Annotated in this window: 175 protein-coding genes, 3 tRNA genes, 3 rRNA genes and 1 pseudogene (1 of these 182 cut by a window edge); 61 read left to right on the top strand and 121 right to left on the bottom strand. The window is 65.1% G+C overall.

Annotated elements, in window-relative coordinates; translation table 11 throughout:
* Positions 1-51 precede the first annotated feature (51 nt).
* The 17 genes from cls to tilS form a co-directional block, all read right to left on the bottom strand.
* Positions 52-1515, bottom strand: coding sequence for a cardiolipin synthase (cls, locus tag AC25Y4_RS11065; RefSeq protein ID WP_488120437.1), 1464 nt, complete (start codon positions 1513-1515; stop codon positions 52-54).
* Positions 1516-1521: 6 nt separating this feature from the next.
* A complete protein-coding gene (locus AC25Y4_RS11060) occupies positions 1522-1698 on the bottom strand; it encodes a hypothetical protein (protein WP_488120436.1) in 177 nt (58 codons plus the stop codon).
* 206 nt (positions 1699-1904) lie between these two features.
* Positions 1905-2402, bottom strand: a complete 498-nt coding sequence (locus tag AC25Y4_RS11055) for an endonuclease domain-containing protein (protein ID WP_488120435.1) — start codon at positions 2400-2402, stop codon at positions 1905-1907.
* 1143 nt (positions 2403-3545) lie between these two features.
* Positions 3546-3719, bottom strand: coding sequence for a hypothetical protein (locus tag AC25Y4_RS11050; RefSeq protein WP_488120434.1), 174 nt, complete (start codon positions 3717-3719; stop codon positions 3546-3548).
* Positions 3720-3722: 3 nt separating this feature from the next.
* Positions 3723-5252: a lysine--tRNA ligase gene (lysS, locus tag AC25Y4_RS11045; RefSeq protein ID WP_488120433.1), complete on the bottom strand. Its 1530-nt coding sequence runs from the start codon at positions 5250-5252 to the stop codon at positions 3723-3725.
* 60 nt (positions 5253-5312) lie between these two features.
* Entirely contained in the window at positions 5313-6191 is an 879-nt protein-coding gene (gene panC, locus AC25Y4_RS11040) for a pantoate--beta-alanine ligase (RefSeq protein ID WP_488120432.1), read from the bottom strand.
* Positions 6188-7075 carry a Rossmann-like and DUF2520 domain-containing protein gene (locus tag AC25Y4_RS11035; RefSeq protein WP_488120431.1) on the bottom strand — a complete coding sequence of 296 codons (888 nt, stop codon included), beginning with the start codon at positions 7073-7075 and terminating at the stop codon, positions 6188-6190. Before AC25Y4_RS11035 ends, panC begins: the two co-directional genes overlap by 4 nt.
* A gap of 3 nt (positions 7076-7078) precedes the next feature.
* The gene (locus AC25Y4_RS11030; RefSeq protein ID WP_488120430.1) at positions 7079-8797 is read right to left on the bottom strand and encodes a PH domain-containing protein; all 1719 of its coding nucleotides are present in this window, start codon (positions 8795-8797) and stop codon (positions 7079-7081) included.
* Positions 8794-9288 carry a PH domain-containing protein gene (locus tag AC25Y4_RS11025; protein ID WP_488120476.1) on the bottom strand — a complete coding sequence of 165 codons (495 nt, stop codon included), beginning with the start codon at positions 9286-9288 and terminating at the stop codon, positions 8794-8796. The genes AC25Y4_RS11030 and AC25Y4_RS11025 overlap by 4 nt, the downstream gene beginning before the upstream one ends.
* A gap of 127 nt (positions 9289-9415) precedes the next feature.
* On the bottom strand, positions 9416-9892 hold the full coding sequence (locus tag AC25Y4_RS11020; RefSeq protein ID WP_488120429.1) for a DUF3180 domain-containing protein: 477 nt from the start codon (positions 9890-9892) through the stop codon (positions 9416-9418).
* The gene (folK, locus tag AC25Y4_RS11015; protein WP_488120428.1) at positions 9889-10449 is read right to left on the bottom strand and encodes a 2-amino-4-hydroxy-6-hydroxymethyldihydropteridine diphosphokinase; all 561 of its coding nucleotides are present in this window, start codon (positions 10447-10449) and stop codon (positions 9889-9891) included. Before folK ends, AC25Y4_RS11020 begins: the two co-directional genes overlap by 4 nt.
* The gene (folB, locus tag AC25Y4_RS11010) at positions 10446-10859 is read right to left on the bottom strand and encodes a dihydroneopterin aldolase (RefSeq protein WP_488120427.1); all 414 of its coding nucleotides are present in this window, start codon (positions 10857-10859) and stop codon (positions 10446-10448) included. Before folB ends, folK begins: the two co-directional genes overlap by 4 nt.
* The gene (gene folP / locus AC25Y4_RS11005; RefSeq protein WP_488120426.1) at positions 10856-11668 is read right to left on the bottom strand and encodes a dihydropteroate synthase; all 813 of its coding nucleotides are present in this window, start codon (positions 11666-11668) and stop codon (positions 10856-10858) included. Before folP ends, folB begins: the two co-directional genes overlap by 4 nt.
* The gene (gene folE, locus AC25Y4_RS11000) at positions 11665-12234 is read right to left on the bottom strand and encodes a GTP cyclohydrolase I FolE (protein ID WP_488120425.1); all 570 of its coding nucleotides are present in this window, start codon (positions 12232-12234) and stop codon (positions 11665-11667) included. Before folE ends, folP begins: the two co-directional genes overlap by 4 nt.
* Before the next feature lie 7 nt (positions 12235-12241).
* Entirely contained in the window at positions 12242-14257 is a 2016-nt protein-coding gene (gene ftsH / locus AC25Y4_RS10995) for an ATP-dependent zinc metalloprotease FtsH (protein WP_488120424.1), read from the bottom strand.
* Positions 14258-14419: 162 nt separating this feature from the next.
* Entirely contained in the window at positions 14420-14971 is a 552-nt protein-coding gene (gene hpt / locus AC25Y4_RS10990) for a hypoxanthine phosphoribosyltransferase (RefSeq protein WP_488120423.1), read from the bottom strand.
* 61 nt (positions 14972-15032) lie between these two features.
* The gene (tilS, locus tag AC25Y4_RS10985; protein ID WP_488120422.1) at positions 15033-16028 is read right to left on the bottom strand and encodes a tRNA lysidine(34) synthetase TilS; all 996 of its coding nucleotides are present in this window, start codon (positions 16026-16028) and stop codon (positions 15033-15035) included.
* Positions 16029-16119: 91 nt separating this feature from the next.
* Here tilS and ppa point away from each other — a divergent pair, with 91 nt between their 5' ends.
* Entirely contained in the window at positions 16120-16611 is a 492-nt protein-coding gene (gene ppa, locus AC25Y4_RS10980) for an inorganic diphosphatase (RefSeq protein WP_488120421.1), read from the top strand.
* Positions 16612-16696: 85 nt separating this feature from the next.
* Here ppa and AC25Y4_RS10975 read toward each other — a convergent pair whose 3' ends face one another.
* Entirely contained in the window at positions 16697-18055 is a 1359-nt protein-coding gene (locus tag AC25Y4_RS10975) for a C40 family peptidase (protein WP_488120420.1), read from the bottom strand.
* Positions 18048-19424 (bottom strand): peptidoglycan DD-metalloendopeptidase family protein, encoded by a 1377-nt coding sequence (locus tag AC25Y4_RS10970; RefSeq protein WP_488120419.1) that lies wholly within the window; start codon positions 19422-19424, stop codon positions 18048-18050. Before AC25Y4_RS10970 ends, AC25Y4_RS10975 begins: the two co-directional genes overlap by 8 nt.
* Before the next feature lie 313 nt (positions 19425-19737).
* Between AC25Y4_RS10970 and AC25Y4_RS10965 the strand changes: the two genes are divergently transcribed.
* The 3 genes from AC25Y4_RS10965 to AC25Y4_RS10955 all read left to right on the top strand — a co-directional run bounded on the left by AC25Y4_RS10965 (position 19738) and on the right by AC25Y4_RS10955 (position 20065).
* Positions 19738-19810: transfer RNA gene (locus AC25Y4_RS10965), tRNA-Glu, on the top strand.
* 34 nt (positions 19811-19844) lie between these two features.
* Positions 19845-19918 (top strand) — tRNA-Asp (locus tag AC25Y4_RS10960).
* Positions 19919-19992: 74 nt separating this feature from the next.
* Positions 19993-20065, top strand: a tRNA-Phe gene (locus tag AC25Y4_RS10955).
* 268 nt (positions 20066-20333) lie between these two features.
* On the opposite strand, the gene AC25Y4_RS10950 is transcribed toward AC25Y4_RS10955, so the two are convergent.
* On the bottom strand, positions 20334-20462 hold the full coding sequence (locus AC25Y4_RS10950) for a hypothetical protein (RefSeq protein ID WP_488120418.1): 129 nt from the start codon (positions 20460-20462) through the stop codon (positions 20334-20336).
* A gap of 218 nt (positions 20463-20680) precedes the next feature.
* Entirely contained in the window at positions 20681-21418 is a 738-nt protein-coding gene (locus tag AC25Y4_RS10945) for an IclR family transcriptional regulator (RefSeq protein WP_488120417.1), read from the bottom strand.
* Positions 21419-21572: 154 nt separating this feature from the next.
* Between AC25Y4_RS10945 and AC25Y4_RS10940 the strand changes: the two genes are divergently transcribed.
* Positions 21573-23474 (top strand): FAD-binding monooxygenase, encoded by a 1902-nt coding sequence (locus tag AC25Y4_RS10940; RefSeq protein ID WP_488120416.1) that lies wholly within the window; start codon positions 21573-21575, stop codon positions 23472-23474.
* Between the two features lie 56 nt (positions 23475-23530).
* Here AC25Y4_RS10940 and AC25Y4_RS10935 read toward each other — a convergent pair whose 3' ends face one another.
* Positions 23531-24196: a GAP family protein gene (locus AC25Y4_RS10935; RefSeq protein ID WP_488120415.1), complete on the bottom strand. Its 666-nt coding sequence runs from the start codon at positions 24194-24196 to the stop codon at positions 23531-23533.
* A gap of 240 nt (positions 24197-24436) precedes the next feature.
* Between AC25Y4_RS10935 and AC25Y4_RS10930 the strand changes: the two genes are divergently transcribed.
* The 15 genes from AC25Y4_RS10930 to AC25Y4_RS10860 all read left to right on the top strand — a co-directional run bounded on the left by AC25Y4_RS10930 (position 24437) and on the right by AC25Y4_RS10860 (position 40728).
* Entirely contained in the window at positions 24437-25738 is a 1302-nt protein-coding gene (locus tag AC25Y4_RS10930; RefSeq protein ID WP_488120414.1) for an AI-2E family transporter, read from the top strand.
* A 373-nt stretch (positions 25739-26111) separates the two neighbouring features.
* Positions 26112-27665, top strand: coding sequence for a sugar transferase (locus tag AC25Y4_RS10925; RefSeq protein ID WP_488120413.1), 1554 nt, complete (start codon positions 26112-26114; stop codon positions 27663-27665).
* Positions 27666-27709: 44 nt separating this feature from the next.
* On the top strand, positions 27710-28321 hold the full coding sequence (locus tag AC25Y4_RS10920) for an acyltransferase (protein ID WP_488120412.1): 612 nt from the start codon (positions 27710-27712) through the stop codon (positions 28319-28321).
* A complete protein-coding gene (locus AC25Y4_RS10915) occupies positions 28318-29016 on the top strand; it encodes a hypothetical protein (RefSeq protein ID WP_488120411.1) in 699 nt (232 codons plus the stop codon). Before AC25Y4_RS10920 ends, AC25Y4_RS10915 begins: the two co-directional genes overlap by 4 nt.
* A gap of 9 nt (positions 29017-29025) precedes the next feature.
* Positions 29026-30393 (top strand): MFS transporter, encoded by a 1368-nt coding sequence (locus AC25Y4_RS10910; RefSeq protein ID WP_488120410.1) that lies wholly within the window; start codon positions 29026-29028, stop codon positions 30391-30393.
* On the top strand, positions 30390-31415 hold the full coding sequence (locus AC25Y4_RS10905) for a TolB-like translocation protein (RefSeq protein WP_488120409.1): 1026 nt from the start codon (positions 30390-30392) through the stop codon (positions 31413-31415). The genes AC25Y4_RS10910 and AC25Y4_RS10905 overlap by 4 nt, the downstream gene beginning before the upstream one ends.
* The gene (locus AC25Y4_RS10900; RefSeq protein ID WP_488120408.1) at positions 31412-33211 is read left to right on the top strand and encodes a WecB/TagA/CpsF family glycosyltransferase; all 1800 of its coding nucleotides are present in this window, start codon (positions 31412-31414) and stop codon (positions 33209-33211) included. Before AC25Y4_RS10905 ends, AC25Y4_RS10900 begins: the two co-directional genes overlap by 4 nt.
* Before the next feature lie 143 nt (positions 33212-33354).
* The gene (locus AC25Y4_RS10895) at positions 33355-34365 is read left to right on the top strand and encodes a glycosyltransferase (protein ID WP_488120407.1); all 1011 of its coding nucleotides are present in this window, start codon (positions 33355-33357) and stop codon (positions 34363-34365) included.
* Positions 34362-35060 carry a polysaccharide deacetylase family protein gene (locus AC25Y4_RS10890; RefSeq protein ID WP_488120406.1) on the top strand — a complete coding sequence of 233 codons (699 nt, stop codon included), beginning with the start codon at positions 34362-34364 and terminating at the stop codon, positions 35058-35060. Before AC25Y4_RS10895 ends, AC25Y4_RS10890 begins: the two co-directional genes overlap by 4 nt.
* The gene (locus AC25Y4_RS10885; protein WP_488120405.1) at positions 35051-36253 is read left to right on the top strand and encodes a hypothetical protein; all 1203 of its coding nucleotides are present in this window, start codon (positions 35051-35053) and stop codon (positions 36251-36253) included. Before AC25Y4_RS10890 ends, AC25Y4_RS10885 begins: the two co-directional genes overlap by 10 nt.
* Entirely contained in the window at positions 36250-37005 is a 756-nt protein-coding gene (locus AC25Y4_RS10880; protein ID WP_488120404.1) for a PHP domain-containing protein, read from the top strand. Before AC25Y4_RS10885 ends, AC25Y4_RS10880 begins: the two co-directional genes overlap by 4 nt.
* Positions 37002-37868, top strand: coding sequence for a glycosyltransferase (locus tag AC25Y4_RS10875; RefSeq protein ID WP_488120403.1), 867 nt, complete (start codon positions 37002-37004; stop codon positions 37866-37868). Before AC25Y4_RS10880 ends, AC25Y4_RS10875 begins: the two co-directional genes overlap by 4 nt.
* On the top strand, positions 37865-38599 hold the full coding sequence (locus tag AC25Y4_RS10870; RefSeq protein ID WP_488120402.1) for a hypothetical protein: 735 nt from the start codon (positions 37865-37867) through the stop codon (positions 38597-38599). The genes AC25Y4_RS10875 and AC25Y4_RS10870 overlap by 4 nt, the downstream gene beginning before the upstream one ends.
* The gene (locus AC25Y4_RS10865; RefSeq protein ID WP_488120401.1) at positions 38596-39357 is read left to right on the top strand and encodes a YveK family protein; all 762 of its coding nucleotides are present in this window, start codon (positions 38596-38598) and stop codon (positions 39355-39357) included. Before AC25Y4_RS10870 ends, AC25Y4_RS10865 begins: the two co-directional genes overlap by 4 nt.
* Before the next feature lie 12 nt (positions 39358-39369).
* Positions 39370-40728 (top strand): O-antigen ligase family protein, encoded by a 1359-nt coding sequence (locus AC25Y4_RS10860; RefSeq protein WP_488120400.1) that lies wholly within the window; start codon positions 39370-39372, stop codon positions 40726-40728.
* Here the strand turns inward: AC25Y4_RS10860 and AC25Y4_RS10855 are convergent.
* The 14 genes from AC25Y4_RS10855 to AC25Y4_RS10790 form a co-directional block, all read right to left on the bottom strand.
* Positions 40707-42659 (bottom strand): DUF4082 domain-containing protein, encoded by a 1953-nt coding sequence (locus tag AC25Y4_RS10855; RefSeq protein ID WP_488120399.1) that lies wholly within the window; start codon positions 42657-42659, stop codon positions 40707-40709. The genes AC25Y4_RS10860 and AC25Y4_RS10855 overlap by 22 nt on opposite strands.
* A 98-nt stretch (positions 42660-42757) precedes the next feature.
* Positions 42758-43984, bottom strand: a complete 1227-nt coding sequence (locus tag AC25Y4_RS10850) for a rhamnosyltransferase WsaF family glycosyltransferase (protein ID WP_488120398.1) — start codon at positions 43982-43984, stop codon at positions 42758-42760.
* A complete protein-coding gene (locus AC25Y4_RS10845) occupies positions 43981-45273 on the bottom strand; it encodes a glycosyltransferase family 4 protein (protein WP_488120397.1) in 1293 nt (430 codons plus the stop codon). Before AC25Y4_RS10845 ends, AC25Y4_RS10850 begins: the two co-directional genes overlap by 4 nt.
* Positions 45274-45313: 40 nt before the next feature.
* A complete protein-coding gene (locus AC25Y4_RS10840; protein WP_488120396.1) occupies positions 45314-46840 on the bottom strand; it encodes an oligosaccharide flippase family protein in 1527 nt (508 codons plus the stop codon).
* Positions 46831-47958, bottom strand: coding sequence for a DegT/DnrJ/EryC1/StrS family aminotransferase (locus tag AC25Y4_RS10835; protein WP_488120395.1), 1128 nt, complete (start codon positions 47956-47958; stop codon positions 46831-46833). Before AC25Y4_RS10835 ends, AC25Y4_RS10840 begins: the two co-directional genes overlap by 10 nt.
* Positions 47955-48587: a NeuD/PglB/VioB family sugar acetyltransferase gene (locus AC25Y4_RS10830; protein ID WP_488120394.1), complete on the bottom strand. Its 633-nt coding sequence runs from the start codon at positions 48585-48587 to the stop codon at positions 47955-47957. The genes AC25Y4_RS10835 and AC25Y4_RS10830 overlap by 4 nt, the downstream gene beginning before the upstream one ends.
* On the bottom strand, positions 48584-49738 hold the full coding sequence (locus AC25Y4_RS10825) for a DegT/DnrJ/EryC1/StrS family aminotransferase (RefSeq protein WP_488120393.1): 1155 nt from the start codon (positions 49736-49738) through the stop codon (positions 48584-48586). Before AC25Y4_RS10825 ends, AC25Y4_RS10830 begins: the two co-directional genes overlap by 4 nt.
* A complete protein-coding gene (locus AC25Y4_RS10820) occupies positions 49735-50730 on the bottom strand; it encodes an NAD-dependent epimerase/dehydratase family protein (RefSeq protein ID WP_488120392.1) in 996 nt (331 codons plus the stop codon). Before AC25Y4_RS10820 ends, AC25Y4_RS10825 begins: the two co-directional genes overlap by 4 nt.
* A gap of 66 nt (positions 50731-50796) precedes the next feature.
* Positions 50797-51849: a Gfo/Idh/MocA family protein gene (locus AC25Y4_RS10815; protein WP_488120391.1), complete on the bottom strand. Its 1053-nt coding sequence runs from the start codon at positions 51847-51849 to the stop codon at positions 50797-50799.
* A gap of 64 nt (positions 51850-51913) precedes the next feature.
* On the bottom strand, positions 51914-56845 hold the full coding sequence (locus AC25Y4_RS10810) for a DUF4082 domain-containing protein (protein ID WP_488120390.1): 4932 nt from the start codon (positions 56843-56845) through the stop codon (positions 51914-51916).
* Positions 56846-57069: 224 nt separating this feature from the next.
* Positions 57070-57951, bottom strand: coding sequence for a KPN_02809 family neutral zinc metallopeptidase (ypfJ, locus tag AC25Y4_RS10805; protein ID WP_488120389.1), 882 nt, complete (start codon positions 57949-57951; stop codon positions 57070-57072).
* Positions 57952-57957: 6 nt separating this feature from the next.
* Positions 57958-58914, bottom strand: coding sequence for a prolyl aminopeptidase (gene pip, locus AC25Y4_RS10800; RefSeq protein ID WP_488120388.1), 957 nt, complete (start codon positions 58912-58914; stop codon positions 57958-57960).
* A 135-nt stretch (positions 58915-59049) separates the two neighbouring features.
* Entirely contained in the window at positions 59050-60390 is a 1341-nt protein-coding gene (locus AC25Y4_RS10795) for an NAD(P)/FAD-dependent oxidoreductase (RefSeq protein WP_488120475.1), read from the bottom strand.
* A gap of 349 nt (positions 60391-60739) precedes the next feature.
* Positions 60740-62932 carry an acyl-CoA dehydrogenase family protein gene (locus tag AC25Y4_RS10790; RefSeq protein WP_488120387.1) on the bottom strand — a complete coding sequence of 731 codons (2193 nt, stop codon included), beginning with the start codon at positions 62930-62932 and terminating at the stop codon, positions 60740-60742.
* A 299-nt stretch (positions 62933-63231) separates the two neighbouring features.
* Here AC25Y4_RS10790 and AC25Y4_RS10785 point away from each other — a divergent pair, with 299 nt between their 5' ends.
* Positions 63232-63756 carry a DUF1697 domain-containing protein gene (locus AC25Y4_RS10785; protein ID WP_488120386.1) on the top strand — a complete coding sequence of 175 codons (525 nt, stop codon included), beginning with the start codon at positions 63232-63234 and terminating at the stop codon, positions 63754-63756.
* A 387-nt stretch (positions 63757-64143) separates the two neighbouring features.
* Here the strand turns inward: AC25Y4_RS10785 and recQ are convergent, their stop codons facing one another.
* The 7 genes from recQ to AC25Y4_RS10750 form a co-directional block, all read right to left on the bottom strand.
* Positions 64144-66261 carry a DNA helicase RecQ gene (gene recQ, locus AC25Y4_RS10780; protein WP_488120385.1) on the bottom strand — a complete coding sequence of 706 codons (2118 nt, stop codon included), beginning with the start codon at positions 66259-66261 and terminating at the stop codon, positions 64144-64146.
* Between the two features lie 236 nt (positions 66262-66497).
* Positions 66498-67022: a dihydrofolate reductase gene (locus AC25Y4_RS10775; protein ID WP_488120384.1), complete on the bottom strand. Its 525-nt coding sequence runs from the start codon at positions 67020-67022 to the stop codon at positions 66498-66500.
* Between the two features lie 5 nt (positions 67023-67027).
* The gene (locus AC25Y4_RS10770) at positions 67028-67837 is read right to left on the bottom strand and encodes a thymidylate synthase (RefSeq protein ID WP_488120383.1); all 810 of its coding nucleotides are present in this window, start codon (positions 67835-67837) and stop codon (positions 67028-67030) included.
* Between the two features lie 153 nt (positions 67838-67990).
* Positions 67991-68689: a copper resistance CopC family protein gene (locus AC25Y4_RS10765; RefSeq protein ID WP_488120382.1), complete on the bottom strand. Its 699-nt coding sequence runs from the start codon at positions 68687-68689 to the stop codon at positions 67991-67993.
* Positions 68690-68698: 9 nt separating this feature from the next.
* Positions 68699-69412: a YcnI family copper-binding membrane protein gene (locus AC25Y4_RS10760; protein WP_488120381.1), complete on the bottom strand. Its 714-nt coding sequence runs from the start codon at positions 69410-69412 to the stop codon at positions 68699-68701.
* Between the two features lie 238 nt (positions 69413-69650).
* Positions 69651-70313 carry a hypothetical protein gene (locus AC25Y4_RS10755; RefSeq protein WP_488120380.1) on the bottom strand — a complete coding sequence of 221 codons (663 nt, stop codon included), beginning with the start codon at positions 70311-70313 and terminating at the stop codon, positions 69651-69653.
* 159 nt (positions 70314-70472) lie between these two features.
* Complete coding sequence (locus AC25Y4_RS10750) at positions 70473-74519, bottom strand: ExeM/NucH family extracellular endonuclease (protein ID WP_488120379.1); 4047 nt, start codon at positions 74517-74519, stop codon at positions 70473-70475.
* Positions 74520-74788: 269 nt separating this feature from the next.
* On the opposite strand from AC25Y4_RS10750, the gene AC25Y4_RS10745 reads away from it, so the two are divergent.
* Together AC25Y4_RS10745 and AC25Y4_RS10740 are read left to right on the top strand one after the other, a co-directional pair.
* Positions 74789-75676 carry an EamA family transporter gene (locus AC25Y4_RS10745; RefSeq protein WP_488120378.1) on the top strand — a complete coding sequence of 296 codons (888 nt, stop codon included), beginning with the start codon at positions 74789-74791 and terminating at the stop codon, positions 75674-75676.
* Between the two features lie 59 nt (positions 75677-75735).
* Entirely contained in the window at positions 75736-76050 is a 315-nt protein-coding gene (locus AC25Y4_RS10740) for a hypothetical protein (protein WP_488120377.1), read from the top strand.
* A gap of 85 nt (positions 76051-76135) precedes the next feature.
* Here AC25Y4_RS10740 and AC25Y4_RS10735 read toward each other — a convergent pair whose 3' ends face one another.
* Positions 76136-78283: a DEAD/DEAH box helicase gene (locus AC25Y4_RS10735; protein ID WP_488120376.1), complete on the bottom strand. Its 2148-nt coding sequence runs from the start codon at positions 78281-78283 to the stop codon at positions 76136-76138.
* Positions 78284-78540: 257 nt separating this feature from the next.
* Between AC25Y4_RS10735 and AC25Y4_RS10730 the strand changes: the two genes are divergently transcribed.
* The 4 genes from AC25Y4_RS10730 to AC25Y4_RS10715 all read left to right on the top strand — a co-directional run bounded on the left by AC25Y4_RS10730 (position 78541) and on the right by AC25Y4_RS10715 (position 83357).
* A complete protein-coding gene (locus AC25Y4_RS10730; protein ID WP_488120375.1) occupies positions 78541-79023 on the top strand; it encodes a GNAT family N-acetyltransferase in 483 nt (160 codons plus the stop codon).
* Positions 79024-79123: 100 nt separating this feature from the next.
* Positions 79124-79702, top strand: coding sequence for an antibiotic biosynthesis monooxygenase (locus AC25Y4_RS10725; protein WP_488120374.1), 579 nt, complete (start codon positions 79124-79126; stop codon positions 79700-79702).
* A gap of 107 nt (positions 79703-79809) precedes the next feature.
* Positions 79810-81381, top strand: coding sequence for a histidine ammonia-lyase (hutH, locus tag AC25Y4_RS10720; protein WP_488120373.1), 1572 nt, complete (start codon positions 79810-79812; stop codon positions 81379-81381).
* Positions 81382-81728: 347 nt separating this feature from the next.
* Positions 81729-83357, top strand: a complete 1629-nt coding sequence (locus AC25Y4_RS10715; protein ID WP_488120372.1) for a M23 family metallopeptidase — start codon at positions 81729-81731, stop codon at positions 83355-83357.
* Here the strand turns inward: AC25Y4_RS10715 and AC25Y4_RS10710 are convergent.
* From AC25Y4_RS10710 to AC25Y4_RS10690, 5 genes are all read right to left on the bottom strand, one after another.
* On the bottom strand, positions 83341-84015 hold the full coding sequence (locus AC25Y4_RS10710) for a DedA family protein (RefSeq protein ID WP_488120371.1): 675 nt from the start codon (positions 84013-84015) through the stop codon (positions 83341-83343). The two genes, AC25Y4_RS10715 and AC25Y4_RS10710, sit on opposite strands and share 17 nt — an antisense overlap.
* A gap of 60 nt (positions 84016-84075) precedes the next feature.
* On the bottom strand, positions 84076-85518 hold the full coding sequence (locus AC25Y4_RS10705; protein ID WP_488120370.1) for an acyltransferase family protein: 1443 nt from the start codon (positions 85516-85518) through the stop codon (positions 84076-84078).
* Between the two features lie 187 nt (positions 85519-85705).
* Complete coding sequence (locus tag AC25Y4_RS10700; protein WP_488120369.1) at positions 85706-86398, bottom strand: response regulator; 693 nt, start codon at positions 86396-86398, stop codon at positions 85706-85708.
* The gene (locus tag AC25Y4_RS10695) at positions 86395-87738 is read right to left on the bottom strand and encodes a sensor histidine kinase (protein WP_488120368.1); all 1344 of its coding nucleotides are present in this window, start codon (positions 87736-87738) and stop codon (positions 86395-86397) included. The genes AC25Y4_RS10700 and AC25Y4_RS10695 overlap by 4 nt, the downstream gene beginning before the upstream one ends.
* Positions 87739-87836: 98 nt before the next feature.
* On the bottom strand, positions 87837-88463 hold the full coding sequence (locus AC25Y4_RS10690) for a LysE/ArgO family amino acid transporter (protein WP_488120367.1): 627 nt from the start codon (positions 88461-88463) through the stop codon (positions 87837-87839).
* 71 nt (positions 88464-88534) lie between these two features.
* Between AC25Y4_RS10690 and AC25Y4_RS10685 the strand changes: the two genes are divergently transcribed.
* Both AC25Y4_RS10685 and AC25Y4_RS10680 read left to right on the top strand, forming a co-directional pair.
* Complete coding sequence (locus AC25Y4_RS10685; RefSeq protein ID WP_488120366.1) at positions 88535-89497, top strand: LysR family transcriptional regulator ArgP; 963 nt, start codon at positions 88535-88537, stop codon at positions 89495-89497.
* Positions 89498-89536: 39 nt separating this feature from the next.
* Positions 89537-89875 (top strand): hypothetical protein, encoded by a 339-nt coding sequence (locus AC25Y4_RS10680; protein ID WP_488120365.1) that lies wholly within the window; start codon positions 89537-89539, stop codon positions 89873-89875.
* Positions 89876-89896: 21 nt separating this feature from the next.
* Here AC25Y4_RS10680 and AC25Y4_RS10675 read toward each other — a convergent pair whose 3' ends face one another.
* The 3 genes from AC25Y4_RS10675 to yczR all read right to left on the bottom strand — a co-directional run bounded on the left by AC25Y4_RS10675 (position 89897) and on the right by yczR (position 95717).
* A complete protein-coding gene (locus AC25Y4_RS10675; protein WP_488120364.1) occupies positions 89897-90394 on the bottom strand; it encodes an NUDIX hydrolase in 498 nt (165 codons plus the stop codon).
* 191 nt (positions 90395-90585) lie between these two features.
* Positions 90586-94122 (bottom strand): efflux RND transporter permease subunit, encoded by a 3537-nt coding sequence (locus AC25Y4_RS10670; RefSeq protein ID WP_488120363.1) that lies wholly within the window; start codon positions 94120-94122, stop codon positions 90586-90588.
* Between the two features lie 131 nt (positions 94123-94253).
* Positions 94254-95717: a MocR-like transcription factor YczR gene (yczR, locus tag AC25Y4_RS10665; RefSeq protein WP_488120362.1), complete on the bottom strand. Its 1464-nt coding sequence runs from the start codon at positions 95715-95717 to the stop codon at positions 94254-94256.
* A gap of 63 nt (positions 95718-95780) precedes the next feature.
* On the opposite strand from yczR, the gene yczE reads away from it, so the two are divergent.
* Positions 95781-96437: a membrane protein YczE gene (yczE, locus tag AC25Y4_RS10660; protein WP_488120361.1), complete on the top strand. Its 657-nt coding sequence runs from the start codon at positions 95781-95783 to the stop codon at positions 96435-96437.
* A 77-nt stretch (positions 96438-96514) separates the two neighbouring features.
* Here yczE and AC25Y4_RS10655 read toward each other — a convergent pair whose 3' ends face one another.
* Entirely contained in the window at positions 96515-97450 is a 936-nt protein-coding gene (locus AC25Y4_RS10655; RefSeq protein ID WP_488120360.1) for an NADP-dependent oxidoreductase, read from the bottom strand.
* Between the two features lie 148 nt (positions 97451-97598).
* Here AC25Y4_RS10655 and AC25Y4_RS10650 point away from each other — a divergent pair, with 148 nt between their 5' ends.
* Together AC25Y4_RS10650 and AC25Y4_RS10645 are read left to right on the top strand one after the other, a co-directional pair.
* Positions 97599-98075: a MarR family winged helix-turn-helix transcriptional regulator gene (locus AC25Y4_RS10650; protein ID WP_488120359.1), complete on the top strand. Its 477-nt coding sequence runs from the start codon at positions 97599-97601 to the stop codon at positions 98073-98075.
* A 7-nt stretch (positions 98076-98082) separates the two neighbouring features.
* Positions 98083-99528: a cryptochrome/photolyase family protein gene (locus AC25Y4_RS10645; RefSeq protein ID WP_488120358.1), complete on the top strand. Its 1446-nt coding sequence runs from the start codon at positions 98083-98085 to the stop codon at positions 99526-99528.
* A gap of 209 nt (positions 99529-99737) precedes the next feature.
* Here AC25Y4_RS10645 and AC25Y4_RS10640 read toward each other — a convergent pair whose 3' ends face one another.
* Both AC25Y4_RS10640 and AC25Y4_RS10635 read right to left on the bottom strand, forming a co-directional pair.
* On the bottom strand, positions 99738-100508 hold the full coding sequence (locus AC25Y4_RS10640; RefSeq protein WP_488120357.1) for a MerR family transcriptional regulator: 771 nt from the start codon (positions 100506-100508) through the stop codon (positions 99738-99740).
* A 100-nt stretch (positions 100509-100608) separates the two neighbouring features.
* On the bottom strand, positions 100609-101784 hold the full coding sequence (locus AC25Y4_RS10635) for a M20/M25/M40 family metallo-hydrolase (RefSeq protein WP_488120356.1): 1176 nt from the start codon (positions 101782-101784) through the stop codon (positions 100609-100611).
* 195 nt (positions 101785-101979) lie between these two features.
* On the opposite strand from AC25Y4_RS10635, the gene AC25Y4_RS10630 reads away from it, so the two are divergent.
* The 3 genes from AC25Y4_RS10630 to AC25Y4_RS10620 all read left to right on the top strand — a co-directional run bounded on the left by AC25Y4_RS10630 (position 101980) and on the right by AC25Y4_RS10620 (position 104438).
* A complete protein-coding gene (locus tag AC25Y4_RS10630) occupies positions 101980-102843 on the top strand; it encodes a DUF4097 family beta strand repeat-containing protein (protein WP_488120355.1) in 864 nt (287 codons plus the stop codon).
* Positions 102840-103448 carry a PadR family transcriptional regulator gene (locus AC25Y4_RS10625; protein WP_488120354.1) on the top strand — a complete coding sequence of 203 codons (609 nt, stop codon included), beginning with the start codon at positions 102840-102842 and terminating at the stop codon, positions 103446-103448. Before AC25Y4_RS10630 ends, AC25Y4_RS10625 begins: the two co-directional genes overlap by 4 nt.
* A gap of 78 nt (positions 103449-103526) precedes the next feature.
* The gene (locus tag AC25Y4_RS10620) at positions 103527-104438 is read left to right on the top strand and encodes an arginase family protein (protein ID WP_488120353.1); all 912 of its coding nucleotides are present in this window, start codon (positions 103527-103529) and stop codon (positions 104436-104438) included.
* A gap of 87 nt (positions 104439-104525) precedes the next feature.
* On the opposite strand, the gene AC25Y4_RS10615 is transcribed toward AC25Y4_RS10620, so the two are convergent.
* Entirely contained in the window at positions 104526-104819 is a 294-nt protein-coding gene (locus AC25Y4_RS10615) for a hypothetical protein (protein WP_488120352.1), read from the bottom strand.
* A gap of 65 nt (positions 104820-104884) precedes the next feature.
* On the opposite strand from AC25Y4_RS10615, the gene AC25Y4_RS10610 reads away from it, so the two are divergent.
* Both AC25Y4_RS10610 and AC25Y4_RS10605 read left to right on the top strand, forming a co-directional pair.
* Positions 104885-105430: a MarR family winged helix-turn-helix transcriptional regulator gene (locus AC25Y4_RS10610; protein ID WP_488120351.1), complete on the top strand. Its 546-nt coding sequence runs from the start codon at positions 104885-104887 to the stop codon at positions 105428-105430.
* A 94-nt stretch (positions 105431-105524) separates the two neighbouring features.
* Positions 105525-107663 (top strand): APC family permease, encoded by a 2139-nt coding sequence (locus tag AC25Y4_RS10605; RefSeq protein WP_488120350.1) that lies wholly within the window; start codon positions 105525-105527, stop codon positions 107661-107663.
* Between the two features lie 54 nt (positions 107664-107717).
* Here the strand turns inward: AC25Y4_RS10605 and AC25Y4_RS10600 are convergent, their stop codons facing one another.
* The 4 genes from AC25Y4_RS10600 to AC25Y4_RS10585 all read right to left on the bottom strand — a co-directional run bounded on the left by AC25Y4_RS10600 (position 107718) and on the right by AC25Y4_RS10585 (position 112227).
* Positions 107718-108458, bottom strand: a complete 741-nt coding sequence (locus AC25Y4_RS10600; RefSeq protein ID WP_488120349.1) for a glycosyltransferase family 2 protein — start codon at positions 108456-108458, stop codon at positions 107718-107720.
* A complete protein-coding gene (locus tag AC25Y4_RS10595; protein ID WP_488120348.1) occupies positions 108455-109870 on the bottom strand; it encodes a PIG-L family deacetylase in 1416 nt (471 codons plus the stop codon). The genes AC25Y4_RS10600 and AC25Y4_RS10595 overlap by 4 nt, the downstream gene beginning before the upstream one ends.
* Positions 109864-111012 carry an acyl-CoA dehydrogenase family protein gene (locus AC25Y4_RS10590; protein ID WP_488120347.1) on the bottom strand — a complete coding sequence of 383 codons (1149 nt, stop codon included), beginning with the start codon at positions 111010-111012 and terminating at the stop codon, positions 109864-109866. The genes AC25Y4_RS10595 and AC25Y4_RS10590 overlap by 7 nt, the downstream gene beginning before the upstream one ends.
* A 129-nt stretch (positions 111013-111141) precedes the next feature.
* Positions 111142-112227: an NAD(P)-binding domain-containing protein gene (locus tag AC25Y4_RS10585; RefSeq protein WP_488120346.1), complete on the bottom strand. Its 1086-nt coding sequence runs from the start codon at positions 112225-112227 to the stop codon at positions 111142-111144.
* Positions 112228-112429: 202 nt separating this feature from the next.
* Here AC25Y4_RS10585 and AC25Y4_RS10580 point away from each other — a divergent pair, with 202 nt between their 5' ends.
* Positions 112430-112663 (top strand): DUF3073 domain-containing protein, encoded by a 234-nt coding sequence (locus tag AC25Y4_RS10580; RefSeq protein WP_488120345.1) that lies wholly within the window; start codon positions 112430-112432, stop codon positions 112661-112663.
* A gap of 191 nt (positions 112664-112854) precedes the next feature.
* On the opposite strand, the gene purM is transcribed toward AC25Y4_RS10580, so the two are convergent.
* Genes purM through AC25Y4_RS10565 form a run of 3 tightly spaced genes read right to left on the bottom strand, consistent with a single transcriptional unit; the run spans position 112855 to position 115991 of the window.
* On the bottom strand, positions 112855-113958 hold the full coding sequence (purM, locus tag AC25Y4_RS10575; protein WP_488120344.1) for a phosphoribosylformylglycinamidine cyclo-ligase: 1104 nt from the start codon (positions 113956-113958) through the stop codon (positions 112855-112857).
* Entirely contained in the window at positions 113955-115544 is a 1590-nt protein-coding gene (gene purF / locus AC25Y4_RS10570) for an amidophosphoribosyltransferase (protein WP_488120343.1), read from the bottom strand. Before purF ends, purM begins: the two co-directional genes overlap by 4 nt.
* A gap of 12 nt (positions 115545-115556) precedes the next feature.
* The gene (locus AC25Y4_RS10565; protein ID WP_488120342.1) at positions 115557-115991 is read right to left on the bottom strand and encodes a hypothetical protein; all 435 of its coding nucleotides are present in this window, start codon (positions 115989-115991) and stop codon (positions 115557-115559) included.
* Between the two features lie 80 nt (positions 115992-116071).
* Between AC25Y4_RS10565 and AC25Y4_RS10560 the strand changes: the two genes are divergently transcribed.
* Complete coding sequence (locus AC25Y4_RS10560; protein ID WP_488120341.1) at positions 116072-117004, top strand: ribokinase; 933 nt, start codon at positions 116072-116074, stop codon at positions 117002-117004.
* Positions 117005-117043: 39 nt separating this feature from the next.
* Here the strand turns inward: AC25Y4_RS10560 and AC25Y4_RS10555 are convergent, their stop codons facing one another.
* Positions 117044-117403, bottom strand: coding sequence for a sterol carrier family protein (locus AC25Y4_RS10555; RefSeq protein WP_488120340.1), 360 nt, complete (start codon positions 117401-117403; stop codon positions 117044-117046).
* 100 nt (positions 117404-117503) lie between these two features.
* On the opposite strand from AC25Y4_RS10555, the gene purD reads away from it, so the two are divergent.
* On the top strand, positions 117504-119744 hold the full coding sequence (gene purD, locus AC25Y4_RS10550) for a phosphoribosylamine--glycine ligase (protein WP_488120339.1): 2241 nt from the start codon (positions 117504-117506) through the stop codon (positions 119742-119744).
* 130 nt (positions 119745-119874) lie between these two features.
* Positions 119875-120702, top strand: coding sequence for a VOC family protein (locus AC25Y4_RS10545; RefSeq protein WP_488120474.1), 828 nt, complete (start codon positions 119875-119877; stop codon positions 120700-120702).
* 66 nt (positions 120703-120768) lie between these two features.
* Here AC25Y4_RS10545 and AC25Y4_RS10540 read toward each other — a convergent pair whose 3' ends face one another.
* Both AC25Y4_RS10540 and AC25Y4_RS10535 read right to left on the bottom strand, forming a co-directional pair.
* Complete coding sequence (locus AC25Y4_RS10540) at positions 120769-122127, bottom strand: amidohydrolase family protein (protein ID WP_488120338.1); 1359 nt, start codon at positions 122125-122127, stop codon at positions 120769-120771.
* Between the two features lie 194 nt (positions 122128-122321).
* Complete coding sequence (locus AC25Y4_RS10535) at positions 122322-123032, bottom strand: TetR/AcrR family transcriptional regulator (protein WP_488120337.1); 711 nt, start codon at positions 123030-123032, stop codon at positions 122322-122324.
* 160 nt (positions 123033-123192) lie between these two features.
* Here AC25Y4_RS10535 and kynA point away from each other — a divergent pair, with 160 nt between their 5' ends.
* From kynA to AC25Y4_RS10495, 8 genes are all read left to right on the top strand, one after another.
* Positions 123193-124047 carry a tryptophan 2,3-dioxygenase gene (gene kynA, locus AC25Y4_RS10530; protein WP_488120336.1) on the top strand — a complete coding sequence of 285 codons (855 nt, stop codon included), beginning with the start codon at positions 123193-123195 and terminating at the stop codon, positions 124045-124047.
* Between the two features lie 16 nt (positions 124048-124063).
* Positions 124064-124996 carry an amidohydrolase family protein gene (locus AC25Y4_RS10525; protein ID WP_488120335.1) on the top strand — a complete coding sequence of 311 codons (933 nt, stop codon included), beginning with the start codon at positions 124064-124066 and terminating at the stop codon, positions 124994-124996.
* Between the two features lie 137 nt (positions 124997-125133).
* The gene (locus AC25Y4_RS10520; RefSeq protein WP_488120473.1) at positions 125134-126378 is read left to right on the top strand and encodes a kynureninase; all 1245 of its coding nucleotides are present in this window, start codon (positions 125134-125136) and stop codon (positions 126376-126378) included.
* Between the two features lie 39 nt (positions 126379-126417).
* The gene (gene purS / locus AC25Y4_RS10515) at positions 126418-126687 is read left to right on the top strand and encodes a phosphoribosylformylglycinamidine synthase subunit PurS (RefSeq protein ID WP_488120334.1); all 270 of its coding nucleotides are present in this window, start codon (positions 126418-126420) and stop codon (positions 126685-126687) included.
* Positions 126687-127385, top strand: a complete 699-nt coding sequence (gene purQ / locus AC25Y4_RS10510) for a phosphoribosylformylglycinamidine synthase subunit PurQ (RefSeq protein WP_488120333.1) — start codon at positions 126687-126689, stop codon at positions 127383-127385. The genes purS and purQ overlap by 1 nt, the downstream gene beginning before the upstream one ends.
* Positions 127386-127650: 265 nt before the next feature.
* Entirely contained in the window at positions 127651-128112 is a 462-nt protein-coding gene (locus AC25Y4_RS10505; protein ID WP_488120332.1) for a DUF3817 domain-containing protein, read from the top strand.
* Positions 128113-128210: 98 nt separating this feature from the next.
* A complete protein-coding gene (locus tag AC25Y4_RS10500; RefSeq protein WP_488120331.1) occupies positions 128211-129794 on the top strand; it encodes an AMP-binding protein in 1584 nt (527 codons plus the stop codon).
* A 2-nt stretch (positions 129795-129796) separates the two neighbouring features.
* Entirely contained in the window at positions 129797-130567 is a 771-nt protein-coding gene (locus tag AC25Y4_RS10495) for an enoyl-CoA hydratase/isomerase family protein (RefSeq protein WP_488120330.1), read from the top strand.
* 47 nt (positions 130568-130614) lie between these two features.
* Here AC25Y4_RS10495 and AC25Y4_RS10490 read toward each other — a convergent pair whose 3' ends face one another.
* Positions 130615-131445, bottom strand: a complete 831-nt coding sequence (locus AC25Y4_RS10490) for a GTP pyrophosphokinase (protein WP_488120329.1) — start codon at positions 131443-131445, stop codon at positions 130615-130617.
* A gap of 132 nt (positions 131446-131577) precedes the next feature.
* Here AC25Y4_RS10490 and purL point away from each other — a divergent pair, with 132 nt between their 5' ends.
* The gene (purL, locus tag AC25Y4_RS10485) at positions 131578-133887 is read left to right on the top strand and encodes a phosphoribosylformylglycinamidine synthase subunit PurL (RefSeq protein ID WP_488120328.1); all 2310 of its coding nucleotides are present in this window, start codon (positions 131578-131580) and stop codon (positions 133885-133887) included.
* Between the two features lie 147 nt (positions 133888-134034).
* On the opposite strand, the gene AC25Y4_RS10480 is transcribed toward purL, so the two are convergent.
* On the bottom strand, positions 134035-134691 hold the full coding sequence (locus tag AC25Y4_RS10480; protein ID WP_488120327.1) for an amino acid deaminase: 657 nt from the start codon (positions 134689-134691) through the stop codon (positions 134035-134037).
* A 159-nt stretch (positions 134692-134850) separates the two neighbouring features.
* Between AC25Y4_RS10480 and AC25Y4_RS10475 the strand changes: the two genes are divergently transcribed.
* From AC25Y4_RS10475 to AC25Y4_RS10450, 6 genes are all read left to right on the top strand, one after another.
* Positions 134851-135651 (top strand): HAD family hydrolase, encoded by an 801-nt coding sequence (locus tag AC25Y4_RS10475; protein WP_488120326.1) that lies wholly within the window; start codon positions 134851-134853, stop codon positions 135649-135651.
* Positions 135652-135775: 124 nt separating this feature from the next.
* On the top strand, positions 135776-136753 hold the full coding sequence (gene phnD / locus AC25Y4_RS10470; RefSeq protein WP_488120325.1) for a phosphate/phosphite/phosphonate ABC transporter substrate-binding protein: 978 nt from the start codon (positions 135776-135778) through the stop codon (positions 136751-136753).
* 102 nt (positions 136754-136855) lie between these two features.
* Positions 136856-137611, top strand: a complete 756-nt coding sequence (phnC, locus tag AC25Y4_RS10465; protein ID WP_488120472.1) for a phosphonate ABC transporter ATP-binding protein — start codon at positions 136856-136858, stop codon at positions 137609-137611.
* Entirely contained in the window at positions 137608-138402 is a 795-nt protein-coding gene (gene phnE, locus AC25Y4_RS10460) for a phosphonate ABC transporter, permease protein PhnE (RefSeq protein ID WP_488120324.1), read from the top strand. The genes phnC and phnE (AC25Y4_RS10460) overlap by 4 nt, the downstream gene beginning before the upstream one ends.
* Positions 138399-139268 carry a phosphonate ABC transporter, permease protein PhnE gene (gene phnE, locus AC25Y4_RS10455; RefSeq protein WP_488120323.1) on the top strand — a complete coding sequence of 290 codons (870 nt, stop codon included), beginning with the start codon at positions 138399-138401 and terminating at the stop codon, positions 139266-139268. Before phnE (AC25Y4_RS10460) ends, phnE (AC25Y4_RS10455) begins: the two co-directional genes overlap by 4 nt.
* Complete coding sequence (locus AC25Y4_RS10450; RefSeq protein WP_488120322.1) at positions 139252-140112, top strand: MurR/RpiR family transcriptional regulator; 861 nt, start codon at positions 139252-139254, stop codon at positions 140110-140112. The genes phnE (AC25Y4_RS10455) and AC25Y4_RS10450 overlap by 17 nt, the downstream gene beginning before the upstream one ends.
* A gap of 136 nt (positions 140113-140248) precedes the next feature.
* On the opposite strand, the gene AC25Y4_RS10445 is transcribed toward AC25Y4_RS10450, so the two are convergent.
* From AC25Y4_RS10445 to tyrS, 8 genes and pseudogenes are all read right to left on the bottom strand, one after another.
* Positions 140249-143137 (bottom strand): beta-glucosidase, encoded by a 2889-nt coding sequence (locus AC25Y4_RS10445; RefSeq protein WP_488120321.1) that lies wholly within the window; start codon positions 143135-143137, stop codon positions 140249-140251.
* Between the two features lie 153 nt (positions 143138-143290).
* Positions 143291-144223: an SDR family NAD(P)-dependent oxidoreductase gene (locus AC25Y4_RS10440; RefSeq protein WP_488120320.1), complete on the bottom strand. Its 933-nt coding sequence runs from the start codon at positions 144221-144223 to the stop codon at positions 143291-143293.
* A 176-nt stretch (positions 144224-144399) separates the two neighbouring features.
* Positions 144400-144720 (bottom strand): annotated as a pseudogene (locus AC25Y4_RS10435) (chorismate mutase); the annotation flags it as partial.
* Positions 144721-144842: 122 nt separating this feature from the next.
* The gene (locus AC25Y4_RS10430) at positions 144843-145805 is read right to left on the bottom strand and encodes a DMT family transporter (protein WP_488120319.1); all 963 of its coding nucleotides are present in this window, start codon (positions 145803-145805) and stop codon (positions 144843-144845) included.
* 238 nt (positions 145806-146043) lie between these two features.
* Positions 146044-146160 (bottom strand): 5S ribosomal RNA (gene rrf, locus AC25Y4_RS10425).
* 179 nt (positions 146161-146339) lie between these two features.
* A 23S ribosomal RNA gene (locus tag AC25Y4_RS10420) occupies positions 146340-149467 on the bottom strand.
* A gap of 480 nt (positions 149468-149947) precedes the next feature.
* A 16S ribosomal RNA gene (locus tag AC25Y4_RS10415) occupies positions 149948-151470 on the bottom strand.
* Together the 16S, 23S and 5S rRNA genes form the textbook arrangement of a ribosomal RNA operon.
* 952 nt (positions 151471-152422) lie before the next feature.
* A complete protein-coding gene (gene tyrS, locus AC25Y4_RS10410) occupies positions 152423-153724 on the bottom strand; it encodes a tyrosine--tRNA ligase (RefSeq protein WP_488120318.1) in 1302 nt (433 codons plus the stop codon).
* A 159-nt stretch (positions 153725-153883) separates the two neighbouring features.
* Between tyrS and AC25Y4_RS10405 the strand changes: the two genes are divergently transcribed.
* Positions 153884-154531, top strand: coding sequence for a winged helix-turn-helix transcriptional regulator (locus tag AC25Y4_RS10405; RefSeq protein ID WP_488120317.1), 648 nt, complete (start codon positions 153884-153886; stop codon positions 154529-154531).
* The gene (locus tag AC25Y4_RS10400; RefSeq protein ID WP_488120316.1) at positions 154528-155142 is read left to right on the top strand and encodes a hypothetical protein; all 615 of its coding nucleotides are present in this window, start codon (positions 154528-154530) and stop codon (positions 155140-155142) included. The genes AC25Y4_RS10405 and AC25Y4_RS10400 overlap by 4 nt, the downstream gene beginning before the upstream one ends.
* 647 nt (positions 155143-155789) lie before the next feature.
* Here AC25Y4_RS10400 and AC25Y4_RS10395 read toward each other — a convergent pair.
* From AC25Y4_RS10395 to infC, 18 genes are all read right to left on the bottom strand, one after another.
* Positions 155790-156401, bottom strand: coding sequence for a DNA-3-methyladenine glycosylase (locus tag AC25Y4_RS10395; protein WP_488120315.1), 612 nt, complete (start codon positions 156399-156401; stop codon positions 155790-155792).
* Entirely contained in the window at positions 156398-157846 is a 1449-nt protein-coding gene (argH, locus tag AC25Y4_RS10390) for an argininosuccinate lyase (protein ID WP_488120314.1), read from the bottom strand. The genes AC25Y4_RS10395 and argH overlap by 4 nt, the downstream gene beginning before the upstream one ends.
* A gap of 8 nt (positions 157847-157854) precedes the next feature.
* The gene (locus AC25Y4_RS10385) at positions 157855-159054 is read right to left on the bottom strand and encodes an argininosuccinate synthase (protein ID WP_488120313.1); all 1200 of its coding nucleotides are present in this window, start codon (positions 159052-159054) and stop codon (positions 157855-157857) included.
* 70 nt (positions 159055-159124) lie between these two features.
* Positions 159125-160066, bottom strand: a complete 942-nt coding sequence (gene argF, locus AC25Y4_RS10380) for an ornithine carbamoyltransferase (protein ID WP_488120312.1) — start codon at positions 160064-160066, stop codon at positions 159125-159127.
* Between the two features lie 37 nt (positions 160067-160103).
* Positions 160104-161282 (bottom strand): acetylornithine transaminase, encoded by a 1179-nt coding sequence (locus tag AC25Y4_RS10375; RefSeq protein WP_488120311.1) that lies wholly within the window; start codon positions 161280-161282, stop codon positions 160104-160106.
* Positions 161279-162193: an acetylglutamate kinase gene (argB, locus tag AC25Y4_RS10370; RefSeq protein ID WP_488120310.1), complete on the bottom strand. Its 915-nt coding sequence runs from the start codon at positions 162191-162193 to the stop codon at positions 161279-161281. The genes AC25Y4_RS10375 and argB overlap by 4 nt, the downstream gene beginning before the upstream one ends.
* Positions 162190-163365: a bifunctional glutamate N-acetyltransferase/amino-acid acetyltransferase ArgJ gene (gene argJ, locus AC25Y4_RS10365; protein WP_488120309.1), complete on the bottom strand. Its 1176-nt coding sequence runs from the start codon at positions 163363-163365 to the stop codon at positions 162190-162192. The genes argB and argJ overlap by 4 nt, the downstream gene beginning before the upstream one ends.
* 77 nt (positions 163366-163442) lie before the next feature.
* Entirely contained in the window at positions 163443-164486 is a 1044-nt protein-coding gene (argC, locus tag AC25Y4_RS10360; protein ID WP_488120308.1) for an N-acetyl-gamma-glutamyl-phosphate reductase, read from the bottom strand.
* Between the two features lie 146 nt (positions 164487-164632).
* Positions 164633-167167, bottom strand: a complete 2535-nt coding sequence (gene pheT / locus AC25Y4_RS10355) for a phenylalanine--tRNA ligase subunit beta (protein ID WP_488120307.1) — start codon at positions 167165-167167, stop codon at positions 164633-164635.
* On the bottom strand, positions 167167-168207 hold the full coding sequence (pheS, locus tag AC25Y4_RS10350; protein WP_488120306.1) for a phenylalanine--tRNA ligase subunit alpha: 1041 nt from the start codon (positions 168205-168207) through the stop codon (positions 167167-167169). The genes pheT and pheS overlap by 1 nt, the downstream gene beginning before the upstream one ends.
* 617 nt (positions 168208-168824) lie before the next feature.
* Positions 168825-169691, bottom strand: a complete 867-nt coding sequence (locus AC25Y4_RS10345; RefSeq protein WP_488120305.1) for an amino acid ABC transporter permease — start codon at positions 169689-169691, stop codon at positions 168825-168827.
* Positions 169688-170335 carry an amino acid ABC transporter permease gene (locus tag AC25Y4_RS10340; protein WP_488120304.1) on the bottom strand — a complete coding sequence of 216 codons (648 nt, stop codon included), beginning with the start codon at positions 170333-170335 and terminating at the stop codon, positions 169688-169690. The genes AC25Y4_RS10345 and AC25Y4_RS10340 overlap by 4 nt, the downstream gene beginning before the upstream one ends.
* Before the next feature lie 118 nt (positions 170336-170453).
* Positions 170454-171344 (bottom strand): glutamate ABC transporter substrate-binding protein, encoded by an 891-nt coding sequence (locus tag AC25Y4_RS10335; RefSeq protein ID WP_488120303.1) that lies wholly within the window; start codon positions 171342-171344, stop codon positions 170454-170456.
* Between the two features lie 84 nt (positions 171345-171428).
* Positions 171429-172217 carry an amino acid ABC transporter ATP-binding protein gene (locus AC25Y4_RS10330; protein ID WP_488120302.1) on the bottom strand — a complete coding sequence of 263 codons (789 nt, stop codon included), beginning with the start codon at positions 172215-172217 and terminating at the stop codon, positions 171429-171431.
* A gap of 150 nt (positions 172218-172367) precedes the next feature.
* Positions 172368-173168 (bottom strand): TrmH family RNA methyltransferase, encoded by an 801-nt coding sequence (locus AC25Y4_RS10325; protein ID WP_488120301.1) that lies wholly within the window; start codon positions 173166-173168, stop codon positions 172368-172370.
* A 148-nt stretch (positions 173169-173316) separates the two neighbouring features.
* Entirely contained in the window at positions 173317-173703 is a 387-nt protein-coding gene (gene rplT, locus AC25Y4_RS10320) for a 50S ribosomal protein L20 (protein ID WP_345069103.1), read from the bottom strand.
* Between the two features lie 30 nt (positions 173704-173733).
* On the bottom strand, positions 173734-173928 hold the full coding sequence (rpmI, locus tag AC25Y4_RS10315; protein ID WP_488120300.1) for a 50S ribosomal protein L35: 195 nt from the start codon (positions 173926-173928) through the stop codon (positions 173734-173736).
* On the bottom strand, positions 173921-174505 hold the full coding sequence (infC, locus tag AC25Y4_RS10310; RefSeq protein ID WP_179580416.1) for a translation initiation factor IF-3: 585 nt from the start codon (positions 174503-174505) through the stop codon (positions 173921-173923). The genes rpmI and infC overlap by 8 nt, the downstream gene beginning before the upstream one ends.
* 274 nt (positions 174506-174779) lie before the next feature.
* Here infC and AC25Y4_RS10305 point away from each other — a divergent pair, with 274 nt between their 5' ends.
* Complete coding sequence (locus tag AC25Y4_RS10305) at positions 174780-175148, top strand: DUF1844 domain-containing protein (protein WP_488120299.1); 369 nt, start codon at positions 174780-174782, stop codon at positions 175146-175148.
* 77 nt (positions 175149-175225) lie between these two features.
* Here AC25Y4_RS10305 and AC25Y4_RS10300 read toward each other — a convergent pair whose 3' ends face one another.
* The 8 genes from AC25Y4_RS10300 to AC25Y4_RS10265 form a co-directional block, all read right to left on the bottom strand.
* The gene (locus AC25Y4_RS10300) at positions 175226-176005 is read right to left on the bottom strand and encodes a DNA-formamidopyrimidine glycosylase family protein (RefSeq protein ID WP_488120298.1); all 780 of its coding nucleotides are present in this window, start codon (positions 176003-176005) and stop codon (positions 175226-175228) included.
* A 16-nt stretch (positions 176006-176021) separates the two neighbouring features.
* Entirely contained in the window at positions 176022-180662 is a 4641-nt protein-coding gene (locus tag AC25Y4_RS10295) for an ATP-dependent helicase (RefSeq protein WP_488120297.1), read from the bottom strand.
* Between the two features lie 39 nt (positions 180663-180701).
* The gene (locus tag AC25Y4_RS10290; RefSeq protein ID WP_488120296.1) at positions 180702-181523 is read right to left on the bottom strand and encodes an SseB family protein; all 822 of its coding nucleotides are present in this window, start codon (positions 181521-181523) and stop codon (positions 180702-180704) included.
* Positions 181507-182253: a bifunctional 1-(5-phosphoribosyl)-5-((5-phosphoribosylamino)methylideneamino)imidazole-4-carboxamide isomerase/phosphoribosylanthranilate isomerase PriA gene (gene priA, locus AC25Y4_RS10285; RefSeq protein WP_488120295.1), complete on the bottom strand. Its 747-nt coding sequence runs from the start codon at positions 182251-182253 to the stop codon at positions 181507-181509. Before priA ends, AC25Y4_RS10290 begins: the two co-directional genes overlap by 17 nt.
* A 53-nt stretch (positions 182254-182306) precedes the next feature.
* Positions 182307-182939 (bottom strand): imidazole glycerol phosphate synthase subunit HisH, encoded by a 633-nt coding sequence (hisH, locus tag AC25Y4_RS10280; RefSeq protein ID WP_488120294.1) that lies wholly within the window; start codon positions 182937-182939, stop codon positions 182307-182309.
* On the bottom strand, positions 182936-183556 hold the full coding sequence (gene hisB / locus AC25Y4_RS10275; protein ID WP_488120293.1) for an imidazoleglycerol-phosphate dehydratase HisB: 621 nt from the start codon (positions 183554-183556) through the stop codon (positions 182936-182938). Before hisB ends, hisH begins: the two co-directional genes overlap by 4 nt.
* 9 nt (positions 183557-183565) lie before the next feature.
* The gene (locus tag AC25Y4_RS10270) at positions 183566-184654 is read right to left on the bottom strand and encodes a histidinol-phosphate transaminase (RefSeq protein WP_488120292.1); all 1089 of its coding nucleotides are present in this window, start codon (positions 184652-184654) and stop codon (positions 183566-183568) included.
* An 88-nt stretch (positions 184655-184742) separates the two neighbouring features.
* Positions 184743-185063, bottom strand: coding sequence for a LysM peptidoglycan-binding domain-containing protein (locus AC25Y4_RS10265; RefSeq protein WP_488120291.1), 321 nt, complete (start codon positions 185061-185063; stop codon positions 184743-184745).
* Between the two features lie 373 nt (positions 185064-185436).
* On the opposite strand from AC25Y4_RS10265, the gene lexA reads away from it, so the two are divergent.
* Positions 185437-186156, top strand: a complete 720-nt coding sequence (gene lexA, locus AC25Y4_RS10260; protein ID WP_488120290.1) for a transcriptional repressor LexA — start codon at positions 185437-185439, stop codon at positions 186154-186156.
* Between the two features lie 173 nt (positions 186157-186329).
* On the opposite strand, the gene metE is transcribed toward lexA, so the two are convergent.
* From metE to hflX, 3 genes are all read right to left on the bottom strand, one after another.
* Positions 186330-188663, bottom strand: a complete 2334-nt coding sequence (metE, locus tag AC25Y4_RS10255; RefSeq protein ID WP_488120289.1) for a 5-methyltetrahydropteroyltriglutamate--homocysteine S-methyltransferase — start codon at positions 188661-188663, stop codon at positions 186330-186332.
* A complete protein-coding gene (locus tag AC25Y4_RS10250) occupies positions 188660-189673 on the bottom strand; it encodes a methylenetetrahydrofolate reductase (protein WP_488120288.1) in 1014 nt (337 codons plus the stop codon). The genes metE and AC25Y4_RS10250 overlap by 4 nt, the downstream gene beginning before the upstream one ends.
* 348 nt (positions 189674-190021) lie before the next feature.
* Positions 190022-191551, bottom strand: a complete 1530-nt coding sequence (gene hflX / locus AC25Y4_RS10245; RefSeq protein WP_488120287.1) for a GTPase HflX — start codon at positions 191549-191551, stop codon at positions 190022-190024.
* Positions 191552-191592: 41 nt separating this feature from the next.
* On the opposite strand from hflX, the gene AC25Y4_RS10240 reads away from it, so the two are divergent.
* On the top strand, positions 191593-192228 hold the full coding sequence (locus AC25Y4_RS10240) for a class I SAM-dependent methyltransferase (protein WP_488120286.1): 636 nt from the start codon (positions 191593-191595) through the stop codon (positions 192226-192228).
* A 4-nt stretch (positions 192229-192232) separates the two neighbouring features.
* On the opposite strand, the gene dapF is transcribed toward AC25Y4_RS10240, so the two are convergent.
* The 16 genes from dapF to AC25Y4_RS10160 form a co-directional block, all read right to left on the bottom strand.
* Positions 192233-193114: a diaminopimelate epimerase gene (gene dapF / locus AC25Y4_RS10235; RefSeq protein ID WP_488120285.1), complete on the bottom strand. Its 882-nt coding sequence runs from the start codon at positions 193112-193114 to the stop codon at positions 192233-192235.
* Positions 193114-194046 (bottom strand): tRNA (adenosine(37)-N6)-dimethylallyltransferase MiaA, encoded by a 933-nt coding sequence (gene miaA, locus AC25Y4_RS10230; RefSeq protein WP_488120284.1) that lies wholly within the window; start codon positions 194044-194046, stop codon positions 193114-193116. The genes dapF and miaA overlap by 1 nt, the downstream gene beginning before the upstream one ends.
* A gap of 5 nt (positions 194047-194051) precedes the next feature.
* Positions 194052-195668 carry a tRNA (N6-isopentenyl adenosine(37)-C2)-methylthiotransferase MiaB gene (miaB, locus tag AC25Y4_RS10225; RefSeq protein WP_488120283.1) on the bottom strand — a complete coding sequence of 539 codons (1617 nt, stop codon included), beginning with the start codon at positions 195666-195668 and terminating at the stop codon, positions 194052-194054.
* A gap of 91 nt (positions 195669-195759) precedes the next feature.
* On the bottom strand, positions 195760-196884 hold the full coding sequence (locus AC25Y4_RS10220; protein WP_488120282.1) for a regulatory protein RecX: 1125 nt from the start codon (positions 196882-196884) through the stop codon (positions 195760-195762).
* Between the two features lie 95 nt (positions 196885-196979).
* On the bottom strand, positions 196980-198098 hold the full coding sequence (gene recA / locus AC25Y4_RS10215) for a recombinase RecA (RefSeq protein ID WP_488120281.1): 1119 nt from the start codon (positions 198096-198098) through the stop codon (positions 196980-196982).
* A gap of 390 nt (positions 198099-198488) precedes the next feature.
* The gene (locus AC25Y4_RS10210; protein WP_488120280.1) at positions 198489-198710 is read right to left on the bottom strand and encodes a DUF3046 domain-containing protein; all 222 of its coding nucleotides are present in this window, start codon (positions 198708-198710) and stop codon (positions 198489-198491) included.
* 122 nt (positions 198711-198832) lie between these two features.
* A complete protein-coding gene (locus AC25Y4_RS10205; protein ID WP_488120279.1) occupies positions 198833-199141 on the bottom strand; it encodes a helix-turn-helix domain-containing protein in 309 nt (102 codons plus the stop codon).
* 155 nt (positions 199142-199296) lie between these two features.
* The gene (locus AC25Y4_RS10200; protein WP_488120278.1) at positions 199297-199830 is read right to left on the bottom strand and encodes a CinA family protein; all 534 of its coding nucleotides are present in this window, start codon (positions 199828-199830) and stop codon (positions 199297-199299) included.
* Entirely contained in the window at positions 199823-200431 is a 609-nt protein-coding gene (gene pgsA, locus AC25Y4_RS10195; RefSeq protein ID WP_488120277.1) for a CDP-diacylglycerol--glycerol-3-phosphate 3-phosphatidyltransferase, read from the bottom strand. The genes AC25Y4_RS10200 and pgsA overlap by 8 nt, the downstream gene beginning before the upstream one ends.
* Before the next feature lie 4 nt (positions 200432-200435).
* Positions 200436-203360 (bottom strand): FtsK/SpoIIIE family DNA translocase, encoded by a 2925-nt coding sequence (locus AC25Y4_RS10190; protein ID WP_488120276.1) that lies wholly within the window; start codon positions 203358-203360, stop codon positions 200436-200438.
* Between the two features lie 60 nt (positions 203361-203420).
* The gene (locus tag AC25Y4_RS10185; RefSeq protein ID WP_488120275.1) at positions 203421-205022 is read right to left on the bottom strand and encodes an MFS transporter; all 1602 of its coding nucleotides are present in this window, start codon (positions 205020-205022) and stop codon (positions 203421-203423) included.
* A 135-nt stretch (positions 205023-205157) separates the two neighbouring features.
* Positions 205158-205649: an N-acetyltransferase family protein gene (locus tag AC25Y4_RS10180; RefSeq protein ID WP_488120274.1), complete on the bottom strand. Its 492-nt coding sequence runs from the start codon at positions 205647-205649 to the stop codon at positions 205158-205160.
* A gap of 83 nt (positions 205650-205732) precedes the next feature.
* A complete protein-coding gene (locus AC25Y4_RS10175; protein ID WP_488120273.1) occupies positions 205733-206983 on the bottom strand; it encodes an ABC transporter permease in 1251 nt (416 codons plus the stop codon).
* A gap of 5 nt (positions 206984-206988) precedes the next feature.
* Positions 206989-207792, bottom strand: a complete 804-nt coding sequence (locus tag AC25Y4_RS10170; protein ID WP_488120471.1) for an ABC transporter ATP-binding protein — start codon at positions 207790-207792, stop codon at positions 206989-206991.
* Positions 207789-208814 (bottom strand): efflux RND transporter periplasmic adaptor subunit, encoded by a 1026-nt coding sequence (locus AC25Y4_RS10165; protein ID WP_488120272.1) that lies wholly within the window; start codon positions 208812-208814, stop codon positions 207789-207791. The genes AC25Y4_RS10170 and AC25Y4_RS10165 overlap by 4 nt, the downstream gene beginning before the upstream one ends.
* A 310-nt stretch (positions 208815-209124) precedes the next feature.
* Positions 209125-209851 carry the final stretch of a ribonuclease J gene (locus tag AC25Y4_RS10160; RefSeq protein WP_488120271.1) on the bottom strand. It continues 950 nt past the right edge of the window, so the window shows 727 of its 1677 coding nt (coding positions 951-1677); its start codon lies beyond the right edge, outside the window — the gene reads right to left on this strand; it ends in the stop codon at positions 209125-209127.

Here is a 209851-nt window from a genome sequence, read left to right as displayed (position 1 = left end):
CGCCGTTACAACGGCGACTCTCGGCACAAACGGCGACTCTCGGCGCTTCGGCTACTGCACGGCCGAGGTCAGGCGCGCCAGATTGTCGAGCACTGTGGAGCGCAACGGCTGCTTCATCCACTCGTCGAGCGTGAGTTCACGGCTGTCGGCCCGGTAACCGTCTTCGATGGCGCGCAGCTCAGACACGAATGACTTGCCGCGCACCATCAGCGAGACCTCCATGTTGAGGCTGAACGAGCGCATGTCCATGTTGCTCGAGCCGATGACGGCGACTTCGTCGTCGATCGTGAAGTGCTTGGCGTGCAGGATGTACGGCGCCTTGTACATGTAGATCTTGACGCCGGCACGCAGCAGCTCTTCGTAGTACGAGCGCTGCGCGTGGTAGACGAGGGCCTGGTCACCGATCTCCGAGACGAAGAGCTCCACGTGCAGCCCGCGCTGGGTGGCCGTGGTGATCGCGTACATGATCGACTCGTCTGGCACGAAGTACGGGCTGGTGATGATGATGCGTTCCTGCGCGTAGTAGAGCAGCGCGAGGAAGAGGCGCAGGTTGTTCTCGCCCTTGAACCCTGGACCGCTCGGCACCACCTGGCAGTCGATGGCGTCTGGCACGTTGCGAGGACCGACAGGTTCAACGCTCCGGGTGATCAGCTCGTTCGTCTCGCTGTACCAGTCGGTGATGAAGATGGCGTTCAGTCCGGCAACGATCGGGCCTTCGACCCGCGTCATCAGGTCTTTCCACTTCAGGCCCCGACGGCGGTTGCGGCGTGAGTTGTACGTGCGGTCGATGACGTTCTGCGACCCCATGTAGCCGACCGCAGCGTCGACGATGAGCAGCTTGCGGTGATTGCGGAGGTCCGGGCGCTGCCACTTGCCCTTGAGCGGCTGGATCGGCAGCATCAGTTCCCACTTCACGCCGGCGCGGTCCAGGCGCTTCAGCGTACGGCGATACCCCACCTGCCGCATCGACTGCAAGTGATCGAACAGCACACGAACGGTCACGCCACGTTTCACCGCGTTCTCGAGGGCGTCGAAGAACGGCGCCGTCGTCTTGTCGAAGGAGATGATGTAAAACTCAACGTGCACGAACTTCTTGGCCTTGTTGATGTCGTCGATCATCGCGTTGTACGTGCCCTCGTAGCTGCTGAGCAGGCTGGCGGTGTTGTCGCCCACCAGCGGCATCGCGCCGAGGTTGCGGTTCAACTCGACAACGGATTCCAGCCATATCGGCCACGGGTGATCGCGCCTGACGCGCTCCATGCCATCCGTGCTGTCGAGGATGAACTGGTTGATCTGGTCCTGCTTCTGCAGGCGCTTCTTCGGAAGCGTCCGGTATCCGATCAGCAGGAAGAGGATGGCACCGATGTACGGCAGGAAGAAGATGGCAAGCAGCCAGGCCATGCCCGATGTGGGGCGGCGGTTGCGCGGTACGACAATGACGGCGACAACACGAACAGCAAAATCAATGAAAAGCGCGACCAGAATGGCAATGGTCGTGATGTCCCAGCCGTCCATGCAGGCCTAGGCGGCGGGTTTGTCGAGCCCGAGGCGCGCGCGCTCTTCGGCCTCAACCTCGGCGTAGACCTTGCGCTCAGTACGATCGGCATGCACGATCGCACGCATGATCACCCAGAAGGTCAGCCCGACAAGGACGGTCGGTGCAAGTGACCACAGCGCATTAGCCCAAAAATTGTCCATAACACTCTAAGGATACGCGTAGTTTCCTGTGCGTTGCTGGCGGCCGCTTGGCCCCTTTTTACGGGGCTGCCGGGGCTGGCAGGGCTGGCGCGCTCGAACCAGAGCGGATGCCACCGAAACAGGCGTCGCGAAAACAGGAAACATTGCCGTAGAGAGCGCGATCCGTCCTGTATTCGGTGACGGATGCTCGATTCGTCCTGTTTTCGCTACGCCCCGACCGGCGTCACAGGGCGACCGCTGGCAAGGATTGTGCGGATGACCTCGATGCATAGCGGCATCTGCTCGAGAACCTGGTTGTAGCGGAATCGGTGCCATCGGTAGCCGCGCAAGACTAGTTGCGCTTCTCGTCGGCGATCCTCGTCCTGTGAGGTCTCGTCGTCGTGCCACTCGGCGCCATCGGTCTCGATTACGAGCCAGCCGTCGATCACCAAGTCCACCCGGCCAACGCCGCTGATCGATACCTGCACCTCGACGTTCCATCCCTCGGCCAGGGCAGCGAGCCGCAGCAGCGTCTCCAGCCCAGACTCTGCGCGCCGATTCATCCGCTGGGCCAACCGCCGACATCTTCGCGGCAGCCGTTCGAGGACGTCGGCGAGGTCGCGCTCCCGCAGGATGCCTGATTTCAACGCGCTGTCGAAAGCGGCGATCGTGTCGTCGGCCGACGCAATTCGCGCATACTGGGCGAGCGAGTCTCGTAGCGACATCCGCCAGAGCCGCTCATCGGTGACTGGGAAGAACTCTCGTACCCACAATCGGTGTTCACCCGGCCCCGGCTGGGCAAGTCTGCTTGCCCTCTGTGGCGACGCCACCCAGAGCCCTGGCGATCGCGTAATCCATACGCCGTAGCTGCGCAGAGCGGATGCCGCTCCGAGACGTCCTCCCAACACCACCGCTCGCATCGCCGGCCCGTCAGCGTTGCGGCACGCTACCCAGCTGCGCCCGAGCGGCCACAGTTCCCGTGCGGCAAGTGCGTTGCGAATATTTCGGTCGGTATGCCCGAGGTTTCGCAATTGGGCTCTCGTAGCGAGATTCCCGAATCGGAGCATGTCCTGGTTGAGTGAGCGCTGCATCCGTCGATATTCGCCCGGCTTGCCCCCTCGTCACGCAGGGCGCTCGGGAGTGTGAGCACAGCGCACAGCTCGCACTGTGTGGAGGACGCGTGCTCGCGCCCCGGCGCGGGTGCGGGTGCTGGTGCGGGTTCGGGTGCGGGTGCGGGTTCGGGTGCCGGTGCGGGTGCGGGTTCGGGTGCAGGTTCGGGTGCCGGTGCGGGTGCTGCGCGGATCTGCCCGTCGCGAAAACAGGAAACATTGCCGCAGAGAGCGCTATCCGTNCGGGTGCGGGTTCGGGTGCAGGTTCGGGTGCCGGTGCGGGTGCTGCGCGGATCTGCCCGTCGCGAAAACAGGAAACATTGCCGCAGAGAGCGCTATCCGTCCTGTATTCGGTGACAGATGCTCGATTCGTCCTGTATTCGCTACAGGAACGACAGGAGCGGGACTGCTCCGCGCGGTGTGGAGGACGCATGCTCGCGCCCCCGGTGCCGGTGCGGGTGCGGGTGCGGGTGCTGCGCGGATCCGCCCGTCGCCAAAACAGGAAACATTGCCGCAGAGAGCGCGATCCGTCCTGTATTCGGTGACAGATGCTCGATTCGTCCTGTATTCGCTACGCGCACGACGAAACGGCTCCGCACGCCGCAGCAAGCCCACAGCCCACAGCCCACAGCCCACAGCCCACAGCCCACAGCCCACAGTCTGCAGCCCGCAGCCCGCAATCCGCAGCCGAACTGGTCACAGCCGAGCGGATGCCGCAAAGCCAGATGCGACGCCGCCAGGGGCGGCGGTCGCCGGCCGCTATTTACTCAGGATGCCGATCAGCCCTGAGCCCAGCATGTACAGGCCGACAGCGCCGACGACGACCCAGATCGCGATCCGATTCATCGATGGGCCCTTCTTCTCGCCGTCGCCGGATCCGTCGCCCTTTTTCTTCTCGGGCTCGAAATCGTCTTTACGCAAGAAGCTCATCATGACCTACTTCACCAGGGGGAACAGGATAGTTTCGCGGATGCCGAGGCCGGTCAGCGCCATGAGCAGGCGGTCGATGCCCATGCCCATTCCGCCGGTCGGCGGCATGCCGTATTCGAGTGCGCGCAGGAACTCCTCGTCGAGGCGCATCGCCTCAGGGTCTCCCCCGGCGGCCAAGCGTGCCTGCTCGACGAAGCGCTCGCGCTGGATGACGGGGTCGACGAGCTCCGAGTAGCCGGTGGCCAGTTCGAAGCCGCGGATGTAGAGGTCCCACTTCTCGACAACGCCAGGCAGAGTCCGGTGTCCGCGAACGAGCGGGCTGGTGTCGACGGGGAAGTCCATCACGAAGGTGGGGCGCACGAGGTCGCCCTTGACGAAGTGCTCCCAGAGCTCTTCGATGTACTTGCCGTGGATGGGGTGGTCGATCTCCAGCTCTTCGCGCTCTGCGAGTGCCTTGAGCTCAGCGATCGGGGTTTCCGGCGTGAAGGAGGTGCCGGCAGCGGCGTTCAAGCTGTCGTACATGCTGATGCGGTCCCACTGGCCGCCCAGGTCGTACTCGGTGCCATCGGCCCACGTGACGACGTGGCTGCCTGAGACGGTGACTGCGGCATCCTGGATCAGCTTCTGGGTGAGGTCGGCGATCGAGTTGTAGTCGCCGTATGCCTCATAGGCCTCGAGCATCGCGAACTCCGGCGAGTGTGTGGAGTCCGCGCCCTCGTTGCGGAAGTTGCGGTTGATCTCGTAAACCCGGTCGATGCCGCCGACCACGGCGCGCTTCAGGAACAGCTCAGGCGCGATGCGCAGGAACAGCTCGGTGTCGAACGCGTTGCTGTGCGTCTTGAACGGGCGAGCGGATGCCCCACCATGCATGACCTGCAACATCGGCGTCTCGATCTCAATGAAGTCGAGAGCGGTGAACGTGGCGCGGAGGCTTGCGACAGCCTTCGACCTGGCGATCACGTTGAAGCGTGCCTGCTCGCGGGCGATGAGGTCGAGGTAGCGGCTGCGAACGCGCGTCTCCTCGTTCAGCTCCGAGTGCAGGTTCGGCAGCGGCAGCACGGCCTTGGCCGCGATCTGCCACTCCTTGACCATGATCGACAGCTCGCCGCGACGGGAGGAGATGACCTCGCCTGAGACGAACACGTGGTCGCCCAGGTCGACGAGCGCCTTCCACTCTGCGAGGGACTCTTCGCCCACTTCGCCGAGCGACACCATGGCCTGGATGCGGCTGCCGTCACCGCTCTGCAGGCTCGCGAAGCAGAGCTTGCCGGTGTTGCGCAAGAACACCACGCGGCCGGCGAGGCCGACGATTTCGCCGGTGGTGGCATCCGCTTCAAGGTCGCTGTAGCGGGCACGCACGGCGGGAATGGTGTCGGTCACCGGCACTGAGACCGGGTACGCGCCGCCGCCGAGCGAGGTCGCCGCGGCGTTCAGCCGCTCCCGCTTGGCCAGTCGCACGGCCTTCTGCTCCGAGATCTCCGCCTCGGTGAATTCGGGCTCGGTCGGCTGTGAAGGCGTGTTGTTCGTGTCGCTCATGCGGTTCTCCGTCGGTCGGTATCAGGGGCAGGGTGGCCCCTGAACCAGCGGTTGTCGTGATTAGGTGAGGTCGAGATCAGCGTTGTCGATGAGGCGCGTGCCTCCGACCAGCGCGGCGACCAGCATGCGAGCAGGCCCCCGATAATCGTCGTCAACCGGCAGGAACGTCTCCGGATGCACAACAACGAGATAGTCCAGTTTAACCAGTGGCTGCGCATCAATGACCGCATGGGCGGCTTCGAGCGCTTCTGCAGCGCTTCCGCGGCGAGCGGATGCCGCAGCCAGGCCCGCAGAGAGTGCGAGCGCACCGTCTCGTTCCACGTCACTCAACCGGGCATTCCGGCTCGACAGCGCGAGCCCATTGTGCTCCCGCACGATCGGGACGACCTCGATCTGCACTGGGGTGTTGAGGTCGGCGACCATGCTCTGCACGAGGAACACCTGCTGGGCGTCTTTCTGGCCGAACACGGCGACATCCGCTCCGGCGATCTTCACGAGCTTGTCGACGACAGTGAGCACGCCATCGAAGTGTCCTGGCCGTGACGCGCCTTCGTAGAGGAATCCGACGGGGCCGGCCGTGATCGTGGTGCCGCCCCCACCGTTCGGGTACATCTCCCTAGCCGTTGGCGCGAAGACGAAGGAGACACCGGACGCGGAGAGTTTCTCCACATCGGCGTCGAGCGTGCGCGGGTACAGGTCAAGGTCGGCGGCGTCACCGAACTGCAGCGGATTGACGAAGATGGACACCACAACGATGTCGCCGAGCTCGCGCGCTCGCGCGACCAGCGACAGGTGGCCGTCGTGCAGTGCGCCCATGGTCGGGACAAGCGCAACCCGTCCTGGCTGACCGGCGGCGACGGCCGCTGCCCTGGCCTCCTGGATACGCTGGCGCAGCTCGGCAATCGTGCCGATCACATCGGGTGTGTGGTGCGCGGTCATTTGTCCTCCGGTGTTTCTGAATCTGGTGTTTCCGGTGTTTCTGAATCTGGTGTTTCTGGTGTTTCTGAATCTGGTGTTTCTGGTGTTTCTGGTGTTTCTGGTGAATCTGGTGTTTCTGGTGATTCTGGATCGGGTGCCAGGCTCCCGGCCGCGCTGCCGAATTCGGCGAGCTCCGCGAGCACGGCCCTGTCGATCGCGTCGTGATCGGTGCGGGCGAGGGCGTTCTCCATTGCAGAGCGCACGAGAGGGGCGATGACCGCGCCTGGCTGTTCGATGCCGATGCCCGACAGCAGGTTCGTCGCCTGGTCGATGATGGACGTGGCGAACGCGGTCGCCGTGTCCACCGCCTCCGCGTAGCTCGCGCGATCCGCTTCGCCCACCACAACGGGCTCGCCGCCCATCTCCACAACGAGCGCCTGGGCGATCGGCAGCACGGGCGTCGGAGCCGTGACGGCGAAGTAGCTGTCGGTCAGTCGCGCAATGTCCATGCTGGTGCCGGTGAAGCTCATGGCCGGGTGAATGGCGAGCGGGATGATGCCGCTTGCAAATGCGGGCTGCAGCACGTTCGTGCCGAATCGAGCGGATGTGTGCAGCACAAGCTGGCCCTGCTGCCACGTTCCAGCGGCGGCCAGTCCACTGACCAGGCTCTCGAGCTGGTCGTCAGGCACGGCCAGGATCACCAGCTCACTGCGCTCGACGATCTCGGGGATGGTCAGGATTGGTACGGCGGGCAGGATCGCCTCAGCCCTGTCACGGCTGTCCCGTGAGATCGCAGAGATGCCGACGATGGCGTGGCCGGCACCGGCAAGTGCGGCGCCGAGAATGGGTCCGACGTGGCCGGCACCGATGATGCCGATGCCCAGCCGTCCGGGACGGGTGTTCATGAGTTACTCCAGGGTGTTCATTGTTGTGCTGTCATCCAGGTACCAGTGGTGACTGGTGTCTGAGTGAGCGGACTCGACCGCACCGACCGCGATGCGGCCGAAGAGGCGTTCGGCTTCGCTGACGTCGATGACGGGAAGTCTGGCGCTCACCGGACCGGAGACCGTGTGCAGGTGAGCGGAGGCCAGGCGCAGCATCCGTTCGATGGGACCCTGGTCGATGCGCACGCTCTGCAGCCTCGCCAGCGGTACCAGGATCAGTTCGCGGGAGACGACGCCCCGACGCACGATGGCGACGCCCTGTGAAATCGTGTAACCCGTGCGACGCCAGGAGAACGGCCGGAGCCACGCAGCCCGACGCGGGGAGTTGATGAAATCGGCGTCTCCGCCTGGCGACACCATGCCGTTCGCGATGAGGGCGCGCTGCTCCTCTTCGGCGTAGCCGGGCAGGATGAGCTCGAGCACCTTCGCCACATCAATGGCGGTCCCGACGGGGAGCGTCGTCGTATTCGCCTGCCCGCCCGCGCCGCTGGTCGTGGAGTGGCCAGCTGTGTTGATGCGCACCTGCCACCAGCCGAACGGCCGCCACAGGATGGGCTGCGAGACCTCGATGGCGTGGATCCGGCCCGGGGGCAGGATCTCGCTGCTGGTGGAGAGCAGCCCAAAGCCGACCCGCACGCCGTCTGGCGTTCCGGCGATGCTGTACCGCAGCGACTTGGTGAATCGAGAGAAGTAGAACGTGACACTGCCGATGATGCCAGGCACGATCGCGATCAGCAGCCAGCCGGAGGTTCCCGTCGACACACTCACGATGATGGCGACGAGCGCCGCGGCCAGGAACACCGTGAATGGACTGAAGATCAGCGAGCCGAGGAGGCGAAGTGGCGGGATGCGCACCACGGATTCCGGTGGTGCGGCATCGGGGTCGAGCTCTGGGGCGATGAACTCGTTCAGCCGGTCGGTGGCGAAGCCTCCCACGCGTGCGCCGAAGTCGCCAGGGTGCCGGGCTGCGGATGCCTCGATCGGAGCACCGCCGGCCGCGTCCTGGTCGTCGGATGACGCCGGCCAGGCCGGTGCCGGGCTGGCCGTGGAGGTGTCGGCCGCAACGGCTCCTGCGGTGGTGTCAGCGGCAGCGCCAGGAGTAGCCGCTGCCCGCAACGCCGCGCCGGCCGCGCTCACCGCGTGCCCTGCTGGGGCGGATGCCGACTGCCTGGCGCCAGAGGCAAGGCGCAGGATCTCGCGGCGCAGGTCATCCGCTAACGCAGACCGCAGGTAGGCCAGCGACACGTTGGCGTCCTGGCCGGCCACGCTCACCTCAAGGCGTGCGGCGCCGATCAGCCGGGGAATCAGCGGGCGCACGATATTGACGCCCTGGATGCGGTCAAGCCTGGCCTTGCGGTGGCTGCGGAACAGCATGCCGCTGCGCACCTCGACCACATCGTCGGTCACGCGGAACGAGTGCATCCGCCAGGAAAGGTAGAACACGATGAGGATGACGACCAGCACGACGGCCACGCCGAGCAGGACCCATCCGACGATGCCGCGCCTGAGGATCTCGTCAATCGGGTCGCCTTCGTAGTTCGGCACACCGAAGAAGAAGTCGACGAGGCGTTCACGCAGGTTCGCGATGACGAAACCGAGCACGGCGACGATGAAGATTCCGCCGCGCAGCAGCGGGGTCGCTGGGTGCAGACGGTGCCAGTCACCGTCGACAACGGCGCTCATAGCCCAGCCCGGCGACTCTCGGCCAGGGCAACGAGGTGATCGCGCAGTTCTTCTGCGTCTGCCTCTGGCAGGCCGGGGATCGACACCCCGGTTGCCGCGGCGGCCGTGACGAACTTCAGGTCGGCCAGCCCCAGCCATCTGGCGACGGGGCCGCGGGTGATGTCGACGAGCTGCATCCGTCCGTACGGCACGGAGACGAAACGCTGGAACATGATGCCGCGGCGAAAGAGCAGGTCGTCTGCGCGCAGCTGGTAACCGATGGATCGCAGTCGACGCGGTTCGAGCACCAGGGTAACGACGGTGATGATTGCCACGATACTGCCGGCCCAGAGTGCCCAGATCTGTTCAGCGGCGAGCCAGAGGAAGGCTGCAACCGCGCACGCAATCAGGCCGAAGACCAGCGTGCCGACGACCTCAACAACGAGGTATTTAGGCGAGACGCGGCGCCACTCGCTCACGTCGGTCAGGTCGAGACGTGCTGACGGCTGCACTGGATCGTGCGGCTGCGCTGCGTCGTTGAGCTGCGCCGCGTGCACAGCCTCGGTGGGCTGTTCTGCGTTGTGGGCAGGCGCTCCGTCGTTCGAGCGCTCCACCGGGTTGTCAGGCACAAACGAGTTATCAGGCACGAACGTCTTCTCCCCGGTCATTGTGGTCATCGTCACGAGGAGGAAGTGTGCAGAAATGCTCAGCGACGAGACCACCCGCCAGCAGTATGGCAGCACCAACCGCCGTAGCGATCGCCAGCCAGAGTGTGGAGACGGCTGGCACGACTGACCGGGTCAGGATGTACACGGCGATGCCAAGGCCGACGCCGAGGATAAGCGCACCGCTGAGGCTCGACGCCTTCGCCAGCACAGCGATCCGCAGCGCAACGAATGGATTGACGGGCGCTCTCCCCGTGCCGCGCGTCGACCTTCGTACCGGCCAGGCCACAATCACGATGAGGATGCCGATCACCGCGAGAGTGAGCGGCAAACTGATCGGTGGCACCAGGATCGGCACACCGAACGACGCCGCGGCGAGTTCGGCCAGGAACCCCACGACCAAACCGGCGAGGGCCAGCGCGATCAGCGGTGTTGCGTGGGTGCGTTTCACGGGCCGACCCCTTCGAATGGTGCGATGGTGATGTCGAGCTGGGCGAGCAGGTCAGCAACCCGTCCGAGGCCTGGAAGGTGCGCATCCGGGTCGAGATCGAGCCAGGGGACGAGCACGAAGTCGCGAACGGCCGCCCGCGGATGCGGCACGGTGAGCTCGTCGTCGTCGATCTGCAGGTCGCCGAAAACGATGATATCGACGTCGAGGGTGCGATTGCCCCACCTCTCGGCGCGAACACGGCCGTTGTCGTTCTCGATCGCGTTGATCTCAGCCAGCAGCTCGTGCGGGTCTTTCGTGTAGCGGCCAGCGACCGCTGAGTTCAGGTAGCTCGGCGCTGTGTGGTCGACGCCGTGCAGCGTGAGCGCAGCCGAGGTGTACAGCGGCGCGGCGCCGGTGAGCTCGAACCCGTCGATCTCTGAGATCTCGCGCACGGCCTGGTCGAGGATGGCGGCCCGATCGCCCAGGTTACTGCCGAGAGACAGGATGACTGGAGTGCCGGCATCCGCTCGGCCTGCTGCGGGGTTCATACGAATGTTGGGGCGCGGGATCGGCGTCATGACAATGCCTGCTCATACGCGGTCTGCTCACGCGCGGCCTGCTCGCGGGTGATCTGGACTGAGACATCGGTGAACGGCACGGAGATGGGCGCACTGGGCTTGTGCACCGTCACCTGCACGCGCTGGGCGGCCTGGTGGGCGAGCACGACGCCGGCAATACGCTCGGCAACCGTCTCGATCAGGTCGACGGGGTTGTGGCGGGCGGCCTCGGTCACTTCGACCGCCAGCTCGCCGTAGTGGATCGTCTGGGCGATGTCGTCGCTGCCGGCAGCGCTGGTGAAGTCGAGCCAGACGGTGACGTCGATCACGAAGTCTTGGCCGTTCTCGCGTTCGAAGTCGTAGACGCCATGGTGGGCGTTGACCCGCAAGCCGGTCAGCGTGATGGAATCGGCGATGGGCGAGGTGGTCATAGGTCCATTCTGACGGAGCTGACGCGCGCAAGCACCGACAACGCCGCGCGCGTCCCTGCAACGTCGTGTACCCGCACAGCCCATGCATTGGCCTGAGCGGCCAGAACACTGATCACTGCGGTGGGCAGATCGCGGTCGACCACGGCCGCTCCCTCTGGAAGAACGCTGGCCACGAACCGCTTGCGGGAGGCGCCGATCATCACGGGAAGCCCCAGTGAATCGAACTCGCCCAGCCTGCCGAGGATCTCCCAGTTGTGCTCAGTCAGCTTCGAAAAGCCGAGCCCCGGGTCGAGGATGATCCGGTCGGTGGCGACGCCGGCGCTCACGAGCGCGTCAACCCTGGCCGACAGCTCGTCGCGCACGTCGACGACCACGTCGCCGTACTGCGTCATGGTCGCGCGGTCCATCTCCTGCGCGTGCGCACGCCAGTGCATCGCGATGAAGCTGAGCCCGGTATCTGCGGCAACGGATGCCATAGCCGGGTCGGCCAGGCCGCCAGACACATCGTTGATGATGTGCGCACCTGCAGCCGCTGCCGCTTGGGCGGTCGACGAATTGAGCGTGTCGACGCTGATCATCAGTCCCTGCCGGGAGAGCTCCGTGATGACGGGGATGATCCGCGCCTGCTCTTCGTCCGGCGCCACCCGTCCGGCGCCAGGCCGGGTGGATTCCCCGCCGATGTCGATGAGGTCTGCGCCAGCGGACTGGAGGTCGAGCCCGTGCTGGATGGCGGCATCCGTTTCGATCCAGCGGCCGCCGTCGCTGAAGGAATCGGGAGTGACATTCAGCACTCCCATGATCAGGCTCATGACGAGTGTCCGATGAGCGCCACGATCTCGGCGCGGGCAACGGGGTCCTGCAGCGCACCGCGAGTGGCCATGGTCACCGTTGAACTGTTCGTCTGTCGTGCGCCACGCGTGGTCACGCAGCCGTGCACGGCGTCGAGCACCACGAGCACGCCGCGCGGCGCCAGGCCGTCGTCGATCGCCTGGGCGATCTCTTCTGTGAGCCGTTCCTGCATCTGGGGCCTGGACGCCAACGTGTCGACCACGGCGGGGAGCCGCCCGAGACCGACAACGCGATCACCTGGGAGGTATGCAATGTGCGCGCGACCCACGAACGGCAGCAGGTGATGCTCGCACATCGACCGGAATTCGATGTCGCGGAGCAGCACCAGCTCGCCCGTGAGAGGGCCGACCGGAACCGTGTCGCGCAGGTGCTCAAGCGGGTCTTGGGAGAGCCCGCCGAAGAACTCTGCGTACGCCTCAGCCACCCTGCGCGGGGTCGATTCCAAGCCGGGCCGGCCGGCATCCTCACCGATTGCAGCAAGGATATCGGCGACGGCCGCTTCGATGCGTGCCTTATCGACAGCCACGCGACGCCTACGCGGTCGCGGGGCGCGGGTTGCGGTTCGGGGCGCGCTTCGGCTGGGGAACTGCCTCGCCTGCACCGCTGTCGATGCCGCCGTCAACGGCGCCCTCATCAATCGGCGCCTTCGGAGTCGGCATGCTGATCGGCGGGATGTCGGAGACAGGGCGCTTTGCGTTGGAGAGCCACTGCGGGCGCGGTGGCAGCTTCTTCACATTGGCGAAGATCTCGGCGAGTGCGGTCTGGTCGAGCGTCTCGTGTTCGAGGAGTGCTGCGGCCAGCGTGTCGAGGATCTCGCGGTTCTCGTTCAGCACCAGGTACGCCTCGTCATGCGCGCTCTCGAGAAGCTCGCGCACCTCGGTGTCAACACGCTCAGCGAGTCGCTCAGAGTAGTCACGCTGGTGGCCCATGTCACGTCCGAGGAACATCTCACCGGATGCCTGGCCGAGCTTCAGCGGACCGACAGCGGCACTCATGCCGAACTCGGTGACCATCTTGCGTGCCGTTGAGGTGGCCTTCTCGATGTCGTTTGATGCGCCGGTCGTCGGGTCGTGGAAGATGATCTCTTCTGCGACGCGGCCACCCATGGCATACGCCAGCTGGTCGAGGAGCTCGTTGCGTGAGACGGAGTACCGGTCTTCGAGCGGCATGACCATCGTGTAGCCGAGCGCTCGTCCGCGCGGGAGGATCGTGATCTTGGTCACGGGGTCGGTGTTGTTCATCGCGGTGGCCACCAGGGCGTGTCCACCCTCGTGATACGCGGTGATCAGCTTCTCCTGGTCGCGCATGATGCGCGTGCGACGCTGCGGACCGGCCATGACGCGGTCAACGGCCTCGTCGAGGGCGCGGTTGTCGATGAGCTGGGCGTTCGAGCGCGCGGTGAGCAATGCGGCCTCGTTGAGCACGTTGGCCAGGTCTGCACCGGTGAAGCCCGGCGTCTTGCGTGCCAGAACTTCAAGGTCGACACCCTGCGCCATGGGCTTGCCCTTGGCGTGCACCTCGAGGATGCGCTTGCGGCCGAGCATGTCGGGCGCGTCGACGCCGATCTGGCGGTCGAAGCGACCGGGGCGCAGCAGCGCTGGGTCGAGGATGTCAGGGCGGTTCGTCGCGGCGATCAGGATGACGTTGGCCTTGACGTCGAAGCCGTCCATCTCAACCAGCAGCTGGTTGAGCGTCTGCTCACGCTCGTCGTGGCCACCACCCATACCGGCGCCACGGTGACGACCGACGGCATCGATCTCATCGATGAAGATGATCGCGGGGGCGTTCTCCTTGGCCTGCTGGAACAGGTCGCGAACGCGGCTCGCACCGACACCGACGAACATCTCGACGAAGTCAGAGCCGGAAATCGAGTAGAAGGGAACGCCAGCTTCGCCGGCAACAGCGCGGGCGAGCAGGGTCTTACCGGTTCCTGGGGGGCCGTACAGCAGTACCCCCTTCGGGATCCGGGCACCAACGGCCTGGAATTTCGCGGGCTCCTTGAGGAAGTCCTTGATCTCCTGCAGTTCTTCGATGGCTTCATCAGCACCGGCGACATCCGCAAATGTGACCTGCGGGCTCTCCTTGGAGACCAGCTTGGCCTTTGACTTGCCGAACTGCATGACCTTGTTGCCGCCGCCCTGCATGCCAGACAGCATCAGCCAGAAGAACACACCGATCAGCAGCACGGGCAGCAGGATGCCGAGCAGCGACAGGAACCAGTTGGCCTGCGGCACCTCGTCGGTGAAGCCGTCCTTCGGGTTCGCTGCGGTCACCGCCTCGACAACCTCAGTTCCGCGCGGTGCAACGTAGTAGAACTGCACCTGGTTGCCGAGCTTTTCGTCGGCTTTGGTGAGTGTGAGGTCGACGCGTTGTTCGCCGTCGACAATGGTGGCCTCTGCCACCTTGCCGTCCTTCAGGAACTCAAGTCCCTGTTGGGTGGAGATCTCTTTGAATCCCGACATGGTGAGGAGGCTGGAGCCCACCCACACGGCGATGACGGCGAGAACAATGTAGAGGAGCGGCCCGCGCAGTAGCTTCTTGACGTTCATGGTTCTCACAGGCTACCGTCACAGCCCTGAATGCTCGCCGTATGTTCGCCGTGGGATGAACTGGAATCTGAAAATTGCCCACTTCATCCGACAAAGCGGCCTCGTCCGTGGTCGGGGAGGCCGCTGTTCGTTTGCTGAGGAGGCCGTCAGGCCGTCTCCGCCCTACGAGTAAACGTGCGGAGCCAGAATCCCGATCGAGCGCAGGTTGCGGTACTTCTCGTTGTAATCGAGGCCGTAGCCAACGACGAACTTGTTCGGAATGTCGAAGCCGAAGTACTTGACGTCAATCTCAACGCGAGCCGCTTCAGGCTTACGGAGCAGGGCGCAGATTTCAATGGATGCCGGGCCGCGCGAGTTGAGGTTGGCCATCAGCCATGACAGCGTCAGGCCGGAGTCGATGATGTCTTCGACGATGAGCACGTTGCGACCGGTGAGGTCGGTGTCGAGGTCCTTGAGGATGCGCACGACGCCGCTCGACTGGGTGCCTGAGCCATACGAGCTGACAGCCATCCAGTCCATCGTGACAGGGTGCTGCAATTCGCGGGCCAGGTCGGCCATGACCATGACCGCGCCCTTCAGCACGCCAACGAGAAGCAGGTCTTTGCCTGCGTAGTCGGCTTCGATCCGACGTGCGAGCTCCGCGAGCTTGGTGCGAATCTGCTCCTCGTCGATCAGAATCTCGGTGAGGTCGCCTTCAATGTCGCGTGGTTCCATGGAACGGAAATTTCCTTTGCTCGACTCGATTCGAAGCGGTGCGGCTCTACCGCATCAACGTCTAGTGCTGCGCGGTAAACACGAGCAGCCCGTCCTGCCTGATAACTCTAACGCCTGGGAGGTCGAGTGCCTTCTGTCCGTGCCAATCGGTGATCAGCCGGGAAACGGCGAGCGTGTGCACGCGTTCCAGTGAGATTCCGAATTCGCTCTCAACGACGAAGCGGATGATCCGCTGCCGGAGAGCTGGGGGGTTCGCCTCGAGCGCACCCACTGACACGGCGATCCCGGCCTCAGCGGGTTCGCAGATCTCCTCGATGAATTCGAGCACGATGGCGTCGAGGGCTGCTGAGTCTTCACGCAGCTGGACTGCCGTCCTGGCGAGGGCCTCTGCCACGCCCGGCCCGAGCTCGGCCTCCATGACCGGCAGCACGGTTTCGCGCACACGCACCCTCGCGTATCGCTGGTCGGCATTCTGCGGGTCGTTCCACGCGACGAGGCCGGAGTCGACACAGAACTGTCGCGTCTGGTCCCGACGGATGCCGAGCAGTGGACGCAGGTACCGACCGCTTGCGGCCGCCATGCCCTGCAGGCTGCCGGCCCCGGCGCCCCGCGCGAGGCCGAGCAACACGGTTTCCGCCTGGTCGTCGAGGGTATGTCCGAGCAGCAGCGCCGATGCGCCCGTCTCGTCCATGGCCTGTTCGAAGGCCGCATAGCGCGCGGATCGTGCCGCGCCCTCAGGGCCCTCTCCCCCTGGGTCGGTGGCAACGGTGACTCTCTGCACGATAACGGGGTCGAGTCCGAGGGCCTCTGCCTGCCTGGCGGCCGCGGCTGCGACATCCGCTGACCCGTCCTGAAGTGCGTGATCGACGATCACGGCGCCGGCTTTCACCCCGGCTCGTGCCCCTTCAAATGCGGTGGCGGCGGCAAGGGCCAGCGAGTCTGCGCCTCCGCTCAACCCGACGAGCACGAGACTGTCGGCCGCTGGCAACGCCTCGCGCACCATTCGGCGTACGTCGGCAATTGCGGGGCTGAGGCGGGGGCGGCGTTCGGACTCCATCCAGTAACGTTATCCGCAGACTTCGAGCACGTAGTCCGGTCTGGTGGACATTGAACGCCGGGCAGGACGTAACCAAAGGAGAAATCTGGCCATGGCCGCATATGACGCAGTTATCGAAATCCCGCGTGGAAGCCGCAACAAGTACGAAGTAGACCACGAGACCGGTCGGGTGTACCTCGATCGCGTGCTCTACACGACCTTCGTGTACCCCACCGACTACGGCTACTTCGAGAACACGCTCGGCCTCGACGGTGACCCCGTTGACGTGCTGGTGCTGCTCGACTACCCGCTGTTCCCCGGTGTTGGCGTGTCGGTTCGTCCCGTCGCCGTGTTCAACATGACGGATGACGGTGGCTCAGACGCCAAGGTCATCGCCGTTCCCGCTGGTGACCCGCGTTGGGATCACATCCAGGACGTCAACGACATCCCGGAGTACACCCGCAAGGAAATCGAGCACTTCTTCGAGCACTACAAGGACCTTGAGCCTGGCAAGTGGGTCAAGACCGAAGGCTGGGGCGACGCAGCTGAGGCCGACCAGATCATCCTGGACGGCATCGCGAAGCTGGCGGCAGAAGGCCACTAGCCTTCAGCACCTCATCGGAGGTGCGCCAGTCGACAACAATGCCCCGCAGAGAATCTCTGCGGGGCATTGTTGCATCTGTAGTTGGCTAGCCTGACGGGCGGCCGACGTATCCGGCGACGTCGTCCCAGCCCCAGATCGAGTGGATGCGTACCGGCTTGCCGATGTCAGGCGCCTCGAGGATTTGGCCGCCGCCCAGGTAGATCGCGACGTGGTAGTAGTCTCGACCGCCCCACCAGAACACCAGGTCGCCGACCTGTGCCTGGGAGAACGGGACGAGGCGTCCCTGGTTTCGCATCGTGTTGTACTGGTCGGTGGCTGAGTGCGTTCCGATGTAAATTCCCGCGGCGGCATATGCCGCTTTGGTCAGGCCTGAGCAGTCCCAGGCGTCCGGGCCTGAGCCCCCAAGCTGGTAGCGGTCGCCCAGCTGCTCTCTCGCGAAACTGATCGCCGTATCCACTGCACTGGCGTTGGGGGTTGGAGCCGGAGCCGGCGCGGGCGCGGGTGCGGGAGCTGGCGCCGGTGCAGGTGCCGGAGCGGGAGCTGGCGCGGGGGCTGGAGCAGGCGCCGGAGAACCGCCGCCCGTGTTCCCACCGGTGTTGCCGCCGGTGTTGCCACCGGTTGAGGGCGTGGAGGGCTTCGGGGCTGCTGCCTGCGCGTCAGCCAGTGCTTTGGCGGCTGCGGCGGCGTCGAGACCTGCCTGGTGCGCGCGTTCGGCCTCGGCCGTTGTGTCCTTCAGGAGAGCGAGCTGCTCGAAGAGCTCACTCGACTTCTTCTGCTGTGTTTCAAGGGCTGACTGTGCGGCCTGGGCAGAGGTACTCGCGTCGTCGAACCGTGATCGAGAATCGCGCGTGAGCTTCTCGCGCTCGACGGTGGCCGATGCGGCCTGGTCACCGAGCGATTCAGCGCTGTTCTGGTCCTGGATCGCCTCTTGATAGATCGTCTGGGACTGTTCACTCAACTTGCTGGCCGTGCCGAGCTGGTGCAGCAGATCAGAGGCAGACCCGCCGTTGAGGAACAGGTTCAGCGACAGGTCCTGCGCGCCCGTCTTTGCCAGGTGCGCCGCGATCAGTCCGGCACGCAGCTTCGACGTCTCTGCCTTGGTCTTGGCGGATGCCGCCTGCTTGGCCAGGCTCTTTTCCTTGGCTGTTGCGGCATCGAGCTGGTCGAGGGTCACCCGGTAGGCCTCAGCCGCCTTCTGCGACTCCTTGGACGCGCTGTCTGCAGCAGTCTGCAATCCCGCCAGCAGCGTGCCGATCTCAGCGATCTGCGCCTTCTTGGTGGCCTCGCTCTGCTTGGCCTTCTGAACGTCATCCCAGCTCGGGTAGCCCTGATCGGCATACGCGACCGGCGCCGTGAGGCCGATGGAAGCGGTGACCGCTCCGATCGCCATCGCAGACAGCAGCGCCGCTGGCTTGATCCGTGGACGTTTGCGCGTGTTAGCCAAGTCCTGCTCCTCGGTCAGCCATGAACGGGACTGGGTCGATGCGGTTACCGCTGATCCGCACCTCGAAGTGCAGGTGGCATCCGTCTGCTGCGCCTGTCATGCCGACGCTTGCGATGTTCTGGCCTGCGCTGACGCTCTGGCCGTTGCTGACAAAAATGCCGCCATCGCGAATGTGGGCGTATCCGGTGCTCACACCGTTGCCGTTGTTGATCAGCACGAAGTTTCCGTAGGTTCCGAAGCGTCCGGCGTATTCGACGGTGCCGGCAGCTGCGGCATAGATCGGCGAGCCGCACCCGGCACCGAGGTCTGTGGCGTAGTGGTACCCGCCGCTGCAGCCCTGGCTACCGCAGATGACCTGCCGAGGACCAAAAACGTCGGTGATGCGACCGCTGGACGGAACCGCCCAGCCAGAATCGCTGATGAATCCACCGCCCAGTCCAGGTCCAGCTGTGCTGGAGCCGCCTCCGCCTCCCCCGCCACCTGAGTTGGCTGCCGCCTCAGCAGCAGCTCTGTCACGTGCTTCCTTCTCCAGCCGTGCGCGTTCCACAACGCCCGCCTGATAGGCCGTAGCCGTGGTTGCTTCCGTGTCGCGCATGAACTTCAGCTGCTGGTCGAGTTCGATGCTCTTGGCTTCTGACACGGCCAGGGCCTCCGCCGCCGCGTCTGCTGCGGCCTGGGCTGCAACGAGGGCACTCTCTGCGACGACGCGCAGGCTCTCGCGCTCTGCCTGGGCAACCTTGGCCTGGTCTCCCAGCGACTGCGCGTTGTTCTTGGCCGCCTGGGCCTTGGTATAGGTCTCGCTGCTACGCTCCACCAGCTTCGACATGCTGCCGAGCTTTGCAAGCAATTCGTCTGCGCCCGCACCCGACTTCTGCTCATCGAGGAAGAGGTTCACGCTGAGGTCAGTGCCGCCCGTGCGGTACAGCTGCGCGGCCAGCTGCCCGGCCTGCTTGCTTGCGGCGTCTGCGGCCAGTTGGCTGGCATCCGCTTCGGCCTGGAGATTGTCGGCGCGAAGAGCAGCGTCGTCAAACTTCTCCTGGGCGATCTGAAGTTCAAGGCCGCGGGCCTCTGACTCTGCCTGGGTCGCAGCTACCTCGACGGCGAGGCCGGCAATGAGATCCTGAATCTCGGAGACCTTGGCTTCTGCAGCCTGGGTGTTGGACTTCGCGCTCTGCAGGTCGCCCCAGGTGGGGTACTCGACGGCCAACGCCGGCGAGGCCGGAGTGGTGAGGGTTGATACCAGGGCAAGTGCGGCCAGTACCGCTGTGGCGGAAAACATACGGCGGCGACGGATTCGTGCCGCACCAATGATGGGTCCCAGCAGGCTGACCTGCGCTCCGCGCTCGATTGGTGAACTGGTGCGACTCATAACTCCCCGATCAGGCCCTCGTGAACACTTCTGTCACAGTGGCAACTCTCTTCACAGTAACAACAGCGGGCTCGGGCACACGCCAATGCAAACGAATCTAACCCGCGTGCACTGCTGCAACCGGGTCATTCGCGGGCGCGGTGGAATTTCAGAAATTAGTTTGAGAGAAATAAAAGCGCCCTGACCGGGACTTATCTACGCACATATGCGGCATTCGGGCCCAAAAGCGACACGCCGGTGGCGCTCGATTTGAACTATCGGGCAATCTAATCGTATGCTTATGCGTCGGAAGTCATCAGCTGATGACAGCCACGGCCCCATCGTTTAGTGGCCTAGGACACCGCCCTTTCACGGCGGCAGCACGGGTTCGAATCCCGTTGGGGTCACACAATTTAATAAAGTAATATGGTTTCACATCGAGGCCCTGTAGCGCAGTTGGTTAGCGTGCCGCCCTGTCACGGCGGAGGTCGCGGGTTCAAGTCCCGTCAGGGTCGCAAAAGTGAAAAGCCCTTCCGTAAAACGGAGGGCTTTTCTCTTAGGAAGCGGCTTCTCGAAGTTTGTTTCTCAAGGCTCTGTAGCTCAGTTGGTAGAGCGTTCGACTGAAAATCGAGAGGTCACGGGATCGACGCCCGTCGGAGCCACTTGGCCATTCTCCAGGCTTCTACTGGGGGGTGGCCTTTTTTTGTGCCCGAATCCCGGTCGGATAGACATCTGGCCAGTAGTTGTTCCGGTCTCGCTGCCCTCATTCGTCCCAGTACACCGATCCCGGCACGCATAACTCCTGCGATCTGTGGTCGCAATCGATTGCCGCCTCCGAATCATGCCGGAGCTGCCGACCGGAGCGCCATTCTGCAGGAGTTATGCATCCGCGATGGGCGGATTCGGCTAGGGCATCCATGCTTCGATTCTTCAGATGACGTCGAAGTGGACCACCTCGACGGCGTTGTTGCCGATTTCATGGCGGTACTTCTGGCTGCACGTTTCCGGCAGCGTCCGTTGCCCTGACACGCACGGTGTGGCTTCCGATGTCGGCGGCATCCCACTCGTACGACCGACATCCTGAAGATGACCCTGTGGCTCGCCGACTACCGTGACCGCGACGACGATGCCGAGGGCGGGTCGCCATGTTCCCCGACCCGGAGAACCGCCCCGCACGCCAGTGCATTGCCGCCGAGCTCGACGGGGGTTCGTTGGTGCAGTGCGATCTCTTCGCCGTGCTCAGCATCGCGAACGACCGGTAACAGTCGGCGCCGTTGTCAGCCTTCGATGGCCGAGCGGATGAGCCGCGCTGCGCGCTGCAGACTCGACGCGATCCGTTCCGGGTCAGTTTCCTGCGCCAGGTACACGACGGCGATTGCCGCCGGACGCTGGCCACGGAGCGAGAGCGGAACGGCGACCGATCGAACGGCCTGGATCACCTCGTCGTGGCTCGTTGCATAGCCTTGGGTAGTTGCCTGCACAACCTCCTCGCGCAGGCGCTCCGAAACATCGGCCGGCCATTCAGAGCGGGGAAGAATCGACAGGATCGCCTTGCCGGGGGCTCCCGTGGTCACGGGATGCCGCGCACCAGGACGCTGGACGACCGCGGCATCGGTGTGATGCGGCTCGACGCTGGCCAGCGTGATGCAACGATCGGTGTCGAGGACCGCAAGGAAACACGTCATGCCCAGTTCATTCGCGACGGCCGTGAGCTCTGGCAGGGCAGCCGATTGAAGGTCATGGGCGACTCCGGCGGCGAGCACGGCCATGCGCGCGCCGAGGGCGATGCGGCCGGCGGAATCCCGAGCGACGAGCCCGTGATCCTCCAGCGTGCGCAGCAGCCGATACGCGATCGAGCGGTGCACATCCAGCCGACGCGCAATCTCGTCGATCGCGAGCGGCGCGCGCTCGTCCGCGAGGATCTCGAGAATTCGGATGCCGCGACTCAACGTTTGCGACGCTGGCGCGCTGGCCGCGGCCTGTCCGCTACCGGTGGTACCAGTGCTGACCGCCATGGCATCCTCCAACGTTCGGTTCGTCAGCGGATGCTTGTGCAGCATCCGTTTGGCTCTCTATGATCGGACCAGTAATAGAATTCCGTGTTCGACTATAGAACAATGGCACGGGCGCGACAAGCCTCAACAGCGCAGTTGAGAGAGGATCCCCACAGTGCAGTTCCATAACTATGGCTATGTTTCCGAGAATCCACGGATCAGCCCTGCGGCCGGGGTCGGCCTGAATCGTTCATCAGAGCTTCCCGATGAGATGGACGTTCTCATCGTCGGGTCAGGCCCGGCCGGCATGCTCCTCGCTGCGCAGCTGTCGCAATTCCCCACCATCACGACGCGCCTCATCGAGAGGCGCCCAGGGCGTCTCGCCGTCGGACAGGCTGACGGCATCCAGGCCCGCAGCGTCGAGACCTTCCAGGCGTTCGGCTTCGCAGAGCGCATCGTTGCCGAGGCCTTCCAGCTGACCGCCATGAATTTCTGGCGACCGGATCCATCGGATTCATCGCGGATCATCCGCACCCAGCGCACCGACGACGACCCGCGCGGCATCAGCGAGTTCCCACACCTGATCGTGAACCAGGCGCGAGTCCTCGACTACTTCACCGAAGCGGCCGCCTACGGGCCGGCGCGCGTCTCGCCGGATTTCGGGTACGAGTTCGTCTCACACACGGTCACCGAAGGGGAGGAATTCCCAGTCGCCGTGACGCTTCGTCACACCACAGGTGAGCACGAGGGAGACGAGCGTGTCGTCCTTGCGAAATATGTCGTCGGCTGCGACGGCGCACGCAGCGCCGTGCGCGAGTCCATCGGGCAGAAGCTCATGGGCGACCAGTCGTTTCACGCCTGGGGCGTCATGGACACCCTCTCTGTCACTGATTTCCCCGACATCAGGACCAAGTGCGCCATCCAGTCCGAGAACGGCAGCATCCTGCTGATCCCCCGCGAGGGCGGATACCTCTTCCGCATGTACGTCGATCTCGGTGAAGTCGCCGCCGGCGACAACGGGGCAGTGCGTGAGACGACCATCGAGCAGACCATCGAAAGGGCGAACGAGATCCTCAATCCGTACACCCTCGATGTACGCGATGTCGCGTGGTTCAGCGTCTACGAAGTAGCCCACCGCCTCACCGAGAAGTTCGACGATGTGCCGGTGGAACTCGCCGGCATCCGCTCACCGCGCGTTTTCATCGCAGGCGACGCCTGCCACACGCACAGCGCCAAAGCCGGCCAGGGCATGAACGTGTCGATGCAGGACGCCTTCAACCTCGGCTGGAAGCTCGCCCAGGTGCTCGAAGGCCGAAGCCCTGAGACGCTGTTGGACACCTACTCAGGGGAACGCCAGATCATCGCCCAGTACCTCATCGACTTCGATCGTGAATGGGCGGCGATGCTGGCCAAGAAACCCGAAGAGTTCGAGAGCCCTGAGGCGCTGGGTGAGTTCTATCTTGAGACAGCCGAGTTCCCCTCCGGGTTCTCGACGCAGTACGGGCCATCCATGCTGACGGGCGATGCGACCCATCAGCAGTTCGCGACCGGGTTCCCGATCGGAAAGCGCTTCAAATCGGCGCGTGCGGTGCGCGTCGCCGACGCCAATCCTGTGCACCTCGGTCATCATCACCGAGCGGATGGACGCTGGAGACTCTACGTGTTCGCCGACGCTCCGGCCTCGGGAGAACGTTCGGCGCTCACCGACTGGGCAGAGTGGCTTGCCACCTCTCCCGACTCCCCCGTCGCAACATTCACGCCGACGGATGCCGACGTCGACAGCGTGTTCGACGTCAAGGTCGTCTACCAGCAGACGCACGACGCGGTGGATTTCGGCCAGGTGCCGCCGATCTTCCGGCCAACGGGCGGCCCATTCCAACTCATCGACTACGAGAAGGTCTATGCGGTCGACCCTGCAAACGACATCTTCGACGAACGCGACATCGATCGCGCCGGCTGCGTCGTCGTCGTTCGCCCCGACCAGTACGTCGCGCACGTACTGCCGCTGTCGGCGACTGACGAGCTGGCCGCCTTCTTCGCGCGGAGCATGCTGGCGCAGCGCGCACCCGTGGCCTGATCAGACTCGGATCGCCCATTGGCCAGATCAGCTGCGGGCCGGCGATGACTACGCGATCACAGATTCGTCAGTCCCGCCCCGATGATGACGACGCCGATCATGATCATGATCAGCGTTGTCACCGTGGCATTGTTTCGGATCATCCATTCCCGCGCAGAGACCAGGCGCGGTTCCATCTTCTTAGGCGCGGCCAGCGTGACGATGATCGGCACGGCAACCGTTGATGTCGCGATCACGACGTAGATCGTGACGACGACGACCGCTCCGGCCGGTGTCAGCGGTTCTCCACTGAGCACCAACCCCCCGGCAGCGCTGAGGAGCAGGCCTTTCGGCCGTAGGTTCAGCCCGAATGCCAGCCCCATTGACGACGCCGGGCCCATTGATCCCACGGCGTTCAGCCACTTGGGCAACGCACTGGTGGGCTTGTGGCGAGTGCGCCGCCAGAGAATGACGGCGAAGATCACCAGGGCAGAACCAATCACGATCTGGATGATGGCGATACCGAGATCCTGATGCTTCGTCGATGAGGGCGGCAGGAGGGCTGCACCCAGTGCGAACAGGATGAGCACACCTGCGACGCCCACCACCCACCCGATGAGAAACGGAATCGCAGACCGATCCCGGTTGGGCGAGAGCAGCAGGATGATCGTGGCTGTGATGGGAACCGAACTGAGCGCGACCGCGACGGCGATCGGCAGGAGCTGACCAATTGCCTGCAGCATCGAGCGCACCCCTCGTCGCCAAAAATCACCGAGAACCAGCAAGAAAATCGCGTGTTGAGTAGTGAGGATACCGCTAAGCATCCTTCCCGCGGCCGTATCGCTGCGCCATACTGAACCAGCGACATCCCAGTTCCTCTTGTCGCAGCATCTGGCCGTGAAGCACTGGACGCGTAGCCGGCGTTCACGAGCATCCGTTCAGCCAGCCGGTACCCACGTACCGGACGAGCGAGAGGACTCACCATGACAGAGGCAGCACCGGCAGAGGCAACACCGGCCGGGTCTGTACAGCCACCTGCCCGGCGGGCTGCGCTTCCGACCGCACCGCCGACCGCGCGTCAGGCCGCACCTCCGGCAGCGCCTCGACACACGGCATCTCCCTCAGCACCGCCAGCGCTACCTGCAGACCCGCCGCAGGGCGGAGGGCTCTCCGGCCGCTATCCCCGCGCGACGATCATTCTCGTTGCCCTCGCAGCCGCAACCGTGACGGCGGCCGGGATCAGCGGCATTCGCGGGATCCTGGCCCCCGTCCTCCTCACGCTCATCCTCACCATTTGCGCCCAACCCGTGCGTACCGGCCTGGAGAAGCGGGGCGTTCCGCATGGCATCGCGACAGGCTCGGTCATCGTGGTCGTCTTCCTACTCCTGGCCGGGTTCACGTACACGGTGATCATCGCGTTCGCCCAATTCGCCAGCATGCTGCCCCAATACTCAGAGCAACTGGCAGCCATCGGCACGACCCTCACCTCCTGGCTGTCGAGCATCGGCATCGGTCAGGAGCAGATCCAGGAGATCGCATCTGGATTCGACCCGAGTAGCATCGTCAGCTTCGCCTCAGGAATCCTCGGCAGCGTGTTCAGCATCACCGGCGCACTCGTCATCGTCCTCACCATGCTGATCCTGATGTCGGCGGATGCCGTATATGTCCCGACCATCCTGCGGCAGCTCGGCACGCGCCGCCCGGCGTTTGCCACCGCCATCGTCTCGTTCGCGAGCAATGTGCGCCGCTACATGGTCGTGACGACCGTGCTTGGCGTTGTCCAGGGCGCCCTGAACGCGCTGGCCCTGTGGATCATGCAGGTGCCGGCCGCACTCCTGTGGGGATTGCTCGCGTTCCTCTGCAGCTTCATTCCGAATATCGGCTACTTCTTCGCCATCATCCCGCCGCTCGTTTTCGGTTTCCTGGTCGGCGGCTGGCCGACGGTCGTGGCCGTTGTCGTCGTCTACGGCGTGATCAATGCCGTTGTGCAGTCCATCATCCAGCCACGGGTCGTCGGCAACGCCGTCGCCCTCAGCCAGACGCTCACGTTCTTCTCCGTGCTGTTCTGGGCCGTCATCATCGGTCCGATCGGCGCCATCCTCGCCATTCCGCTCACGCTCCTGGCCCGGATGATCCTGATCGATTCCGACCCGTCAGCGCGCTGGCTGCGGCCCGTGATCGGAGACACGACGGAGACCAGGGCGATCATGAAGACCGACGACGCCGCCGCGAAGCAGGCGCGAAAAGACAAGCGGATGTCCAAACAGGCTGGTCAGGACGCCTGAATCTTCCGTGCCCCACCGCGACGCCTCCCCCACTCGCCACCCCCCGATGAGGTGACAGCGGGGTTTCCAGACTCGCGCTATGGTCGGCACATGCGGAGCTGAGAATGCATCACGTTCTTGGCTCCACTCATTCGCACCTTCCCTAGAGGCGCGCCTGCCGTGCACCCGCACGGGAAAAATCACCCGCTCCATCCGTACGACACCATTGCCCATTTTGAACCTGTAAACCCGAAATGCAGGGAACTAAAAAAGTGACTACGTCTGTGACGAGTCGGCTACTTTGTCGACCGACAAATACCGGATCCACCCCATCCGGCTTCATCCACTCCAACCCGGACCGCCCTGGAACCCCTCGCCCTGAGGTGAGTCCAGCATGAGCGAACTGGAACCAAGCCTGCCCTTGGCCGGCACCCTGCCATTCGGCCGCATGGCGAAGCTGACGCTCGTCGACACTCCGAGCCCGACGGCGCCGCCGTTCACCATCGACTCCCAGATCTCAGGATTGCGCTGGGCGAAGCGATACCGCAGAAAGCTGCGGGTGACCGACAGCCTCATTATCGCGATCGCGGTCGCCGTCGCGCTGTTCGTTCGTTTCGGCGTCTCCGAAACGGCGACGGCCGCAACAGCGGGGGCGGTGGCCACCGGCTACTGGGTTATTTCGCTCCTGATCATTGCCACCTGGATCTTCTCGCTTGCCGTGTTCCGCACGCGGGACTCGCGAGTGATCGGTGTTGGAGCAACCGAATACAAGCAGGTCATCAACGCGAGCGCCGTGGCGTTCGGAAGCCTGTCCATCGGCTTCCTGGCCTTCCAGGTCGACATTGCACGCGGCTACTTCATCCTGGCGCTGCCCCTCGGCGTCGCAGGGCTCGTGCTGTCCAGGTGGCTGTGGCGCAAGTGGCTGCTCAACCAGCGACATTACGGCCACTATCTCTCCCGCGTGATCGTGGTGGGCGATCAGGATGACGTCGAGTACGTCGTCACCCAGATCGAACAGAAATCGGGGGCTGCGTACTATGTCGTCGGCGTCGCCCTCGACGACTCAGCGAAGACCAGCATCCACACCGGCACCAAGCGGGTGCCCGTTGTCGCTACCTTCGAATCGGTCGCCGATGCCGTCTCCTCGCTGGGCGTCGACACGGTGATCGTCGCCGGCCTGCCAGGTGGCGGCGGCTCTTTCATCCGCAATCTGGGGTGGGAGCTTGAGCGCACGTCGGCTGAGCTCGTGCTCTCGAGCAGGCTGACGGATGTCGCTGGGCCGCGAATTCACTTCCGTCCCGTTGACGGCCTTCCTCTCATTCACGTGGAGATCCCGCACTTTGAGGGCGTCAAGCATGACTTGAAGCGCACCCTCGACGTTGTGGCGTCTGGCGCAGCGCTCCTGCTGCTCCTCCCCGCCTTCCTGGTCGTCGGGCTGCTGATCCGGCTGGACAGTCCTGGCCCTGCACTGTTCACACAGGAGCGCTGCGGCCGGAACGGCAAGACGTTCAGGATGATCAAGTTTCGGTCGATGGTGACATCGGCGGAGAGCGACCTTGATGCCCTGCGCGCGGCGAACGAGGGGTCTGGGGTGTTGTTCAAGATTCGCAACGACCCCAGGATCACGCGGCTTGGACGGGTGATCCGCAAGTACTCCATCGATGAGTTCCCGCAGCTGTGGAACGTGTTCATCGGCGAGATGAGTCTCGTCGGGCCCCGTCCACCGCTGCTCACCGAGGTCGCCGGGTACGAGACGCACGTGCATCGCCGGCTCTACATCAAGCCAGGACTGACCGGGATGTGGCAGGTGAACGGTCGCTCGAACCTCGATTGGGAGGAGAGCGTTCGTCTCGACCTGTACTACGTCGAGAACTGGTCGCTCATGGGCGACCTGATGATCCTCTGGCGCACGGTACGCGTGCTCACCAATCCAACCGGCGCCTACTAGCGCACCCGTGAAATGACATTTGGACTATGTGGGGAATGCCGCGCATGACAGAGAATCCCGCCATGATCGCACCAACGGCTGACGTCGACCCGACGGCCATCGTCGGTGACGACGCCCTGGTTTGGCACCTCGTTCAGATCAGGGAGAACGCCCACGTCGGGGAGGGGTGCATCCTCGGCAGGGGCGCGTACATCGGCCCTGGCGTGGTCGTCGGGCGCAACTGCAAGATCCAGAATTACGCCCTGGTCTATGAGCCGGCCGTTCTCGAAGACGGGGTCTTCGTTGGCCCGGGAGTCATCTTCACGAATGATGAGTATCCGAGGGCGATCAATGCCGACGGGTCGCGCAAGGGCGCGGAAGACTGGCGCATGGTCGGCGTGATGGTCGGTACAGGGGCATCCATCGGTGCCCGCGCCGTGTGCGTCGCACCGGTCATGATCGGTCGCTGGTCCCTCGTTGCCGCCGGTGCCGTCGTGACGACGGATGTTCCCGACTTCGCCATCGTGGCCGGCGTCCCTGCCAGGCAGATCGGCTGGGTCGGGCGCGCAGGCGTGCCCCTGGTGGCGGGCGAGGGTGACCAGTTCACGTGCCCTGCGACGGGCGACACCTTCGAGGCAGACAGGGGCGAACTCAGATTGGTTGGGCCGCGCATATGAATCGACGCATCGTCATCATTGCGGGAGGAGCCGCTGCCGTACTCATTATGGGCGGCGTCATCGTCGCTGCGCAGCAGGGCACCTCCAGCACGGATGCCGGTGCAGAGGTCCAGACGCCGGCTTCGGCGGCGCCGTCGTCGCCACCGCCCACCGCGGCGGGCGCCATCGCCGATGATCCGAACACGAACACCCCGGCCCCTGCACCGGATGGCATACCGGACGACACTGCGGCGACGCCTGGCGCCGGCGACCCCGGCACGCGGTATTCGACAGAGGTGCTGCCCCCGGCCAGCCCGCCGTCGACCTCGCTTCCGCAGTCGAAGCCGCCGCCCGTGCTGGTATCCCTCCCACTTCCCGCCTCGAAGAGCGCGGATGGCGGCCTCGTCGACGGCTTCCCGTCTGCGGTGATCGGCACCGCCCCCGATTCCACGATTTCCGGCAGTTCAGTGTCGTCGGAGGGCGCCAGGCTGCACGCGACACTCACCGCCAGGTCGACCCTCACCGGCACCGATGTGCTCGGTTACTACCGAACGACGTTTGCCCAGCTCGGCCTCTACGACGTTGTGGCGCCAGCAGCGGCAGGGTCGAGCGCCCTGGCCTTCAGCAGGGACGAGAACAGCGTCACCATCACGGTCACAGAGCGCGCGGGTGGCTGCAGCTACGAGATCTTCGCCTCATTCACGGCCGCTAGCTGACGGGGAGCCATGTACATCTCGTTATCCGACCGCAAGGCGAAAGCAACCTCGTCCGGCGTTGCCGACATCGACCCTGGCGGTCGTCCGCATCCGCACAGGGCCGCGACGCGCGTGTCCTCCGTGGTGATTGCGCTCGGCATCGTCAGCATGCTCACCGACGTGTCATCCGAATCTGTCTCAGCCATCCTGCCGCTGTACATCACCGGCGTCCTCGGGCTGTCGACCGTCGCCTACGGTTTCATCGACGGCATCTACCAGGGCATCAGCGCTATCGTGCGGATCGCCGGCGGCTGGGCGGCAGACCGCGGTGACCAGCCCAAGTGGATCGCATTCTTCGGCTACGGCATCTCAGCCATCGCCAGGATCGGCTTGCTGTTCGCCACCGGCTTCAGCGCGATCGTCGCGATTGTGGCCATCGACCGACTCGGCAAGGGCGTTCGCACCGCCCCGCGCGACGCACTCATCACGGCGTCATCGCAGCCGGACAATCTTGGCCACTCCTTCGGCGTGCACCGCATGCTCGACACCGTCGGGGCCGCCGTCGGGCCCCTGCTGGCCTTCGTCATCCTCTTCTTCATACCGGATGGCTACAGCACGATCTTCGTGGTGTCGCTCGCGTTCGCGCTGCTGGGCGTCTTCATCCTCGGACTCGTCGTGCCGAACAAGCGACCGCGCGCCGAGCGGGCCGTGGCCGCCAACGGCAGCACGCTTGGCGAAGAAGGCGGCGAAGACGATGGCGAACCCGATTCCACTCCTGCTGCCGCTGCGCCCTTCCGCTGGCGGAACCTCACCGATCCCCGACTGCGCAGACTCCTGCTGGCTGCCGGCCTGCTTGGAGTGCTGACCATCGGCGACGGTTTCATCTACCTGGTGCTGCAGAGCCGCGACTCCTTCGCTGCGGCCTGGTTTCCGCTGCTATACGTCGGCACGAACGTTGCGTTCCTTGCCCTGGCGATTCCACTCGGCCGGTTGGCCGATCGATTCGGTCGCGCCCGTATCTTCGTGCTCGGCCACCTCGCCCTACTCGCGGCGTACGTGTGCGCGGCGATCCCGGCGACCGGTGCCGCGCTCACCGTGGCCTGTCTCGTGTTGCTTGGCGCTTTCTACGCCGCGACCGATGGCATCTTGGCCGCCCTCGCCGCAGAGAGCACGCCCCTGGCCAGCAGGGCAAGCGGCATTGCAGCCGCCCAGACCGTCGTCGCCATCGCCCGGCTTGTCGCGTCAACCGGATTCGGGCTGCTCTGGTTTGCGATCGGACGCGAGAGCGCCATGCTTGCCGCCGCCGCAGCACTCGTTGTCGTCATCCCGGTCGTTGCGATCGTGCTGCGCGGTGTGCTGACCGGCCGCAGTGGTCCGCCGATCACGGAGGCACGATGACCCCGCGCCAACGCGTCTGGCTGCTCGCGCTCGGCACGACGCTGCTGCTCGGCGGCGCGACCGTCTACGGTGCCGTCGCGTTTGCGGGTGCCCAGCAACGCGCCGCCGCGCCGAGCGCCGTCGACACGGTGATGGCCGACACCGCGACGGATGCCCCGGCCGCCGGCCCGCGGATCGTCTTCCGGAATACGGCGTCGGGGGCGGGGTACGGCCTGGTGGCCAGCGTCCCACTGGGCGACCCAGCTGGAACGCGAACGGTGACATCCGCCGCCTGTGACCGGGTCTACGCCACGACGAGCGTGGGAATGTGCCTGCACATCGACCGCGGTGTCGTCACCACGTTCAGGGCAACCCTGACGGATGCCAACTGGAACGAGATCCGGTCATGGCCGCTGCCCGGCATGCCCAGCCGCACGCGCGTCTCGGCCGACTCGCGCCTGGTGTCGTCGACCGCGTTCGTCACCGGTGAGTCGTACGCCACCGTCGGTTTCTCCACGCAGACCGTCATCTCCGCCGTCGATGGCACGGAGTATGGCAACCTCGAAGACTTCGCGCTGATGGTGAACGGCGAACAGGTCACCGCTATAGATAGGAACGTCTGGGGCGTGACTTTCGCCGACGACACCGTGTTCTACGCGACAGCGGCATCGGCCGGACAGACCTGGCTGGTGCGCGGCGATCTCGACGCCCGCACGCTCACAGCCATCAGGGACAACGTCGAATGCCCCTCGCTCTCCCCCGACGGCACTCGCATCGCGTACAAGAAGAACTCCGGCACGATCAGCCAGCCGTACTGGGGAATCGCCGTGCTCGACTTTGTGACGGGCGCCACGACGATCCTGCCAGAGGAGTCGAACGTTGACGACCAGGTGGAATGGCTCGACAACGACACCCTGCTGTACGGGATGCAGAACAAGGCCACGGTGGGCGACAGCACAGTGTGGTCGATCCCGACTGACGGAACATCCGCTCCCCGCGTGTTCATCGAGCACGCCTGGTCCCCATCGGTGGTGAGGCAATGACGTTCACAGATACCCGGCTCATGCTCGGCGGCTCGGCTGTCGATCTGCGCGAGTTCGACGAGACAATCGATTCCGTGGCTGATCGGGCGCGCTCGACGGATGGCGTCCCCCTCGTCGTTGCATCGATCAACCTCGACCATGTGCACCATTTCGGCACGGGGTCTCGACTGTTCGGCACCCTCGACGCCGCCGAATCGCCGCCAGCCCTGGAGTGGCTGAACCTCATCGACGGCGCACCGCTGGCGTCCCAGGCCGGACGCCTCACCGGCAAGAGCTGGCCCCGGCTGGCCGGCAGCGATCTGATCGGCCCGATCCTGGCGCAAGCCGAGCGGGACGGCACCCGCATCGGCTTCCTCGGCGGTGCGGCCAGCACGCACGCCGTGTTGCGCGAACAACTCGCGATTACGCACCCTGCGCTCATACTCTCTGGCTGCTGGGCGCCTGAGCGAGCGGAGTTGTCCGACGCAGAGCGATCGCTCACCATTGCAGAGGAGATCAGGGCTGCCGGCACAGACATGCTCATCGTCGGGCTCGGCAAGCCCCGCCAGGAACTGTGGATCGCCGAGTACGGCGAGGTCACGGGGGCCAGGGTCCTGCTGGCGTTCGGTGCGGTCGTCGATTTCCTCGCTGGTCGAGTGGGCCGCGCCCCGCACTGGATCGCCGACCACGGCCTCGAATGGGCCTGGCGGCTCAGTCTTGAACCCCGGAGGCTGGCGAGCCGGTATCTCGTCAACGGTCCGCCGGCGTATCTCGCCGTCCGGCGCTCCCGGCTGGTGCCGGTGACGTCTGGCCGGCCAGCACCGCCTGATCAGTCAGCGGCGCCCCCTGTGCCGGTGGAGTCTGATCGGCGGGGCGAGGCCCTCGGCAGCATCATCATTCCGGCGCACAACGAGGAAGCGGTGATCGCGCGCACCCTCGCATCCATTGCACCACTCGCCGTGGGGAAGATCGCGGAGATTCTCGTGGTCTGCAATGGCTGCACGGACAGCACAGCGGCAGTCGCCGCACGGTTTCCCCACGTGCGCGTGATCGAGATTGCGGCGGCGTCGAAGAGCGCTGCAATGAACGCCGGTGATGCGGAGGCAGGTTTCTGGCCACGCCTCTATCTGGATGCCGATATTGAAGCACCGCCAGAGGCGATCATCTCGCTCTTCACGTCGCTGCGCGATGGCGGCGCATTGGCCGGCCGACCTAGGTTCCGGTACGCCACCGATGGGGCATCCTGGCTGGTCCGCAGCTACTACCGCGCGCGAACGCGCATGCCGACCACCCATGGCTCATTGTGGGGCGCCGGCGCCTACGCCATCACGGCAGAGGGACACGAGCGATTCGAGTCCTTCCCTGCGCTGTTTGCCGACGATCTCTACGTCGACAGCCTGTTCACGGCCGGCGAGAAGCGCATTCTTGACACCCCTCCGATCCTCGTCCGCACGCCGCTTCGAACTCGCAGCCTCGTCGCCGTTCTGACCAGGCAGGCGCACTCAAACGTGCCGGTGGGCACGGCATCCACCACGGGGTCCAGCCTGAAAGGGTTGGTGTCCTCGACGCGGAGCATCACCGACGCGTGTGACACCGCCGCGTACGCATCGTTGACGCTGCTTGGACGGCTTCGATCGCGGAGGGCCGAGCGAATGGCGGTGCAGCGCGGAAGCCAGCCGGCCTGGGAACGCGACCTGTCGAGCCGCCAGAACACGACGGCAGAACCAGCGATCCCCCCGCTGGGAATGGTGGCACCCCCGCTTGGGGGGAATCGGATCACCGCCAGCGGCGATAGGGTCGGTCACGCGGAGAGCTGAGATTCGTTCACTTACCCGAGCGATCCAGCTCTTCGCGCCACTTACGAATTATGACCTGTTGAACCCGAAACCTCAGGGAATGTCTCCGTGTACAAATATGTGTATCTTCTTTCGTCGACCCGTGACGAGCGTCAGGCGCTCAGATGACGGCCTCGCCGCTCCACCCACCAGTGCGTCGCATCGTCGTCGCGATCGTGACGTTCAACAACGCCGAGCACATCTCGCGCCTTGTCGACTCCATCCGAGCCGCCGACCCCGGTATCGATCCCCGCATCCTGGTCATCGACAACGCGTCGACGGATGACACCATTGCGGTGGCGCGCGCACTGACCAAGGTCACCGTCATCGAATCCGGTGCCAACCTGGGCTACTCAGGCGCGATCAACATCGCCAGGATGCACCTCGGCGCCACAGACACCCTGGCCATCCTGAACCCCGACCTCTCGCTTGCCCCCGGTGCTCTCACCGAACTGCTGCGAGCGCTCGACGATCCCCGTGTCGGTATCGCGGCGCCGCTGCTGCGCGAACCGGACGGTTCGGTGTACCCGCACCTTCGTCGGGAGACCTCGATCCTCGGTTCCCTCGGTGACGCACTGATCGGCGCCCGGTGGCCGACCAGGCCGCGCTGGTTGAGCGACACCCTGCGGCGCGAGGAGGATTACCGCACTCCGCATGACATCGCCTGGGCCGGGGGCGCCGCCCTCCTCATCTCGGCTGAGTGCAACGCTCGCATCGGCGAGTGGGACGCGCAGACCTACTTCCTCTATTCGGAAGAGACCGACTACGCACGCCGGGCACGCGACGCCGGATACCTGGTGCGCTTCGTGCCCACCGCATCGGCCACCCACATCGGTGGCGGATCAGGCCAGCCGAAAGAACTGCTCGCACTGATGGCCGTCAACAAGGTCCGCTATTTCGACGCACACCACGGACCACTCGCCACCACGACGTTCAGGGGAGTGGTCGCCCTGCACCACACGCTCAGGGCACGAGACCCCCGCCATCGTTTCGCAGCGCGGATTGTGTGCTCCAGGTCGTCATGGGCGCAGCTGCCCTCCGCGGCCACCTCCCCAGCTGCCGCCGGGTCTGGCGTCAGCGTCGCCACCGCCGCCGCCACCAACGTCGGTACCGGATCAGCGGAGGTGCCTGTATGAGCGCCACCATGTCGACAGCGAGCTCCAACCGACCGCTCACCCTCTGCTTTCACGGCATCGGCTCCCCCGATCGTCGGCTTGAGCCAGGGGAGGAACGCTTCTGGATCTCTGCCGGACAATTCGACGACATCCTGGACGTCGTGGCCGCGCATCCGCGGCAGGTCGGCCTGACGTTCGACGATGCGAACGAGTCAGACCACACCCTTGCCCTCCCTGCCCTTCTCCTGCGAGGCCTGCAGGCAGAGTTCTTCGTCATCGCCAACCGGGTTGACGACGCCGGCTCGCTGAGCACCGCGCAGATCGCAGACCTCTACGCCAGCGGAATGAGCATCGGAACGCACGGGATGACCCATCGTTCCTGGCGCGAGCTCAGCCTCGCCCACGAATTCGAGCATGAACTCGGCGAGTCATCACGGCTGCTCGAAGCCATCACGGGGGCGCCGGTCCGATTGGCGGCCTGCCCGCGTGGTCACTACGACCGACGCGTGCTGGCCGAACTGAAAGCCCGCGCGTTCACGCGGGTGTACACGGTGGACGAGGGCAGCTCGAGGCAATCCGCCTGGCTGCAAACCCGGTACACGCCCATCTACTCCGATACCGCCGCGTCGATCACGGAGCTGCTCGACGACCCGGACTCACTCCTCGGGGGCCGCGCACTGCGCAGCGTCAGGCAGGCGGTGAAACGATGGCGCTGACATCCGTTTCAGGGCCGACGGTGCTCGTGGGATTCGCGGAGGCCTTCGCGGCGATCGAGGCGATCTGGTCGCTGCAGCGCGCCGGAATGCGCGTCGTGGTGTTCAGCAGGGCCGGCACCAAGTCGGGTGCGCGGGCTGTGCGGGGAGCGACGGTCGTCGACATCCGCTCCCCCGAACATGACCTGCAGGGCGCACTCGCCGACCTCGCGCAGGCCATCACAAAACTGGCACCCGATGCGCTTCTCCCGCTGGATGACGCGTCCTTGTGGCTGTGCAACCGGGTCGAACGGGGCGCTGTCGCCCTCGCAGGACCCGATGTCAGCGGGTCGGCCTTCGCCCTCGACAAGGCAGCCCAGGTCGAAGCGGCGCTTCGCGTTGGTATCAGCGTGCCCGCCACCGAGATATTCGCCGACGTGGCCGATGTGCGCGTTGACCGTTGGCCAGTCATCGTGAAACCAGCGGATGCCGTGCGCCCAGCTGGCAACGCATTGGTTCGGCCCCAGGGCAAAATCTGTGCAACCCCATACGAACTCACCGTCGCGCAGGCCGCGATGCGACGCGGCACCGTGCTGGTGCAACAGTTGGTGTCTGGCGCAGGCGAAGGCATCTTCGGATTCGCCGGAGAGAACGGGCCCCAGGACTGGAGCGCCCACCGGCGAGTGCGGATGCTGAACCCGCACGGCTCTGCGTCATCGGCGTGCGAGTCCATTGAGGTCGACGACGACCTTCGCGAACGGGTTACCGCGCTCCTCACCACTGTGTCGTGGCGGGGACTCTTCATGGCGGAATTCCTGAGGGATGCGGACGGCACCGCCTGGTTCATGGAGCTGAACGGTCGGGCGTGGGGAAGCCTCGCCCTGGCACGACGGCGTGGCTTCGAGTACCCGGCATGGGCCGTTCAGGCTGCGCTCGGACTCCCCCAGCATCCGCTGCCCCCGACCACGCCGCCGCACATCGTCGCGCGGCACCTTGGCCGGGAGATCGGCCATCTGGGCTTCGTCCTCCGCGGGCCGCAGACGACGGCGCCCTCGTCCTGGCCACGGACTGGCACGACCGTGCGCAGCCTGCTGACAATTCGGCGCGGCGACCGGCTCTACAACTGGGATCCCCGGCAGCCGCGCGTGCTCGCCGCCGATACGTGGCGGACGCTGGCAGACCTGGCCGCCGCGCGCAGCAGGCGAGGTGCGGCATGAAGACGATACGGATCGCCTCGCACATCCACTCTGCCTGGTCAGACGACTCGTCGGCGGCACTCCCCGCCCTCGTGAAGACCCTGCGCCGCGTTGGCTACCACGGAGCGCTGATCTCCGACCACGACCGCACCATGACAGAGCAGAGCTGGTACCTGCTGCAAGCCGAGTGCGCCAGGGTCACACAGGCGACGAACTTCCTCCTGGTGCCTGGAATCGAGTATCAGGATCCGGATCACGTTGTGCACATGCCGGTGTACGGCGGCGTCCCGTTCTTCGGCCGCAGCCCGAAGCTCGACGAACTGCTGCCCGCCGCCCACGCAGCCGGCGGCGTCGCCGTCTTCGCCCACCCGGCCAGACGCGATGCCTGGCGACGCTTCGACAAGGCCTGGATCCCGTTCCTCGGCGGGATCGAGGTCTGGAGCCGCAAATATGACGGGATCAGGCCCAACGAGTGGGCGCTGGAGACGTCGGCGCTCCTCGGAATGACTCCCTATGTCTCGCTGGACTATCACGGACCGCGCCAGCTCTTTCCGCTCGCCATGAAGGTGCGGGTGTCGCAGCAGGCCGAGCCGGAAGACGTACTCAGGGCCCTCCGCACCGGATCGGTGCGACCGAGTGCCTTCGGCATGCACCCCGACAGGTTCAACTCAGGTGCGCTCGGTACGGTGAGCGCCGGCATGGAAGCAACGAGACGTTGGGGAGCCCCGCAACTGCGACGCCTTGAGCACACAGTCGGAGGTCGGCACGAATGAATTCCACCGACATCGACCACGTGCTGCTCACCCGGTTCAATCTGCCGTCGCCCGGAGCTGAGAGCGTCATCAGGGCCAAGGATGGCTGGCTGACCGCGCGGGTTGAACTCTTCGATCGCTACTGTGTGCCGTCGGTTCTCGCCCAGACGGAGCACAATTTCTCCTGGATCATCTATTTTGATCCGGCAAGCCCCCGCTGGCTGGTTGACCGGATGGAACGCTACGCCTCCCAGGGCGTCTTCACCCCGGTATATAGGAGCAGCGTCAGCCACGACGAACTCCTCGTCGACATCGAGGCCACCATCGGCGTGCGCCGCACCACCCTCATCACGACCAATCTCGACAACGACGACGGGCTGGCCAGGGACTTCGTCGAACGCGTCCAGGCTGTCAGCACCGTGCACGAGCGCGCGGCCGTCTACCTGGAGAACGGCGTGATCGCCAGTCCATCAGGGCTGTATCTGCATCGCGACCCGCACAATGCGTTCTGCTCTGTACGTGAGCCGTGGACCGAGCCCAAGACCTGCTGGTCTGACTGGCACAACCTGCTTGGGAAGTCGATGCCCGTCATCGAGGTTGCCGGGGAACCCGGCTGGCTCCAGGTGGTCCACGGCAGCAACGTGAGCAACCGCACCCGCGGCAAGCTGGTCGCCCCCGCCGCATACACCGGCCGCTTCCCCACCCTGCCGACCGACCTGCCGGAGCCGCGTACCCGCGATCTCCTGCGTGATCGGGTGGTGTCTGGGCCGGCCAGGACCACCAAAGAAACGGTGCGGGCAGCCGCCAAATGGCTCGCCCTCACCGTCGTCGGCAAACAGGGGCTCGATCGCATCAAGCTCAGGCTCGTCGGAGCGCCGAAATGACAACGGGCGCACTGCTACGAATTCTTGCCAGGCGCTGGTACGTGCTCGCGGGCGCGCTGCTCATCGCCGGATTCGCGTTCGTGTTCATGGCCAAGTCGGGCGGCGCCTACGTCGCGGAGGCACAGGTGGTGTTCATCGCTCCGGGGACGGATGCCGTGGGTAAATTCAACGAAGGCTATCGCGACACTCTGGTGAACTTCGCTGCGGCCATCGAGCGCGAGTTCCACGATGGCGAGCAATCGGACCGACTGGCTGAACATGCGTCGTTGTTCGGCGCCGGTATCGCACAGGGGTACCAGGTCGTGCTGCCGAACAGCGGTGGGCAGTGGGCTGACAGCTTCGCGACGCCTGCCCTCTCCGTCAAAGTCGCCGGGCCGAGCGCCGAATGGGTGAGTGCAACCATGACGTCGTTACAGGACCGCGTTGACGCGCTCACCCGCAGCAGGCAGGTCGACTCCGGTGTCAGCGCCGAGCAGATGATCGTCACAGACCGGGTCCCTGTCGTCACCGTCGTCAGCTACGTCGGCAATTCGAGAAGTACCCAGGCGCGGGCGCTGCTTGCGCTGTTCGCAGTCGCGGTCGGCGCAGCAGCCGCTGCCTCCGTTGCGCTCGAGGGCCGCGCCCGCCGACGGGAATCCGCCGGCCACACGGCATCGGCCTCCTCCTCAGCCGCATCCGCACCCGCTTTCACGTCCGCTCAGCCCCTTCCAGAGAAAGTTCGTGCGCCATGAACCTGAAGACGCTCCTGCACAGCCTGCGACGCCGCTGGTACATCGTCATCGTCGGCCTGCTCGCCACGGCGGCACTCAGCGGATACGCCTATTCGCACACGTCACCGACGTACCAACGCACAGGCAGCATTCTCCTCATCCCCGGGGCGACGAGCATCCCAGAGGGTGGTAACCCGTACCTCTATCTCGGCGGTCTCGGGCCGGCGAGCGACGTGCTCGTGCGCGCGATGACCGCCAGCGAGGTACTCACGCCCATCGTTGGCGATGACCCGACAGTGCGCGTTGCCATCAATCGCGACACATCGACCAGCGGCCCGATCATCGTCGTATTCGCCAGCGGCCCAGACGAAGCCCAGGTCGCTGAGGTGTTCACCGAGGTGCTGGATGTGCTCCCGACGACCCTCGACACGCTCCAAACAAGCACCGGCGTCGCGTCAGAAGCCAAGGTCACGTCACTCCCGCTCACCGCCGACACCGAGAGCACCGTGAGCCAGAAAGACCGCATCCAGGCCATCGGCCTCATCGGAATCGGTGGTTTCGCCATGACCCTGTTGCTCACCGGGTTCATCGACGGCATGATCCTCGCCCGTCGACGTCGCCGCAGCAAGCCGGCATCGACTGCAGTACCCGTCGACGCGAGTGCCGCTCGTGCGACATCCGCTCCCTTCCCGAGCTACGACGACGAAGAACTCGCCCTCGCCAACATCGCGCGCCGGAACGCCACCGAATCACACACGCCGACACCCACGCGCGGCTGACGCTGACCGCTCATGACAATGACGATCTCCCCGATAGACCTCCGATTCGGTCGCTCGTCCGCGCCGACGGGCAGCACGGGGATCGACGGCGTCACCGTGCTCAGCGTCTACCTGGTGCTGTTATGCGCAGTGCCATCGAGTCTCACGATCACCGCTCTCGGCTCGGCGGGCCGACCAGCAGGGCTGTGGGCACTCGCCGCCACCCTCTGGTGGTGCTGGCACCAGATCCAACGCCATGCCCCGTCGAGTGGCGCCCCGCAGATCGTGCGCACGGCGCTGTTCTGCTTCCTCGGCCTTGCGGCGATCAGCTATGCGTGGGCGATGCTGCGCGGGCTCCCCTCCGATGAGCTCAGTCCGGCAGACAACGGATTGCTGCGGTTGGTGGCCTGGGCAGGGATTCTGCTCGTCGCCAACGACGGCATTGAGGATGTCACCGGCTTTCGAAAGCTGCTGCGCCGGATCGCACTCGCCGGCGGACTGCTTGGCACCCTCGGAGTGCTGCAGTTCGCGACGGGCGAATCATTGATCAACTGGATCTCGATCCCTGGCATGGGTTCTGATTTCTCCGGATTAGCCGGCCTCGACACGCGGGGCGGCTTCCCCAGGGCGTCGGCGACCGCAACCCATCCGCTTGAGTACGGGATGGTGCTGTGCATCGCATTCCCCATCGCGCTCACCCTGGCGATGGAAGACGTTACCCGGTCGCGAATTGTGCGATGGTTTCCCGTCGGGGCGATTGCCGTTGCCTCGATCCTGTCTGTGTCCCGCTCTGCCATGATCGGGCTCGTCGCAGGGGCAATCGTCCTTGTTCCGTCCTGGTCCCCCAGAATCCGCTTGCTCGTCGGAGGCATTGGCACGGCGATCATCGTGATGGTCGGGGCGCTTGTGCCCGGGCTGCTCGGAACGCTCAAAGGCTTGTTCACGGGAATCTCCGGAGATCCGAGCGCCCTCTCGCGCACAAGCAGTTACGACTCGGCGGCCGAACTGCTCAGTCGTTTTCCCCTTATCGGCAAGGGGTTCGGTACCCTGTTGCCCCGGTATCACATCTTCGACAATCAGTACCTGCTGCTCGCGATTGAGCTTGGCGTGCTGGGGTTACTCGCATTTCTGGTGCTGCTGGCTGCCGCGCTTTTCAGCGCAGGTCGTGCCCGCACCGCTGCGATCGACACCCTTGACCGCCAGTTGTGCCAGGCGCTCATCGCATCCACTGTCGCTGGAGGCGTGCTCCTGGCGTTCTTTGACGGCTTCGCGTTTCCGATGGCGGCAGGCATGGTCTTCCTGACGCTCGGCCTGTGCGGGGCTGCCCGGCGGCTGTTTACCGTGCGGCAGCCCCGAGAGACCGTGCTGCGTCAGCCGAGCGCCACCCGATAGATGTGGTAGCTGTACTCCTCGCCAAATGAGTCGGTGAAGCGTCCAGACCCGTCGACTGCGAGTGTCCTGTTCTCGCCCACAACCTCAACGGACCTGCCGGAGACTCCGGCTGGCAGCTGGAGAGTGCGGCTGCCGGGCTTCGTTGAGCCGTCAACCATGGCGAAGATGTACGCCGATCCATCCTTGGCCTTGAGCATCGTGTCGAGACCTGCGCCGAATGAGTACTCGTACGACTGGGTGTTAATGACGCTGGCGAGGTTGTGGATCACGGCGTTCACCTCTTTCACGGCGGCGACTTGCTTGCCGCCACAGAAGTTCGCGGTGACCTGGCTCTGCCGGAAAACGTTTCCGCTCTGGCAGGAGCCGGTCAGGCTCTGATTGAAGTAGGCGATGCCGCGCGCCTCGTTGATGATCGAACTCATTACGGCGCCCTTCAGCTGGCCAGGCGTGATCGAGACGGCGGGGGCGTCACTTCCCGGACTGCCGCTGAAGTTCTCCACCCATTGCCAGAGCGGCTGCAGCGAGCCGTCCGCGGCATCCTGCTGGCGAAGAGAGTTCATCATCTTCCCGTAGCTGGATGCCGTACGGCAGTTGGACTGGGAGACCGACGTCAGGTAGGTGTCGCGGTACGGCGTCCAGTCGCAGTATGGAACCGTGTACCAATACATATCGAGCGACACGACGTCGGTGAATGCGTTGACGTACTTCTGCGCTGCGGCCTGGTTCATGTCGTCACTGACGACCATCTGTGTGTAGTTCGCGTACTTGAACCGCCCGTCGTCGCCGAGCTTGTCGACAATTCCCTGGAGGTAGGCATGCCCTTCCGCGACGGAGTATCGGCCGTCAACCTCATCGTCCAGGAAGTTCCCCACCCAGTTCGCGCTGCTGTCGGTGAATGAACTGTTCAGTCCCTCGCCAACCCAGAAGACTCCGTTGTCTGCGAACAGGCGGTAAGGGGTGCCCTCCCACATGCCGCTGTATGTGTTGATTCCGAGTGACTTGTCGTACGCCACTTCTTCATCGCTGCTGAAGTTTCCGTACCAGGACACGATCGGGAAGAAGCTGGGGTCGTCCCACCCGGCAGCGTCGGTCTTGGCGAACTTCTTCCAATAGGCCGGGCCGCCCTCCCACGGAACCCTGGGGAGGTTCAGCACGCTCGTCGACGAATCGGGGGCCGGTGTCGGCGACGGAGTCGGCTTCGGAGTTGCAGAGGGGGCGGGCGTCGCTGTCGGCGAGGGGCTCGAGGTGGGTACCGCTGGCGGCGTCGGCGTCGCCGATGGAACGGGCGTCGTTGTCGGCTTCGGTGCTGTCGACGGCAACGGTGTGATCGGGGCCATCGACTGGAAGATCACATCGACGTAGTAGTTGCTATTGCGATAGGTCTGGTTCGGGAAATCGCCATTGCCGTATCGATAGACGCCGCCGCCCTTCGGAACGGTCAGCGACCCGCGCGTGACGGGTGCGGAGAAATAGCCGACGTCGGCCGAGTACCGGCCTTTTGGCGCCAGGTACGACGCCACATACGTCTTCCCCTTCTCAATCGTCACCGGCCGCGCAAACGTCGCGGTCTGCCAGCCTGATGCCGACTCGCGGGTGAAGGACACCTTCGAAAGCCGCTTGCCAGTGCTGCTCCACAACGACCCGGTGTGTGTGCCCGTGTTCTTGGCCCCCTTGTAGAAGCGGATGCCGGTGACGGTGCCATCGGTGCTGCTGCTGAATTGAACACCGAGTTCAACCGATTGCCGGTCTGGGTCGGTGATGGTGCCCGGCGTCGCGGACCCGAGGATACTCGTGACAGTAGCTGCCTGCCCGGAGAACGATGGCACCAGCACCAGGCCGGCGACCAACCCGGCGAGTGCAATGAGTCGTACGGTGAGGGATCGCCGCGATCCGGTAGTTGGATCAGCCTGCGTCGTTCGCCCTACGACCATAATTGTCTCCTCATCAGTGATTGACATGACAATTGCTCACGTTAGCAGATGGGTTGGTCGCACCGTCAAGCACGGTTTGCGCGCGAGTTGAGCAGGCGTCAGATCGCGGCACCCACCGGGTCTGACTCACTGGCCACCGTTGCGGCGACAGCATCGATGACAATTGCCTGCGCCGGTCCCCATCCTCTCCGCACTGAGAGCGCTGCCTGCTGCGAGCGCCCTGGCTGGTCTCTCGCCTCGACGATCCGGCTGAGGGCATCCGCAATACCACCGGGTGTCGGCGCCGCCCATTCGACGCCTGCACTGTCGAGGTCGGCCCTTGCCATGGGTGAATCGTTGACGACGGGAATCGCTCCCGCAGCGAGCAGCTCTTCGGCAACCAGGGAAATATTCGTGAATGACATCGCAATCCCGGCGATCGACTGGTTGTAGAGCTCGTTGAGTTGTGCCGGGGAGAGACGGCCGTGGTCAATTGTCGGCACTGTCCAGTCATCAACGACACCCCCGTACACGTGAATGGGTTGCTCTGGATGCCGCTGATGGAACTCCTCGAGCCCCAGCTTCGCCAACTGGAACCCCCGCCGATCCGCCCCTGGTTTGGCATAGAACACCACTCCAGAGCGCGTGCCCGTGTTCGTCAGCGAATAGGTGTCGGTGTCGCACCCGAACGGCGCAACAGTGCAGGCCACCCCCATATGTTCGAGCTCGCCGGCGACCATTTCCCCCAGCGCGATCGTTGTGAACCCGAATCGATATGAATCCTCTGCCAGCGCGAAGAGCGACCCCCTCGGGTAGAAATACGGTTCGAAATCCTGCACGAAATACAGCCGAGGCACCATGGCGTCCAGCCGGGACACGATGACGTGGGCGGTCTCCCACGAACTCGCAATACACGCGTCGATGCCGTTGATGCCGTCTCCGGCGCTCCTGATCTCCGCAGCGACCTGTGGCCACTGCTCCCTGAGCACCGCCGTGTGGCGGTCAAGGTCACCGCCGTGCCTGTCGTACAGGAACAACACGCATCGATAACCGCTGGACTCCAGCCCCTCGACCATCCGGAACAACGTCGTATGACCGCCGGAGCCTGCGCTTGGCGGGGTACACACGATGCCGATCACCGGGGAGTCAGGATTGCGCGCTGCCGACTGGACCGGCGCAGGGCGCAGTCGGGTGGAATCGGCAACGTCCTCCTGTCGGAGCGGGAAATCGAGCGTTCCCGCGTCGTATTTGACCCACAGTCGACGCACGATCCGTTTCATCACGTCGTCGATACCTTCGCGTTGCACGCGACGAACCATCTCGCTCACGCTTGGCTTCGATCTCATTTCTGTCCCTCTCCAACGGCTAGCGGATGCATGTGGGCGCGCTCGTCCGGCAGCTTGGCGGCCGGAGTTGCCAGCTCGGCGCCCGGCCTCTCCCAGTTCCCGCGCGGCGCGGCCTGGCGGTGACGGCGGCCAGGGAGATGCCTGGCCGCCGCGGCAAGTTCCAGATCACGCTCAGACCACCACTGTCGAAACCCGTAGTTGGCCGCGGCATCGTCGTACACCGCCGCCAATTTCCGGGCCATTGCGCGGAGGCCGAAGTTCTCCTCTGCGAATGCCCTGCCGAAATCGCCGAGCTCGCCCCACTCCGTCCGATGCGCGAGCAGTGTGCGAATTTCGGCGGCGAGGTCGCCCGCCGGATCCTCCGGACTCTCGGGGCTCCAGAAACTCATTCGGAACAGCTCATGTGCAGAGGCCGGCGTGAAACGCTGGCTGCGACCGTGCTCGCCGATGACGATCAGGGGCTTGGCGAACGCCAGTCCCCTGGCGGCTGAGCTGCCCATGCCGAGCACAACATCTGCCGCTGCGTACGCCTCTCGCGGATCGGACAGCGGCCCGGCGAAGATGATGGCGGTCCTGCCCAGGCTGGCATTGATCGCATTCCCGATCCCTCGAAGTCTCTCCTCGGCGTTCCCGGTACCGACAACCACGAGGTCAACCGCGGCATCCGCTAGCCGTTCGACGGCACGCATCGACGTTTCGATGCTCGTGGCCTTCATGTCTTCGTCGAGGCGGCTGACGATGACGAGGCGCACAGCGGAGTCGTCAAGACCCAGCGACCGGGCGAACGCGGTGCCGCTGACCACCCGCGCATCGTCCCTGTCCACGTCGACGGGCGGGCTGATCAGGTCGACGCGGTGGTGGCGCCGGAGCATCTCGTCTCGCAGATAGCCAGTGCCGACAATCAGGTTCGCGGCTCGGTAGCCCTCCATGACGTACATCTCGTAGTTTGTCATCACCAGCGGGCGCCGGCCGAGCAAGCACGGCCCCCAGAAGGCAGGCCGCCACGACCATCCGCTGTATGCGTGCACGATGTCGGCCTGGTGCACGGCAGCGAGCCGCGCGAGGTCCCTCGCTCCGTGCAGGATCGACCTCGGCCTGTCGTACGGCTCCAGCCGCACGCCTCGTTCCTCGGCGAGGTCGAGCAACGACGGCCCGGCCACCACCGTGTCCCTTGGGGCGACAAGCACCGACTCGTAGCCGAACTCGCGCACGGCGGCCGCGAGATCGACCGAGTTCGTCTGGAGACCCCCCAACGTGAATGCGACGGTCTGCACCAGCACTTTCTTCATCGCTTCACCTGCCATGTCCGTTGTGCGTGAGTGTTGTGATTCATGCTTTCGCCGTTCGGTTGATGACCCACGATGCCGGCCGGCCGAGCAGCGAGAGCACCGCGTTGACGACGCGCACCCTGGCCAGAGCGGGGGGCAGGAGCGGAGTGAAGAGCGGAGCGGCGACGAGGAAGTAGACGACGCCGCCCACGAACCCGCCGCCCACGAACTGGGTGAGGGGTGTTGGCAGGAGCAGCGCGACGGACCAGGCGCTGCCGCCGGCGACAACCGCGGCAGACGCCGGCCAGACGAGCGCCCGCAACATGACTGTCGGCGCATGCGGAACGGCCTTCCTGATGATGAGGGCGTACAGCGGGAACGTGATCCCACAGGTCACCACGATGTGGGCAACACCAACGCCGACCAGACCCGCGACCTGGATGCCGATCATCATCGCCGGAAGGAGACCAGCCAGCGCGACGACCTGGACCAAGAAGAGCCGCCCTGTACTGCCGAGCGAGATGATGATGTTCGCGGCAAGCAGGCAGACCACGAATGCCACCCCGTACACCGACAGCACCATGAGCGCCGGCACCGCCCCCGTCCACTGCTGACCATAGATGGTGGTGATCAGCGGCCTGGCGAGGGCACAGGTCAGGGAGCAGATCGCGAAGGCAACCAGCGCAACCGTCCTCGTCGACCGGAACAGCGCGTCGACCAGGTCGCCGGCGTCACGCCGCACCCGCGAGAACGCTGGCTGGACGATGCCGTTCAGTACCGATCCGATCACCGCGGTCGACCAGCCGGCCACGGTGAAAGCCAGCGAGTAGAGGCCCGTGGCCTCGATGCCCAGCTGCCTGCCGACGAAGACGTAGTCGACATTCAGCAGCACCTGGCTGAGGAGGTTGGCGAGGGCAAGCGGCAACCCGAACTTGATGAGCATCCCGAACTGGTCACGGCGGAACCCAGGGCGATACCGGGTGCTCACCTTCATGGTGACGATGATCCCCGAGATCAATTGCGCCGCGACCCGCGACCAGGCGAACGCAAGCGCCCCGTCGCCGATCAACGACACTCCGATGAGGATTGCACTGCTGGGGATGAACCCGATGGCTGTGGCCTTGAAGAGCACATCCTGCCTGAACTCGCGTTGTATCAGCGCAGACGGAACCGCGAACGGACCGATCAACGCCACAGAGACGGCCATCACGCGCAGGGGTTCAGCGGCATCCGCTGAACCGAGTGCAACGGCGATGGGGTCGGCGAAGATCACCATCCCCGCCGACAGCAGAACGCTCGTGACAATGGACACCGTTGCGATCGTTGGCGCGATGCGATCCGGATCGAGATCGGCGCGGAGGAGCGCCGACGAGATGCCGAGCTCGGCCAGACTGACCATCACGCCCTGCACGACCATGACGAGCGCGAACACACCAAAGGCCTCAGGCGCGACGATTCGAGCGACGATCGCCATGATCGCGATGTTCGCGAACCGCAGGAAGAGCGTGCTTCCCGCAGACCACAACGCCCCTCCCCTCACCCGGTCCTGCAGTGAAGGGGGCAGCACAGCGTCCGGTCCTACAGACACGACAGGAGTACCTCGATCACGCGGTCTTGCCTCGCATCGGTGAGCCCGGGATAGACGGGAAGGGACAATATTTCGCCTGCGATCAGCTCGGCCATCGGAAACGCGCCGACGGGCACATTCATGCCGGCAAATGCGGGAGTCAGATGGACCGGCCGCGGGTAGTGGATGCCAACACCGATGCCGGCTGCATTCATCTGGGCACACACCCGGTCCCGATCTGCAACACGAATCACATACTGGTGAAAGACATGCTCGTTGCCGTCGACGGTGCGCGGCAGCACGACCCTGGCCTCTGCCGCCAGGATCGCCGAGTAGCGAGCCGCCACAGCGCGGCGCTCCGAGTTCCAGTCGTCCAGGAATGCCAGCTTGGCCGACAGGACAACCGCCTGCAGCGAGTCGAGCCGCGAATTCGTGCCGACGACAAGGTGCTCATACCGGCGTGTGCCTCCGTGGTTGCCGAGCATCCGAACCGCGTCGGCGATCATCGGGTTCGTCGTCAGCACCGCGCCGGCGTCGCCATACGCCCCGAGGTTCTTGCCTGGATAGAAGCTCGTGCCTGCCACATCGCCGAGGGAACCGGCACGGCGGCCCCGGTAGCGGGCCCCCTGGGCCTGGGCGGCATCCTCCAGGATGACCACGTCATCGCCGACGATCTCCCGCAGCTCGTCAACGGGCGCCGTCTGTCCGTAGAGGTGCACCGCGGCGACAGCCTTGGTTCGGGGCGACAGCATGTTGCGCACGCTCTGCACATCAATCAGGAAGTTCTCGTCACAATCGGCGAAGACGACAGTGCCGCCCGCGCGAACGACGGCTTCTGCCGTCGCGATGAAGGTGTTGGCCGGAACGATTACCTCGTCGCCGGCCACGATCCCTGCCGCGCGCAGTGCCAGCTCAAGGGCATCGGTGCCGTTGCCGACCCCAATGACATGGTCGACGTCGCAGTAGCGGGCGTACTCGGACTCGAACCGCGTGACGTCGGCGCCTTGAATGAATGAGGTACCAGCCATCACCCGGTCGAATCCGGCCTGTACGGCGGCCGCGACCTCACGGTGCTGAAAGGCGAGATCAAGCATGGGGACCGTGTCCGCCGCCTGTACGAGGTTGTCTACAACGGTCACAACGCCACCTTTTCCGTCTGCCTGTGCGCGGGAACTCCGAGCCAGGTCTCTCCTGCGGGAACGTCGCTCAGCACGACGGCTCCCATTCCGATTCGAGCTCCAACGCCAACGCGCAGGCCCTGGCGCACCGACGAGTTCATGCCGAGGTAGGCGCCGGTCTGCAGCAGCACGTCACCGCCGAGCGCGACACCGGCCGCGGTGGTCACGTAGTCCTCCAACACGTTGTCGTGGGTGAGGGTAACGTTCGGCATCACCACAACGTGGCGACCGACGGTGACGTTTGCCGTCAACACGACATTCGCCATGAGGATGCTCCCCGCGCCGATCGTGCAGCCTGGAGGCACCCTGACGCTGGCGTCGACGACGGTGGCATACCGGTCGTCGTGCACGCCGAGCGCCCGCAGGTGGCCGACGATCGCAGCACGCGCTACGCCGTTTCCCACACAGACGAGGAGCTGCGCGGTGTGATCCGCGGCCAATTCCACGCCGCCGAGCACTGGGACCCCACCGACTTCTGTCCCGGTATTGGCGGGGTTGTCGTCGAGTATTCCGATCACGGAATATGAGTGGTCTGCGGCGATGACCTCTCTGGCGAGGCCACTGGCTCCGAGGAGCAACAACTCGCTCATGACACCTCCCTTCCGACCAATGCCACCTCGCGGAGCACGGCCACGACGCGATCTTGTTCGTCATAGGTCAGCTGGTGATACAGCGGCAGGATCAGGGTGTTGTCTGTCAACCGCTCCGTCACCGTGAGGGAGACGGTGCCCGTGTCTGCTCCCCAGTAGGCGGGCTGTCGGTGCGCAGCCATGATCCCGCGGCGCGCGGAGATGTCCGCGTGCGCCAGCGCTTCCATCACGGTTTCCCGGTCGAGATTCTCAAGCGGGTCGACTTCAATCCAGTACGACTGGAAATTGGAGGTGCCCCAGTCAGGGTCAGTAACCGGCCGGACACCGGGGAGGTCGCCCAGCAATTCGGTGTAGCGCTGTGCGAGCTCGCGCCGACGACGCACAATCTCCGGCAGGCGACCGAGCTGCACGATGCCGACGGCGGCTTGCAGATCGGTCATCCGAAAGTTGAAACCGATCTCGAGATACTCCTCAGGCGGGGCGAGGACGCTGGCTGCCCTGTCACTGGCCGACACGCTCATGGCGTGCTCACGCAGCTGTCTGGCTCTGGCTGCCCACTCCTCATTCGAGGTGGTGAGCATGCCGCCCTCGCCCGTCGTCAGCAGTTTGCGCGGGTGGAACGACCAGGCCGCCAGTTGCGCGCCGGCGCCGACCGGGCGGCCCTGGTAAGTAGACCCTGCCGCGCACGCTGCGTCCTCGATCACGACGATGCCGAGCGAGTCGCAGAACTCACGAATCGGGTTCAGGTCAACGGGTACCCCGCCCTGGTCGACGACGATCACCGCTTTGGTCATCTCTGTGACGACATCCGCTATCGACTCAGCCGTCACATTTCCGGTCACCGAATCCACGTCGGCGAAGATGGGTCGTGCCCCAACGTAGGTCGGTGCATTGGTTGTCGCTATGAAGGAGAACGACGGCACGATGACGTCGTCCCCCGGCCCGACACCGGCCACGATCAGGGCGAGGTGCAGGGCTGTCGTGCAGTTGGATGTGGCGACGGCAAAGTCCGCGCCCATCGCGGCGGCGAATTCTTCCTCGAACTGGGCAACGCGTGGCCCCTGGGCGACCCAGCCTGATTCGATGACCTCCGTCACCGCCAGCACCTCGTCGGCGCCCATCCAGGGCTTCATGACGTTGATCCGGCTCATGAGGTCACCAGCGATCGTCCGGCTGCGATCTCGCCACGCAGCGGTTCCCACCAGGCCACCAACTCGCGCAGCCCGTCTTCCAGGGACACCTCGGCTGTGAAACCAAGGTCGCTCTGAGCCGACGAGGTGTCGGCCAGTCGACGTGTGACGCCGTTGACAGCGCGGTCTGGACCATGCTCCACCGCGAGGTCGGAGTCCATGGCGCGAAGGAGCGCCTGTGCCAGCCCGAGCAGACTGGTCTCCCTGCCACTTGCGACGTTGTAGACACCCTCGCGGATGTTGCTGGTGGCGGCCAGCAGATTGGCCCTGGCGATGTCGCGGGTGAAGACGAAATCCATAGTCTGTTGCCCGTCGCCGAAGATGAGGGGCGGCAGCCCGTCGGCGATCCGTTCCATCCAGCGCACGAACACTTCGGTGTAGACACCGTGCACGTCCATGCGTGGCCCGTACACATTGAAGTAGCGCAAGGCCACGTAGTCCAGCCCGTTCATGGCCCTGAAACTGCGCAGCATCCCCTCGCCGAACGACTTCGCGGCGCCGTAGAAGGTGTCGTTGTTGTGGTGGTGATGGCGCTCAGTGGTGGGGAACTGCTCTGCGAGGCCGTACACGGACGCGCTGGATGCCGAGATCACCTTGTCGACAGAATTTTCGACCGCGGCCTCGAGCACGTTGTATGACCCGTCAACCAACACCTCGAGCGCCAGGCGCGGCTCCTCTGCGCACTGCGTGATCCGGATGGCGGCCTGGTGGAACACCAGGTCTTTGCCCCGCGTCACGTCGTGCACGAGATCACGGTCCCTGATGTCACCCTCGACGAGGGTCACTCGCCCTGAGGCCAGCGCGCCTTCAAGGTTCTGGGTACGTCCGCGCACGAGGTTGTCGAGTACGTCGATGTGCCTGACGCCCGCGGCCAGCAGCTGGTCGACGATCTCAGAGCCGATCGTGCCTGCGCCACCGGTCACCAGGACATCCGCTCCTGTTAATACAGTCATTTCTTTTCCCACCCTTGTGTTGTCACTGCATCCCCCGTGTATTCGTCGTCAGAGCCGCATGCATGATCAGACGAGCTCATGGCTGCCTCCGACTCGCGTTGCAGCACCCGCTGTGTGCAGGCTTTCCGTCGCCGCTTCGAGCACAGAGAGCACCCGCAGGCCGGCAGCGCCGTCGGTGCGGGCCGGTCGGTGCTCTCTGATACTCGCCGCGAACTCCCCTGCCATTGACCCGAGCGCTTCGCGTTCTGGGAGGGCAGGAGACCAGGTGTCCCCCAGCCGGTATGACACCGTTGCGGCCTTGCGCTCGGTGGCATCCAGCGACTGGAGGTCCAGATCTACACCCCTGTCATAGACGCTGAGCCGCTGCTGCGGGTTCAGGTCGTCCCAGACCAGGGTTCGTTTCGTACCGCCGATGATCATCTGGCGGATCTTGGTCGGGCTCAGCCAGTTGACGTGCACGTGCGCAATCGCACCGTTCTGCAGCGGCAGCGTGAGGTAACCGACGCAGGCTTTGCCCGCCCCAACCGGGTCGGCGCCGTGAGCAGAGACACTGAGCGGCCGCAATCCCCCCGGCAACACGAAATCGATGATGGAGAGGTCGTGCGGCGCCAGGTCCCAGAACACGTCGACATCCGGTTGAATCAACCCGAGGTTGATGCGCACCGAGTCAATGAACAGGATGTCGCCCAGTGCGCCCTCCTCGATGAGCTCGCGGATCTTCAGCACGGCAGGCGTGTAGCAATAGGTGTGGTCGGCCATCAGCACCAGGCCGAGTGCGCGTGCGGTGTCGACCATCTCCTGGCCGCGGTCGCCGGTATCCGCCAGCGGTTTCTCCACCATCACGTGCTTGCCGGCGGCGAGCGCTGCCTGGGCAATGGGGTGGTGGGTCTTCGCCGGGGTCGCGATCGCAATCGCGTCGATGTTGTCGGAGGCCAGCAGCTCGGCGAGGTCGGTCACGACGCGCACGCCGCCGACCTTGCCTGCAAGCGCCGCTGCCCGGTCGCGATCGAGATCGCAGATCGCCACCAGCTCCCAGTCGGGGCTGCCGTGGAAGTTGCGGGCCAGGTTCGGTCCCCAGTATCCAGCGCCGACAACGGCTATTCTCAATTTTTCAGTCACGTCTGCTCCCCCTGTTTGAACGGAGCGGGGCCGCTCGGGTAACGGCCCCGCTGCTTGAACTTCGTCACAGTGAGGGGACGAAGAAGACATCGATCCAGTAGTTGTGCACTGAACGCTGGTCGGGAAATTCGGTTCCGTAGCGGTAGACGGCTCCGGATGCCGGCGTGCTGAGAGCGCCGCTGACGACGGGGCTGGCCAGCCCGTTGAGCGTGACGGCATAGCGTCCGACCGTGCTCTGGTAGCTGGCCAGGTATTCCGTTCCGGCCGCTATGGCCACGGGCACACTGAACGTGGCGGTCTGCCATCCGGTCGCCGTTTCAGCGTCGAAGGTCACGGCGGCCAGCTGTTGCCCTGTCGCCGACCAGAGGTAGCCAACATGGGCGCCGGTGTTCGCCGCTCCTTTATAGAAGCGGATGCCGGTCACCGTGCCTGCAACGCTCGCCTGGAACCGCACGCCTACCTGCACGGCCAGTGCGTCGTTCCACGACGGCGTGTCTGGCACGGCGTTGGCCGCGAAGATCGAGGTTGCGGTGACGGTCGGCGGCTCGGCCGACGTGGTGAAGGTGAACGCTCCACCGCTGAGCACAGCCCCGTCGGCTGACACGCTTGCCGAGTACGTCGTCGACCAGGCCAGCGGCGTGGTCGGCGTGAACGTCACGATGTGGGTTTCGTCATCGAACGCCGTGCTGCCGGCGACGGATGCTCCCCCGGCTGTCAGGGCAACGGTCGGCGATCCGGCGGCCGGGTTGGCCGACAGGGTGGCCGTCACCGCGGTCGTCGGTGCGACACTCCCTGCGCCTGAGAGGGGACTCGTCGAGGCGACCGTCACGGGTGTCGGGGTGGGCGTTGGTGTGGGGGTCGGCGTCGGTGTGGGGGTCGGTGTCGGTGTCGGTGTCGGTGTGGGGGTCGGTGTCGGTGTCGGTGTGGAGGTTGGCGTCGGTGTGGAGGTCGTCGTGGTGAACACCACGTCGACGAAGTAGTTCGACTGGTTCCAGCTATAGATCGGGAACCCGCCGCTTGCGCCGTACAGGAACCGACCGTTCGTATCGGCTCCCGCGGTCAGGGGCCCGCTTGTCTTGGCCTGTGCGAAGTACCCGCTGGAGTGGGCGTAGTGCCCCCTCGGCGCCAGGTAGGAGACGACGTAGGTCTGTCCTGCCACGATGTTCACCGCGGTACCGAGCTGCGCGGTCTGCCAACCGGTCGCCGTTTCGTTGCCGAATGTCACCGTCGCCAGCCGCGTTCCGCTTGCCGACCAGAGCGATCCGGTGTGCGTCCCCGTGTTGCCTGTGCCCTTGAAGAACCGGATGGCGGTGACGGTTCCGGCCGACGAGGAGGAGAACGACATGCCGAGTTCAACTGCTGAGCTGTCATCGGTGGCGGCGGCAACGGTTGGCGTCTCGTCGGCGAGCAGTGTGTACGTCGTTGTCACCTCACCGGGCGCAGCGGCCGTGCCGAACGACCACGTGAGGGTGGGCAGGGTCGCCCCCGCTGTCGAGGTGACGTTCGACAGCCGTGCGACCACAGTGGCTCCAGGTTGCAGCGGAGAGCTGGGCGTGAACGTCAGGGTTGTCCCGTTGGCACTCCGCATCGTTGTGCCTGGCACGGTGGTGCCGCCCACCGTCGCTGTGAGCGAGAAACCCAGGTTGATGGGAACGGAGAGTTCAACCGCGATCGGTGATGCGGTGCTGACTCCGATGGCGCCGTTCGCCGGGGTCTGGGTGAGCACGGCGACCGGGTCTGGCGCACGGTTGAAGACAACGTCGACGAGGTAGCTGGTCGATACCTGGTTCGTGGGGAACGCATCGGCGTATGTGAACGTTCCGACGATTCCGGTGAGCGGACCGCGCACCAGGCCATCGACGGGGAAGGTGTCAGGGGTCACCGGATAGGTCCCGTGCGGGTTGAGGTACGACGCGACGTACTGGGTCCCTGCCGTGACAGCGACAGGCGACGCGAACGTCACGGTCTGCCACCCAGACGAGCTCTCGTCAATGAAGGTGGCCGTGGCGAGCGCCGTTCCTGTCGACGACCACAGCGTTCCGGTGTGGGTACCCGTGTTGCCAGCGCTCTTGTAGAAGCGGATGCCGGACACCATGCCATCGACCGAACTCATGAATCGCACGCCCAAGGTGAGCTGGGCGTTGTCGACCACCTGCAGGATTGCCGGCGTGGTCGCATCCGTGAACAGCCCGCACGGGCAGTCACCGACGGCAGGCGCCGGCCGCACCGTGGTGAAACTCCACGTCGTGCCGGTCGCCAGGGCCTCCCCGCTCGTTGCGGTGGCCGCGAGCGTGACAGCGTACGTCACGAATCCGTTCAGGGCCTGACTTGGCGTGAAGACCGCGGTGCGGGTTGCCGCGGCATAGCCGACGCTGCCCTGCACAACCTGACCCAACTGGTCGGTGACGGTGAATGTGATCGAAGACGCGACGACATCCTTCGACAGCACTGCGCTGATTGTCGATCCGGCCGGCACACTCGACGAACCCGGCAGCGGGGCCTGGTTGAGTGCGCCGAGCGGGGTGGTGTCTGTCGAGGTGAAGACGGCATCGACGAAGTAGTTGCTGAACCCGTAGCTGTCCTGGGGGAATTGGCCGACGGTGGTGTTGTAGACGGCGGCCTTCGCCGCTCCGTAGCCGCCGGCCACTGTGAGCGGAGCTGCCGTGATTCCGCGATAGGCGAAGTCGGCCGGTGTCGAGGCATAGTGTCCGTTCGGCGCCGAATACGACACCACGTACTTCGTGCCAGCGGTCACCTGTACCGGTGGTGAGAATGACGCGCTCTGCCAGCCTTCGGCCGATTCGTTCGCGAATGTGGTTGTGGAGAGGCGGACGCCTGACGCACTCCACAGCGATCCGGTGTGGAGACCCGTGTTCGCCTGGCTCTTGTAGAAGCGCACCCCCGAGACGTACCCGGAGTAGCTCGGGGTGAATTGCAGGCCGGCTTCCACCGCACTGGGATCGCCGGCGTCTGGCACTGACGGCACCCGCTCACCCAACACGGTGTACGGGCCGGTCACGGCGAGTGCCCTGCTGGCCGGCGTCGCCGTGGTGTTCGCGCTGTCGTCGGTCGCGCGCACCATGATGGTCGCCGCACTCATGCCCTGCTGCAGGTAGGTGTACGTCCACGAGGTGGTTCCGGTAACCGGGTGCCACCTCGAGCCGCCATCGGTGGACACCTCGACGCCGGCGACGACGCCACCGGCATCCGCTGCCGCTCCCGTCACGGTCACCGACGCGCCGTTGGCGACGGATGCCTGGGCGGCGGGAGCGGTGATGGTGACAGTGGGGGCGACGTTGTCTGTGCTCGCGGTGGCGGCCGTCAGGTCGCTGTCCAGCGTGGCCGGTTGGGCTCCCATGTCAGCCAGCAGGTTCACCTGGGCCTGTTGCATCCGCGGATCGGCGGCGGCCCCGCCGCCGTCGTGGGTCTGGTCGAGACCCCAGGTCCACTGCACCGATCCGGCCGAGAATACGAGCGCGCCACTCGCGGCGCGATACAGCGTGAGGTGGTGAGTGGTGGTGCCGGCCGTGACGAGGTTGCCGAAGTCGCGCAGGTACTCAGGTACGGCGCCGACTGTCGTCGACAGGCGGATGAGGCCAGCTGGCCTGAACCCGTTGTCCACGTCTTCGTTCGACTCATACCCGATGGTGTGAGGTGCGAGTTCCGCTGTCGATCCGGCGGCCAGGCCGGTCAGGCTGGTATTGCGCCAGAGTCGCGTCCGGCCCTCTTCGGCCGACACCGTGACGGCCAGGTCGGAGAAATTCGCCTGGTACATGGTGCCGGTCAGCGCGTTCTCCGGCTTCCCAGCCCCCTGCGTCGCCGAGGCGAAGCGCGGATCGCGCCAGGTTCCCGTCCACTCGGCGGCGGGGTCGATCTTGGCGTTGCTCCACGTCTCCTTGTACGACACGATCGTGCGGTACGGGGTGGCACCCTGGTCGGACGACGCGGCGTACCTGGTGTGCCAGTACGCCTCGTTGCCGGAGAGGAACTGCAGGTTCACACCATTGTCCCTGGCTGCCTCGACATTGGAGCGCTGCGCCGCCGACCAGTACTCATCGTGCCCGACAGACAGGAAGACGTCGTGGTTCACCAGCGCCCCGCCGAACCTGTCGGTGTCGACGCCGCTGAAGTACGACACGTCGTAGCCGTTCTTCTCCAGGAACCGCACCATCGGGTACTCGTTGGCGTAGTAGAAGTCCCGACCGGAATACGGGCCCCTCGACACCACGGGCCGGTTGTAGCTGATCTCATATGCCCGCCCGTTGGCCGCGCCCTGGTAGAAGTCAGATCCGCCGTAAGTGTTATAGGCCTGCCAGGTGGGGTCTGACGTCTGGAACAGCACGGCAGAGTGGCTGGCCACATTCCGCACCACGAAGGTGATGTGGCTGCTGCCACCGGTGTCCGGTCGGGTCAGCAGGGCGAAATACACGCCGGATGCCGCATCCGCTGGCACGTTCCAGGAGGCAGAGACGGCCCAGTTGCCGCAGTCGTACAGCTCGGTGGCAGCGGCGGTAATGCACTCCGGCTGGTGCTGCCCGTTGATGACGGAGGTGGAGACATCCGTGATGAAGCGGGCACCGAGACCCTGGTAGTAGCCACTGCGGTAGATGGCCACGGTGTACGCAGGGGCGGTCGTGTCGATCTTGAAGTCAATCCGGGTACCGACGTTGGCGCTGATGTCGGTGGAGAAGCCCTGGATACTGGTGTCGCCGGCACCCTCGATATCCCAGATCTCCGGGTCAGCGCCAGAGAGCGCGTTCTCGCAGACGACGGGATTGGCAGCCCCTCCGCATCCCGTTGCCGCAGCCGCCGGTGACACGGAGAAGGCGAGGAGCATGCTCGCCACCAGGGCGATGACGAGCGCGAAGGACAGCGCCAACCGGTTCGACCGTGCGAAGCCAGACCGTGCGAATCCCGGCCGCGCGACGGAGAACTGCGCGAATCCAGCCGGGCGAAGCGTCGCCGCAGGGACGACAAAGTGCAACTTAACAGACACGCCAACTCCCAGACACCTGGTCCGTTGGAGTCGTTCGGGTAACGCCTCCCAGTCGCTGGCGCCTCGTCAGGGTAAGTGAGTGAGGCGGGTGCCTATCCAGCTATGAACGAAAATCCGGGTGAAGAGCCAGTTGGCAAGGATCTGACTTTCGCTCACATACCAGAGGGTTGCACAGACGGCGCCCAAAGCGAACACCCCCTAACGGGGGCTGCACCGCTGTCTGTTTACAGCGCTGCAGCCGATGGCGCGAAGGTGTCGCAAGCCCCTGCGCCGCCGTTGTAGCCGGTCATGAACCAGCTCTGACGCTGCTCGCTTGAGCCGTGAGTCCACCCCTCAGGGTTGACGGAGCCCTGCGTCGATTGCTGGATTCGGTCGTCGCCCACAGCGGATGCCGCACTCAGCGCGTCGGCGATTTGCGCGTCGGTGACCGGTTTCAAGAAGGCAACGCCCGCGTCGTCACGGGTCGTCGATGCCGCCGCCGTCCACGCTCCTGCGTAGCAATCGGCCTGCAATTCGATGCGCACGGAGTTAGACGCGGCACCTGTCTCGCCGTCCTGGGCGGCAGCCAGAACCCCGGTGAGGTTCTGCACGTGGTGGCCCCATTCGTGGGCGACCACGTACATTTCGGCCAGCGGCCCGCCCGACGACCCGAACCGGGTGCGCAGCTCGTCGAAGAACGCGGTGTCGATGTAGATCGTCTGGTCTGGCGGGCAGTAGAACGGCCCGGTGGAACTCGACGCAGACCCGCAGCCTGTGCCGGCGGCATCCGTGAAGAGCGCGATCGGCTGCGGCGAACTGTACGCCGTGCCGATGGCCGGCAACGCATCTGTCCAGTAGGTGTCGAGCGTTGCAGCCGCGCCCTTCATCCGACAATCGACGTTGGCGTTCGCATCGGCGCCGGTCAGGCACTCGTCGAGGGTCGACGCTTCGCTTGCCGACTGGTCGGTCTCTGCGTTACCGAGGAGGCCAGACAGGTCGACGCCGAGCAGCTGTGAGAGCACGAACAGTGCGATCACACCGACGCCGCCGCCGACCGCGACGCCGGTGGTGCGCCCGCGCTTCCGCGCCTTCCCCGAACCGATGTTGGCGTTGTCGTTGAAGGTCATCGAGAGTTACTCCGCAAACAGGTCAGTGGCTGCGATGAGGGCATCGAGGATGCCGGGCTCGTCGAACGCATGCCCGGCGTCTGGAACCATGGTGAAGTCGGCTTCCGGCCAGGCCCTGTGCAGGTCCCAGGCGGTGAACGCCGGGGTACACATGTCGTAGCGGCCCTGCACGATGACCGACGGGATGTCCTTCAGTTTCGTCGAGTCACGGATGAGCTGGTTGGGCTCGAACCAGCCGTTGTGCTGGAAGTAATGGTTCTCGATGCGCGCAAAGGCGACGGCGTACGACGGTTCGGTGAACCGAGCGATCGTGTCCGGCTGCTGCAGCAGCGTGATGGTCGACGATTCCCAGGTCGACCAGGCGATGCCGGCCCGCTCGCGCACGGCCTTGTCGTCGTCGTGGAGCAACCGGCCGTACGCCTGGATGAGGTGGGAGCGCTCGGCCTCGGGGACGGGCGCGATGAAGTTCTCCCACAGGTCGGGGTAGATGGCCGCTGCACCACCCTCGTAGAACCAGTCAAGCTCGATCGGGCGGAGAGTGAAGATGCCGCGGAGGATCAGCTCGGTGACCTGCTCAGGGTGCGTTTCAGCGTAGGCGAGTCCGAGGGTGCTCCCCCACGATCCGCCGCACACCAACCAGCGATCGATGCCGAGGTGTTCGCGCAGTTTTTCCATGTCGGCGACGAGGTGCCACGTGGTGTTCGTGCTGAGGTCGGCATCCGCTGCGCTCGCGTGTGGGGTGCTCTGTCCGCAGCCACGCTGGTCGAACAGGATGATGCGGTACTTTTCAGGGTCGAACACCCGGCGCTGTGCGGGGCTCGATCCGCCGCCTGGGCCGCCATGCAGGTACACGGCCGGCTTGCCCTCCGGATTGCCAGAGGCTTCCCAATAAATGGTCTGGCCGTCACCGACGTCAAGCATGCCGGTTTCGTACGGCTGGATTTCAGGATAGAACTCTCGCATAGAACGAGCCTATTGGCCGTACCCCGTGTACAGGGGTATTGACGTTCCGGGCGTCGGGGGTCGCGGGCTGCCGTGGTTGCCGGGTGTCGACCTCGTGCTGACTTCGTTGTGACGTGGTGGCGACCTGGTGCTGACCTAGTGGCGCCCCGTGACCACATCGGCCAGCGAGGCAATCGGCGACGTGGCTGCCCGCCCGCGGGCCTCTGCCCTGTCGGCGGCGTGATAGGCGGCATAGAGTCCGTGCACGGCAACCCAGCGCAGCGGTTCGATCTCCCAGTTGCGCACCCGGTGGTTCACCCACGGCAGTCTGGCAAGCTCGGTGTCGCGGCCGAGGATCAGGTCGGCCAGTGTGCGCCCGGCCAGGTTGGTGGCGGTGACGCCCGTGCCGACGTAACCACCGGCCCACGCGAGACCGGATGCCGGATCGAGTCCCACCGTCGCCGCCCAGTCCCTTGGCACCCCGAGTACGCCAGACCACGCGTGGTCGATCGCGGCATCCGCTGTGCCTGGAAAGAAGCGGATGAGGAGGGCGCGCAACGAGTCGATGGTGCCCTGTGGCGTCTGACCGTCGGCGTCGACGCGGGAGCCGAAGCGGTACGGCACTCCGCGGCCGCCGATCGCGATGCGATCGTCGCGCGTGCGCTGCGCGTACATGTAGACGTGGGCGAAGTCGCCGAGGGTCTCGCGGCCCTCCCAGCCGATGCCGGCCCAGGTGGCGGCGTCGAGCGGTTCGGTCACGATGAGGGATGAGTTCATGGGCAGCCAGGTGCGGTGCTGGCCGGCCAGCCCAGCGGTGAAGCCCTCTGTGGCTCGCACCACGTACGTCGCGCTCACCATGGCGCCGTCGTCGGTGACCGCGCGGTGCGGCAGAATCTCGCGCACGCGGGTGCCTTCATAGATTCTCACGCCGAGCGCTTCCACCACGTCGGCCAGGCCGCGCACCAGGTTGGCCGGGTGGATGCGCGCGCAATGCGGATGCACGACACCGCCGAGCGTGCCGGCGACGTTGATGCGCGCCTGGCTCTCCGCCGCGCTCAGAACCTCGAGGTCGACATCCGCTTCCCACTGCCGCTCTGCGGCGGCGAAGCTTTCGAGCCTGGCCAGCTGGGCCGGGTTCATCGCGACGGTCAGCTCGCCGCCCTTGACGATGTCGGCGTCGATGCCCTCGGCCGTGGCGACCGCGATGACCTCGTCGACGCTCTGCGTCATTGCACGCTGCATCGCGGAGGCCGCAGCCCTGCCGTGGGATTTCACGTACTGCTCGCGCCCCCCTGTCACGGAGTTGGTGAGCCAGCCGCCGTTGCGTCCGGACGCGCCGAACCCGGCGAAGCGCGCCTCGACGATCACGATCTCAAGCTCCGGTGCCGCCTTCTTCAGGTAGTAGGCGGTCCAGAGTCCCGTGTACCCGGCGCCGACGATACAGACGTCGGCGGTGATGTCGGCATCGAGCGCCGGCCTGGGGATGGGGAGCCCCATCGCGTCGTACCAGAACGAGACTTTGCCGGTTGTCGTTGTCACGGTGCTCCAGGGGTGTGAGGGCTCGAGGAGCGCAAGGCGATCGAGGTTCGTGAGGTGCTCGAGGTCGGCTGCTCCGGGATCCAAATGGGGTGAGTGAACCGTACCGCTGCCGTCTCGAAAACGCGGAGAGCCACTCCCGGCGAGGTGAGCGTTGCCTGCGCCGGCTCGAAACCGCCGGCCGACAGCGTCGCCGCGCCCGTTTCGGTTCGTCGCGCCCGCTATAGCGGGCGCGACGAGCCAGAGCGGGCGCGGTGAACCATTGCGAGCGGACCGCGGCGACCCCTGGGCGATCGCCGCGGTGGTGCCGCTATTTCGCGGGCGTCCGCGCGGCGGGCTTCTTCGCCGGCTTGTGCGACTTCTTGGTGAGGGTCTTCTCGTCGATCGGGGCCGTGCCACTCGCGCGGAGGGCACGGTAGTACTCGCGGGCCTCCTCCTGGCGTTCGCGTTCGATGCCCGACGAGATCGGTGCGCGCAGGTGCTCCTGCGTGTAGCCGAATGCGTCGACCAGATCGAGTGCATGCGGGCGGAGCCGTGCGATGAGGCGATCGATGTACGCGGTGACGGCCTGTGCGCGGGGGGCAGACATCCGTCCGTTCATCAGGTACCAGGCCAGGTGCGTCTCGACCAGGCCGAGCCCGAACAGGTCGCGCAGCCAGGTGAGCACCTGTTTGGTGCCCGCGTCCTCGGTGCGCTCAAGCGCCCGGGTGAAGGCTTCCCACTGCAGCAGTTCACCGTGCGCGCGGGCCGCCTCGATGAGAGCGTTCTGGTTGGCGTTGAACAGGTCGGCCGCTGCCGACTTCGACAGCTTGCTGGCCGGGCGCAGCTTGGCGGCGATGTCGGCGATCATGGTCTCGACGCGGTCGGTGAGCAGCGCGTGCTGCACGTCGGTGTCCCTGAGCGCCCCAACTGAGCGGGCGATCACGCCACGGTCGACAACGAGCTGCCTGAGGGTGCGGAGGCCGCTGCCCGCATATGCCTTTCCAGCGGCCTGCTTGACGACGAAGCGGGCGAGGGCGCCGGCATCCGCTGAAGCGAACTGCTTGCTGTAGTCGGTGAGCAGCCGCTTGGCGACCAGCTGCAGCAGCACGTTGTTGTCGCCCTCGAAGGTGGTGAAGACGTCGAGGTCGGCGCGCAGGCCAACGAAGCGGTTGGCCGCGATGAAGCCGGCGCCACCGCAGGCTTCGCGCGACTCCTGCAGCGTGTCGAGCGCATGCCAGGTTGACAGCGGCTTGAGGACAGCCGCGAGGGTTTCGAGGTCTTGCCTGTCGTCATCCGTGTCGGCCGAGCCGTTGAAGACGGCGTCGAACTTCACCAGGAATTCGTCGTGGGCGAAGTTCTGCGCGTAGGTAGTCGCCAACAGCGGGAAGAGGCGGCGCTGGTGGCGCTGGTAGTCGAGGATGACCTCTTCGTCGGTGTCGCTGCCTGCGGTGAATTGGCGGCGCTGGCTGCCGTAGGTGATCGCGATGGCGAGGGCCATGGCAGAGGCCTGCACGGCTGAACCGTCGAGCGAGACGCGACCCTGCACGAGGGTGCCGAGCATGGTGAAGAAGCGGCGACCCGGGCTCTTGATCGGGCTGCTGTACGTGCCGTCCGGCTCCACATTGCCGTAGCGGTTGAGCAGGTTCTCGCGCGGGACACGTACGTTTGTGAAGTGCAGGCGGCCGTTGTCGATGCCGTTCAGCCCGCCCTTCAGCCCGTCATCCTCGCCGCCGATGCCGGGCATGAACGCACCGGTCTCGTCGCGGATCGGCACGTAGAAGGCGTGCACGCCGTGGTTGACGCCTGCGGTGATGAGCTGCGCGAAGAGCACGGCCGCGATGCCGTCGTTGGCCGCGTTGCCGAGGTAGTCCTTCCACGCCGCGCGGAACGGCGTGTTGATGACGAACTCCTCGGTGTCGGCGTCATACGTAGCCGTCGTGCCGACGCTGGCGACATCGGAGCCGTGGCCGATCTCGGTCATGGCGAACACGCCGGGCACGTCGAGGCTCATGATGCCTGGCAGGTACTTCTGGTGGTGCGACTCTGTGCCGAGGTGCAGCACGGCAGCGCCGAACAGTCCCCATTGCACGCCGGCCTTGATCTGCAGGCTCGGGTCGGCGGAGATGAGTTCTTCGAAGCCGGCTATGTTGCCGCCGTGGTCATCGCGGCCACCGAGGTAACTGGGGAACGCGCGGTGCACGTGACCGTTGTCGGCGAGGATCTTGAGCTGGCCGAACACGCGCTTGCGGTGGTCGGCCATCGACTGGCCTTCGATGCGCTGCATCTCCGGGCGTGCCGCCATGTTGCGGGCGGCCAGGCGCACATCCGCCCAGGTTCCGAGCAGCTGGCGACCGAGCGCGGCGACGTCAACGGTCGGCGCTGTCGGGTCACCGGCCACCTTGATCGGGCCGGTGTCGACGCTCGGGTCGACACGGGCTGCCGGGGCTGTGCCGCCTGCAGGTGCTGTGCTTGGTGCGTTCGATTCGGAATCGAATGCCGGGCGCTGGGTCGTGTCAACCATCGTTGGTCCTCATTCTTGTGCGCGGTGTGAAGTCACTGCCCACGCTATGGCTGCCGCGGGACGCGCAGAAATACCCCGTGAGGCGGCTACAAAGAAGCATGCGTCGCCCGGCATCCGTTCTGTAGGTTTCCTCAACGAGAGGCCGATGCGGCCTGCGACGGCCCACAAGCGCGGCGCCCCACGACGGCCGCGGGAGACCCAGCGACGAGCCGAGAGGCGCAGCGGTGCGTTGGGTGCAGCTGCTGCGACGCCGACCAGCGCCGAGTGGCAGGGTCGGTGGCGAACGCTATTCTCGGCTCATGACTCGTTTTGTAGCACTCCTGCGCGGCGTGAATGTGGGCGGCATCACCATGAAGATGACGGATGTCGCAGCCACGTTCACCGACCTCGGCCTGGACAACGTCAAGACAGTTCTTGCCAGCGGAAATGTGTTGTTCGACTCGCCAGCCACTGCGCATGGACTGAAACCGCTCATCGAGAAGGCGCTCGGCGACCGGTTCGGCTACGAGGCGTGGGTGCACGTGCTCGACGTCGACACCATTCGGCAGATCATCGACGCGTTCCCGTTCGATGCGGAACGCGAGGGGTGGCACCCGTACGTCATCTTCACCATGGACCCGGCGCTGGCCTCTGAGCTGCTCGAGTGGCAAGACAAACTCGATGCGGTCGCAGAGAGCATCCGCCCTGGTGACGGCGTGATCTATTGGACCGTAGAACGCGGCAACACCCTGGGCAGTGCGTTCGCCAAGGAGACGGCGCGCAGCCGACACAAGGCCAGCACGACGACGCGCAACCTGCGCACCCTACAGAAGCTGCTGAAGTAGCTCTGACCTCGCTGCAGAACTCCTGCAATTCGTAACTCCTGCAATTCGCCCTCAATCGGACCGAAACGGCACCTTTTTGCCCCGTCGCGGCAAAATCGCAGGAATTATGCCCGACCAGAGTCCTCGCGCACCGCATTTGTGACGGCGGCGCACGTCCCGCGTTTGGCCGAGGCACACGTCCGGAACTTGGCGGTCACCACGGGCGATGAAGCCGACTCCTGGTGCATAACTCCTGCAGATCGTCCCCGACTGGGCCGAAACGGCCCCTCTTGCGACCATCGCGGCAAAACAGCAGGAGTTATGCAGACGACGTGCTCACGCAGAAGCCAAGCACGTGGCGCAGAGAGCAGAGAGCAGAGACGGCAGCCTACAAGCAGCGGTCGCAGGCTAGGAGGCCTCGGCCACCACGGCGAGCAGCTTCTCGCCATAGGAGTCGAGCTTCTTCGCTCCGATGCCGGAGATGCCGTCGAGGTCACCCAGCGTCGCAGGCTTGGCCATCGCCACCGCGATGAGTGTCGCGTCGCCGAAGACGATGTAGGCGGGAACGCCCTGCTCGCGCGCCTCGGCCGAACGCCAGGCGCGCAGCGCCTCGAACAGTTCTTCCTGGGCTGGAGACAGGTCAGCGACGCCGGCCTTCGCCGCGCTCTTTGCAGCGCCCGACCGACGCGCAGGTCGTTCGGCGCGTTCCGGCTCGTGGCGGAGATCGACGGTGCGCTTGCCGGCGAGCACGTCGGTGGCGGCTTCCGTCACTGCGAGCGTTCCGTACTCGCCGTGGGTCGCGATGAGGCCTTGCGCGAGCAGCTGGCGCACGACGCCGCGCCACTGCTGGTCGCTGAGGTCTGCGCCGATGCTCCACGTGGCGAGCTGGTCGTGACCATGCTGCGTGACGCGCGGCGTTGTCTTGCCGCGCAGGATGTCGACGAGGTGCCCGGCGCCGAAGCGCTGGTTGCGTTCGCGGTGCAGGCGCACGATGGTCGACAGCAGTTTCTGGGCTGGGACGGTGCCGTCCCACGCTTCCGGCGGGGTGAGGCAGGTATCGCAGTTGCCGCAGGGCGTGCTGGTCTGACCGAAGTAGCGGAGCAGGTTCACGCGGCGGCAGTCGACGGTCTCGCAGAGCGCGAGCATGGCGTCGAGGTGCGCTGAGAGCTTGCGGCGGTGCGCGAGGTCGCCGGGCGACTCGTCGATCATGCGGCGCTGCTGCACGACATCCTGCAGGCCGTAGGTGAGCCAGGCGGTGGATGGCAGACCGTCGCGACCGGCGCGACCCGTCTCCTGGTAGTAGCCTTCGACGCTCTTGGGGAGGTCGATGTGGGCTACGAAGCGCACGTCTGGCTTGTCGATTCCCATGCCGAAGGCGATGGTGGCGACGATGATCACGCCGTCCTCGCGGAGGAATTTGGACTGGTTACGGGCGCGAATCCGCGCGTCGAGACCGGCGTGGTAGGGCAGCGCGTTCAGGCCGCTGGCCTGCAGGAACTCGGCTGTCGCCTCGACCGACTTGCGGCTGAGTGCGTAGACGATGCCGGCGTCATCGGGGTGCTCTGACTTGATGAAGCTCAGCAACTGCTTGCGCGGCTCTGCCTTGTTCACAATGCGGTACTGGATGTTCGGCCGGTCGAAGCTGGCGACGAAGTGCTTGGCCTCCTGCAATTGCAGGCGGCTGGTGATCTCCTGGTGCGTGGCATCCGTCGCCGTGGCAGTGAGGGCGATACGCGGCACGTCTGGCCAGCGATCGGCGAGCTCAGACAGCGCGAGATAGTCGGGCCGGAAGTCGTGCCCCCACTGCGACACACAGTGCGCCTCGTCGATGGCGAACAGGGCGATGGTGCCTCGGGCGAGGAACTGCTTGGTGGCCTCTGAGGAGAGTCGCTCCGGCGCGACGTAGAGCAGGTCGAGGTCGCCAGCGAGGTAGTCGCGCTCGACCTGGTTGCGGGTAGCGGCATCCTGGCTGGAGTTGAGGAACGCGGCGCGCACGCCGACCGCGGTGAGAGCATCAACCTGGTCCTGCATGAGCGCGATCAGCGGGGAGACAACAATGCCGGTGCCTTCGCGCACGAGCGACGGAATCTGGTAACAGAGGCTCTTGCCGCCACCGGTGGGCATGAGCACGACGGCGTCGCCGCCACCGATGAGCTGGTCGATGATGTCGGCCTGCTCGCCGCGGAACGAGTCGTATCCGAAGACGGTATGAAGCGCCTCGGCTGCCGTGGCGAATTTAGCGGATGCCTGGCGGCGGGGCGCCTGCGCGCGAACGAACTGGTCCTGGCCATAGCCACCGGCCTGGCCAGCTGCTGGGTTTGCGCCGGCGTGTGTGCCAGCGCGTGCGCCCGTGCCGCTCAGCGACTCAGCGCCGCCTGGACCGCCCGCGAACTCGTACCCATAGTCGGGCGGAGGCGGGGCGTTGTAGTCGTACGGGTCATCCGGAGCGTACGAGTCGTCTGGGATGTAGTCGTCTGGCGGGGTGAGCTCATCGGGGTTCCGGGACAACTCAGCATTCCAACTCACTCGGCAACTCTACCCGGGGCATCCGGCACGAACCTGTATGCGCTCACCCTGTGAGCGGTTGCGCGGTGTGGATAACTCCGCCAGGTGGCGAGGAGGCCGTTCACGGCCGTCTCGAGGCCCAGAGTGCAGCGTTTGTCCAGCCAGATTTCGAGACACTCGCTGGCGCTCGCTCCTCAATCAACGGGGTGGGGCATGTGTCCCACTCGCTGGCTCGCTCCTCAATCGACGAGGTGAGCTCAGTCGCGCTCGTAGCGCACGAAGCGGTACTCGAGGCCCGTGCTCGACGTGTGCCAGTCATCCTCAGGGTCGATGTCCTCGACGTACCAGCTGGGGTCGATGGGCGGCGCGACGGCATCGCCCTCGAACGCCGCGCGGAGTTCGGTGACCTCGAGGCGGTCAGCGCGGCCGATGACCTCCGCGTAGATCTGCGCACCGCCGATGACCCAGACGAACTGTTCTTCCGAATCAGAGGCTTCGGCGCCGTCACCGGCCGCGAGCGCGAGTGCGTCGTCGATCGAGTGCACGACATCGACATCCGCTTCGTGCCAATCGGCCTGCCGCGTGACGACGATGTTGCGGCGACCGGGCAGTGGCCGGAAGCGAGGCGGGAGTGAGTCCCAGGTCTTGCGGCCCATGATCACGGCGCCGCCGAGGGTAACCGCCTTGAAGTGGGCGAGATCTTCGGGCACATGCCACGGCATGGTGCCGTCTTTGCCGATGACTCCGCCGTCGGCCTGCGCCCAGACCAGTCCGATCTTCACGGGCGCTAGACCGCGACCGCGCCACGAATGGCGGGGTGGTGCTGGTAGTTCTCGATGGCCAGGTCGCTGTACTCGTAGTCGAAGATGCTGTCACGCTTGTTCACGATTTTCAGCTGCGGGAACGGGTACGGCTCACGGGTGAGCTGCTCCGTCACCTGCTCGACGTGGTTGTCGTAAATGTGGCAGTCGCCGCCGGTCCAGACGAAGTCGCCGACCTCGAGGCCGGTCTGCGCGGCAACGAGGTGGGTGAGCAGAGCGTAGCTGGCGATGTTGAATGGCACGCCAAGGAAGAGGTCTGCGCTCCGCTGGTACAGCTGGCACGACAGCTTGCCGTCGGCCACATAGAACTGGAAGAGTGCGTGGCACGGCGCGAGCGCCATGTTCGGGATGTCGGCCGGGTTCCACGCAGACACGATCAGTCGACGAGAGTCCGGCGTGGCCTTGATCGCCTCGATGACCTCGGAGATCTGGTCGATCTGCTCGCCGCTGGGGGTGGGCCATGAGCGCCACTGCACACCGTAGACCGGGCCGAGTTCGCCGGCGGCATCCGCCCACTCGTCCCAGATCGTGACGCCGTTCTCACGCAGCCACTGCACGTTGCTCTCGCCCCGCAGGAACCAGAGCAGCTCGTACGCGATCGACTTGAAGTGCACGCGCTTGGTCGTGATGAGCGGAAATCCCTCTGAGAGGTCGAAGCGCAGCTGACGGCCGAAGACACTGCGGGTGCCCGTCCCGGTGCGATCGGACTTGTGCGCCCCATTCTCGAGGGTGTCGCGCAGCAGGTCTTCGTATGGGGTGGGGATCGCAGAGGTCACGCCTCGATGGTACCTGAGCAGCTCGGAGATCCGCTGGATGTCGCGAGGGCACTACTTCGTTCGCGAGAGCGCACTGTGTGTCGGTCTCGGTATCTCGAAACGACACAAAGTGCGCTCTCGCGGCCACGGCTGAGCACGCAGCGCAGCGCAGCGCTACTCGCTGGGCGGCGGAGTCTTCTTCTTACGCGTGACGATCAGCAGCGTGCCGATCACCGCGAGCGCGACGGCGCCGACCGCGGCCGCGATCCACAGCACGTCGGCCAGTTCGGCACCCGTTGCAGCGGATGCCTCCGCCGACGCATCCGAGGACGGCGCCGCTCCGGCCGGTTCCGTTCCGCCGCAGTCCGGTGGGGTGGGTGAGCCCTCGGCGAGAACCTGCCCGTCCGCCGGCTGCCACGTGAAGGTGTACTGGCCGGAGATCGTGTGGCTGTCGGTCGACACCGCCTGCCAGGTCACCGTGTACTCGCCTGGCTGGCCGAGCTCCGCCGACATCTCCAGCGTTGGACCGAAGATCGCGGCACAGCCGTCGCCATAGTAGAGCGGCGTTGCGGCATCCGCTGGCCCCGCAATCTGCATGGCCATGCTGGTGCCCGTGCCGCCGATATCGAGCAGGTTGTCGCTCGTCGTCACGCTGAACAGGCCGGGCTGCTCCGTGACAACCTCGCCCGAGTTCGGCGTGGTGCTGATCACAGAGTTGTGCGCGAAGGCTGGCGCTGCGCTGAGTCCCAGCGCGGCCACGACGACGGATGCGCCCAGTGCCCAGCCCGCCAGCCGACGCCGAATGGTCGCGCCGGTCGCGCCGGTCCCGCCGGTTCTGTGCGTCCGCTCCGTCATACCCGATCCGTTCGTCATGACTGCCGCCTACGCTGAGTGCTTGCGACGGGCGGTGACGGCCAGCACGATGCCGACTGCGCCGACGACCAGGCCGCCGATTCCGAGCACCCGAGCGATCGTGTCGCCCGACTCCCCAGCGTCTGAATCGTGGGCCGCAGCGGATGCGTCATCGTCGTCCGTGGCCGCGCCATGGTGGTCGGCGGCCACCGCGTCGGTCACTGCGATCGACGGGGCAGGGTGCTCCGGCTCGGCTTCGCCGTCTTTCTGCACTTCGGTCCAACTGGTCGAGCCGACCTCGCAGGTCTGCACGACCGGGAACGCGAGTGTGGTTCCGGCCGCGTCCTCGGGCAGCAGCACGCTGAGCGCAAACGTGTCGCGCAGGCCATCGGCCAGCGGCTCGGCGGCTGTGTACACGATCTGGCCCGTGCGGGTGGTGATGGTGTTCCCGTGGCCGTCGTCCAGCGGCTCTGCGAGGTCGACCGCCCCCTTCTCGACAGCCCAGTTCGGGTTGACGGTCGGTGAGACGCTCGTGACGCTCTCCGGGATCTCGATGGCGATCGACGTGGTAGCCGACCCCTCGCATCCGTGGGACAGCGCGAACGTGAGCACGGAGTACGAGCCAGCCGCGGTCGATGTCGGTGCCACCGACACGTGAGCGCTGGCCGACAGGGGCACGGCAACGGCCATGAGCACGCCGGCGGCGAGGGCGGATGATGCGAGGGCTGTGGTGCGAATCTTCATGAAAGTCCTTTGTGGGTTGTGCAGGGGCACGCATCGATCAGCGGATGCTGTGCTCACGGGCCAGCGCGGCGCCGTGCGCGACACGGGGGCGAGAACGCAGGGGCACGGCGATTGTGAGGCGTCACGCGCGTTCGATGCGTGCGTGATTCAGAGTGGGTCGGCGGCGCGTGCCTGCATCAATCCGGCGTCCGCACGGCACGATTCGAATGAGAATCGGCAGGACGGGCGGTGCTGATGGCTAGGCCGCGCAGAAGGCGAGCGGCGGCCCGCGATGCCGCATCGTCGACAGCAGCGTCGACAGCGCACGCGGCACAAAAACCCGCGCGACCGGCAGAACGGCCTGCGTGCTGCCGGGAACATCAACCGGCGCAATCGGCGCCCACACAGAGCGGATGGCCAGGGCGGCGCTGGCAAAGAGGCTCCAGAAAGCACGTTCACCGTGGCGAAGCATGACGATGGTGAGCACGGCAGCAATGGCGTGCGCGACCCACATGCCGGCATCGTGGGCGAACATGCTGTGCACAGGAGCGCTCACTGGAATAGGCACGTCGGTGACCGGCGCCAGGCTGGTGACGACCTCGTGCTGGTGCACTCCCAGGCCCGGCGCTGCTGCGGCGGAAGAACCCGCCGACTGCGTGGCGACGGTGCTGCCGGCGGACCCGAGTGAGAACAGGCCGTGGAAGATGAGCTGGCTGAACGCCACCGATAGTCCGGTGCGCCAGAGCGACAGCGTGCGGCCAGCGAGTGCGATGCAGAGGATGCCGGCGAAGGCGAGGGACAGCACGACCGCGAGCAGTCCAGGAGCAGATCCGCCACCGAGCGTGTGGGAGAGCGCGGCAACGAACGTCGCGAACAGGGCGACAATCCAGCCGCGAGCGACGCGCGCCCAGCGTGTAGCCATGATCACTCCCTTCGCCCTGCTGTCAACGATACCGGGATGAGCATCCGTCATCGAATTGGGTCCGCCGGGCACGACCAAAGCCCCGCGCGTATTCGCACGGGGCCCCGGTGGTCATCGGTGTCGGTTAATCCGACATCCGGTCAGTCGGTACAGCGGCACTCAGTACAGCAGCAACAGGTCCGGCCAGCTGACCGAGGCCTTTACCAGGTCAGACCCGCCGTACTGCGCGGTGAGAATGTGCAGGCCGCGGCTGAGCTTCGGCAGCGTGATCGTGGCCTTGCCGTTCGAATCGGCCGTGAGGGTGACGGTTGCGATGGCCTTGCGTCCGTCGTACACCGTGACGGTTCCCGTCGGCTTCACCACCGCTCCGTCCTTGCCAGCAGCAGCCTTCACCGTCACCGTGTACTTCACCGTGGAGCTCGCGCTGGCCAGCAACTTGCTTGCAGACCCGTCGGTCGTGCTGTTCACCTTGACCGGCACCGGCACGTCCTTCTTGGTGATGGTGATCGGCACCGAGACCGCGGTTCCCGTTCCCGCGACGCTGATCACGAGTTGCTGCGCACCAACGACACCATCGGGGATGGTGATCGACAGGGAAGCCCTGCCCACCTCATCCGTGGTGTCGACGATGGCCGGATCGATGGCCGCCGTGCCGAGCGAGACTCCGCCGAGCGACACGTCAACCGTCGTGCCGGCAGGCTCACCGGCGCTGAACAGCAGGGACGACAGCCCGAGGGTCACCACGTCGCCGGCGCTGTAGCCGTCGGCATCCGCTGCACTCTGCACCACACCGACGGCACGCTGCGCGTAGTCGGGTGACGCGGTCTTGGCGTCCTTGAAGTAGTCGACCATGGACTGCAGGTCGACCTTTCCGGTGTCAGCCTTGGCGGTACCGGAGGCGAAGGCACCGAAGTTGTCTCCACCGGATGCCAGGAACGAGTTCACGACGACGACATAGCTGGCCGTCGGCGAGATCTCCGTGCCGTTCAGCAGGATGTGCGTCACGTGCGACCCTGCGGCTGCCGTTGGATCGTACGTGTATGACAGCGCCTTCGACGCACCGAGCTTCAGGAACGGCCTTGCCGCACCCGTCGGCTGCCACTGCTGCTCGAGTACCTGTTTGACCTGCGCCCCCGTGAGGTTCATCGTCACGAGCGTGTTGGCAAACGGCTGGACGCTCGCGGCTTCCTTGTAGGTGAGGTTGCCGTTCGGATCGCTCGCACCGGTCGATGCGAACTTCAGGTCGGTGCGGAGACCGCCAGGGTTCATGAACGCGATCTGCGCGCCGGATGCCTGGGTTGACCACAGCTGCACGTCGGCGACGAAGTTGCTCAGCGTCGACTCACCGCCGCGGTTCTCCGCCCCGGCCGTCTGCTTGGCCCGGTTGAAGTCGGCGGTGATGTCGCCGACCTTGACCGCTCCGAGCACGCTGGCCTCTGCCGTCGCGGCTGCGACGATCGGGGTCACGGCAGGGTCGGCCGGGTAGAGCGCGACCGGCGGGGTGACGGCGGTGTTCATCAGCGGCAGCACCGTGTTGCTGATCGACAGCAGCTCCTTTGACTGCGGGTTCACCGAGATGCTCATCAGGCCGAAGTTCTCGCCGTACTGGCCGGAGGACACCACAGGGCGCCCGTCGATCACGTGGTTGTACGCGAGGTGAGTGTGTCCGGAGACGATCGCATTGACGTCGGAATCGACGCCGTTGACGATCTTGCCGAATGACGAGTTGTCGGTGGCAGAGGCGATGTTCGTGGTGGCCGCGCCCTCGTGCACGAGCAGGATGACGACATCCGCTTCGCCGTTGGCCGCATCACCGTCACGCAGGTTGTCTGCGACCCGGTTGACCTCCGTCGTGACATCGCGGATGTCGAGATTCTCGATTCCAGACGGGCTCACGAGCGAGGGCAGGTCGTTGGTGACGGCGCCGATGAATCCGACGGACACACCGCTGAACGACTTGACGAAGTACTCCGGCAGGGCCGGCTTCCCCGTTGTCTTGTCGTACACGTTCGCGCCGAGGTATTCCCAGAGCGCGCGCGGCACGATGCGGTCGGTGAGGTCGGCGAAGCCCTGGTCGAACTCGTGGTTGCCCACGGAGCTGACGTCGAGTCCTGCCACGTTCAACGCGTCGATCGTCGGGTTGTCGTTCTGGATGAACGAGGTGAACGTCGAGGCTCCGACGAGGTCACCGGCGGCGGCGAAGACCGTGTTCGGATTCTGGGCCCTGATCTGCTTGACCGCTCCGGAGAGCACCGCGGCTCCGCCGGACGGCGAGGCCTGCTCGATACGACCGTGGAAGTCGTTGACCGTCACGACGTTGATGTCAACGGGAACGACCTCATCGGTGATGCCGACGATGATCGGGTCGTGGTCGCTTGAGCGGTACGGCGTGCCGGCTTCTGTGGCGCCGAAACCGTAGCCGCGGTCGGACCATTCGGCCGAGTTGATGCCCCAGACGCCGGTTCCGGTGATGGTCGCGGCCAGTGACGGCGTTGCGATCGCGTGGTCGAGCGAGCCCAGCTCCCCGTTGAAGCTGTAGGTGTACTGGTCGTCGGTCTGCGCCGGAACGAGGTCGACGTAGCCGGCCTCAGCGAAGACGTTCAGCGGGTCTTCCTGCGCGTAGGCGTTGAAGTCTCCGAGCAGCAGCACGTCAGCGCTGCCGGATGTCGCCTGCAGCTCTTCGACGAAGCTCACGACGGCCTTGGCCTGGGCGACACGTTCGGTGTTGAACAGCCCCTGGCCGTCGGCCGGCTCAGCGCCGTCACCACTCTTGGACTTGAAGTGGTTCGCCACCACGGTGACCGTCTTGCCGTTGAAGCTGAACGTCTGGGCGATCGGTTCGCGTGCGATGTTCCACACGGTCTCGTCGACCTGGGTCTGGCTGGCACCGACAGGGGTGACGGCGGCCTTCTTGTAGATGATGGCGGTGGTGATGGCATCCGTGATGGCCGCGTCGTTCAGGGCGGCCGGCGTCGGCACGAATGCCCAGACCTCGCTGCCGAGTGCGGTGTTCAGCCCGCTCACCAGGTCGGCGAGTGCCGAGTCGATGGGCTTGCCGAGCTTCACGGAGTTCTCGATCTCCATCAGGCTCACAACGTCGGCATCGAGGCCGTTGATCGCCGAAACGATCTTGGACTTCTGGATGTCGAACTGGGCCTGGGTGGCAGCTCCACGCGCAGCAGAGTTCTCACTCGTCAGGGTGGTGAAGTAGTTGTAGACGTTGAAGGACGCGGCCTTGATGTCGCCGCCAACCTCTGGCGGGGCATCCGTGCGGGGATTCGACGCCTCAAACGTTGGCTTATACGTGGCCGCGCTGGTGTTGTCGATGGGCACCGTCGGCTGCAGTCGCCAGTCGTCGAAACCGTAGGAGAGCACGTACGGCTGGGCCGGCCATTCGACCTTGTCGCCGAGGCGCACGGTCGTGTCGGTGGTGAAGTACGGCTGCTCGCCGAGGTGATCCTTGTTGCTGACCTGGATGCTGTAGCCGTCGTCGAGGAAGATCCGGTTCGCCCGGTTCTCCGCCGCGATGGCGTTCGCAGCCTCGCCTGGACGCACCTGTTCAGTGCTCTTGACGAGCGGCGCATCGCCGGCAGAAAGCCACAGCGTGCCGAAGTTGTAGAGCTGGTGCGATGAACCGAGGCGGTAGGTGCCCGCCGGCTCGACCAGCATGCTCTCGAAGCGCTCCCGATCAGCGCCCACCACGGTGTCGGGGAGCGGCGTCACTGCCGGAACTCCGACGCCTGGCGTGACCAGTTCAACGGCTCCTGCAGCGGATGCCGTGATCTGCGTCAGCCCGAAGTACTCACTGACGGCGCCGGTCACGCGAACCAGGTCGCCGATGGCGACACCGGGGTTGGCATTGCCGAGGAAGACGAAGACCGCGTTGGACGCGTCTCCTGCGGTTCCCTCTCCGCCGGTACCTGCCGACTGGATGTACACGCCCTTGTAGCCGCCGACGCGGTGGTCTGCGGTGACGATGCCCTCAACGGTGACCGCGGATCCGACCAGCGGACTGGCGGTGCCGGTGCCCTGCACCTCTGCGATGGTGTGGCTGACCTCGGCCGCCCATGCAGGGGCGGCGACCAGGGAGGACAGGCCGACGACGGTTGCGGTGGCCAGGGCGATGGCGAGTGGTCGCCGTCGACGTGCTGGCTGTGGTGCAGATCGGCCGGCCGGGTGGGCCGATCCGAGGGAGACGTGATTCAAGACAGTGCTCCTCGAGTAGGTGAACAGTGATTGCGTGGACGGTGATGTGGTGCAACCGACCGACCTGTCCACCCTTATTCGGGGTGCACCTCTTCGGGGGTCAGCGCTGAGTCTAGGGATTTCCTGAGAGCCCCACCAGATCACGCTGTGAAATGACATCTGCTCTTAAGTTGCCCGACACACAGAGCTGCACATATGCGTAATGGGACGCTCCGCAGCCGCTCCTGCGCACGCATCGAGCGTGACGCCGCTCGCTAAGCTGGCGTCCTATGCTCACCGCAGTCCTCGGCCTCACCGGCGCACTCATCTTCGGCTCTGCCGACTTCTTTGGCGGACTCGCCGCGAAGCGGATCAGTGCGGTCCTCGCGACGGCCATCGCCGCATTCGCCGGGCTGATCGTGCTGCTCGTTGCCCTGCCCGTCGTCGGCGGAGAGTGGTCAGAAAGCGCCGTGCTGTGGGGCGGTCTGTCCGGCATCACCGGCGCGATCGCCATCTCGCTGCTCTACGCCTGCCTGGCCGTCGGCCCCATGAGCATCCTCTCGCCGTTGACGGCCGTCGTATCCGCTATCGTCCCGATGACATTCGGGCTCGTGCGCGGCGACAGGTTCGAGCCGATCGGCTACTGGGCGCTTGGCCTTGCCCTGGTCGCTGTCGTGCTTGTCGGCTTCGTGCCGGAGAAGGGTGCCGTGCGCCCCAGCCTGACCGCGCTGGCCATGGCCGTTGGCTCTGGCACCATGATCGGCGCGTTCATGATCCTCATCGCACAGACACCGGATGACAGCGGGCTGGTTCCCCTCGTCATGAACCGCGCGGTAAATGGCACGATCATGTTCATCGCCGTCGGCGTCATTGCACTCGTGGCAGCGCGGCGCCGGTCGCGGAAGGGCGCGGGTGAAGCGGATGCCGGTCGGTCGCCTCTGCTCCGCACCGGCGTCCTGCTCGCCATGCTGTGCGGCGCCATCGATGTGATCGCCAATTTCCTGCTGCTGCTCGGCATCCGTGCGGGCGATCTCAGCGTCATGAGCGTGCTGACGGCGATGTATCCGGCCGGAACGATCCTGCTTGCCGCCCTGGTTCTCCGGGAGCGCATCGCGCCGGTGCAGTGGGCCGGCCTGGTGCTCGCCCTGGTCGCAGCCGGGATGCTCGCAATCGCCTGAGGCTGTGGCTGTGGCTGTGGCTGTGGCTGTGGCTGTGGCTGTGGCTGTGGCTGTGGCTGATGCTGATGCTGATGCTGATGCTGATGCTGATGCTGATGCTGCGACCGCCGCTGATGCTCCGACGGCAGGGCACTGGCCAGGCGCGCCACCTGTGGGGCGCCAACAGGGGTGCCCCACAGGTGCTTATCGCACACGCTCTCGACCTCGAACCCGAATCGAGGCAAAAAGCATGGGCGCGCCACGAGTGGCGCACCGGCGATATCTCTGAGCGTAAGGGTGGACATGACGTCTTCTCAGGAACAACACGCGGATGTTCTCACCGTGTCGCGACAAATCTGACCGAAAGCGACCTGGTTTATGGCCTGCACGACTGATTCCATCGTGGTCGCTGGCCTATCTGCCTGAAAACGCCGAAGGGGCACCCGCCTCTCGGCGGATGCCCCTTCGGGAATGCGGGTGTTACAGGTTTGCGAGTTCGTTGACCGACGCGTCGCCCGGAACAGCGGAGACGAAGCTGGCTTCGATCTCTGCACGGCCGAGGAGGTCGTCCATACGGTGACGACGCTGCTTCGGGATGAGCGTGACAACGGTTCCCACCTTGCCTGCGCGACCGGTACGGCCGGCGCGGTGCAGGTAGGTCTTGTACTCGTCGGGGGCATCGGCCTGGATCACCAGGTCGATGTCGTCAACGTGGATACCGCGTGCGGCGACATCCGTTGCAACCAACACGTTGACCTTGCCGCTGGTGAGCAGCGCGAGGTTACGGGTACGGCGCGACTGGTTGAGGTCACCGTGCAGGCTGGTGGCGCGGATGCCCGCATCCTCCAGCTGGTCTGCGAGCTGCTCGGCGAACGCACGGGTACGGCTGAAGATCAGCGTCTTGCCGTTGCGGTCAGCGAGCTGCTCGATGATGGCGCCCTTGTCGCGGTGCTCGATGACGAGAACACGGTGGTCGATGGTCGAAGACGCCTGGTCTTCGCCGGCAACCTCGTGCACAGACGGGTTGGTCAGGAACTGCTTGACGAGGGTGGCGACACCCTTGTCGAGAGTTGCCGAGAACAGCAGCTTCTGGCCGCCCTTCTTGGTCTGGTTCAGGATGCGCTGCACCGGCTCAAGGAAGCCCAGGTCGCACATGTGGTCGGCCTCGTCGAGAACGGTGATCTTGACCTCGCTGAGGTCGAGCTTGCCCTGGTCGATGAGGTCTTCGATGCGGCCAGGCGTGCCGATGATGATGTCGACGCCGCGCTGCAGGGCGCTGACCTGGCGGTACTGCGGAACTCCGCCGTAGATCTGGGTGGTGAAGAGGCCAACGCTGCGCGCGATGGGCTGCACGGTGCGGTCGATCTGCAGTGCGAGCTCACGGGTCGGAGCGAGGATCAGCGCGCGGGGCTTGCGGCCCTGCTGGCGGTTCTTGCCACCGTCGTTTTCCATCAGCTTCTCAACAAGAGGAGCACCGAAGGCAATGGTCTTGCCTGAACCGGTGCGGCCACGGCCGAGGACGTCGCGGCCTGCGAGCACATCGGGGATGGTCGCTGCCTGGATCGGGAACGGGCTCGGAGCGCCGAGGAGACCGAGCTCGCGAACGATGTTGCCACCGAGACCGAGCTCAGCGAAGGTCACGCCGACGACATCGGATGCCGTGGTTGCCTGCGCTTCGAGGCGCTCAAGCACGACGTCTTCCTCAGCGGTGAAGCGAGGCTTGTCATCGCGGCTCGGGTAGAACTTACTGTCGCTGCTGCTGCTCATGCCAGGGCGGTCGCTGTTGAAGTCGCGACGCGGTGCGCGCTCTCCACGGTCGCTGCGGTCATTGCCGTACGAGGGACGCTCGCCACGGGCCGGACGGTCGCCGTATGACGGGCGCTCGGTGCGGGCCGGACGGTCGTTGTTGTACGCCGGACGGTCGGTGCGCGGAGCACGGTCGCCGTACGAGGGACGCTCGGTGCGAGCCGGGCGGTCGCCGTATGACGGACGCTCGGTGCGGGCCGGACGGTCGTTGTTGTACGCCGGACGGTCGGTGCGCGGAGCGCGGTCACCGTAGGAGGGACGCTCGCCACGAGCTGGGCGGTCGCCGTACGAGGGACGCTCGGTGCGCTGGGCACCACGGTCGTTGTTGTATGCGGGGCGGTCGGTGCGAGGGGCACGGTCGCCACGGTCGTTGTTGTATGCGGGGCGGTCGGTGCGAGGGGCACGGTCGCCACGGTCGTTGTTGTAGGCCGGACGGTCGGTGCGCGGAGCACGGTCGCCGTACGAGGGACGCTCGCCACGGGCGGGACGGTCGTTGTTGTATGCGGGGCGCTCTGTGCGCTGGGCACGGTCACCGTATGCTGGGCGCTCGGTGCGCTGGGCACCACGGTCGCCGTAGGAGGGACGCTCGGTGCGCTCGGTGCGCTGCGGGCGGTCGCCATAGGCTGGGCGCTCGCTGGGGCGCGAGGTGGTCGAACGAGATGCACGCTCGTCGGCGTTCCAACGCTGCTTCTTTGGGGCACCCTCGTCAGCGCGGAATCCGCGGTGACCTGGGCTCTTGCTGCCGGACTTCGGGGCGCCCTTGCGGGGGCCGCCAGTTGCGTAGCTGGGATCGAAATTGGGCTTTTTACTGCTCTTGGGCATAGATATATTCCTGGGTTGTATTGAGTACATGGCAGAACAGCGCCGTAGAGGACGCAACCTGAGAACCCGGGCAGTCTATGGCCGGGGCCGTTCACATACAGTGATTTTTCACCAGAGGATTACTGGGAAACCGGCCCACCTGACTTACAAACCCATCCGCACACACGTGAAGAAATGCGGTGTCAAGAGCCGACCTATCTACGTTACCCGAAGTTGGCTGAAATGTCACGGAAACGTCGTCCCTCTAGCCTGTAAATATGCCCTTAACCATCACCGTGGAACCGCCCAGACAGCCGGAAATCGAGGAGATGCTTCACAGCAGCACCGCGTTCGCACAGTCCCTCTATCCCCCGGAGAGCAACTTCCTGCTGAGCATCGACGCACTCGAGGCCGAGCAGGTCACGTTCTACGTCGCCCGCGACGACGCCGGCACCGCGTCCGGCATCGCGGCGCTCGTTGAGCTCACGTCGGACACCGCCGAGCTTTCGGACACCGCTGAGCTGAAGCGGATGTTCGTGCGCGACACCGCACGAGGCCAGGGTGTGGCCACTGCCCTGCTCGCCCGCATGGAAGCGGATGCCAGGATTCGCGGCATCCGTCATCTCGTGCTGGAAACCGGCCAGCGTCACACCGGCGCACTGGAGCTGTATCGCCGCGGTGACTACCTCCCTATTCCACAGTTCGGCGCATACGTGGGCGAAGAGTTCAGTGTGTGCTTCGGGAAGACGCTCACCGCATAGCGACGAGGTAAGCGGCTGGGCCAATGCGCCGGGCCAGCGCGCCGCGCCCGGCGACGCGCCGGGTTACACATCGGAAATGCTGATGCGTCAGGCTGGACGGATGGACAACAAAGCCATTACTGTCTCGATCATGCGCGAGGTCGATCCCACGCGCATCTCCGAGGCAACCGCCTGGGTTCAGGCCGGCATCAATCTTGCAATCAAATACCCGGGCTTCCTCGGCTCCGGTTGGGTACGGGCTGGGGAGCATTCGAACTCCTGGCACATGCTCTACCGATTCAGCGGAGAGGACACATTGGTCGCGTGGGAGAACTCCCCAGAGCGCGACTGGTGGCTCTCCAGCGGCAAGCAGTTCATGCAGCAGTCCAGGGTGGAGAAGCGCACGGGCATTGAAGGGTGGTTCGACGAACCAACCGCGGTGACCATCGACGTCAGCGGCGAGGCGGTCGGCCCTCCCCCGCGCTGGAAACAGGCGACCAGCATCTGGCTCGGCTTCTTCCCGCTCAACCTCGTGTTCACACTGCTGGTGACTTGGCTGGTTCCGTTCTGGACCGACCTCGGCATTGTGCTCCGCGTGCTGATCACGACGTTGATACTCGCGCCAACGATGACGTTCTGGGTGCTGCCGTTTGTCACCAGGCTGCTGCGCAACTGGCTGGTCCCTGCCCGCCGGTATTGAGCCTTCTGTGATTGAGGGCTCGGCGGGGCCGCGGATCGTCCGGGATCCCAGACGGTGGGGCGCGCAATCGCGTTGTCGGTAGTACTGCCGTGGTGTCCAATCGACATATGAGTACCACCGCCATGCCCTCGTCCATCGTCCGTGAAACCGTGTTCGTCGGTGTTGGCGCCGTGAGTTTCAGTGACGTGATCGCCGTCGCCCGCCGCGACGCCTCGATCGTGCTGGACGACGCAGCACTGGAGGGTGTCGCAGCCACCCGCACCATCATCGAGGAGCTCGCCAGCGATGACGCTCCGCACTACGGGATCTCGACCGGCTTCGGAGCCCTGGCCACGACGTTCATCACCACAGATCGGCGCGCCCAGCTGCAAGCGAGCCTGGTGCGCTCCCACGCGGCCGGCAGCGGCCCTGAGGTCGAGCGCGAGGTCGTGCGCGCGCTCATGCTGCTGCGCCTCTCCACGCTCATGACCGGCCGAACCGGCGTGCGTCCGGCCACGGCGAGCGCATACGCGGCCATGCTGAATGCGGGCATCACCCCCGTCGTGCGCGAGTACGGCTCACTCGGGTGCTCCGGCGACCTGGCGCCTCTCGCTCACTGTGCACTCGCCGTCATGGGGGAGGGCGAGGTGCGCGACGCTGCCGGAACCCTGATGAGTGCAGCGGATGCCCTCAGTGCCGCTGGCATCGCCCCCGTCGTCCTCGCAGAGAAAGAGGGACTTGCCCTCATCAATGGCACCGACGGGATGCTCGGCATGCTCACGCTCGCGCTCGACGACCTCGCCCGCCTGCTCACCACCGCAGACATCGCCGCCGCCATGAGCGTCGAGGCCCTCCTCGGCAGCGCCGTGGTGTTCGCCGACGACCTGCAGGCGATGCGTCCCCAGCTCGGCCAGGCCGACAGCGCGTCAAACCTGCGCGCGCTGCTGGACGGCTCTCCACTCGTCGCGAGCCACGCAGGACCGGAGTGCACCACCGTTCAGGATGCCTACTCGCTGCGCTGCGCGCCGCAGGTGCACGGCGCAGCACGGGACACCGCCAACCACGCTGCTCTCATCGCAGGGCGTGAGCTGGCGAGCGCCGTCGACAACCCCGTCGTCACCCTCGATGGCCGGGTCGAGTCGAACGGCAACTTCCACGGAGCACCGATCAGCTACGTGCTCGACTTCCTCGCCATTGCCGCCGCCGACGTCGCGAGCATGAGCGAGCGCCGTACCGACCGGCACCTCGACGTTGCTCGGAACAAGGGACTGCCGCCCTTCCTCGCCCACGAGGTGGGCGTTGACTCCGGCCTCATGATCGCGCAGTACACGGCCGCAGGGATCGTGTCAGAGCTGAAGCGTCTCGCTGTGCCGGCATCCGTTGACTCCATTCCTTCTTCTGCGATGCAGGAGGACCACGTATCGATGGGCTGGGCGGCCGCACGCAAGCTCCGGAAGTCGATCGATGGCCTCGGCCGCGTGCTCGCCATTGAGATCATGACGGCGGCACGCGCCCTCGACCTGCGCGCTCCCCTTCAGCCAGGCCAGGCCACAGGAGCCGTACGCACACTGGTGCGTACGAGGGCTGCTGGCCCTGGCCACGACCGGTTCCTCTCCCCAGAGATCGAGGGCGTCGTCGAGCTGGTCGCCTCCGGCGGGATCGTGGATGCAGCAGCAGCTCACACGGGCGCACTGAACTAGGGAGTGCACGACGGGCGTTGGCCGGCCATTGTGGCGGGGTCCCGCTGGGCGGATGCGCGGGCCAGATATGCGGGTGGATCAGCGGGCGGCTACCCCCACATTCAGCGCCATCCACACGCCGAATATCGCCCGATCCTGCCGCCCATTTGAGCGCCAGCCACGCCCCTTGTCGCCCAAAGTGCACCGTGGCAGACTGACAAAACGCTGACCAGCTCGAGCCAGTTGTCCATCGACTCATGGATGAAGAGCCAATGCCACCCTCCCTCCGCACGCGACGCAGCACGACGAGGCGAGCTGTGTCCCGGCTGGCAATAGTCCCGTTGGCGGTCGCGTCGCTGATAGGAGCGGTGGCTCTGGATTCGTTCTCGGCGCCGACGGCATCCGCTGCCGCGGCCGTTCTCGCAGTCACTCCGACGCCGACGCCGACCTCCACGCCAACGCCGACCCCCATGCCGACGCCGACAGCCGAGCCCGCACCAGAGCCGATTGAGTCGGCAGCGGCCGAGCCTGCGCCAGCCCCCGCACCGGAGTCCACACCTCCCAGCGTCGAGTCAGAGGCGCCGACAGATCCGGCACCGATTCCAGAGGAGTCAGCCACCGCTACTCCGACGCCCGAGCCGACAGCGGAGCCGACACCGACCGAGACGCCCGCCCCGTCTGCCACCCCGGATCCGACGGCGCCACCCACGGACATGCCGACAGCAACCCCGACGCCGACGCCCACTGGGACGGCAACACCGACGCCCACACCGACACCCACACCCACACCCACGTCTGACCCGACGGCCACAGCAACACCGACGCCGACGCCCACACCCACACCGACTACGCCGGCTCCCGCGCCGGCTCCCGCGCCGGCACCAGCTCCCGCTGTGGGTGGCGGCGCTCCTGTCGCTCCCCCGACGGTGACGCCGCGATCGTCCGCGTACGCGGCATCAGCGTCGGCCAGGACCAGGTCGCAGGCGGCCCAGCTGGCCGCCATCACGGCAGCACAGGCGACCGTTGCACGGGCATCCGTCGCTTACGACGCAGCCAAGCTCGCGTTCGCTTCCGCTCAGGCCGACTTTGACGCGGCCGGCGCCCAGGCTGGCGCGATGCACACGATGCTGGCAGAGGCCGAGCTGAGGGCCGATACCTCCAAGCGACTCCTGGCCGGCATAGTTCGCGCCATGATGCAGCAGGATCCGGCGGCCGGCGCCGCGGCGGTACTGCTGAGCGGGGATGCCGGAGCCGACCTGCTCTCCCAGCTCGGCACTATCGACTCGTTGGCTCGCTTGTCTGCGAGCCTCGACAAGATCAAGGAACGCGTTTCCGCCGATGCGGCGGCCGCTGAGCAGCTTCGTGCACGCGAGACCAACACCGACGGCCCGCTGAACGGCGTCGATCTCCAGACCGCCAAGGACGCACTGGGCGCAGCGAAGGCCCGTTTTGACCAGGCGACTGCAAAGCTGGCCAGCCTGCAAACGACCATGAGCGCCGAGCTGAATGCGGCGCCACTGCCTGTGCTGCCGCCACTGACTCGTCCCATCGTCCCCCAGGACTCCGGCCAGCTCAGCGCGCAAGGCTGGGCGAACCCGGCAGTCGGCAACCTCAGCGACGGCTTCGGACCGCGACCAGACCGCCCGCTACCCGATGTCGGCGCATTCCACTACGGGACCGACATCGGAGCCAATTGTGGGGCAGGGATCTACGCGGCAACATCCGGTGTCGTTGAAGAAGTGACCACGCTCGGAACGTACGGCAACTGGATCCTGATCAACCACGGTAACGGCATTGAGACCGGCTACGCGCACATCCTGAGCGGATCCCAACTCGTGGCAGTCGGCGACTCGGTAATCGCGGGGCAGGTGATTGCCGGAGTCGGCAGCACCGGAGCATCCACCGGCTGCCACCTTCACTACGAGGTGCGCATCAACGGTGATCGAGTCGACTCGCTGCCGTTCATGGCCGCACGCGGAATCACCGTCGGCGGTTGACCTCAGTCTCGCTGCGGGACGCCGCCGACTCTGACACCACCGTCGCCAGGGAGGCGCCTGCGTCACGGCGCTTTGTTCGAGCCATCACCACCCGGTCGACCAGCACACCCAGCGCGAGCGCCAGTACAACGCCGATTGCAGCGCCAAGCAGCGGCTGGTCCTTCACCCAGTGACCCGCGAGCATGCCGATGAGCACTGAGTACACCGCCCAGCACCCACCGGCCAGAATCGTCAGCGGCCAGAAACGACGATAGGAAAAGCCGGTCGCTCCCGCCGCCATGTTCACCGCGACGCGACCGACCGGAATGTACCGGGCGACGAGAAGCACGCTGGCAGGACGACGGGCCAGTCCGCGGGCGGCCTTGTCGAAGGCTGCGACAGAGCGCGGATGCCGCATCCAGCGAAATCTGTGCGCTCCAATCGTGCGTCCAAGCCAGTACGCGATGTTGTCACCGGCGGCTGCACCGAGAGCGGCGAGCAGCACGATAACGATCGGGCTCGGGGTGCCGGTGCTCACCCCGAGCGCTGCAGCAACGACAACCACGCTCTCGCTGGGAATCGGAGGGAAGAATCCGTCAATGACCACGCTTGCGAATACGACGAGATAGACCCACGGTGAGCTTGCGGCGGAGAGTAAGAAGTCTGAGAGCAGTTCCATGTTCATTATTCGATTCGGCTTGTGTGGTGGGAAAAGGAGGAGCCTGCCGGTCTTTCGAGCCTAGAAACCTGCTCGAATGTCCGCATCGGCCAACAGATGTGCCCGCGTCATCCGCTCGAATGACATCCGTCCGTAGTTGCACCTGGCAGACAGGAGACGAAGCGTCAACCTGGTGCGGCTCGTGCCAACCAACGCGCCGAGAAGCATGAGTAGGGCAACGGATGCCGACACAACGCCGAATCCTGCAATAAGCACGAGTGCGACACCACCCGCGCCGAGCAGCGTGTCGAGCGCCACAAACCGTGGCGTCGCTGCGTCTGCGAACCGAACGGCCTGCGGGTTACGGCGGCCTCGCTCCCATCGCGCGAACAGCACGACAACCGGTGCGACGGCGAGGCCAACGCCGGCCAGCCAGAGCGGACGGCTGAGCCACCACGACACGCTGAGTGGCTCAGGCAACGACATGCCGGTTGTCGTACTCAGCAGCAAAAGGAGCGAAGCGAGCGCAATCAATACCGGCATGTGCCAGACATATACGGTCATGCTGCGCGGCCCGAGGGCAGCGATGGCCCGACCTGCCCGTGGCCGCTCAGCCAACGCGGCGAAACGACCGCGCAGCAGCGAGAACACCATCAGCTGGGCGACGCCCAACATCACAAGGCAGAGGGTCGGCGGGTTGAGGTTCACGAGCATGTCTGCCGAATATGGGCCGATCGTCAGGGCAAGCAGCACTGCGAACGCCGCACCGAGTACGACGTATCGTGTGGGCCTGCTGAGCGCCTCGACGTGACCATCGGCCAGCCAGAAACCAAGCTGCTGCACGAGGAGCCAGACGAACAACAAGTTGAGGAAGCCGACAGCTTGGATGCCGCTGGTCAGACGCGTCAGGTCGACGGCGACCACTGCCGCGAGCAGCAACAGCGGTGTGGCGATCCGGGCCGCCTCGTGCGCCCGCACCATCAGCGGCACAAGTGCGGAACAAAGGATGTAGACGCCGAGAAACCAAAGGGGCTGGCCGATGCGGTAACTGGCCGTCGCGATGAGGTCGCCGGGCACGCCAAGGAGTGTCATGGCGAGCAGCACAGAGCCGACGACCCCGACGAGCACAACTGCCGGGCGCACCAGCCGCTCAATACGGCCACGGACATACGACGCAGCCGAGACGCCCAGTGCTCGCAGGCTGCGCCACTGGGTGATGCTGGCGAAGCCGCCGACAACGAAGAACAACGGCATGATTTGCACGAGCCAACTGACGGGCGCAAACCAGGCCTGGTTCTCGAGCGCGTTCTGTAGAACAGGACCGGCCACCCCGACGCTGACACCGACCATCATGGCGTGCAGGACGACGACCACCACCAGCAGAACTGCCCGCACCGCATCGATGCCGCGGTCACGGCTCGCACTGGCCGGGGCTTCTGGCGCCCAGACCGGCGCGATTCGGGCGGGTGGCAGAGCTCCACCCGCCCGCGCTGTATTTCCTGTTCGTTCCGGCGCGATCGTCACTGTGGCTCCCCTTGCCCGAGCGGCGCATCCGCTCGAGGTAGCAGGCTAAGGAGACGGCATGCCGCGGTACATCACCCCGGGGAGCCGTTCGTGTCCCCTACCGGAGTACGGCATCCGAGCAAGGGACATGCGAACGCGGCGCGGGGCGACAGGCGCCAGACGAGGACGAAGTCAGGCGAGGACGGGGTCAGGCGAGGGAGGTGGGCGCGCTACCGCCTGGCTGCACCAGCCCGACGTCGTAAGCGAACACAACCGCCTGCACCCTGTCGCGTACGTTGAGCTTGCCGAATACCTTGCTCACGTGGGTCTTCACCGTCTGTTCCGCGATGAAGAGCGCCGACGCGATCTCCGTGTTAGAGAGACCGCGTCCCACCAGGCTCAGCACCTCGCGCTCGCGTTCGGTCAGACCGGAGAGCAATGAGGTGTCGATGCGCTGCGGAGAAGCTGTGCGGACAAAGTCCTCGATCAGTCTTCGTGTGACACTCGGTGCGAGCAAGGCATCACCGCTGGCAACAATGCGCACGGCCATGACCAGGTCCTCCGGCAGCGCGTCTTTCAACAGGAATCCGCTGGCTCCAGCGCGCAGCGCGTCGTACACGTAGTCGTCGATATCGAAGGTCGTCAGCACGAGAACCCGCGGGACGTAGTCGCTGCTGCGCGGCGGCGTCTGCAGGGCACGCGTCGCCTCGATTCCGTTCATCACCGGCATCCGCACGTCCATCACCACCACATCGGGGCGCAATTGCCTGGCCAGTTCAACGGCCTCCTGACCGTTCGCCGCCTGGCCGAGCACGTCGATGTCTGGTTGGGCACCGAGAACAGCGGCGAATCCGGCGCGCACCATCGCTTGGTCATCGACAATAAGCACAGAGATCGTCACGGTTGGTAGGGATCCTTTTCGTTCTCGTGCGCCGTCGGCGCAGCGGGGGGAGCTGATGCCGCAATCGGTAGCGTCGCGAGCACCCGGTATCCGCCCTCGGCCGTCGGGCCGGCGTTGAGCGTGCCTCCCAGCATGCTGCACCGTTCTCGCATACCGATCAATCCATGCCCTCCCCCTGGCTGGCGGATGCTGTCAGTGTGCTGGCCCGCAGCGCCCGCGACGCTCGCAATGGCAGCCGCAGTGGCAGGGGAAGCCGCAGCCGCAGCCGCAGCCGTAGGGGCAGGGGCATCGTTCTCGACGCACAGGAAGATCGCTCCTCCGACGAGTTCGGCAAAAACCCTGACCCGAGCACCAGGAGCATGCCGGACGACATTGCTGAGCGACTCCTGCGCGATGCGATAGGCGGCCGTGCTGGCCAGCCCGTCGGCAGGCAATAGTGGGGCGAGGTCGACAGTCACCGCGCTGCCGGTGCGCTCAATCGCGGGGATGAGGTCGACAAGCTGGGCGATCCCGGGTTGCGGCATCCCCTCGCCGCTGGAGCCCTCACTGCGCAGCACACCGAGCAGCCGACGCATCTCGTGCATTGCCATACGAGCGGATGCCGCGATCTCCGCGAACTCGCGACGGGTCTCCTCGTCAAGGTGAGGCAGCCGATACGGAGCGCTGGCGGACTGCACCTGGATCACCGACATGCTGTGCGCAACGACGTCATGCAGCTCGCGGGCAATGCGATTGCGCTCTTCGACGATCACGCGGCGCTGCTGCTCTGCGACGAGCTCGCCACGCATCTGCTCGCGCTGGGCGAAGGGGATCGCCACGCACAGTGCGAGAGCAGAGATTGCCATCGTCGTCACGATATTTGCCACGATGCCTTCGACAGAGGCGAACCTCGCCGCGCCGGCTCCAAAGTAAAGCAGCACCTGCAATGATGCTGCGGCGCTGAGCACCCACGCGACTACGCCAACGACGATGGGCTGGCGCAGTCCCAACACCATCAGCAGCGCGCACAGGCTGAGCAGCCCTGGGACGGCGAGCGGCCACGGCGCTCCAGCGGAACTGGTGCCGAACACGATGAACGCCGTTGTTCCGACAATCCAGCTCGCGACGGCCCAGCGCGGCGCAATGATCGCCACTGGAATGCTCGCGCACTGCAGGATTCCCACGACAAACGCCGCGAGCACGTGCATTTGGTACAGGGTGGCAGACAGCGGGACACTCACGCTGAAGAGGGTGATGGCAACGGCGGATGTGGTGATCCACAGCCAGAAATCTCGTTGCAGGGCGACGGGCAGCGCGGGTGCGTTGGGCTGTGCCCTCCGCCAAAGCGTTGATGTCTTCATAGTGGCGCCAGTCTGACACGGGCCGGATTTGCGCACATCACCTCGCCGTATGGTTCACCCCATACCGCCGTAGTGTTGCACGGCAGCGGATGCTTGCCTCACCACCCAAGAAGCAGCTTCACGCCCAGCACGAACATGGTGAGGGCAATCGCGCCATCGAGGATGCGCCAGGCAATGGGGCGGGCAAAGAGCGGACCGAGGAGCCGGGCACCGTAGCCCAGAGTGGTGAACCACACGATGCTTGCCACCACGGCCCCGGCACCGAAGTACCAGCGGCCTGGATCGCCGTGGGTGTTGGCCACCGATCCGAGCAGCAGGATGGTGTCGAGATAGACATGGGGGTTCAGCCAGGTGAGGGCAAGCACCGTGAGGACGGCAGTGCGGAGCGACACCCGGTTGAGGCTGGCATCGGCCTTCAGGGCCTGCGGCCTGAACGCCCGCCTGGCGGCCAGCACGCCGTAGCCGAGCAGGAAGGCCGCACCCAGGTAGCGGATGAGTTCGAGCACGACCGGGAGACGCTCCACCACGAACCCGATTCCCGTGATGCCGAGCAGGATCAACACCGCATCCGAGAGCGCGCAGATGGCAACAACCGCGAAGACATGTTCACGGCGGATGCCCTGGCGCAGCACAAATGCGTTCTGCGCCCCGATCGCGATGATGAGCGACAGGCCGAGGCCGAGACCGGCGAGGACGGATGAAAATTCTGGGGCGGAGAGCTGCACCGTTTCACGTTACGGCGAGAGTCGAATACATTCCAGCTCATCTTTTTCACGCAACATTAGAATTGCTAATCATGGACCTGCAGTTGGATCAGCTCCGGGCGTTCATCGCCATCATCGACCACGGCACGTTTGAGGCGGCCGCGCGCATCCTCAGGGTGACCCCATCTGCGATCAGCCAGCGGATGAAGGCCTTGGAACAGGCTGTCGGCCGCGTTCTCGTGCAGCGGACGAAGCCTGTGCAGCCAACAACGTCTGGTGCAACGATCCTGCGGCTGGCGCGCCAGATCGTGCTTCTCGAAGGTGACGCGCTACTCGAACTCGGCGCCAGTGACTCGTCTCGCGGCGCGGAAGCGATACCGGTGGCCCCCGAGCGCTATGTCAGCATCCCGATCGTCATCAACTCTGATTCACTGGCCACCTGGGCATTGCCGGCACTGGCCGCGCTGCCGGCCGCACTCGGCGTGTGCTTCGAAGTGTTCAGGGAAGACCAGGACCGATCCACGGCACGCCTGCGCGACGGAACGGTGATGGCGGCCATCACCTCCGTGGCTGAGCCGGTCCAGGGTTGCACGGTTCGACCACTCGGCCAGATGAGATATCGGCCGTTCGCGAGTCCCGAATTCGCCGCAACCTGGTTTCCGCACGGCGTCACCGCCGAGGCCCTCGCCGCGGCCCCCGTCATCATCTACGACCGCAGCGACGACCTCCAGGACATCTACCTGCGGCGGCGTGCCGCCCCGAACGCCGCGCCGCCCCGGCACTACATCCCGGCGTCGTCGGAGTTCGCGAGCGCCGTTCGGCTGGGACTCGGCTGGGGCATGCTTCCCGACGCGCAGGCCCACTCGGCGGAACGCGCTGGTGAACTGGTGGACCTTGATCCTGGCGAAGCGGTCTATGTTCCGCTCTATCTGCAGCACTGGCGCCTGCATTCCACCCTGCTGGCTGCCGTAACGGACAGCATCGTGCGCGCCGCCAGCACAGAGCTGCGTCACACAGGCGGGACGGCACAACCGCCCGTGATACCGGCTGGATAATTTCGGTTCGTTGACCGGCTAATGCCATACGATCGGGCTATGAGCGCCGAAACCGTGTTCGCAGACCTCAGTTCTGAGCTGGCAGAAGCCGGAGCTTCCGCCGACCATCTCTTCGGCGCCAGGGCGCTCACGCTGCAGGGCAAGGCGTTTGCCTGCCTGCACAGAGATGCCATTGCCTTGAAGCTGGGTGCCGGCAGCCCGGCGCACCAGCAGGCTCTTGGCCTGCGCGGTGCCGAGCTGTGGGACCCGTCGGGGCAACAGCATCCGTTCAACGACTGGGTATCCATCCCCGTCGATGAGAACGCCGAGCTCGAAGAGACTGAGATCGGAGATCTCGCGCCGGCCGCGATCGCCTTCCTCGCCGCGTCGCCCAGCTGAGCGCGCGACGCCCTCCGGGGCTCACACCCTGACGGGAAGTCCGCCTTCGAAGTGGGCGTCGGTTGCGGCATCCGCTGCCACGGCCCTGCGGATGCGCTCGGCGTGACTGCCCCGCAACTCCGGCAGGGCGTCGAGCGGGAACCAGGCGGCTTCGGTGTTCTCACCGTCGGCCGGGAACGGCGTGCCACTCTCCCACCGGCACCGGAAGACGAGGTCGAGATACTGGGCCTGGTCGCCGTTGTCATAGGTCAGAGGCTCGAGCACGTGCACGTGCACCCAGACCAGGCGTTCAACGGATGCGACGACGTCGGCTTCCTCGAGAATCTCGCGCACCGCGGCATCCGCCGGCTCTTCGCCTGGATCAATGATTCCGGTGACCGGGGTCCATGCGCCGTTGTCGGCGCGGCGCACGAGCAGGACCTCGTCGTCGCGGAGCACCACCGCTGTCACGCCGGACAGCCAGAGCGGGGCTGTGCCGATTGACTGCCGGAGGTCGAGGACGAAGTCGGGAGTAGCCATCCGCCGATCCTAATCGCTGGCCGTGTGAACCCGGGCGTCGCGAATACCGGAAGACCGCCGCAAGAGAGCGCGATCCGTCCTGTATTCGACGACACGTGGCCGATTCATCCTGTATTCGCGACGCGATGGGCTGCGGAGGTTCGAGACGCGGCCTCGTTCCTCGGGCGCTCCTCAACCAGCGGAGGGCGGGGCTACTCGGTGCCGGTGCTCGCGTCTCCTGCACGTGCCGCGTCGCGTACGGTCGCCGCGTCGCCTGCGCTTGCCGCGTCGCGACGCTCTGCACGCGCAACGCGCCTCCGCTCCCTGGTTCCCTCCACGACGGAGTAGAGCACCGGCAGCACGATGAGGGTCAGCACGGTGGACGACACCAGGCCGCCGATCACGACGAGTGCCAGCGGCTGGGAGATGAATCCACCGTGACCGGTGAGTCCGGCGGCCATCGGCAGCAGGGCGAAAATTGTCGCCAGGGCCGTCATGAGGATGGGGCGAAGCCGGCGGGAGGCACCGTACACCAGGGCGTCGTGCACACTCATGCCCTTTCGCCGGTATTGGTTCACGAGGTCGACGAGCACGATGGCATTCGTGACCACGATTCCGATCAGCATCAGCACGCCGATCAGCGACGGCACGCCGAGCGGGATGCCGGTGATCACCTGCAGCGCAATGGCGCCGGTGGCCGCAAACGGGATGGAGACCAGCAGGAGCAACGGCTGCAGAAGCGACCTGAACGTCGCGACCATCACGATATAGACGATCAGGATGGCCACCAGCATGGCGATTCCGAGCTGTTGGAAGGCATCCGTCTGGTCGCTGGTGACGCCGCCGATTGTCGCGGTCGCGCCGGCCGGGAGCTGCGTGTCTGCGAGAACGCCGGCGACCTGGCTGTTGGCCGTTCCGAGGTCGTCAGCCGAAGGAGTTGCCGACACTGTTGCGGTGCGGAGGCCCTTCGTCGTGGTGATCGTGGATGGTCCGTCGACTTGGGCCACGGTGGCCAGCGAGCTGAGGGGAACCGCGCCGGCCAGGGTCGGAATCTGCAGGTTCGAGAGCTCGTCCACGGTCATCGGCGGCGTCGCAGACTGCAGGTACACCGACAGCGTGGTGTTGTCGATCACGATCGATCCGATGGTGGTCGGCTGCATGGCCTGCGAAACGAGGCCGCCGAGTGCGAGTTCGCTGAGGCCGGCATCCGCTGCCGCATCGAGGTTCACGGTGACGGCGATGTACGGACGCGACGCGGCCAGGTTGCTGCTGCTCTCCTTGATCGCACTGAGGTCCTTGACCTTGGCCAGGATGTCGTCCGCAGCCTTCTGCAGGTCGGCATCCGTCAAGGCCGTGATGTCGACCTCGATGTCGGACGACCCGCCAAACCCGCCAGACGAGGCGACCGACACGACGCCGGCATCCGTGATGGTGGATAGCTCGGCGCGCACGTCGTCCTGCACGGCATCGGGGTTCGCTCCGTCTGCTGTCGTCACCGAGTACGTGACGGTGCTCGACGTCGGTGCGCCGCCGCCGAACGCCGCCGCAAAGCTGCTGCCACCGATGGTGAGTTGCACGATCTCGACACCGTCGGTGTCGCGGATTGTCTGCTCAACCGAAGCGGATGCCGCATCCATCGCGGCCAGGCTGGTTCCAACCGGCAGGGTCTGGGTCACGCGGAACGTGTCCTGGCCGGTGGACCCGAGGAAGTTCACCTTCATGAGCGGCAGCATCGCCACGGTGCCGGCGAGCACCAGAACAGCCAGCAGCAGCGTGGCGATGGAGTGCTTGAGGGTCCAGTGGATGATCGGCAGGTAACCCTGCTGCAGTCGGCCTGGGTGCTCGAGTTCGTCTGGCTCGATGACGGGCGGCGCCGCGTGGCGACTGCGGGGCGGGGGTGGGGTTCCGTCGAGGACCGCGGTGGTTGTGGCGGTTGGACCGGTGGCGGCTGACGGGATGGAAGTGGGCTCGCCGCTGACCGTGCTCGACGGGTGAGCTGCACTGGCTGCGCTTGGTGTGCCCGCCGTGAGTGTCGGGCCGTCCGCGCTCGTCACGCCGGTAGCGGTTTCTGTGGTGGGGCGCCCGGCGTCGGCGCCGGTCGCCTCTGCAGGCTCCGTCTCCGCAACCTTCCGCGGCGCCGGTGCCTTCAGGAACCAGTACGCGAGCACCGGCACGATCGTCAGTGATACCAACAGGGAGGCGAGCAGCGCGATGGTCACGGTGAGGGCGAACGGCCGGAACAGCTCACCGGTCGATCCGCCGACGAACGAGATCGGCAGGAACACCGTGACAGTGGTGATGGTCGATGCTGTGATGGCGCCGGCAACCTCACGGACGGCTTCGACGATGGTCGCTGCCTTGTCGACCCCGGCGACCAGATGCCGCTTGATGTTCTCGATGACCACGATGGAGTCGTCGACGACACGTCCGATGGCAATGGTCAGGGCGCCAAGGGTCAGGATGTTGAGCGAGTAGCCCACGCTCTGCAGCCCGATGAAGGTGATGAGCACCGAGGTTGGGATGGAGATCGCCGTCACGAGTGTGGCCCGCACCGAAAGCAGGAACACCAGGATGACGAGCACGGCGAAGACCAGGCCGAGCAGCCCTTCCTGGGTGAGCGCATCGATGGACTGCTGGATGAACGGCGCCTGATCGAACACGATGGTGAAAGTCGCGCCTGGCACGGCGTCCTCCAGCGTGGGCAGGATGTCGCGCACCGCCTGCGAGACGTCGACGGTGTTGGCCGCGGGCACCTTTGTGACCGATATCGTCAGCGCCGGTTCGCCATTCACCCGCGAGATGCTGGTGACGGGGTTCTCGGCCAGGGCGACGGTAGCAACATCGCCAATCGTCACGACCTGCCCTGCCGGGGGAACGACGGTTGCCGCGCCGGTTCCTGTACCGGTGCCGTTGCCATTGCCGTTGCCGTTGCCTGATCCGGAGCCGCTGGCCGCGCCTGACCCCGCGCCAGATCCCGTCCCCGTTCCCGTTCCGGCCGCTGAGCCGCTCGAGCTCGCCAGCACAGGCAAGGCCGCGATCTGGTCGACGGAGGTCAGCTTGTTGCCGACCTGCACCGACAGCGTTTTGTCCCCCTCGGTGATCGAACCGGCCGGGAGCAGCGATCCGTTCTGCTGCAGCGCAGTACTGATGGACTGCGTGCTGAGGCCGCGTGCAGCCAGCGCCGCGACATCCGGTGTAATGGTCACCCGCTGGCCGATGTCACCAACGAGGGCTGCGTCTCGCACGCCCGACACATCGCGAATGTCCCCGAGCACGCTGCGCTTCAACTCATCAGCGATCGTGGTGCTGTCACCGCCGGTCACCGCCAGCAGGAGTACAGGGAAGTCATCGACGGTGCCGCTGATGATCTGGGGATCGATGTCGTCTGGCAGCGTGGACTTGATCCGGTTGATCGCCTGGGTGATCTTCGACTCGGCCTTCACGAGGTCGGTGCCGTACGTGAAGGTCGCGGTGATGAGTGACGCGTCGGTGCTACTCGTCGTCGAGGTGGACTCAAGCCCGGCGATGCCCTGGATCGCCGTTTCGATGGGCGTCGACACATCGTCGTTGACCACCTCAGGCGACGCGCCTGGGTAACTCGTCGAGATGACCAGCTGCGGCAACTGAAGCGAGGGAATGAGCTCTTGCTTCAGGCTGGTCAGCGCCAGCGTCCCGAAAATGGCCGCAACGACCGTGATGAGGGCGATCAGCGCCCGGTTCTTCATGCTCAAGACCGCGAGGAAATGCACTCGCTCAGTATGTCAGGGCGGATATTGCTCGCTCGAGGACTCTCGGCAGTTCCCCTGTTTTGGAGCGGAGCAGGTCGCCTGGTGTTGGTGCCAGCGCCCTGGAGAGCTCAGGCGGCGACCAAGGCCAGCAGCTAGACGACGTCGGCCAGGTAGTCAGATTCAGGCACCGGATGCCGGAGCAGCGAGTCCCAGGCGCGACCAAGCGCCCCGACACCCCTGTCGATCTCGTCGGTGCTGTAGCAAAACGGGATGCGGATGAAGCGTTCGAAGGCGCCATCGATGCCGAACCGCGGTCCGGCCGGGATCACGAGGCCCTGGCTGCGCGCGGCCAGCGACAGCTGCGAACTGACCGGGCTGCCGAGATTGACCCACGTGGTGATGCCACCATCGACGTGGGGCACATGCCAATCGGGGAACCGCTCTGCGAGCGCGGTGACCAGGTGGTCTCGGCCGACGCGCAGGGAACTGGCGCGCTCAGCAAGGATCGATGGCATGTCGTCCAGCAGCCGAGCGACGATGAGCTGGTCGAGGATCGGGGTGCCGAGATCCCGCGCAGAGCGGGCGGCGACGAGCTTGTTGATGAGCGGGCGCTCCGCCCGGATCCAGCCGACGCGCAACCCGCCCCACACCGTCTTGCCGACCGACCCGACAGACACCACAGAGCTCTGCGTGCCCTGCTGGCCGTAGGCGGCGAACGGCAGGTAGTCCTCAGCCCTGTCGATGTTCAGCTCGGCGATGGTCTCGTCGACAATGAGTACGGTGCCCTGCCGTGCTGCAGCGGCGAGCACGCGTTCCCGCTGCTCAACGGGCATCGAACGCCCGGTGGGATTGTGGAAGTCGGGCATCAGGTACCCGATCGCGGGGTTGCTGCGCGCCATGGCCTGGAGCAACCCGGCCTCATCCCAGCCGGCAACCGACGGGTCCTCGCCCGGCATCGCCGGAGAGACGCTCACCGGAACCAGGCGAGCGCCGGCCTCGCGCAGGGCTTCATACGCGTGCGGATAGGTCGGCATCTCGATGAGCGCCCGGTCTCCACGGTTCAACAGCACATGCGCGAGCAGCGCGATGGCGTGCTGCGCGCCGATGGTGACCGTGATCTGCTGCGGGTCGGTGGGCAGCCCTCTCGCCGTGTATCGGTCGGCGATCGCGGCCCTCAGCTCTGGGACACCGACCGGGTCGAAGCCCGACCCCGCGAGATGGTGCGGCAGGTCGCCGACGGCGAGCGCTGCGGCATCCGCTAGTCGAGGCAGCGCCGACATGGCGGCCTTGCCGAAATCGAGGACGCCGGCCGAGGCGACCGGCGTGAGCGTGACCGGGCCACTCGGCAGGGTGACGAGACTGCCGGAGCCGCGCTGGCTGACCAGGTAGCCGGCCTCACGCAGCTGGCGATAGGCCGCGGTGACGGTGGTGCGGCTGAGTCCGAGGCGCGCGCTGAGCTCGCGTTCGGCTGGCAGTCTACTGTCGCTCGGGATTCGGCCATCGAGCGCCAGCACCCTGATGCGATCGAACAGCGCGAGGTAGGCGCTTCCGGCACCACCGCGCCAGTCGCCAAGCAGGGACTCGAGGGCACGTGCACTCAATTGGTTGTCAGCCATGAGGCCACTATAGGCAGATTGGCTTCTTGATTACAGGCCCTGGATGCAATTGGATTGGTTTTTATGACCCGCCGCCTCACTCAGCTTCTCATTGGCCTCTTCTTGTACGGAATGGGCATCGCCCTGATCGTGCGCGGCGCCATCGGCGTTGCCCCGTGGGACGTGCTCACCCAGGGCGTCGACAACCACACCCACCTCGGCTTCGGGCTCATCACGGTGATTCTGAGCGGCGTGGTGCTGCTGTTCTGGATCCCGCTTCGGCAAAAGCCAGGCGTCGGCACCATCTTGAACGCACTGCTGGTCGGCCCGTCAGCGGATGTCGGACTCGCCTTGATCCCGGCCGATCTCGACCTGTGGGCCCGCATCCTGCTGTTCGCGGCCGGGCTGCTCGTGCTGGCGGTGGCCACCGGCCTTTACATTGGTGCCCACTTCGGCCCTGGCCCACGGGACGGCCTGATGACCGGGCTGCACCGACGCACAGGGTGGCCGATCTGGATCGTGCGCACCGGCATCGAGGTGACCGTGCTCGCCATTGGCTGGGTTCTCGGTGGCAATGTCGGCGTGGGTACGGTGCTGTTCGCCGTGCTGGTCGGTCCGCTCTGCAACTGGACGATCCCGTTCTTCGCGATCAAGCGGCCGGCAGTAGTGCCGACGCTCGAATCAGAGATCGTCCCTCCGGTGGTTGAGGAGGCCGCTCGCGGCCGTCTCGAAACCCCGTGAGCCGACGTTCAGACGGAGGATGACGCTGCGCGTTCCGCAGGGCCATCCTCCGCTGTTCGCGAGCTGACCGCAGTCCGCTAGCTAACGGTCAGGACCGTCTTGCCAAGGAGCGTGCCGCTTGCGGCGTCTTCGTGAACGGCACGCAGGTCGTGCAGTGGTCGGCGGTCGGCGATGTTGAGCGTGATCCGGCCCTGATCCAGGCGCGACACCAGGTCGGCCAGGTGGGAGCCGTTCGGCGCCACCCACACACTCGCCGTGCGCACGGAGCGTTCGTCGTCGGCCGGCACGGCTCCAGCGGAGCTGACCGCAATACCGCCGTCCGCGACGTAGGACGTCAGCTTCGCCAGACCCTCCGCGTCGAGACGGACGTGGTTGATCACGACGTCGAACGGACCGCCAACGGCGGATGGACCGGCGTCGAGATCCAGCGGGCCGACAACAGCCGATGCCCCGTACGAAAGCAGACGGTCGGCATGCTGCGGCCCGTCGACCGCGGTCACTGTCGCGCCGATGTCTGCGGCGAGTTGCACGACGATGCTGCCTACTGCGCCGCCAGCGCCGTTGACCAGAACGCTCTGCCCTACCTGCACGTTTGCCAGCTCGACGGCGGCCTGTCGTGCCGCCAGCCCGGTCAGCGGCAGTGCCGCGGCATCGGCCAGCGGCAGCGAGCGGGGTGCAATGGCGACAAACTCGGCTGCGATGACCGCGTACTCCGCGGCGCCGCCGTGCTCGTTCAACGGGAACATCCCAATGACGTGGTCATCAACCTGCACCCCGGTGACACCCTCACCCAGTTCGACGATCGTGCCGGCAACGTCGAGGCCCGGGGTGATCGGCAGCGCGGTCGGGATCGCTTCGGCGAGCACACCCAGACGGATGTGGTCGTCCACCGGATTGAACGAGGTCGCGGCTACCTTCACCAGCACCTGGCCGGGGCCGGGCACTGGGCGTTCGACCTCCTCTGCGCGCAGAACCTCTGTACCGCCGAACTGGTGGTAACGAATTGCCTTCACAGGACTCTCCTCATGGTGTTTGTCGTTAGCGGTCCTACGAAAATGAGGACCGAATGCTGCATCGGGACTTGCCTAGGCAACTGAGAAGACTCTGCCTGAGTTGCCTGGGCAAGTCAAGCCGGTTCGACCGGGGGTATGCTTTGGTGTCATGACCGATTCGCCGTTATGGCTCGACGAGCACCAGCAGGTGGTGTGGCAAGACCTGCGCACCATCGTGATCGCACTGCCGGCGCTGCTCGATCGGCAGCTGGAACGCGACGCCGAAACGACGAACTACGAATACAGCGTTCTTGCGCGCCTCTCCATGGCCCCTGACCTCACCCTTCGCCTCAGCGACCTGGCCGCTCAGTGCGATAGCAGCCTGCCCCGGTTATCGAAGCTCATGGTCCGCTTCGAGCAACGCGGTTGGGTCACCCGTCACCCCGATCCGGACAACGGGCGATACACACTCGCCACCCTGACCGAGACCGGGCTGCAGAAGGTCGTGGCTAGCGCTCCCGGTCACGTGAATCGCGTGCGCGAGCTTGTATTCGACCCGCTGAGCATCACGCAGCAACGCAACCTCGGAATTGCGCTCTCCCGCATCGCCGGCACAGTCCGTGAGCAACTCGACGACCGCGCCTGATGAGTAAATGAGCGACAAGCCCTCCATCGTCTGGTTGCGTGACGACCTGCGCCTGGCCGACAACCCCGCGCTGACCGCCGCGCTGCGCCGAGGCGCGCCCACGATCGTCGTGTACGTGCTCGATGGCGAGAGCGACGGCATCCGCCCCCTGGGAGGAGCAAGCCGCTGGTGGCTGCACCACAGCCTGGCCGCACTGTCGCAGCAGCTTGACGAGTTGGGCAGCCAGTTGGTGCTTCGCCGCGGGCCGGCGATCGCCGAGATCAGCAGGCTCGTTGCCGAAACGGATGCCGGCGCCGTGTTCTGGAACCGCCGTTACGGCGCTGCTCGCGACATCGACGCCGCGCTGAAGGCGTCGCTCCGCCAGTCCGGTGTTCTGGTCGAGAGCTTCCAGGCGAACCTCCTGTTCGAGCCGTGGACCGTGACAACCGCAACCGGAACGCCGTTTCGCGTGTTCACTCCGTTTTGGAAGGCAGCGCGGGCACTCCCGGCGCCGCGTAACCCATTGCCTGCCCCGACCGCTGGCGACTTTCCCGGCCACGACCTCCCCGGCTCGTCCAGCGGCGGCTCGTCCGCGACCGCCAGCGACGACGCGTCCGCGACCACGGTCGCCAGCGACGACCTCGACAGCTGGGCCCTGCTACCCCAGCGCCCGGACTGGGCAGCTGGGCTGCGGGACAGGTGGACGCCAGGAGAAGCCGCTGGCCAGGCATCCGTCGCCCGTTTTGCCGCCGGCGCCCTGGCCGACTATCACCGCAGGGACGAACCGGCCGTTGCCGCGACGTCGTTCCTGAGTCCGCACCTGCGGTTCGGCGAGGTGAGCCCCTTCCAGGTCTGGCATGCCGTGCAGGGTGAGGCGGCGGCCACGCTCTCGCCGGAAGCCCAGGCGAATGCCGCCCATTTCCTCAGCGAGATCGGCTGGCGCGAGTTCAACTGGAACATCCTCTTTCATGCGCCGCAGCTGGCGAGCGACAACTTCCGCCCGGAGTTCGACACCTTCCCGTGGAACGAACCTAACCCCGGCGAGCTCGCCGCGTGGCAGCAGGGCCAGACCGGCATCCCCCTGGTTGACGCCGGCATGCGGGAGCTCTGGCACACCGGCTACATGCACAACCGGGTGCGCATGGTGGCCGCAAGCTTCCTCATCAAGAACCTGCTGGTCGACTGGCGCATCGGCGAGCAGTGGTTCTGGGACACCCTGGTCGACGCCGACGAAGCCAGCAACCCCGGCAACTGGCAGTGGGTGGCGGGCAGCGGGGCGGATGCCGCCCCCTACTTCCGTGTCTTCAACCCGGTTCTGCAGGCATCCAAGTTCGATCCAAGACACGAATACATCGACCGCTGGATTCCTACCGATGAGCTTCGTCCTGAGCCCATCGTCGACCTCGGCGTGACCCGCCGCGAGGCGCTGGCCGCCTATGACCAGATGCGGCACGGCGGGCGAGCCAGCGGCTGAGTCCTCATCCGCTGATTCTGAGCCAGCCATCCGCTGATTGAGGAGCCAGCGCCAGCGAGCGTCTCGAAATCAGGCGACGCGCTCCCCGAACCACCGTGCAAGCAGCGCCCGACATCCTGGCGCGCGAAATCCCGCCTGGCGCGCGATTTACCCCGCGCCAGACGGATTATCCCGCGCCCAGTTGAACGAGATGGTCACGGACGCAACACCTACAGGTTCCGCTCCGCGTAGACCCGCATCGCATCGCGCACGAACGATGCTCCGTCCACGCCACCGTAGGTTGCGGCGAAGCGCTCGTCGGCGACGTACATGTCGCCGAGGCCGACGAAGTACTCCTTCGTCGGGCCACCCGCTCCCGCGCCCGGCGTGCCGGGAATGCCGCGCAGCCAGTCGAACTGACGTGCGGCGAGCGCCTGTGCCTCTGCGCTGTTCGGCGTGATGCCGGTCTGGCCGGCATGTACCCAGTCGCCGGCCAGCACGCCCTGGCGCTCCCGCCAGGCAGCCTTCTCCTCTGCGCTCATGCTGCGCCACCACGAATCGCCCGTGGCATAGGCATCCGCTCCCCAGCGTTCCTCAACTTCCTCGCGATAGACCGTGTGGTCGAATCCGTCGAACATGTTCTCAGCCATGATCTGTGCACCCTCTTCCAATGTCTCAATCGTTCGTTCGACCGACCGGATCTGCCTGGCCAGCCGTTCCTGCTCCTGCGTCAGCCACTCGAGATGGGCCTGCAGCGCGCGCTGCTCGCTTCGCGGCGCGCCGTCGTCTCGCTCAAACACCTCAGCGATGGCCGGCAGCCCCAGCCCCAGGTCGCGCAGCATCAAGATGCGCTGCAGCCGCACGACGGACGCCTCGTCGTAGTAGCGATAGCCGTTGCTGCCGATGCGACGCGGTGGCAGCAACCCGACGTCACCGTAGTGACGCAGTGTGCGACTCGTCGTGTGCGCGAGTTTCGCAATTTCCTGAATCGACCACTCCACGGATGCTCCCGCTCGTTCTCGCCGCATTGCTGCGTCGGTCAGCCGCCGATGTGCGACCTGTGCTCCACGCTAGAACTTGACGCCGCGTCAATGTCAAGGCTCAGCCGCAGAACTCCCGGATCGTGCCGTCGAGCACATCGGTGAGCTGCAGAACGGATGCCGCGCTCACCCACTCCAGGTCGGCGTGTGCGCCGCCCCCGTCGACGCCGAGCAACAGACAGGGGATGCCGGCGTCCTGGATGAGACCGGCATCCGTCCAGAACGGCTCGCCGCGACGCGGCACCGGACGCCCGAACACCCGCTCAGCATTCGCGCTGAGCACCTGAACGATCGGCCACTCCGGGTCGGCCTCGAATGCACCGCGGGCAACGGTTCTGGTCAGCTGGTACCGGAAGTCGGGCATGGTCTGCGCCAGGTGGTCAAGCATGGCTCGGAGCTCGGCTTCGGTGGCGTCAGGGTGTTCGCCGGGCAGCGTGCGCCGCTCAAGCGTGAGGGTGCAGGAGGGAGCGACGGTTGCGGCATCCGTTCCCCCGACGATCGTGGCCACCCGCACGGTGCCGTGCCCGAGCAGCGGATGCGGCGAGCGCGCCTCGATACGCTGCCGAAGGTCGTCGAGTCGGTGCAGCACCATTCCGGCGTGGGCGATCGCGTCGACGCCCTGCTCCGGCAGCGACCCGTGCGACGCCCGGCCGTAGAGCTCAAGCTCGAACCAGGCGAACCCGCGGTGCGCGACGACCAGCTCACCCTCGGTCGGCTCGGCGACGATGGCCGCGTCTGCGCTGAATCGGCGCAGGACTTCCTCGGTGCCGAGGCTGCCGAATTCTTCATCGGCGACGAGTGCGACCAGCACGTCCCCGGCCAGGCCGGAGGCGGCAGCGCGGCTCGCAGCGACCATGATCGCGGCCAGCCCGCCCTTCATGTCGAAGGCCCCGCGCCCGTAGATGGCACCGTCGCGTTCGACCGCCGCGAACGGCAACGATGGCGACGACGACGGCCCATCCGGCTCGGCGCTCCCGTAGGTTGCGATTCCCACGGTGTCGAGATGCCCGTTCAGCATGAGCGCGCGGCCGCCGCCCGACCCGCGCGCAATGCCGACGACCGACGCTCGCCCCGGGCGCTCCTCCAGCACATGCACGTCGAACCCGTGCTCGCCCAGCCAGGCGGCGCACCGCGCAGCAATCGCCGCCTCGCCTGCACCGCCCGGCACGAGGTCGGGGTTGACGGAGTCGATGGCAATGAGTTGCTTCAGCAGCTCGATGGGTTCAGGCTCGGACACAGCTCGAATCTAGCGCCACCGCCCAGACCGCGGCCCCGAACACCGAAACCACCCGCCCCTTGCAGAAAGCACAAACGCGATATATCTTGAGTTAACAAGAACGCGATATATCGCGAATAGACGAGTCACGGCATCCGCTCACGACAGCACTTCATCGAGACGAAGACAGATGCTCCCACGCAAGGAGAACACCGCATGTCATTAGAAAAATGGCTGGTCATCCCCGGCCAGAGCAAGGTCATCGACGTTGATATGGTCCGCCGCCTGAAGGTCGGACTCATCGGCGGCAAGGTCGACGTGATCGGCCACGATGACCCGGGCGCACGCATCGAAGTGCACAGCGTCTCCGGCAAGGACCTCAAGATCTCCATGGATGGCGACACCCTCGAGATCGATCACCCGCAGTTGCGCTGGGACAACTTCCTTGAGGTGTTCGCCTCATTCCGGGGCAATGCCAAGGCCGACATCAGCATCATGGTCCCGCGGGATGTGTCGATGAAATTCGGCGTCATCTCGGCGGAGGCCCTGGTCTCCGGCCTGCGGAACGACGCGAAGCTCAGTACAGTCTCCGGCGACATCGTCGTCGACGATGTGACGGGCGACCTCGAACTCAACGGCGTCAACGGTGAGTTCTCCGTGCGCAATCACACCGGCCAGATCAACGCCCACACTGTGTCAGGCGACGTGACGGCCAGCGGCTTCATCGACCGGTTCAGCGTCGACAGCGTCGCGGGCCATGTGTACCTCGACATTGCCGGCATCCCTGACCTCATCAACACGAACACGGTCAGCGGCAGCCTCACCGTGCGCCTCGGCGCCGACGTCGCCACGCGCTACCGGCTGAACACCGTCTCAGGCACGCTGCAGCTCGACAACACCACCATCAAGGGCACGCTCGGCAAGGGGTACGACTCCAGCACCGGCGACCTGAGCGGCTCGTGGCTCGAGCTGCACGCCAACTCGGTGTCCGGCGACATCTCCGTCGTGCGCAGCGCAGCGGATGCCGCAACCAGCGCCCCCTTCACCGGCACCACTCCGAAAACGGAGGACCCAGAATGACTCCCCCGGTTTTTTCCCACGGCAGCCTGCGCCTGTACATCCTGAGCCTGCTCGCCGAGCAACCTCGCCACGGCTACGAGCTGATCCAGGCGCTGAGCGAGCGTTTCGGCGGCACGTACAGCCCGAGCGCCGGCACGATCTACCCGCGCCTCAGCAAGTTGGAGGAAGAGGGTCTCGTCACCAAGTCCTCTGACGGCCGCAAGACCGTCTACGAGATCACGGATGCCGGGCGCTCCGAACTCGCCGCCCGCCAGGACGAGCTCACCGCCATCGAGAACGACATGACGGACTCCGTGCGTCGACTGGCTGACGAAGTGCGCTCCGGGGTCAACGCAGCCATGAAGAGCCTGCGGGCAGACCTGGCCTCTGCGGCCCGGCAGGCCAAGGAGGAATCGGCGCCGACCGACACCCAGTCAGCGGCGCACATGGAATCGACTCGCGCGCTCCGCGAGGCGGACATGGTGCTGAACGAATTCCGTCAGCAGCTGCGCACTGACCTCCGCACGCAGGCCTCAATTTCGGCGGTGTCAGCCGATCTGGTGCCGCAGTTGCGGGGCGAGCTGGCCAACGTGCGCGCGAGCATCCTGCGGTCGCTCACGCGGTAGGGCTCCCCTGCTGAGTGCAGCACACATTCGCCGAGAACGAACTCCCGCATCGATTCACGCAGCTGCCAGACTCAGCTCATGATTTCGCTGCTCTCCGCTCCCAGCAATCTGGGCCTCCGACCGCCCAGACCTGGGAGCGTGCCGGGCACCTCGAAGGCACCGGAGGCCCTTCGTGAGGCCGGTCTCTTCGCGCGCCTCATGGCTGCGGGCGCGGTCGACGGTGGCGTGGTTCTCGCGGGCATGTACATCGATGACGATGCTGTGCGACCGGTCGGACAGGTGCGCAACGAGGCCGCGATGATCGATCACGCTCGGCGGTTGGCGGATCGTGTCGGGGCGATCCTCGACACTCGTGCCGCGCCCTTGGTTCTCGGCGGCGATTGCAGCGTCCTCCTGGGGATAGGGCTCGCCATGGCGCGCCGTGGCGGGGGCGGCCTCATCCACATCGACGGGCACACGGACTTCCGTCACCCTGGCAACAGCGACGAGTGCGCGAGTGTCGCAGGCGAAGACCTCGCTGCCGCCGTGGGCCTGCATTGGCTGGCTATCGCGAACATTGACGGCCACGGGCCGTACTTCGCGCCGGCCCAGACGGTGCACGTCGGTTGTCGTGACAATGACGAGTATGTGACCGAAGCGCGCCTGGTGTTGGGACACGTCCTCTCCGCGGCAGAGGCACTCAGCCTCGGTACGGACGCGGCCGTAGATTCGGTGCGTGCGGTTGCGGGTATCAGCGGCTACTGGCTGCAGGTCGATGTCGACGTGCTCGACCCCAGCGTCATGCCCGCGGTCGACAGCCCGGATCCCGGCGGGTTCGACGCTGATGAACTGACGGCATTTCTCCAAGCGCTCGCCCCTGGAGCGATGGGCGCGTCTGTCACGGTCTTTGACCCAGATCTCGACCCCGATGGCCGACATGCACGTCTTGTCGCCGACGTTGTAGCGAGAGGACTCGGCAGGCTGGGTACGGACATTCGCCGCGCGGGCTGAACGCAGGTTCGCGGCAGTTGCAACACCCGCGTCGCTGCGCTCGACCCGCGCGACGGGTGCCGCGAGCGCGAGGGGCGCCGCGAGCGCTTACTCGGCGGTCGCCGGCCCTTCCATCGCAGCCAGTCGCTCGCGCGCCTGCTCTGGGGTGGGGTGGTACAGCTGGGTGCGCTCACCAGAACGATCGATCTCGTGCACGCTCATGAGTTCGCCACAGATCGGGCAGACAGAGGCAGCTTTCGCCGCGCGCACTTCCTCATCGGGAACAACGTTGTACGGCCCGAGGGGCGGCGGTCCGATCCAGGGGAACAGGGTGCGATTGACCCAGCCCGTGAAGCCACCGGCCCGGCGGCGCCCGTCTTCCTGATCTTTACTTCGTGCCATAATCATTAGTGTACTAAACAAATGATCGCAGCGGATCACGTGACCACGAAATGGGCAGGCACCAGATGACGACCGGAGAGACCACAGGGGACACGACCGGGGGCACGACTGTCGCAGCGACTGGAGCGCCGAATCTGCTCGAGCTCCAGGAGCAGGTCTGCTTCGCGCTGGCCATCGCCTCCCGCAGCGTCAATGCCGTCTACCGGCCCATCCTCGAGCCATACGGCCTCACGCATCCGCAGTATTTGGTCATGCTCGCGCTGTGGGAACAGAGCCCCCGCTCGGTCAAGAACCTCGGCGCCGCGCTGCAGCTCGAACCCGCCACGCTCTCCCCCCTCCTCAAGCGCCTCGAGGTCGCCGGCCTTGTCGTCCGCCAGCGCAGTTCCCTCGATGAGCGGATGCTCAACATCTCCCTCACCCCCACCGGCGCCGCCCTGCGCGCGGAAGCCGAGAGCATCCCGCCCAGAATCATCGACCAGCTCGGCATGAGCCACGACGAACTGGCCGCCCTGCGCAGCTCGCTCTGGCGCGTGATCGGTGCCGCGCAAGCGGTTGATGCTGACGCCGGAAAGGCCTCCGCATCAGGACTTCAGAACGCGCAACTTCGCTAACGACTGAGCGAGGCCACCTCTGTCTGCATTTAAGGCAGGACGTGGTGCGGCGCGCCGCCCTCCCATCAACTTGACAGCGCGTGCCAACAGAGTAATGTCGTCCCTCGTGACAAACGAGGGGAACTCCCCAGTACCAGAAACTCGCAACCCGAAACGGTGGATCATCGGTGACCCGCTTCCGAGCGAGCACCTCGAAGGCCAGCTGCTTCCCAAGCGACTTGCGCTTCCCATTTTTGCCAGCGACGCACTGTCGAGTGTCGCCTATGCGCCGCAGGAACTTTTGATGATCCTGACCCTCGGCGGCCTGGCTTTCCTGAGCTTCGCACCGTGGATTGCGGCGGCCGTTGTCGTGCTGATGCTGGTGGTCGTCGCGTCGTACCGCCAGCTGATCAAGGCGTACCCCTCCGGCGGCGGCGACTACGAGGTCGCCTCGAAAAACCTGGGTGAGAAGGCCGGCCTCGTTGTGGCATCCGCTCTGCTGGTCGACTACGTGATGACTGTCGTCGTCTCCGTGGCCAGCGGCGTTGACAACATCATCTCCGCGTTCCCCATCCTGGCGTCGTTCAGGGTCGAGCTCGCCGTGCTGTTCGTCATCATTCTCGCCGCGGCGAACCTCCGCGGTGTGCGGGAGTCGAGCACGGCATTCGCCATCCCGACGTACCTGTTCATCGGCAGCGCGTTCCTGCTCGTCGCTGTCGGCCTGTTCCGCGTCGCGATCGGCGATCCGCCCGTCGCCGAGTCTGCAGCATACGGAGTTGAGGCGCAGAGCCTCGCCCAGACCGCGTTCATCCTGCTGCTGTTCCGCTCGTTCGCGAGTGGTTGCAGCGCGCTCACCGGTGTCGAGGCCATCGCAAACGGCGTGCCTGCATTCAAGCGTCCGAAGATCAAGAATGCCCAGGCCACCCTGGTGCTCATGGGCGGCATCGCCGTCGTACTGTTCATCGGCCTCATTGCCCTCGCGCTCATCTCCCAGGTGCACTACGCGGAGAACCCCTGTGACCTCATCGGCTGGACGGAATGCGCCACCGCTCCGCAACGGAGCCTGATCGCCCAACTCGCCGCGGCGACATTCGGCAACAACTCGATCCTGTTCTTCGTGCTGCAGGCCGCGACGGCGGCCGTGCTGCTGCTCGCCGCCAACACGGCGTTCAACGGATTCCCGCTGCTCGGCTCAGTACTCGCCCGCGACTCCTACGCACCGAAGTCGTTGAACACCCGCGGCGACCGCCTCATCTACTCGAACGGCGTTCTGCTGCTCGCCCTCGCGGCCAGCGTCATCCTCATCGTGTACCAGGCCAACCTCACGGTGCTGATCCAGCTCTACATCATTGGTGTTTTCGTGTCGTTCACGCTCGGCCAGACTGGCATGGTCAAGCACTGGATCTCCCTGCTGCGCACCAATCCGAGCAACCGCGGATCCATCATCGGCAGCCTGTCGATCAACGCGTTCGGCGCCCTCTTCACCGGCGTGGTGCTGATCGTCGTGACCGTCACGAAGTTCACCCACGGCGCATGGCTGGTGTTCATCATGATGCCGGTGCTGTTCGTGCTCATGCTCGGCGTCAACCGGTACTACCGCGATGTCTCGAAGGAGATCGAGGTCGACCCGATCACCACCTTCGGCTCGCAGGGCGACCACGCCATCGTGCTCGTCGGCAAGATGCAGAAGCCGGTGCTGAAGGCGCTCGACTACGCCATCGCCGCACGCCACGAGAGCCTCGAGGCCGTGCACGTCTCCATCGACGATGAAGACACGAAGCAGCTCAAGCGCGACTGGGTGAAGCAGAACATCCAGGTGCCGTTGCGCATCGTGCAGTCCCCGTACCGCGACATCAGCTGGCCGCTCATCGCCTACATCAAGGGCAGGGCCATCGAACACGGCTCTGAAGTCATCACGGTCTACACGCCGATCTTCATTGTCGGGCACTGGTGGGAAGGCGTGCTGCACAACCACAAGGCGCGTCGCATCCGCCAGAAGTTGATGCTCGTGCACGGTGTCACCATCGCGCTCGTACCGTGGCTGCTCGACTCCTCCGAGGTCATCTACGGCCGCCGCTCCCGACCCATCCCCGGTCAGGACCGCCGCGGAGAGCCCGTGCGCCCACCGCGCCCGATCCCCCGGAAGCCGCTCGCTCCCGCCGCGTCCGAGAGCGCGCCTAAGCCGACTCCCGTCGTCGGAAGCAGGCCCCCGCAGTCGCAGCCCGCCGCATCCAGGCGGCGAAAGCGCAAGTAGCGCCGCCGCGTCACGTCACCTCATGCCACACCGACGGTGGCGCACGTCGTCGCCCTACGCGTTTTCGGCGTCAACCGCATCGGACTCGCCGACCGCGTGCTCGCGCAAGTAGCCCGCGAAGCCTGTCGGTGTGCGACCGGAAAGCCGACCTGAGGTGAGCACCGGGATGAGACCCGTGCGAATCTCGCTCACCTTCAGGCTGCGCAGCGCTGACACGAGCTGCACATCTTCGTCTTCGTCGACCTCGGCAAATTCGCCGGCGTCCAGATAGCGGTCGGCACGCACGCCAAGATTCGCGCCATGAATATGGCTGTGTCCTTCCACCAGCGGGTGCTGCGCGTCCCACCGTTCCCTAGCCACGTCCGCCAGTTCGTCGTCGGGCACCACCGTGCCCAGCACCAGGTCGACGGCGTTGCGCGCGAACGCGAGCTGCACGGCCAGCCAGTTCGGTGGCACGGCGGAGTCGGCATCCGTTGTGGCGATCCAGGTCGAAGAGGTGAAGGAGCCGGGCGTCGGCAGCACATGCCGCACGCCGGCGCGACGGGCGGAGCCGACAGCGCCTTCGTGCGTGCGAATGCTCCTGAATGCCGGCCAGGCGGCGGCGACCTCCGCCGTGCCGTCGGTGCACTGGTCAAGCACAATGACGACGTCGATGGTGGGCGTCGGCTGGTCGGTCGTCATTCTCAGTTCGTCGATCGCCGTGGCCAGTGCAGCCAAGCACCTGGGCAGTCGCTCGTCTTCGTTGCGCGCAGGAATGACGACAACGACCCTCTCAATCGCGTTCGTGCCGGTCACGGAGCCAGCCCTTCGCGCTGGGCGACGGAGCGTGCCGGTGCCGCTTCGAACACCTCGAGAATGAAGTCGCGTTCCCGGTGCAAGACCGTGCGTTCGAGGCCGACAATGGCGTCGAGTTCGTCGTGGACCTGGTCGCCGGTCAACGGATACTCGGCAACCGGATGCCGCCAGTGGCAGGCCACGAGCACGCCGCCGGCAGCCAGACTGCTGCGGCAGCGCTCCAGGAGGGCACGCAACTCGGCCGCTGAGAGGTAGTAGCCCACCTCGGAGACCACGATGAGATCGAAGGATCCGTCCGGCCATTCTGCAGGCAGGGTGCGCCGTTCGAAGGTGACGCCGGGGTGCCCGGCCAGCCGGGCACGGGCAACCTGCAGGGGCTGCTCCGCGATGTCGATGGCCGTAATGCTGTCGCACCGCCCGGCCAGGTCGGCCGTGAGCATGCCGATCGAGCAGCCGAGCTCGAGGGCAGTGCTGAAGCGTTCACGCGGCAGGGCCGCCATGGTGAGAGCTCGCTTCCGCTTCTCATACCATCGCGTCTCGAACCCCCATGGGTCGCGGCTCCCGGCGTAGAACTCCTCAAAGAACGGCTCGGCCAGGCTCTGCTCTTCGGCATCCATTGCGGCTGGGTCTGCTGCGTCGGCATCGTCAGCGTCGGCGTCGGCGTCGATCCGGATGAAGGTCTCGTACTCCCGCTCGAAGTGGGCGCCGAAGCTCGGCTGAATGATCGGCTCGTCGCCGGGCAACTCCGAGAGCGGATTCACCTGGCTCGTGTGCAGTGCCATTGCCCGCACCTTGCGTTGGCGATCGTCGGGCGAGAGCTCAAGGGTGCGCACCCTCTCGACCGGCCAGACCGCGTCGCCTGGCTTCGACCAGTGCCACGCCCAGATCGGGTATTCGAAACGGGTGACGCCGCGACCACGGGCCGCCTCTGCCGCCACCTCGCTCGCCACTGTGTGATCCGGATGCTCGTCGCTGTGCCATGGAGCAACCAGCCAGGTTCCCGCTCCGCCCGCTCCGATTTCGACGGAAACGGCCAGCGTTGCCTCAGCGCGATGGCGACCAAGGGCACCGTCGGGGAGGTCAAGCAGGCGCACCTGGGCCTCAGGGGCCAGCGCGGCGACGGCTGCCGTGACTTCGACACGGCGGAGCACAGCCAGCTGCTCAGGCTCGTGCGTGGTGGAGTCGGGATGCGATGCCTCACCGTTGCTGAGGACCACGACAGTGACCGGTATGCCGGCTCGCCCAGCTCGCGCGATCAACCCGCCCGCGCCCAACGTTTCATCGTCGGGATGCGCGGCGACGACGACCAGGCGGCGCAACTCGTCGATGGCCAGCGGGGTCCCCTCGCTGGAGCGGAACGCAGCCCACTCTCGCTCTGTCGTCCCGCTCTCGATGTGGCTGAAGCTCACCACGGCGTTACTCCGAGGCCGTGTAGTCGGCGACCGAGTGCCGCGTCATCCCGCTCTGCATGGTGCTGGCGCACGTAGAGCTGCAGGTCAGCAACACGTTGTGCGTGCCGGGCGTCGAACGCGAGCGGGGTCGGCCCCAGTGCGTGACCGGTTCGGGCGAGCACCTCGTCCACAGCGCGGGCGACCTGGCCGCGCACCCTGGCTGCAAGCAGGGCGCCATTCTCGCCAACGGCGTCGCCGGCATCGATGGCCGCTGCCGCGTTTGCCAGGGAGGCGCCCGAAGCGGTCAACGCCAGGTCGATTGCGCCGAGGTGTGCGAGTGCGAGCTGGTCTGGTTCGCGTTCGCGCGTCGCCTCCCAGACCTTCCGGGCAACGCCAACGGCCCCGCCCCACCAGCAGGCCGCCACCCCGATCCCACCCCAGGCGAAGCCGGGGCGCTGGAGATACCAACCGTCGTCGCCAACGGGCATGGCCGACACCGCGCTGAAGTCGACGGGTCCGCTCGGTACGGCAGAGAGGCCGCGACTCACCCATGCGTCGGTGTGCACGCTGATCCCCGGTTCACGCAGGTCAACGGCAAATAGTCGACGGGTGCTGTCCGAGGTATGGGCGGTCACCAACGCATGGCTGAGCGAGGCCGCGAGTGAGCACCACGGCTTGGTGCCGTGGAGCTGCCAGCGTTCCTCGGCGCCTGCGCCCGCTCCCGCTCCGACGCGAGTCGCGATCAGTTTCATTCCAGCGCCTTCGGCAGCGAATACTCCCCATGTAGCTTCCGCGGCATCATCATCGCCACCAACCAGCGAGGCAGGGGCAACGGATGCCTGGTCGAGGATCGCGAGCGCGTCCAGGTGCGCCTCAACCACGCGGGCAGCGGTGAGGTCGGCCACAGCGAGGGACGCCAACACCTCGAACAACTGCAGCGTTTCGCCGCATCCAGGCCGGGGAACGGATGCACCCAACGACCTGGCCAGCTCCAAGGCTCTGCCTGCATCACCGTTCACGGCGAAGGCATCCGCTGTCAGCTCGCGCAGGTCGAGCTGGTGAGCCTTCTCCGGCGCACTCCCCCGCAGGGCACGATTCTGCTGTGGAGTCAGCCAGGCGGGTTCAGGTGCCGCCATGAGCGTCGATGGTCCTGTAAGCGTCATTGGTACTCCTCGTCTGAGGGGCCCGTGAAAAACGCTGCTTGCGGGATGGCAATATCCGGTGCCCCTGCATCGATTGATCACTAAGACTTTAGCGGCCGCTTCTGAGTGACATGGAGCTCACACTCAGGTTCAGAGCAGCGCCATGACCTGCCTGGCGATGATTCGCCCGGCACGACTGGCCGCGATCGTGCTCGCCTGCGGTCCATAGCCGGCCAGGAATATGCGTGGATCCGACCACGATGCGCCAGAACCGACAGTCAACCCGCCCGCCTTCTCCCGCAGTTTCAGCGAGGAGAGGTGGCGGAGCTCCGGTCGGAATCCGGAGGCCCAGATGATGGCATCCGCTGGGGAAAAAGTGCCGTCGCTCCAGCGCACGCCGCCCGGCTCGATGGCCGCGAAGATCGGCTTGGCGTCCAGCAGCCCCCGCTCGATGCCGGCCGAAATTCGGCGGCTGACGGGAACCCCTGTGCCGCTGACGATGCTCGGCAGCGCACGGCCCGTGCGGGCGGCTTCGTCTTGCATCGCCACGGCGGCCGATGCGCCCTCCAGGTCGAGTTCTTCGGTGTGCACCCAGTCGATGGGGCGACGCGACGTCCAGGTGAGCCCGGCGGCCACGCCCTCGAGTTCCAGCATGAAGCCGATGGCGGAGGTGCCGCCTCCGACCACAACGACCTGCTGGCCAGCAAAATCCTCTGCCGATCGGTAGCTCGCGGTGTGCACGTGCCGGCCGGCAAAGGTGTGCGCGCCGGGGTAATAGGGGATGAAAGGGGATCCCCAGGTTCCCGACGCGTTCACGACGAGTCCGGCGACGGTCTCGCGGATGCCATGGTCTACTGAGTTGGTCTGCACCACGAGGTCTGCCCGCCGATTGAACACCGACGTCACCGTCGTCGGACGAACAACGCCAAGCTCGTAGTGTTCCTCATAGCGCCGGTAGTAGTCAGCGACGACGTCCCGCGCAGGCAGCGCTTTGTCGGCGGTCTGGAAGCTTACGCCCAGGTCCTGCATACCCGGCAGATCATTGACCTTGTGCGCAGTTCCCAGCCGGAGCGCTTCCCAGCGGTGCTGCCAGGCGCCACCGGCGTCAGGACCCCGATCGAAGATAACGAAGTCGCGACCGGCGACGAGGTCGAACTTACGAAGATAGTAGGCCACAGAGAGTCCGGCCTGCCCGGCACCGATGAGTACGACCGGCACAGTCGCATCGTTAGCCATCGCTCCCCATCTCCACGGTCGTGCCTTGGGCTTTACAGCATGCCTTCGGGCACGTCAGCATTTCACCAGTAATGCCTGTGAGGCACGTCGGCGGGGCATCAGGCCCACCATGCTAAACTAGCGGCTAGTTTTCACTCTGTCTGTTCGGTAAATCCCGGGTGACTCATCGCTCACTCGGCCTGGCATCGTAAGGGGGTCTCGCATGGGGCGCGGCCGTCAAAAAGCAAAGCACACCAAGGTCGCTCGGGAGCTCAAGTATTTCAGTCCCGACACCAACTACAACGCGCTTGAGCGCGAACTCACGGGTCATGCGAATGATGACCCGCGTCTAGACGAAGATCTGGCCAAGTGGCCGGAATACGACGGCGACCCCGCGAACGAGGCCGACGAATACGTCGATCACTACGCAACCGAGGACGAACAAAAGCGCGCGTAGTTCTTCGCCGGATCGCTCACAGCACTGAATCATCAGCTGCGAGTCGTGAGAGCTCAGAGCGAACTTGAGCGACGGAAAAACCCGCCGCTCTCACCGCATGTCTGTGACATCGGCACAACGAAAGCCCCCGATCACTCGGGGGCTTTCGTTATGCCCGTTGGTCGATGAGGCCGCACGGCCGTCTCGAAGCCCTAGTTCACGTACGAGCCGACGAGGCGCACGGCGCCGCCGTTCACACCCTTGGCACCCTGCTCGAAGCCGGTCGCATCGTGCGGCGCGGTCGACACCCGACCGACAACCCAGGCCGGGATGCCATCGGTCGCCAGGCGAGCGATGACAGAGGAGACGGCATCCGCTGACACGACGGCGAACATGCCGACGCCGAGGTTCCAGGTGCCTTCTGAGCTTTCGAGGGTGGAGCCGGCCATGTCGCTGAGCACGCGGAACACCGGGGCTGGCGACCACGTAGAGCGGTCGACCTCAACCCACGAGCCGAACGGGAGCACGCGCGCGAGGTTCGCCGCGATGCCGCCGCCGGTGACGTGGCTGAGCGAGTGCACTGCGCCAGCGAGTTCAGGGTCGGTGAGCACACCGAGAAGAGGCGCGGTGTAGAGGCGGGTCGGAGTGAGGAGAACCTCGCCGACCATGCCGCCGAGCTCTGCCGACGTGTCGGTGTAGCCAATGCCACGCCCGGCCAGGATGTGACGAACGAGCGAGTAACCGTTCGAGTGCAGGCCGGAGGATTCCATGGCGATGACGACGTCACCGTGCTGCACGCGCTCGGCGCCGAGAACCTGGTCTGCTTCGACGACACCCGTTGCGGCACCCGCTACGTCGTAGTCGTCGGGGCCGAGGAGGCCTGGGTGCTCTGCGGTCTCTCCACCGACGAGGGCGGTGCCCGTCGCGGCACAGGCGGTCGCGATGCCTTCAACGATGGAGGCGATGCGCTCAGGCACGACCTTGCCGCAGGCGATGTAGTCGGTCATGAACAGCGGGCGCGCGCCGACGACGATGATGTCGTCGACGACCATGCCGACGAGGTCCTGTCCAATGGTGTCGTGCTTGTCGATGGCCTGCGCGATGGCGACCTTCGTGCCGACGCCGTCGGTTGAGGTGGCCAGCAGCGGACGCTTGAACTCAGTGAGGAAGGAGACATCGTAGAGTCCGGCGAATCCGCCGAAACCTCCCTGCACCTCTGGTCCGTGCGTGCGTGAGACAGCGGCCTTCATCAATTCAACGGCCAGGTCACCCGCCGTGGTGTCGACTCCGGCGGCGGCATACGTAGCGTTGCTCATTCTTGTCTTCCCGGGTCTCCGAATGAAGGCTTACCCTGCTGGTTGAGTGCGGGTTCGAGGGGCTTGTCCACCGCGATGAGGCTCTCGAACTCTGCGTCTGGGCCTGGGTCGCATCCGTTGGATGTCGGCTGGCGTTCGAGGAGGTTCTTGCCGAGGTGCTGGGTGTCCGGCAGCGGAATGGGGTACTTGCCTGTGAAGCAGGCGGTACAAAGGCGCTCGCGCGGCTGCTCCGTCGACTCGATCATGCCGTCTTCTGACAGGTAGCCGAGCGAGTCGGCGCCGATCGCCTGACGCACCTCGTCGACACCGAGGCCGGTGGCGATGAGTTCGGCGCGCGTGGCGAAGTCGATGCCGTAGAAACATGGCCAGGTGATGGGCGGGCTGGAGATGCGCACGTGCACCTCGGCGGCACCGGCCTCCCGCAACATGCTGACGAGGGCGCGCTGGGTGTTTCCACGCACGATGGAGTCGTCGACGACGATCAGCCGCTTGCCCTTGATGACCTCTTTCAGCGGGTTCAGCTTGAGCTTGATACCGCGCTGGCGGATGGTCTCAGACGGCTGGATGAAGGTGCGCCCGACGTAGGAGTTCTTGACGAGACCCTGGCCGAACGGAATTCCGGATGCCTGCGCATAGCCGATGGCCGCCGGAGTTCCCGATTCCGGCGTCGGAATGACGAGGTCGGCATCGACCGGATGTTCGGCCGCCAGTTTGCGACCCATCTCAACTCTGGCCTCGTGCACGCCACGACCGGCGATCGTGGTGTCAGGACGTGCGAGGTAGACGTATTCGAAGACGCAACCGGCCGGCTTGGACTCTGCGAATCGCTGGCTGCGCAGACCATCTTCGTCGATGGTGATGAGCTCCCCAGGCTCAACCTCGCGCACGAAGCTGGCACCGACGATGTCGAGGGCAGCAGTTTCGGAGGCGACGACCCAGCCGCGTTCAAGGCGTCCGAGCACCAGCGGGCGAACACCCTGCGGGTCGCGGGCCGCATACAGCGTGGTCTCGTCCATGAAGACGAGGCAGTACGCGCCGCGAAGGCGTGGCAGAACCTCGAGCGCGGTGGCTTCGAGGGTGTGGTCGAGGTCACCGGTGAGCAGCGCCGTCACGACAGCGGTGTCGGTGGTGTTTCCGCGCGAGAGTTCGCCATCCGCTTCTGGATAGCGCTCGTGAACGAGCTGCATGAGCTCTGCGGTGTTGGTGAGGTTTCCGTTGTGGCCGAGCGCAACCGTGCCGCTGGCCGTGCGGCCAAGGGTGGGCTGGGCGTTCTGCCAACTCGATGATCCGGTGGTCGAGTAGCGCGTGTGACCGACGGCGATGTGGCCAAGGAGGGTGCTGAGCGCGCTCTCGTTGAAGACCTGCGAGACGAGGCCCATGTCTTTGTAGATGAGGATCTTGTCGCCATCGCTCGTGGCGATGCCGGCCGATTCCTGGCCGCGGTGCTGCAGCGCGTAAAGCCCGAAGTAGCTGAGCTTTGCCACCTCCTCGCCGGGGGCCCAGACACCAAAGACGCCACAGGCATCCTGTGGCCCCTTTTCACCTGGGAGGAGATCGTGGTTTAACAGTCCGTCGCCATTGGGCAAGAAGCTGCTCCTTTACTGTGATTTCTCGTTGGAAACGGGGGAATCTGGTGAAGCAGATGACGCGGGTGGTGCGGGTGTTGCGGATGCGGCATCCGGGGTCTCGTACGTGGGTGCCTGCACGCCCACTCGATCGACAACGACTGTTGTCGCCTTGCGGCCGACGATGCGACCAAGCACGAGTGCGGTGACACAGCCAAGGGCGATGCCGATGGCCAGGCACACGAGGAGCAGGAAGCCGAAGACCTGCACGCGGTCGAACTTGGGATTCTCCGGGAAAGCCAGAGTGAGAATGAACGCCGCAATCAGTCCGGCGATGACGCCGAGGATCATGAAATTCGTGTATTTCGGTGAACGGCGCACGGTGACCGTCGACTCGTCAAGAACCTTCTCGACGGTACTCGGAACTACTGCAACTGCGGGGCGGTCAGGCTGTTCTGAAGAGCTCACGTTGCTATTCTCTCATGGCGCTTCGCGGCCGATCCCCATCGGAGCCAACTCACAGGCCATGCCGATGGGAGACTGGGTACGTGAACACAATCGCAGTGCTCGGAAGCGCCAACATGGACCTCGTCGTACGCCAGCCCCGCCTCCCCAAACCGGGTGAGACGATGTTCGGCACCAACTTCACGACAGTGCCCGGCGGCAAGGGCCTGAACCAGGCCGTCGCCGCCGCACGGATGGGCGGCACCGTTGAGTTTCTCGGCGCTGTTGGTCACGATGCCTATGGCACAGAGCTGCGCGAACTGCTCACGCACGAGGGCCTCGGCACGTCGGGTCTGGCCACCGCAGCTGCGCCCACCGGCACGGCGCACATCTCCGTTGTCGACTCCGGCGAGAACTCCATCGTCGTGGTCTCCGGTGCGAACCTCGCGGTGACAACGCTGACCGATGAGCAACGCGCCACCATCGAGAAGTCAGCTTTCCTGGTGATGCAGTGCGAACTGCCGCTGTCGGTACTGGTCGAGGCGATCGCCGTTGCCAAGGCCGCCGGCGTCTTCACTGTGCTCACCCCGGCGCCCGTCATGCCGCTCCCAGACAGCTTCCTCTCCTCGGTTGACCTCGTCGTGCCCAACCAGATCGAAGCGATCGAGTTGACCGGAGAGGCCGACCCGGTTCGCGCGGCCGAAGTACTGAGCGCCGACAAGACCTGGGCGATCGTGACCCTGGGCGCTGAGGGATCCGTGGTCGCGCACGACGGTACGGTGCTGGGGCTCGCTCCGGCCCGGCCGGTGAAGGCCGTCGACACCACGGCGGCAGGCGACACCTTCGTCGGCGCGCTTGTCGCTCGGCTGGCAGCGGATGCCGGTGCAGTGGATGCCGCGCGAGCGTCAACCATCCGCGAGTCGGACATGATCGAGGCCGTGCGCTGGGCGACCGTCGCGTCATCCGTAGCTGTCACCCGAGCAGGTGCGACCAGCTCAATGCCCAGCTACGACGAGGTCGCAGCCATCATCGGTTGATTTTGGTCCGTATTGGTAATGGACGGCGAAGAGCGTCGCTCAGACGATCGGAACGTATCCGGTGAGGTCGGCTCGCTGACCCGACGCGTGGATCAGCCCGGTTGCCAGGCCGTCGGCCCAGCTGAGCGAGCCTGTCGCGAGCGCGAGCCAGGTGGCGGCATCCGTCTCGACGACGTTGGGCGGTGTGCCGCGCGTGTGCCGGGGGCCCTCGATGCACTGCGTTGCGCCGAACGGCGGTACGCGCACCTCGACGGTGTTGCCCTCTGCGCGTTCGGCGAGCAGCTGCAGCGTGTAGCGAACGGCCAGCGCGCGAACGTCGCGGCTCGCAGCGGCGGCATCTGCCGACCACGCCCGCACCGCTGCCATGCCGGGGGCGTCATCAATGCGTGCTCGTGCCATGTCTCCAGTCTGCCCGTTTCTCCTGCCGGTCGAGCAACGAGGTGAGCAACGAGGTTGGCGACCCTCCAACGCACCACGCTTCATCCGCTAGCCTGAACCGGTGAGAATTCTGGTCCTAGGTTCCGGTGCCCGCGAGCACGCCATCATCACCGCGCTCCTGGCAGAGGAGGCAGCACACGAGATCACGGCCGCGCCCGGCAACGCCGGCATCGCAGCCGATGTTCCGGTCGTCGCCCTCGACGCCAACGACCCTGACGCCGTCACCAACTACGCCATCGAGAATGCCGTCGATCTCGTCGTCATAGGCCCAGAGGCACCCCTCGTCGCCGGTGTCGCAGACGCGCTCCGCACCCGCGGCATCCCGGTCTTCGGGCCCGGCAAGGCAGCAGCGGCCCTCGAAGGCAGCAAGACCTTCGCCAAGCGCATCATGGATGACGCCGAGGTTCCCACCGGTCGTGCAGTGCGCGCCGGCACCCTGGCCGAAGCGGATGCCGCCCTCGCCGAATTCGGCGCGCCATACGTGGTCAAGGCCGATGGTCTGGCCGCCGGCAAGGGAGTGCTCGTCACGGAGGACCACGCCGCAGCCCACGCCCACGCCGCGTATTGGCTCGAGCACGGCAGCGTGCTGGTCGAGGAATTCCTCGACGGCCAGGAGGTTTCATTGTTCTTCCTCGCCGACGGCCACAACGTGCTCCCGCTCTCCCCCGCCCAGGACTACAAGCGCCTCGGCAACGGCGACGCCGGCCCGAACACCGGCGGCATGGGCGCATACTCCCCGCTGCCCTGGCTCGACGCCGAATTCGGCAGCGAGACGGCATTCGTCGACGAGGTCAGCGCCACGATCGCGGTGCCGACCGTGCGCCAGCTCGAGCGCGAGGGCACCCCGTTCATCGGCCTGCTCTACTGCGGGCTGATCCTTACAGAGGCCGGCATCCGCGTCATCGAGTTCAACGCCCGCTTCGGCGACCCGGAGACGCAGGTTGTGCTCCCCCGCCTGGTCACCCCGTTGTCTGAGCTGTTGCTGGCCGCATCCATCGGCGATCTCGCCGCCCAGCCGCGCCCGGTCTTTACACCGGATGTCGCGGTGACCGTCGTTCTCGCCAGCGAGAATTACCCAGGAACTCCCGTCACCGGCCGCCCGATCACAGGCCTCGACGCCGCAACCAGCATTGCCGGTGTCACCGTCGCGCACGCCGCGACCCAGCGTTCAGGCGATGACCTGCTGGCGACCGGCGGCCGAGTTCTCAACGTCGTCGCCGTCGGCGAGACCTTCACTGAGGCGCGGGCCCGTGCCTACGAAGCCCTGGCGAAAATCACCCTTGAGGGTGCCCAATTCCGCACCGATATCGCGGCGCGCGTTGACGCCGCTGAGATCGCCGCATCCGCTGAGATCGGCACATCCGTCGCATCCGGCGCCTCTGTGTCCTCCGCAGGGGCTGAGGTCACGACGCTCCCCGGTTGGAAGCGCGCGTACTCCGGCAAGGTGCGCGACCTCTATATTCCGGATGCCGCTACCGACCTCACCGCCGCTGAGCGCTTGCTGGTCGTGGCCAGTGACCGCGTCAGCGCCTTCGACTTCGCCCTTGAGCCTGGCATCCCCGGCAAGGGCGAGCTGCTCACCACGCTCAGCCTGTGGTGGTTCGACCAGCTCAGCGATGTCCCGAACCACCTGGCGGCGGACCACACGCTGCAGAACGAGGGCACGAGCCTGATCCCGGCCGCCGTCGCCGGACGCGCCATGCTCTGCAAGAACCTCGACATGTATCCGATCGAGTGCGTCGTGCGCGGCTACCTCACGGGCTCTGGCTGGAAGGAATACCAGGCCAGCCAGACGGTGTGCGGCATCCCGCTGCCCGCCGGCCTGCAGAACGGCGACCGCCTGCCAGAACCCATCTACACCCCGGCCTGGAAAGCACCGCTCGGCGAGCACGACGAGAACATCTCGTTCGAGCGCACCATCGAGCTGGTGGGTGAGGCGACCGCCACCGCCCTCCGCGACGCGTCCCTGTCAATCTTCGCCACGGCATCCGCTATCGCAGAGCGCTCTGGCGTGATCCTGGCCGACACCAAGTTCGAGTTCGGCGCCGACCGGGCGACCGGCCAGCTCACCCTCGGCGACGAGGTGCTCACCAGCGATTCGAGCCGCTACTGGGACGCAGCAGCCTGGGCAGCCGGCACCACACCAGAAGAGCGGATGGCCAGCTTCGACAAGCAGATCGTGCGCGACTGGCTGTCGGCACACTGGGACCAGACCGGCACCCCGCCCGTTCTTCCCGCCGACATCGTCGAGCGCACCGCTGCCCGCTACCGCGAGCTGCTCGAACGCCTGACCTCCGCCTAGGCGTCGCTTCGGCTTGTCGCTAATGGGCGACTTTCGATTTTTAGGCGCCCAGCGGAATAGTTGACCCTTCAACTATGTTTGCCCAGATGTGACTCATTCAACTTCAGACCTTCTTGCCGCCGACACCGGGATGGGAGCCGTGACCCTGCGCGTCGGCAACCTCGACGCCATGATCGCGTACTACCGCGATGCTGTCACGCTGGCCCTGCTCAGCCACGACGGCCCGGTCGCCGTGCTCGGCCGCGGCATCACTCCCATCGTGATCCTGCAGCACGCCCCAGAGCTGGCGTCCCCTGAGCCCCGCGCGGCTGGCCTGTTCCACACCGCGATCCTCTTCGACACCCAGGCGCAGCTCGCCGCCGCCGTCTACTCGGTCGCCACGAAATTTCCGGGCACCTTCACCGGCAGCGCCGACCACCTGGTGAGCCAGGCCTTCTACTTCACCGACCCTGAGGGCAACGGTATCGAGCTGTATTGGGACCGCGAGCGCAGCAGCTGGAGCTGGGCCCACGGCCAGGTCGAGATGGCCACGCTTTACCTCGACCCGAACGGCTTCATCCAGGAGCACATCACCGATGACGGCATCACCAATCCCTCGAGCGGCAACGCCGTCGTCGGTCACGTGCACCTGTCGGTCGGCGATGTCGCGAGCGCCCGCGAGTTCTACGTGAACAAGCTGGGCTTCGAGACCACGGCAGCGATGGGCGACCAGGCGCTGTTCGTCTCGGCCGGCGGGTACCACCACCACATGGCCATGAACACCTGGAACAGCAAGGGCTCAGGCAAGCGCCAGCTGGCACTCGGTCTCGGCGAGGTCGACATCATCGTGCCAACAGCCGATGACCTCGGTGCACTGGGCGAGCGGATGTCGCACTTCGGCGTGCAGACCCGTCACGATGGCGTGAACCTCAGCTTTGACGACCCGTGGGCGAACCGCGTTTCGGTCAGGAGCGCCTAGCTCCGCTGTTGCCGAGTAGGCCACCTGGCTCCGGCGGGTGCGCGAGGCGTTACCCGCTGCCGCGGGCTAGATTCGGGGGGTTCGTGACCCGCGTAACCAGCGTTCAGGCGGCTTGCTCTGGTCGACGTTAGATCTGCGTTCGCGCACGGCTGCCACGGCCTTGGCCACTTGGGCGTCGAAATCGTCAAGCTGCTCGGCTTCAGCAGCGCTCGCGACGAAAGCACGTCGATCGCAGGCTGTACCCGCGCGCCATACACGCTCAATCGCGCGTGTTGCGGTGATGTCCGTCAACGGGTTTCCGGACACGAGGATCAGGTCCGCACGTTGCCCGGCCGCGATACGTCCTCGGTCGGCAAGGCCGAACACCCGTGCCGGTTCGGCTGTCGCAGCGGCCAGGGCCCGTTCCGGGCTCATGCCGCATCGGACAAGGAGTTCCAGCTCCCGGTGCAGGCTTGCTCCGAATACAGTTCCCGGATTTGGAGCGTCTGTGCCTGCCAGCAGAGTGACCCCCGCATCGACCAGCCGTCGCACGTTGCCCTCGGCCCGCGCGTATGGCGGCATCGTCCGGCCAGGCAATCCCGAGACCCCCGAGGTCAACCGGCGCACCCACGCGTCTCCGAGCGCCTCCGCGAGCCGCGGGTCCCCTGCCACCGCGCTGCCACCCGGTTCGCCGAGGGTGTTCTCGATGGTGGCTAGCGTCGGACCGACCGCGATTCCGGCCTCGGCAATGCGTTGAACCAGGGGATCTTCCAGCTCGGCGTCCGCGGGGACGTGGGCCAGCACGTCGATACCGGCGGACACGACCTCCTCGACACCGGCAATCGAGCTCACGTGCGCGACGACGGTTAGGCCGCGGGCGTGCGCTGCGGTGACCAGCGCCGTGATGGTTTCGGAATCCAGCGACGGCCATAGGCCCCCGGTACCGGAGAAGATCTTCAGATAGTCCGAGCCTTCCGCGATCCGTTCCGCCACAAATTGCTCGGCCTGGACAGCGGCGGTCAACGTCGGAAACGGGGCATACATCACTGACGGGTGCCCGCCGGGCGCGGTGGCACCGACACCCGACGAACGCACATCGGCCACGTCTGGTCTGGAGCTGGCATGCTCTTTGGCCCTGGCCACCATGTCGGGTTTGCTGAACATATCGAGAACGGTGGTTACGCCGAAGGTCAACGATTGCGCTAGGGCGCCAGGAACGAGGTGCACGTGCGCGTCGATCAGACCGGGAAGCACCGTCCCACCACCCGCGTCGATCACGTCGTCGCCTTCTTGGGCGGCCGAGGCCGCCGAGCACTCGGTTATCAGGCCGTCAACGAACCGCACCGACGTCCAGTCCTGCAACGTCGTCCCGTCGAATACCTTCGCATTGACAATCGTTGTTGCCGCGACTCGCTTGCGCCTCTCTGACACATGCACCGGTTCCACTCTGTGATCCCTTTCCGCTAGCTGACAACGTCTACTCGGCAGTCAAGGCCCGCACCACTCGTCTCTAGGCATATTCACGCAGCAACGCAATCTCGGAATTACGTTCTCCCCGCATCCAGGGACGGTCTGCGAACAGTTCGACAACCGCACCCCCACCCTGGAGTTCGAGCCACTCTCCGAGCCGCGTTCCTCACTCAACGAGCGGTGTCGGCGTCCGCGTTCTTCTGCGTGCCGCGGCGAGCGCGCCGTGAATTCCCACGGTCTGACGAGTTGACGTCGCTGACGTGCAGCGGACGCCCGGGGAGCTTCGGCCGTTTTGAGTCCACCGCGCGTAAACCATCGATCACGATCGACAGCTGCCGGCGCCACTGGCCCGCATAGTCGGTGCCTGCCGGGCCGAGCGACCCGACCATGGTGATGAGCACGGTGAGGTCAACACTGTCGACCTCCGGCCTCAGGTCGCCATCGCGTTTGGCCTGGGCGACCAGGGGCTTGATCGTTGACTCGAATGCGACCGCTGGCCGATACGCGGGATCGATCGCCGCCATCCGCTGCAAAATCGGGGGCAGCGATGGGTCGGCAACGAGCCACTCTGAGACACGCTCCATGAAGACGACGATGCCGTCCCAGGCGGAGGGCGCAGCCACGATCTCGTCCTTGGCGGTCAACAGTTCGGCGAGCGCCAGTTCGTAGAGTGCGTGGATGAGATCGTCGCGAGCGGGGAAATTGCGGTAGAGCGTTGCGACGCCAACGCCGGCGCGACGGGCGACTTCCTCCAGGGAGGCATCAACACCGTTGGTTGCAAAAAGCGCGCGCGCTTCCGTGAGGAGGCGCTCACGGTTCTGCCTGGCATCGCGGCGCCGGGGTTGTGAACCGTCAAGGTGTGGCTTATCCGACGAGGTCATGGGGTTGATTGTACGTGCTCCACCTCTTAGCCCTCGGAGGTTTACCTCCACTTATCTGATACACATCGCCGTCTTGCGCCGTTTGCGCCCACCGTCGACAATTCAGTGAGCGGAACGGGCACGGCGTCATCCACCAGCCCACCCCAGAAGATGGAGCCCGATGTCGGTCGAGAACAACACCCGCGATTTCGAACCTGAAATCGTCACAGATTTTGAGAAGCGGATGAGCTACGGCTCCTACCTCGATCTCGACACCCTGCTGGCGGCCCAGCGCCCGGTGAGCACGCCTGAGCACCACGACGAACTGCTCTTCATCGTGCAGCACCAGACCACGGAGCTGTGGCTCAAGCTCGTCATCCACGAGCTGCGCGCCGCCACCGCATACCTGCGAAACGACCAGCTGCCGCCGGCGCTCAAAGCCATCGCGCGCGTGAAGCACATCCAGCGCACCCTCACAGAGCAGTGGTCAGTGCTCGCAACGCTCACGCCCTCCGAGTACGCCCAGTTCAGGGGCTTCCTGGGGAACTCGTCCGGATTCCAGTCGTACCAGTATCGAGCGGTGGAATTCGCGCTCGGCAACAAGAACCGCCGCATGCTCAGCGTCTTCGAGAGCGACCCGGCTGCCACTTCCCTTCTCACCGAGATGCTGGAGGCTCCCAGTCTCTACGACGAGTTTTTGCGCTACCTGCAGCGCGCCGGCTACCCGATCCCGACCGAGGTCACCGAACGCGACGTGACCCTGGCCTGGACCCTGCACCCGGAGCTGATCCCGGTCTTCTGTTCGATCTACGAGAACGCCGAGGCAAATTGGGCGGTCTACGAAGCCTGCGAAGAGCTCGTCGACCTCGAGGACAACTTCCAACTCTGGCGCTTTCGGCATTTGAAGACCGTGCAGCGCATTATCGGCATGAAGCACGGCACCGGTGGCTCAAGCGGGGCGGCCTTCCTGCAGAAAGCGCTCGAGCTCACCTTCTTCCCCGAGCTCTTTGCCGTGCGCACCGAAATCGGTTCGTGACAGCGGCGCGACTCCGATGACGATCACGGAGCTGCCCGGCTTCCAGGACGCCCACGTTCACCTCGCGCTAATCGATCCCGCCGCGCTCGTCGACGGCGGGATCGCCCGCGTCGTCGATCTCGGAGGATGGCGGCCGGCATCCGCTGTCGATGCTGCGCTGCCAGACGTCGCATACGCGAACCAATTCCTCACCGCTCCCGGCGGGTACCCGAGCAGGCAGTCGTGGGCGCCCGCAGGCAGCAGTTGCGAGATCGCCGGGGCAGCGGATGCCGCCAGAGCGGTCGACGCGCAGGTCGATGCCGGCGCATCCGTCATCAAAGTCGCGCTCAACACCTCGGCCGGCCCTGCACTGCAGCCCGACGTGCTCGCTGCCATCGTGCACCGCGCCTACGAGCGGAGACTGCCGGTCGTCGCTCATGCAGAGGGTGCCGGACAAGCACTTGCCGCGCATCTGGTCGGTGTCGACGCGCTGGCACACACGCCGTTCACCGAACGGTTGCCCGACGATGTGATTGCCGCGATGGCGACGCGGATGACCTGGATCAGCACCCTCGACATCCACGGCTGGGGTGACTACGGCGACGACTACGACCGCGCCAGCGACAATCTCCGCCGGTTCAACCGGCACGGCGGACGTGTGCTCTACGGCACCGATCTCGGCAACGGGCCGCTTCCTGTCGGTCTCAACCAACGGGAAATTGCGGCGCTGCTGGCCGCCGGCCTGTCGCACGACCAGGTCATCGCCGCTCTCTGCGCAGAGGGCATTGGTCTAGCAAACGGTAGTGGCACAGGTACCGACGCCGGCACCCGTGCGCGTCCTGCCGCTCCACTCCGTTCAGCGCGCACTACCGTGTTACCAACCGAGCAGCCGGCTGACCCGGCCGAATTCGCCGCGTGGATCTGCACAGCCAGAGCCCTCACCGCGGCCGAACGTGAGGACCTCCGATGACGAACGCCACCCCGCCCCTGACACCGCGCTCCCCAGCACACGCCACAGCACCCATCCCGGCACACACCCCAGCGCTGGCCGGCACCGATACCGCCTCCTCCAACGCCCTCGACCGTCATCTCGCCTTCGCGCGACGCATGGACCGCATCGACGGACTGGCTCACTACCGCACTCGCTTCATCGGAATCGACGACCCGCAGCCGGATGCAGAGCCACGCAACGCCGCGACGCCAGCGGCCAGGGCCGGATCGTCGGTGGTCTACCTCGACGGAAACTCCCTCGGCCGCCCGACCCGCGCCAGCGCAGACCGCATCGCCGAGTTCATTACCGGAGCGTGGGGCGGTCGACTCATCCGCGGTTGGGATGAACAGTGGATGGACCTGCCGTTCGAGATCGGTGACGCGCTCGGCACTGCAGCCCTCGGCGCCGCCTCCGGCCAGGTCGCCATTGGCGACTCAACCACGGTGATGCTCTACAAGTTGGCCAGGGCAGCAGTGGATGCCAGACCAGGCCGCACCGAGATCGTGCTCGACACCGACAATTTCCCGACCGACCGCTACATCGTCGAGGGGATTGCCGCCGAACGCGGCCTCACACTGCGATGGATCGATGTTGACCTGTCAGCCGGCGTGACGCCAGACCAGGTCCGCGACGCGGTCGGCGAGAACACTGCACTCGTACTGCTCAGCCACGTCGCCTATCGCTCGGGGTTCCTGGCCGATATGGGCGCCATCACCGAGATTGCGCACGCCGCCGGCGCGCTCGTGCTCTGGGATCTCTGCCACTCCGTCGGTTCCGTCCCCATCGATCTCGATGCCGCCGGCGTCGACCTCGCCGTCGGCTGCACGTACAAGTACCTGAATGGCGGCCCTGGCTCGCCGGCATTCGGCTACGTGCGTGCCGATCTGCAGGACTCCCTGGCCCAGCCGATCCAGGGCTGGATGGCCAACGCGGATGTCTTCCTGATGGGGCGGGACTTTGTGCCGGCCGCCGGCATCCGTCGTTTCATGAGTGGCACGCCGGCCATCCTCGGGATGCTGGCCATGCAGGACACCATCGCCATGATCGACGAGGCCGGCATCGACGCACTCAGGGCGAAGTCCGTTGCGCTGACCGAGTTCGCGATCGACCTCGTCGATGAGTGGCTCGCCCCGCTGGGTGTCACCGTTGCGTCACCGCGCGACGCCGACCGGCGCGGTGGCCACGTCACCATCGATCACCCGGCGATGCGGCAGGTCACGGCAGCACTGTGGACCCAGGATGTGATCCCCGATTTCCGGGCACCAGAGGGGCTGCGCATCGGTCTCTCACCGCTCAGCACCAGCTTCGTCGAAACCTACGAGGGAATCGCCGCGATTCGGGACACGTTGCGCGGCCTGTAGAATCGAGGCATCCACCGTCGACGCCCTCTGGAGTGAACTGTGCCTACCATCGTCGTAGAAGTAATGCCCAAGGCCGAGCTGCTTGATCCGCAGGGCAAGGCCATCGCCGGCGCCCTCGGTCGTCTCGGCCAGTCCACGTTCACCGGCGTCCGCGTCGGCAAGCGCTTCGAAATCACCGTCGAGGGACACGTCACTGACGCGGTCCTGAACGAGGTGCAGAAGCTCGCTGACACCGTGCTCTCCAACTCGGTGATCGAAGACGTCATCGGCATCCACGTGCTGGAGGCGCCAGCCGGAGAGACGCACTAATGCGCATCGGCGTCGTCACCTTCCCCGGCTCGCTTGACGACCGCGACGCACAGCGCGCGATCCGTCTGGCTGGAGCAGAACCCGTCGCGCTCTGGCACGGCGACCACGACCTGCACGGCGTCGACGCACTCGTTCTTCCCGGCGGTTTCAGCTACGGCGACTACCTGCGCTGCGGCGCTATCGCTAGCCTGTCCCCGATCATGACCGAGGTCATCGATGCGGCGAACAAGGGGATGCCCGTACTCGGCATCTGCAATGGCTTCCAGATGCTGGCAGAGGCACACCTCGTCGACGGTGGGCTGATCCGCAACGACCACGGCAAGTTCATCCGCCGTGACCAGAAGCTGCGTGTCGAGAACAACTCGACCGACTGGACAGGCGGCTTTGAGAATGGCCAGGAAATAACCATCCCGTTGAAGAACGGCGAGGGTGCATTCATCGCCTCTGACGAGACCCTGGCTCGCCTCGAGGGCGAAGGACAGGTCGTCTTCCGCTACTTGGACGTGAACCCGAACGGCTCCCTCAACGACATCGCCGGCGTCTCGAACGCCCGCGGCAACGTGGTCGGCCTCATGCCGCACCCCGAGCACGCCGTCGAGGCCGGCTTCGGTCCAGACACCGCGACAGCCATGCGCTCAGGCGTGGATGGCCTCGCGTTTTTCACCTCCGTGATCGAGCGGACGCTCGTAGGCGCGTAGCCCTGTAGTTCCGCAACCCGCGTCACAACGTACGTCGAACGATGAGTCGCCAACCCTCCACTTCATTGAGTCGCAAGAAATCGACCTAAACCCGCGAGTTTGGGTCGATTTCTTGCGAGCGGATGCCGCGGACCGCCTCTCGTGGGGCTGCCTCACCCCGATTACGGGAGTGCGAGCCAACTTTCGTACGATGCAAGCGCACAGCGCCGCATACGACAATGGAAGTATCCCCTTTCATTGATGCATTTCCTGGAGTGTTGCCCCCGTGTCTCCCCGCTTGTTCTACCGCACCGTCGCCATCGCAGAGGCGGTGACCTGGACCCTCCTCATCACGGGAATGATCCTGAAGTACGCCGCCAACCTGGGCGGGCTACCCGTGCTGATCGCCGGTTCGATCCACGGTTTCGTGTTCATCACTTACGCACTCACGGCCGTTCTCGTCGGCATCAACCAGCGCTGGAGCATCAAGCTCATCGTGCTCGCCGTCTTCACCGCGATCGTGCCGTACGCCACGATCCCCTTCGACATCTGGCTTGACCGCAATCGCAGGCTCGTTGGCCACTGGCACACAGAGGCGACGGATGACCCGCGCGACGCCACGTGGGTCCGTCGCGTTCTCCGGTGGATGCTCACACACCCGGCGATTCTGGCCGTCCTCTTTGTGGTGGCCGTCGTTGTGATCATGAGCGTGCTGCTCATCGTCGGTCCTCCCGGCGGCAGCAAGTAGGACGTTCACACCTCGGCGCGTTTTCAATGTCTACTCGTGCCGTGGCGACAAACGTGTAAAGCAGGCATACTGTGCTCACCCAATCAAAGGAGATTGTCGTGTTCCAGAGTCCCTACCCCGACGTCACGATTCCCGAACTCAGCATTGACGACTACCTCTTCGGCGATCTGGCCGGCGCCGATCTCGACCGGGTGGCAATTGTCGACGGGGCGTCGGGTGCGAGCATGAGCTACCGCACGTTGATCGAGCAGATCAACCGCATTGCCGGCGCTCTCGCGAATCGTGGGGTCGGACCCGGCATCGTCGTCGGCCTGCTCTGCCCGAATATTCCGGCCTTTGCCAGCGTGTTCCACGGCATCCTGCGCTCCGGCGCCACCGTCACGACCATCAACTCGCTCTATACGCCCGACGATGTGGCGAACCAGCTCACCGATTCGGGCGCGACGTGGTTGATCACCATCTCGCCGCTGCTGGCCTCCGCGCAGCCGGCAGCCTCGGCGGTCGAGCTTGACGCCGAGCATCTCATCGTGATCGATGGCGCGCCGGGGCATCCGTCGCTTGCTGATTTGATCGGTGAGGGCGCGGATGCCCCCGCCGTCTCGTTTGACCCCGCCACCCATGTCGCGGTGCTGCCATACTCCTCTGGCACGACCGGCCACCCCAAGGGCGTCAGGCTCAGCCACCGCAACCTGGTCGCGAATGTGGAACAGGCCCGCAACCTGCTCACCGTCGTTGCCGACGACCGGCTCCTCGCGCTGCTGCCGTTCTTTCACATTTACGGCATGACGGTGCTGCTGAACCTCGCGTTCAAGCAGCGCGCCCGACTGGTGACGATGGCGAAGTTCGAGCTGCCCGAGTTCTTGCGCATCATCCAGGATCACACGTGCAGCTATGTGTTCATCGCCCCGCCGATCGCGGTGGCCCTGGCGAAGCATCCGCTCGTCGATTCCTACGACCTCTCGAGCGTGCACACGATTCTCTCGGGCGCCGCGCCGCTCGACGCCGCCCTGTCGGACGCGGTCGGACACCGTCTCGGCTGCCGGATGCTGCAGGGCTACGGGATGACAGAGGCGAGCCCTGTCACACATCTGATTCCGCAAAACGCGCTCGAGCTGCCGGCGGGCTCGGTCGGCTTCACCATTCCCAACGTGATCTGCAAGTTGATCTCCACCGCAACGGGCGCAGAGATCGAGGTGCCGGCCGAGGGAGTGAGCGAACCGGGCGAGCTGCTCGTGCACGGGCCGAACGTCATGCTCGGCTACCTGAACAACGACGAGGCAACCCAGGAGACGATCGATGCCGCCGGCTTTCTACACACCGGCGACATTGCAACGGTCAGCTCGGAAGGAGTCGTACGAATCGTCGACCGCAGCAAGGAGCTGATCAAGTACAAGGGCTACCAGATCGCGCCGGCCGAGCTCGAAGCGCTGCTGCTGACACATCCACTGATCGCCGACGCCGCAGTGATCGGGGTGCTCGATGACGACGGTCAGGAGATTCCGAAGGCGTTCGTGGTGATCACGGCCGCAGCGGTGGTGACGAGCGAGGATGTGATGGCATACGTCGAGGAGCGCGTCTCGCCGCACAAGAAGGTGCGGCGGGTGGAGTTCATCGACGTGATTCCGAAGTCGAGCTCTGGCAAGATTCTGCGCAAGGACTTGCGGGTGCGGGTCGCGGTGTAGCCATGAGCGAAAGCATCCTTTTCACGGTGACCGACGGACTCGCCCACGTGACCCTCAACCGCCCTGACCGCCTCAACGCAATCGATGGCGAAGCCGCAGAACGCTGGCGCGACATCGCCGCCGAAATCGCGGGCCGCGATGACATCGGCGCCATGCTCTTCGATGCACAAGGCCGCGCGTTTTGTGCGGGCGGCGACATCAAAGCCATGTCAGCGCTGGGCACGACAGAGGCGAGCGCCGGCGACGGCGTGCGCCGGCTCGCCGATCTGATTCACGAGGGGCACCGACTGCTTCGAGAGAGCAGCACGCCGATCGTCGCCGCGGTGCACGGCGCCGTCGCGGGCGGAGGGCTCGGCTTCATGCTCGTCGCCGACGTGATCGTTGCCTCGGACAAGGCGCGCTTCGTGAGCAAGTACGCCGACATCGCGCTGACCCCCGACTGCGGTGTGAGCACATTGTTGCCCGAGGCCGTCGGCCGTCGACGCGCGGCGGAGCTCCTGCTCACCCCGCGCATGCTGAGCGCGACGGAGGCGCTGGACTGGGGGCTCGTCACCGAGGTCGTCGCCCCCGAGGCCGTCCCAGAGCGTGCCGCTGAAATCGCGGCATACTGGCTCGACGGTGCCACCGCCGCTTTCGGTCAGGCCAAGCGGCTTCTGCACGCCGGAGCGGCCCGCTCGTTCCAGGCCTCACTCGACGATGAGGCCGTCACGATCGGCCGCGCATTTGACGGTGCGGACTCCCGCGCCCGCGTCGCCGCCTTCGCTGCGCGCTGACCGGCAGACTGGGCCGGGGCCGGGGCACTATGCAGAGCGTTGTCTGATCACACCTCGGAGCTGAACGGCCGTTCAACCTCGACCGGTGCTGGCGCCGGACCAGCGCTTGGCTGGGCATCCGGCCGGAACGCGTCAGCCCAGAAAATGCGCAGCAGGCTGTCGGGAAGGTCAATGCGATCCTGCGATGGCTGGTCAGCCTTCCCCTTGCGATCGGTGCCGACGTCGAGCGCCTTCACATCGTCGTGCAGGTGTTCCATGGTGAGGTCGAGGCGACTGGCTGTCTCGGCCGCATCTCGCAGCCTGTCAAGCAGGTCTTGCGGAACATGACCGTCGTACTTGTAGTAGATCTTGTGCTCAAGGCTCGCCCAGAAGTCCATCGCGATGGTGCGGATCTGCACCTCGACCTTGACCTGGTGGGTGGTCGCTGACAGGAAGACCGGCACCTCAACGATCAGGTGCAGGCTTTGGTAGCCGTTGGCCTTCGGCGTCTTGATGTAGTCACGCACCTCAAGAACGCTCACGTCGTGCTGGGCGGCCAGCATCTCGAGGACGCGATAAGTGTCGGAGATGAAGCTGCAGGTGATCCGGATTCCCGCAATGTCGTGCAGCCGTTCGGCGATGCCGTCGATCGACACGGGGGCGCCCTTGCGTGCCGCCTTCTTCAGGATGCTCGCAGGGCTCTTCAGCCGCCATTCGACATGCTCGATGGGCGTGTAGTCGCCCAGGTGCGCCGACTCCTCCTTGAGAATGTTGATCTTGGTCATCATCTCGTCGATGCCGAACTTGTAGCGCAGCATCAGCCCCTCAAATTCCTGCCGGATTGTGGCAAGGTCTTCGAGACTAGGCGGCAGGCTCTGTGGTTCGGCGCGTTCGTGCATGGTGCTTCTTATCCTTCCATTGCAGGCTGTCGATTGCCTCTCAATCGCGTGCTGGCACCGGAAATGGCCCCCGGTTGCCAACAGCTAGAATTGAGCCGACCGGCACGCCCTCGATCTAGGAGCCCTCGCCTCGTGAGTACCCCCGTTTCAGCCGTCGCTGACACCGTCTCGAATGCCATCAACACTCCCGAGAAAGAGCAGCCGTACGACGCTCTCGGGCTCAAGGCTGATGAATACGCCAAGATCCGCGAAATTCTGGGCCGCCGCCCTACGAGTGGTGAGCTCGCCATGTACTCCGTCATGTGGAGTGAGCACTGCTCGTACAAGAGCTCCAAGAACTACCTGAAGCAGTTCGGCCAGAAGGTCACCCCCGCCATGAAGAAGAACCTCATGGTCGGCATGGGCGAGAACGCCGGCGTCATCGACGTTGGCGAAGGCTGGGCCGTCACCTTCAAGATCGAAAGCCACAACCACCCCTCATACATTGAGCCGTTCCAGGGCGCCGCAACCGGCGTCGGCGGCATCGTGCGCGACATCATCTCGATGGGCGCCCGCCCGGTCGCCGTGATGGACGCCCTCCGCTTCGGTGCCATCGACGATCCAGACACCGCTCGCGTCGTGCACGGCGTCGTCTCCGGCATCTCGTTCTACGGCAACTGCCTCGGCTTGCCGAACATCGGCGGGGAGACGGTCTTCGACTCGGTCTACCAGGCCAACCCGCTCGTGAACGCACTCTCGGTCGGCGTGCTGCGCCACGAAGACCTGCACCTGGCCAACGCGACGGGCGCCGGCAACAAGGTCGTCCTGTTCGGTGCGCGCACCGGCGGGGACGGCATCGGCGGGGCCTCCATCCTCGCCTCTGACACCTTCAGCGAGGGTGGCCCGACCAAGCGTCCGGCCGTCCAGGTCGGCGACCCGTTCGCCGAGAAGGTACTCATCGAGTGCTGCCTGGAGCTCTACAAAGAGAAGCTCGTCGAGGGCATCCAGGACCTCGGTGCAGCGGGTATTTCCTGCGCCACGAGCGAGCTGGCCTCGAACGGCGACGGCGGCATGTTCATCGAGCTGGAGAAGGTGCTCCTCCGCGACCCGAACCTCACGGCAGAAGAGATTCTGATGTCCGAGAGCCAGGAACGCATGATGGCTGTCGTCGCACCAGACAAGCTTGAGGGCTTCCTCGCCGTCACCACCAAGTGGGACGTCGAAACCAGCGTGCTCGGCGAGGTCACCAACTCCGGCCGCCTCATCATCAACTGGCACGGCGAAGAGATCGTCAACGTCGATCCCCGCACCGTCGCCGTCGACGGCCCCGTCTACGACCGGCCCGTCGCGTACCCGACCTGGCTCGACGCACTGCAGGCCGACACGGCATCCGCTCTGCCCCGCCCAACGGATGCTGCAACCCTGCGCGAGCAGTACCTCGCGCTGCTCGGTTCGCCGAACCTGGCCGACCCGAGCTGGATCACCGACCAGTACGACAACTACGTGCTCGGCAACACGGCGCTGTCTTTCCCCGACGACGGCGGCATGATCCGCATCGACGAAGAATCCGGACTCGGCTTCGCCATCGCGACCGACGCCAACGGACGCTACTGCCAGCTCGACCCGTACCGCGGCGCGCAGCTCGCCCTCGCAGAGGCCTACCGCAACGTGTCGGCCACCGGCGCCGTGCCTGTCGGCATCAGCGACTGCCTCAACTTCGGTTCTCCAGAGAACCCAGAGGTCATGTGGCAGTTCGGCCAGACCGTTGAAGGCCTGTCAGACGGATGCCTTGAGCTTGAGATTCCCGTCACCGGCGGCAACGTCTCGTTTTACAACCAGACCGGCGATGTGCCGATCCACCCGACGCCCGTCATCGCCGTGCTCGGCGTGATCGACGACGTGGCCCGCCGCGTTCCGAGCGGATGGCAGGACGACGGACACAACATCTACCTGCTTGGTATCACCCGCGAAGAGCTTGACGGCTCCGCGTGGGCCGGCGTCGTTCACGACCACCTCGGTGGCCGTCCGCCCGTCGTCGACCTGGCCCAGGAAGCCGTCCTCGGCGGACTCCTGCACGCCGCATCGCAGGGCTCGCTCATCGACAGCGCCCACGACCTCAGCGAAGGCGGCCTTGCGCAGGCCCTCGCCGAAGCCGTGCTGCGATTCGGTGTCGGCGCCCGCGTCTGGATTGGTGACATTTGCGAGCGTGACGGTATCGACGCATCCGTTGCCCTGTTCTCCGAGTCGGCCGGACGCGTCATCGTGTCAGTCCCGCGCGAAGACGACGTGAAGTTCATTGGTCTCTGCGAAGGCCGAAACTACCCGGTGCTGCGCATCGGCGTCACGGATGCCACGGCTCCTGGCATTGAGATCCAGGACCAGTTCACCATCACGCTTGACGAGCTGCAGGCCCGCCACCGCGGCACGCTGCCTGCGGCGTTCGGCGCCGTCGTCGGCGGCTAGTCGACTCGCTCTACTCGCGCATTACTCGCCGAAGGCGGGCCCGGCTCTTGTCGGGCCCGCCTTTGGCATTCCCGCACCCGCGCCACACTTCGTGCGAGGGCAAATCGGTCGCGTTGCCACGCGCACTGGACGCGAACCAGACACGAGCTAGACGCGAACTAGTGGCGAGCGCGGCAACAGGTGCGGAGCCCCTCCGGGCGCAGATGCTGCGTTGTAGCGCATCCGCGGAGGGTCATGCTCGAGGGCGGTGAGTGACTCTGCCGACACGGATGCCAGGGGAAACGTCGTGATGGCTCGCATCCGCTCCCCGTCGTGCACGCCATACACAAGCGCGGCCGGCGCACTCGGGGCACTACGTATGACAACAGTGCGAAAGAAGGTGGCGGGGTGTGTCGGAGCCTGGTCATCGAAGACCAGGACGTCACCGTTCGCCTCGCTCGGATTCTCCAGGTGCGCCACCAGCACGTCGGTCACCCGTTGCAGCACCGTCTCGCCGGCTGCGGCGGCATCGGCCAGCAGAAACGCGTCGGCGGGCAAGGAACAGGCGCGGGCCAACGCTCCGTTTTCCCAGCGCTCCCGCTTCAGCCCATACGGCGTTTCGACAGTCGACAGCAGGTAGCCGTAGACGTGAATCAGCCCGGCGTTGCCGATCGGCCAGTGCGCGTCCAATCCGGCAGCGGCATGCAGGTGATCGAACTCGGCACGTTCGATGACCGGAACGCCGATGTTCTCGTCGATGACCGTCGAACAGCCCCATGACGCGAACCGACCGGCCCGCGCATCCTGCACAATCTGCTCGAACATCACCTGACCATGTTAGACAGCGCGGCCAGTTAGTCGGTGTGGGCGCAGAGCAAAAAAAAGTTCACGTGCTCGTAACCAAAGATAGTGATTGCGTCCATAACTCGCCCATACTGTGGACATTGCGTCCACGATTTCCGTGGCCAAGCCGAAAGGATGAGCGTGACACGTCGCGATCGAGTGCTGGTTTTCGACTTTGATGGGACGGTATCCCTCGGACTCGGACCGGTACGTTCGTACGCGAATTTCATCGCCGATGGCCTTCCGATCAACGACGCCGCAGCGTTCCTGGCCGACGTCGACAACGGCCTGGCGCTTCAGGCCCACGTGAGCGACAACGGCGACGGCGACACCGACACCGACACCGCCGCGCGCACCATCAACGGCACTGTGCCGATCGATGGCTACGACCTCGTTCGGCTGCTGTCGCAGGAGTACCCCGTCACAACTGCCGATCGTGACAGCGCGTATCTGCGCAGTCGCCTTGATCTGGCAACGGATGCGGCACCAGTGATCGCGCCGGCCGGACTGGCCGAATTCCTCACCGAGGCACGCCAGTACGCGCACATTGTCCTGGCAACCAACGCCCCCGACATCCGCATCAGCGAAGCCATCACCAGCCTCGGTCTCTCCGACGCTTTCGACATCGTATACACCTCAGTGGGAAAGCCCGTCGGCCTCGACGCGATTCTCGACACCTGGCTCGATCGGGTCGGAGCGCTGGCGCCCGACGCGAGCGGACGCTGCGAATCTCCCGCTCAGGCGCTCCTCAGCATCGGTGATGTCTGGGTCAACGACCTGGCTCCCGCGCATCGGCGCGGCGCGAGCACGGCGCTGGTGGGAGACAGTCCCTCCCGCGAGGCGACTCCCACGTTCAGGGCCGAGCGCATCATCGACCTCTACCCCCAGATTCGAGCCTGGCTCACCGCTCCGGCATCCATTCCCGCTGGCGCAACGACGTAACCCCAACTTCACCACGCGATATCCGTTCCACGCAGTACCTGACTGACGCAGTACCCGTTTCACCCCATCCCCATCCGTTCCACGCACTTCCACCCTGTTCAACACACCAAACAAAGGTAGACACGTGTTCTCTAAGAAAGCCCTTTCGTTCGCCGCTCTCGCGTCGTTCGCCGTGGTCACCCTGGCCGGCTGCTCGGCAGCGACCACCGACTCGTCGACGACTCCAGAGGCCGCAGCCGACCCGACATCGCTGACCCTCGCCCTCGTTCCGTCACAGGACCAGGCTGGACTTGTCGACACCGCTGCGCCTCTGACCGACATGCTCACTGAAGCACTCGGCATTCCCGTCACCGGCGTGGTGTCAAAGGACTACCAGGCCGCTGTCGAAGCCATGGGCGCCGGCCAGGCACAGATCGGGTTCCTGCCGTCGCTCCAGCTGTGGCAGGCCAGCGACCGCTATGGCGCATCCGTCGTACTGCAGACCGAGCGCAACGGGAACATCACGTATCCGGCCCAGTTCATGACCAATGACCCGGACAAGTACTGCGATGACGCCCCAGTGGAGCGCGACGGCAAGCTGTACTGCAACGGTGCCGATGCCCTCGCCGGCCCGGCAGGTCTCGACTCGATCAAGAAGATCAAGGGCGCAAAAGTCGCCGTGCTCGGCCCAGGTTCTCCGGCCGGATACATCTACCCGATGCTGGCCCTGAAGAACGCCGGGCTCGACATCGACTCCGACATTCAGCAGATCCCGGTCACCGCCAACGACGCTTCCGTTCTCGCCGTGTACAACGGTGATGCTGAGGTCGGCTTCAGCTTCTGGGATGCCCGTGACATCGTCATGAAGGACACCACGGATGTCGGCCAGAAGGTCGTCGTCTTCGCCCTCAGCGAGGAGATCCCGAACGACGGCGTCGCCGTGACCAAGGAACTCTCACCTGCCCTGCAGCAGAAGATCACCGATGCCCTCGCCGACTACTCCGCGACCGAGGAAGGCTCGAAGGTGCTCACCTCGATCTACTCGATCACCAAGCTCGCACCGGCCAATCCCGCCTCATTGAGCGTTGTCGCGGATGCCGCCAAGAAGTTGGGTCTGCAGTAGTCCATGACCGAGCAACACTCCATCGCGGCGACCGGGGCACACGCCCCGGCCGCCGCGCCGGCGGTTTCAGCCGCCAGAGACACGGCCCCCTGGTCGATCACGATGCGCGACGTCACCGTGCGCTACCCGAACGGCGTCATTGCGCTCAATAAGGTCTCGCTCGACATCGAGGCCGGTGAGATGGTGTCGGTTGTCGGGCTCTCTGGCTCGGGCAAGAGCAGCCTGATCCGCACGATCAACGGCCTCGTTCCGATCACCTCAGGCTCACTCGAGGTCGGCGGACACGCGCTGCAGTCCGCCCGCGGGAGGGAACTACGTCAGCTGCGTGGTGAGATCGGAATGATCTTCCAGAGCTTCAACCTGGCTCGCCGCACCAGTGTGCTCAACAACGTGCTCGTCGGACGCCTCGCCCACACGCCGACCTGGCGCACCCTGCTCGGGCTGTACAAGGCATCGGACAAGCAGATCGCTTTCGAAGCTCTCGACCGTGTAGAGATCCTGGCGAAGGCATACGACAGGGCCTCGTCGCTCTCCGGCGGGCAACAACAGCGTGTGGCAATCGCTCGGGCGCTCTCGCAACAACCCAAGCTCGTACTGGCAGATGAACCGGTTGCCAGCCTCGACCCGCCCACCGCGCACAGCGTGATGCGAGACCTGCGACAGATCAATCAGGAGCTCGGGATTACCGTGCTGACCAACCTGCACCTGCTCGACTTGGCCACGCAGTACGGCACTCGCCTGATCGGGTTGCGTGCTGGGGAAGTCGTCTACGACGGACCGGCAGCCACCGCAAGCGATGCGGTGTTCGAGAATATCTACGGTCGCTCGATCGAGCGCGAGGATGTGCTCAACGCGTGAGTGCGCTCGACCTGCCGCCGAAGCCGCGAGGCCGCTGGAAACCGTGGTTCGCGTTAGCTGTCGTTCTCGTCATCACGGCAATCACGCTCAGTCCCCAGTGGGGCATCGCCTTCAGCTTTGATGCGATTGCCCGCAACTGGCAAAACGGCGCAGGCAAGATCGTCGAGTTGTTGCAGCCCGACTGGTCATTCTTCCCCCGCACCATTCCGCCACTTGTCGAGACCCTGCAGATGGCGATCATCGCAACGTTCATCGGTGCCGTCATCTCGTTGCCACTCAGCCTCTGGGCCGCACGGCTGACGAACCCGCACAAGTGGACTCGCGGCGCGGTGCGCACGATCCTGAACGCGGTGCGTTCTATTCCTGACCTGCTCTACGCATCCATTCTGGTTGCCATGGTGGGCGTTGGCGCGCTGCCTGGAATCATTGCTCTGGTGCTGTTCAACGTCGGCATCATCGTGAAGATGGTGTCTGAGGCGATCGAGGCCAACGACGCAGGCCCCCTCGAGGCCGGTCGCGCTGCCGGCGGTACGCAGCTGCAGATCAACCGCGCCATTGCTCTGACGGATGCCATGCCGGCCTTCATCAATCAGACCCTCTACGTGCTCGAGCTGAACGTGCGCGCGTCAACGGTGCTCGGGCTCGTCGGTGCCGGCGGGCTAGGACTGCTCATCGATGCCGTCCGCACCTTCTACCGTTACGACCAGCTTTCGCTCATCATCCTGGAAATCCTTATCGTGGTCGTCGTCATCGACGCCATCAGCGATGCCATCCGACGGAGGCTGGTATGACACTCCAAAAGCCCGTCCGACCCGCACGGTCGAACGACCGAACGCAGGATCTCCACCACGCGCTGACGCTCCCAGCCAAGCCTGCGCGCTGGGGACGGCTTGCGGCCACGGCAATAGTGACCGTGCTCGTCGTCGTCGCGTTCTGGTCCATTGACATCAACTGGAGCAGGCTGTCGAGCTTGCCCGCCGATGTGGTGCGCTATCTCTGGTTGATGTTCTCGAACCCCAATTGGGACAAGCTCGGCGAAGCCGTGTACCAAACCTGGCGCTCGGTCGAGATGGCATGGGTCGGAACGGTGATCGGTCTCGTGATCTCGCTCCCGCTCAGCTTCCTTTCCGCTCGTGGATTCGCGCCGGCACCGACCCGCTGGATCCTACGGGTCCTGTTTGCCGTCATCCGTGCGGTGCCAGAAATCATCATCGCCATCATCATTCTCTCGGTCACGGGACTGACGCCGCTTACCGGGGCGCTCGCGCTGGCCCTGAACAGCGTCGGCACCCTTGGGAAGTGGGGTTACGAGTCGATCGAGGGTGCAGATCCCGGCCCGATCGAGGCTGTGCGCGCGGCCGGCGGGTCGACCGTGCAGGTGATCCGATGGGGAGTCTGGCCGTCGGTCACGCCTGATTTCATCTCGTTTTGGCTGTACCGATTTGAGATCAACGTTCGGTCATCTGCCGTTCTCGGTTTGATTGGTGTCGGGGGCATCGGCGACATGCTCACCTCGTACACTCAATATCGGGAATGGTCGACAGTCGGCGTTTTGCTGCTCGTCGTCGTGGTTGTGACTATGGCGCTCGATGCTGTGTCGGGTGCCATTCGCAGACGTATCACCGAAGGGGCATCAATTCGTGAGCTGGACAGATAACCCTGACGCCAACGTTACGACCCGCATCGCCACCGTACTCAATTCGCTCAACCCGAGCGAACGCAGGGTGGTTGAGCTCATCGTCGACGATGCGGAGGGCGTGCTGGAACTCACGGCCCAAGAGCTGGCCGATCGTGCGGGCGTTGCACGGTCAACGGTCGTCCGTACGTGCCAGAGTCTTGGCTATCGGGGCTACCCCCAGCTGCGCGTGGCGCTCACCAGGCAGCTCGCCCAGTTCGGTGGGCGCACCCCCGACTATGGCAAGTCGGCGCTGGGACGTATCCGCTCTGACATCGACACACTCGCGGCGTCGCTGCCCCAGATCGCAAGCGCACTGACCGAGTCGGCCGTGGAGCAGGCCGTCGTACGGATGACGTCGGCGACCAGGCTCCTCGCGCTAGCCAATGGGCTGTCGTCGCCGCTTGCATCGGATCTGGCCATGCGCCTCACCGCCGTTGGACGCCCGACCGAGTTCGTCGCCGATTCGATCGGCCAGCAGATCGCTGCCCGTCAGCTCGGTGAAACGGATGCTGCCCTCATCGTCAGCGGCAGTGGTGCAAACGAGTCGAGCCTGAAGGCTGCACGCGCCGTGCAAAAAACCGGCGCCGCTCTCATCGTGGTGACATCCTTCGCCGCGTCCCCGCTGGTGAACCTGGCAGATGTCGCGCTGGTCGTTGCACCGGCGCGAGGATCGTTCAGGCACGAGCTGGAGCATACGTCGCGGGTGCCGCACGTGATCCTGCTGGAATCGCTCGTTGAAGTGATCGCCAACCGCCTCGGCGATCGGGCGCACACCACTCGTTCGACAGTGCTTGAGATCCTGAGCGACAACCTCAGCGAATAATCCTGTCGTGGCCGCGGGCACGGGCTGAACAATCAGCCGGTCGTTGCCTTCGCGCAGACGAGAGCCGGGACGGTCAGGTTTCCCTGCCGCCCCGGCTCCCTACAGGGCCTAGGCCTAGACCCCGTAACCGCGCGTGTTAACGGATCCGCACCGTCTCCACCAGCGGGGTATCCGCGGATGATGAACCGACGAAGACGGGTACGTCTCCGGCCGGTGTCACCCACTTGTCGGTGTTGACATCCCAGTACGAGAACGCCTTGGTGTCGAGTGCAATCTCAACCCTCTGGCTCTCACCCGGTTCGAGCGTGATCTTCGACCAGCCCGCGAGCGACTTCGGCGCCGTGACCACCGGTGCACCGACCAGTTCGCCCGCATACGCCTGCACCACCGTGGCCCCGGCAGTGTCACCGGTGTTGGTGACCCTGACTGTTGCCGTCAACTGTCCGTCCTTGCACTTCGAACCCCAGTCCTTGCCCCAGCCCTTGTTCCAGTGTCCATTTCGGGAGCCTTCGCCACCGAATGTACTGCTGAACGCAGCAGCCTGGTCGGGGCTCTCCGCCTCGAAGTCGGCAACATCGTCACTGGCACGTGGCGCAGTCACCTCCCAGGTCCTGCACGACAGGCGAAGCTTCGAGTAGTCGAACGAGGTGTACGACAGCCCGTAACCGAACGGGTACGACGGTTCGATGCCCAGTGCCTGGTATCCGCGATACCCGACGAGGACTCCCTCGCTGTACGTTGCAACCGCGTCAATTCCTGGGAACTGCGCCGGTGTCGAGGTGGGCGTCTGGCTGTCGTCCACCGGGATGGTGAGCGGCAGCTTCCCAGACGGGTTCACGTCGCCATAGAGGATGCTGGCGATTGCCGTGCCCTGGTTCTGCCCGGCATACCAGGAGTGCACCAGACCGGCGACTCCGTCCTGCCAGTCAGAGACCTGGGTGCCCGCTCCGGTCGTCAGCACGACGATCGTGTTGGGGTTGGCCGCAGCCACCTGACGGATCATCTCTGGCTGCCCGTTGGGCAGCTGGAGCGTCGGCAGGTCTGTTCCCTCTGTGGAGTAGTCCCGAACGAACACCACGGCCACGTCGGCGTTGGCAGCAGCCTCGGCTGCAGCGGTGGCCTGCGGAGCAACAACGCCAGCCGGCGGGGTCCACGCGAGCTTGATGTTCGAGCCCTGCTGGTTCCATGCCTCACTCGTGTCGTACACGTATGACAGCGTGATCGGGTGGGTTGAACCGGCCTCCATGTTGATGGAATAGGTCGCAATCTGGTTCCACGCGTTCGCGTTCGGCGTGACTGCCTGGGTCGAGATGACATCGGCGCCGTCGACGTTGAGTGTCGTGACTCCGTTGGTGACAACCTGCAGCTCGTATGCGCCGGTGACCGGCGCCACGATTGAACCAGACCAGCGCACCGACATGTTGGTGTCAAGTGCCTGCGCCTGTGGCGGGAAGTGCGGCGAGTTGGCGTTCAACCCGTCGTAGATCGAGAAGCCACCGTGCAATCCAGCGTACGGATCAACGCGGTCGTAGTACGGCGTCCCAGAGAAGTCCTGGTTCAGGTAGTACTTGGCCGTCAGCCCGTTCTCGCCGGTTTCGCTGCGCAGGAAGTCCGAGGGAATCGGCTGTTCGCCACGCAGAAGCGCCGTCGAGGTGACCGGGTCTGACCCGCTCGTCCAGGTGACGTCTGTCCCTTCACCGGCCCGAGTCTGCAGCCCCTGAAGGGGCGAGGTGCTCACCAACGGGTTCTGGATGTGCGAGCTTCCGCCACCCTGTACGATCACGTCAGCATCAGAGCCGATCACAGCGATCGATCCAATATCGTCGTCGCTCAGTGGAAGCACATCATCTTCATTCTTCAGCAGCACGATCCCCTGTTCGGAGATATCAGCCGACTCTTCGTTGTGCTCTTCAGCGGGCAGCGGTGTGATCTGCTGCGGGTTCTCGAAGACTCCCAGTCCGTACATCGGACGAAGAATCCGGAGCACTGCATCGTCAATCCGGCTGATCGGCACGGTGCCGGCGTTGACAGCGTCAATCAGCGGCCCACAGAACTCACACGTTCCTGGCTGCTCCGACGGTGTGAAGTTACCTGGCATCTCCTGGTCCTGACCCGCGAGGATCTCGAGTGTGCCGTGGTTCGCACCGTAGTCGGTCACGACCCAGCCGTTGAACTCGTACTGCGTCTTGAGGATCTGGTTGATCAGGAAGTCGCTACCGCACGAGTAGTCGCCGTTCACCTTGTTGAAACCGCACATCACGGAGGCAGCGTGCGATTCCTTGATTGCGGTGTCGTACGGCAGGTTGTAGATCTCCTGCAGGGTACGTTCGTCGACCACTGCGTTCAGGCCCGTCAGACGATTCGTCTCCTGGGTGTACGTCGACCAATCCTGCAGGTTGCCGATCACGCCGCCATAGTTCTGCGTCGTCAGCGTATAGGCGCCACCGAGCTTTCCTTGCAGCAGCGGGTCTTCTCCGTAGGACTCGAAGTTGCGGCCGTTCTGCGCCGCGCGAGCGATATTCAGCGACGGAGCGAGGGCCATGTTCTGCCCGGTCTTAAATGTCTCGTCTGCGTCTATCTCGGAGGCACTTGCGGCAACATCCGTGTCCCACGCCGCAGCCACGCTGACGGCGGAGGGCAAGAGTGTCGACGCCTTGTTGGGAACGGCGGGGTTGGCGACCCGGACGCCGTTGCGGCCATCCGTCATCTTGAGCGCCGGGATACCCAGCCGCTCAATGGGGGCGTTGTAGAAGCCGTAGTCGTTATTGAGCTCGCCGTGGAGCATATCGACCTTCTCTTCCAGAGTCATCTGGGCGAGTAGGGCTTGGGCTTTTGCCGTCACTGTGGGATCCGTATCCCACCAGGTCTGGCCATTTTGCCAGTCATCGCCGCCATCGGATGGATCATGAGACCGCCCGGTGTTGACGTCGCTCGCGAATGCCGCGCCAGCTGGCACGACCAGAGCAACCGCACACACGGCGGCTGCGGTGAAACTGAAAATGCGTAGTCGTTGTGCTCTAAACATCAGGCACTCCCTGTTGTGTCTGGGACACAACGCGGCGGAATTACGTCGCACGTACGGCGCACACGTTGCCCCCTTATGTGGTTGAAATAGTGCACCCGATCACAGGGGGCTTCAAGGCTTTGACGACAACCGACCGCAGGGGCTACGGGCTCTTTAGACGGGGAATGTGACCCTTGCCGCTTCCTCTGCGTATGCCCAGAGCCGGTTCGCAACGTCACGGTCGAGTGAGGTTGGCGTGGGAATTTGCCGGGCAGGGCTGCCCTTGGTCACGAATCGGGGTCCGTAGTACCCGCCGCCCTCCGCCGCCGGGTCTGCCATCGCACGCACGACCGACCAGGCGCCGCGGTCCTTGCCCTGGGTGACGGATGCCTGCAGGTTGTCGATAAAGCGCTTGCGACGACGTGGCTCATTCACTCCGGAGACTCGTGGCGTGCGCCCTGAGATGGAGTAGCCAGGATGCGCCACCAGCGACTGCATGCCCGCGGGGCCGCCGACGCCGGCGTCTCGTAGTCGGCGATCGAGCTCGAACCCAAACACCTGCATCTCGATCTTGGATTGCGCGTAGGCCCGCCACGAGTTGTAGTTCTCCACGAGTTCGATGTCGTCAAGCGTCGAATCCAGCAGGCGCGAGATCACCGAGCCCAACGCCACAACCCGGCTGCCCTGCGTTATAAGCAGGGCGGGCATGAGGCGCGCCGTGAGCGCGAAGTGTCCAAGAAAGTTCGTCGCGAAGACCAGTTCGTGCCCGTCAACGCTGTCCTGTCGCTGCCGTGGCGGGTGCACAATGCCGGCGTTCAGAACCAGGGCATCGATCCGCGGCAGCTCCAGCAATTGCGCGGCCGCGGCATCAACCGAATCCAGCGACGACGTATCGAGGCGCACTGTCGAAACGGATGCGCCGACGACTCGCCTGCGAATAGCCGCAAGGGCGGCATCCGCTTTGGCTGGGTTTCGGCAGGCCAGCACCACGTGAGCGCCCGCACGCGCGAGCGATTCACTGGTGAAATAGCCGATGCCGGAGTTGGCGCCTGTGACGACCACCGTCTTACCGGCCTGGGACGGCAGCGCCGCCGGATCCCAGGTCACTGTGCAGGATGCGCGGGGGACGGTTTCGGACGGGCCTGGGCCTGCGACTGCTGAGTCCTCCGGTCACCCGGCATGGGCGTGGCGGACGGAGACGGTGTGCGCGGCGTCGGCGTGGACGTCGGCGTGGCAGGGGAGGTCGATGGCTGCTCCGCCGGCGTGGACTCGGCTGGGCTCTCGCCACCTTCCGCGATCTTGACGTGGTGGTGGATCACTTCCGCGACCACGAAGTTGAACCACTTCTCGGCGAATGCTGGGTCGAGGTGTGCGCCTTCTGCCAGCGTGCGCAGGCGTTGAATCTGACGACGCTCACGATCGGGGTCGGCGGCAGGCAGGCCGTGGACGGCCTTCAGTCGTCCTACCTGCTGGGTGAACTTGAACCGTTCAGCGAGAAGGTGCACGAGCGCCGCGTCGATATTGTCGATGCTCTGACGGATGCCGTTCAGCTCCTCGAGCGCCGCTGTGGTCTCGCTGGTGGACGTCTCATCGTGTGCAGTCATAGTCCGACGATAATGCAGCGGCTGGCGGGTACCGAATTCGACCACGCGGGGAAGAGAAACGAGAGCGGCCGGTCCGTCAGGATTCCCCCGGCCATTCACGCGTCGCCGTGTGATGGCGACGCTCAGCCCACCTCGCCAACGGAACGCCGGCCCGCGGCTTCGAGCCACGCCAGTCGCACGCGCTTCTGGGTGAGCAGGATTCCGGCCAGCACGAGAACCGCGCCAACCGGTTCATGCCAGGAGAACGTTTCGGAGAGAACGAGGACGCCCAGCACTACACCGACTACGGGGGTTACATAGGTGACCGTCGACGCGTTCGTCGGGCCCCACGCGCGCAACACATTGATGTTCCAGATATAGGCAACGCCAGTACCCAACGCGCCGAGGGCCAGCAGGCTGAGCACAATTGGCCAGGTCAATGAGACGGGGTGCCAGGCGATCACGGGCGTGAGCAGCAGCATGAGCAGGCCGGCGAGCCCAATGTTCAGGAAGGCAAACGTTGACCCGGCGATCGGGCGTCCACTCAGGTATTTGCGGGTGTAACCGAAGGTGAATCCGTAACACACTGCGGCGCCGAGGCACGCGAGCTGTCCCCACAGGTCTCCGGTGAGGGCTGCATAGCGCCACGGTCCGATGATGACGACGACGCCCACGATGCCGATGAGCACTCCAACAACCTGGCTCCGGCCCAGCTTCTCGACTTTGAAGGCCAGCGTCACCATGATCGCCGTGGTGATCGGGGTGACCGCATTGTAGATACTGGCCAGGCTCGATGACACGTATTGCTCCGCCCACGCGAACAGGAGGTGCGGCACAACGCAGCCTGTCACTGCAATGACCAGGAAGTGCAGCCAGACCTTGTGCTCCCTCGGGAGCACGGTCCCGCCGTTGATGCGCGGCCTGGTGACAAGCACGATCAGGCCGAGCGTGAGGCCTCCGAGAACGAGGCGGGTCCAGGCAACCTGGCCAAAGGAGACGCCGTCGAGCGCGATCTTCATGAAGAGAAAACTTGAGCCCCACAGCACGCCCATCCCGAGGAACTGAAGGGTAACCAGTGCTTTGCGCGTGGGGGCAATCTCATTCACGTACCGACACTAGCCGTAGCCACCGACGTCAGCACGCCACGCTGCCAACGCTGGCGCGATTCCGTGGAACTTTGGCCGAACAGGCCCTGTCACATCTCGCAAGAGGAGTTCCCGGTGCCCCTGGTTAACGCAAAAAACCCACCCCTCAAGGGATGGGTTCACGCGGTCCAGGTGGTGGCCGCGTTAACGCAGGAAAGCCACCCCCGAAGGGATGGCTTTCCTGTTGTTTCTAAGTTAAGTCCGGCGGTGTCCTACTCTCCCACAGGGTCTCCCCTGCAGTACCATCGGCGCAGAGAGTCTTAGCTTCCGGGTTCGGAATGTAACCGGGCGTTTCCCTCTCGCTATAGCCGCCGAAACATCTAGTGATGAATCACTCCAAGAGTGATCGTCAAGTCGTTTCGACAATTATTGCCGTGTCCCCACACCGTCTGGGAACACTATTCAATTATTGTTTTGTTCCCGTAGGAACGTTGTTCTCGACCGTACATCGAGAACCACATAGTGGACGCAAGCAGCTTCGTATTCAAACAAAGTGTTATCAAATTATCGGCTTATTAGTACCGGTCAGCTCCGAGAGTCTTTAGTCCTCTCTTCCACATCCGGCCTATCAACGCAGTAGTCTAGCTGCGAGCCTCTCCCCCGAAGGGTTGGAAATCTCATCTTGAAGCCGGCTTCCCGCTTAGATGCTTTCAGCGGTTATCCGTTCCGAACGTAGCTAATCAGCGGTGCTCCTGGCGGAACAACTGACACACCAGAGGTTCGTCCATCCCGGTCCTCTCGTACTAGGGATAGATCTTCTCAAATTTCCTGCGCGCGCAGCGGATAGGGACCGAACTGTCTCACGACGTTCTAAACCCAGCTCGCGTACCGCTTTAATGGGCGAACAGCCCAACCCTTGGGACCTACTCCAGCCCCAGGATGCGACGAGCCGACATCGAGGTGCCAAACCATGCCGTCGATATGGACTCTTGGGCAAGATCAGCCTGTTATCCCCGAGGTACCTTTTATCCGTTGAGCGACAGCGCTTCCACAAGCCACTGCCGGATCACTAGTCCCGACTTTCGTCCCTGCTCGACTTGTCAGTCTTACAGTCAAGCTCCCTTGTGCACTTACACTCGACACCTGATTGCCAACCAGGTTGAGGGAACCTTTGGGCGCCTCCGTTACTTTTTAGGAGGCAACCGCCCCAGTTAAACTACCCACCAGGCACTGTCCCTGAACCGGATCACGGTTCGAAGTTAGATATCCAATATGACCAGAGTGGTATTTCAACAATGACTCCACCTGAACTAGCGTCCAAGCTTCACAGTCTCCCACCTATCCTACACAAGCCACACCGAACACCAATACCAAGCTGTAGTAAAGGTCACGGGGTCTTTCCGTCCTGCTGCGCGTAACGAGCATCTTTACTCGTAGTGCAATTTCGCCGAGTTCGCGGTTGAGACAGCTGGGAAGTCGTTACGCCATTCGTGCAGGTCGGAACTTACCCGACAAGGAATTTCGCTACCTTAGGATGGTTATAGTTACCACCGCCGTTTACTGGGGCTTAAATTCTCAGCTTCGCCTTGCGGCTAACCGTTCCTCTTAACCTTCCAGCACCGGGCAGGCGTCAGTCCGTATACATCGTCTTGCGACTTGGCACGGACCTGTGTTTTTAGTAAACAGTCGCTTCCCACTGGTCTCTGCGGCCTTCAAACGCTCCAGGAGTAAATCCCTTCACGCCTCAGGCCCCCCTTCTCCCGAAGTTACGGGGGCATTTTGCCGAGTTCCTTAACCACGATTCTCTCGATCTCCTTAGTATTCTCTACCTGATCACCTGAGTCGGTTTGGGGTACGGGTGACTAAAACCTCGCGTCGATGCTTTTCTTGGCAGCATAGGATCACTGATTTCGCCCTTACGGGCTACCCATCGGGTCTCAGCCTTATATGAGAGACGGATTTGCCTATCTCTCGGCCTACATCCTTAGACCGGGACAACCATCGCCCGGCTCAGCTACCTTCCTGCGTCACACCTGTTAATACGCTAACCGCACCAGCATAGGGTCGCACGCTAGGCCTCACGCTTCACCCCGAAGGGATCCATCTAGAGGATTCAGATGCTTAGCATTACTGGATTAGTTTGGGCGGTTTTTCGTCAGTACGGGAATATCAACCCGTTGTCCATCGACTACGCCTGTCGGCCTCGCCTTAGGTCCCGACTTACCCAGGGCGGATTAGCCTGGCCCTGGAACCCTTGATCTTTCGGAGGACGGGTTTCTCACCCGTCTTTCGCTACTCATGCCTGCATTCTCACTCGTGTAGCCTCCACGGCTGGTTTACACCGCCGCTTCGCTGGCCACACGACGCTCTCCTACCCATCAACACGGCTGAACCAACCACACAAGGTGGCGGCTTACCAAAAATATCAATGCCACAACTTCGGTGGCGTGCTTGAGCCCCGTTACATTGTCGGCGCGGAATCACTTGACCAGTGAGCTATTACGCACTCTTTCAAGGGTGGCTGCTTCTAAGCCAACCTCCTGGTTGTCTGTGCAACTCCACATCCTTTCCCACTTAGCACGCGCTTTGGGACCTTAGTTGGTGGTCTGGGTTGTTTCCCTCTCGACGATGAAGCTTATCCCCCACCGTCTCACTGCTGCGCTCTCACTTACCGGCATTCGGAGTTTGGCTAACGTCAGTAACCTTTTAGGGCCCATCGGCTATCCAGTAGCTCTACCTCCGGCAAGAAACACGCAACGCTGCACCTAAATGCATTTCGGAGAGAACCAGCTATCACGAAGTTTGATTGGCCTTTCACCCCTATCCACAGCTCATCCCCTCCATTTTCAACTGAAGTGGGTTCGGTCCTCCACGACGTCTTACCGTCGCTTCAACCTGGCCATGGATAGATCACTTCGCTTCGGGTCTAGGACATGCGACTCAATCGCCCTATTAAGACTCGCTTTCGCTACGCATTCCCCTCTCGGGTTAAGCTCGCCACATATCACTAACTCGCAGGCTCATTCTTCAAAAGGCACGCTGTCACCAGTACAAGCTGGCTCCAACGGTTTGTAAGCAAACGGTTTCAGGTACTATTTCACTCCCCTCCCGGGGTACTTTTCACCTTTCCCTCACGGTACTTGTTCACTATCGGTCATGTAGGAGTATTTAGGCTTATCAGGTGGTCCTGACAGATTCACACGGGATTTCTCGGGCCCCGTGCTACTTGGGATACTTCTCGCGCCATTAGAACATTTCGACTACGGGGTTCGCACCCTCTATGACCAGGCTTTCAATCCTGTTCGTCTATATTCCTCTGTAACGCTCACTGTTCGGCAGAATCAGTAGAAAAGTCCCGCAACCCCGACCATGCAACGCCTGCCGGCTATCACACATGATCGGTTTAGCCTCTTCCGGGTTCGCTCGCCACTACTAACGGAATCACTGTTGTTTTCTCTTCCTGTGGGTACTGAGATGTTTCACTTCCCCACGTTCCCTCTACCCGCCCTATATATTCAGGCGGGAGTCACCAGGTCACCTTACGGGCCTGGCGGGGTTTCCCCATTCGGACATCCTCGGATCAAAGTTCGTTTATCAACTCCCCGAGGCTTATCGCAGATTACTACGTCCTTCTTCGGCTCTACATGCCAAGGCATTCACCGTTTGCTCTTAGAAATTTGAAATCACATGAGTTTGAATCGAATTAAGTATCACGAATAAATTCGCGATCGAAATTGACCAATGATGAGCCAACAAACACCCCGACAAGTCGGTTCATTCGCTGGCTCGTCTTTGTAATTTGAAGCCCGAAGGCTCAAATTTAAGATGCTCGCGTCCACTGTGTAGTTCTCAAAGTACGGGCGGTACCCTCCCCCATCCGCGGCTGCAAGCAGCTCGACTGCGAATGAGACAAGGCCCAGAGGTTCAGTCCACCACCGAAGGGTTGTTCCGGTCCCTCAGGACCCAACAGCGTGCAACATGCAAACCCTCACCCACCAAACCGTTCCAACCACTTCCGAAGAAGAAGCGTACTGAGTTCAATAAGTTCCTGTTTGCATCAATGTCAATGTTCCACCCATGAGCGTCATCCAACCCGAACAGGTTGGTATGACTGTCAGCTGTTATCTCCCTGTATACAGAGGAGAGCTGAACGTGCTCCTTAGAAAGGAGGTGATCCAGCCGCACCTTCCGGTACGGCTACCTTGTTACGACTTAGTCCTAATCACCGATCCCACCTTCGACAGCTCCTTCCCTTACGGGTTAGGCCACCGGCTTCGGGTGTTACCGACTTTCATGACTTGACGGGCGGTGTGTACAAGGCCCGGGAACGTATTCACCGCAGCGTTGCTGATCTGCGATTACTAGCGACTCCGACTTCATGAGGTCGAGTTGCAGACCTCAATCCGAACTGAGACCGGCTTTTTGGGATTCGCTCCACCTTACGGTATTGCAGCCCTTTGTACCGGCCATTGTAGCATGCGTGAAGCCCAAGACATAAGGGGCATGATGATTTGACGTCATCCCCACCTTCCTCCGAGTTGACCCCGGCAGTATCCCATGAGTTCCCACCATTACGTGCTGGCAACATAGGACGAGGGTTGCGCTCGTTGCGGGACTTAACCCAACATCTCACGACACGAGCTGACGACAACCATGCACCACCTGTTTACGAGTGTCCAAAGAGTTGACCATTTCTGGCCCGTTCTCGTATATGTCAAGCCTTGGTAAGGTTCTTCGCGTTGCATCGAATTAATCCGCATGCTCCGCCGCTTGTGCGGGCCCCCGTCAATTCCTTTGAGTTTTAGCCTTGCGGCCGTACTCCCCAGGCGGGGAACTTAATGCGTTAGCTGCGACACGGAGACCGTGGAATGGTCCCCACATCTAGTTCCCAACGTTTACGGCATGGACTACCAGGGTATCTAATCCTGTTCGCTCCCCATGCTTTCGCTCCTCAGCGTCAGTTACGGCCCAGAGATCTGCCTTCGCCATCGGTGTTCCTCCTGATATCTGCGCATTCCACCGCTACACCAGGAATTCCAATCTCCCCTACCGCACTCTAGTCTGCCCGTACCCACTGCAGGCTGGAGGTTGAGCCTCCAGTTTTCACAGCAGACGCGACAAACCGCCTACGAGCTCTTTACGCCCAATAATTCCGGACAACGCTTGCACCCTACGTATTACCGCGGCTGCTGGCACGTAGTTAGCCGGTGCTTTTTCTGCAGGTACCGTCACTTTCGCTTCTTCCCTACTAAAAGAGGTTTACAACCCGAAGGCCGTCGTCCCTCACGCGGCGTTGCTGCATCAGGCTTTCGCCCATTGTGCAATATTCCCCACTGCTGCCTCCCGTAGGAGTCTGGGCCGTGTCTCAGTCCCAGTGTGGCCGGTCACCCTCTCAGGCCGGCTACCCGTCGTCGCCTTGGTGAGCCATTACCTCACCAACTAGCTGATAGGCCGCGAGCTCATCCTTGACCAAAATTCTTTCCACCCCCAGGAGATGCCTCCGAGGGTCGTATCCGGTATTAGACGTCGTTTCCAACGCTTATCCCAGAGTCAAGGGCAGATTGCTCACGTGTTACTCACCCGTTCGCCACTAATCCAAAGAGCAAGCTCTTCTTCATCGTTCGACTTGCATGTGTTAAGCACGCCGCCAGCGTTCGTCCTGAGCCAGGATCAAACTCTCCGTAAATGTTTGATTGACTAACCAGCAAGCTGGCGTCACATCTAGTGTGTCTCACCGCCGGAATGGGCGGGAAAGACACAAGTTTGAAACTGACAGAACAAATCATTACTGACTTGCTTTGTTGTTTAAATGTTTTCCAAAGGAATCTCATACGCGGTACTCCCTAGAAAGGAGCCCTACGAACGAGGTTTTTGGCATTTGACATTGTGCACGCTGTTGAGTTCTCAAGGATCGGACGCACCCGACTTCAGGCCTTACGGCTGTCGCTCCGGGGCAACTTCTCTACCTTACCCCTCCGTGTCCAGCGTGTCAAATCGTGTGTTTTTCATGTTCCAGCCGTGCACAAAGCACACATCGAAACACACACACGAATCAACGAAGGATACGAGAGGAAGGAATATCAATCCTAAGCAACCAACCCCGATTTCACAAAGGGAAACCAGAGAGGTAAAAGCTTAGGAGTTGGTCCCGCTTGAGGCCGGGGAGCTGATCCGCTCACCCGCACCTTTGGGGTACGTATAGATACATTACGGCCATCCCAGAGACCCGTCAAAAGCACGCCACACCCCGGGCGTGTCGGGCCGTGTGGCCGGCTTTCGCGCGTTTTATGACTTGAAACTCGGCCAGGCGAGATAAGGCCCGGTGGCGCGCGATATGCGCGGCACCAGGGGCAGTTCGACGCGCCGGGCTGCGCCGCACCACACCGCGAATCGACTAGTGATCCTCGCCGGGCGGGACGGAACGCGCTCTCGCGCTCCCCCGCGGTGAAACCACACTCACCGCGCCCGCTATCGCCTGGGGCGCCCGCTACAGCGGGCGCGATTCGCCACAGTGGGCGCGGCAAACGACGTGGCGAATGGTGCTGAGCGATTAAAGCGAAACGAGCGCCGCCGTGGAAACGGCGACGCTCGGTCGTTGTGGTTCAGGCCACGGCACACTGGGCACCGTGGCGGGAGGGTTACTCCACGAAGATGCCGGCGAGGGTCTTCTTGCCGCGGCGCAGCACGGCGTAACCGCCGGGAAGCACGGAGCCCTCAACTGTCGCGTCGTCGGCGGTCACCTTCACGTTGTTCAGGTAGACGCCACCCTGGGCGATCGACCGGCGCGCTTCGCTGAGGCTCGCGGTCAGGCCGGTGTCAACCAGGAGCTGGGCGATCGGCGCATTCGGCGCGGTCGTCGTGTTCGGCAGCTCCCGCAGGGCAGCTTCGAGCGTTGCAGGGTCAAGTTCGCTCAGTTCACCCTGGCCGAACAGCGCTTGGGCGGCGTTGATGGCGGCATCCGTTGCCTCTGTACCGTGCACGAGACTCGTGACTTCCCACGCGAGTGTGCGCTGAGCTTCACGCCGGAACGGTTCGCTGGCGACCAGCGCCTCGAGTCGTTCGATCTCTGCCCTGCTCAGGAACGTGAAGACCTTGAGGCGCGAGATCACGTCTGAATCGTCGGTGTTCAGCCAGAACTGGTAGAAGGCGTACGGGCTGGTGAGCTTCGAGTCGAGCCAGACGGCGTTGCCCTCGCTCTTACCGAACTTGGTGCCGTCGCTGTTGGTGATGAGCGGAGTACCAATGGCGTGCACACTGGTTCCCTCTGCGCGGCGCACCAGGTCGGTGCCGCTGGTGAGGTTGCCCCACTGGTCACTGCCACCGGTCTGCAACACGCAGCCGTAGGTGCGGAACAGCTCGAGGAAGTCGAGCCCCTGCAACACCTGGTAGCTGAACTCGGTGTAGCTGATGCCGGCATCCGAGTTGAGCCTGGCGCTGACGGCATCCTTCTTCAGCATGGTGCCGACACGGAAGTACTTACCGATGTCGCGCAGGAAGTCGATGGCAGAAAGCGGTGCCGTCCAGTCGAGGTTGTTCACCAGGGTCACTGCATTGTCGCCCTCCGAGCTGAGGAAGCGCGAGACCTGCGCCTGCAGGTATCCCACCCACTCCGCGACAACATCCTTGGTGTTCAGGGTGCGCTCTGCGCTCGGGCGCGGGTCGCCGATCAGACCGGTCGAACCGCCGACGAGACCGAGCGGGTGGTGTCCGGCCAGCTGCAAGCGGCGCATCAGCAGCAACTGCACCAGGTTGCCGAGGTGCAGGCTTGGCGCCGTCGGGTCAAAGCCGCAGTAATAGGTGATCGGCTCCCCCGCGAGCAGCTCGCGTAGTTCGGCGGCGTCGGTGGAGACATGCACGAGGCCACGCCACGTGATTTCGTCCCACACACCATCGAAGGTCGGGTCGTTTGTTTGCTGGGCAATGATTACGGGGTCAGACACGTTGCCAGATTACCAGCGGAGCCCCGCCGTATCGGTGCGCAGGCCTGTGCGCATCAATGGGCCAATTCGACGCCGGCAATAATTTAGGCTTGAACCTAAGTAAACATTGATTTAGTCTGTGGTCTAAATTAGAGTTCATGCAGGAGGGAGCCTGAACCCATGTTTGTCATCACCGCAGACCAGATCAACAGCCGCAACGACCGCGACCGCGCCGGCGAGCTCATTGCCGCCCTCGAAAGCGCGCACGGATCAGCCTTCGCGCTGCCGGCAGACCAGACGGCAGGCGACGAGATCCAGGTGATGGTGACGGATGCCGACTCCGCACTCGACGCCATCTTCCTCATCCATCGCACCGGCTCCTGGAACACGGGGCTCGGCCTCGGGTCGGTACGGCTCCCGCTGGCCGCGTCCACCCGGCAGTCGGCCGGCCCCGCGTTCATCGCCGCGCGCGATGCCGTCATCCGTTCGAAGAAAGCGGATGCCGGATTCGCGCTCGAGGTGCCAGCGGGCAGCGACACCGAGGCCAGCTCACCCCACGCGATCAGTGCCGCCGAGCTGGAGGCGCTCATCACCCTGACGCTTGCGATCCGGCAACGGCGAAGTCCGGCGGGGTGGGAGGTCATCGACCTGCTGACGGCCGGCCTCTCCCAGGTCGACATCGCGGCACGCCTCGGCATCTCAAGCGGCGCGGTGAGCCAGCGTCTGAAGACCACGCTCTGGAGGGTCGAAGAGTCGGCCAAGCCCGCACTCGTTAGGCTCATGGAGTCCCTCGAACGCGCAACAAGCGAAACGGAAGCTAGAAAATGACCTACACGGACGTCGTGACCTACCTCTACTGGATGCTGTTGTTGGTGGTCACCGCCGGCTCACTGGTCTGCGCAATCCTGGCATTCCGCCAGCAGAAGCGCGTCTACGCGATCGCGTCCGCCGGTGCACTTGCCGCCGCGCTCTTCATCGCAGCGGTGTCGTCTGGCGAGGTTCCCCCGGCGTTCGCCGTGCTGCTCGCCATGCTCGCTCTGGCCCTGGCCGTCATCGGCGGAGCGCCCATGGCCACCCTCGCGCTCAACCTGGCCATGAAGAACTCGTCGCCCGGCCAGAACGGCGGCATCCTGATCGCTGCCAACGCCGCGAACCCCGCCGCACCGAACGACCCTGCCACCGGAGCGCCCGTCACCTCGCCCGCGCTCGAAGTACTGCGGGGCGGCCTGACCATCGGAATCCTGGAACGGTTCGCCGCTGCCGGCGCGATTCTGCTCGGTTTCCCCGAGGCCATCGCCGTCGTCGTCGCGATCAAGGGCGTCGGTCGTTTCACGGAGCTGTCTGCACCGGAGTCCCGCGAGCGATTCATCATCGGCACGTTCGCCAGCCTTATCTGGGCGTGCGCCTGCGGCGCGCTGCTGCACATCGCCGTTTCGTAGCGGTTTCAGCGTCGCCAAAGAGTTTCATCGTCGCCAAAACAGGAACGTCGCCCGCAGAGAGCGCGATCCGTCCTGTTTTCGATGACAAACGGTCGATTCATCCTGTTTTCGCGACGGAACGCCCGGCGCGGTTTCCGAGCGGACAACTTTCCAGCCTTCGGACCACACCATCACGCAGGTCCCTAAGCTGACCTCCATGCGTGCATTCGAGACAGTTCATGCGGAACCGCGCGACTCTGTTGAGTCGCCTGACTATCGCGTGAATTTTTGGCAGAAGTCTGGACAGGCATGGGCCCTGGACGCGTTCGTTCTGACTGACGTGGACGACCTCACCGAGGTACTCCGCTGGGTGGACGAGAACGCGCGCGGACGCCGGTTTGAAGTGTTCGCCGAAATGGACACGGAACCCGTTGGGCCTTTCCAGACCCCAAGAACGAGCGGTCTTGTTCGACTGCTCGGACGTAACCCCAACGAAGGTGTATCCGTTGTAATCGGCCTCTTCACTACAGACTAGGCAGGCCGTCTCGAGATCTGGCTCGTGCGGATTTCGAGACACTCGCTGGCGCTCGTTCCTCAATCAACGAGGTGGGGCATTTGCCTCGCAGACGCTCGCTAGCGCTTGCTCCTCGACCACCGGGAGGGATCCGCTAGGTGGTTAGTGGCGGCTGACGCTTCGGCGCGCTCTTCCGGTACGGGGAAACGGATGGCTCGCCAGGGATCCAGAATCGCCACGGGAACGCGGCCTCTCCCCCGGCGCCGCTGACGCCGGTGCGCGGGCCAGTCTCGTAGGCCACCGGCTGTGCGGGGAACGTGAAGTCGAACGGCGGCGCGTTCAGGTCGGCGCCGTCATCAGCCAGTGAGATGCCGAGCGCAACCGTGAGCCGAGCTGGTCCGCGGGCCAGGTCATGGTCGGAGCGCGATGTGGTGCGCCGACGCCTGGCCAGCTCGATCCCCTCGACGACCTCGCCGCCGCGAAGCAAGAGCCCGGAGGCGACGCCCGCCGGAGAGCAAACCATGTTGGCGCAGGTGTGCATGCCATACGTGAAGTAGGCGTACAGGTGACCGGGCTCGCCATACATGCTGGCGTTGCGGGCGGTGCGCCCGCGGAACGCATGGGAGCCGGGGTCAACGCCATCGCCGATGTACGCCTCCACCTCGGTGAGGCGAATCGAGACGCCAGCGTGGGTGAAGACCCCGCCGAGAACGACCGGGGCAAGCTCGAGCGAAGATCGCTCGAACCTGGCCCGGTCGAAACTCATTTCGTGAGGGTGTTCGCCAACGTGTTGGCGAGTCCACGCACGCGCTCAACCAGCGCTGCGCGCTGTTCAGCAACACGCACAGGAGCGGTTCCGCCCTGGCCGTCCCTGGCCTCGACCGATCCGCGGATGGTGAGAACTTCACGGACTGCCGGGGTGAGGTGCGGCGACAGCGCGGCCAGCGCAGCGTCGTCGACCTCATGCAGCTCGAGATCGTGGTCTTCGGCGTACTTCACCAGCGAGCCGGTGATCTCGTGAGCGTCACGGAAGGTGACGTGCTGCTTGACGAGCCACTCTGCGACATCCGTTGCCAGCGAGAAGCCCTGTGGGGCCAGCTCTGCCATGCGGTCGGTGTGGAAACGGAGCGTCGCGATCATGCCGGTGAACGCCGGCAGCAGGATTTCGAGCGTCTCGATCGAGTCGAAGACGGGCTCTTTGTCCTCCTGCAGGTCGCGGTTGTACGCGAGTGGCAGGCCCTTGAGCGTGGCCAGCAGGCCAGCCAGGTTTCCGATCAACCGGCCAGACTTACCGCGAGCGAGCTCGGCGATGTCTGGGTTCTTCTTCTGCGGCATGATCGACGAACCCGTTGAGTACGCGTCATCGATGGTGATGAACCCGAATTCCTTCGTGTTCCACAGGATGATCTCCTCGGCCAGCCGCGAGATATCGATGCCCAGCTGGGCGGTGATGTACGCGAACTCCGCGGTGATGTCCCTGCTCGACGTACCGTCGATCGAGTTCTCCACCACAGCACCGAAACCGAGGTCGTCTGCGACGAGCCTGGCGTCGAGGCCGAGCGTGTTGCCGGCGAGAGCACCTGAGCCATAGGGCGAGAAGTTGGCGCGCTTCGACCAGTCGGCGAAGCGTTCCAGGTCGCGCACGAGCGGCCAGCAGTGCGCGAGCAGGTGGTGCGCGAGCAGCACCGGCTGGGCGTGCTGCAGGTGGGTGCGGCCGGGCATGATGGCGTCGGCGTGTGCCTCTGCCTGCGCGGCCAGCGCGTCGATCAGGTCGATGACGAGAGCCGAGATCGTGCTGGCGTGGTCACGGAGCAACAAGCGGATGAGCGTGGCGATCTGGTCGTTGCGGCTGCGACCAGCGCGCAACTTGCCACCGAGCTCTGCACCGGCGATGTCGATGAGACCGCGTTCGAGCGCTGAGTGCACGTCTTCGTCGCTGACCGCAGGAGCGAATCGTCCGTCGAGAACGGCCTGCTCCAGCGTGTTGAGCGCCGCGATCATGTCGGCGAGCTCGGCATCCGTCAAGTAACCGGCAGCTGCCAGCGCCTTCGCGTGGGCACGAGACCCACGGATGTCGTACTCGGCCAGCTGCCAGTCGAAGTGCGTCGACTTGCTGAGACGCGCCAGCTCTGGCGAAGGCCCGCCGGCGAAGCGGCCGCCCCAGAGGGCCCCAGCTTCACCGGCACGGTTTGCGACGTCGTCGCCAGACATACGGATACCTACTCGCCCGCGAGGTCGCGACGTGCCGAGATCTTGCTCGGCAGCGACCACAGGTCGATGAAGCCCTTGGCCAGCGACTGGTCGAAGGTGTCACCGGTGTCGTAGGTGGCGAGGCTGAAGTCGTACAGGCTCTGCGCCGACTTGCGGCCGGTGACGACAGCGGTGCCGCCCTGCAGCTTGAGGCGGATGTCGCCGGTCACGTACTTCTGCGAGTGGTCGATGAACGCGTCGAGCGAACGCTTGAGGCCGGAGAACCACAGGCCGTCGTAGACGAGCTCTGACCACTTGGACTCGATGGTGCGCTTGTAGCGGTTCTGGTCGCGCTCGAGGGTGAGGTTCTCGAGCTCTTCGTGCGCGGCGATCAGTGCGATGCCGGCCGGAGCCTCGTAGACCTCGCGGCTCTTGATGCCGATGAGGCGGTCTTCGACCATGTCGATGCGGCCAACGCCGTGCTTGCCGGCCAGCGCGTTCATCGCGACAACCATTTCGAGCGGCGTGTGAGCGACACCGTCGATGGCGACGGGAACACCCTGGTCGAACGTGATGGTGACCTCGTCGGCCTCGCGGTGCACGCTCGGGTCCTGGGTGTATTCGTACAGGTCTTCAATCGGTGCGTTCCACGGGTCTTCGAGGAAACCGGTCTCGACAGCGCGTCCCCAGACGTTCTTGTCGATCGAGTACGGGTTCTTCTTCGACTGCTGGATCGGCAGGTTGTGCTGCTCGGCGTAGATGATCGCCTTGTCGCGGGTGAGCGCGAGGTCGCGGACGGGCGCAATGCTGGTCAGGTCGGGTGCGAGGGCTGCAACAGCTGCCTCGAAACGAACCTGGTCGTTGCCCTTGCCGGTGCAACCGTGTGCGACGGAGTCTGCGCCGAGTTCCTTGGCGGTGGATGCCAGGTACTTGGCGATTAGCGGACGGCTGAGGGCCGAGACCAGCGGGTAGCGCTTCTGGTACAGGGCGTTGGCCTTGAGCGCCGGCACGATGTAGTCGTCGGCGAATTCGTTCTTGGCGTCAACGACGATGGACTCGACGGCACCGCAGTCCAGGGCGCGCTGACGGATGTCGTCCATGTTCTCGCCCCCCTGTCCAACGTCAACGGCGAGGGCGACGACCTCTTTGCCGGTTGCGTCCTTGAGCCAGCCGATGCCGACAGAGGTATCGAGTCCGCCCGAGTAGGCGAGGACGATGCGTTCAGCCATGGAATTTCTCCTTGAATCTTTCAGTTCCGAAAATTTGTTGTTGTGCAGCAGATCAGCGCCGGGGCGGCAGTTACTGGTGTGCGGGTGCTGTGTTCTGCTTCAGCAGCCACACGAGAAGTGCCTTCTGGGCGTGCAGGCGGTTCTCCGCCTCGTCCCAGATGATGCTCTGCGGTCCGTCGATGACCTCGGCGGTGACCTCGTAGCCGCGGTCGGCTGGGAGGCAGTGCATGAACAATGCGTCTGACTTGGCCTTGGCCATCAGGTTCTGGTCGACGCGGTACTCGCCGAAGGTGACCAGGCGTTCAGCCTTCTCGTCTTCCTTGCCCATCGACACCCAGGTGTCGGTGACGACGATGTCGACGCCGGCGACGGCCGCGACCGGGTCGGTGAAGACCTCGACGGATCCACCGGTTTCCGCGGCAATCGCGGCGGCATCCGCTACGACCTGCGCGTCTGGTGCGTACTCGGCGGGAGCTGCGACACGCACATGCATGCCCGCTGTTGCGCCGGCGAGCAGGTACGAGTGCGCCATGTTGCACGCGCCGTCGCCCAGGAAGGTGAGGGTGAGGCCGGCCAATTCTCCGCGGTGCTCACGAATGGTGAGCAGGTCGGCGAGCAGCTGGCAGGGGTGGAATTCGTCTGAGAGCGCGTTGACGACGGGAACCGTGGTTCCGTTCGCCATCTCTTCGAGGCCTGACTGCGCGAACGTGCGCCACACGATGGCCGCAACCTGGCGCTCCATCACGCGCGCGGTGTCGGAGGCTGTCTCCTTGCCGCCCAGCTGGCTGTTCGCCGTGGTGATGATGAGGGGGCTGCCACCGAGGTCGGCGATGCCGACGGCGAAGGACAACCGGGTGCGGGTGGACGACTTGTCGAAGATAACCGCGACGGTCTGCGGACCGGCGAGGGGTTTTGCCTGGAATCGGTCTCGCTTCAGTTCCAATGCCAGATCGAGGATCTCGGCCTGTTCGGCTGGAGAGAGGTCATCGTCGCGCAGGAAATGGCGGGTCACGGTATCACTTTCGCTTTCTTGTATGGTCTCTATAACTCTAGATGCTGGCGATGGCTGCCCCGAATCGGCGCCTGAACTCGGCCAATTCGTCGTCGCCGATGATGAGTGGGGGCGCGATCCGGATGGTGGATTCGTTCGCGGCGTTGATGATCAGGCCAGCCTCCATCGCGGCGGCGGCAAGTTTGAGTGCGACGGGTTCGGTCAAGCCGATTCCAATCAGGAGTCCGAGGCCGCGCACCTCCTCCACAAGCGGAGAGTTGAAGCCTTCGATGATGGCGCGCAACTCGGCCCCGCGACGTGCCGCGTTCTCGACGAGGTTCTCGTCTTCGATCACGGACAGCACCGCGTTCGACGTTGCCGTGACGAGGGGGTTGCCGCCGTAGGTTGAACCATGCTGGCCCCGCGTGAACAGGTCGGATGCCGCGCCGAAGGTGACCAACGCGCCGATAGGCACACCGCCGCCCAACCCCTTGGCCAGGGTGAGGGCATCCGGAACGATGCCGGCGTACTCGTACGCGAACCAGCGGCCAGTGCGGCCAACGCCGGTCTGGATCTCGTCGAGGATGAGCAACACACCGAACTCTGTGCAGAGCTCACGGGCACGAGCCAGGTAGCCCTGTGGCAGGTCGAGCACTCCGGCTTCGCCCTTGACCGGTTCAAGGAACAGCGCAGCGACGGTGTGGTCGATGGCGGCTTCCAGCGCCTCAATGGTGCTGTCGATGTGTTCGACACCACCGGCGACGGGCTCGAACGGATCGCGCATGTGCGGCTTGCCGGTCAGCGCCAGCGCTCCCATGGTGCGGCCGTGGAACGCGTCGGTCAGTGCGAGGACGCGGGTGCGGGAGCCGTCGCCCTTGTTCAGCCTGGCGAGTTTGAGTGCGGCTTCGTTGGCTTCTGCCCCTGAGTTGCAGAAGTACACCCGGCCGGCGTCCCCCGCGCCGGTGAGGCGCTTGAGTCGTTCGGCAAGTTCGATCTGTGGAGCGGTGGCGAAGTAGTTGGAGACGTGCGCGAGCGTGCTGATCTGCTTCGTGACGGCGCCGACGATGGCTGGGTGCGCATGACCGAGGGAGTTGACGGCGATACCGGACAGGAAGTCGAGGTACTGCTTCCCCTCGTCGTCCCACACGTAGCAACCCTCACCGCGCTCCAGCAGGGCGAGCGGGGTACCGAGGGTGCGCATCATTGCTGCGCCGTAGCGATCTTGCCAGGTTGTCATGCGGGTACTACCTCCGTGCCGATGCCGCTCTGCGTGAAAATTTCGAGCAGGATCGAGTGCGGCACTCGTCCGTCGATGATGGCGGCTTTCGCCACTCCCCCCTGGACGGCATCCAGGCAGGCGTTCATTTTGGGGATCATGCCCGATTCGAGGGTGGGCAGCAGCGCGGTGAGCTCGTCGACCTTGATCACGGAGACCAGCGAGTCGCGGTTCGGCCAATCGCTGTACAGCCCGGCGACATCCGTCAGAATGACCAGCTTGGCCGCGTTCAGGGCGACAGCCAGTGCGGCAGCCGCGGCATCCGCGTTGATGTTGAGTGACTGGCCAGGCACATCTGAGTCCGGCGCGATCGACGAGATCACGGGAATACGGCCGGCATCCAGCTGCGCGAGCACTGCTTCAGGGTCGACGCCGACGACATCGCCGACGAGACCGAGGTCGATCTCTTCACCGTCGATGATGACACCGCGACGTCGGCCGCGGAACAGCCCGGCATCTTCGCCGGAGAGGCCTGCGGCGAGCGGGCCATGCTCGTTGATGTGGCCGACGAGATCGCGGTTGATCTGGCCGGTGAGCACCATGCGCACGACGTCCATCGCCTCTGGTGTTGTCACCCGGTAGCCGCCGCGGAACTCGCTTTCAATGCCCAGACGGCCCAGCATCGCCGAGATCTGCGGGCCACCGCCGTGCACGACGACGGGGCGGATGCCCGCATAACGCAGGTAGACCATGTCTTCGGCGAACGCGCGCTGCAGGTCTTCGCTCACCATGGCGTTGCCGCCGAACTTCACGACAACGATCTGGTCGTGGAAGCGCTTCAGCCACGGCAGCGCCTCGATGAGGGTCGCTGCCTTGATCTCGGCTTCGGCTGTGGTGTTGTCCGGCAGGCCAGCTGCCCTCGTCTCACTCAACTTGAATACGCGCTGTTCTCTTCGACGTAGTCGTGCGTGAGGTCGTTGGTCCAGATCGTGGCCGTCTCTGATCCTGCATGCAGGTCGATCGTGACGGTCACGTCCCGCGGCTTCAGGTCGACGAGCTCCCGCGGCTGATCGGGTTCGCCGGCGGTGCAGACCTGCACCCCGTTGATGGCGACGTCGATGCCGTACGGGTCGAAGCGGGCATCCGTCGTACCGACAGCGGCCAGCACGCGGCCCCAGTTGGGATCGTTGCCGTAGATGGCCGCCTTGAACAGGTTGCTGCGGGACACGGCGCGGGCGACGGTCACGGCCTCGTCTTCGGAGGCCGCATTCAGCACCTGGATCGCCACATCGTGGGCTGCGCCCTCTGCATCGCCCTGCAACTGAATGGTGAGGTCTGCGCAGAGTGCGGTGAGGGCATCCGTGAACTCGGTGAGGTCGGCCTCGATGCCGCTCGATCCTGAGGCGAGCAGGCTCACAGTGTCGTTCGTCGACATGCAGCCGTCTGAGTCGAGGCGGTCGAACGTGACGCGGGTGGCCTGGCGCAGGGCCACATCCAGTTGAGCGGATGTCAGCACAGCGTCGGTCGTGATCACGACGAGCATGGTGGCAAGTCCTGGTGCCAGCATGCCGGCGCCCTTGGCCATGCCGCCGATGGTCCAGCCCACCTCGGCGCGGTGCACGGCCTGCTTCGGCCTGGTGTCGGTGGTCATGATGGCTTCGGCGGCAGCCTGCCCGGCCTCGGGGGACGAAGCGGATGCCGCGTCAGCGAATGAGGCGGTGGCGGCCAGGATTCCGACGGTCAGCTTGTCGAGGTCGAGCTGCTCACCGATGAGTCCCGTCGAGCAGACAAGGACGTCGCCCGCAGAGACGCCGAGCTTCTCTGCGACCAGTTCGGCTGTGGCGTGGGTGGTCTGGAAACCCTTGGTGCCCGTGTAGCAGTTCGCGCCGCCGGAGTTCAGCACGATGGCGCTGACCTGGCCGTCGGCCATGACCTGCTTGCTCCAGAGCACCGGGTTGGCCTGGCATCGGTTGCTGGTGAAAACCGTGGCGGCCGCGGTCAGCGGTCCCAGGTTCTGCACGAGCGCCAGGTCGAGGCCGCCCGACTTCTTCAATCCGGCTTCGGTTCCAGCGGCGACGAAACCGGCTGGTGCAGTGACACTCACGGGATAACTCCATTCACGATGGTGTTCACAATGCGTCGTTCACACTGCGATGGTGTTCAGATGTGGGGTGGCAGTGGCTACGGAGCCACGCCGTTGATGCCGAGGCCTGTCGATTCCGGCAGCCCGAGCGCGATGTTGGTGGATTGGATTGCCGCGCCGGCGGTGCCCTTGACGAGATTGTCGACGGCGGTGATGGTGACCACCCGGCCGGCGGCTTCGTCGACGGCGAGGCCGATGAGGGCGGTGTTCGCCCCCAGGACGTCAGCGGTGCGCGGGAAATGCCCGTCGGGAAGCAACTGGACGAATCGCTCGCCCTCGTATGCCGCTTCCCAGGCGTCGCGCACCTGGCTGGCGCTGGTCCCCGGCACGATGCGTGCCGTCGAGGTGGCGAGGATCCCCCGCGACATCGGCACGATCACCGGGGTGAAAGAAATGGTGGGGGCGGTGGCGCCTGCCCAGCGGAGGCTTTGCTGGATCTCAGGGATGTGCCGGTGCACTCCCCCGATCGCGTATGGGTTGGCGGAGCCGAGGATTTCGCTGGCCAGGTTGTTGACCTTGAGGGCCTTGCCTGCGCCAGACGGGCCAACCGCGAGAACAGCGACGAGGTCGCGCTCTTCGATGACACCGGCGTTGATGCCGGGGGCGAGAGCCAGGGCGACCGTGCTCGCGTTGCAGCCAGGGGCGGCGATGCGCCTGGCTCCGATGAGGCGTTCGCGCTGCTTCTGGTCGCCCACCTGCAGCTCCGGCACGCCGTAGGTCCACGCGCCAAAGTAGTCTCCGCCGTAGAACGACGCCCAATCGGCGGCGCTCTCGAGGCGGTGGTCTGCACCGCAGTCCACGAGGAGCGTGTCATCAGAGAGCGTCGCGGCCAGCTCGCCTGATTTCCCGTGCGGCAGGGCGAAGAAAACCACGTCGTGGCCGGCCACATTCTCGGGCGTCGTGTCGCTGAGCGTGAGGTGCGCGAGCGAGCGCAGATGAGGCTGCGTGTCGACCAGGCGCTGGCCAGCGTTGCTGTGTGCGGTGACCGTTGTCACATCGAATTCTGGGTGATCGGCCAGCAAGCGCAGCAACTCGCCGCCCGCATACCCGCTTGCGCCAACGATTGCTACCGAAAAAGCCATAGGACAAATCTACTCGCTGAGCACGCAGCCCGTTCCCAGCTAGCTCCCACCTGCCGCTCCGAACGCAGGAATGCCCGTTTCGGCAGGACTGCCGGGGTAAACCGGCAATCATGCGCCGAAACGGGCACTCGTGGCGAAACGACCAGCTACTCGCGGAGGGTTGCTCCGAATCGGGCCGCGGCGACAGCAACGCCGGCCAGCTTGGCGTCGCTGGCCTCAGCGGCGGTCAGCGTGCGATCCGGTGCGCGGAAGCGCAGCGCGAAGGTGAGCGACTTGAGTCCGCTCGGCACACCGGTGCCGCGGTAGTCGTCCACGAGCTCTGCGCTCTCGAGCAGTGCCCCAGCACCATCGATGACGGCCTGGCGCACGTCGGCGGCAGGCACGTCGGCTGCGACAACCAGCGACAGGTCCTGCGTAGCCGCCGGCTTCGTGCCGATGGGCGTTGCCACGATGTCGCGTCCGGCAGCGGCGAACACCGCGGAAAGGTCAATCTCGGCCACGCCGACCACCGAGGGCAGGTCGTACGAGCGTGCGACGACGGGCAGCAGTTCGCCGGCGTAACCGACGACCGTATCACCGGCATCCGTTGTGACGACTAGCTCTGCCGTGCGGCCGGGGTGCATGGCCGCGTGGGATCCCTGGCGAACGTTGATCGCAACGCCGGTGGCCAGCGCGACCTGCTGCGCGGCGGCCAGTGCATCCTGCCAGCTGAACGCCACGGCGGGCAGCCCAGGCTGGTGGCGCACCGCGTTGCCGGTGAGGACAACGCCGGCGTACAACGGCTGCGGCGGAATGCTTGCGTTCAGCGTCGCCTCGAGGTCGGCGCTCGGACGGACAGCAGCCGGCGGAACGATGGACGTGCCGTACGTCACGCCTGGGACTGGCCGGAAGACCAGGCCGATCTCGTAGATCGCGACATCGGTAAGACCCCGTGAGCGGTTGCGGTGAGCCAGCTGCAACAGGCCAGGCAGGATCGACGTGCGGAGGAACGGTGCTTCACCGTCGAGCGGGTTGGCCACCTTGATCTGCGGCACAGCCCCGGCTTCCGGAGAGCCGAACAGGTCGTTGGCGACTTCGGAGACGAACGGGTACGCCAGCACCTCGGTGTGGCCGGTCGCGGCCAGCGTGCTTGCGACAGTGCGACGGAGCGTCTGCGGCAGGGTGAGGCCACGGCCTGGGGGCGCGACGGGCAGGACAGATGGGATGCGGTCGTACCCGACGATGCGGGCCACTTCTTCGGCCAGCGTCCACTTGTCGGTGAGGTCTGGACGCCAGCTCGGCGGCGTGACAAGCAGGCCGGACTCGGTTTCCGTCATCGACGCACCGATTTCAGCCAGCGATGTGCGCACCTCGTCTGCCGTGTATTCGAGGCCGATCAGGCCGGAGATGAAGCCGGTCGGCAATTCGATGGGCGTGGCATCCGGTGTGGTGTCGTGCAGTGACCCGAGGCCGTCTGCGACTCCCCCGGCCAGCTCAACGAGCAGCTGCACGACGCGGGCCGCTGCCACGACGGCGACGGCGGGGTCGACGCCGCGCTCGAAGCGCTTGGACGCCTCGCTCGGCAGCTTGTGACGGCGAGCCGTGCGCGCGATCGACACCGGGTCGAAGTTCGCAGCCTCGATGAGCACGTTCCTGGTGGAATCGCTGATCTCGGTGCTGCCACCGCCCATGACGCCGGCCAGGCCGATGGGGCCTGACTCGTCGGTGATAAGCAGGTCTTCTTCGCTCAATTTGCGCGTGACGTCGTCAAGCGTGGTCAGCTTCTCGCCCGGCGCAGCCCTGCGTACGATGATGCCGCCGGAGAGCGCGTCGAGGTCGTACGCGTGGGTCGGCTGGCCGAGTTCGAGCATCACGTAGTTGGTGATGTCGACGACCAGCGAGATCGAGCGGATGCCGGCCAGCTTCAACCGGGCGATCATCCACGCCGGGGTCTTGCGGCTCTGGTCGATGCCGGTCACCGTGCGGGTGACGAACACGCTGGCACCGATGCGGCCGCGGATCGGCGCCTGGTCATCAATGGTCACGGAGAACTCTGAGGCGGTGACAACCGGTGGCACCGACAGCGCTGGGTCGCGGAACACAGCGCCGGTGGCGTGCGAGTACTCGCGGGCGATGCCGCGAATCGAGAACGCGTAGCCGCGGTCTGGTGTGACGTTGACCTCGACGGCCGCGTCATCCAGGCCGAGCAGGCTGATGGCATCCGTACCCACTTCTGGGTCGAGGCCCAGCGTGATGAGGCGCAGGATGCCGTCGTGCTCTTCGCCGAGGCCGAGCTCACGCGCGGAGGCGATCATGCCGTCTGACACGTGCCCGTATGTCTTGCGGGCGGCGATCGGGAACGGGCCGGGGAGCTCAGCGCCTGGCAGGGTCACGACGACCTTGTCGCCGACGACGAAGTTGTGGGCACCGCAGACGATGCCGTGCACGGCCGGGCCGCCATCCGCTGCGGTCTCATCGCCGGGCGCAACGCGCACCTGGCACCAGCGGATGGTCTTGCCGTTGGACTGCGGTTCCTCGTCGAACGAGAGCACCTCGCCGACCACGATCGGGCCGCTCAGTTCGAAACGGTGGATGTCTTCTTCTTCCAGACCGACGCTGACGAGCGCGGCGTGGACATCTTCTGGGGTGGTACCAGGCTCAAGGTCGACGTACTCGCCGAGCCAGCTCAGGGGAACGCGCATCAGACGGCCATCCCATACTGCTGGCTGAACCGAATATCGCCTTCGACCATGTCGCGCATATCTTTCACATCGTTTCTGAACATCAAGGCGCGTTCGACGCCAACGCCGAATGCGAATCCGGAGTAGACATCGGGGTCGATTCCGGCTGAGCGGAGCACATTTGCATTGACCATGCCGCAGCCGCCCCACTCGATCCAGCGCGCGCCGCCCTTGAATGTCGGGTGCCACAGGTCGAGCTCGGCGCTCGGCTCGGTGAACGGGAAGTAGTTGGGACGCAGGCGCACCTTGGCCTCGTCGCCGAACAGCGCCTTGACGAAGTGGTCGAGCGTGCCGCGCAGGTGAGCCATGGTGAGGCCCTTGTCGATGGCGATGCCCTCGATCTGGTTGAAGACAGGGGTGTGCGTGGCGTCGAGCTCGTCTGTGCGGTACACGCGGCCAGGGGCAACGACGTAGACGGGCAGTTCGCGGCTGAGCAACGCGCGCATCTGCACTGGTGAGGTGTGCGTGCGGAGGACGAGGTGGGCATCCGTCGGCTCGATGAAGAAGGTGTCCTGCATCGCGCGGGCCGGGTGGTCCTCGTCGAAGTTCAGCGCGTCGAAGTTGAACCACTCGCTCTCGAGCTCTGGGCCTTCCGCAACTTCCCAGCCCATGCCGACGAACACATCGGTGACGCGGTCCTGCAGCAGGGTGAGCGGATGACGCGCTCCTGGCTGCCAGGTCGATGCTGCGGCTGTGACATCGACGGTCTCTGCGGCGAGCTGCGCCGTGGCCTCTGCTTCGAGGATCTCGGTCTCGCGCGCGGTGAGCGCCTGGGTGACACGGGCCCTGGCCTGGCCGACGATCTTGCCGGCGGCGGCCTTCTGGTCGCCGGGCACCGTGCGCATCAGCGCATTGAACTTCGCCAGGGGCGAGCCATCGCCGGCGTGTTCGGAGCGCACGGTTTTGAGTGCGGCGGAATCGTTCGCGGTGGCGATGGCCGCGAGCGCGGCATCGACGGCCGCGTGGACGGCTGGTTCGGTGATTTCAGTGGGGTCAGACACGAGTCACAAGTTTAGCCTCACCGTGTGCCGCGGGCTTCTGCCGCACACCACGAGATTTCACGGTCTCGGTTCCGGCCGTAGGCCCCGGTGTCGGGTCTCGGGTCTCGGGTCTCGGGTCTCGGGTCTCGGGTCTCGGGTCTCGGGTCTCGGCACAGCAGTACACCGCTCGTGTATTTCTGCATAACTCCTGCAATTGGCGATCGCGCCGCACGGCATCCTCGGAAAGTCGCGGTCACGCAGCCCGGCTGCTCAAACCAGCAGGAGTTGTGCACCTATCGGGCAACCCGTACGAGCTGTTGGGCAGATACCGACCGATGGCTCTCCTGCGATGAAACTCCTCCGATGACACCCCCATCCCCTCCAATTGCACCCGTCCGCTGACGGATCCCGGGTTCGGATACACCGGGTTTCACCTGCATAACTCCTGCTAATTCGCGCAATGCAAGGGACGGTGCCCGGATTTCGGCGGCCTCTGGTCGGGGATCGACTCGCGGAGCAGGAGTTATGCACAACGGGTGTCGCGAGCTGCCCCTCCACAATCTCGGGGATGCCACGCCGCACGGAGGGCGGCTGCGCGCGAATGTAGCAGCGCCTCGAGTCACTGTCGGTCGTCGCAGCTAGAGGACTTCGTTGACCCTGAGCTCGACCTTCTCAACGTCAATCGGCTTCGACACGCGGATGCTTCGGCGACTGCGAATCTCGACCCACTTCGCCACCGCGGAGAGCAGCAGGCAGAGGATGACGTAGATGGAGCCGAAGACCAGCGTCGCCGGGATGATCGGCGAGCCGTATGTCACCTGCGATCCGTAGAACTTCGCCAGGTACAGCAGCTCGTTGAAGGTGACGATGAACCCGAGCGCCGTGTCCTTCAGCACCACGACCAGCTGGGAGATGATCACGGGCATCATCGCCCTGATCGCCTGCGGGTACAGCACCAGGCGCATGACTCCGCTCTTCCGCAGCCCGATGGCGTACGCGGCTTCCTTCTGCCCGTTCGGCAGCGACTCGACGCCGGCGCGGAACACCTCGGCGAGGACAGACCCGTTGTACAGGGTGAGCGCCGTCACCACCGCAACGAGCGGAGTGATGAACGTCACCCCGAGCGGCGGCAGGCCGTAGTACATGATCATCATCAGGATCAGCACCGGGATCGCGCGGAACAGCTCAATGATCGCTGTGACCGGGATCCGGATCCAGCCGTGCGAGGAGAGCCGACCAATCGACAGCACCAGGCCAAGCACCAGGCTGAGGACAGCCGCGAGGCCGAACGCGGTGAGCGTCGAGATCGTGGCATTCACAATGGCCTGTTGCACCAGCGGGAAGGTGAAGATCCGCCACTTCTCCGGCGCGAACTGGCCAGACTCCGCGAAGCGATAAACGATGAAGGCCAGAATGCCCAGGACGATGAGTACCGTGACGACCCCGAGGATCAGATTGCGGCGGTTGGCGCGGGGCCCAGGCACGTCGTACAGCACGCTGCTCATCGCAACACCTTCCATCGGCGCTCAAGATATCGCTGCAGGAGCGAGAGGAATCCGACCAGGACCACGAAGATGGCGGCGACCCAGAGCAGCACAACGATGGCCGGTTCACCCCGCTCAGACAGGTTCGCCCTGATGTAGCCGGCCTCCGAGACCGAGAACCCGGCGGCAACTGTCGTGTTCTTCAACAGCGCGATGAACACACTCATCATGGGTGGGATGACCGCGCGTATCGCCTGCGGCATGATCACCAGCGTCATGGTCTGCGTGAATGGCAATCCGATTGCGCGCGCTGCCTCAGCCTGGCCGACGGGCACGGTATTGAACCCAGAGCGCAGCACCTCTGCCACGTAGGTCGCCGTGTAGAGACTCAGCGCAATGATCGCAAGCACCTCGTACGGCCATTGCACGAGCCCGAGCTTCGGGTAGCCGAAGGCGAAGAAGAACATGATCAGCGTCAGGGGCGTATTGCGCACCAGATTGACGTAGAGAGTGCCGACTCCCCGCATGACGGGCACTGGCGATACCCGCATCGCCCCGACGATGACGCCGAGGATCAGGGCGAAGATCGCCGAGAAGAAGAACAGGATCAGCGTGTTTCGAAACCCAGCCACAAACAGGTCCAGGTTATTGATCAGGGTGTCCATGCCGGATGCTCCTCACTCCCGCTCGACGTAGCGCTCACGTGCGACGGATGCCGGTCACGCGTCGATCGACGCGGTGGCAGCCCCACCACTGTGGAGCTGCCACCGCGTGCTATCACTGTTAGTACTGGTCGACCGCCGGCTGCTCGACCGTGGTGCCCGACTGGCCCAGTGTGGAGTCGTAAATGGCAGTCCAGGTGTCGCCACCGTTGGTGAACATCTCATTGATGAAGGTGCGGAGTGCGTCGTCGCCCTTCGGGAGGCCGACACCGTACTGCTCAACGGTGAATGGCTCTCCGACCACCTTGAGGGTGTCCGGCGACTGTGATGCATAGCCGATGAGGATGGCGGCATCCGTTGTGACCGCGTCGACCTGGCCATCGTTCAGCGCCTCGACACACTGCGAGTACGTGTCGAACTCGACGGTCTTGGTGTCAGGGAAGTTGTCCTTGATGTTCTGGATCGGTGTTGACCCGGTGGCCGAACAGACAGTCTTGCCCGCCAGGTCGTTCTCGCTCGTGATGTCGGTGTTGTCAGCGGCAACCAGCAATCCCTGGCCGGTCACGAAGTACGGACCGGCGAAGTCGACCTGCTCCTTGCGCTTGTCGGTGATCGAATAGGTGCCGACGTAGTAGTCGATGTCACCGTTCACGAGCGCGGCTTCACGGTTCGCACTCGGGATGGCGACGAACTCAATCTGATCCTCAGAGAATCCGAGGGAGGCTGCAATCCAGCGCGCGATCTCAATGTCGAAACCCGTGCGTTCGCCGGTCGCCGCGTCAAGGTAACCGAGGCCTGGCTGGTCTTCCTTCACCCCGACCTGCACAGAGCCACGCTCCGTCATGGCGTCAAACGTGGGGCTGCCAGTCAGGCTGACGTCGGTGGCCACCTCAAAGAGCGCGTCGCTCGAGGTGCTTCCCGCATCTGTTGAACCGGCATCCGTTCCATCGCCGGACCCCGAACATCCGGAGAGGGCAAGCGCTGCAACGGCCACCGTGGCCAGGAGAGTCATTCTCTTTCGCATTTTCGTCCCTTTCGTGGTGCGAGGCGGTACAACTGCCCCGGCTTGATTGCTCGCAAACAGCCTGCTGCCGGCCTAGTGCGAGAGCAGTTTCGACAAGAACTCTTTCGCTCTCGTGCTCTGGGGAGTGGTGAAGAAATCTTCGGGGGTTGCCTCTTCGACAATTTCGCCGTCGGCCATGAAGATGACCCGGTCGGCGGCCTTGCGCGCGAAGCCCATCTCGTGTGTGACGACGATCATCGTCATGCCGTCGTTGGCGAGGTCGATCATGACCTCGAGCACCTCGTTGATCATCTCCGGATCGAGCGCGCTGGTCGGCTCGTCGAGGAGGATGACCTTCGGGTCCATCGCCAGGGCGCGGGCAATAGCCACGCGCTGCTGCTGGCCGCCCGATAACTGGGCAGGCAGCTTCTGCGCCTGGTTGGCGACGCCAACGCGTTCCAGTAATTCCATGGCACGGGTATCGGCATCACGCCTCGAGATGCCACGCACCTTGGTCGGGCCAAGGGTGACGTTCTCGAGCACCGTCTTGTGCGCGAAGAGGTTGAACGACTGGAAGACCATGCCGACGTCGGCCCTGAGGTGCGCCAGCGCCTTGCCCTCGGCCGGAAGGACTTTGCCGTCGATGGTGATGACGCCGTCGTCGATCGTCTCCAGGCGGTTGATGGCCCTGCAGAGCGTCGATTTACCAGAACCACTCGGCCCGATGACAACGACAACCTCGCCGCGATTGACCTGCGCGTTGATGTTCTTCAGAACGTGCAGATCACCGAAGTGCTTGTTGACGTTGGTCACGACTACGAGCGGTTCACCACGGCGCACACTGATGTTCGACGTGGCGGGCGACGGCTCAGTAGGCTCCATACCCCTCAACTTAGGGTAGGACCATTCGTCTGCCCTAGGGGTATCCGCCTACGGTTACCTATTCGTAACACGCCCGCCACACGCCAACACCACAACGCACAAACGCCTGCCAGCGCACGAATGTGCTGGCAGGCGTTGAGGTGGCGCAGATTAGCTGCGCTGTGCGAAAGCACTTTCGTACAGGCAAACGGATGCTGCCGTCGCCAGGTTCATCGACTCTGCGTGACCGTAGATGGGCACAGAGACCGACTTGTCGGTGAGCAGCAAGTCGTCGTCCGTCAGGCCGCGAGCCTCGTTGCCGAACAGCCATGCGGTGGGACGAGCGAGAACACCCTCGTTGCGGGCGACCAGCAGGTCGTCACCCTTGATGTCGGCGGCCAGAATCTGGAGGCCGGCGGCGCGGGCGCGGTCACGCACGTCTGACAGGGTCGCACCCACCGCGACGGGAAGGTGGAAGATCGACCCGGTCGATGAACGGACGACCTTGGGGTTGTACAGGTCGACGCTGCGACCGGTGAGGATGACGGCATCCGCTCCGGCAGCGTCAGCCGCACGGATGATGGTGCCGGCGTTACCCGGGTCGCGCACCTCTTCGAGGATGGCGATGAGCTTCGGTTCGTTGTTGAAGATGTCCTTCACGGAAACCGGGAACTGGCGGCACACGGCCACGAAGCCCTGGGGGGTGACCGTGTCGGCCATGGACTCGAGGACGGCTTCGGTGACGAATTCGATCTCGATGTCGGCATCCGTCGCGGCCTGGGCGATATCGGTGTAGCGCTCAAGCGCTGTGGGCGTCGCGAACAGTTCGACGACAAGTTCGGGGCGGAACGTCAGTGCCTCTGCGACGGCCTGCGGGCCCTCAAGGAGGAACAGTCCGGTCTCAAGGCGAGCGGCGCGCTTTTCGAGTTTGGCGACAGCGCGGACGCGGGGGGAACGGGGGTTATCAAGCATGGTTCCCAGCTTACGTGTCGCGCGCCGGGCTGTGCGGCAGGCCCGCCGCGGATCCCAGGGGCCTGGCGCGTGGTCTCGTGGCGGGTTAAACACAGAACGGGAGCAGACGACGAATCGTCTGCTCCCGTTCTGGCAAGTGCGTGCGAACCTACGCGGCGACCTTCGGTGCCGAGGTGTCGGCCGGAAGGGCCTTCTTCGCGGACTCAACGAGTGCCGCGAAGGTGGCGGGCTCGTTGACGGCCAGCTCAGCCAGCATGCGACGGTCAACCTTGATGTCTGCAAGGCCAAGGCCCTGGATCAGACGGTTGTAGGTGAGGCCGTTGGCGCGTGATGCAGCGTTGATGCGCTGGATCCACAGGCGACGGAAGTCACCCTTGCGGGCGCGGCGGTCACGGTAGCTGTAGACCAGCGAGTGTGTGACCTGCTCCTTGGCCTTGCGGTACAGACGTGAACGCTGTCCGCGGTAACCCGAGGCGCGCTCAAGAATGACGCGACGCTTCTTGTGGGCGTTGACGGCCCTCTTTACTCTTGCCATTTTTCTAGTTCCTTACGAGATACGGGGGTCTTAGTGACCGAGAAGCTTCTTGGCGGTCTTGGTGTCGGCCTTTGACAGAACCTGGTCCTGGTTCAGGCGGGCCTTGCGGCCTGGGGACTTGACCTCCAGGTTGTGACGCATTCCGGCCTGCTGCTTCATGATCTTTCCGCTGCCGGTGACCTTGAAGCGCTTCTTGGCCCCGGAGTGGGTCTTCTGCTTAGGCATTCTTTTCCTCCTGTTTCGCTGCTTTATCAGCAGCACGATGTGCGAGGGCCTCGCCCTTGACCTCTGACTTGTTCTTCAGAGGACCAATGACCATGACCATGTTTCGACCGTCGATGGTGGGGGTCGATTCCACAGAACCGAACTCCGCCACATCCTCGGCAAATTTTTGGAGCAGACGTACGCCCTGGTCTGGACGGGACTGCTCACGACCACGGAACAAAATCATGGCCTTGACCTTGTCGCCGGCCTTCAAGAAGCCTTCGGCGCGCTTGCGCTTCGTCTCGTAGTCGTGCTTGTCAATCTTGAGGCGGAAACGAACCTCTTTCAGGATCGTGTTCGCCTGGTTGCGCCTGGCTTCCTTGGCCTTCTGCGCAGCCTCGTACTTGAACTTGCCGTAGTCCATGATCTTGGCAACCGGCGGCTTGGACGTAGGCGCAACTTCGACGAGGTCGAGGTCAGCTTCCTGTGCCATGCGCAGGGCAACATCAATCGCCACGACCCCGATCTGCTCACCGGCGGGGCCGACGAGACGAACTTCTGGGACGCGGATACGGTCATTTGTTCGGGGATCGCTGATGCGTGTCTCCTCTTACTCAAACTTCGTGGTTATAAACACAGGTAACGGATGTCGCCTGGAGACGAAGGAGGAGAAAACGTGCACGTTGTTCGCGAAATTCTTCGCGCTTTCTACACACGACACCCTAACTACCACTGCGTTGCTGAAGTTCAGCGCCACAACGGCGGAGTGCAATCAACCCGGTAACCTATATGAAGCGGTCAAGCGCGGGTGGGAGTTTCTCCACTTTCGTACCGAGACTTTCATCTCGGGCCCGGACGAGTCTAGCAGAGGAATGGCAGTGAGTAACAGTACGACGCCCAACACAGCAGAAAATCAGGCCGAACAGGCCACCCGCGACATCGCAGACGTCGCCGCCGTGGAGATTATCACCACCACTGCCGTGCACCTCATGAGCGCAGCAGCCGTCAAGTGCGGCCTGGCTGACAACCCCGATGAGCAGACCGATCTCGACGAGGCGCGGAAGCTCATCACCGCCCTGGCCGGCCTGGTGACGGCATCCGCTCCCGATATCTCAGACATGCACGCTCGCAGCCTGCGCGATGGTCTGCGTTCGCTGCAGCTCGCGTTCCGTGAGGCGTCGTCGATCCCAGACCCGATCGGCAAGGGTCCTGGCGAGAAGTACACCGGGCCGGTCAACTAGCCGCACGATTCATTGATGAGCAGGTCACCGAGGTGGCCTGCTCATTCTTGTATCTGCCGTCCGCTGTCACGCCGCCGTCATGTTTGACAGTGCGGGCACCAGTAGGTGATCCGCAATTCCAGGTCGGTGCGGCCGAGCTCCCCGCGAAGGATGCGGGTACCGCAGCGTCGGCATGGCTGGCCGTCGCGGGAGAACACCCAGCTGGCCGCTCCCGTCCTGGTGTCGCCGGTCGTCGTGCGCCGGTCACGGTCACGGTTGGCCTCGATCAGGCGTTTGGCCAGGGCGATCATCGCCGGCAGGTCGGTCACCTCACCGACTGGTCTGGTGGGGAGGACGCCGCGCAGGAAGCACAGTTCGTTGACGTATTCGTTGCCGAGGCCGGCGAGATTGCGCTGGTCGGCGAGCGCGACGGCTATCGGGCGCTCCGGATGTTGCTGCAGTCGACGCAGCGCCTCGTCGGCGTCCCAGTCGTCGCCGAGCAGGTCAGGGCCCAGATAGTCGAGCGCCTGCGCCTCGTCGGCGAGTGGGAGCACCTCCAGGATGCCGAGGTCGAAGCCCACCGCCACCCAGTCATCCGTTTCAAGAACGGCCCGCGCCTGCCAGGCCGGTCTTCTCCAGCGGCTGCCGGGCCGGTACAGGTGCCAGGAGCCCTCCATTTTCAAGTGCGAGTGGATGCTGGTCTCCCCCACCCTGATCAGCAGATGCTTGCCGCGGCTCGCGACCTCGTGCACGGTCTCGCCGGCCAGGTTCACCGTTGCGAATTTCGGCACGCGGAAGTCGCTGCGCGTCAGCACGGCACCACGGAGAGCAGCGTCGAGGCTTCTGGCCGTGCGGAAGACGGTGTCGCCCTCAGGCATGCGAGTTCCCCACCCCTTAGCTCCTCATCTTCAACCCGCGTGGGATCGCAGCGAAACCAACGGCCTGTAGTGCGTGGCCGAGCTGTGTGCCGAGGATGAACTGGCCGTTCACCGTTTCAACCCCGAGCTGCGCCACTCCCCTGCGGGCGACCAGCCCGGCCACGGCCGCCGCGGCTGCGGACACGACCTGGTCGTCGTCGCTGAACGCCAGGATCGACTTGCCTCCGCGCTCGATGTAGAGCACCAGCTCGCCATCGACGATGACGACGAGCGCGCCGGCCTTGCGCCCTGGGCGGTGACTGGTGCCCTCAGGAAGCCGCGGCCAGGCCAATGCCGCACCGAACGGATTCGCCGGGTCCGTCGCCGCGATGACCACCGCGTCGAACCGCCCTGCCTCCCGCCTGCGCTCCTGCTCAGACGGGGTGGGTACCGACGCACGCAGCCGGTCGATGGCCCCGCCGGTGGCGAACTGGGCGGCACCGAGTCCGTCGACGAAGTAGCCACGGCGGGCGCGCCCGAGTTCTTCGAAGCCGGAGAGCGTGCGATAGACGAGCGCGAACCCGCCCGTGATTCCCTCGTTCATCACGGCGCCGCGGGTGACCACTCCGTAGCGTTCGAGGAGCGTCTCCCCCAGCGCATGGGCCCTGACCGTTGGCGATTGCTCGGCCAGCGGCACGATCGACCAGCGCCCGGCGACGGTCGGCGGCCCGGTTCTGCTTGGCATCGTCGGCCTCGGCATCGCTCGTCCCCTGTGCAGCCGGGAGCGTGGCGTCGACCTGGCCTGGCGGTGAGCGGTGTGCCCCCCAGCGATGAGCGCACGGATGGGCGCGAAGGTGTCGTTGTTCACCAGGCCGGCCCACACGAGATCCCAGAGCGCCGTGACGAGTTCGGTGTCGTCCTGGCTGCCAACCGCATCGGCGAGCTGGCGGAAGAAGAAGGCTCCTCCGCCGCCAAGCGTGGCCAGTATCTCGCGCTGCAGGGGCGTGGTCTCGCCGTCCGGCAGCAACGGCAAGCTGAGCGGGGCGGTCTCGGCCAGGTGCAGGCTCACCCAGCCGTCATTGCCCGCGAGGGTGCCTGCCCCTGCCCACAGCACCTCGCCGGTGGCGGTCAGTTCGTCGAGCATCGTGGGCGAATAGTCGGACACGCGCGACGGCAACACCAGGGATTCCCACGCTGAGGCCGGGATGCGCACGCCCTCGAGTTGCTCAATGACGGATGCCACGCCGTCGATTCCTGTCAGCTTGCCTCCCACATGTTGCCAGGCAGGCAGGAAGCGTGCGATGGCCACCTGGTCGACGGGTTCCACCTCGTGCCGGAGCGCGGCCAACGAGCGGCGGCGGAGCCTCCGCAACACCTCGCTGTCGCACCACTCCGCGCCGCTCCCTGTCGGCCGGAACTCGCCCTCGATGACCCGGCGTGCTCCCGCGAGTCGGTGCAGCGCCACATCGGCCACCGCCGCGCCCAGACCGAATCGTAGGGCGACCTCTGTGCTGGTGAACGGCCCATGGGTGCGCGCGTACCGGCTGACGAGGTCGCCGAGCGGATCGGGCACCGGTTCGGTGAAGGCTTCTGGCACACCGAGCGGCAGCGGCACTCCCAGTGCGTCCCGCAGCCGGCTGGCGTCTTCGATCGCGGCCCACCAGTCGCTGCCGGCGAACCGCACTTGGATCGCCCGTTTCGTGGCGAGGAGGTGGTGCAGGTGGTCGTCGGCCTCCGCGGGGCTCTCCAGCCGCTCTGCAACCTCCACGCTCGTCAGCGGCCCGAGGCCGCGCAGCAGATCGATGGCTCCTTCGAGCCCGCGCGCCTTGCGATCGGGAGCGAGCCGCTGGAGTTCCAGCTCCGTCTCGTCCGTCACCGCGGGGTCGAGCAGCTCCCGCAGCTCAACCCTGCCCAGCAGTTCGGCCAGCAGCGTCGAATCGATCGACAGCGCCGTCGCCCGGCGTTCGGCCAGCGGGGAGTCCCCCTCGTACATGAACGCGGCCACGTAGCCAAACAGCAGGGTGCTCGCGAAGGGGCTGGCGACATCCGTCGTGGTTTCGACGATGCGCACGGAACGCGCGGCGATCTGCCGCGCAAGCTCGGTGAGCGCCGGCAGGTCGTAGACGTCTTGCAGGCACTCCCGCACGGTCTCCAGGATGATGGGGAACGTCGGGAACTCGCGGGCGATATCCAGCAGCTGCGATGCCTTCTGCCGCTGTTGCCAGAGCGGCGAACGGCGGCCGGGGTTGTACCGGGGCAACAGCAGGGCACGCGCAGCACACTCCCTGAACCGGGAGGCGAACAGCGCGGAGCCGCCCACCTCATCGGTCACGAGCTGTTCCAATTCATCGGGGTCGAAGACGAAGAGCTCTGCGCCCGGCGGCTCGTTCTCGGTGTCTGGAATGCGCACCACAATGCCGTCGTCGCTGGCCATGCAGCTGCCGTCGATGCCGAAGCGCTCGCGCACCCGCGCCCCGATAGCCAGTGCCCACGGCGCATGCACCTGCATGCCGAACGGCGAGTGCAGCACGACTCGCCAGTCGCCCAGTTCGTCCCTGAAGCGTTCGACGACGAGTGTGCGGTCGGTGGGCAGGTGCCCGGTGGCCACGCGCTGCTCCTCGAGGAAGGCGAGCAGGTTGTTGACCGCGCGTTCGTCGAGCCCTCCTGCTGCGCATCGCGCCTGTGCGTCTGTGGGGGTAGCGGATGCCAACTCCCGCACATACTCGCCGATCGCCCTTCCGAGCTCAACAGGGCGGCCCAGCCCGTCGCCCTTCCAGAATGGCAATCGGCCCGGCTGCCCGAAGGCGGGGACGACGTGCACCCGGTCGTGCGTGATCTCCTGGATGCGCCAGCTCGTCGTGCCGAGCGCGAAGACATCGCCGACCCGCGATTCGTAGACCATCTCCTCGTCGAGCTCGCCGACCCTGCGGCCCTGGCTGGTCGCTGAATCCGTCGCACCGACCATGAATACGCCGAACAGGCCGCGGTCGGGGATCGTGCCCCCGCTGGTGACAGCGAGTCGTTGCGCGCCTGGCCGACCGGTCAGCGTGCCGGTGTCGCGATCCCAGATGATGCGGGGGCGCAACTCGGCGAACTGGTCGGACGGATACCGTCCCGCGAGCAGGTCGAGGGTGGCCTCATAGGCGGAGCGCGGCAGCGTCTGGAACGGCGCGCTGCGCCGCAGCGTCACGAACCATTCCTCGGCGTCGATCGGTTCGAGCGCGCAGGCTGCCACCGTTTGCTGCGCGAGGATGTCGAGTGGGTTGGCTGGGACGGCAATGGACTCGATCATGCCGGCCGTCATCCGCTCGGCTGCGACAGCGGAATGTATGAGGTCTGCCCTGTGCTTCGGATAGATGATGCCGCGGGAGATCTCCCCCACCTGGTGACCGGCTCGCCCCACCCGCTGCAGGCCGCTGGCCACGGAGGGCGGCGATTCCACCTGCACGACCAGGTCGACGGCGCCCATGTCGATGCCGAGCTCCAGGCTGGAGGTGGCCACCACGCAGCGCAGCTGGCCGGATTTCAGGTCGTCTTCAATCTGGGCCCGCTGCTCCTTGCTCACCGAACCGTGGTGGGCGCGAGCAAGCAGTGGGTCAGCGCCGGACGTCTGCCCGGCAGCCCCCATCAGTTCGGCAGGTGGCCGTGAGTTTTCGGCTGGAACACCGACGGCAACCAGCTCGTGCCGTTCGGCGTAGATTTCGTTGAACCGGGCAGTCAGCCGCTCGGCGAGCCGCCGGGAGTTCGCGAACACGATCGCCGACGAATGCGTCAGGATCTGGTCGACGATTGCCTCTTCAACGTGCGGCCAGATGGAGCCGGCCTGCGGAGCGGATGCCGCGGCGCTGCCCTCCCGCTCGGCCGGCGGTGCGATCTGGCTCATGTCGTCGACCGGCACGACGACGGAGAGGTCAAAGCGCTTCCCGCTGGGCGGAGCGACAATCTCCACCGGCGCACTTGCGGAGAGGAAGCGGGCGACCTCGCTGGGCGGGCGCACGGTGGCAGAGAGACCGATCCGCTGCGCCGGCCGCTCGAGCATGGCGTCGAGGCGTTCCAGAGACACCGCCAGGTGCGCGCCGCGCTTCGTTGCGGCGACGGCGTGGATCTCGTCGATGATCACGGTGTCGACGGTGCGCAGGGTCTCACGCGCCGCCGACGTCAGCATGAGGAAGAGCGACTCAGGGGTCGTGATCAGGATGTCTGGCGGGCTCTTGACCAGCCGCCGCCGCTCGGCACTCGGCGTATCGCCTGAGCGGAGGCCGACGGTGACGAGCGGGGGTTCGTCGCCCAGACGGCGTGCGGCCTGTCCGATCCCGATCAGCGGTGCCCGCAGGTTACGTTCGACATCGACGCCCAGCGCCTTGAGCGGAGAGATGTACAGCACCCGGGTGCCAGGCGTTGCCGGCGTAGGCGCGAGCTGAGCAGAGCCGGCCTGAGCGGAGCCGGCCGCAGAGGCGTCGCTACTCTGCTGTGCCGCGCTGGCCCGCGCGGCGAGCCGGTCGATCGCCCAGAGGAATGCCGCGAGGGTCTTCCCTGAGCCGGTGGGGGCAACGACCAGGGCGTGCGATCCGCGGGAAATAGCATCCCAGGCACCGAGCTGCACGTCGGTGGGAGCGGCGAACGCCTCGCCGAACCATGCCAGGGTCGCAGGCGAGAATCGGCCGGTGATCGGGTCCATGACACCATCCTGAACGACTCCTCTGACATTCCCTAAGGATTAGACCGAGGAGATCAGCTGCACCTTCAGGGAGTCAACGCCGGTCGCAACGGCGTCGTCGGCAGCCCAGCGGCTGGCCAGTCGCGCGAGCACGGTATCCAGCTCCACCTGCGTGAGCCCCTGCACCAGTTCGAGTCGCACGATCAGTTCAGGGCCGGCAAGCCGGGCATCCGGGTCGCCGGCAACGAGTTCGACCCCCAGGACCGCGAGCTCAGAGGCGACCGATTCCCGGAACGCGTTCGACACAGCGATGCTGGCATAGCTCGGTGTCCAGGGTTTGGACTGGGCGATCGCCCAGAGTGCCGGCCGCCGGATCACGAACTCGGTCTCCGTTGTCGGGTCGAGCACGACGACGTCGGTGTTTTCCTGCGCAGCGGCCAACGCGACCGTCACCCCGTTGGAGGGCACCGGTCTGGCAGCTGGGTCCCATGCCTGCATGGCGGCAGCGGAGGAGAAGACCGGAAGCACATTGCGCCCGTCTGGCCCCGCGACCGTGATGATTGAGAGCTCCTGGGTCTTGTCGATCATGTGGCCATGCTCGCCGACGCCCGCTTCGCCCAGTTCGGCGATCAGCGGGATCAGCAGGCGAGACTCACGGATCGCGTCGATGACACTCTCTTCGCCGGCCTCGCGGGAGCGAAACGCCAGGATGGCTGACACCAGCTGCGCCGGTGCACTGCCGTCGTCGTCGGCGTGCGTATTCGGCGTGAATTCGCGGCCGGCCCACGGCTGGCCGGCCGAATCGGCCGGACCGGCCGGACCGGCCGACCCGTCTGGGCCGCCGGGGGCTCCCGTCGAGCCGAGATTACGAGCCGGAGACATCCAGCGCCTGGCCAAGCGTGAATGCGCCGGCGTAGAGAGCCTTGCCGACGATGGCGCCCTCGAGTCCCTGCGGAACCAGTTCGCGCAGTGCCACGAGGTCGTCAAGGCTGGAGATGCCACCAGATGCGATGACCGGGCGGTGCGTGCGGTCCATCACCTGGCGCAGCAGGTCGATGTTCGGGCCCTGCAGGGTGCCGTCCTTGGTGACGTCTGTGACGACGTAGCGCGCGCATCCGGCTTCTTCGAGGCGGTCCATGACCTGCCAGATGTCGCCGCCGTCCTTGGTCCAGCCGCGTGCCGCGAGGGTGGTGCCGCGCACGTCGAGCCCGACGGCGACCGCCTCACCGTACTGGGCGATGACGCTGGCAGCCCATTCGGGGTTCTCGAGCGCTGCCGTGCCGAGGTTGATGCGCTTGACGCCCGTGCTGAACGCCGCTTCGAGGGAGGCGTCGTCACGGATACCGCCGGACAGCTCCACGTTCACGCCGCGAACCTGCTTGATGACCTTCTTCAGGACAGACGTGTTGTTTCCGCGACCGAACGCTGCATCCAGGTCGACCAGGTGAATCCACTCGGCGCCCTGGGCTGCCCAGTCGGCTGCCGCGTCAACGGGATCGCCGTAGCTGGTCTCTGTGCCTGCTTCGCCCTGCGTCAGGCGCACTGCCTTGCCGCCGGCTACGTCAACGGCCGGGAGCAGAACGAGACGCGGGGTTTTGTTGAACTCACTCATTGGATTTCCTTGATTGTGGGGTGCCGCTGGCGCGACCAGACGAACTCTCGATACTACCGTTTGAGCGATCCGAGCCAGTTCGTGAGCAAGCGGATGCCGGCTTCGCCCGACTTCTCCGGGTGGAACTGCGTGGCGGTGAGCGGTCCATTTTCGACGGCAGCCAGGAAGGGCCCGCCGTGGTCTGCCCAGGTCAACTGCGGAATCGGGAACGGAGGCATGACCTCGAGCGACCATTCCTGCGCGGCGTAGGAGTGCACGAAGTAGAACCGCTCGTCGGCGATTCCACGGAAAAGAACGGAATCGGCATCCGGCGTGACGGTGTTCCAGCCCATGTGCGGCAGAACGGGCGCCTTCAGCTCTGTGACGGTACCCGGCCATTCGCCGAGGCCGTCAGAATTGACGCCGCGCTCGACGCCGTGCTCGAAGAGGATCTGCATACCAACGCAGATGCCGAGCACCGGGCGTCCGCCCGACAGTCGGCGGTCAATGATCTCGTCGCCGCCGACCGCCTTCAGAGCGTCAACGACGGCGCTGAAGGCACCGACGCCGGGAACCAGCAGCCCATCCGCTTCGAGGGCGAGCTTCCGGTTCGACGTCAGCGTGACATCGGCGCCGGCCAATTCCAGAGCCTTCACCGCGGAGTGGACATTGCCCGTTCCGTAGTCAAAGACGACAACGTTGGTCATAATGCACCCTTGGTGGACGGGACACCGACGACAAGCGGGTCGAGGGCCTTCGCCTGGCGGAATGCGCGCGCGAACGCCTTGAACTCCGCCTCGGCGATGTGGTGGGGGTCGCGGCCGCCCTGCACGGTGACGTGCACGGTCAGGCCGGCGTTGTAGGTAATGGCCTCGAAGACGTGGCGCACCATCGACCCGGTGAAGTGCCCACCGATGAGGTGGAATTCGAACCCGGCAGGCTCGCCGGTGTGCACGAGGTATGGACGGCCGGAGATGTCGACGACGGCCTGCACGAGCGCCTCATCGAGGGGAACCAGTGCGTCGCCGTAGCGGGAGATGCCTGCCTTGTCCCCGAGGGCCTGCTTGATGGCCTGGCCGAGCACGATGCCGATGTCTTCCACGGTGTGGTGCACGTCGATGTCGGTGTCGCCATCCGCTGTCACGGTGAGGTCGGTCAGCGAGTGCTTCGCGAAGGCGGTCAGCAGGTGGTCGTAGAACGGCACAGACGTGTGAATGTCACTGACACCCGTTCCGTCGAGGTCGATCGAGAGAACGATGCTGGACTCGCTCGTCTTCCGCTGCAGGGTAGCGGTGCGGTGCGAGGCGACAGGAAGTGAGCTCATGTCGCTAGTTTATTGGGCTTCGGGCGCGTCGACACGCGCGATTGCGTCTAGGAAGGCAGATGTCTCCGCCTCGGTCCCCGCCGTCACCCGCAGGTGGTTCGGGATTCCCACGTCACGAATCAGGATGCCTTCATCCAACAGCGCGAGGAACGTCGCGTGCGGGTCCTTCACACCGCCGAACAGCACGAAGTTGCTCCAGCTGCGGTGCGGCGCATACCCGAGCTTCTCCAGCTCAACGACCAGGCGGTCGCGCTGTCCCCTGATCTCGTCGACCATGGCGAGCATCTCGCCGGAGTGGGCGAGCGCGGCATTCGCGGCGGCCTGCGTGAGCGCGGACAGGTGGTACGGCAGGCGCACCAGGCGGAGCGCATCGGCGACGGCCGGATCGGCGGCCAGATAGCCGACGCGAGCACCGGCAAATGCGAACGCCTTGCTCATCGTGCGAGACACCAACAGGCGCTCCCGGCCCGGCAACAGTGTCAACGCACTGGCCGCACCGACCGGCGCGAACTCTGCATAGGCCTCATCAACCACGACGATGCCGGTGGTGGCGTTGTAGACCGCTTCGATGGTGTCGAGAGAAAGGGGGGTACCCGTCGGGTTGTTCGGCGAGCACAGGAACACCAGATCGGGATTCGTGCGCTGCACCCAGTCGGCAGCAGTCTCAGGAGAGAGCTCGAAATCGGCATCGCGGTCGCCGGCTACCCAGCGGGTGCCGGTGCCCGACGCGAGAATCGAGTACATCGAATAGGTGGGAGCGAAGCCGAGCACCGTTCGCCCAGGCCCGCCGAACGCCTGCAGCACCTGCTGGAGAACCTCGTTGGAGCCGTTCGCCGCCCAGATGTTGTCGCGGGTGAGGCCGTGACCGAGGTAGCGAGCCAGACCGTCCCGCAGTTCGGTGAACTCGCGGTCTGGGTAACGATTGACCGTCAGGATCGCACGGGCCAGTGACGCGACGATGTCATGCGCGACAGCCTCTGGGATGGGGTGCGTGTTCTCGTTGACGTTGAGGGCAACGGGGACGCTCTTCTGCGGAGCGCCGTATGGGGTCTGACCACGGAGGTCATCGCGAAGGGGAAGGTCATCGAGGCTGGTCACTCGCCCAACTTTACCGTTGGGAGGTGAGAGCACCTCTCAGCTAAGCGTGGCGGCGCACCAGGCGATGCCGCCCGGCGAAACGTCGCGCCTAGAAGGACGCAGGCAGAGCCAGCCGCTGGCCGGGCTGCACGTCTTCACTCGCCAGTTGGTTGAGGTTGACGATGTCGGCAATGACGTCACGCGGGTCGGCGGCGGGTGCCAGTGATTCGGCAACTTCCCAGAGGGTCTCCCCCGCGGAGATCGTGATGTAGGCGAAGTCGGCCGCACCGGAGGCCGTGCCGGCCCCTGAGGCCTCTGCAACGCCACCGCTCAGGGCAAGGAAGAATGCCGCCGCAACAAGAGGAGCGGCTGCGAGCGTCGTGAAGACGACGCGACCCCGCCGCGTCAGACGCAGGCGAGTTGTCGCCACGACGGGACGTGGGGTTGTGGCTGGTGTGATTGGTGTTGCTGTGGGTACCCCGCCAAAGGGCGAGACGGTGGAACGTGTTCCGATGCACACTACTGCGTTCATGTCGAACCTCCAGGTAAGGACGTACCCGGCTCTCGGCCGGGAGAGCCAGGTACGAATCTATGTTCCGAATATATATTCGATTATTCGAACAATCAAGCATGTGTGCGGTTGTTACCAAAAAGAAATGTGCGACACACTCGAACAAACGTTTGCCGAATAGGGGTGTGCCAGATACAGTTTCGATTGTTCGGTTGTACTCAACCAGACACCACCGACATTCAAGCGGACGTGCCATTCGCACAGCGCACCACAGGCATGAGAGGCGAGGACAGTGACGCAAGACACCAGCAGTTCACGCAACAAGAACGACAAGGTTGGCGCGAGCGGCACCAGGCGACGGAAGAGCCTGAGCGAGAAGCAGCTGGCTATCCTCGACTTCATCCAGCGCTCAGTGAGCCAGCGCGGCTACCCGCCGAGCATGCGCGAGATCGGCGATGCCGTCGGACTCGCGTCGCTGTCGAGCGTGACGCACCAGCTCAACCAGCTGGAGCTCAGTGGATACCTCCGCCGTGACCCGAACCGTCCCCGCGCCCTCGAGATTCTGATCGAGATCCCGCAGGCGCCGGAAGATGCGACCATCGCCGAGCAGGAGGGCTTCCCCAGCGCCCAGATCGGTGACGCCGCAATGGTGCCGCTCGTCGGCCGCATTGCTGCCGGCATCCCCATCACGGCCGACCAGCAGATCGACGAGATCTTCCCGCTCCCCCGCCAGCTGGTGGGCAAGGGTGACTTGTTCATGCTCAAGGTCGTCGGCGAATCAATGATCGACGCCGCCATCTGCGACGGCGACTGGGTTGTCGTGCGCCAGCAGAAGACGGCAGAGAATGGCGAGATCGTCGCCGCCATGCTCGACAATGAGGCAACGGTCAAGGTCTTCAGGCAGCGCGACGGCCACACCTGGCTACTCCCCCGCAACAGCAACTTCGAGCCCATCGTCGGTGACTTCGCCGAGATCCTCGGCAAGGTCGTCGCGGTACTCCGCTCCGTCTAATCCCGCTGCTGCCTAATACCGCTGCTTCTGGAGGCCCGCCAGGGCCGTCTCGAAACCAGCACCGGCGAGGTCTCGAGACACCCGCTGACGCTCGCTCCTCGACCAACGACACATGGTCCCGGCTGGAATTCCAGCCGGGACCATTTCCATGTGTGGCCGCGCCACCGCCGCGATTACGCGGAGACAGCGACCTCTGACGCGGCGCGCACGGCGCGCGTCGCCTCCAGGATGTTGCGGAGCGAGTCGACCGTCTCGTCGTAGCCGCGGGTCTTCAGGCCGCAGTCAGGGTTGATCCAGACCTGTCGGCCGGGGATCGACTCCAGCGCCCGATTGATCAACTCAGTGACCTCTGTCACGCTCGGCACGCGAGGCGAGTGGATGTCGTACACGCCAGGCCCAATGCCGTGGTCGAATCCGCTGCTCTGGATGTCGCTGACGACCTCCATGCGCGACCGGGCGGCCTCGATGCTGGTGACATCGGCATCCAGGTTGCGGATGGCATCGATGACGACCCCGAACTCCGAGTAACAGAGGTGGGTGTGGATCTGCGTGACGGCAGCCACACCGGCGGTCGCCAGCTTGAAGGAGCCCACAGACCAGTCAAGGTAGTCGGCCTGGTTCTTCTTCTTGAGCGGGAGCAGCTCGCGCAGGGCAGGCTCATCCACCTGCACAATCTTGATGCCGGCGGCCTCGAGATCACCGATCTCGTCGCGGAGGGCCAACGCCACTTGTCGGGCCGTCTCGCCGAGGGGCTGGTCGTCGCGCACGAACGACCACGCCAGGATGGTCACCGGTCCGGTGAGCATTCCCTTGACGGGCTTCTCGGTGAGCGACTGCGTGTAGACCGACCAGTCGACGGTGATCGGCTTCGGGCGCGACACGTCGCCCCAGAGGATCGACGGGCGCGTGCAGCGGCTGCCGTACGACTGCACCCAACCGTTCTGGGTGACAGCGAAACCGTCGAGGTTCTCAGCGAAGTACTGCACCATGTCGTTGCGCTCCGGCTCACCGTGCACGAGAACATCGAGGCCGATTTCTTCCTGCAGCTCGACGACCCTGGCGATCTCTGCACGCATGAGGGCGGTGTATTCCTCGAGGGTCAGCTCGTCCTTGTTCAACTGGGCCCTGGCGCGCCGAATCTCTCCGGTCTGCGGGAACGACCCGATCGTGGTGGTCGGCAGGAACGGCAGCTCGAGAGCCGCGTCCTGTGCTGTGACCCTCGCGGCGTAGTCGCCGCGGTTGAAGTCCGCGTCTGTCAGGCCGGCTGCGCGGGTGCGCACGGCACCGTCACGCACGCCAGGGGCGGCAAGGCGGGCGGCCAGGGCAGCGGATGCCGCATCCAACTCAGCCTGAATCGCCGCCGTGCCGTCGGCGAGGCCCCGCGCCAGGGTGGCCACCTGCGCCACCTTCTGGTCGGCGAAGGCCAGCCAGCTGCTGAGGTCGTCGCCGAGCTCTGACTCGTCTTCAACGTCGTGCGGCACGTGCAGCAGCGACGTCGAGGTGGACACGGCGACGCGCGGGCTGAGCTCGGCAACAGCGGCCACCGTGTTGAAAGCGGCGGCGAGGTCGCCCCGCCAGATGTTGTGACCGTCGATCACACCGGCGACAAGTACCTTGTCGGCCAGGCCTGCCACGGCTTCCGGCACCTGCCCGCGAACGAGGTCGAGGCCGATCGCCTCGATGGGGGCCGCTGCGAGCACGGGGAGGGCGTCGTCGAGGCTGCCATACGGCGCGGCCACGAAGATCGCGGGGCGCTGTTCCAGTCGTCCGAGCACCGAGTAGGCGAACTGGGCGGCCCCGTACACCTCACTGCGGGGAACCTCGATGCTCTCGCTGACGAGAGCCGGCTCGTCGAGCTGCACCCACTGTGCACCGGCATCCGCCAGACGGGCGAGCAGCGCGGCGTAGACCGGGATCAGGTCGTCGAGTCGCGAGAGCGGCACGAAGCCCTTTGGGGCCTCATCGCTGGGCTTGCTGAGGGCCAGCAGCGTGACCGGGCCGACGATGACGGGCCTGGTCAGGTAACCGGCGGCGGCTGCCTCCTCGAATTCACGCACGATCCGATCGCTCGCGAGGGTGAAGTTGGTCTCAGGGCCAATCTCCGGCACCAGGTAGTGATAGTTCGAGTCGAACCATTTGGTCATTTCGAGCGGCAGGTTGTCGCCCTCACCTCGTGCCAGCGTGAAGTAACCGGCGAGGTCGATGCGGCCGTCTGCGTCGACCAACCCAGCGAAGCGGGCGGGGACGGCGCCCACTGTCACTGCGGCATCCAGCACCTGGTCGTAGTACGAGAATGACTCGGGGATCGAGGAGTCATCCCGGCCGAGACCCAGTGCAACGAGGCGGGCGCGCGTGGCCTCGCGGAGGTCAGCCGCGGTCTGCTCGAGGGTGGCCTCGTCGATGCGACCGGCCCAGAAGGCTTCAACAGCCTTCTTCAGCTCGCGGCGGCGGCCGATGCGCGGGTATCCGAGGATGGTGCCTGTCGGGAATGCGGGAGTGGTTGTCATGCTGGTTCCTTGACTGTTGAGGCAGATACTGCGGTGGTGGGCTGTCGGTCAGATGGCTGGTAGTTGGTGGGGAGGGCCCCGGCCCGTTCGAGCACCGAGAGCACCGTGCGGTGCTGGTTGAACGCGTACAGGTGCAAGCCGGGGGCGCCGCCGGCCACGAGCTCCTGCGCAAGGGCGGCGGCGTGCTGGACGCCGATCTCTCGTTTGCCCTCGTCGGTCGGCTCGATCTCCAGCTGGATGGAGAGCTCAGAGGGCAGCTCCTCGCCGGAGAGCTGCAGGATGCGCGTGAGCCTGGCCGGGCTGGTCACCGGCATGATGCCGGGCAGGATGGGGAATTCAACGCCAGCTTCCCTAGCCCGCTGGATGAAGCTCAGGTAGTGATCGGCGTGGAAGAACAACTGCGTGATGGCCAGGTTCGCTCCCGCCGCTTGCTTGGCAAGGAGCGTGTCGATGTCCTGCGAGGTGGAGCGGGAGCGCGGGTGACCGTTGGGGAACGCGGCGACGGCGACACGCACCTTGTCGCGCTCCGACTTCACCGCCCTGGCGCCAGGGAGCCCTGGGATGACGCTCTCGCTGTATGGCACCCGCTCTGCCTGTACACGGTGGATGAGCTGCACGAGCTCCCCTGCGCTCTTCAGATCGCCAAGGAAGGGCTCTCCGTCGACGGTGCCCTCAGGGGCGTCGCCGCGGAGGGCCAGGAAGCTGCGGACGCCGGCATCCAGAAATTCGCGAATGAGCTGGCTGGCCTCTGCGTGCGACGAGCCGACGCAGGTGAGGTGGGCCATCGGTTCGACGCCGGTGGCATGCAGGATGTAACTCAGGACTTCGAGAGACGCGGTGCGGGACGAACCGTTGGCGCCGTACGTCACGGAGATGAAGTCTGGCCTGGCCGCCGCCAGCCTGTCGATCGTCTCAGTGAGAGCGGTCGCTGCGGCATCCGTTCGCGGCGGGTAGAGCTCGAACGACACCGGAACGCGGCGAGGACAGTCAGGGTCCGTCGTCGTAGTCATAAAACCTCATTCGGCATAAGCGCTGCCGCGGCCGGGCAGCCGCGGTCCACCAGCGAAATGCTGGTGAATTGTCGCGGGCGGGTGCCGGGCTCGGCTGTCGCTCCATGCCGATCGGATTGGTCCGGTCGGCAACGATTGGAGCGACTCTAACAACACCGAAGTCGAATGAAAAAGGGTGTGACAGATTGTTTCGCGCGGAGTACCGCGGGGCTGAATCTGGACGTGCGGGCGCGCCGAAGCAGCCCCGCGGGTCAGACGCAGCTACGCGGTAGCTGCAGCACCAGCGAAGCTGCGGGCGACCCGCGCAGCGCAGTCACGCCGTGGGAAGCCGGGCGTGATGGAGCACGGTTAGGCCGTGATGGCCTCTACGCGCGCAAACGGCGCGAACTGTGGCTGGATCTCCGGGGTGACCATCGCCCGCACCTGGGTGCCGGCCTCCGCGTACTCGGTGGAGAGCACCTTGCCCTGGTCGTGCAGGAGGGCGATGAGGTCGCCGCGCTCGTACGGGATGAGGAGGTCGAGTTCGATGCCGGGTCTCGGCAACAGCGTCGCGATGGCTTCGAGCAGTTCCTCGACGCCCTCTCCGGTGCGTGCAGAGACGAAGATGGCCTTCGGCTCCAGCCCGCGCAGTACGAGGCGGTCGTCCTCGCTCACGAGGTCGCTCTTGTTGAACACGACGAGTTCGGGGATGTCCCTGGCGCCGACTTCGCCGATGACGTCGCGCACCGTGGTGAGCTGGCTGGCCGGGTCTGGGTGCGACCCGTCGACAACGTGCACGATGACGTCGGAGTCGGCGACCTCTTCGAGAGTGGAGCGGAACGCCTCCACCAACTGGTGAGGCAGGTTGCGAACGAAGCCCACCGTGTCCGTGAAGGTGTACTGGCGGCCGTCGGCCGTCACTGACTTCCGCACCGTGGCATCCAGCGTCGCGAAGAGCGAGTTCTCGACCAGCAGGCCGGCCTTCGTGATGCGGTTCAGCAGGCTGGACTTGCCGGCGTTCGTGTACCCGACGATGGCAACGGATGGCACGGAGTTGCGCTTGCGGTTCGCCCGCTTGGCCTCGCGTGCCGGCTTCATCTCGACCATCTGCTTGCGAAGCTTCGACATCCGGGTGTGAATGCGGCGGCGGTCGAGTTCGATCTTCGTCTCACCGGGTCCACGGGACCCCATGCCTGCACCGGCGCCACCCACCTGGCCACCGGCCTGGCGGGACATCGAGTCACCCCATCCGCGCAAGCGCGGAAGCAGGTATTCCAGCTGCGCCAGCTCAACCTGGGCTTTACCCTCGCGACTCTTGGCGTGCTGGCTGAAAATGTCGAGGATGACAGCAGTGCGGTCGATGACCTTCACCTTGACGAGGTCCTCAAGGGCACGTCGCTGGCTCGGGGCCAGCTCGGTGTCGGCAATCACGGTGTCGGCGCCGAGCGCCTGGACGAGTCCTGCAAGCTCCTGCACCTTGCCCTTACCGAGGTAGGTGCTGGGGTCGGGAGTCGCCCTGCGCTGCAGCAGCCCATCGAGCACGGTGGCACCGGCTGTCTCGGCCAGTGCGGCAAGCTCGCGCATCGAGTTCTCGGCGTCTGCCGTCGTGCCGTGGGTGTACAGGCCGATCAGGATGACGTTCTCCAGGCGCAGCTGGCGGTACTCGACCTCGGTGACGTCTTCGAGTTCGGTGGAGAGACCAGCGACGCGGCGGAGCGCATTGCGGTCCTGGCGGTCGAACTGGTCACCGTCGCGCTCTGCGTCGGTCGAGGCACTCGCGTCGGTCTGCAAAGCTTGCGCTGAGCCCCCGAAAACGGCATATCCGGATGAGCGGCTCTCGGCGTTTGCCAGCACACGTGCGACGACATCGTCTTCGTGGGGCGTCTGTGGTTCAGTCATTGCTTTAACCCTAGTTCCTCTAATTCCGGTAAGTTCCCTCTATGGCACCCGAGCACTATTTCTCTTCGGCGCCCGACAGCGAACTTAAACTGCGACAGATTTCCGTGCAGCTGGCCGGCCAAAAACACACTGTGACGACCGCGAATGCGGTGTTCAGTCCCGAGCATGTCGATACCGGCACGGAGGTGTTGCTGAACAATACCCCGCCTCCACCGCCCGGCGGCGATTTCCTCGACCTGGGCTGTGGGTGGGGACCCATCAGCTTGCACCTGGCCCTGCTTTCTCCGCACGCAACGATCTGGGCCGTTGACGTCAACGAGCGCGCCCTCGATCTGGTGCGCCGCAATGCAGAGCGTCTCGGCCTCACCAACATCAACGCCGTGCTCGCCGCGGATGTTCCCGACGACATCCGTTTCCGCACGATCCTGTCGAATCCGCCGATTCGCGTTGGAAAGGCCGTCTTGCACGACCTCATGACGACCTGGCTGCCACGGCTTGCCCCTGAGTCGGATGCCTGGCTCGTTGTGCAGCGCAACCTGGGTTCTGACTCGCTCCAGCGTTGGCTGGACGGCGAACTGTCTGACGACTTCACCACCACGAGGGAAACCACCAGCAAGGGCTTCCGCGTGCTGCGGGTGCACCGCAGGGGTCTCCCGGACGAACCGGACCTGGGCTAACGACTTAGCCGAGGTTCAGCACCCCGTCGAAGACGAGTTCTGCCGGACCGGACAACGAGACGTGCTCGCCGTCTTCGGTGGGGAACATCCGCACGCCAAGCACGCCGCCTGGCACCTGGACGCGCCACTGGTGAGGTGCTGAGGCACCCGCCCAGTGTCGGGTCGCCAGTGCCGCTGCCACGGCGCCTGTGCCGCAGGAGAGCGTTTCTCCGCTGCCGCGCTCGTGCACGCGCATGCGGATGTGGCCGACGCCGTCGACGACGAGCGGATCGCCTGGCACCACGAACTCGACGTTCGCGCCGGCGGGCAATTCTGGTTCCAGCTGCGGGATGAAGGTGAGGTCGACAGAGTCGAGCTCGTCGTCATCGGCCACGGCAACGACGACGTGCGGGTTGCCAACGTTGATGCCGAGTCCTGGGCGGGCGACGGGCAGGTTCTTGGCGCGCACCAGCGGTTCGCCGTCCGCGAAGCTCCAGCGACCGAGGTCTGCCTGGAAGCCGGTGCGGTTCACCTGAACGTCGCGCACACCGGCCCGGGTGCCGATGGCGATGGTGTCGCCTGGGGCCAGCTCGATGAGGCCGTTGTCGGTGAGGAAGCGGGTGAAGACACGGATGCCGTTGCCGCACATCTCTGAGACGGTGCCGTCAGCGTTCCAGTAGTCCATGAACCACACGGCCGCGTCGTCTTCAGCAAGGGAGGCTGCGCCCTCCGGCAGGTTCGCCGATTTGACGGCACGGATCACTCCATCGGCGCCAACGCCGAATCGGCGATCGCAGACGGCCCTGATCTGTTCGGGTGTGAGTGCCATCTCACCGTCTGGGTCGGAGAAGAGAACGAAGTCGTTGCCGGTGCCCTGGCCCTTGGTGAAGTGCAGCTCAATACCCATCAGGCCAGTGTAGTTTGCACCGCCCCAAGGGCCTGGCCCACCCGATCCTCTGACTGGTAGTCGATCCACGTCGTGTGCGCGTAGCGCTTGAACCAGCTGACCTGGCGACGCGCGAACCGCCGCGTCAGCTGTTGGGTCTGCTCGATGGCTTTCGCCTCTGTCAGCTCTCCGCGGATCTGACCGAGCGCCTGGGCATAGCCGATAGCGCGGCTCGCCGTCACGCCGTGTTCAATACCGGCGGGGATGAGCGAGCGCACTTCCTCGACGAGGCCGGCGGCCCACATACCGTCGACCCGGGCATCGAGCCTCATCGTGAGTTCTTCGCGCGGCGCGCGCAGCCCGATGAGCGTCGTCGGCAGCCAGTAGACGGGTTCGTCCGGCAGTGCTGCAGCGTGCGGCAATCCGGTCATGGTGACGACTTCGAGGGCGCGCACGAGACGTCGGCCGTTGCTCGGGCCGATCCGCTCTGCGGCACCCGGATCGACGGCTTTCAAGCGCGCGTAGATGGCGCCTGGGCCGTGCGCTGTCAGTTCGCCCTCGAGTTCTGCACGGAGCTCAGGGTCGGTTCCGGGGAACTGGAAGTCAAAGACCACGGCGGAGATGTAGAGTCCAGATCCGCCGACGAGGATCGGCACGGCCCCGCGAGAGCGGATGCCGTCGATGGCGTGCCTGGCGTCCCGCTGGAAATTTGCCACCGTCGCTTCGGCCGTCACAGGGAGCACATCGAGCATGTGGTGGGGTATCCCCCGCCGCTCCTCGACGGACAGCTTTGCCGTGCCGATGTCCATGCCGCGATACAACTGCATCGCGTCGGCATTGACAATCTCGGCCGGTTGGCCGGAGCGTGCCAGTCGTTCGGCGATCTCGAGGGACAGTTCAGACTTGCCGGTGCCGGTCGAGCCGACAACCGTAATCAGCTCTGAGTGACTCACCGGTGTCAGCGCTGCCCGTCGGAGGGATCGTAGATGGGGATCGTGGTCGATCCGCCGCGGAGCCGCAGTGACGGGAGGCCGAGGGACACGGGGCCGGCGCCGCTGGAGGAGCTTCCTGCCGGCGTTGGAACACCGCAGGAGTCAGCCTGGGCACGATCCCACGCGTCGCCGGCGATGGTGCGCCGAATGCGCAGTGGAGCGCCGTCGCCGGAGTCGGCGATGAGGTGGAAGGGGGCGGCCTCCGTGACGGTCACGGTGACCATGTCGCCGGGTCGCGGAATCTCTGAGCCTGCCGGAACGTCGAAGTGCACGAGCCGGCTGTCGGCGGCACGCCCGCTCAACCGGTGCGTGTCTGAGTCCTTGCGGCCCTCGCCGTTCGCGACCAGCAGTTCGACCTCGCGGCCGATGACAGCCTGGTTCTCTTCCCAGGAGATGCGTTCCTGCAGCGCCATGAGTCGCTCGTAGCGCTCCTGCACGACGGCCTTCGGAATCTGGTCTGGCAGGGTCGCTGCTGGCGTGCCAGGGCGAATGGAGTACTGGAAGGTGAACGCGGTGGCGAAGCGAGCTTCTTCCACAACGCGCAGGGTCTCCTGGAAGTCTTCCTCTGTCTCACCGGGGAAGCCGACGATGATGTCGGTGCTGATCGCGGCATGCGGCATCTGTGCGCGTACCCGCTCAAGGATGCCGAGGAACTTCGCCGACCGGTATGAGCGGCGCATGGCCTTGAGGATGCGATCCGAACCGGATTGCAACGGCATGTGCAGCTGTGGCATCACGGCAGGAGTCTCTGCCATGGCGTCGATGACGTCGTCAGTGAATGCCGCAGGGTGCGGGCTGGTGAAGCGGATGCGCTCCAGTCCCGCGATCTGGCCGGCTGCGCGCAGCAGCTTGCCGAATGCAAGACGGTCACCGAACTCGACCCCGTATGAGTTGACGTTCTGGCCGAGGAGCGTGACTTCGACGGCGCCATCGTCGACAAGGGCCTGGATCTCGGCGAGGATTTCGCCCGGACGGCGATCCTTTTCCTTGCCCCTGAGGGACGGAACGATGCAGAACGTGCAGGTGTTGTTGCAGCCCACCGAGATGGAGACCCAGCCGCTGTAGCTGGAGTCTCGTTTCGTGGGAAGAGTGGAGGGGAAGGTTTCCAGGGACTCGAGGATCTCGAGCTGTGCCTCGCCGTTGTGTCTGGCGCGTTCGAGCAGGCTCGGCAGCGCACCCATGTTGTGCGTGCCGAACACGACATCGACCCAGGGGGCCTTCTTCAGGATGGTGTTCTTGTCCTTTTGGGCGAGGCAACCGCCGACGGCAATCTGCATGCCGTCATGCCGACGCTTCACCGAGGCAAGATGACCCAGGTTGCCGTACAGCTTGTTGTCGGCGTTCTCTCGCACTGCGCAGGTGTTGATGACGACAACGTCGGCCTCTGCGCCGTTGGCGGGAACGTAGCCGGCCGCTTCGAGCGACCCGCTCAACCGCTCTGAGTCGTGGACATTCATCTGGCACCCGAAGGTGCGAACCTCGTACGTGCGCACGTGCCCGGCCGCGTCCACGGCCGCATCAGAGGGCTCGATCACTGTTGGGGCTTCCAGGATGTCGTGGCTCGTGCTGGTCATACTGCTCATAATCCGTCTAGCTTACGTTCTGCCCGGCAGGAGTTACCGCCGCGGCAACGGAAAGCGCCGGGACGGGGACAGCACGACCAGGACAGTACAGCTACTGGAAACGCACCGTTGAGGCACGCCCGGAACCGAGTCGGGTGGCCAACGCGGTTTTCACAGCTGCACGCACAGACGCCGACGAATAGCCCTTGCGCTGCAGGAATGCGGTCAATCGGCGGTCAGCCGTTTGGTCATCGAACCTGGACAGCTGGCGCACCCGGGTGAGGGCGAGCTCAGTTGCACGCTCCAGCTCTTCGTCTGGAAGCTCATCGAGCTTCTCCATGATGACGAATGGATCAAGCTTGCGGCGCCGCATCTCGGCCTCAACCCCGCTGCGACCGAGGCCCTTGCGCGCGTGGTGGGTGTGGATGATCTGATCAGCCAGCTTGTTGTCGTCGAGGTACGCGAGCTCGGTGAAGTGCGCGAGGATCTCGTCAATGTCTTCGGGAGAGACATCCGTTGCCCCGAGCACAGCCGTGGCCTCCTGGACAGACAGCGATCGACTGCGCAGGCGGCCAAGGAGCAGCGCCTCAGCGTGTTCGCGTTCGGCCACCGGGTCGAATTCCTCTTCAGCGGCCTCATCATCGGCCGCCGCGTCGTGGAACTCCGCGGTGTCAAAGTGGGCGGTGCCAAAGTGGGCGATGCCGGCCGCGTCGTCATCATCTGAGTGGCCGAATCGGGCGCCATGAGCGCTGCGGGTATCAGCGTCAAAACCGGCACTCGCGCGGGTCAGGCCCGCGTCGCCCGCCTTCGCCCACCCCTCGTCGTGCGCACTGTCATCGGGCGCACTGTCGTCGGGCGCCGGCGAATCGACGGCTCGTGAGATGCTGCGCGGTGCCCTCATCCGCTTGGTGGCGATGCTTGTGACCGGCGCGTGAGTTTCAGGTGCGCCAGATGCCGGCGTATCGGATGCCGACATGTCGGATGCCGGCATGTCGGATGCTGGCATGTCGGATGCCGCCGGGATTGTGTCTGGGCCGGTCAACCGCCGGAGCGCTGCCCTGGCCAGTGCGACGGGATCTGCATCACTGCCTCTAGCCTCGCCCGTGGCGCCGGGGAGGTAAGCCACGGGAGCCACCGAGTTGTCGCGAGCTGCCTTGCCACCACGGACCGCTTTGGCGCCGCCTGCTGCCGTGTCGCCGCGCGCTGCTGTCTCATCAGCGGGTTCGAAATGAACCATCCTGTGACCTGCCGTTTTCGTTAGTCGATCGTGTCGAGCGTGTCCGGTACCGAGCGCCACGCTCATGACGCTCGGTACCGATCAGTGCTGAGGCCCTACGCGCTCTTGCGCACCGGAGCCTTAGCCTGGACGAGGCCGCCGTCGCCCGCAGCGGCGGTAGCCGCAGCCGTGGCCGCCGCTTCTGCCGCCATCGTGGCAGCCTTCGCCGCTGCGCCTTCAGCGCCGATGCCCAGCTTGTTCAGGATCTTGGTTTCGATCTCGTTGGCGATATCGGGGTTCTTGAGCAGGAAGTTACGGGAGTTCTCCTTGCCCTGTCCCAACTGGTCACCGTCGTACGTGTACCAGGCACCCGACTTCTTGACGATGGCGTGCTCGACACCGAAGTCGATGAGGCTACCTTCGCGGGAGATGCCGATGCCGTAGATGATGTCGAACTCCGCCTGCTTGAAGGGCGGCGCCATCTTGTTCTTGACGACCTTGACCCTGGTGCGGTTACCCACAGCTTCGGTGCCATCTTTCAACGTCTCAATACGACGGATGTCGAGGCGAACCGACGCGTAGAACTTGAGCGCCTTTCCACCTGCGGTGGTCTCGGGGCTGCCGAAGAAGACACCGATCTTCTCACGCAGCTGGTTGATGAAGATCATGGTGGTGTTCGTCTGGCTGAGGCCACCGGTGAGCTTACGAAGGGCCTGCGACATGAGCCTGGCCTGCAGGCCGACGTGGGTGTCACCCATCTCGCCTTCGATTTCCGCGCGCGGCACGAGGGCTGCAACGGAGTCGATGACGATGAGGTCGATGGACCCGCTTCGCACGAGCATGTCGGCGATTTCGAGCGCCTGCTCACCGGTGTCGGGCTGCGACACCAGGAGGGCGTCGATGTCAACGCCGAGCTTCTTGGCGTACTCGGGGTCGAGAGCGTGCTCTGCGTCGATGAAGGCTGCGATGCCACCGTTGCGCTGGGCGTTTGCGATGGCGTGCAGGGTGAGTGTGGTCTTACCAGAGGACTCAGGACCGTAGATCTCTACGATGCGGCCGCGGGGCAATCCTCCGACGCCCAATGCGACGTCGAGTGCGATGGAACCCGTGGAGATGACCTCGACGGGCGCGCGATCGTCGCTGCCCAGGCGCATGACCGAACCCTTACCGAACTGCTTGTCGATCTGGGCAAGAGCTGTCTCGAGTGATCTTTCGCGATCGGCTGCTGATGGCATTTCGGTCTCCTTCGGTCATGCATTCTGGCGCCTATAGGCTGTCGGTGCACCGGGCGGGAAACCCCCGCACAGCACGTTCGACAAGGCATTGAGCTGTCGGTTGTCGACGATTCAGACTGTACGCCGACCCCCCGACACTGGCCGGAGGATGCAACAACAGGGAAGAGACCGCCTTCGACTTCTGCTGTTGAGGAGCCTATCAAGATACGAACAGGTATTCGATACGTTTTACGAGATTCTCGACGCGTGTCGCATCGCGCCGTCCATTGACGAAAGGTTGACGAGAGCCGAGAGCGTGACGGAAAACGCAGCGTGAACGCATGCTGCCGCAGGGCGAACGCGCACCAGGTGCCGCATTCGTTGGAGGGGTTCACCCTCGTGGAGTTCAACCTACTTGGGAGCCCTTGGGAGGCCAGCGCCATAGCGGCGATGTTCGGGAACATCCACTTCTACGCAGAGTGCCATCCAGACGTCGCGGGCTGGGATGCCGGCGGAAAGCGCCTGATCGGCCGTGCGACCGTAGGCCGGAAGAACCAGATCGCGCGTCACCACGCGTCCGTAGCCGTCACCAAACTCATCTTTAATCGCTTGGCGGAACTCACTCAGACGCATGCTTCAACGCTAACCGATTGAGAACAGGTCGCGCGACGGACCATGTCCGCGCGCTCCCCTGCTTCGCATCTCAATCTGACGAATATCTCGTGTGCGAACCGTGCCGTGTTCGAGAAACCGACCTAGCGCACCATGAGGCCGGCGTCGAAATCGACGACGAACTCTTCTGGGACGGTGTCGGGGAATCGATCGATTCCCTCGATCACCGCAAGACGGTCGCCCACCTCGCGCATGATTACTGAAATCGGAGTGTCAAGCGCATCTGCCACCGAAGCAAGGATCTCCGAAGAGGCTTCCTTCTGGCCACGTTCCACTTCGCTCAAGTATCCGAGGGCCACACTGGCCTTGCTCGCTACCTGGCGCAGGGTGCGGCCTTTCTGCAGGCGGAAGTCCCTGAGCACATCGCCGATTTCCTGACGAACAAGAATCATCGGAACCTCCCTCTCATGCCTGTCAACTGCTAATAATCGCGGGATTACTCCCTGTCCGATGGCCAACCTTACTACGACCAACGCACGTTGAGACTATCGACGATGACTGGACTTTACTTGTGAATCTTGTGTCTGTAACCGGCACCCCTCAGGAGCTATTCCGCGAGGTGTTCCACAATCAGCTGGTTCACAGCTTTCACCGCGTGGTCGACTGTTTGCCTGCGTATCGAATCGCGATCGCCTTCCAAGTGCAAAGCGATCGCGAACGACCGCATGCCCATCGAGAGACCGAGGAACACGGTACCCGGAAGCTGGCCGTCCTGGGATTCCGGACCTGCGACGCCGGTGGTGGCGATGCCGACATCCGCTCGCCTGCCATTGACGGCTAACCGGGTGCGCACCCCGCTCGCCATTTCCATGGCGACTGCTGCGTGTACGGGGCCGTGCGCCGCGAGCAGCGCCGCATCGACGCCCAGCATCGAGTGCTTCAGTTCGGTGTTGTACGCCACGAGACCGCCGTTGACCACCTGTGAGGCGCCGGGGATGCGGATGAACTCGGCCGTCAACAGCCCGCCGGTGAGTGACTCTGCGACGGCCAGCGTCAGGTGCCGCCCGGTGAGGTGCGCGATGACGCCCGCCGTGAGGTCACCCACGAGTTCGGACGTCACATCTGCGGTGGCGTCAGGCATCGCGCTGCTTTGATCGGTTCTCCCGCCAAGCGGCTCTCAAGTAATCGATGCCGGTGATCACCGTCATGATGAGCGCCGCCGCCATCACGATGGCGTTCAGCCAGTGCACCCAATCGCCGAACACGAGCCAGAGCGGCACGAGATAGAGCGAAATGGCCACCGATTGCAGGATGGTCTTCAGCTTGCCGCCGCGCGATGCAGGGATGACCCTGTCGCTCAGCATGGCGAACCGGAAGATGGTGATGCCGACCTCGCGGACGAGAATGACGATGGTCACCCACCACCACAGCTCCCCCAAAATGGACAGCGCGATGAGGGCAGCACCGGTGAGGATCTTGTCGGCGATGGGGTCGAGGAGCTTCCCCAGGTCGGTGACCAGGTTGTACTTGCGGGCGATCGCACCGTCGACGCCGTCCGTGGCGATCGCGACGATAAAGAGGGCCGCAGCCCACCAGCGCAATGCGCCGTCTGCGCCGTTGTCAGCCAGAAGCATCCACATGAACAGCGGAGCCAGGAGAATTCGCACCACCGTGATGATGTTGGGCAGGTTCCAGTTGCTCGCCTTCGCGGGAGTTCCGGGAGTGGCGTCGTGCGTTGACATCGGTTCAGTCCCTGTCGGTCAGTTGCCAGGCGTCTTCATCAGAGTCGCCTTCGATTTCAGGATAGCTCTCGGTCATCTTGGCGACCGGGTCGTCTGCGTATCGCGGATCGACCGGTTCTGGCCGATGCACAGGCTGGGCGGCGGCCACCTGCGCGGCGTGCTCAGCGTCTGAGCCGCGCAGCTTGGCAAGCACGGCCGGAATCTGCTCAGCGTTCACCAGCACGTCCCTGGCCTTGGAGCCTTCTGACGGGCCGACGATCTCCCTCGACTCGAGGAGGTCCATCAGGCGGCCTGCCTTGGCGAAGCCCACCCGGAGCTTGCGCTGCAGCATCGAGGTGGAGCCGAACTGCGTGGAGACCACGAGCTCAGCGGCTGCGAGCAGCAGTTCGAGGTCGTCGCCGATGTCGGAGTCGATCTCCTTGCGGGGCGCTTCCATGGCGACATCCGGCCGGTAGTCAGGCCTGGCCTGCCGGGTGACGTGCTTGACGACCTTCTCGATCTCGGCCTCGTTGACCCAGGCGCCCTGCACACGGACAGCCTTGGAGGCGCCCATCGGGAGGAACAGCGCGTCGCCCTGGCCGATCAGCTTGTCGGCTCCCGGCTGGTCGAGGATGACTCGGGAGTCGGTGACGCTGGTGACCGCGAAGGCCATGCGTGACGGCACGTTGGCCTTGATCAGACCGGTGACCACGTCGACGCTGGGGCGCTGGGTGGCAAGCACGAGGTGGATGCCGGAGGCGCGAGCCAACTGGGTGATGCGCACGATCGAGTCTTCGACGTCGCGCGGCGCAACCATCATGAGGTCGGCGAGCTCATCGACGACGACCAAGAGGTAGGGGTACGGCTTGAGCTTCCGCTCGCTGCCCTGCGGCAGCACGATCTCGTTGTTCGTGACGGCCTTGTTGAAGTCGTCGATGTGGCGGAACCCGAAGCTGGCGAGGTCGTCGTACCGCATGTCCATCTCCTTCACGACCCACTGCAGCGCTTCCGCTGCCTTCTTCGGGTTCGTGATGATGGGCGTGATGAGGTGCGGGACGCCGGCGTACGGTGCCAGCTCGACCCGCTTGGGGTCGATGAGTACCATGCGAACTTCGCTCGGCTTCGCGCGCATGAGGAGGCTCGTGATCATCGAGTTCACGAAGACCGACTTACCCGACCCCGTCGAACCGGCGACCAGGAGGTGAGGCATCTTGGCGAGGTTGGCCACGACATATCCGCCGCCGACATCCTTGCCGACGCCGATCGTCATCGGGTGCGAACTGCTGGTGGCTGCGCCGGAGCGAAGCACATCTCCGAGAGTGACGATCTCACGGTCGGTATTGGGAATCTCGATACCGATGGCGCTCTTGCCAGGGATCGGGGACAGAATGCGGACCTCGTTGGATGCCACGGCGTAGGACAGGTTCTTGCTGAGCGCGGTGACGCGCTCCACCTTGACGCCAGGGCCGAGTTCGATCTCGTACTGGGTGACGGTCGGCCCCCGCGAGAAGCCGGTGACGCGTGCGTCGACGTTGAACTGGCTGAGCACCTCTGTGATCGACTTCACGATGTCGTCGTTGGCCGATGAGCGAGCCTTCGCCGGTGGTCCGGCGACCAGGGTGGATGCCGCCGGCAGCACGTATGGCGCGGTCGGTTGCGGCTCAAGGTCGGCGCTCGGATAGGCGGCGGTGGCGTCGTCGAGCTCGTCGAAACCGGGGAGCACCTCGGTGAGGCCTGTTGCGTCATCCGCCTGCAGGCTCGTTGAACTGGCGTGCACGTCGATCTCACCGGTGAACTGCTTGATCGCATCTTCGGCGCGTTGCAGGTCTTCGAGCACCTCAGTGCCGTAGTGATCCTGGACAGGCTCTGCTGCAGCCTTCATAGCATCCGCTGCGCCAGCACCGCCCGCGCCTGGCGGGGTGGCGATGGGCGTGTCGAACGCGCCGTGCGAGGAATCGTGCCCGATGCCGCCCAGCAGTTCCGTCATGGCGTCGATGCCACTCGAGTCGGCGTCGTGGGAGTCAACGCTCATCGCGCTGCCGAAATCGGGGTCTTCTTCGCGCTTGCTGTTGTTGCGACGCCACCACGGGAGCGCGCCGGCGTCTTCGTTGTTCTCGTCGCCGTCATCAAGACCGTCGAGTTCGACCTGCTTAGTCTTCTCCACCTTGGCCATCTTGGCCGCTTCGCGCTCGTCGGGGTCGGGCAGCTGGGTACCGAACAGCCAGGCGTAGAGCTCGCGCGAACGCTCCCCCACCTTGTTCGGCGGCGTCTTCGTGATGATGAACAGGCTGAGCACCAGGAGCAGGATGACGACGATCGACGCGCCAACTGATGTGGTCAGGAAGATGAGCGGTGCCGCGATCATCCAGCCGATGACGCCGCCGGAGAGCGCGAGGACGTTCATGCCCTCTTCAGGGTTTGGCTGTCCACCAAAGATGTGACAGAGCCCCGAAACCGAGACCAGGAGCAGCGAGAGTCCGATGCCGATGCGACCGTTGTCGTGCACGGAGCTCGGATTGCGGAAGAGCCAGACCGCGAACAGCAACATGATCACCGGCAGGGCGAACGCAACACGGCCGAAGAGTCCGCCGAAGGTCCAGGCGTCAAATGTTTGAGCGACGGAGTCGTTGATCAGGAACCATTCGACGACGGCCCCCGCAATGGCAAGAAGTACCAGGAAGAACGGCAGGCCATCCCTGCGTTCTTCTTTGGAGAGCTGCTCTGGGCTGAGGGCGCGAGCAGCGCCACCTGTGACGTGGGCCAGGCCCATCCACATGCGAACGAGTACGGGGGGCTTCGGCTCCATGGCCGGAAATTTCACCGTTTTCTGAGCTGAAGTCTTCTGGGCCGCGGTCCGTTGGGCAGCTGTCTTGGCTGCGGGCTTCTTCGCGGCGGTACCGCGAGCGGGCGTGCCTGAGGCACGACCGGTTGACTGAGTGCGCGTAGCCATGGTCCAACGCTACCGCCGACCGGCGACGTTGCCCATGAGCCCACGCCCAGTTCGCCCAGCTCAGGCCGCCTTCTGCTTCTTGGCGGACACCGGCCGTTCCGGTTTGCCAGCTGGGATTCCACGAGAAAAGAGGAGTGAGGCAAGGGCGATGACGGTCAGGGCAAAGAATGACAGGCGCAGCGAAGACACCTGCGACTCGCTATAGATCTGGGTGAGGGTCGTCCCATCGCTGGCCGAGAGCCCGGCTTGCTCGACGATCTCATCGACGCTGGAGACGGGCACGATTCCGATTCCAGATGAGCTCTGTTCGGCGACCGTTGACTTGACGTCGGAGGGCAGTGAACTGGCGTCTACCGCGCTGACGAACGAGGTGCCGAGCGACGCGATGAGCACTGAGCCGATCACTGCGGTACCGAGCGACGAACCAAGGTTCTGGAACACGCCTTGCAGTCCGCCGACCTCGCTGGTTTCTGCCGCAGAGACGCTCGACATGTTCACGTTACCGAGCTGGGACGCCAACAGCCCGAGCGCGGCACCGGCGAAGAACAGCCCGGTGCCGAACAGCCACCCACGAAGGTCCAGCGAGACAGAGCCCATGAGTAGCAACGAGGAGACGATGAGGATGTATTGCCCGAGCAGCACGATGGCCTTGGGCGACCAGAGCGCAGAGAGCCGCGTACCCACAATGGAGAACAGAATCAGGGAGACAGACAGCGGGAAGATCCTGACACCCGTCTCCAGTGCGTCGAGGCCGAGTGTCATCTGCAGGTAGATCGGGATCATGAAGAAGATGCCGCCCGTGATCGCGTACTGCGCTCCCAGCACGCTCAAGCCGCTGCGCAGCTGCCGGATCCCGAACATCGACACATGAACGAGCGGATTCCGCGACCGGGCGACGAGCTGCTCCTGGCGTACGAAGAACCACCACAGCAGCACGCAGCCGATGAGTACCAGGTATGCCGTCGGCGAGATGCCCAGCGGCGCGATGGTGACGCCGTTAATGACGGGCGGGTGCAACGGGCGCACCCAGCCCCAGGTCTTGCTCTGCAGCATCCCGAAGACAACGAGAACGAGCCCGAAGGCCGACAGGAGCACGCTCAGGACGTCGATGCTGATGCGCTGCGGGGTACTGGTGTCTGCGACCTTCCGCACCAGGAGCAGCACGATGATCATGATCACGACCTCGCCGGCGAACACGTAGCGCCAGCTGAGATAGGTGGTGAGGAACCCACCGATCAGCGGCCCAGCAGCGACCGCAGCGCCAGAGATCGCGCCGATGATGGCGTACGCGCTGATGCGGTCCTTGCCCTCGTAGTTGCTGGCGACGAGTGCGGCGATCGCGGGGATCACCAGCACAGCGCCGAGGCCTTCGACCACTGACCAGCCGATGAACAGCGTGGCGAAGTTCGGGCTGAGCGCGGTGGTGAGCGAGCCGAGCGCGTAGACCATCGAGCCGATCACGAAAGCGCGGCGCCTCCCCCACACATCTCCGAGCTTCGCGCCGAGCAGCATCACCGCTGCCATGGTCAGGGTGTAGAACGTGATCGCGCTCTGCATGGCGGACACCGTGGTGTCGAGATCTTTGACGACCGTGGAGATGGACACGTTCATCACGGTGCTGTCGAGCACCATCACGAACTGGGCCGCGCCCAGGATGCTCACTGCTGTCCACTTTTTCACGCTGGCCCCCGCACTGTGTCGCACGTCGTCTGAGGTGAACGTAGCAGCTTGCGCAGGCGCGCAGTGAGAAAGACTCACGCGGCCGGCTCGCGTGTCGTCAGCTACACGCGTCATGAACTAGCGGAGCGTGCGCACCATGGTCTCGCGGCTTCCCACAGAGTCGATGTGGAAGAACCCTGCCGTGCGGTACAGGTTGATTGCGTAGTTGCCGCGTTCAACGCTCAGGCTGATGCGTGCGTGCCCCGCGCTGCGCGCCTGCGCGGCAACGGCATCCAGGAGAGCCCGGCCGACGCCCTGCGCGCGCCAGACCGGATTCACTCCGAGAATCAGTTCAGGCACGCCGGTGCCGACGAAGCCGTGGCCGGGATCGTTCGCAGCGAAGAGCCGATACCAGCAGGCACCGACGGACGAATTGTCGTCGCCTTCTGCGATGCACCCGCCATCGCCTGGCTTCTGCCAGCCAGAGACGTAGCGTGAGAAGTCTCTGTCGGCCAGCACGGCCACCCGCGGCCTTGACTGGCGCCAGTTCCAGTTCGCGGCCTCCACCAGCATGTCGGTGAGCACCCTGGCATCACCGGTTGAAGCGTCACGTACGCGAAAGCCGTCCATGAACTGACGATAATTCACCGTTGTTTCGGCCAGATTTCGAGTGGTGGCTGGGGGTGTAAATCCCTGTTTCGCGAGGGCAGGCGCTAGTAGCGGATGGCGTCAATCACCTTCACGCGCACGGCGACGAGTGCGGGCAACAGGCCGGCCAGCGCGCCGACTGCTGTCGCTGCAACGAGCCCGATGATGGCCGCATCAACAGGGAACGGCGGGAAATCGGTGATCATGCCCTGGCCGATGAAGTCCTCGACCAGCGGGTTCTTCACGATCAAGACTGCCACCATGACACCGATGACCCCGGCCACGACGGTGGCGACGACGCTCTCCATCATCACGGCGAAGAACACGCGGTTCGCGGTGGCGCCAAAGCTCCGCCGGATACCGATCTCGCGAATCCGCTGTTTGAGCGAGACCAGTGCGATGTTCACCAGGCCAAGGGCGCCGAGCAGAAGCACCAGCCCTGCTATTCCGCCGATCACCAGTTTCATGGACAGGTAGGGGTCGCTGCCGTCGTTATACGCCAGATAGTCCGACCGGCTGACGGACACATTCGACCCGCTGCCCAGCGCTCCCTTGATGTCGCGCTGCAGGGCCTCGGTGAGCGGCACCGCGAGATCAGGCGGAACCCACACCTCGTACGTCGGCGGCTGCCCACCGAAACCGTACATGTCAGAGCTCTGGTCGCTTGGACTGCTGGGGGCAGCTGGGAGGGCCTGAAGCGCGTCGGTCAACATGTACATCGCCGGTTCAGTGTCCCACTGGCTCGACGGGAAAACCCCGGTGACCACGGCCGTTGTGCTCTGCTGCCCGATCAGCGAGGTGGTCGGATGACTGGCCAGGTCTGGACTGCCCAGACGCTCGTAATAGATGCTGTTCACGATGACGGCAGGAGCAAGCCGCTCTGAATCCTCTGGCGTGAACCAGCCGCCGTCGGTGAGACGAACGCGGTGCATGTCGCCGTACGCCTGGTCGACGCCCGTGGTCTGCACATTCGACGCCCCATCTGCGAACTGCACCTGAAGGAGAGACGTGACATTTCGACTGGAGAATGTGATGTCGTAGCGGTCAAGCGCGCTCGTCCATGCCTCGTTCATCAGAGAAGCATCCGGGGTGGATCCATCAGCGTTCGTGGCATACACCTGCAGGTTCGCCGGTCGGCCGCCATACTTCTCGTTCTGTTCCTGCTGGACCTGGCCCAGGATCCCGCCAAGGCCAACCACTGTGGTGATCGCGCACACCGCGACGGCCACGCCGACAAGGGAGAGCATTACGCGGGTCTTGTGGATGCGCACTTCCTGCCAGGCCTCAACGAGCGAGCCAACGATGTTGCTTGCCATCCGCTTCATGTCGTCACCGCCAACGTGTCTGCACTGTCGTTTGCGACGTCAGCCTGCGCGGCCGCCCGCGCTCGCACAGCTGTGTTCTCGGTCGCAGAGGCCACCAACACAGCTGCCGCAACGGCTGCGTCAAACGGGGTCAGGATGCCGCGATCCAGCCGGTAGTGCGTCGTTGACAGTGCAGCGATGGCCGGGTCGTGGGTGATCGTCACGAGTGCCGCGCCCGACGCGGTGGCCACCTCGTCCAGCAGCGCCATGACAGAGGCACCCGTCTCGAGGTCGAGTGCGCCCGTCGGCTCGTCGGCCAGGATCAACCTCGGCCCGCGCACCAGCGACCTGGCAATGGCCACGCGCTGCTGTTCACCGCCAGACAGCTTGTCAGGCATGGCGCTCAGCCGTTGGCCGAGTCCGACGCGGTCGAGCATCTCTGCCGCGATCGTGCTGCGCTTCCAGAATTGGCGGCCCTCTGCATAAAGCAGCGGGGTCATCACATTCTCCAGGGCCGTGCGCCCCTGCAGGAGATTGAACTGTTGGAAGATGAAGCCGACATCCCGGCCGCGTACGCGATCGCGCTTGGAGCTCGACATGGACGAGACGTCCTTGTCGTCGAATTCCATCCGCCCAGACGTCGGGTTATCGAGTAGGCCAAGCAGATTGAGCAGGGTGGACTTGCCAGAGCCGGAGCGGCCGACAATCGACACCCGGTCACCGACGGCGACCTCGAGGTTGACGCCGTCGAGGATGGTCAGGGGCGGCGCGTCGATGAGCTGGACGGTTCGGGTCACGCCCTCTAGTCGCAACAGCATCAGTGCGCGCTCACCATGCCATTGCACTCCATACTGCCGTCTGGCATGGCGATGCAGCCGTTCGCGTCTGGCACCAGGGCGCCAGGCACGAACTGGTTGATCAATTCGCCCTCTGCGAGCCCCGACACGACCTCCACGTTGGTGCCATCGCTCATGCCGAGCGTCACGGAGCGATCTTCAACGGTTCCATCCGGCAACACCACACCGACGATTCCCGTCTCCGCAGAGCCCTTCACAGCGGTGGTCGGCACCACGATCACGTTCTCCGCCTTGCCCCCTGCGATGGTGATTGTTGCGGCCAGGCCGGGGAAGACCGTCACCGAAGACGGAATGGCACAGCTGACCGTCGTGCTGGTTCCGCCGCTGGCGCCCGCACTCGTTCCGGCGCCTGATCCTGCACCGGAGCCTCCCCCTGAGCCGCCTTCGGCGCCGGCCAGCGGGGTCGTGATGCTGAGTCCTGTGCACGTGAACGGAGCTGGACCGTTGGTGATGGCGATGGATGCCTCAGTCGGCTTGGTGACCAGGCGGTACTGCTGCTCGGGGCTCAGCGACCCGGTCACGGAGAACGTCGGTGGCGCGACCTGGCCGCTGGTCTCGCCGACGGCCACTGACTGGCCGTGAATCACGGTCAGCGAACTCAGCACGCCAGTGATGGGTGCGAGCACCTTCTCAAACGTGACGGATGGCTTGGGCTGGGTGATGGAGATGTTGCCGGCGGCATCCGTCGTTTCAACGGGATCACGCACCGTCTCCACCTTGATGTCGAACAATTTGTCGCCGGCGTTCACGGTTTGACCGGTGCTGGCGAAGACCTCGTCGACGGTGCCGATGGCGGTGGCTCGAACGGGCACAGCCGCGTCGGCGTTAATGGTGCCAGGCAGGGTCACATCGTTCGTGATGGTTCCCAGGGCAACAGGGATCTGCGGCTCGACGACCTGGCCGGTCGGCTGGGCCGGATCGTTCGCTTCTGCACTGTCAGGGAAGAAAGCGATCTTCACCAGTGCGACAGCGATCGCGACGATCACGACCAACCTGATGATTGGAAAAACCCATTTGCGAGCGACGTTCATCGGTACCCCATCCGATCGACAACAATTCTCTGAGCCTAGGGGGCTGTCGTCACAGAAACAGCGCCTGAGCAGCAAAATACCTCTACAGGATGAGACCAGTCACCCGTCGGGGGGACAATCCGATTCGTCGTCACGGCTGCCAGCCGTCGCGCGAACGCACGACCAAACGCACGCAACCCAAACCCACGCAACCCAAACCCACGGCGGGCACACAAAAGCGGGATGAGCATGATGCTCATCCCGCTGTCGTTGTGCGTGTTGTGGCTTACGCCTCGATGACCAGTGGAACGATCATCGGACGGCGGCGCAGGCTGCCGGACACCCAGCGACCGACGATGCGACGGATGACCTGCGACAGCGCGTGCGAGTCGTGGACACCGTTGTGCGATGCCTCTTCGAGAGCAGCGGCGATCTTGGGGATGATCGCGTCGAAGACGGAATCCTGCTCGGCGAAGCCCTTAGCGTGGATCTCAGGGCCGGAGATGATCTTGCCGGTCTTGGCATCGACCACGACGATGATGGAGATGAATCCCTCTTCGGCGAGGACGCGGCGATCCTTGAGGTCGGCATCCGTTACGCCGCCGACGGTCGAGCCGTCAACGTAGACGAAGCCGAGGTCGAGCTGGCCGACGACGGTTGCGACGCCATCGAGCAGGTCGATGACGGTACCGTCTTCGGCGAGGATCGTGTTCTCGATCGGGATACCGCTCGAGACGGCGATCTTCTGCTGGGCGACCAGGTGACGGAATTCACCGTGAACCGGGAGCACGTTCTTCGGCTTCAGGATGTTGTAGACGTAGAGCAGTTCGCCTGCGGCAGCGTGTCCGGAGACGTGCACCTTGGCGTTGCCCTTGTGTACGACGTTGGCGCCGAGCTTCGTGAGGCCGTCGATGATGCGGTAGACCGCGTTCTCGTTGCCGGGGATCAGGCTGGACGCCAGGATGACGGTGTCGCCCTCGCCGACCTCGATCTGGTGGTCCTTGTTGACCATG

The sequence above is a fragment of the Leifsonia sp. Y878 genome, from assembly GCF_057669685.1.
This window is presented reverse-complemented; position numbering and strand designations above follow the sequence as displayed.

What these genes read in the sequence shown, in the direction of transcription:
- cls (WP_488120437.1), bottom strand. Translation starts at nt 1,515, where the DNA reads ATGGACGGCTGGGACATCACGACCATTGCCATTCTGGTCGCGCTTTTC.
- AC25Y4_RS11060 (WP_488120436.1), bottom strand. Translation starts at nt 1,698, where the DNA reads ATGGACAATTTTTGGGCTAATGCGCTGTGGTCACTTGCACCGACCGTC.
- AC25Y4_RS11055 (WP_488120435.1), bottom strand. Translation starts at nt 2,402, where the DNA reads ATGTCGCTACGAGACTCGCTCGCCCAGTATGCGCGAATTGCGTCGGCC.
- AC25Y4_RS11050 (WP_488120434.1), bottom strand. Translation starts at nt 3,719, where the DNA reads ATGATGAGCTTCTTGCGTAAAGACGATTTCGAGCCCGAGAAGAAAAAG.
- lysS (WP_488120433.1), bottom strand. Translation starts at nt 5,252, where the DNA reads ATGAGCGACACGAACAACACGCCTTCACAGCCGACCGAGCCCGAATTC.
- panC (WP_488120432.1), bottom strand. Translation starts at nt 6,191, where the DNA reads ATGACCGCGCACCACACACCCGATGTGATCGGCACGATTGCCGAGCTG.
- AC25Y4_RS11035 (WP_488120431.1), bottom strand. Translation starts at nt 7,075, where the DNA reads ATGAACACCCGTCCCGGACGGCTGGGCATCGGCATCATCGGTGCCGGC.
- AC25Y4_RS11030 (WP_488120430.1), bottom strand. Translation starts at nt 8,797, where the DNA reads ATGAGCGCCGTTGTCGACGGTGACTGGCACCGTCTGCACCCAGCGACC.
- folK (WP_488120428.1), bottom strand. Translation starts at nt 10,449, where the DNA reads ATGACGCCGATCCCGCGCCCCAACATTCGTATGAACCCCGCAGCAGGC.
- folB (WP_488120427.1), bottom strand. Translation starts at nt 10,859, where the DNA reads ATGACCACCTCGCCCATCGCCGATTCCATCACGCTGACCGGCTTGCGG.
- folP (WP_488120426.1), bottom strand. Translation starts at nt 11,668, where the DNA reads ATGAGCCTGATCATGGGAGTGCTGAATGTCACTCCCGATTCCTTCAGC.
- ftsH (WP_488120424.1), bottom strand. Translation starts at nt 14,257, where the DNA reads ATGAACGTCAAGAAGCTACTGCGCGGGCCGCTCCTCTACATTGTTCTC.
- hpt (WP_488120423.1), bottom strand. Translation starts at nt 14,971, where the DNA reads ATGGAACCACGCGACATTGAAGGCGACCTCACCGAGATTCTGATCGAC.
- tilS (WP_488120422.1), bottom strand. Translation starts at nt 16,028, where the DNA reads ATGGAGTCCGAACGCCGCCCCCGCCTCAGCCCCGCAATTGCCGACGTA.
- ppa (WP_488120421.1), top strand. Translation starts at nt 16,120, where the DNA reads ATGGCCGCATATGACGCAGTTATCGAAATCCCGCGTGGAAGCCGCAAC.
- AC25Y4_RS10970 (WP_488120419.1), bottom strand. Translation starts at nt 19,424, where the DNA reads ATGAGTCGCACCAGTTCACCAATCGAGCGCGGAGCGCAGGTCAGCCTG.
- AC25Y4_RS10950 (WP_488120418.1), bottom strand. Translation starts at nt 20,462, where the DNA reads ATGCCGCCGACATCGGAAGCCACACCGTGCGTGTCAGGGCAACGGACG.
- AC25Y4_RS10945 (WP_488120417.1), bottom strand. Translation starts at nt 21,418, where the DNA reads ATGGCGGTCAGCACTGGTACCACCGGTAGCGGACAGGCCGCGGCCAGC.
- AC25Y4_RS10935 (WP_488120415.1), bottom strand. Translation starts at nt 24,196, where the DNA reads ATGCTGCAGGCAATTGGTCAGCTCCTGCCGATCGCCGTCGCGGTCGCG.
- AC25Y4_RS10930 (WP_488120414.1), top strand. Translation starts at nt 24,437, where the DNA reads ATGACAGAGGCAGCACCGGCAGAGGCAACACCGGCCGGGTCTGTACAG.
- AC25Y4_RS10925 (WP_488120413.1), top strand. Translation starts at nt 26,112, where the DNA reads ATGAGCGAACTGGAACCAAGCCTGCCCTTGGCCGGCACCCTGCCATTC.
- AC25Y4_RS10920 (WP_488120412.1), top strand. Translation starts at nt 27,710, where the DNA reads ATGACAGAGAATCCCGCCATGATCGCACCAACGGCTGACGTCGACCCG.
- AC25Y4_RS10915 (WP_488120411.1), top strand. Translation starts at nt 28,318, where the DNA reads ATGAATCGACGCATCGTCATCATTGCGGGAGGAGCCGCTGCCGTACTC.
- AC25Y4_RS10910 (WP_488120410.1), top strand. Translation starts at nt 29,026, where the DNA reads ATGTACATCTCGTTATCCGACCGCAAGGCGAAAGCAACCTCGTCCGGC.
- AC25Y4_RS10905 (WP_488120409.1), top strand. Translation starts at nt 30,390, where the DNA reads ATGACCCCGCGCCAACGCGTCTGGCTGCTCGCGCTCGGCACGACGCTG.
- AC25Y4_RS10900 (WP_488120408.1), top strand. Translation starts at nt 31,412, where the DNA reads ATGACGTTCACAGATACCCGGCTCATGCTCGGCGGCTCGGCTGTCGAT.
- AC25Y4_RS10895 (WP_488120407.1), top strand. Translation starts at nt 33,355, where the DNA reads ATGACGGCCTCGCCGCTCCACCCACCAGTGCGTCGCATCGTCGTCGCG.
- AC25Y4_RS10890 (WP_488120406.1), top strand. Translation starts at nt 34,362, where the DNA reads ATGAGCGCCACCATGTCGACAGCGAGCTCCAACCGACCGCTCACCCTC.
- AC25Y4_RS10885 (WP_488120405.1), top strand. Translation starts at nt 35,051, where the DNA reads ATGGCGCTGACATCCGTTTCAGGGCCGACGGTGCTCGTGGGATTCGCG.
- AC25Y4_RS10880 (WP_488120404.1), top strand. Translation starts at nt 36,250, where the DNA reads ATGAAGACGATACGGATCGCCTCGCACATCCACTCTGCCTGGTCAGAC.
- AC25Y4_RS10875 (WP_488120403.1), top strand. Translation starts at nt 37,002, where the DNA reads ATGAATTCCACCGACATCGACCACGTGCTGCTCACCCGGTTCAATCTG.
- AC25Y4_RS10870 (WP_488120402.1), top strand. Translation starts at nt 37,865, where the DNA reads ATGACAACGGGCGCACTGCTACGAATTCTTGCCAGGCGCTGGTACGTG.
- AC25Y4_RS10865 (WP_488120401.1), top strand. Translation starts at nt 38,596, where the DNA reads ATGAACCTGAAGACGCTCCTGCACAGCCTGCGACGCCGCTGGTACATC.
- AC25Y4_RS10860 (WP_488120400.1), top strand. Translation starts at nt 39,370, where the DNA reads ATGACAATGACGATCTCCCCGATAGACCTCCGATTCGGTCGCTCGTCC.
- AC25Y4_RS10855 (WP_488120399.1), bottom strand. Translation starts at nt 42,659, where the DNA reads ATGGTCGTAGGGCGAACGACGCAGGCTGATCCAACTACCGGATCGCGG.
- AC25Y4_RS10850 (WP_488120398.1), bottom strand. Translation starts at nt 43,984, where the DNA reads ATGAGATCGAAGCCAAGCGTGAGCGAGATGGTTCGTCGCGTGCAACGC.
- AC25Y4_RS10845 (WP_488120397.1), bottom strand. Translation starts at nt 45,273, where the DNA reads ATGAAGAAAGTGCTGGTGCAGACCGTCGCATTCACGTTGGGGGGTCTC.
- AC25Y4_RS10830 (WP_488120394.1), bottom strand. Translation starts at nt 48,587, where the DNA reads ATGAGCGAGTTGTTGCTCCTCGGAGCCAGTGGCCTCGCCAGAGAGGTC.
- AC25Y4_RS10825 (WP_488120393.1), bottom strand. Translation starts at nt 49,738, where the DNA reads ATGAGCCGGATCAACGTCATGAAGCCCTGGATGGGCGCCGACGAGGTG.
- AC25Y4_RS10820 (WP_488120392.1), bottom strand. Translation starts at nt 50,730, where the DNA reads ATGACTGTATTAACAGGAGCGGATGTCCTGGTGACCGGTGGCGCAGGC.
- ypfJ (WP_488120389.1), bottom strand. Translation starts at nt 57,951, where the DNA reads ATGACCTTCAACGACAACGCCAACATCGGTTCGGGGAAGGCGCGGAAG.
- pip (WP_488120388.1), bottom strand. Translation starts at nt 58,914, where the DNA reads ATGCGAGAGTTCTATCCTGAAATCCAGCCGTACGAAACCGGCATGCTT.
- AC25Y4_RS10795 (WP_488120475.1), bottom strand. Translation starts at nt 60,390, where the DNA reads ATGGGGCTCCCCATCCCCAGGCCGGCGCTCGATGCCGACATCACCGCC.
- AC25Y4_RS10790 (WP_488120387.1), bottom strand. Translation starts at nt 62,932, where the DNA reads ATGGTTGACACGACCCAGCGCCCGGCATTCGATTCCGAATCGAACGCA.
- AC25Y4_RS10785 (WP_488120386.1), top strand. Translation starts at nt 63,232, where the DNA reads ATGACTCGTTTTGTAGCACTCCTGCGCGGCGTGAATGTGGGCGGCATC.
- AC25Y4_RS10765 (WP_488120382.1), bottom strand. Translation starts at nt 68,689, where the DNA reads ATGACGAACGGATCGGGTATGACGGAGCGGACGCACAGAACCGGCGGG.
- AC25Y4_RS10760 (WP_488120381.1), bottom strand. Translation starts at nt 69,412, where the DNA reads ATGAAGATTCGCACCACAGCCCTCGCATCATCCGCCCTCGCCGCCGGC.
- AC25Y4_RS10755 (WP_488120380.1), bottom strand. Translation starts at nt 70,313, where the DNA reads ATGGCTACACGCTGGGCGCGCGTCGCTCGCGGCTGGATTGTCGCCCTG.
- AC25Y4_RS10745 (WP_488120378.1), top strand. Translation starts at nt 74,789, where the DNA reads ATGCTCACCGCAGTCCTCGGCCTCACCGGCGCACTCATCTTCGGCTCT.
- AC25Y4_RS10740 (WP_488120377.1), top strand. Translation starts at nt 75,736, where the DNA reads ATGCTGATGCTGATGCTGATGCTGATGCTGATGCTGATGCTGCGACCG.
- AC25Y4_RS10735 (WP_488120376.1), bottom strand. Translation starts at nt 78,283, where the DNA reads ATGCCCAAGAGCAGTAAAAAGCCCAATTTCGATCCCAGCTACGCAACT.
- AC25Y4_RS10730 (WP_488120375.1), top strand. Translation starts at nt 78,541, where the DNA reads ATGCCCTTAACCATCACCGTGGAACCGCCCAGACAGCCGGAAATCGAG.
- AC25Y4_RS10725 (WP_488120374.1), top strand. Translation starts at nt 79,124, where the DNA reads ATGGACAACAAAGCCATTACTGTCTCGATCATGCGCGAGGTCGATCCC.
- hutH (WP_488120373.1), top strand. Translation starts at nt 79,810, where the DNA reads ATGAGTACCACCGCCATGCCCTCGTCCATCGTCCGTGAAACCGTGTTC.
- AC25Y4_RS10710 (WP_488120371.1), bottom strand. Translation starts at nt 84,015, where the DNA reads ATGGAACTGCTCTCAGACTTCTTACTCTCCGCCGCAAGCTCACCGTGG.
- AC25Y4_RS10695 (WP_488120368.1), bottom strand. Translation starts at nt 87,738, where the DNA reads ATGAAGACATCAACGCTTTGGCGGAGGGCACAGCCCAACGCACCCGCG.
- AC25Y4_RS10685 (WP_488120366.1), top strand. Translation starts at nt 88,535, where the DNA reads ATGGACCTGCAGTTGGATCAGCTCCGGGCGTTCATCGCCATCATCGAC.
- AC25Y4_RS10680 (WP_488120365.1), top strand. Translation starts at nt 89,537, where the DNA reads ATGAGCGCCGAAACCGTGTTCGCAGACCTCAGTTCTGAGCTGGCAGAA.
- AC25Y4_RS10675 (WP_488120364.1), bottom strand. Translation starts at nt 90,394, where the DNA reads ATGGCTACTCCCGACTTCGTCCTCGACCTCCGGCAGTCAATCGGCACA.
- yczR (WP_488120362.1), bottom strand. Translation starts at nt 95,717, where the DNA reads ATGGCTGACAACCAATTGAGTGCACGTGCCCTCGAGTCCCTGCTTGGC.
- yczE (WP_488120361.1), top strand. Translation starts at nt 95,781, where the DNA reads ATGACCCGCCGCCTCACTCAGCTTCTCATTGGCCTCTTCTTGTACGGA.
- AC25Y4_RS10650 (WP_488120359.1), top strand. Translation starts at nt 97,599, where the DNA reads ATGACCGATTCGCCGTTATGGCTCGACGAGCACCAGCAGGTGGTGTGG.
- AC25Y4_RS10645 (WP_488120358.1), top strand. Translation starts at nt 98,083, where the DNA reads ATGAGCGACAAGCCCTCCATCGTCTGGTTGCGTGACGACCTGCGCCTG.
- AC25Y4_RS10630 (WP_488120355.1), top strand. Translation starts at nt 101,980, where the DNA reads ATGTCATTAGAAAAATGGCTGGTCATCCCCGGCCAGAGCAAGGTCATC.
- AC25Y4_RS10625 (WP_488120354.1), top strand. Translation starts at nt 102,840, where the DNA reads ATGACTCCCCCGGTTTTTTCCCACGGCAGCCTGCGCCTGTACATCCTG.
- AC25Y4_RS10620 (WP_488120353.1), top strand. Translation starts at nt 103,527, where the DNA reads ATGATTTCGCTGCTCTCCGCTCCCAGCAATCTGGGCCTCCGACCGCCC.
- AC25Y4_RS10615 (WP_488120352.1), bottom strand. Translation starts at nt 104,819, where the DNA reads ATGGCACGAAGTAAAGATCAGGAAGACGGGCGCCGCCGGGCCGGTGGC.
- AC25Y4_RS10610 (WP_488120351.1), top strand. Translation starts at nt 104,885, where the DNA reads ATGACGACCGGAGAGACCACAGGGGACACGACCGGGGGCACGACTGTC.
- AC25Y4_RS10605 (WP_488120350.1), top strand. Translation starts at nt 105,525, where the DNA reads ATGTCGTCCCTCGTGACAAACGAGGGGAACTCCCCAGTACCAGAAACT.
- AC25Y4_RS10590 (WP_488120347.1), bottom strand. Translation starts at nt 111,012, where the DNA reads ATGACGCTTACAGGACCATCGACGCTCATGGCGGCACCTGAACCCGCC.
- AC25Y4_RS10585 (WP_488120346.1), bottom strand. Translation starts at nt 112,227, where the DNA reads ATGGCTAACGATGCGACTGTGCCGGTCGTACTCATCGGTGCCGGGCAG.
- AC25Y4_RS10580 (WP_488120345.1), top strand. Translation starts at nt 112,430, where the DNA reads ATGGGGCGCGGCCGTCAAAAAGCAAAGCACACCAAGGTCGCTCGGGAG.
- purM (WP_488120344.1), bottom strand. Translation starts at nt 113,958, where the DNA reads ATGAGCAACGCTACGTATGCCGCCGCCGGAGTCGACACCACGGCGGGT.
- AC25Y4_RS10555 (WP_488120340.1), bottom strand. Translation starts at nt 117,403, where the DNA reads ATGGCACGAGCACGCATTGATGACGCCCCCGGCATGGCAGCGGTGCGG.
- AC25Y4_RS10545 (WP_488120474.1), top strand. Translation starts at nt 119,875, where the DNA reads ATGGGAGCCGTGACCCTGCGCGTCGGCAACCTCGACGCCATGATCGCG.
- AC25Y4_RS10535 (WP_488120337.1), bottom strand. Translation starts at nt 123,032, where the DNA reads ATGACCTCGTCGGATAAGCCACACCTTGACGGTTCACAACCCCGGCGC.
- kynA (WP_488120336.1), top strand. Translation starts at nt 123,193, where the DNA reads ATGTCGGTCGAGAACAACACCCGCGATTTCGAACCTGAAATCGTCACA.
- AC25Y4_RS10525 (WP_488120335.1), top strand. Translation starts at nt 124,064, where the DNA reads ATGACGATCACGGAGCTGCCCGGCTTCCAGGACGCCCACGTTCACCTC.
- AC25Y4_RS10520 (WP_488120473.1), top strand. Translation starts at nt 125,134, where the DNA reads ATGGACCGCATCGACGGACTGGCTCACTACCGCACTCGCTTCATCGGA.
- purQ (WP_488120333.1), top strand. Translation starts at nt 126,687, where the DNA reads ATGCGCATCGGCGTCGTCACCTTCCCCGGCTCGCTTGACGACCGCGAC.
- AC25Y4_RS10495 (WP_488120330.1), top strand. Translation starts at nt 129,797, where the DNA reads ATGAGCGAAAGCATCCTTTTCACGGTGACCGACGGACTCGCCCACGTG.
- AC25Y4_RS10490 (WP_488120329.1), bottom strand. Translation starts at nt 131,445, where the DNA reads ATGCACGAACGCGCCGAACCACAGAGCCTGCCGCCTAGTCTCGAAGAC.
- AC25Y4_RS10480 (WP_488120327.1), bottom strand. Translation starts at nt 134,691, where the DNA reads ATGTTCGAGCAGATTGTGCAGGATGCGCGGGCCGGTCGGTTCGCGTCA.
- phnC (WP_488120472.1), top strand. Translation starts at nt 136,856, where the DNA reads ATGCGCGACGTCACCGTGCGCTACCCGAACGGCGTCATTGCGCTCAAT.
- phnE (WP_488120323.1), top strand. Translation starts at nt 138,399, where the DNA reads ATGACACTCCAAAAGCCCGTCCGACCCGCACGGTCGAACGACCGAACG.
- AC25Y4_RS10445 (WP_488120321.1), bottom strand. Translation starts at nt 143,137, where the DNA reads ATGTTTAGAGCACAACGACTACGCATTTTCAGTTTCACCGCAGCCGCC.
- AC25Y4_RS10405 (WP_488120317.1), top strand. Translation starts at nt 153,884, where the DNA reads ATGTTTGTCATCACCGCAGACCAGATCAACAGCCGCAACGACCGCGAC.
- AC25Y4_RS10400 (WP_488120316.1), top strand. Translation starts at nt 154,528, where the DNA reads ATGACCTACACGGACGTCGTGACCTACCTCTACTGGATGCTGTTGTTG.
- AC25Y4_RS10395 (WP_488120315.1), bottom strand. Translation starts at nt 156,401, where the DNA reads ATGAGTTTCGACCGGGCCAGGTTCGAGCGATCTTCGCTCGAGCTTGCC.
- argH (WP_488120314.1), bottom strand. Translation starts at nt 157,846, where the DNA reads ATGTCTGGCGACGACGTCGCAAACCGTGCCGGTGAAGCTGGGGCCCTC.
- AC25Y4_RS10385 (WP_488120313.1), bottom strand. Translation starts at nt 159,054, where the DNA reads ATGGCTGAACGCATCGTCCTCGCCTACTCGGGCGGACTCGATACCTCT.
- AC25Y4_RS10375 (WP_488120311.1), bottom strand. Translation starts at nt 161,282, where the DNA reads ATGACAACCTGGCAAGATCGCTACGGCGCAGCAATGATGCGCACCCTC.
- argC (WP_488120308.1), bottom strand. Translation starts at nt 164,486, where the DNA reads ATGGCTTTTTCGGTAGCAATCGTTGGCGCAAGCGGGTATGCGGGCGGC.
- pheT (WP_488120307.1), bottom strand. Translation starts at nt 167,167, where the DNA reads ATGCGCGTTCCCCTGAGCTGGCTCGGCGAGTACGTCGACCTTGAGCCT.
- AC25Y4_RS10345 (WP_488120305.1), bottom strand. Translation starts at nt 169,691, where the DNA reads ATGAGCAGCGTGCTGTACGACGTGCCTGGGCCCCGCGCCAACCGCCGC.
- AC25Y4_RS10340 (WP_488120304.1), bottom strand. Translation starts at nt 170,335, where the DNA reads ATGGACACCCTGATCAATAACCTGGACCTGTTTGTGGCTGGGTTTCGA.
- AC25Y4_RS10335 (WP_488120303.1), bottom strand. Translation starts at nt 171,344, where the DNA reads ATGACTCTCCTGGCCACGGTGGCCGTTGCAGCGCTTGCCCTCTCCGGA.
- AC25Y4_RS10330 (WP_488120302.1), bottom strand. Translation starts at nt 172,217, where the DNA reads ATGGAGCCTACTGAGCCGTCGCCCGCCACGTCGAACATCAGTGTGCGC.
- AC25Y4_RS10325 (WP_488120301.1), bottom strand. Translation starts at nt 173,168, where the DNA reads ATGCTTGATAACCCCCGTTCCCCCCGCGTCCGCGCTGTCGCCAAACTC.
- rplT (WP_345069103.1), bottom strand. Translation starts at nt 173,703, where the DNA reads ATGGCAAGAGTAAAGAGGGCCGTCAACGCCCACAAGAAGCGTCGCGTC.
- rpmI (WP_488120300.1), bottom strand. Translation starts at nt 173,928, where the DNA reads ATGCCTAAGCAGAAGACCCACTCCGGGGCCAAGAAGCGCTTCAAGGTC.
- AC25Y4_RS10305 (WP_488120299.1), top strand. Translation starts at nt 174,780, where the DNA reads ATGGCAGTGAGTAACAGTACGACGCCCAACACAGCAGAAAATCAGGCC.
- AC25Y4_RS10300 (WP_488120298.1), bottom strand. Translation starts at nt 176,005, where the DNA reads ATGCCTGAGGGCGACACCGTCTTCCGCACGGCCAGAAGCCTCGACGCT.
- AC25Y4_RS10295 (WP_488120297.1), bottom strand. Translation starts at nt 180,662, where the DNA reads ATGGACCCGATCACCGGCCGATTCTCGCCTGCGACCCTGGCATGGTTC.
- AC25Y4_RS10290 (WP_488120296.1), bottom strand. Translation starts at nt 181,523, where the DNA reads ATGTCTCCGGCTCGTAATCTCGGCTCGACGGGAGCCCCCGGCGGCCCA.
- priA (WP_488120295.1), bottom strand. Translation starts at nt 182,253, where the DNA reads ATGAGTGAGTTCAACAAAACCCCGCGTCTCGTTCTGCTCCCGGCCGTT.
- hisH (WP_488120294.1), bottom strand. Translation starts at nt 182,939, where the DNA reads ATGACCAACGTTGTCGTCTTTGACTACGGAACGGGCAATGTCCACTCC.
- hisB (WP_488120293.1), bottom strand. Translation starts at nt 183,556, where the DNA reads ATGAGCTCACTTCCTGTCGCCTCGCACCGCACCGCTACCCTGCAGCGG.
- metE (WP_488120289.1), bottom strand. Translation starts at nt 188,663, where the DNA reads ATGACAACCACTCCCGCATTCCCGACAGGCACCATCCTCGGATACCCG.
- AC25Y4_RS10250 (WP_488120288.1), bottom strand. Translation starts at nt 189,673, where the DNA reads ATGACTACGACGACGGACCCTGACTGTCCTCGCCGCGTTCCGGTGTCG.
- hflX (WP_488120287.1), bottom strand. Translation starts at nt 191,551, where the DNA reads ATGACTGAACCACAGACGCCCCACGAAGACGATGTCGTCGCACGTGTG.
- AC25Y4_RS10240 (WP_488120286.1), top strand. Translation starts at nt 191,593, where the DNA reads ATGGCACCCGAGCACTATTTCTCTTCGGCGCCCGACAGCGAACTTAAA.
- dapF (WP_488120285.1), bottom strand. Translation starts at nt 193,114, where the DNA reads ATGGGTATTGAGCTGCACTTCACCAAGGGCCAGGGCACCGGCAACGAC.
- miaB (WP_488120283.1), bottom strand. Translation starts at nt 195,668, where the DNA reads ATGAGCAGTATGACCAGCACGAGCCACGACATCCTGGAAGCCCCAACA.
- AC25Y4_RS10220 (WP_488120282.1), bottom strand. Translation starts at nt 196,884, where the DNA reads ATGGTTCATTTCGAACCCGCTGATGAGACAGCAGCGCGCGGCGACACG.
- recA (WP_488120281.1), bottom strand. Translation starts at nt 198,098, where the DNA reads ATGCCATCAGCAGCCGATCGCGAAAGATCACTCGAGACAGCTCTTGCC.
- AC25Y4_RS10210 (WP_488120280.1), bottom strand. Translation starts at nt 198,710, where the DNA reads ATGCGTCTGAGTGAGTTCCGCCAAGCGATTAAAGATGAGTTTGGTGAC.
- AC25Y4_RS10205 (WP_488120279.1), bottom strand. Translation starts at nt 199,141, where the DNA reads ATGATTCTTGTTCGTCAGGAAATCGGCGATGTGCTCAGGGACTTCCGC.
- AC25Y4_RS10200 (WP_488120278.1), bottom strand. Translation starts at nt 199,830, where the DNA reads ATGCCTGACGCCACCGCAGATGTGACGTCCGAACTCGTGGGTGACCTC.
- pgsA (WP_488120277.1), bottom strand. Translation starts at nt 200,431, where the DNA reads ATGTCAACGCACGACGCCACTCCCGGAACTCCCGCGAAGGCGAGCAAC.
- AC25Y4_RS10190 (WP_488120276.1), bottom strand. Translation starts at nt 203,360, where the DNA reads ATGGCTACGCGCACTCAGTCAACCGGTCGTGCCTCAGGCACGCCCGCT.
- AC25Y4_RS10180 (WP_488120274.1), bottom strand. Translation starts at nt 205,649, where the DNA reads ATGGACGGCTTTCGCGTACGTGACGCTTCAACCGGTGATGCCAGGGTG.
- AC25Y4_RS10175 (WP_488120273.1), bottom strand. Translation starts at nt 206,983, where the DNA reads ATGGCAAGCAACATCGTTGGCTCGCTCGTTGAGGCCTGGCAGGAAGTG.